The following is a 230,126-nucleotide window of genomic DNA, read 5'->3' as shown; positions in this document are numbered from 1 at the left end:
CCGGGCGAATTTTTCTACTGCAATGAGCCAGACCATTCAACGCTGCGTATGTCGTTTGTCACGCCAACGGATGACGAGCTGAAGGAAGCGGTTCAACGCCTGAAAAAATCGCTGTAAAAGACCTGCGCATAATGGCGTTCTGGCCATTATGCGCAATACGCGTTCAGGGCGGCACGGGCCGCGATCGTCCATGGAGATCTCCATGTTTGAATTTCTGTTCGGTGTCGTTACGCATACGCCCGTCTGGGTGTGGGTGCTGTTTATCTTCCTCATCTCTCGCGGCATTAAAGCCCGCAGGCCCGCCACCGTCACGCTGGAGCGGCTTGCCATCATTCCGGGCATCTTTCTTATCTGGGATATTTACGATCTGGTGGTCTACCGCACGCTGACTCCCGGAACTGTCGCCTTGTGGACGGCGGGGATCCTCGCCGGGGCCGCGCTGGGGTATTTCCTGATTAAGCAGGCGGCTATCACCCGCGCAGAGGCGCCGCGCAGCCTTTACCGCCAGGCAGACTACACCGCGCTGCCGTTTATGATGCTGGCGTTCGGCGTGAAGTATGTGCTGGGCGTGATGAGCGCGGTCTCTCCGCAGACGATGCAGCAGCCTGCCATGAGCGCGCTGGCGATCGTCTCCGGCGGCGTGTTTGCGGGCGTGTTTATCGGGAAATTTGCGCGCTATGTTGGGGTGTATAACCGTACCGCACCGCGCCCGGCGGGGTGACGTTATTCTATCGCGTGTGCCAGCGTGCGGTCTGCAGCATCACCGCTGAGGGCTCGCGTGACTTCATGGATCCGCCAGATTTTCCCTTCACGCATCGCGGCAAACAGATAAACCTCGATAGAGTCCCTTTTTCAACTTAAACTATTACTTAAAATAAGTATCACACTCGATTTTACATTCATAATTCCGTCGTGCTAATTATATACTTTAGAATTCCGTTGAATTCATTGAATGATTCTAGAACCCCTGGGGCTATCTTATCTCGGACTTCAAATATTTTACATTCCATATTGTATAAAAAGTATGACATACTATCTTCTCCTATAACGATGCTATCTTTTAAATCCGGATCTATAAATATTTCATTATCTCTATAATAAAAATTCATTGTATAAATATTTGACCACAACAGTTCCCCATCAGCAACCTGACTGAACCCATATATCGTCGCCGCATTAAATTCTAATCCATCAATTTTCGCATAAAAATGTTTAATATCCTGCCTTTCGTCAAATATTGTTTTTATGTCCTGGTGTACATTTTTCTTTATTTCATTCCATTCTGCGGGTGGTATGTCGCTTTGAATAAAATTTTTTATGTCTTGAGTGAGCGGTGTTGCGATAGTGTAATGATATTTGATCATATTGTTTTTTAATATTTCAATTGATTTATCAATATCTTGAAAATTTATACTTTCCATTGTTCACTCCTATTTTTTGTAAAATGTTCCATTTGGCATAGGCCATAATGTATCAATGCTTTGACCAGGTATCAAATCTTTAGTTACGGATTTTTGCACACCAGTTAATACATTATGATATGGCTTTGATTGTATTAATATCAAATTTCCAAAGCTATTATCCCCTCCATCATCGAGAGGTAATTTATGATGAACCTGCCAGGTCTCAGGAACACCACCACGCGCCATTAATTCAATTTGAGCGGCATTAAAATAATTATCAATACCAGGTTCGACAGATAAACTTTTCATAAATTTTTTTCTGACAGAATTATCAAACTCTTTTCTAAGTATTAAATATTCATCACGCGGTCTGCGTAAGTAATTTATCTCTTCAATTTTAACGTCCTGCAAGAAAACTTTTGAATTTTTTGTTTCCCCCAAAAATCCTGTTAGCTCTTCAGCCATCGCAGGATTCTTTACTAAAAGAATAGATGCAGCCGCTATACCGATACCGATATTTGTATCAGTCATAACTCCATCATAACCCTCTACCGTTTCTTTACCCAGTTGCTCCGCAGTTTTCCTGAAGTCATCAATATTATTATTGTATATCCCACCTGCTGCAAGGAGACGACCTACATTTTTATTATTTAATGTTTTAGTCGATTGAGCATGTTGCTCAGGTTCAACATAACCCGGTGCACCGTATTGAATTTTTTGGGTTAGTCTGGGTTTTATTCCTCGATTTCTTTCTAAGACTTCCTGATATGCGCCCATCACAACATCACGGAATGAACTATCCCACGCATCTCGCATAAAAGGTTCATAAACAATATTCCCTTCTTCATTAAAATAAAAAGGATTATTATACCAGGCCCAATGCTCTTCTCTATCTACAGCAATCAACCATCCTAGTTGCAAATTCCTCTTTACCTCATCATATATTGGATCATAATAAACTAAACTTTTTCTTTTATATTTTTCCCCGAAGAATCTATTTCCGTTCCTTTTTCTTTCTGGCAAACGAAAACGCAGTTGCTGTTCATAATAATCATAGTCTAATTCATAATAGCTACATGCCAATTCCAATCCTCTCTTTGGACTTACTATCCTTTCAAAGTCTGTAATATTGGCTCTCCGTCTAAAATCATATTGTTCATAAAGTTCAAATCCAGGCATTTTGTTTCCTCTATCTATTCAAATGGTAGAAACATTCACTATACATGCATGGAAATAATATCTTTTCTTTGTTGATAAGGAAGCAAATGTCCATAAATAAAATCCGAATTGCATTTATATGCAATTCGGATCTAAATTTTTATGGCTGAAAAATTACTTATGCAAAAATCACGTTGCAAAACTATATCATTTTCCATGATTTTATTGATAATTTCCATACCATCATCTTCTAACAAAAGACTTAACGCCTTTTCCCATTTTAAAGTAGTTTCGCGCTTTCCAATGAAGTAATCATATTTATCATAGTGCTTTTTACTGATGGTTTTGTTTACATGCTGATTGACTATGTCACGTTCATTTTCTGTAAAATGTAGCATTCCTGCGAGTGTTTTAAATGTACGGCGAATATCACGCATAGAGAATGGCTGATCAAAATGTATTTTTGCGAATTCGTTCATATGCTTTTTCCATGCATCACTATTAAGTCCTATAGTGGGTTTTTCCATCTTAGTAATCGGATTTGCTTTTAATTCCTTTTTGTATTTTTTTAATTGTTCTTCATAGTTTACGTTTGGGAAAAAGAAATCACTATCCGGATAGCGAGCTGCTTGATCATTTAGAATTTCTTTGGCTTTATTACTGATGAATATTGCTGTTTCGATTCCGGTTTTTGAGAACTCTTTAGCAAGAACTATTTTATTTTGTTCCGGGATATATCTGCTTTTTTGTAAGTGACATAACTCGAACGGGCGTTGTCCACACGTATAAAATCCAAGTTCAACTAAACTTTGTACATCAGGAGGAAGGACATTTTTTTCGTTATCAAATAGCGTTAACAGATAACGTAGCTCTTTAAAGTCAAGATAACGATCGCCTGGTGTACCAGCCTCAAAATTCTGGACATTACGCACCGGATTATGAGCAATCTGAAACTGCACTCCGTTGCATGCAACATCACTAAGCGGATCATTATCAGCAACAATGCCGTATTCAAAAAGAGCATGAAGTTTTTTCCTGACTTCTTTCGCTCTTGACATGAAATCTTGCTTTGTCCAGTGCTGGATGCAGCGTGTGATCTGCACAGACGTAATCTCATTAGCTATTTCATCACCTGTGAAGAGTTTTAGTTTGATTAGCTGTTCAAACAGTGCGCCATACTGACTTATCGTGCTGCGGTGTCCAGAGCGCGATTTGAAGGCTATGAAAGCCGCAAAGAGTTCGCGCAGTGTTCCTGTTCGCATTTTTTTACCCATCGCGTCAGAGCGACTCTGGAGGGGCATACCCGCAAGTTCAGCATAGCGTTGCGTAGCCTTTTCTAATGTGAAGTGAGGCCAGTCGCCCAGCGTTTTAAACTTACGTTTTCCATCAGCCTGGAAACGATAGACAAAGGATTTACGACCTGAAGGAAAAATTTTGATACCTAATCTGCCCGTTCCCCTGGTGCCATCATCCCGGAAAACATAGTAGGCTGAATCTTTTGCGCGTAGTCCGCCAATCACACTATCATTTAACCGCATTGTTGCTTTCTCCTTTTGCATAAGCGGTGCATACAATTTGCATAACAGCGGGTGTTGTTGTGGGTGCTGTTACACTGAAATCGTATGCATCCAGATAGGATTGCACAACTGTTAAATAGACTTGTTAATCAGTGAGTTACAACAAGTCTGCGATTAAATTATAGTCAATGATTTTGAATGTTCCTCTCCCCGTGGGAGAGGGAGAAAACCATGTCAACCCAGCAACGCGACGCCAGCCTCGGTTCTCAGCCAGCGCGGGGCTTTTAGCTGGTCAGCAAAATATCCTGTCAGTTCAAAGAGTAAATCTCCCATCACACGAGCGGATTCAGGGGCGAGCGCTCCCCCCATCAACAGTTGCGTAATTTCCTCGCAATAGCGACAGAGCTGATCGGATTCAGCGTTAAATGCAGGTTCACATTCGGGGAACACATTGACGGTAAGACGTTCCTGTAAGTGCTCAGGGAGCGGCTCCAGCAGCATCGGGCGAAGCAGGGCGAGGGTCGATGCAAGACGACCGCAGAGCGCTATTTTTCTTGCAGGATCGGTCTCTTCCACCAATGCTTCGCAATAGCGTTGGCAGTTGTCGGCAAGTTCAGTGAAGTCGGTATTGTGGCCGAAGGGGGTCGTGAAAAGTGCGTTACTGGTGGTCATATGACAGTTTCCATTAAGTGATTAAGACCCTGCCAGAGAAATGCCAATTTCCCGGGTGGCAGGACTGAACGGAGTTGGCATTACCGGTCTTAATGGACACCGGCGCGTCTTGCGACGCCCCCGTCCAGCCCACCATTGAAATGTAGCCAGACGCACGGCGCAACAAGAGCTCACGCCGCCATTAAGTTTAACCGGGATGCCAATCCCGACGCCAGATTTTGCTGGCGTGGAAGGAACATACGCCCGATTAACCCTAATAAAAAGCAGGCTATCCAGAAGAAGTTAAATCCTGCGAGGCGGCTTCAGAAAATGATGTAAGGCGTTTCATCACCGCTCCCGCAGCGCCTCTTTCGCGCGGTTAAACGGCTTGATCAGATAATCCAGCACCGTTTTCTCTCCGGTCTTAATGTCCACCGTCGCAATCATCCCCGGCACAATCGAGAAGTGCCTGCCCGCCTTATTGACCAGGTAATCCTGGCTGGTGCGGATAAACACCCGGTAGTAAAACACCTCCGGCTTGGCTTCGTCCTGGATAGTATCCGGGGAAATCGTCTCAACGACCCCGTGCAGCCCGCCGTAAATGGCGTAGTCGTAGGCGGTGATTTTGACCAGCGCCTCCTGGTTTGGGTGGATAAAGGCGATATCGCGCGGCGACAGTCGGGTTTCAATCAGCAGGTGATCGTCCACCGGCACAATCTCCATCAGCTCACCGTTGGGCGGGATCACGCCGCCGATGGTGGTGACCTTGATGTTTTTCACGATCCCGCGCACCGGGGATTTTACCGTCAGACGGGTGACGGAATCCTGGCGGCCTTTGAGGATGGCGGAGACCATATCCACCTCCGCGTTCGCTTTGGATAACGCCTCGCGCGCCTGAACGTAATACTGCGAGCGCACGTCGGTGAGCTTCAGCTCCAGGTCACTTTTCTGTCGCTGCAGGCGCAGCACCTCCACGTGGCTGGCGGCACCGGTTTTGACCAGCCGCTGGGTGATGGCCAGCTCCTTGTTGGCGAGATCTAACGCGGCGCGCAGCTCCCGCTGGGTATCCTCCAGCTGCGCGCGGCGGGAGTTGTACAGCCGCGTTTCGTCAGCAATCAGATCCGGCCATTTTGCCAGCGAAGGAGGGAACTTCAGCGGGAGATCGTTTACCTCGGCGTACAGGCGGGCGCTGGAGGCCAGTGAGGCCCGGTAGCGCGCCGCGCTTTCGCCGACGTTCGATTCGGAACGCGTCGGATCGAGCCGCGCCAGCACCTGTCCGGCCTGCACCTGATCGCCCTCGTGGACGTTCAGCTCGGTGAGGATCCCGCCGTCGAGAGACTGTAAGACCTGTTCGCGCGAGCTGGGGATCACTTTACCCGAGCCGGTTGACACCTCGTCCAGTACGCCAAACCACGCCCAGACGCCCAGCACCACAAACATCAGCAGCGAGAAGAGCACGATCCGACGCGCGCCCGTGTAGCTGCTTTCGGAGTCGAGGGCGTTATCCAGATCGTCCATTGCCGCCACGTCACGCTGACTGATTTTCATTTTTCCACTCCCGTCCGGTTGCTGCCTGCTGCTGTTGCTGCTGCATACGGCTGTTGCTCAGCGCCTGGGCTTTTGGCGCGTCCATCACCAGCATCCCCTCTTTCAACACCACGACGCGCTCCACCAGTTCCAGCACCGGTACGCGATGCGTGGCGACAATCAGAGTGCGATGCCCGAGCCAGTCGCCCAGACGCTGGATGAATTCCCGCTCGGTATGCTCGTCCAGCGAGGCGGTGGGTTCATCCATCAGGACAATATTCGGATCGCGCAGCAGCATTCGCGCCAGCAGAATAGACTGGCGTTGCCCGCCGGAGAGTCCCACGCCGTTTTCCATGATCGGGTAGTCCAGCCCTTTGGGCAGTTTCTGCACAAAGCCCGCCGCGCCGGTCAGCTCCAGCGCCTCAAAGATCTCTTCGTCGGTGGCGCGCGGCATGCCGAGGGTGATGTTTTCGCGGAGGGTGCCGTAAAACAGCCGGGCGTTCTGGGTCATAAAGCCGACGTTGCGCCGGACGTCGGCCACGTCGAGATGCGGCAGGCTGAAGCCGTCGAGCCGCAGCTCGCCAGCCGCCAGATCCATCCCGCCCGCCATGGCCTGTAGCAGGGTCGATTTCCCGGCGCCGTTGCGCCCGAGGATCGCCACTTTTTCACCCGGCCTGATTTCCAGACGGTTAATACGCAGCGCCATGCGCGGATCCTCCGGGTGATAGCGGAACTGCGCCTGTTCAAAGAGATAGTGACCGCGCAGCACGTCCTGGCGGATCGGCGTCTCCTCGCGCTGATTCTCGGTGGGAAGCTGCATGATGCTGTCCAGCCCCTCTTTTGCCGCTTTGACCTGCTGCCAGCGGGCCAGCACGCCGCACAGCGTCGCCATCGGGGCAATCATGCGGGAGGCCAGCATTGACGCCGCGACCACCGAACCGGTGGTCAGGGTGCCGTCGATCACCATCGGCGCGCCGACTACGATCACGGCGGCGTAGACCAGGCTCTGAATGGTCATCCCCCAGCTGATCAGGTTCTGCGTCAGTTCGCGGGTGCGCAGGCCGGATTCCGCAGTGATCTGGATATAGCTGTTCCACTGCTGCAAAAAGCGGTTTTCCGCCTGCATCAGCTTGATGTCCTCCAGCCCCTGCACGCTCTCCACCAGCACCGCGTTGCGCAGGGTCGATTCATGGGCCGACTGTTTCGCCAGTTCCGCCAGCTTCTTCTGCAGCAGCAGGCCGGGCAGGACCATGATCGCCGCCGCGACCGGGGCGATCCACGCCAGCTGCGGGGCGATGATCGCCAGCACCACCACGAACAGGAAAAAGAAAGGTAGATCAACAATCGTCGAGATGGTTGATGAGGTCACCATCTCGCGGATCTGCTCCAGCTCGCGCAGCTGAGAGATAAAGCTGCCGGTGGAGCGGGGAATAGCGCTGTTGCGCAGCCGCAGCGCGTGGCCGAATACGCGATCCGAAACGCGCATATCCGAGCGCTTGCCCAGCAGATCCATAATGTGCCCGCGCGCCACGCGCAGTACAAAACCAAACAGGGTGGCAATCAGTACCCCGATGGTCAGAACGTAAAGCGTCGGGTAGGACTGGGCGGGGATCACCCGGTCATAGACCTGCATGGAAAAGACGATCCCGGATAGAGACAGCACGTTGATAAAGAGGGCGGCCAGCATGACCCAGCTGTAGGGGCGCAGGTCGCGCATCACCAGCCGGTAGAGCCAGTCCGGGCGGTATTTTGAGATATAGGCATCCACGCGGCTGTCCTTCAGCGCGGCGAGTGGACGCAGGGCAATAATGTGTCGGATAGCGGGCAGCATCGCCGTCATCGACAGTCGGTTGGTATACATCTCATCGCCGAAAAAACTGACCTCCAGCGTATCCTCCCCGTCGAAATGCTCGATCACGCCGATCCTGCCGTCGTTCATCGCCACCACTACCGGCAGACGCCAGCTGTTTATCGCCTGCCGATCGTCGGTAAGAAGCTGAAACGACAGCCCCGCTTCGCGGGCCAGCTGGGTGAGGGCGGGTACCATCGGTTTGCCTTTTAGCCACGGTGCGCCTGCAATCAGCGCGCCGGGTGAGCAGGCGACGCGGTAGCGCGTGGCGACAAAACCAAAGGCCTGCGCCCACTGGGCCAGAGCTTCATCCGTCATGTTTTCACCTTGTGGGATATTACGCTGCTTCATGGCTGGATCTCCACGGTCTGGATGGTGCGGTTATCAAGATCGAACGCATGACGCAGCTGTCCGGTGTTATACAGGCAGTTGAGCTGCAACTGGTGCAGCTGGCCGAGGGTCTGCTGCTGGGTGAAGCGCGCCTGATAGACCTCCTGTTCGGCATTGAGCACGTCGAGCAGCGGGCGCGAGCCGAGATCCAGATACTGCTGCTGGTAAAGTTCGCGGGTGCGGGCGCTGAGCGCCTCCTGGCGGCCCTGAATTTGCAGCGTGCTTTGCAGGCTCATCACCTGGCTGCGGGCTTCCAGCAGTTTCTGGCGGACATCAAGACGCGTGCGCTGAATGGTGGACTGCGCCGCCTCCACCGCGTGTCCGGCAGCGTTACGCCGGGCGGTGAGGCCGCCGCCCTGGTAGATCGGCATCTGCACTTTCACCCATGCGGAATACTGGGTGCGATCCCGGGTTTCGCTCCCCGCATAGCGATCGTTCATGTAGTGGCGCACCTCCGGCTCCAGCGAGACGGTCGGCGTCATCTGGGCGTCGGCGTAGTCGAGGTTAGCCTGGGCGACGTTAGCCTGCGCCCAGGCGGCAAGTACCGCGGGAACCAGACGGTCATCCGGCTCGGCGATGTCGCAGCTCCGGCCCAGCTTTTGCGGGAAATCGTTGCTGATCGCGTTCAGGCTGTTCCAGCCGAGAAAGCTCATCAGCGTGGCGCGGGCGCTGTCCAGGCTGGCCTGGTACTGCATCAGCTGGGCGCGTGCGCCTTCGATACGGGCATCGGTCTGCACCACGTCAGAGAGCGACGTTGCCCCTTCGTCGTTACGCTGGCGGGTCAGCGTGCCGATGGAAGAGAGGGCTGAAAGTTGCTCTTTAGCGGTGTCGACCATCTGCTGCATGGTTTGCACCTGTACCATGGCGATGGCGGTATCGTGGGCGATGGTGTCGATGCTCACCAGCACGTTGGCCTGCTGCTGGGCCACGCCGGCGCTCTCGGCGCGCACCTGGCTGGCCACTTTGCCGAAGTCGTAGAGCATTTGCGAGAGAGAAAGCACCAGCGACGGCGTAAAGCCGTTCTGGTCGCCGTCGTGGGAATACCCGTTGTCCACGCCGGCATTAATCTGCGGATAGTATTTTGATTTCGCGACGTCCACCTCTTCGCTCTGCTGGTAGAGTTTGCCCACGGCTTCGCTGATGGCCGGATGCCAGGTGACGGCGCGGTTGACGGCGTCGCCAAGCTGTAACGAACCGGGAGCGGCGTTGCCAGCCGCAGGAGCCACGCGGCCATTGAGTGAGGGGAGTTCCTGCGTTTCGCGCAGTTGTCCGGTATTGATGGTTGCCGCCGGGTTCGCGCATAGAGCAGGCACAGATATCAGGCAGCACGAGAGCCACCAGTAAGGCATCTTCATTCCCATGTCATGTCCCTAATAAAATAAGTAAAGCTTTATTGTTATGCCCGGGCGCTGTGCGCCCGGGTCATCTCTTGCAGGTGCTATCAGGTAATGATGTGCTGCTGGTTAACAAGCTCGTCGTAGGTGGTTTGAACGCCATCAAGCGTAACGAGCGTGGTATTAGTGTAGGTGCCACCCGCACCGTCACGGTCGATGGAGATCACGGTATTGCCATTACTATTAGTGACATGGAGATAATTCCCGAGCGTCGAGGCGCTTCCGTTCCAGCCGACCAGCAGATCGCCGATGTCGATCTTGTCTCCCTGCGCCAGCGAGAAGCCGGTCCAGTGATCCCCCGTCGCGCTGCTGACGTTCCCCCCCGTGGCGTTGCCTGCGGTACTGTTCAGCACCTGGTAAATCAGCGTATCGCCGTAGGCCGTACCGGTGATGGCGTCGTTATGTTCAGAGCTGATGAACTGCGGCGCCATATTGATGGTCAGCGTGGCGCTGTCCGTTTTCCCGGCTGAGTCGGTCAGGGTGTAGTTGAAGGTCTCCTTCGACGTGATGGTTGAGAGCGACACCCCGGTATTGAGGGTGTAGGTGTAGTGACCGTCCGCGCCGATCGCCAGCGTGCCGTAATGGCCGGTGATGTTCACCGTAGCGCTGCCGTTATACGGATCCAGCGTGGTGGTCACGCCGTTGTAGCCGGTAACGCTCAGGCGGGTGTCCACCGAGTGCAGCTGATCCATCGCCCCTGCGGAATCCGTGCCGTCGAAGATATTGCCGTTAACGAAGTGCCCGCTGGTGGTGTCGAACTGGCTGAGCGAGTAGGTGGTGCCGTTTACGCTTGGGGTAATGGTGATGTTACCTACGCTCAGCCCCGGTACGCTGCCGGTATAGCTCAGCGTATAGGTCCCGGCGTTCAGATCCAGCCCGGTCAGCGGAACGTCGATGCTGCCGCCGAGCAGCGAGCCGCCGCTGAAGGAGCCGGTGCGGATCGCGCCGTTGGCATCGCTAATCGTCCAGTTCACCGTCAGCCCGCCCAGCGCCAGCAACGAAGCAACGTTAAAGTGCAGCGACGCGTTATGCAGGGCGGTGTTTGGATCCACCACAAAGGTTCCGCTTCCGCTGCCCTGGGTTGATGAAAGCAGCGCGGTCGTCCAGCTGGCGCTGCCGACGGTGGTATCGGAGTAGGTCGACGTGTGGTGTACCGAGGTGACGTCCATTACGGCACTGACATCGTTAACCGCATCCATCGCCCGTGCAGTTGGGGTGATGTTGAGCGTCGCCGTGTCTTTCGACCCGTCTGGCGCGGTGATGGTATAGACAAACGTATCAGGGGTGCGGATATGGTCCGCGCCCACGCCGCTTTTCAGGGTATAGGTGTACTGGCCGGACGAATTAATGGTCAGCGTGCCATATTCCCCCTGAATGGTGGTTGTTCCACTGTTGTTGACCGTCACGCCGTTTACATCCGAGACTACCGTTCCCGCCGGAACAGGGTCATTTGTCAGCACGTCGCCGGTGGTTGTCTCGCTGATGCTCGCCACGCTGTAGACATGATCCTGCAGGACGCTCAGCGTGTAGGCCGTCAGGGCAGTGATCCCCGCCGCGGTGTTCAGCAGGAACAGGTACTCCCCGGCGGGCAGGTTCAGCGTCAGCTGAGGCGAGGTGCCTCCCAGCAGTGGGGCGCGTAGCCAGCCCGACTCGACGCGAACCTGCTCGAAGGTCTGGGTCGCGTTGTTGAACTTATAGACGTACAGATCGAACACCGACGCCAGCGCTACGCCGCCAACGGAGGCCTGGATGGTCATGGTGCGTGTGGTGCCTTCCTCCACGTTATAGATAATGGGGTTGGTCATGTCGTCCAGCAGGTTCAGCCCCAGCGTATTGCCGAGATTGATGCCCACCAGGGTAAAGCCGCTCTGAGATGACGTACCGTTATTAACCTCGCTCACGGTGGTGTCGAAGGTCAGCGAGGCCGTGTCGTCAACGGCGACAATGCCGTTCGTTACGCTGCCCGCACCGAGCGACAGCACGAGGTTCGCCGACGCGCTCACGCCGTTATGGGTGATGGTGTAGGTGAAGCTCTCCGTGCGGCCAATCACCGCGGCGCTGGTGTCGGTGAGGTTGTAGGTGTAGCTGCCGTCGCGGTTAATGGTCAGCGTACCGTACTGCCCCTGAACGACCGTGCCGTCGGCGTTCACGCTGGTGGTCACTCCCAGCGCGTTGGTGACGGCGGAAACGGTGGTTCCTGCCGGTGCGTTGTCGCTGCCCGCGGTCGGGTCGGTATCGAGGATCACGTTGCCGTTAAGGCTGGTATCGCCCGTGACCGTACCCGGGCCGGTCTCTTTCACCGCCACGTCGAGGCTGGTGTAGGAGCCTGTGGCCAGCAGGTTGGTGTTATAGCTGAGCACGCGATAATCGCCGTTCGCCAGCCCGGTCAGGTTGAGCGATACGCCGGTGGCACCCAGCGTCAGCAGGTCGGCAAACTGCGGTTGTCCGGTATCGATAACCGTAGTCCAGGTGCCGTTGACGCTGTCGAAACGCTGCACCACCAGCTCAAGGGTGTTTAGCAGAGAAAGCACGGCGCCGGTGGCGTTGGCATTCACCACGATATCGGCACTGCCACCGCTGCCTACGGTGAAGTCCACCTGCGCGGTGTCATTCCCCAGTAGCGTCAGAACATTTCCCACAGCCCCCACCAGCAGGAAGCCGTAATCGCTGTACTGGCTGTTGGTGACGGTGGCGGTGGTGCTGAGATCCAGCTCTTCGACGTTGTTGCTGGCGGAGAGCGGCACCACCGGTGCAAGGGCTGAACCCGGCAGCGAGGTATTGCCCGCGGCGTCGGTGGCGGTGATCTGCAGCGTCTGACCTTCCGTCTGTTTGTTGAGGAAGGTGTAGCTGTAGGTCCCGTTGCTTCCTGCGGTGGTCGTCACCGTGGTGCCGTCGGCAAGACGGATGGAGACGGTGCTGCCGGCCTCTGCATTCCCGGTCAACACGCTGCCGTCGGCATTAATGGTGCCGGTCGGTGCCGTTGGCGCGGTGAGATCGACAATCACGGTGGTCGCACCGGAAACCGGGCTGGTACCCGAACTGTTGCTCGCGGTGGCGGTAAAGGCGTGAGCGCCTTCGCCTAACGCCGGAGTGGTGAAGCTCCAGTTGCCTGAACCGTCCGCAACTACGGTGCCCATCGACACGCCGTTGTTATACAGCGTGACGGTGGAACCCGCCAGGGCGGTCCCGCTCAGGGTTGGGGTGGTATCGTCGGTGGTTTTGCCGTTGGTCAGATTGCCGGTCACGGTGCCCACGTTATCGTTGATGGTGGCGATAACCGGCGCGTTCGGGATTGGCGTGACGGGCGCAATCACCGAGGCGCTGACGCCGGCGTTACCGGCCTTGTCGGTGGCGTAGACCAGCAGGGAACCACCGTCTGTCTGCGCCGGGGTGATGGTCGCGTTAAAGTTCCCGCTACCGTCCGCCGTTGCGGTACCGAGAACCGTCCCGGTACTGGTGGTGATGGTGACGGTACTGCCCGCTTCGGCGGTACCGGTGACGTGCGTCCCGTTGGTGATCACCGCAAGGCTGCCCGGTGCGCCAGGCGCGGTCAGATCCACCGTAATGGTGGTAGGGGCCGATGCCACGCTGGTGTTGCCCGCCGCATCCGTGGCGGTGGCGGTGAAGGTATGCGAGCCTTCACCCAGCGTAGTGGTTTGCGGCAGCGTCCAGTTGCCGCTGGCGTCGGCGGTGACCGTGCCAACCAGGGTGCCACCGTCGTAGATGCGCACGGTGGCGTTGGCTTCTGCGGTACCGTTCAGCGTTGGGCGCGCGTCGTTGGTCGGGTTGCCGCCGGTTATTGGTCCGGTGATGCTGCCCACATCATCCACCACCGAGCTGATGACCGGGGCAACCGGCGCGGTGGCATCCACGTTAATCACATACCCGGTAGTAGGCGCGCTGGCGTTGCCGGCCGCATCCGTCGCGGTGAAGGTAAGGCTGTGCTGCCCGTTAGCGAGCGGCGTGGTCGGCGTAAAGCTCCACGCCCCACTGGTGGCGGTCACGCTGCCAATCTGCACGCCGTTATCGAAGATTTTCACCGTCGCGCCCGCTTCCGTCGTACCGGTGAGGGTTGGCTGCGCGTCGTTGGTTAACCCGCCGTCGCCGATCGGCGTGGCGGCATTACCAACGTCATCCACAATGCTGCTCAGCACCGGCTGCGCAGGCGGCGTGGTGTCGATAGTCAGGCTGAAGGTTGTTGACGGATCGCTGGTGTTGCCAGCCGCATCCGTCGCGCGGGCCGTGAAGCTGTGCGTGCCCGTAGCCAGCGTGGTGTTAAGCAGAATACTCCAGCTTCCGCTGGCATCCGCGGTGCCGGTTCCCACAAGCGTTGCACCTTCATAGATGTTGACGGTGGCAAACGGCTCGCTGGTCCCGATGAGACGCGGAACGGTGTCGTCGGTGGTCTGCCCGGAACCGATCGCGCCGGTGACGGTACCCACATCGTCAATCGCCTGGCTGATAACCGGCGCGGTGGGAGCGGTCGTATCCACCACCAGCGTAAAGCCAGGCGATGCCGGGCTGACGTTGCCGGCCGCATCGGTGGCCGTGGCGGTCCAGGTATGGCTGCCGTTTGCCAGCGGCGTGGAAGGCGTAAAGCTCCATGCGCCGCTGCCGTTCGCCGTGGCGGTGCCGACCTGCTGACCATTCTCGTAAATCGTAATGGTGGCATTGGCCGCCGCCGTGCCCGTTAGCGTTGGCGTGGTGTCGTCGGTACTTTGTCCGGAGGTGAGTGGCGCCTGTACGCTGCCAGCATTGTCCGCCGCGGTCGAGATAACCGGCGCTGACGGCGCGATAGTGTCCACCGTCAGGTTAAACGGTGCCGTGGTGGCGCCCGTGTTGCCCGCCGCGTCGGTGGCGTTGAAGGTAATGGCGTGCGGCCCTTCGGCGAGCGCGGTGTCCGGGGTAAAGGTCCAGTTCCCCTGAGCGTTGACGACCGCAGTGCCAATCTCGCTGCCATCCACAATGATGTGCACCGTGGCACCGATTTCGCCCGTGCCGTTGAAGGTCGGACGTGCGTCATTGGTGCTGTTGCCCGTTGTGAGGGTACCGGTGACCGGGCCGACATCGTCAATCACGCTGACGATCGCTGGCGCAGCAGGGCCCGTGGTATCGACGGTGAAGACGAAGACCGGCGAGTTGGCGGAAACGTTACCGGCGGCATCGCTGGCGTTGATGCGTATGTTATAGCTGCCATCCCCCAGCGCGGTGCCAGGGGTAAAGCTCCAGTTGCCGTTAACGTCTACCGGGGCGGTGCCAATCTCCACCCCATTGTTCAGAATGTGGATTGTGCTGCCGGCGTCACCTCTCCCGGTGAGCGTTGGCGTAGCGTCATTGGTGACCTGGCCGGTCGTAAGATTACCGACGATCCCGCCCGCCACATTGTCGCTGACGGTATCAAGCGCAGGAACTGCGGGAGGCGTCAGGTCGACGACTACGCCCCAGGTATTGGAGATCTGGCTGACGTTCCCCTGCGGATCGGTGGCGATGACGGTAAAGCTATGCAGGCCTTCACCGAGGGCGGTGTCAGGGGTAAACGTCCATGCACCTGTGCTATCCGCTGTGACTACGGCAATCTGCGTCCCGTTGTCTGAGATCGTCACTACGCTGTTCGCATCTGCCGTACCGGTGAGGGTTGGCGTCGCGTCGTTAGTCGGATTGCCGCTGACGACCGTAGTGGCAGCGTTGCCGACATTGTCGGTGACGTTGGTAATCACCGGTGTGGTGGAGATCGTATCAACCACAACGGTAAAGCCCGCCGAAGGCCCGCTCTGGTTTCCGGCGGGATCGGTCTCGCGGATGGTCAGGACATTATTACCGTCTGCCAGCACAGGCGTCGTATAACTCCAGGTGCCCGTGCTGCCGACCTGCGTGGTTCCCAGCAGCGTGCCGTTGTTGTAGACGGAGATGGTGTCGCCAACCGCGCCGGTACCGGTAAGGGTTGGTTGGTTGTCGTTAGTGGCCTGACCGTTGGTCAATGGGCCAGTGCCAGGACCGACGTCATCAATCACTGCGCCAATGGTTGGGGTTCCGGGGGCGGTGAGATCGACAGTGACGGTAGCTGCCGGAGAGAGGCCGCTGGTAAAGAGGCCGACCGTGGTAGTCGCTTCAAAGAAGTGGTTTCCTGGGCTCAGCGGTACGAGCAGCTGATAGCTCCATGTGCCGTCTGTCCCTACCGGAATAATCGCCAGCGGGATCAGGCTGCCGTCCTGGTAGAGCGTGACGGTACTGCCAGCAGGAGCCGTTCCGCTGATCGCCGGCGCGGTATCGTCTGAGGTTTTACCCAGCACGTTACCCGTTACGGCCCCGACATCGTCAGTGATGGCGGTGATGATCGGAACCTCTGGCAGATTGGATACTGTACCGCTGACGGTAAAGTCAGCTTCCGGGCTTGTACGTCCTGAGGCATCGGTTGCGGTCACAGTCAGGACTGCGCCATCCTGCTGAGCCGGACTCAGCGCAATGGAGAAGTTGCCGCCAGTGGCCACCCCTGTGCCAAGAACGTTGCCATTGCTGTCGGTCACGGTGACGGTTGCTCCCGCTTCGGCAGTACCGGTCAACGGGGTACCTTCAATGGCTATACTGGTAACGACAGGCGCATCCGGATCGTTAGTATCCACCGTCACGCTGAGCGGGGCTGAACTGCCGGAAGTATTACCCGCCGGGTCAACCGCAGAGACGGTAAAGGTATGGGCGGTATCCGACAGCGTACTGCCCGCGGTCCAGGTCCATGTGCCGTTCGGCTGTACCGTCACCGGCACGCTTGATGGGACGCCGTCCACGGAAACGATCACCGTGCTGCCCGGTTCGCCTGTCCCCGTAAGGGTTGGCGTGCCGTCGCGGGTGTAAAGCGTATTGTTCGTCACCTGGCTGTCGGAGACCGCGTTAATCTGCGGTATTTCAGGTGCAACGCTATCGAGCGTGACGGTAAAGACCTGGCTGAGATCGCTGACGTTACCCGCCGCGTCCACCCCCGCAACGGTGATGTTCAGCGGACCGTCAGTCTGGGTCGGCAGTTCAAGAGACCACTCGCCATTCACCACGACGACGCGTCCAGCCTCGACGCCGTTGTTATAGACGATTACCGTCTCGCCGTTGACGCCGGTTCCACCGACGATCGGCGTGGTATCCGTGATAATACCGCCGCTCGGCTCGCCGCCGACGGCACTAATGACTGGCGTATCCGGTGCCACGGTATCAACGGTAATGGTAATTGCAGGTGACGGATCTGAAACGTTGCCCGCCTCATCTGTCGCAGTGGCAGTAAATTCGTGGTTTCCCTCATCAATATTGCTGCCAGGACGCCAGCTCCAGTTACCGTTGCTGTCTACGGTGACGCGGCCCACTTCGCTGGCTGGCTGATTATTCACGCTGTCATAAATAATAATCACGTCGTTCGCCGTACCGGTGCCGCTGAGTACCGGACGCGGATCGTTAGTGGTTCCGCCATCGGCAACCGGACCGGTTATCTGGCTCACGCTGTCGGTCACGGTAGGGGCCGCAGGCGTGGTCGGTGGGTCGGTATCAATGGTGATGGTCACCGGCTGGGACGGTGCGCTTTCGTTGCCCGCGCCATCCTTGTTGGTGACGGTGAGGGTGATGTCATAGGTGCCATTGTTCAGCGGAGTCGTTGGCGTCCAGCTCCAGTTGCCGTCGCTGCCTACCGGGACCTCGTCAACTTTAACGCCGCCGATATAAATCGTGACGGTATCGCCCGCCTCCCCGGTGCCGCTCAGCGTTGGGGTGGTATCGCGGGTAACTTCTCCTGGCTTCAGCGCGACCTCGGTTGTGCCGCCATCCGGGTTGACGGTAACGGCCGGCGTGTCCGGTGTGGCAGGGGCGACGGTGTCCACCACCAGGTCGAACGGATCGGAGACGCTGGTGTTGCCGGCGACATCTGTGGCATGGACGGTGATCGAATGCGGGCCATCGGTGAGCGGGGTGGTTGGCGTAAAGCTCCAGCCGCCGTTGCCGTCGAGGGTGGCGGTGCCGAGCAGGGTATCGCCGTCATAGAGGGTGATAATGGTGTCCGCCGGCGCGCTGCCTTGCAGCAGGGGCTGGGTGTCGTCCGTGGTATCGCCGCTGCTGAGCGGGCCCTGCACGTCGCCAGCGTCATCGGTCACGCTGGCAATGGTCGCGGCAGGTGGCGGAGTGATATCGACCGTAAAGGTAAAGCCGCCTGAAGGTGCGCTACTGTTACCTGCCGCATCGGTTGCAACAACGGTCACGGTATGTTGTCCGTTGCCAATCGGCGTGGTGGGGGTGAAGGTCCACGCGCCGTTGCTGTCAGCGACGGCAGTGCCAATGCTGTTACCGTCCAGACGGATGGTAATCGTCGCGCCCGGTTCGGCGGTACCGTTAAGCGTCGGGGTCGGATCGTTGGTGATTTCGCCGGTATCGAGCGGACCGGTACGGCCTTCAACATTATCCACCACCTGCGTAATGACCGGCGTGCCAGGGGCGACGCTGTCGACCGTTATGCTCCAGGTGTTAGAGGTTGCGCTGGCGTTGCCTGCCGCGTCGATGGCTTTCGCGCTCAGTACGTGTCCGCCTTCTTGCAGAACTACGCTCGGGGTAAAGCTCCACTGTCCGGAGGGAGGGATAACCAGCGTGCCGATTTGAGCGCTGCCGCTGTAGATAAAGAGCGTTGTGCCTGCTTCACCGGTACCGCTGATGGTCGGGGTTGCATCGTTGGTGAGCCCGCCCTGGGCGATGGGCCCCGTGGTGGGCGCGAAGTCATCGACCACCGAGACAATCACCGGGGTTTGTGCCGGGGTAATGTCCGGTGCAAGGGCCGGCGTTGTTGGACCTGTATTACCGGCTGGGTCGGTCGCATCTGCCGTCAGGGCTTCACCGTTGGCTTTTGGCGGATTCAGCGTCACGCTAAAGTTGCCCTGGTCATCGGCGACTGCCTGACCTACGGTGACGCCGCCTTCGCGGATGGTCACGGTGCTGCCCGCCTCTGCGGTACCGGTCACGGTGGTGCCATCTCCGGAAACGACCACATTGTCCGGCGCAAGCGGCGCAGTGCTGTCCGGTGCCGTGGCCGTATTCGGCAGGCTAATATTGCCGGAGCCATCGGTCGCGACGACAGTCAGCACTTCACCGTTGGTCTGGGCCGGGCTTAACGGCGCACTGAAGGTGCCGTCGCCGTTGGCTGTGGTTTCACCGATAACCGTGCCATCGGCCCCTTTAATAGTGACAGTGCTGCCCGGCTCCGCCGTGCCGCTGATGCTTTGTCCATCGTCAGTGACCTGAAGGTTGCCAGGGGCCTGAGGTGGCGTGGTGTCTGCGGCGTTGACGGTCGCCGCCGGGCTCTGGTTGCCCGCGGCGTCAGAGGCCACGACTGAAATGATCTGACCGTTGGTTTGTGCAGGCGAGAGAGTGGCAACAAAATTACCATTGCCGTCGGTTGTCGTACGGCCGACGATCTCCCCGTTATTGTTGGTAATCACGATGCTGCTGTTAGGTTCGGCTGTACCGGTAATCTGCGTGCCTGCCGGGTTTAGGGTAATAACCGGTTTGTCCGGCGGCGTGGTATCCACGATGAAGGTGATTGGCTGCGACATGGCGCTCTGGTTCCCGGCTCCATCGGTGCTCTGGACGGTAATGGAGTGAGATCCTTCCGCAATCGGGCTGGTTGGCGTAATGGTCCAGGTACCGTCTGGCTTAACGATCGCCTCCCCTACGAGCTTGCCATTATCATAAATGGAAATAGTGCTTCCGGGTTCTCCCCGGCCCGTCAGACGCGGCTGAGTGGTGTCGGTAGACTGTCCCGCGGTGAGAACGCCTTTCAGCGGGCCGATATCATCGTTGATCACAATGGCGCTGGGGGTGACCGGAGCGGTCAGATCCACGTTAATGGTGAACGCGGGCGATGGGGGGCTGGTATTACCTGCCACATCCGTGGCCGTGACGGTGAGAGAGTGGCTGCCTTCACTGAGATTCACCGACGGGATGAAGGTCCATGTGCCGTTGCTGCCGGCGACTGCAGTGCCAATAGCGATAGAGCCGTCAAAAATAGTAATGGTGCAGCCCGCTTCTGCAGTGCCGCTGATTTGTGGACGCCGATCGTTGGTGCTGCCACCGTTACTGATTGTTCCTGTCACCGGATCGACATCGTCGGTTGCGCTGGTGATAACCGGAGCGGCTGGTGCGAGCGTATCAACGATAAAGTTCACGGCGCCCGATGCCGGGCTGGTGTTGCCTGCTGCATCGGTAGCCGTCGTTGTAATGGTGTGGCTGCCGTTGGCGAGATCGGTTTTGGGGGTAAAGCTCCAGCTACCTTTAGCATCTACCTGCGTGGTACCTATCTTCTGGCCGTTATCGTAAACCGTAATGGTGCTGCCGGGCTCGCCGATACCGCTTAAAGTCGGACGGGCATCATCAGTACGCTGGCCGTTTTCCAGCGGGCCAGCCTTGTCGCCCGCATCATCATTCACTAACAGGATATCCGGGGCATCCGGCGCGGTGGTGTCCGGTGCAGTCACAGTCGCGCCCGGGCTGGTATTCCCCGATGGATCCGTGGCGGTGGCGGTAAGCTGTTCGCCGTTGGTCAGCGGCGTCCCCAGATCGATGGTGAATTTACCGTCGCTGCCGGTTTTACCCGTGCCAACCACATTGCCGTCGGCATCTTTCAGCGTAATGGTGCTGCCGGGTTCGGCGGTACCGGAGACGGTTTTACCATCCGCCGAGAACTGAAGGCCGGTTGGGGCATTCGGCGGGGTCCTGTCCGGATCGGAAGGGTTTGTCGGCGTGCCAGGGTTAGTGGTGTTGCCGTTATCGCCACCGCCACCGCCTCCGCCGCCACTACCACTTGCTGCCGCCGCGATGCCGCCCGCGGCGACAATGCCGCCCAGCGCCCACGGCCAGATGGCGGCCCCACCGGTATCGCTTCCTGACGAGGCAAGCAGCACATCCGTCGAGGCGATAGATTCATAGGTGGCGGCCCCGGTAGGATCTTCAATCCACCATAATGCGCCTTCGCTGTCCTGCAGAACCAGCTGGCTTACGCCCTGCGCATCAGTGACGTAGAAATTTTTAAGGGTAATCACCTCGCCGGAGTGGAGTGTGATAACCAGATCGTTACCGCTTCGCGCGAAGTGGGAGACATCGGCTCGCTCGACATGAAGCTCAACGATAGAGGAATGGCTCAGGGTTACCTGGGTGCCTTCCGTGGTTGTTTCCACGCCAGTAAGTTTCGATATAACAGAGATTTGGCTCATTTAAATATTACTCCAGCAGATGTGTCATGAACGGCGAGCAAGACGAGCCATCTCTGCAGAAGGTAAAGGGCGCCCCCGGCGCAGTCGCTGTTATAACGCAGCACTGACCGTTGTTTTTAGCGCGCACGATGCCCGCCAGGATTCAGAGTGGCAACATCAGAGCGAATCTAATTACTTATGAAAGACAACCATTTTTATTGGTACTTTGCGTCTTATAAAACCCTGTAATTAATAGAGGAATTATTTTTGAGGATATAAAAATGATATAGACAGAAAACACGGCTTGTGCAACTTAAGCTTTCGTAAATAAATGCGGAAACAGTGAGGGCGGCATTGATATATTGATATTCTTAATGGCCTTATTGGTGCAACGTTCTGTTTTATATGATTTTAATTTTATGCTGCAATGTTTTTTATTAATGTGGGTTACGCGGTGTGATAATTGGTAGGAAGTGTTTTTAATATAATATAAAACGTTATTGTTTAATTGCGCTTAATATCCATTTAAGTTAGGTTAACATTTTTGATATAAGATATATTATATCGCCTGCGCAATGAAATATATTCTTATGCCGGGTTAAAATTCTGCTATCACACGAAAATAATAACGTTAAGACAAGGGTAAAATAACCTGATTCATTTTCATTGGGGCTACGACGTCAGCATGATTTTGCGACAGCAAAAAAAATCACGAGGAGAATGAATAAAAATCGCCAGACGCGCGTTTACTGACGTCACTTCCTTCTTACCCTGGAGCTTTATATGAACACGACCTCGTTTCGTTTGATCCCGGTGCTGATTTTTTCCCTGCTGTCCCCCCTGGCGCTGGCAATGGGCAATAATAGTACCGAGAGCAAAACGCCCGACTGTCCTTCCGGACAGGTGTATGACAGCGCCACTCAGAAATGCGTGCCGGACAAGAGCAGCAGCCTCAGCGACCAGGACAAAACCAACTATGCGTACCATCTCGCAAAGAAAGGGGAATACCAGGCGGCGCTGAATCTGCTTGATTCGCTCAAAAATGGCAATACGGCTGAAGCGTGGAACTATCGCGGGTTCGCCACGCGCAAGCTTGGCCGCACGGACGAAGGGATTGGTTACTACCAGCGCGCGCTGGCTATTGCACCGGATTATGCCAAAGCCCGGGAGTATCTCGGGGAAGCGTGGATGGTAAAAGGACGTCCCGACCTTGCGAAAGAACAGCTGAAGGTGATTGCCGGTATTTGTGGCCAGTCCTGCGAGGAGTATCGCGACCTGCAGGCCGCTATCAACGGACATCCGGAATCCTGATTTCCTGGTGGAGGGAAAACACATCGCTACCAGTGAGGTTCGTCAACAGTTAGCCGCACACCTGTCGCGTCTCTGGCGCTATGGGCTGGTGTTGTCGCGAAACAGGGATATCGCCGAAGAGCTGGTTCAGTCCACCTGCGTGCGTGCGCTTGAAAGGAGCAGCCAGTATACGCCCGGCACACGCATCGACAGGTGGCTGTTCGCGATCCTGCACTCCATCTGGATCTCAGAGCTTCGGGCACGACACGTGCGTCAGGGGCAGGGATTTGTGGCCAGCGACGAGCTTCTGGCGCCGGACAGCCGTGAACAGGATGAGACGCGCCTGCATTACCTGAAGGTGATGCAGCGCGTTAACGCGCTGCCTGAAGCCCAGCGCAACGCGGTATTTTTGGTTTATGTCGAAGGCTTTACCTACCAGGAGGCGGCGGAGACTCTGGCAGTGCCCATTGGTACCGTGATGAGCAGGCTGGCGACGGCACGGGCTCGGCTTGCCAGGTCCGCTGACGCACTGCCTCCGGTAAAGGAGAAACGCTCTTGAACTCGCACCGTTTTGCACCGCCCTATAACGACGACGCTATCGTGGCATGGATCGATGGCGAGATGTGCCGCGCCGACGCGCAGCAATTTGAAGAACAGATGAAAAGTGACGAACGCCTCTCCGGGCGAACCGCCGAACTGATGAAAAGCAGCCAGGATTTCGCCGGGGCGTTTGCCCCCCTGCTGGATGACGCGCCTCTGGAGACGATGCACGCGCGTCTGGCAGCGATTCCCGATCCACAAGCCTCCACGCCGGTCGGCGTCAGCAGGCGGGCGTTGATTGCCGCGTCGGTCAGTTTTTTGATGGTCGGCTCCGGGCTGGGCTACCTGCTGCGGACCGCTTCCGCGCCTGCTGATGAGAACGCCCATATTCGCGACCTCGAAGCGCAATATATGTCCTTGTACAGCGTCGAGACGCTGCTGGATATGGACAGCGCAGCGCCTGTCCTGCAGCGCGGGCTGGAACGGGCCGCGCAGGATATCGGCATGAAGCTGCACATGTCGCAGCTTGTCCTGCAGGGGGCAGAGCTGAAAATGGTGCGCATGCTGCGCTATGAAACCACCTCGATCGCGCAGATTGCCTGGATCAGCGCCGACTACGGCCCGATGGCGCTCTGTATCTCTCCCGTGGATGAGAAGACAACAGCCTCTCTGCGCCAGGAGCAGCGTCACAGCATGAACCTGGCGTGGTGGCAGGAGGCGGGCTACCAGTTTGTCCTGATTGGCCGCAACCCGCCGCCTCACCTGCGGAAAAACGCGGAGCAGCTACAGCAGCTCATCTCAGGATGACGGTATGTCGTTCGTCTTAATCGCAATGGCGATAGCAATCCGATCGTCCACGACCAGCGCAAACTTATCCATCCCGTAGGCCGAGCGCGAGATCGCCGTCGTGGCATCCAGCGTGAGGGCCTGCGCGTGCGGGTCTTTTACGATGGCCTCCAGGATCACCGGGCGGGCAATGTTTCGCACGGTCAGCGTGCCGAACACCCTGAACCGCCCGTCACCCTGGGCGACCACGCGAGAGCTGATGAACTCGATCGTCGGGTAGCGCTCAGATTCAAAGAACATGTCGCTTTTTAGCTGCCAGGTGAGCAGCTTGTTTGACGCCACGAGAGTCGCGACGGGAATGGTGACGTGAATATGGTCGTCGACGTCGTTTTCCGGATTGAGCGTCACGGCACCCGTCACGCCGCTGAATGTTGCCCAGGAGAGGATGCCGCCAAAGGCATGCCACGATAGCCGAATGGCGGTGTTATCGGTGTCGATGATGTAGCTCTTCGGGGCAGCCATCGCCCACGGACAAACCAAAACAAGCACTATTACCAGGCGTCGCAGCATCTCAGGATCTCTTTTAGGGGGGCAGGGAGTAAACGCGTCACCTCCGGGATCTATTCGGCTTTGTTGACATTATTTCAACCGGAGCGCGATGACCGGACCTGGTGACAAGTGTAGCCTTGAGAGCGCGGAACAGGGGGGAATAAAAAAGGCCGCGTCTGCGGCCTTTCGAAGGGATTACTCAGTGACTTTCTTTTCCAGCTCGCTGGCACCTTCTTTGGTTTTGTTCCAGCCTTTCTCAGCGCCTTCTTTGGTGGCATCCCACCCTTTCTCGGTGCCTTCTTTGGTTTTATGCCATGCTTTCTGGGAATCTTCGCTGACCTTACTGCCCAGGCTTTCGCTTTTGCCTTCCGCAGCATGCTTCTGTTTCAGCTTCAGCTCTTCACCTTTGTTCTGCTCTTCGTGCAGTTTTTGCTTCGCCTCGTTGGCGTTTGCGTTCGCCGCAGCGACGGTATCGTCAGTTGCATGTGTGGTCGCAGCAAATACTGGGGAAGCCAGCAGAACGGCAGATAATGCGATAATTGTTTTTTTCATAATATCCTCATTTAACGTTATCGGTTATGAGCGTGATTCAGCATGGCACAGGCGAAGCGGGATGGCTTTAGGAAAAAACTGTAATGAGATCAATGTGCCCTGATGAGGGATATTTCGCCTGAGGATTATCCAAAGGATAAAAAGCCTATTTCAGCCAGAGCGGCGAGGGTCAGGAGAATAAAGATAATGACGGTTATGGGTTTGTACATGTAGGGGTTCCTTCCGGGTTGGGGCGGCTAATCCGTAGCGCTGGGTGGTGTGGGTAATTTTGCACAGGAGTGGGGGAAGGGTATTGATGTTTGTCAAAGGGATGGGCAGCGGTGGGAATGGATAGGGACAAAAAAGACCGCAAAGGGATGCGTCGTGTGTCAACGAAGTTAGCTGCGGTTTTTTAGGAAGATAAGAGCGGTTTCCTGAAACAGGCTACCCGATGGCCTGTTATCATCGATATCAATCAATGCAAATGGACCACGGTCAGAACCCGGTTTTCAAGAAATTCATACCAACCCTTAAAGCTAAATCCCGCCTCATATTCATGATTAAGCCTGTGCGTCAGGCTGAAAGTAAACCGCTGCAAATGGGGGTCAATATCACGCAGTTCAAAACTGTGAAAATCCAGATGTTGTTGGTGTTCACGCGGAAAAGCCTTATAGGCGCTTTCTTTAGCAGAAAAAAGTAGCAGCAGAATAGCGTCCAAAAGCAAATCGCTGGTGGTGACCAGTATGCCAATTTCGCTGGCAGAGGCTATGCGTTGGCTTATCGTATCGAGAGCTATCTTCGGCGCGAGCGATTCAATATCTATCCCAACCCGACCATGGTGAATTTTGATCACAGCGGCAGAGGCTAAATCGCGATCGTGAGAAATTGCCCCACAAAAGGAAGGGGGCCATGCGGGTGCACGATAATCCGTTATCAGCGGTGCCCGTAGCGTGCTATCGAAATGCTGGAGTAGTTTTTGCGCGCCAATACGTCCAGCAAGATATTCAGCCCGGCGTTGTTCCGTCGCATTTGCCAGCCGGCCCGGGACCGGAATATCATAAATTCTGAAAGCATCATTCAACGCGGTATCCCAGGCAAAACGCAATAGGGTGAAATGGATGTAATCGGGTAAGACTTCCTTTATCCGTTTTGTTTGAATCCAGAAAATTTTCATAATTACACCGCAGGCTTATGCATCAGATAGCGACGAAATGGTAAACCATAGAAGCAGCGAAGCTGGCCATTGCCAGCGACAGCCCGCGATAAAAAAAGACAGGCCATAATCGTGATTGCTGCAGACCCTTTCTGGCAATCCCTTTCCCGCAGGCGACCCATATAAAAGAGAGGGGCAACAAAGCGACAAAAACACTCAACATTGCGGCAGAGAAAGCCTGAGGTTCTTTGAAGGCGATTGAAGGAATGATATAAACCGCAAAGACGAATGATTTAGGATTAAACAAAGTGGTAATGAATATATTTTTCATTTCAATTTTTGCCGATTGAGTCTGTAATGAAAACCCCCAGACCTTAACGGCCAGCCAGGCAACATAGCCTGCTGATAATAATTTAATAATACCGATTAGAAACGTCCCTTGCTGAGCAAGAATACTCACAATAATGCCCCAAAAGGTGATTGCGAAAAAGTATCCACTCCATTCAGCAACGATCATTTTTAAACTTCTTCTGATACCGCTGGCGTACCCTGAGAAAAGGAGGAGAGTATTGGTTGGCCCAGGCATTGCAAGCAACAGCATGCCAGAAACCGTAATTTTAATGCAGTCATTCAGTACCATTTTAACCTCTGATACATTAACAAATGAGAAAAATCAGAAAGATAACAAACGTTTAAACTCATGTATCACTTTTAAAGCTATTTTCTTCCTTAAATGTTAATATGCTACTAATTTTATCCCGACTGTGAAGATTAAAAGATGAGTAATGCACAACAGAGCGAACGCTTAAAAAAAACGTACACTAACATTGGTAATAACGTAAAAAAGTTACGAATAGCTCGAAATCTTTCGCTTAATGAGCTGGCAAAACTTTCAGGCGTCTCCAAAGCCACGCTGTCCACGTTAGAATCGGGTGGCTCTAATCCTCGCGTAGATACACTGGATGCCATTGCCAGTGCACTAAGACTTACATTAGGCGATCTGCTCGGTAATAATAACGAACGCTATCCCTACATTGAAAAAAATGCTGGCTACAAAGGTGATTATTCCCAGGTAATGAAATTTCGCATTGGCCAGGGGAATATCACTGAAATATGGCATTTACAAATGAAGCCCGGTGTGGTAATAAACAGCCCGGCTCATGTATCAGGAACTCATGAGCACATCATCGTCCACCTTGGTACATTGCTTCTGAAAATATCTGACAGTGAAAGCATAATTCTTCATCCTGGGGATTTCTACGCATTCTCAGGTGATGTTAAACATGCCTATATTTGTGCAGATGATGCTGTAAGTGCAACGGTCATCATGTCTTACAGTACGCAAGGTTAATTCAGCAGGTAAGAGGTACGGCTGTGTTATCTCTCTCCTGCTTTGTTTAAATATTAAATATTTTGTTCTCCTTTATAAAATGTTTTGTTAGCTCACTAATTTCATGAGCCTGATCTTCTGAGATAAAATGTCCACCAGGGACCTCCTCCAGCCTGAATGGCTGGAGGGTACATTCCTGCCATCTCTGCGGTGGAGAAAGAAATAAGGGGTCTTCTTTTCCGAAAAGTGCTAATACTGGAATATCATCAAGCGTACCGCTCTCTTCTTCACTGATAGAATTAGCAACCTGCAAATCAGCGGAAAGAACCCGCAAAAATTGCTCCAGCAAAACGGGCTCGCGCTGCAGCCAGTCTGGTAATTGTCCGAGATGGTTTGCGAACTTAATTAATGAATCTTTTGAATTTTCACTGGATTCGGTAAAGTCAAAAAACTGACGACAATGAATTGGCTCATTTCCTATCACCACGAGCAGGATTTTCTGTCGGGCATCATGGGAACGGTATTTTTTGGCCATCACGTACGCGATATAGGCGCCGAGACTGTGACCCATAAAAATGATTGGGCAATGGCGCGGCAGTTGTGGAAAAAAATCCTTAGTCAGCTGATTGACGTTCGTTAGCAACGGAGCCTGGCGGCGGCGTCCGCGGCCAGGCATTTCAAATTTAATAACCTTGAAATTTGAAAATTTTTCTTCCAGCACATTCAAAGCCGCTGCATTTCCGCCAGCATGATGAAACATGGCGATATGTGGCCGTTCATTCATAACGCTTACCTTCAGCAATACGTCCCAGCAGGGCTGCACAGATAATGATCCCGCCCCCTAATGCTTGCAGGAAACCAAGGGTTTCTCCCATGATGGTGATAGCAAATAACGCTGCAAAGGCCGGTTCGAGAGATAAGATCAGCCCGACGCGGGTCGGACTGGTTATCTTGGCGGCATATAATTGCATCAGGAATGCAAATGCCGTCGCCAGCAGGCTCAGGAAGAGAATCAATCCCCATGTCGAAAAGGATATTTCAGGAATATATTGCAGCGCTGTCGGTTCGGTTAGCACAATGGTAACCAACCCGAGTGCCGCAACAACAAGCAGTTCAATTAAGGTAATATTAATTAGCGAGTAATCCTTACCCGCAGTCTGCCGACCAAACATAAATATCTGAAAACCGCGAATCAACGCAGCCGATAAGATAAGAATGTCGCCTTGATTGAACTCAATACTACCATTGGCCGTAAAGCTCAACATACCACCACCTGCAAGGGACATAAAGCAGGTGAAATAGATGAATTTGCTTTGTTTTCTCTTACCGATAAAACGTTCAAAAAAGGGAACTAACACTACGGATAATGCAATCAAGAATCCCGCATTAGCCGCTGATGTGTGTTTAACGCCAAACGTTTCAAATGTCAGGATAGCGTAAAGGAGCACACCAAATACGATCCCGTTGATCACTTCACCACGGCTGATGCTGCTTAATCTGACGCGAGTGCCAACAAACATAAAGGGAACGGCCAGCGCGAACCTCAGCATTAAAAACAAGGGTACGGTGACGCCTGCATGGATAATAAGCTGCATCAAGGAATAACTTGCCCCCCATGAGAGGGCAACAGCCAATAATCCCAGGTCAATTATCCAGAGTCGGCTACGCGGCGCCAGAATAGAATAATTAGACATGATTTTCCTTTAGCGGGACATGCCCGGCATCATAGCTTATCCGTAGTGTTCCCTTTTTAAACTTTATGGCTTTAATACTAAAGGCGTTGATTTTCGCCAAATCATCCGCGTGCGTTCCTGCACAAGGCATAGGTTCGGATTGGTTAATCTGGCACAGGCGGGTGGAACCCTCGAACCAACTTCGGACTGCCGCCCCCTTCTGGAGACGCTGGGAAATAATGCTCTCAATTTCAGCTGCATTCAGGCGATCGGCTGGAATAGCAGAAGCATCAATGGCGCTAAACTCAACCCGCGCCTCGCCTGGGAAATGGTGCCCCCGGACAGCCATCCATCCGAACTGACGCATTTCCCAATTCAGTAAATGCCCGGCGGTATGTAGCGCTGCATGGTAAGCGCGGGCCTCTGCCGATACAACGGAAGAGACTTTTGTTTCTACCGGAGGCGAAAAAGGAGACTGCGGATAAAGCACTACTAATCCTGACTCCTGTTTTTTTACCACCACAGGAATGTCGTTAACCCACCCAATATCTGCGGGCTGTCCGCCGCCCTGCGGATGAAAAATATTATCCTGCAGAGCAATCCATTGCCCTCCTTCATCAGCGCCGGTTGCAATGACATCGCTTAATATATTTAAGCGGTAAGTGTCATCCAGATAACACTGGTTTTGTTGCATAGCGATATTCCTTATTTTATACAGAAAGAGGAGTAAATGGGTTTCCGAGTAAGTTGTGGGTTGCTATACGGTTATTGTCATTACGGCTTTGACCTGCAACAATCACGCAGCCAAATTTATCCAGTGGAATATTACCGCCGTACTCATGCACATGATCGGTGTTGGGATAAATATCAACAAAGCTGGGTGCGTAACGGGTGGCAAAACCCATTCGATACATCTTGTCAGAGATATTTGGATAGGACGCATGCATTAGTGTTGACCAGAAAATAACGCATTGTCCGGCTTTCATCTCCAACGGAACGGCCTGTTTTTCATCCGGATGCCAGTCAGGATCGATTTGCAGATCGCGATAATCATAGCCAAAGAACCCGCGGCTCTTGCCTTCCTTTTCAATGTTATTAATAATATCACTCTGATACTCCATTGATTTTTTCTCATCATAATTCATTTTATGATGGGTGCCAGGCATAATTTCCAGACAACCATTCTCAATGGTTGAATCAGTAAAGGCAGTCCAGACTGTTAAGGTCCCTTTGCCAAACTGATCTTCAGTTTCTCCTGGCCAAAGAATTTGTGGTTTTCCACTGGCATTGGCAAATGTATCGGCCTGATGCCAGTCAGTACCTTCATCACCTGGGTATTTAGGGAAAAACTCCGTACGCCAGCATAAAACATCATCACCAAGAATATCAGACACCGGAGCCACAATTTTAGGATTAGTGATATGTTGGCTTAGTTTATTGATATCAAGATGACGATCGTAATTAGAGATATTCGTTGCTGCACCGTAAGAATCTGAAGGATATGCAGCATTAGAACGATCTGGTAATTGACGACGAACGGCACCCCAAATTTCTGCCATTTCTTCTGGAGAATAAATGGTGATTGGGCCGATGTAACCGTTTTTATGGAAGCTAGCAATTTGCTCTTCAGATAAATGAATTTTGTTGGACATGATAATCTCCAGTAGCTGATTTATTTAATACTGTAAAATGTTTCGCTAAGCGTGCTGTTATATAAACGTTCCATAGATAATGTTAGGTTGAACTCATTTCGTATGCGTTCATTCAGTGCAATAGCAATCATTGAATGCCCACCAATATCAAGGAAGTTATCTTCCTCACTGACCGGTCTTTCTAAAATCTCTTGGATCCATGCGATGTACTGTTGTAAAGCAAGTACTTTTATCTGTTCTTTATTCACATCATCTAAATCAACTGCGTTCATAATTTACTCCACAGAGAGTTTCAGGTGTTGTTTGTCAATTTTACCGTTAATAGTTTTCGGGATGGCATCAAAACCGCGATAGCGAAGAGGTCGCATATAAAATGGCAATAACTCTTTCGCCAAAGTTTGTAGTTGCTCAATAACCTCCGGTTTATTGTCCGATGAAGCAAAGCAACAAACCAGATGATTGCCAAGGATTTCTGAATGAGACGTTATCACAGATATATCGATAATAGATTCATGTCTCGCAAGCACAGACTCTATCTCACCGATTTCAATGCGATATCCATTTATTTTAACCTGCTGATCGCATCGTCCCATATAAACTAACTTGCCGGTGGCGTTATATTGAACAAGATCCCCTGTGCAATAATACCGTTCGGTAATGTTATTTTTTTCAGCTAAAATAAATTTTCCATTGGTCTCATTATTCTGGTTCAGATAGCCAGGCGTGACTTGCGGACCACAAAGAAGTAATTCGCCATAGCCAAGTTGCTGATTACTCTCATCAACGGGCCGAATGATATAATCGAATCCCGGTAATAATTCACCAATAATCGACTCTGAGTGTTCCAGATCATCATCACTGATAATATGCCAACTTGAATGAACAGTCGTTTCGGTAATGCCGTACATATTGACCAGTAAAGGAGATGCTAACCCTATATGCTGCTGCCATTGTTTCAGCGTCTGAAAATTAAGCCTTTCGCCGCCAAAAACTACAAATCGTAAATTCAATGACCCCTTCGGGAATTGACAGAGCCAGGGGGCATTTACGGAAAAAGCACCTGGTGTCTGGTTTAGTAAGGTAATTTTTTGATCGAAAATGAGCTGAGCCAGTTTAGGCGGGGTCAAACGTGTTTCGTTATCTGGAATAACAAGTTTTCCGCCGTAAGCTAAAACTGACCAAATTTCCCAAACCGAAAAATCAAAAGCATAGGAATGAAAAAGTAGGGTAGAGTCATTATCATTGAACTTAAACACAGGCTCCGTTGCACAAAAAAGGGCACGTAAATTCGCATGGGTGATTGGCACACCTTTCGGGCTACCCGTCGTGCCCGAAGTATAAATGATATATGCGAGTCCTTCCGGAACGGCGGCGTTCAGTAATGAATCCGAAATAACAGATACCGACAGCATCTGATATACGCTCTTAGCCTGAAAGCCAGCAAAGTTTGTCTGTCCGCTCTCATTGATAATCATGCGGGGCTGAGAATCATTGAGTATCAGGCTGTTACGCGCTGCTGGCGCATTACGGTCTAGTGGTACATATGCAGCACCAATGAACTGAACTGCCAGAACAGAGGCGATTAACTCGGCGCCTGGCGGCAGCTCAATTGCAATGCGGTCACCAGCGTGAACACCTTCCTCTTTCAGAACCTGAACAATCCTTAACATCCAGTCTCTGAGCTCGCCATAAACGATCTCATGGTTGGGATCTTTAACCGCGACCCGCTGGGGAAATTTCCAGGATACTGCCCAAAAAAGCGCAATCTGAGTTAACGCATCATGTGCCTGTGAATCAATGGTTCTCATAAAAGATCCTCCTGTTCGGAATAAAAGTACAATAAGACACAAAAGCGAACAAATGTTTTTTTATTGTTAAATTGATTTTTTTAATTAACTTATTGTTAATAATGAATAAATAAATTAATTTCTTGTTCGTTTAGCTTAGTGACGTAAATGCTCTGTTCGTTTTAGCTTATCTTGTTAGAGCATTAGAAGAGCGTTCGGGTGAGGTATCCGTGGGTTTACCCAGCTCAGCGGAAAGCCTTTTCATTCGTTAAATAATGACTTCTGCTTACGCCTACCGACGCCGGGGTGGTTTGAGTCCCGAGCCTGGATCTGGCTTCATTGTGCGGTGGTGAAGCTGGGAAGGGGCGAGCTCTTTGAAGCCTGAAAGATTTCGGTCTGTTTCGTCCCCGATTTCAGACGACGTTTGGAAAAAAATGGTCGTCTGAATTTCGGTTGTGACGGTTTTACGGAATGCTTAGATTCATTTTCAATCTATCGAGAGGATATGGATATGAACTTTGCAGAACTCCACAACCAGCATGACCCCTTTCTTATCGCTAACGTCTGGGATGCCGCCAGTGCTGTCGCAGCGCAAGAAGCAGGTTATCAGGCACTGGGAACGTCCAGCGCAGCAATTGCGTCAATACTGGGATATGAAGACGGACAGGGAATGCCGTTTGATGAGCTATTTTATATGGTCACCCGTATCCGGGCTATCAGCAACCTGCCATTGAGCGTTGACATGGAAGCAGGGTATGGTGATTCAGCCGAAGAGATAACAGCCAATCTCAGGCGCCTTGCTCAGACAGGCGTCGCAGGCGTTAACCTCGAAGACAGCAGAGTCATAAATGGGGAGCGCCAGCTTGACGATGCCTCTGATTTTTCCTGTACCCTGAAAACAGTATGCGATGCGCTGAGAAGCGAAAATCGTAGCCTTTTTCTGAACATCCGGACTGATACTTACCTGCTCGGGCATGAAGACGCGTTGCAGGAGACAATATTACGGGGACAGCGCTATAAAGCTGCAGGTGCTGACGGCCTTTTTGTTCCCTGCCTGACGTCAGAAAAAGACATCAGACTCATTGCAGAGGCAACGGGTTTGCCTCTGAATGTCATGTGTATGCCCGATCTTCCGTCGTTCGACAGGCTGAAACGGGCCGGGGTAAGCCGCATTTCAATGGGCAATTTTGTTCATTCAGCCATGCAGTCGACGCTGACTGATGTCATGCATGCGATCCGATCTCGTCAGACGTTTGAAGGACTTTTTGGTGATGAAAATAACCGATAAGAATTTGTGTGATATCTGGTATCAGGCATTACTTGAACGTGCTTCAGAATATACAGGCGTGTTTTTTGTTGGCGTCAAAACTACGGGCGTATTTTGTATTTCGGTATGCCGGGCACGAAAGCCTAAACGTGAAAATGTCGAATTTTACAAAGATGCCAAATCTGCCCTTGCGGCCGGCTTTCGTCCCTGTAAGGTCTGCAGGCCCGCTGAAAATGCGCACAGCGCGCCATTATTTATTGAACAGGCGCTTGCGCTTGTCAGGCGCGATATAAAATCCCGCGTAGCAGACGCGAAGCTTCGTCAGCATGGGATTAGTCCGGAGCGGGTAAGACGCTGGTTCCTGCAACATCATGGCATCACTTTTCAGGCTTTCCAGCGAATGCAGCGGGTCAACGTTGCCCTGCAGGAGCTGAAAAGCGGACGAGCGGCGACTGAAGTGGCGCTGGACAATGGCTATGAATCCCTGAGCGGGTTTGGTTATACCTACAAGCGGCTTACTGGCGCAGCGCCGACTCAGACAACCCAGGTGATTGTCATTCACCGGTTTACTACCACGCTTGGGCCTATGTTTGTCTGCGCGACAGAACGGGGAGTCTGCCTGCTGGAGTTTACCGATCGCCGGATGTTAGAAACAGAATTTCGCGATATCCAGCGTTTATTCAACGCCAGAATTGTTACCGGAGAAAACAACCATACCCGGCAGACAGTAAAAGAAATCAGCGAGTATTTTGCCGCAACCCGTCGACAGTTCGATCTCTCTGTCGATGCGCCGGGCAGTGATTTCCAACGATCCGTCTGGCACGAGCTGCGTGCAGTTCCCTATGGACAGACTTCACACTATCAGGCCATTTCGCTACGGATGAATAAGCCAAATGCTGTGCGCGCCGTCGCTGCTGCTAATGGGGCAAACCGAATTGCGATCGTGATCCCCTGCCACAGGATAATTGGAAAAGATGGCGCGATGACGGGCTACGGAGGGGGTATTTCACGCAAAGAATGGCTCATTGAGCATGAAAGGAAGAATGTTTAATGGCGTGATGCTCCAGTATGAGCGGGAAAATTTATGGGCTTCTTGGGACAAAGTGAAGGCACAAAAAAGCCCGCAGGGCTTGCGCCGTGCGGGCTCTTAGGACTACATCGGATGACTCTGGTAATCACCGATGGAGAATTTTGGTGGAGCTGGCGGGAGTTGAACCCGCGTCCGAAATTTCTACATCCTCGGTACTACATGCTTAGTTTGTCTTTACATTCGCACGCCAGCTGCGGACAGACACGCCACTAACGAACTAGCCTGATTAGTTTTAACGCTTCAACCCCAGGCAGGGCTTCCACGCGATCTCTTTTGGGTTTGACCTCTCTTTGATCCCCGTCTTAAGAGCGGAAGCTAGGGAGAGAGGGCTCAGAGCAGGTTATTAAGCTGCTAAAGCGTAGTTTTCGTCGTTTGCGACTATTTTTTTGCGGCTTTTAACGAGGCAAACCGCCCCTCGGCATGCACCTTGGGTTTCGCAAATCCCGTCGAATCCAGAATCAGCCCCAATAGTGTTGAACTGAGTATACCAGATTTCACTTCCTGGATACCAGCCCGGAACGCTAACTTATTGAATAGTACAATAAGTGTGCAGAATCAACGTCCTGCGTTTTTCATGATGCGCGCTTTGTCCAACTGCCACTCGCGCTCTTTCAGGTCAGTACGTTTGTCGTGCTGTTTTTTACCTTTCGCGACGCCAACTTTCACTTTGCACCAGGCGTTTTTCCAGTACAGCGACAGGGCGACCACGGTGAAACCTTCACGGTTGATGCGTCCGTAGAGGGATTCCAGCTCGCGCTTGTTCAGCAGCAGCTTACGGGTGCGCGTTGGGTCACACACGTAGTGTGAAGAGGCGACGGTCAGCGGCGTAAAGTTCGCGCCGAACAGGAAGGCTTCGCCATCTTTCAGGATCACGTAGCTATCGCCGATGTTGGCTTTCCCGGCGCGCAGCGATTTTACTTCCCAGCCCTGCAACGCAAGGCCAGCTTCGAATTCTTCTTCAATGAAATACTCGTGGCGAGCACGCTTGTTGAGCGCAATGGTCGCCGAGCCTGGTTTATGTGCTTTTTTCTTCGTCATAAGTGTCGTAAAGCCGTCGGTAATCTGATTTCAAAAAGTCACCTCATTGCGTCCTGTGAGGTCTAACGCGCTATCTTAGCACGAGATGAGGCTTAGCGTTTTTTTAACAGGTGATAAATGTTATTATTTGTCCGTTGTGTGACCATGGGAAATGCTATGCCTCAGATTAGCCGTACTGCGCTTGTGCCTTACAGCGCGGAACAAATGTATCAGTTAGTGAACGATGTTCAGTCTTATCCAGAATTTATTCCGGGGTGCACCGGGAGCCGCGTTCTGGAGTCCGGCCCGACGCAGATGACCGCGGCGGTGGATGTCTCCAAAGCGGGGATCAGCAAGACGTTCACCACCCGCAATACGCTGACGAGCAATCAGAGTATTTTGATGCATCTGGTGGATGGTCCGTTTAAATCCCTGATGGGGGGCTGGAAGTTTACGCCGCTGAGCGCTGACGCCTGTCGCATCGAGTTCCAACTGGACTTTGAATTTACCAATAAGCTGATTGAGCTGGCGTTTGGCCGCATCTTTAAAGAGCTGGCTTCCAATATGGTTCAGGCGTTTACCACCCGCGCTAAAGAGGTTTACAGTGTCGCATAAGATTGCTGTAGAAGTGGTGTACGCGCTGCCGGAGAAGCAGTATCTGCAGCGCGTGACGCTGGAAGAGGGTGCAACCGTTGAGGCGGCTATCCGCGCGTCCGGCATCCTTGAGCTTCGCAGCGATATCGACCTGGCGAAAAATAAGGTCGGGATTTACAGCCGTCCGGTGAAGCTAGGCGATGTGCTGAAAGAGGGCGATCGGGTGGAGATTTATCGTCCGCTGATTGCCGACCCGAAAGAGCTGCGTCGTCAGCGTGCTGAGAAATCGGCTAAGTAGCGCTTTCTTTCCCCGGTGGCGCTGCGCTTAGTGGGGCTACGATTCTGCGCTAGAGTTCAGACACAAAAAAGGTGCTCAATGAGCACCTTTTTGCATTTCTGACTTCTGATTATTTGGTCAGGGCAGGCTTGTTGTCGATGTTGGTCAACACACCGGCACTGCTGAAGGTCAGCGTCAGGGTCTGCTGGGTCGCATCTTCGTGGCCCGGCTTCTGACGGAATACATAGAACCAGGTGTTTGTGCCGAACGGATCGGACATCATCGGGGTTCCCAGTGTATAAGCGACCTGCTGTTGTGTCATCCCCACACGGATTTTGGACACATCGTTAGGGGTAAGGTAGTTCCCCTGGTTGATGTCAGGACGGTAAACCACTTTCTCCAGAGTGGAACAGCCTGCGGTCAACATCAGAAGAACCGCTGCGGCAGCGGTCAGCATTTTACAACGCATAGTGATTTGATTCCTTTTCGGGCCCGAGCAGAACGCGGCTCATATGTAATATGCCGATGATAATAGACCTTGCCCCACTTTGAAACCGGTCTGGCGGCGTTTTTGTTGTTCTGTATGACCCTGAGATCCCGAAAAAGTTTATGCCGCCAGCAGTTCTTTCGCGTTCGCGAGCGTATTACGGGTGACTTCGCTGCCGCCGAGCAGGCGTGCCAGCTCCTGCAGGCGCGCACGTTTATCCAGCGGCTTCATGTGCGTTTCGGTCATTTCACCGTCGGTTTCTTTGCTGACGATAAAGTGATGATGACCACAGCCCGCGACCTGCGGCAGGTGGGTGACACACATCACCTGCGTTGATTCGCCTAGCTGGCGCAGCAGTTTACCCACCACCGCCGCTGTTGGGCCACTGATGCCGACATCCACTTCATCGAAAATCAGCGCCGGGGTTTCCATTTTACGCGCGGTAATCACCTGAATCGCCAGCGCAATACGCGACATTTCACCACCGGAGGCGACTTTAGAAATTGCCTGAAGCGGCTGACCCGGGTTAGTGGTGACGCGGAACTCGATGCGGTCAGCACCTTCCGCCGTCAGGTGGTTCTCTTCAAAGCGGACATCAATGGTGAAGACGCCGTGCGGCATCGCCAGCGTGTGCATGCTGTCGGTGATGTGCTGGCTTAGTTCCAGAGCGTAATGCTGACGGATGTCATGCAGCTTTTGTGCTGTTGCCAGCGCCTGTTCATGGTGCAGGTTCACCGCCAGAGAGAGGGTTTCCTGCGAATCAGCCTGATCGTCAAGCTGCTGCTGTTCTTCCAGCAGAGACTGATAGTAGCCCGGCAGTTCTTCCGGCGTGACGTGGTGCTTTCGCGCCAGTGAAATCTGACGGGAGATGCGCTGCTCCAGCTCAAACAGACGGTTCGGGTCGAGATCCAGACGTTCACAATAGTGGCGCAGTTCGTCACTGGCTTCGGAGATCTGAATCGCTGCTTCTTCCAGCATATCCAGGACACCAGAAAGTTTGCTGTCCATGCCGACCAGCTCGGTAATCAGCTGCCGGACATTATACAGCTGGCCTTGCAGATTAACGTCTTCGCCATCCGCCAGCAGGCTGAGCGCATTCTGGCTGGTTGAGAGCAGGTGACCGCTGTTCGCCAGGCGTTTGTACTCTTCGTCGATTTGCTCAAATTCACCCGGCTGCGGGTTGAATTCGTTCAGCTCTTTGAGCTGGTACGCCAGCAGCTCCGCACGCGCGGCGCGCTCCTGGCTTTGCTGCTGATGCTGGGCGAGCTCGCGGCAGCTCTGATGCCACTGGCGATAGTGCTCCGCCATAAGCTGAGTAAGCGCGTACTCACCCGCATAGCCATCCAGCAGCGCTTTCTGCTGTTCTGGTTTGACGAGTTGCTGGTGCGCGTGCTGCCCGTGGATCTGGATAAGCAGCTGGCCGAGTTCGCGAAGCTGGGAAAGCGGAACCGCCGTGCCGTTGATAAAGCCACGTGAACGACCATCGCTGCTGATCACGCGGCGAAGTAAACACTCACGTCCATCTTCGAGCTGGTTCTGTTCCAGCCATCGCTGGGCGGCAGGGGTGTCTTTCAGGGAGAAACGGGCGCACAGGTCGGCACGGTTTGCGCCCATGCGCACCATATCGCCCTCTGCGCGGCCGCCAAGGCACAAGCCGAGGGCATCAATGGCAATGGATTTACCTGCACCGGTTTCCCCGGTGATCGCCGTCATGCCGCTGTGGAAATCGATCTCAAGCTCACGAACAATGGCAAAGTTGCTGATGGTCAGTTGTGCCAGCATAATTGTTTTCCTGTATGAAAAACCATAACTGTGTTTTCATACAGTATAAACTGGTTTTATATACAGTAAAGTACTGGATGCAAAATCAGAACAATTTTTTTGACCAGCCAAGCTTCGAGCTTAATGTATTGAAATAGCTGTAGTCTTTTGGGTGAATCAGATTCAGGTGGTAATCACACCGCCGAATCAGTACATCTTCACCTTCCTGGATCGGCAGCGCTATCTGGCTGTCGCAGCTGATCTCCAGGTCGTTACGGCGGTGCGAGAAGCGCAGACGTATCGTGCTGTCGCCGTTGATCACCAGCGGGCGGGCGGAGAGCGTGTGCGGGAACATTGGCACCAGGGTAATGGCATCCAGCGAAGGCGTCAGGATCGGGCCGCCGGCAGAAAGCGAGTAGGCGGTTGAGCCGGTCGGGGTGGAGATAATCAGCCCGTCAGAACGCTGGGAGAAGGCAAAGATTTCATCGATATAGACTTCGAACTCGATCATGTGCGCCACTTTACCGGGGTGAAGGACCACCTCATTTATTGCGGTGCTGATGCGCTTCTGGCAGTCCTGCTGGCATACCTGCGCTTCCAGTAAAAAGCGTTTTTCACTGATATAGTGGCCTTCCAGCACGTCGGCCAGCTGCTGTTGGGCATTGTCCGGGTCGAGGTCGGTTAAAAAGCCGAGATTACCACGGTTGATGCCGATGACCTTAATGTCATAGCGCGCCAGCGTGCGGGCCGCGCCAAGCATATTGCCGTCGCCACCCACTACCACGGCGAGATCGGCCTGTTGACCAATCTCTGCCAGCGTGCCGGTTTTGACGCTCTTCAGCTGCAGCTCCTGAGCAATCTGCTGCTCGACCATCACTTCATAGCCTTTGCTACACAACCAGCGATACAACATTTCATGTGTCGTCAATGCGGTAGGGTGACGCGGATGCCCGACGATCCCAATACACCTGAAATGATTATTCATTTTCTGGAGGTCCTTGTGCCTGATGAATGATGACAATCTGTCTTGTTCCCTTGAATCCCGGAAACTGATCCCCATAATAAGCGAAGTTAGCGAGATGAATGCAGAAAAACGCGGAGAAATTCATGAGTAGTAAAGAACAGAAAACGCCTGAGGGGCAAGCCCCTGAAGAAATTATCACGGAACAGCACGATGAAGTTGAGGCTGTAGAGCCAGACGCATCTGCTGAGCAGGTGGACCCGCGCGATGAAAAAATTGCGAATCTGGAAGCCCAGCTGGTAGAAGCACAGAATCGCGAACGCGATGGTGTTCTGCGCATCAAGGCGGAAATGGAAAACCTGCGTCGCCGTACCGAGCAGGACGTAGAGAAGGCGCATAAATTTGCGCTGGAGAAATTCGTCAACGAACTGCTACCGGTGATTGATAGCCTCGATCGCGCGCTGGAAGTGGCTGACAAAGCGAATCCGGACAACGCGGCGATGATCGAAGGTATCGAACTGACGCTGAAATCCATGCTCGACGTAGTGCGCAAGTTTGGCGTGGAAGTGATTGCCGATACCAACGTTCCGCTGGATCCAAACGTTCACCAGGCGATTGCCATGGTGGAGTCCGAAGAGGTAGAAGCCGGTAAAGTGTTGGGCGTGATGCAGAAAGGTTACACCCTGAACGGCCGTACCATTCGCGCTGCGATGGTGACCGTGGCGAAAGCGAAAGCGTAATTTGCCATCCGTAGTGCCGGGTGGCGGCGTTCGCCTCACCCGGCCTACAGCCTTACTCAGCGATACTTTCGCGCAGGGGTTTAACGGGCAGGACTTTCACCTGCTTAATCATGTTGTCCTGCACGTCCAGGATATCAATATCGTACTGCTCAATGCGCACCCGCGTGCCCGCCGCCGGGATCTCTTCCAGCGCCTCCAGAATCATCCCGTTAATTGTGCGAGCCTCATCTTCCGGCAAATGCCAGTTAAAGGCTTTGTTGAGTTCGCGAATGTTCGCGCTTCCGTCAATCAGCACCGAGCCGTCGTTTTGCGGGGTGACCTCTTCCGCGAGGGAAGGCGACATTGACGTGGTAAAGTCCCCGACAATCTCTTCCAGAATATCTTCGACCGTCACCAGCCCCTGAATATCGCCGTACTCATTGACCACCAGGCCGACCTTCTTCTTGTTGCGCTGGAATTTCACCAGCTGCGTGCTGAGCGGGGTGCCTTCCGGCACGTAGTAAATCTCATCGGCGGCGCGCAGCATCACCTCTTTGGTAAACTCTTTTTTCTCGGTCATCAGGCGGTAGGCTTCGCGCACGCGCAGCATGCTGATGGCGTCATCCAGCGAGTCGCGATAAAGCACAATGCGCCCGTGCGGGGAGTGCGTCAGCTGGCGGACGATGGCTTTCCAGTCGTCATTGATGTCGATACCGACGATTTCGTTACGCGGCACCATGATGTCATTTACGCTCACCTTTTCCAGATCCAGCACCGACAGGAGCATGTCCTGATTGCGCCGGGAGATCTGCGAGCGGGATTCATGCACGATGGTACGAAGTTCTTCTTTGCTGAGCGCGCTGCTGATGGTCACATCGGCTTTGATCCCCACCATCCGCATCAGTACGCGCGTCACCATGTTCAGCAGCCAGACCAGCGGCATCATCAGGATCAGCAGCGGTGCCAGCAGGAAGCTGCTCGGGTAGGCGACTTTCTCAGGGTAAAGCGCGGCGATGGTTTTCGGCAGCACTTCGGCAAACACCAGCACCACGAACGTCAGCACGCCGGTAGCAATCGCCACCCCGGCGTTGCCGTACAGGCGCATCCCGACAATAGTGCCGAGGGCGGAGGCCAGAATGTTGACAAGGTTGTTGCCGATGAGCACCAGGCTTATCAGGCGATCCGGCTTGCGGAGCAGTTTTTCAACGCGACGTGCGGCACGGTTACCCTGTTTAGCACGATGACGTAACCGGTAGCGGTTTAAGGTCATCATGCCGGTTTCCGAGCCGGAGAAATAGGCGGAGATGACCACCATGACGATCAGCGTAACGATCAGCGTGGTGGTAGAGATGTGTTCCAGGGGGAACTCCTTTTGTTACTTAGCCAGCAAATTGCTGTATGAAGCGGCTGCCAAAATAGGCAAGGGTGAGAATGCCCGCACCCGCGACGTTGAACCAGACCACGCGACGACCGCGCCAGCCTTCATGATAATGGCCCCATAACAGGACAATATAGACAAACCACGCGATGATGGAGAGCACTGCTTTATCGATATTCTCCACGCTGAACAGGTTCTTCATGTAAAACAGGCCCGTGCAGAGCGTCAGCGTCAGCAGCACTACGCCCACCTGGGTGATGTGGAACATCTTACGCTCAATGACCATCAGCGGCGGCATCTCATGGTTAAACGCCAGCTTTTTGTTTTTCAACTGGTAGTCAATCCAGGCGAGCTGCATGGCGTAAAGCGCGGCGATGATAAGCGTCGCGTAGGCAAAGAGCGACAGGCCGATGTGGACCAGCATCCCCGGGGTAGCCTCCAGATGCGTAATGAATTCATTAGGCATAAAGGTGGCGAGCGCCAGATTGATCAGCGCGAAGGTGTACACAATCGGCAGCAGCAACCAGCCGCGATTTTTAGACGCGACGATGGTCATTACCGTACAGATCATCAGGCTGACCAGCGAGCCGACGTTGAGGACGCTCAGGTTTTGCACGCTGCCGTCGCCGGGGATGATGCGTGATTCCAGCGCAAACGCGTGGCTAATCAGTGCGATCACCGCGGAAAGAATAGCCATGCGCCGCCAGCCGCTGTTTTTTTGCAGCAGTCCAGGAACGATCAGCGCGAGGCTGACAGAATAGGCAACAAGGGCGATCAGTGCGAAAACAGGCATATAGGCATCGACAGTTGTCTTAATAAGAAAGAGAAGCAGTATAACGTTACGTGACGCCTGCTCCAACCGTTGCATAACAACAAAGGCGCCTTCATGTTATACTCCGGCAAAATTCTGTGTATGTGTCGCCCATGGCGGCCCAACGTTTCTACTCAGGCGAGAGACAATGTTTGATAATTTAACCGATCGTTTGTCGCGCACGCTGCGCAACATCAGCGGCCGCGGACGCCTTACTGAAGAGAACATCAAGGAAACGCTGCGCGAAGTGCGCATGGCGCTGCTGGAAGCAGACGTCGCGTTGCCGGTTGTTCGTGATTTTATCAACCGCGTAAAAGAGAAGGCGGTTGGTCATGAAGTTAACAAGAGCCTGACCCCGGGTCAGGAGTTCGTCAAAATCGTTCGTAATGAACTGGTTTCGGCGATGGGCGAAGAGAACCAGGTGCTTAACCTGGCGGCTCAGCCGCCGGCCGTGGTGCTGATGGCGGGCCTGCAGGGTGCGGGTAAAACCACCAGCGTCGGTAAGCTGGGTAAGTTCCTGCGTGAAAAGCACAAGAAGAAAGTGCTGGTGGTCTCTGCGGACGTCTATCGCCCGGCGGCGATCAAACAGCTGGAAACCCTGGCCGAGCAGGTCGGCGTGGATTTCTTCCCGTCCGATGTGGCGCAGAAGCCTGTCGACATCGTTAACGCGGCGCTGAAAGAAGCGAAGCTGAAATTTTACGACGTGCTGCTGGTGGATACCGCCGGTCGTCTGCACGTTGACGAAGCGATGATGGACGAGATCAAGCAGGTGCATGCCTCTATCAACCCGGTAGAGACCCTGTTCGTTGTCGACGCCATGACCGGCCAGGATGCGGCGAATACCGCGAAAGCGTTTAACGAAGCGCTGCCGTTAACCGGCGTGGTGCTGACCAAAGTTGACGGTGACGCCCGCGGCGGTGCGGCGCTCTCCATTCGTCACATCACCGGTAAGCCGATCAAGTTCCTCGGCGTGGGCGAAAAAACCGAAGCGCTGGAGCCGTTCCACCCGGACCGTATTGCCTCCCGTATTCTCGGCATGGGCGACGTGCTGTCGCTGATCGAAGATATCGAGAGCAAGGTTGACCGCGCGCAGGCCGAGAAGCTGGCCAGCAAGCTGAAAAAAGGTGACGGTTTCGATCTCACCGACTTCCTTGAGCAGCTGCGTCAGATGAAAAACATGGGCGGCATGGCCAGCCTGATGGGCAAACTGCCGGGCATGGGCCAGATCCCTGACAACGTGAAAGCGCAAATGGATGACAAGGTGCTGGTGCGTATGGAGGCGATCATCAACTCGATGACCCTCAAAGAACGCGCTAACCCGGACATCATCAAAGGTTCCCGTAAACGCCGTATCGCAGCCGGTTGCGGCATGCAGGTGCAGGACGTTAACCGCCTTCTGAAACAGTTCGACGACATGCAACGCATGATGAAGAAAATGAAGAAAGGCGGCATGGCGAAGATGATGCGCGGTATGAAAGGGATGATGCCTCCCGGTTTTCCAGGGCGTTAATCGCTTTTGAGATTGCTTTTTGCCCGAAAATGAGTAAAATTTTCGGGCTTTTAATATGACACCCGGGCTCCGTTCCTCGATGGGGCCCGGTTGTTTTATTCACACAAGAGGATGTTATGGTAACTATTCGTTTAGCACGTCACGGCGCTAAAAAGCGTCCGTTCTACCAGGTTGTTGTGACTGACAGCCGTAATGCACGCAACGGTCGCTTCATCGAGCGCGTTGGTTTCTTCAACCCACTGGCCGCTGGCGCAGAAGAAGAAACTCGTCTGGATCTGGATCGTATCGCTCACTGGGTTGGCCAGGGCGCTACTGTTTCCGATCGCGTTGCTACGCTGATCAAAGCAGCAAACAAAGCAGCTTAATCTGTCACGGTGGTCATGATGAGCAATAAAGCACCTGTTGAACCGATCGTATTGGGAAAAATGGGTTCTTGCTACGGTATCCGTGGTTGGCTCAGAGTGTTTTCCTCCACTGAAGACGCTGATAGCATTTTTGATTACCAGCCCTGGTTTATCCAGAAAGGCGGTAAGTGGGAAGAGGTCGAGCTGGAAAGCTGGCGTCACCACAATCAGGACATCATCATCAAGCTGAAAGGCATTGACGATCGTGATGCCGCGAATGCGCTGACTAATTGTGAAATTGTCGTGGATTCGTCGCAGTTGCCACAGCTGGAAGAGGGCGACTACTACTGGAAAGACCTTATGGGTTGCCAGGTAGTCACTACTGAAGGCTACAGCCTGGGGAAAGTCATCGATATGATGGAAACCGGGTCAAATGACGTTCTCGTCATTAAGGCAAACCTGAAAGATGCATTTGGCATCAAGGAGCGGTTGGTTCCGTTCCTCGATGGACAGGTTATCAAGAAAGTCGATCTCACTACTCAAACCATTGAAGTAGATTGGGATCCTGGTTTTTAAATTCTCCGGATAAACGGTAAAAGACGGCGCTATGTGGATTGGCATAATTAGCCTGTTTCCTGAAATGTTCCGCGCGATTACCGATTACGGGGTAACTGGCCGGGCAGTAAAGAATGGCCTGCTGAGCATCCAGAGCTGGAGTCCTCGTGACTTTACTCATGACCGGCACCGTACCGTGGACGATCGTCCTTACGGCGGCGGACCGGGGATGCTAATGATGGTGCAACCCTTACGGGACGCCATTCACACAGCAAAAGCCGCGGCAGGTGAAGGCGCAAAGGTGATTTATCTGTCACCTCAGGGACGCAAGCTTGATCAAGCGGGCGTGAGCGAACTGGCGACGAATCAAAAGCTGATTCTGGTCTGTGGGCGCTACGAAGGGATAGATGAGCGCGTAATTCAAACCGAGATTGACGAAGAATGGTCTATCGGCGATTACGTTCTCAGCGGTGGTGAGTTACCCGCAATGACGCTGATTGACTCCGTCGCCCGGTTCATTCCGGGGGTTCTGGGCCATGAAGCTTCGGCAACGGAAGATTCCTTTGCCGATGGGTTGCTGGACTGTCCACACTATACTCGTCCTGAAGTGTTAGAAGGGATGGAAGTACCGGCGGTGTTACTGTCTGGAAACCATGCCGAGATACGTCGCTGGCGTTTGAAGCAGTCGCTGGGCCGAACCTGGCTTAGAAGACCTGAACTTCTGGAAAACCTGGCTCTGACTGAAGAGCAAGCAAAGTTGCTGGCCGAGTTCAAAACTGAACACGCGCACCAGCAGCATGAACATGATGGGAATGCGTAATACGCTCCCGAATATCAGTTTACCCAGGATAAGAGATTAAATTATGAGCAACATTATTAAGCAACTTGAACAAGAGCAGATGAAGCAAGACGTACCTTCCTTCCGTCCAGGTGACACCGTGGAAGTGAAAGTATGGGTTGTTGAAGGTTCCAAAAAACGTCTGCAGGCATTCGAGGGCGTGGTTATCGCTATTCGTAACCGCGGTCTGCACTCTGCATTCACTGTTCGTAAAATTTCCAACGGCGAAGGCGTTGAGCGTGTCTTCCAGACTCACTCTCCGGTAGTTGACAGCATTGCTGTTAAACGTCGTGGTGCTGTACGTAAAGCTAAACTGTATTACCTGCGTGAGCGTACTGGTAAGTCTGCTCGTATTAAAGAGCGTCTGAACTAATAACGCGCTTTCGCAACATCCGAAAGCTTGTAGAAAACAAGGGGTTAGCGTAATGCTAGCCCCTTTTTTATTGGCGATGGCGGCAAATTGGCGGCAGAGATTAACGCTTTGGCGATAGAAATAAAAAAACCTGCCGGAGCAGGTTCAAAGCCACAGACTACCCTGATTGTATTTTGAGGGGTGGGGCGGGGCTGGCACCACTTCACCTGGCTTAACTATGTACCTTGCAAGTGTTTCGTGTGTCACAAAAGTACAGCCACAGTTTATGTTTTGGCACTGGTGATAACGCTCTTTTGTTTCAGAGCTTAAATACCGGCTTGACCTTGCGTGTGAAGCGTCCTGGCATAATGGACAGTGCATCATATTTATATCCCCCTCTCATGACCTAGTCGGGATGATAAACCGCAAATTTGCATTTGCAAGATAAAGTTTGCATTGTTTAATCGCTGACTTGCTCGTACTCAACATCCGAAATCTTAACCTCAAGCTCTAAATCCGTGGTGTAGCCATTCCCGTTGAGGTTATGCACCACACGGCTGATTATCCACGCCTGATCGTCTATGACGCGCTTAAACCCTTTTACGGCAATTGGCGTTTCAGGGAATAAATCAGCCCGGCCAATCGCCAGTGAGATTGAAAACTCCGCAACCCCTCTCTGCAGTCTGTCCCACTTCGCCTGAGCTGCGCGCATAGCCTGCGTCTTAGTCGCGTAGATGGTCGTTAGCTCCAGCACGTTGTCAGCCTCACCGGCCATGTACTCACCCTCGCGCGCTTCCTGCTCTTTTTTGGCTTTAGTCTTTGCCGGTGCTTTTGTCGCTTTCGGGTGCTGCAGCGCTCGGAGGTGCTTCTCTTTGGGCTTACGCTTGAGCTTAACCTTTTGCTTTTGCGGCTTCGGGTCTTTGGTGTGCAGCCATTTTGCCGTCACGCCTGTGTAGGCTTCCCGGTCAGCAATGGCAAACTGATGACGATCGCCGTCGGCGCGCTCAAGCGTCATCTGCGGAATAGGCTTACCGCTGGCCGTCTTACCGCTCCCCGCTTTCAGGAATAACAGTTTCCCTGCTTTTACCGAAACCGACGCCCCGTTCCGGTCAGCCAGGCGGGACAGAAACACCGCGTCGGATTCCTGCGACTGGTCAATGTGAGGCACGGCGACTGCTTTCAGCGTGTCGGCCACGCTGGCCGTCAGCTTATTGCGTGCCGCAATCGTCTCCACAATTTGCCCGAGCGTGGTGTCATGCCATGACTGTTCCCGGCGAGAGTTCAGCGTCCCGCGAAAATCGGCGCTTCGACCCCGGATGGTCAGCGTATCAGGTGCGCCCCTGTGCTCGATTTCATCGACCGTGAACGTCCCTTTTTTTATCAGCGCGGATCCCTGCCAGCCTAACCACAGCGTCAACGTTGCGCCGCGCGGTGGCAAAGCTATCTGACCGTCAGTGTCATCGAGCTCGATATCGAGCTGGTCGGCCTCGAATCCGCGATTGTCGGTCATGGTCAGGCTGATAAGGCGGTCACTAAAATCCTGCGTGATATCCTCGTTATCCAGCTTGAGCATAAACGCCGGGGCTATCTTCGCCCCGGCCTGAATATCCATTCCTGTAATCATCCTGCCAGCCCTCCCAGCCAGTCACCGGCAGACGTGACCAGATTGTCGGCCTGCGTTTTCAGGTCGCCATAAATGGCCGCCAGCGATTTATCGACCCGCTTAAGGGACAGGCTAAACTCGATTTTTCTCGCCGCTCCGTCGCTGAATAGCTCGGTGTGCGTATGCGTCACTTTGTCGATGACATACATGCCGTGGATCATGCCCGTTCCGTCAATCAGCGGCCACGCGCGCCCCTCGTCTGCCATCAGCTCGATGGCGGTCAGTGACAGACGTCCGCCGGTAATTTCGGGATAGAGCACGCCCGACAGCGTGCGCGTGGTTTCCCCTTCCCCGAGATACTGGTAAGCCGGTGGCTTGCCGATACGGTCGTTTGACGCCCAGCGGTAATCCTTCGAATACTGCATAGACTGATAAGGCAGCGTGCGGCGCTCAAACACAAACAAACCCAAAACCATTAACATGCTTTATCCCCTTGAGTCATGACGCATACTTGAGCGCTGACGCGCACGGTTTTCACGGTCGAGTTTATCGACAGCCTCACGCAGCTGACGGTCGAGGTCGCTGCCCGGCGCGATGCCACCATTCAGGTTGATGTTATATTCTGGCTTGCTCTGGTCGACGTAAGTCTTACCAGTCGGCGCCGTTACCGGCTGATATGCCTGATAGCCGCCATATGTTGAGGTTGTCGGAATATAAGATTCATTTTGCGAGCCGGTGGCGGCATTGGCTTTTGCGGCCTTCTGGTCAAGGTCGGTCGATTCTTTATTGATAACCCCGAGCTTTTCCAGTAACCAGTTAACGCCGGTGCGCAATGTATTAAAGCTTTTGAGCGGTAACATCAGCGCTTCGGCCAACATCTTACCGAACATCACACCCGCATTTTTGCAGCTGTCGAGCGTCTCCTGCGTCGATTTAACCGGTGCGATCAGGTCTTTAAACCACTGCCACGCCGCTTTAAGTTTGTCACCCAGCCAGTCAAAAACCGGCTTTAACGGTTCGAATAATTCCACTACCGGGGCAAAAGCCTGTTTTAACCCTTCCATTACGCCTGAGAAAAACGCGCTTATTGGCTCCCAGTATTTGCGGATAAGCAGCGCACCGGCGACGATGGCAACGCCAATAGCCACAATCGGCCAGGTAAGTGCCCCGAGCACGGCCATAATGGCACCACCCACCACCGAGAAAATCGTTCCTAGCAGCGATGCACCGGCTATTAACATATTAATGCCGGTAATAACCGGCCAGGCGACCAGACCTATTGCCCCGACGATGCCAATTATTGCCATTGCACCACCTGCGATGATGCCGATGGTTTCCGCAAGTTCCTTATTGTTTTTGATCCAGTCATCAAGTTGTAAAACGTACCGTGTGGCTGTTTGGGTTAATTTTCGTAGAGAGCTATCTTGCTGGTCGTATAGGTCTGTGCCGACGGCCTCATAAGCTGACTGAAATTCTTTGAAGTCGCCCCCGAGGTTGTCCTGCATGATTTTGACCAGCTCAGCTGTTTTCCCGTCTGAGGCTTTCAGTGTTGCAGTGAGCTTATCGAGCTTGCCGCTCGCAGCAGCAGCGAGTAACACGTTTGACGATTTAAGGGCTTCCTCTCCGAAAATTGTTTTGAGATATTCCCCCTGCTGCGCGTTACCGAGTTTGTGCTTATCGAAACTCGCCTGAATTTCTTTCAGGATGCTAAATACCGGGCGCATATTGCCCTTGCTATCAGAGGTCTTAACTCCCAGCTCTTTGAGTGCTGTCCACGCTTTCCCGGTTGGTGCCTGCAACCGGCTGACGACAGCACTGCTACCAGTACCAGCCATTGAGCCTCTGATATTGTTGTCATGCAGCACACCGGTCATTGCTGCAGCTTGCTCAAGACTTACCCCGGCGGTTTTTGCTACCGGCCCGAGATATGTCAAAGCATCACTGAGCCCTTGAAAGTCAGCAGCAGATTTATTCATCGTGGCTGATAGCACATCGCCAACATGGCTAACGTCACTATTCTGCAGTTGAAACGCCGCTTTTGTTCCAAGCAGTAATTGGGCGTTCTCCTCCATAGACCTTCTGTTAGCCAGTGACATATCGAGTGTGACAGGCGTCGCTGCCTGTATTGCGGCAGCGTCACCGCCAGCTTTCGCGATAATAATTTGCGCGCCTGCGGCATCATCTGCAGACGCAGCAGTATTGTCACCGAGCTGGCGCGCCTGTTTGCGCAGCGCCTCCATTTCGGGTGACTGTTTATCGACCCCGAGCACGGCCTGCAGCTCAGAGTTTTTCTGTGCAAAGTCATAGCCCGGCATCATCAACTTCACCCCGGCCATCGTTCCCGCCGTGGCGAATCCGACACCCGCCGCGCCAGCCGCTGCAGCGCCTCCGGCAAGGGATTTACCGGCCTGATAACGCTCTTTAACGCGACTCAGTCGCGCCTGCTGCTGGCTGACCCGCGCCAGTGCCTCGCGCTGCCGGTTGAGCTGCGCAGTCGTTTCACTGATACTGGTTTTCAGGCGGCGCTCATCCGCCGACAGAGTACGGGTGTTAATCCCGGCCTGCGCGAGCTCGGTGCGCTGGCGCTGTACCGACTGCCTGAGGCTGTTGTATTTGAGCTGCAGGTCAGCGGCGGATTTCTTTGCCGCCTCCATCGCGCGCGCCTGCGCGGTTGTAGGGTTCTGCGTGTTTTTAAACTGGACGGCCAGCGCGGCGGCTTCCTGTTTCGCCTTGTTAAGCGACTGGCCTGTCACGGCAAGCTGTGCGCTCGCTTTCCTGAATCCGTCAATTCGGGATGCCTGCGCATTCAGATCGCGCAGGCTGTTTTGAGAAGTGCGGATATCGCCAGCAAGGGTCTTGCTGGCAGTCTGGATAGCTTTAAGCGGTCGGCTTGCCCGGTCTACTGCGTTCAGCAGTACCTCAATCCTGACGTTATTGCTCATGGTGGTGTCCGCTTCGCTGCAGCGCCTTTTCGCGCCATGTGATGAGCTCGGCCACGCTCAGGGAATTTAGCTCTGATGGCGGCCAGTGAAATATCACTGCGATATCCGCCATCAGGTCATCGACCGAAAGGTTATCCGGGAAGGTCAGCGAGCCGAAGATGGCGACAAAAAACCGACCACCTTACCGGCAAATAAAATCAGGTCTGACGCTTCCAGACGCATGACCTCATGCTCGGTGAGCGCCGGGTACGTCATACGCGGCAGCACCTTAATCAGCGCGTCGACGTCAGAGTTTGCCAGCGACGCCAGACTCACGCCGCGCAGGGTTCCCGCGTTGGGTTTAGTGACGGTCACCTGTTCGATTTTCTGCTCACCGCGCAGGACGGGGTTATCGAGGATCACAATGTTTGAGTTTTCGGTTTCGGTGGTGGCAGTTTCGTTAATGTTTTCCATGATGTTGCTCTCTTTGAACGTGAGTAAGTGACCGGCCAGCCTGGCTGACCGGTTAAGGGGTTACAGGCCAATCGCCCGGCGGTGCTCAGCGAGACGGTCGACGCCGTCGACTTTCATCACCATGTTGACGACGTCAATCTCAATGACCTCTTTGCCGTCAATCGTGAGCTGGTAGTACGAGCACTCGGTCGCGATTTTGGTCGTGCCGCTTTCGCCCTGTTTGTTTTCGCCGCCGTCGTACTCCTTATGACGGCCACGCATGACCACCTCAACGGCAGAAATAGCGCCGGTGTCATCGCGCTGGAATGAGCCGGTGAAGCGCAGCGGCACGCTATCCGCCCCCGGTGACGCGTACTGCGCCCACAGCTCAACGTCAGGCAGGCCGCCCAGCGTCCACTCAAGCGACAGCGCGTCATCGTCGAGGCCGAGGTCAATCGACACCGAGCCCGGCATCCCGCCGCCGCGATATTTCTCAAGCTTTCGGGTCAGCTTTGGCAGGGTGACGGATTCAACGACGCCCATGTAGCTGAGACCGTCGTTAAACATGTTCAGGTATTTCAGTTTGCGTGGTAACGCCATGCTCTGAGCTCCTTAGCTATTGACCGAGTCTGACAGGTCTGCCAGATAGGTATCGGTGATGCGCTGGCGCAGGGTCAGGTTTTCCAGCGGCGGGACTGGGGTGTAGTCGTAATCGATATACAGCTTCCCGGCTTTCAGGGTTTCCACGGTGTTTGACTCCGGGTCGTACCAGCAGGAGCCGTCAACGATATAGCCGTTATTTTTCAGCTCGCGGAATTTGGCATTGATACCGGCGACGATGTCGCGGATGAGCGTTGCGGAAACGGGCTTATCCATCGCCCACGCGTGCGCCTCAGCCATCGTGTCGGCCAGCACCTGCGCCGTGCGGGTGTAATTTTCAAACACGAATAACGGGTCATCTGAGCAGGTGCGGTTGCCCCAGAATTTAAAGCCGTCGTTGCGGATGAGCGTTGTCACCCCGGCCTGATTCAGCAGGTTGGCGTCGGTGGCCTGCTCCTGCAAATCCCATGAGACCGAGGCGCTGACGCCGGTGACGCCATTCACGCCGACGTTAGACAGCGTTTTGTGCCAGCCGATTGTCTGGTCGATTTTGGCACGCATGCCGAGCGCGCGGGCGGTCGCCCATGCGGTCTGGGTTTCGTTCGTCGTGGTGTCCCATGCCAGAAAATCAGGGTGAATGACCATCAGCTCGCGCTGGCTGAAGTTTTCCCGATAGGCGATCGCTTCGGAAATGGTCTTGCAACCCCACGCGCTCACGTAGCCGAACGCGCGCAGGCTCTGACAGGTCGACGCAAGCGCGGTCGCCACTTCCTGCGTATCCAGTCCCGGCACGCCGAGAATGCGCGGTTTAACGCCGGTGACGGTTTTCGCCGTTAACAGCGCTTTCAGCCCGGTGTATTTGCCGTTTTCATCGGTCGTGCCAATGATGTTAGAAATGGTTTCTTTCTGCGCCGCTTCCGGGTCTTCCGGGTCGTCGATACCTTCGGGAACGCGCACCACCACAATGACCGGCTTGCACTGGTCGGCGATGGCCTGCAGGGATTTTGACAGCGTGCCTTTTTTCCCGGCTTTACCGATAGCTGTTTGCACACTGGTAATCAGCACCGGCTCGTTAAGTGGAAACGTCTTTTCGTCAGCATCGCTGGCCGTGCAGACCATGCCGATGATGGCCGTCGAGACGGTGGAAATGGTGCGCGTGCCATCGTTAATCTCGATGACCTCGACGCCGTGATGATAGTCGCCCATCTGTTTAACTCCGTGGTTAAGGGGTGCGACTATTTTCTGTTGTGTGCTTCACGGGTGCGATGCAATGCCGTTGGTGGGGGAATGAAACAACAAACAAAAGCCCTCCGGGTGGAGGGCTCGGGTCAGACTGGTTTTTCAGGCCATTCTATTGATGGCGCCGCGCTGATATCGAGTCGGTTTAACATCACCCGGTAACGCTTCCAGCGGGTGAGCAATTCAGCCTCTTCCCCGGTGTCAATCCCGAGCTCGTAAGCATCCTGCAGCGGCGTGATTCTGGCGTTAGCCTCAGCCATCAGTGCAGTCCGGGTTTCTTCAGCCAGTGCAATGAGCGCATCAGCCGAGGGCTCCGGCGGGTCGACTAAAATGGGGTTTCCGGCCTCGTCAGCGGCAATCACTTTTCCCGTGGATTGCCCCTCACGCAGCGAAAAGTATGATTCTTCACTGATTTCCACGGCATCAGCAGGAGTGGATTTATTCACCTCATCGCAATAAAAACCCAGCGTTGTTTTCGAAAAATAATAATTCATCTTTTATCTTCCTAATAACCAATTGCAAACCAGCATAACTGGCGATCTGTTGCGGCAGTATTTGACAGGGAATATTGTGATGCCGATTTAATAAATCCCGTCATTGAGTTTTCGCCAGCCGTTCGCTCGATGTTGTTTGATACCGTCAACGATGCGCAACCAGTCGGAAACGAAACCGGGAAACTGAATGTCCGCGTGGTTGCCCCGCTAACGCTCTCAATCCCCCACTGAAAAATCATTCCCGTGTTTGAATCTTTAAACCACCCGCGTGACCCTTTTGATGCGGTATTGACCTTCTGGAAAGTGCTGTTAGCCAGCGACTTGGTATAAAACCGGTTATCGAAATTCTCATAGCTGCCCGGCTTAATCTGGCCTCTCGCCTCCACATGCCCGCCACGGGTATCGACAAAGACCGTGACGCCCTCACTGCCGGTGAGGGTGCAATAGAATCCGATACCGTTCCATGATTTCAGCAGCAGGTTATTACTGGAAAAGCCGACGGCATCCTCACCCTGATAAATCCCCGTTGCGTTCCTGATTTTCACGCCTTCCGAGAACATAACCTCTTTCTGGAACGTGCCGCCCTTTGTCGCTGAAACGGCATCGACTTCATCAGCCGTAGGCGGGTTATTTGAATCGTAGAGCTTAATCCAGCCCTGCCACTCACCGTTCATTTTTGTGCGGTGGCGCAATGGTTCATCCGGGCGACCTGCACGCCAGCCAATCTGACGGCCGGTATTCTGGTCATACTGGCAATGAATCAGCTCTGAGGCCTGATTCGCAACCGGGCCATGAATACCCTCGGCGCTCATTCTGAAAAAACCATTAAAATTGATATTATTAGCATCAGTCAGGCCGACTCCTGCCACCGCACCAACACCAAAATCACCCACCCTCAAGACCCGCCCGCCAGTGGTATCGATATTGGAGGTGGTCACATCTTTTGTGGCCGCCGTACCCGCATCATCCAGATTCGTGGTTTTCAGGCTGATATCTTTGGTGCCGTCAAAATCCACTCCGGCAATTTTTCGCGCGGTGGCGAGTTTCTTTGCGGCTTCCGCTGTACCTTTGGCCGGTAACGCGCCGACATCATCGGCGGTGGGTTTATACCCTTCATGGTAGATAGCCTTATCGTCATACTTCAGCTCGCCCGTATGCTTCAGTTGCAGAAACTTATTCGACGCACCGTTAGCGATATATACATCAGAGTTACCCACCCCAAACGACACGCTGCCAATAGAGGTTTTAATTCCAAACCCGCCTGTCAGCCAGCCGCCCGCCAGCGGTAAACGGCCATTTGCATTATCGTTTGCCACTTTTACGGCTTTTGGCGTCGCTGCGACGCTCTCAGACGCGCTGTCTACCGCGCTACTGAGCTGCACGATACCCTTTTGCGCCGTGGTGGCGTCCTGAGCCGTATATTTCCCCTTAGCAAGGTCATACGCCGCCTTTACCGCTTTCGGCGTTGCTGCGACGCTCTCAGACGTGCTGTCGGTCGCACTGCTTAACTGCGTGAAACCCTTTGCTGTGAGCGTGGCGTCAGGGTGACGGCGGGACTGCTCATGCTCCGCGAGCTTGTCGTCAACGTAGTCCTGCGTTGCCATCACCATTGAGGTGTCAATCGTGAGCTCGACCGACTCGATGTCGCTTACCATGATGACCATACGCACGGTCTGCGCACGGCCTGACCCCTCTGCCAGCGCTGGCTTGTAGCTTTCGGCCATGTTACCGACCGCAATCAGCGTGCCGGTATCATCATAAAGCCCCATTTCACGCATCCAGAAACCGCCGGTCTCCGGCGGGATAAGCAGCTCCGCCACGACATAATTTTTGTTTTTATTGTCCTGGCTGATTTTGTTCAGCGCGTGACGCCAGACCTCTTTGACGAGCTTTGTCTGGTTCGGGTCAGGCACCGGCAGCGTGCCGCCACCGTCGCCGATGGCCATCGCCGTAAAATTCACTTTTTTACCGTTAGGTACGGTCGCTGCGGCCAGCTTAACTGCACCGGCTTTGGTGATGACCGTTTTGTATTTCACTGTCATTGTTCTCTCACTTATCCGGGATAAACCGTGATGATGTCGCCGTCATAGGTCAGGGCTCCGGTGTAGAGGTTGCCGGGAATGTCCTGAATGATAGTCAGGCCGATAAGGTGGCGGCTGGCTGGTTTGGCATCCGCGATGAGCCGCTCCATCTCGTAATACATTTCCTCGGTGATGCCGGTCTCTAACACACCGATATCGAGGCGAAACGTGCCGGGCGGGTCGTTAGTTTCCCACCACTCGGACACGTTAATCAGGTAGCCGAGCGGCTCCACCACGCGACGCACAGCACCAATCGTTCCTTTGTGCGCATGGATAAACCACGCCGCGCGGATCACATCCCGCTTTGTGGCCTCCGGCCAGTTCTCATCCCAGCGGTCAACGGAAAACGCCCACGCCAACCACGGCAGCAAATTTGCCGGGCAGTTATCGGGGCTCCAGAGACGGCGCAGCGGAACGGGGGTATTTTCAATCTCAGCGCAGGCGCGCGCCGCCGCCACCTCAAGCGGCGACGAGCCCACCGGCAGCAGGCGGGTATCATTCATCGTTGCCCCCGATAGTCACGCTGTACTCGCTGCACCATGACGCCTGCGTGTCATCGAGCACGATGTCGGCCACCGGTTCTGCCAGCTCGACACGCTGCACGCCTTCGACGTGGAGCGCGGCATAAATCGCTGATTTGCGGATATCGCGCCCGAGCCGGTGCTGCGCAGTGATATACGCCTGCAGCTTAGTTTTCGCCGCACTGAGCACCGGCTCGCTTTCGGGGCCAGGGTAAAGGTAAAGCGATGCGGTGATTTTATAGTCGACAATGTTCGCCGACTGCACGGTCACGCGGTCAGCGACCGGCCTGACGTCCTCATCGTTCAGCGCGGTACGCACGATGGCGAGCAGCTCGTCAGAAGCTATCCCGTTATTTTCGCGGGACAGCACCGTGACCGTGACACACGCAGGCTCGGGACTGATGACCGAAATATCGGCGACCCGCCCGTCAGCGCTGCGGCCATGAAACTGATAGGAGCCGGTAGAGCCTGCGGTACTCAGCCCCTCAAATGCCTGTTGTATGCGCAGCCGATAGTCGGTGTCCGACTCCATCACGGCAGGCGTCGGCGGTAACGTCGTGTCGTCTGCAGGCGTGATGACAAGGCGCTCGACGTTGTAATTTCCGCCTATCTGGTCGAGGTCTGCGCCGGTGGCGTAGGCCAGCATGACCGCGCGTGCGGACTCGTTGACGCGCTGTCGCCAGATAACTTCCCGGTAGGCGTTTTCCTGCAGCAGCTTCACCAGCGGCTCTGATTCGAGCGTCAGCGTGCGCGCGACTGCCTCCTGTTGTTCCTCGGGATAAAGTGAGACGAGCGTCGCCTTTCGTTCGCTCAGGATGGTTTCATAGTCCAGTTCTTCCACCACGTCGGGCGCGGCGAGCTGGTTAAGGTCAACAATTGCCATAGCGTTTAACTCAGTGGAATGGTGAGTGAAAAAGGCTGGCCGCCGGTGGAGCGGGTGCCGGTGATGTCGACATACAGCCCGCCGTCGGTCTCCGACCGTTCAAAGGTGATGGTCGTGAGGCTGACGCGTGGCTCCCACTTCTGGATCGCGGAATAGCACGCGGCCATAATCTGCAGGCGCAGCGCCGGGGTCTGCGGCTGGTCAATCATCTGCGACAGGAGCGAGCCGTATTCACGGCGCATGACGCGCGACCCAACCGGCGTGACCAGAATGTCGCGCACGCTTTGCCGGATATGCTCAACCTCAGAGATACTGAGGCCGGTCTGGCCGTTCATTCCCAGATAACGCACCGTCATTGCGTCCCCTTAGTCCAGCTTCCGCCGCTCTGTACGTTGCCGTGCGCGTGGTTATCCACCTGCACGCCGTTTGATTTCAGCGTCCCGCCGGTATGCTCGATGTTCCCGCTCATCTTCCCGCCGTTCTTCACTTCGAGCGTGCCGGTTGTCAGCTTGTTGGTGCACACCACCTCCGGCGTATCGAGCGTGATGCGGCTCGACGCTTTCACCAGCACCACCGGCACGGTGGCCGTAATGGACTCAGACGCGGTGACGTCTGCGGTTTTGATGCCTGACACGGTGAGCGCGCCGTTTTCGGGCTCGTACTCGATAACCGCCCCGTCAGGAAAGGAAACATGAAGCGCATCAGGGGAGGCAGACGGCGCGGGATGGTCATCCGAGAAAATGCCGGGCAGCACAAACGCCGTATCGAGCTCGCCGCCGACAGCAAGCAAAAGCACCTGCTCGCCAACGGATGGCGCCCACCATACGCGCGAGCGACCGGCGCGGCAGGTTAGCCAGTTCAGCCAGGTGGTTTCCATGCCGCCGGTCTGGACACGACAAAGCCCCTCGTCGTGGTCGACGTCGGTCACGATGCCGGTGCGGATAAGGTTGCGGATCGCGCGTGCGATTTCCTGCAGAGAATTTAGATTATTCATGGGGAAAGGATGCCGCCGGGCGAGGCAAGCGGCAATGAAACGGTGTTTTGTGGTTGTTGTGACAACGCTCAGAGAGTGAGGTGTTTAATTATCAGCGTCTCGACGAGCTGTTTATCTTCCCGGCTGAATCCGAGTAGCTGGCGCGCCGCATACTGCACGTCACGGCTGTGCGGGTTAGGGCGGTCTTTTAGCCCGAGCTGATGGACACGCGCGATGCGCTGCACCTTGCCGGTAAATTCCACCACGGCGCTGTTTTCGCGGCCAGTGGCTTTCATGTACCGGCTTGTCCTGAGCTTCTGGAACATCGCCCGTTTAATCCGTCCGGTCTTAGCCCTGAGAGGCTGACGCTTTCGCGCCTGATAAGGCGAGCCGTCCGGGGCTTTCTGCAGCTTGATACGTTGCTGTTGCGACTTGCGCAGCTCCTTTGCTATCTCTCCGGCCAGCTTGCGGCGCGCAGCCGGTGACAGGGCAGTAATCAGACCATTGAGCCGGTCGTCAAAGGGCTTAAATTCACTCATCCCATTTGCTCACCAGTTCGCCATTGATATAGAGCTCTTTTGGCCGGGTGACGGGCTCCGGCAGCGGCGGCTCAGGGGCATAGCTTACGTGCAGCGCGCCGTTTTCCTCTTTGATGATGGTGCGCTCGGTGAGCTGCAGGCTGATGCTGATATCGACGCTGTCCCCGTCGTTCAAATCCATCTGGAAACGGTAGCCCTTTTTGCGGCCGTCATCGAGTGTGCAGATATCCGGCTGGTTTTCCCTGAGCCATGCGGCCACCGGCACGAAAATCAGGTCAGGGTCGCCCACAAAGTCACACACGATCACATTCAGGGTGTAAATTTTCTCATGCGACAGCGAGGCCGCGAGCCGCGCATCGATATTCCCCTCATCGGCAAAGATGCGCATCATTTCGGGGTTTGTTTCAAGCTGCGGAACGGCTTTAATCAGCGCTTCGCGCAGGCTGCGTGCTTTCTTCATCGAGTTTATCCTGACAGTCTTTGATAGTTTCAACCTGCAGCGCGCAGGCGGCGAGCGCGTGCTCAAGCCTGCGAATGTCGGCGCTCAGATCGCCATTAGTGGCCGGGTCGCTTCCCGGCATCGGGCAATAGCTCACCTTCGGGCAGGCGCTGTAAACAATGACCGGCGGAGGCGCAGGCGGCGCGGGTGTGCAGCCGACGCACAACATCAGGCAGCTCAGCGCTATACCAGCGGCGTAAGGTTTCATTCTCATTTATCAGCCTCGTAATGGTTTCTTCACGTCGCACGGCCATTGCACCGGCGGCCAGCAGTTCGCCGCGTAAACTGACCTGCGCGGTTTCATTTCGCCTGGCAATTCCCTGCGAAACGGAAAGCTGATTTTTCAGCATTCCGATCGCGGTTTTTTGTTCGGTCGCGACCTTATTCGCCCGGTCAAAAGAGCGCCGAAGATTAGCGTTCTCATGCCTCAACCAGAGCACAGTCGCCAGTGCCAGACCTGTGGCAATCAACATCACAATGAATTTGGACACAGAGCCGCCTCCTCAATGCGTTGGCGGTATGTCTCGCGAACGGCTTTAAAGGCCAGAACACAGAGCAGATAGACCAGAGCTGTAAAGAGCCAGCCAGCCCCAAGTAAACAGACCGTCGTAGCAGAGAAAACAATGAGAGACCATGCCTTGCGCGCCCGTGCAGGCTTTCGACAAAAGACGGCGCGGAATATCTTCATTAGGTCTGGATTGACGGCATTACTTTTTCCCGTGTTTCGTAGCCAGTGCTCATAGGCGACCACACCGGCGAGGCTCGCACTAATGCAGACAAAACTGCCAAATAGCGCCCATGCGGCCACAAAGTTAACGGCAGCGCTTTGCGGCGATATCAGCCCCCAAATCAGAACTACAGCCAGCAGGGCATCCAACATCAGTGAACGTAAGTATTTTTTCATTGAGTAACTCCTTTAAGACAGTAAGCACGCTCACGCGCGCGACGATTTTCCAGCCCTTTGTTAACTTCGCCATTCACGTAAACCCAGCGGGTGAGCTGGTCGCACGCCTGCGGCCATTGCTGGCGCTTGATAAACGAGACCAGCGTCGACCGGCAGGCCGCGCCGGTTCCCACATTGAATGAGAAGCTGACCAGCGCGTCGTAAACCTGCTGCGGCATTTTCACCGGCGCGCATACCGCCAGACGTTTCTCGACGTTCAGCACATCCGCGACAAGGTTCGCCGCCGCCTGCCGTTCGGTGATTTCACCCTTAGGCACGACGCCTGCAGTGTGGCCGATGCCCGACGTCCACACTCCCGCGCTGCACTGGTAAGGCGTCAGGCGACATCCTTCGAGGTCGGCAATCAGCGCCAGCCCCTCGGGCGAGGTGTTAAGCAGACGAAAGTCAGGCATCAGCGCTGCCAGCGCCAGCACGGCGGCCACACTGCAACGTTTAACGATTGATTTCACGAATAGCCCCCTTATCGAGTCCGAGAGACGTCAGATAGAGATAGGTTTTGCGCTTAAACCAGTAGTTCGTCAGCGCGGTAAAAATGGCGCATCCGCCGCCCACGTAAAGCGCCATCTTTTCGGGGGACATTGCCCCGACATACGCCAGCCCCACGGCCAGCCAGTAGGCGATAAACGTGGTGATTTTTTCCATACTCAGTCCCATAGATTCACCGTTTCGGTTCTGGCCGCGCTCTCGGTCTCGGGCAGCTCTACTGCCGTGCCGTGCGGCAGGATAACGCCGAGCTCGGACAGGCCGGGATTAGCCTCTAAGACGGTTTCGACCACGCCCTCGGTGCGCCCGTAATACCGGGCGCAAATCGCGTCGAGGGTGTCGCCCTGCAGCGCATACGCTTTCATCAGATTTGCTCCACAATGCAGCGCGCTTTGTCCTGGATGCGCGCCACAGACCAGCGCATATCCCGCCACATTTCATCTATCGTGCTGTCGATGCTGTCGGCTTTTTTGTCCCCTTTGCCGGTCGCATCCACGCCGCGAAAACGCTCATACAGCGTGGCCGTCGTCATCGAACACACTGCGTTGAAGTAGTGGAAAACGCGCACGCTCTCGCCGTCGAGCTCGTCGGTCGGGACATCCGCCAGCGTGGCGTAACCGGCATCGAGCTGACTTTCGCGCCAGTCGCTCAGCTCCGCGTTAGTCTCCGCAATTGCGGTCTTAATCGCCCGGCGCAGGCGAACGGGGGAAACGGTCTGCTCCAGTCGCATTTCTTCCCGCACGCGCTTCGGATCAACGTCAGGAAAAAACGGGGTGTTTTTGATTACCGGCTCGCTCACGCCCGGTGGCGGTATCACCACGCCCGGCACATCCTGCGGCTCTTTTTTTGGCTCAATAATCAGCGTCGTCATGACAACCTCGGGTAATGGGTGGGCGGTGGACGCCGGTCGCAGTCAGGGCAATTGATACCCGCATTGACCGGCGTGCCGCCCGGCTCGGGGAGCGCTCGGTTAACCTGCGGCTTTTGCCGCCTTTGGTGGACGCCCGCGCCGTGCCGCTGGTTTGGCGGCAGGCTTGCGCGTGCGCGGTTTAGTCGTTTTGGTTTTCGGTGCCGGTTCGGGTTTTGGCCTGAGCTGGCGCTCTAACTGCTCGATATCCTTTTTCACCCCGATAGTGCTTTCTAACTGGATCGCACGCTGCAGGTGCGCCAGCGCGTCCGGCAGTTGCTCCGCATCACGCAACACATAGCCGGTGATTTTGTGCAGCTTCGCACGCACGATATCGGGCATATCCGCGCGCTCGGTCAGCGCGAGAGTGTCGAGCAGGTTCGCCAGCTCGACCGGTTGTTTTGCCGTCAACAGGCGCTGCGCGGCGAGCGCGACTTCTTCGGCCAGCAGGCAGGGCGTCGGACGGCGACCGACCGGCATGGTGAGGCCGTAGGTCATGGCGTAACGGGCTATTTCCAGCGCCCCGGCGATATCGTCAGCATCGAGACGCCAGAGCATCACCGTCATGACGATGTCATCCTGCGCCCCTTTGCCGTTTTCGAGGACGCCAGCCACCCACGGCAGGTAGAACGGCAGCAGCTCGCGCTTTTTCGCGGCTTTACGCTCTTTAGAGCTGATTTGTTTTAGCGTGCGGTTGTCTGCGGCCAGCTTAACGAGCATCTGCTCATAGGCAGTTGCATTGCGCAGCGGGACAGCAGCCCGCTGCGCAGTTTCAGAGGCCGAGACCCGCATCATGTGACGCGCTGCGGGACTCGTCATGGCTTACTCTCCGCTTTCCGGCGCTGCAGGTGCGGTGAAGTCACCGAGCTTGATGTTTTCAATCAGGCAACCGGCGGCGTAAGCCTCGACCACGTAGTCAACATTCATTGACTCGTAGTTTTCGATGCGGTCTTTTTTCGGGTTTTCGATGATGCTGCGACGGTGCGCGTCATCCATGAAGTAGACAGACAGGTTGTCGAGACGCGTCACCATCAGCGCATCTGCCGGGAAGTAAGGCACGCGCACGGCTGGCAGGTTGCCGATTCGCTTCTGGCTGATGATGATGTCAGCGGCCAGCGACTCGGTGTTTGCCTGCTCTTTGTTGACGATCGGAAAATATTTATCCGCCATCAGCTTACGCCCGGTGATGACGACGAGCTCCGGGTCATCCTGATAAATCTCGTCAATCAGGTTGCCGGTGGCATCCATGACCAGCGCGTCGAGGTTCGCATAGTCGCCGTTTTTACCCACGCGGATCACTTCAGAAATCACCTCACCTTCTTCGTCGGTGATTTTTGACATCACGCGCGCGGGCGCTTCATTGCGGTACTTCTGCAGCCAGCCGATCGCCACGTCCTGCAGCAGTGGATTTTTTTTACGGTCGGAGGTCGCCGCGCGCTCGATGCCGTTGAAACCGGCCATGATGAAATCGAGGGACTGACGTTTGATGATGGCGTCACGGATACGGGTCTGGAAGTCCTGGAATCGCGCCCACAGGTCGAGCTGTTTGTAGCGGATATGGAAGTCAAAGTTAATCTGGTCGCACTCGTATTTATTGGACTCCAGCGCGGTGAAATCAGCGGTCTTACGCTCATCATCACCGGCGGTGTCGGCGGTGCTCGCAATCGTACCGTTAACGCCAACCCCGACTTTTTCGCCTTTCAGCTCGTCGACCGGCACGATGTTGATTTTGGTCAGAAACGCGGATGACATCTGCAGGGTGGTCATCAGGGTTTGCGTGACCGACGGCTCGACGGTGAATTTCTTCTCCACGTCATCGGTGGAAATACCGTTCAGCTCCGCGACGCGGGTCAGGTAGGCATTAAATTTGAAGCGGGTATCTTTACGCATAGTTTTTCCTGTTCGGGTAAAAGGGTTCAGGCCGGGCAACGCGCCCGGCGCGTTATCAGCAGTTGGTCAGCAGCTCGTCGCCCGTACCGCCTTTTGAAAGCTCGCGGCGCGGCTGGCGCTGGCTTTCGGTGTTATCGAGGGAGCTTTTCAGGGAGGTAAACGCCTGCGCGTTTTCATCGACTTTGCTGGTCACGTTCTGCTTAAGCTGCGCAAAAGCGGTCTCCAGCTCGGTGACGCGCTGGTCGGTAGCGGTGAGATTGGTTTGCACCTGCTCGGTGACGGTGGTCACAGCCTCATGCACATCAGCGAAACGGGCGTCATCGCTGGCCTGCTTACGGCCAAAAATGGCTTTAACCTTATCGGTCAGGCTGTTGAGCATGGTGTCGGGGACGTCCTCAAACTCCAGCTCAGCCAGTGAGGCCACAGAGAAAACGTCGTCCGGCTGGTCTTTTTTACCGGCGAGCGGGTTCTGCGCGGCGCGGCTGCAGAATTCGAGGTATTCCGTGCCGAGACTTGCCGGGTCATCGGTGACGGCCAGACCAACGAGGTAACATTTGCCGCTGTTGGCAAAGTTCGGGCGGATCTCCATGGAGGTGTAAACCTTCTGACCGGCTTTCACCATGCTGACCAGTTCGTCGAGCGGCTGGATTTTGCCAAACAGCGCTTTTTTGCCATCGAGCGCAGAGCCATCGCTGATAATCTCCGCCTTAAGCTCTGTAACATCGCCATAGCGTTTAAACGGACTGTCAGGCATCAGCCCCCGGATATGTTCGAGGTTAATGCGGCAGCCGTAGACGCGCGGGTCGAACGTGTCGGCCATATCCTGAATATCATCGCCGCTGATGACGCGGCCATCGCAGGTGTCACCCTCGACGCCGATGCGAAACCATTTAGAAACTTTCTTTGCCATTGTTCAGGTGTCCTGATGTTGGGTTTTCGGGTCGGGTTTAGTTTCCCGACTCTGACCCGTATCAGCCACCGCTTGCGCTCCTGTTAGATCTGATACAACAGGCACTTAGCGCTAATAACACCCCATTTCCTTAGCCTTGCCACGTAACACCAAAAACGAGGCAAGCATGACCATTTCAACTGACCTTTCTCTGTTAAATGACCCGCGACGACAGGCACGTCTGTTGTACTGGCAGGGGTTCGCCGTCCCGCAAATCTGCGACATGCTGCAGCTCAAGCGCCCGACCGTGCAGAGCTGGAAACAGCGCGATGGATGGGAGGAAACCGCCCCGATTAACCGCGTGGAGTCGACGTTAGAGGCGCGGCTTATTCAGCTCTATGCAAAGCCAGACCTGACCGCGCATGACTTCAAAGTCGCTGATTTTCTGTCGCGCCAGATGGAGCGGCTCGCGCGCGTTAACCGCTACGCCCAGACTGGGAACGAGGTGGATTTAAACCCCAATATCGCCAGCCGCAACAGAGGGGATCGCAAAAAGCCGAAACGCAATTTCTTCAGTGATGAAGCGATAGAAAAGCTGGAAGAGATTTTCTTCGACCAGTCGTTTGACTATCAGCTCCGCTGGCATAAAGCGGGGTTAGAGCACCGCATCCGCCACATCCTGAAATCGCGACAGATTGGCGCGACGTTCTACTTTGCGCGCGAGTCACTTCTGCGCGCGCTTAAGACCGGGCAGAACCAGATATTTTTGTCGGCCAGTAAAACGCAGGCTTACGTGTTCCGTAAGTACATCATCGCCTTTGCCCGTCTGGTTGACGTCGACCTGTCAGGCGACCCGATCGTCATCGGCAACAATGGCGCTGAGCTGATTTTTCTCGGTACCAATTCCAACACCGCGCAGAGCCACAACGGCGACCTGTACGTCGATGAAATTTTCTGGATCCCCAATTTTCAGAAGCTGCGCAAAGTCGCCTCTGGTATGGCCTCGCAGTCGCACCTGCGCACCACCTATTTTTCGACCCCGTCGACGCTGGCGCATGGCGCTTACCCGTTCTGGTCAGGCGAGCTGTTTAACCGTGGCCGCAGCAACCGCGACGAACGTGTCGACATTGATATCAGTCATCAGGCGCTTGCCGGGGGCATGTTATGCGGTGACGGCCAGTGGCGGCAGATTGTCACCATTGAGGACGCGCTCGCCGGTGGCTGCACCCTGTTTAACCTCGACCAGCTTAAGCAGGAAAACAGCGCGGATGACTTCCGTAACCTGTTTATGTGCGAGTTCGTCGACGATAAGGCATCGGTATTCCCGTTCGAGGAGCTGCAGCGCTGCATGGTCGATGCGATGGAAGAATGGGAGGACTTCGAACCGTTCGCCGACCGTCCGTTTAACTGGCGTCCTGTCTGGATTGGCTATGACCCGTCACACACCGGCGACAGCGCCGGATGCGCGGTACTGGCTCCGCCGCTGGTTGCCGGTGGCAAGTTCCGCATCCTTGAGCGTCATCAGTGGAAAGGCATGGACTTTGCCGCACAGGCCGAGGCCATTCGCGCGCTGACCGAGAAATACACCGTCGACTATATCGGCATCGATGCGACCGGCATCGGCCAGGGTGTTTACCAGCTCGTGCGCTCATTCTTCCCCGCTGCGCGCGCCATCCGCTACACGCCGGAAATGAAAACCGCAATGGTGCTGAAAGCAAAAGACACCATTCGCCGCGGGTGTCTGGAATACGACGCCGGGGCGACCGACATCACGCAGTCATTTATGGCAATCCGCAAAACCATGACCAGCAGCGGCCGCAGCACCACCTATGAAGCCAGCCGCAGCGAGGAAGCCAGCCACGCGGATGTCGCGTGGGCGACCATGCATGCGCTGGTAAACGAGCCGCTTTCCGCCGGAAGCGGTATGGAAGCAACTACAATTCTGGATATTAACTACTGATGAAAAAACGCCAAAACAAACAGCCAAAACAGACCAACATGACGGCCAGCGCGCCGCAGAAAATGGAGGCGTTCACCTTTGGTGAGCCGTCACCCGTTCTGGATCGCCGCGACATTCTCGACTATGTCGAATGCATCAATAACGGCAAATGGTACGAGCCGCCGGTCAACTTCTCGGGACTGGCAAAAAGCCTGCGCGCAGCCGTACACCACAGCTCCCCGATTTACGTAAAGCGCAACATTCTGGCCAGCACCTTTATCCCGCACCCGTTGCTGTCTCGTCAGGACTTCAGCCGCCTTGTGCTTGATTATCTGGTGTTTGCCAACGGCTATCTTGAAAAGCGCATGAGTGTGACCGGCCAGCTTTTTAAACTGGAAACTTCTCCGGCCAAATACACTCGCCGGGGAGTAGAGGAGGGGGTTTACTGGTACGTGTCGGACTACACACACCCGCACCAGTTCGCACCCGGTTCGGTGTGCCATCTGCTTGAGCCCGATATCAATCAGGAGCTTTACGGTATGCCGGAATACCTGAGCGCGCTCAATTCCGCCTGGCTGAATGAGTCCGCCACGCTGTATCGCCGCAAGTATTACCAGAACGGCGCACACGCGGGGTACATCATGTATGTGACAGACGCAGCTCAAAACAGCACAGACATTGAAGCAATTCGAAAAGCCATGGCTAACTCGAAGGGAATGGGAAATTTTAAAAACATTTTCCTCCATGCTCCTAACGGTAAACCGGACGGCATCAAGATTATCCCGCTGAGTGAAGTCGCCACGAAGGATGATTTTTTTAATATCAAGAAGGTGAGCGCCGCTGACCTGCTCGATGCGCACCGCGTGCCGTTCCAGCTCATGGGCGGCAAGCCTGAAAATATCGGCTCGATGGGCGATATCGAGAAGGTTGCACGGGTATTTGTGCGTAACGAGCTGACGCCGCTGCAGGAGCGTTTCAAAGAAATCAATGAATGGCTCGGTATGGAGGTGATCCGCTTTAAAGATTACAACATCGAGACCGAGTAACCCCGCCCAAAATGCCGCCTTCGGGCGGCATGCTCTCAGACCTCACCAGACGCCGCACACGCGACGTAACCCCGCAACAGTCTCTCGATTCAACCTCACCACTCAGCGCACCACCACGAGGCGCACAGACGCGCAAAAATAAATCCTGTCACCACGTCTGGCGCGCAGTGCTATCCCCGCCTCGCCTGCGCGCTTAACGGGTCGCTTTTAATGCAGGTGCATCAGGAGCCCCAAGCCGCGCCAGCGCTGGCGCTGGCTGGCAAACGCTGGAATCAAAAACGAATGCAAACTCATGCACCTGATGCATGCGCCGCTAAAAAAGCGAAAAATTCGGGTCAAATTCCTCGCTTTTTGCCTCGACTTTTTTCATGGAGGCGAGAAAATCCATACCATCATTTAGCGACACCGGTCGCTCGTACTCAATCATAAAAACGCCATCATAAGTTCGCCCCAGCCAGTATCCGCCGCCGGACTCTTTAGGCCGCTGGAAGAAAACCCACCCTCCGGGGCGGTAATACTCTAAGGTCTTACCCCGATAGACCACCTGAAAATCTAAGTCATGACCCGCCATAACCCCTCCAGAAATGCTAACGCCTCGCCGGGCTCGTTGTTCAACGCCACCGGTACTGAAAACAAGTTTCAGCACCGGCGGAGTTTGTTAATGCAGCCAGCTATCGTCCTCCCATACCTGCTGCATGATTTCCATTACTCGTTTTTTATCTTCGTCCAGTTTCAAACCGCTTAACTCAACACCATTTGCTGAACCCTTGCGGATGCGAATAGCGGTCTTTGGGTAAATAGGTTGAAGATTGCGGTACAACTCAGCCTCAAGTGCATCCAACGTCGCTTGGCTAATTTTTTGCTCTTTATCCAGCGTGATATTAATTCTCATAATCTATTCAGCCTTATAAAAAATATCATCTTCGGTTTCGTTGTTTTCGCTGTTTGCAAGGTCTGCAATGAGAGTGAGCGCGAGCTTTAAGTCTGTTGGTTTGCAGTTTGCAATCAGAGATACCTCGGCAATAAATTGCACACAAGCCCACTTTTGCTGCGTTCGGCTGAAATGTTCGCCAACCATGAAATCCCTCCCATAGGGTTACTGTATATTTATACAGTAGCACGTATTGGCAAAAGATGGGAAGAAAAAAAACGAAACGTTATGGCGCTGTATGTGCATGATAAGGATGGATATTAACTGTCATTTCTCGCAGCCGCCCCGGCTAAAACCGCAACTCGGCTTAGAATTCGCCTGGCTTGAGCCTGATGCGATGGGGCTGCGGAAAATACCTCTCCTTTGGCCGTTCCGCGCAACCATTTACCGTTAAAGCAACTCTTACCACCTGCCATCAGGTGCAGGGCTTCACCCCGACTGATATTGATGCCGGTTGTCTGGTGTATCTCGTCGATAGTTTTCGCTACAGCTGCGTTTTGCTCATCCGTTCCGTGGATGAATTTTCGCCGTGTTACTGACTTTTTCGTCCTTAGTCGGTTGGTCAGCTCTCGCCTTTCACGTCTACTCAGAGGTTTTGTTAAATCCAGTATCGGTGGATCGCTTTCGCTTCCCGTACAGTTATTGACAGAACTCCGAGAGGGCGCAGGTGCGCCCTTAACGTCAACGGCCAAATCAACGGCACGCTTCGGAACAATTTTCCACTGCGTTAGTCGGGTCAAAATCGGGGTGCCGGTACCGATAGCGGAATCGTACACGCCACGGATGCAGACTGTTTCCTCACCGTACTGGTTAAACTCGGTGCGCGGCTCGTACAGCGTTCTCACCTGCAAATCATCGCGACGAACAAACGGACCACCCTGCGCATTAACGTAGCCAGCCCAATCACCGGCGTCGGCGGCATCATGGACGGCTGCAAACTCAACGCTTAGACCGTGCGCGGTCTCAGTGTCAGCGAGGCGACGCAACTCACGGTAGACCGTCACCGGCGCACCGCCGATAAACTGAAACTGACGGATGTGCCAGCGCGCCGCCCATGCTGAAACTGCTGGAGCTGTCTCTTTCAGCAGCTCACCGCTTTCGTCATCGGTTTCACCATCGAGAGCATAGCCGTCGATGTTTTTTGAGATGTATTTAGCAACATAGCCGGTAGCACTGCCCTTTTCCGGGTCGATGGCTTCGGCATGAAAACGCGCCTTTTTGGCTTTGTCGCTTCTCAATTCGTGGTGGTCTTCATCCCACGCGTAATCACGAATGATGAGGCGCACGCGCTCAACGTCTTCCGGCAGCATGAACATAAGCATGTGCCAGTGAGGCGTCCCGTCGTGATGAGGTTCAGCAACACGGATGCCGAAAATGCGGATTTCTTCCCGGTGCAGTTTGGCGCGAATGCGCGCCCAAAGTCCTGTGAGATAACTTTGTGTGTCCGACGGACTGGCTCCGTTCCATTTGCTGTTACGGTATCCTGCTTTAGTGGTGGCGTGATATTTAGACGGCGCGGTCAGGGTGTAAAACTCCCCGACATAACCGAGCTCATTGCAGATATTTTCAAACCCACGGATGCGGGTCATCAGCTCGCAGCGGCGTATCGCAGGGTTAGCAACAGAACCGTCGTATTTTTCAATCAAGCTGATGCGGTTGCCGTCTTCGTCTTCGAGATCCAGCCCCTTGAGAAATTCACGCGTGCGGCGCTTTTGCTCGCGCCAGTCTGTCACGCAGTTTTTACTCGCGTAGGCGTGGCGTTTCTTGCTGACGTTGCCGACTGCAATTTGCAGATGTTCGCGCCATGACGACGCAATACGTCGCAGACGGCCACGCCACCAAACCTCATTAAACATGCGCATTACTGCCGGTGCTATCTCATCCTGACCGACATACTTTTTTGTCACTCGCTCCCAATGCGGCGGGGTAACGTTAAATTGCAGTGAAATAAAACCGGATCGCATATACCAGGTGTACAGCGTTTTGAGCTCGCTAACCCCGGCGTCATCAATGTCAGCCAGTTCAGAGCGAATGAAATTAGCGATATCAGCGGCTAGCAGGTCAATATCGGCACGCGACATATCAGGCAGGCGGTTATATCTGGCAACCATATTGACCATACGTGACGCCAGATATTGCATTAGTTCAGTATCGAAATGACCGCCGAAAACGGCGGCTGACACTTTGCTGTCGATGCCCGCGCACTCGTATTTTTTTGCGACCAGTTCCAGACGCGGCAATGCCTTTTTGCAAAAGCTGATTAAAAAAGCATTGGCTCGTTGACTGCCCTGATTTTGCTCCAGCACCGCAGCGGTGCGGTATACATCAAAACGCACGCACTCAGGCTGCAGAGAAAGCACCTTTCTTGCATGCAGCAAAGCCGCGAACATACGATCGCGGCGATGCTGTTGGTCATAGGTAAGGTATGGGCTGGCTATTGCTGGCCGTGGAGCATTCCACGGGTAAGCGTAAGAAATCCCCACTATCACACCTTCACGGAAACTGACTGGTCATATTCCCACACCCCATCAGGAGCAATTAAAGCTCCCTGAGATATGCCCGTTTTAGGGTCACGAAAAACAGCCAGTCCGATAGGGTGTAGAATCTCATTGTTAATGCGAATGAGAAGACCGCGAGCACTTAATTCATTCCATGACACCCACTCGCAACCACCAATTTTCTCGACAGGTTTTAAAACTCCAAATGCTTCATTGCATAGTTCACCGATGCGTTCAATTTCGTCAGCCATGTCTTTGACGGATTGAATTTCTGAGTTATGTATTTGGTGATGAATCATCCCGGAAATAAGCTGATTAATTTTCGGGTAATAGCCGATAGTGTCGAGCCATTCCTCGCCAGCTTTTTTACCAGACTTGACGACTTTTTTTTCATTCAGGATGAATTGATACTGGTCGCTGGTAATAACCCATTTGTCACCTACTTCAATACGAATCGCCATTTAAACGCCCCTGTAATGTTTGTGTTTGAGCTCAGCGATTTGCTGACAGGTCACGCAAAATGCCACGCCCGGAATCGCGATGCGGCGAGCTTCCGGGATTGGTGCGTCACATTCTTGGCAGAGGAAACAAGATGGCGCAGCGATACGGCTGCGAGCGTTGCTTATAAGGCGCTCGCGTTCTGCTTGCTCGCGCTGTTGTACCAAATCCATTGCGTCGGCCATTAGTGCAGCTCCTGAGATTCATTTTCATAGCGGGTGGCTTCACGGCGCAGAAGTTCTGCCGCTTCAATCCCGCTTAAGCCTTTATTCGCGATATGTGTTGCCAGAGCCTCAAGACGGATTGAAACGGCGAGAGCGCGACCTTTACGCTCTTCGCGTTTGGCTATATCAATCACGGCCATGAGTGGATCACTTTCGGCGACAAAGATGTTTGTTAGTTCTTTCTGCATATTTATTTCTCCTGATTTCGGGCAATAAGAAGCCCGGCGGGTTTACGCCATTAAATTTCTGTTTGGATTAATTCGGCATGGTTAGCCGTTTTGGAAATAAGCTCACCACTGCACGAAAATGATTCATCGCTGTAATCAATGCTTTTTTCTCGTCAGTAGTCAGCTCACTTAATTCGAGCTCATGACGAGCTGCCGGTATTTTTGCCAGAAAGAAAATAGCGGCCAGCGCCCGAGTATTTTCTTCAAATTGTGGATCGCGTTTATCGCGCATATCATCGACAAAACGCTTAACCTCTTTCCAGCTATCGCCCCAATATCTCGCACGTAATTCAGCTACGTGGTTGAGACCAGCCAGACGCGCACCCGCCTTTAGCGGAACATTCGCGGAAACAGCTTCGATAGCCATGCTTTCCCCTGTTTTTTGGTGGACAGGCCAGCCAGTAAATCAGCCTGTGAGCGGCTCGGGTGCCAGCGCTTGCCGTCCTTACCTGCGATCCAGCCGTGGCCGAAGTGCATGCCGGGGCTTTGCTTAACGAGCAGAGACGCGAATGAGGGTTCATTTTTCAGCATAAGCACCTCAAATCAGACCGAATGACGCGCCAATACCGCTCATGGTATCGACAACGCTCGTCATTGCTGGATTGGTCTGCAAACGCGCATGCAGCGCCAGTGCCGACAAAGACAACATGCGAATACCAGAGTTAACGCTTTCAATCATGGTGTGCTTACGGGCAGAGGTCAGTCGCTCATCAGAGACCGCGCCGCTCGCCAGTTCTCCCAGCTCACGCATAGCACGCATGACGTAGGACTGCAGTTTGTCTTTCGCCAGTTCGTTGACCGGTACACATGGCAGGCAATGAATCTGAGCCAAAAAACCATCAACTAAGGCTGAGTCTTCGGTCAGGTCTGTCAGCAGCCATAACTCAGGTGGGGTGAGCTGGTGAGGCTGTTCCGGGTTGAGCTTGTTACGTAACGTCTGAACATTCATTCCCGCACGTTCGGCCAGCTTCGCCATGTTGTGACGCTGAGCGAAAGCACGACACGCATCGTCATAGTGGGGATGTTTGGAAATCTGAAAATCAAACATGGTTAAGTTCCCTCTAACTTGCATAATCAAATTCAGTTAAGAGCGGTGCGCTGGTCGATGTAGCGACAATCAATCGCCTGTTGAGTCAGTTTGTCGCGCCATGCTTTTACGTTTACGAGGGTGCGGCTTCGTTTACCCGCTTCCTCTTTGTTGGAAAAGTCTTTGGTCGGAGCTTTAAGAAGAATGCCCTCATCAAGCCATTGCCAGACCAGACGCTCGCTAACGCCGCGAGTGGCGGCAAAGTCTTTCACTGTCATGGTGTCGGACATTGCAGAGCGAATCATTGTCTGCAGGGCTGGCAGCATTGCTGTAACAATGGCGTCAAACTGAGTCGGGTCTAACAGCACAGTTTGATTTTGTGAGTTTTGCGAGTCGTGCGTCGAGATTGATTTTGCATCTGACATATCGCATTATCTCCTGTTGATTGTAGTGAACTGCATTGATGTGCATCGTGGTTGATAAACGTCACTTTAGTTCGCGAAATTTAATTTTGCAATGGCAAAAATTAATTTTGGTGGCGAGACATGGCTAAATTTGGAGACGGGGCAGCACCAGCTATCGAAAGAATCCTTTCGGCTTATGGACTTAGCTCGCAAAAGGAGCTTGGCGAAAAACTTGGGATTTATGCCAATAACATAAGCAGTTGGCTTGCCAGAGATAGCGTGCCGGGCAATGTGTTTGTTGAATGTGCTATCGAAACGGGCGCAGATATTGGATGGTTAGTAACGGGTGAACTTGCAAAAGCAAACTCACCACATGCTACCCTCAAGGGTAAAGAGCTGTATGAAGAGGTTATGGCTTCAGGTGGTAAACCTGTTCTGAGACGAATCCTTGATGCTTATGGTTTCTCTATGCAAAAAGAGCTTGGTGATCTACTCGGTATATCATCAGGAACGATTAGCACGTGGGTACGGCGTGATTTTTTCCCCGGCGATGTAGTTGTTACTTGTGCTCTTGATACCGGTGTTTCGCTGGAGTGGTTAGCAACCGGCAAAGGGCAAATGCGCGCTAACAAGGAAGTGGCCATATCAAATTATTCAGTTAAAAAATCACGCCTTGAATCTGGCGAGCTTAAGGACGCTGGCGCATGGTATCCAGACCCCTCGATGATACCGCCTGACTCAGATGAATTGATTTTCGTTGAAGGTGTGGGCTCCTCTTGGCTTGTCGACCGTTCGGCTTCAAACATAAGTAATGGGCGTTGGTTAATTGATATCGACGGCGCTCTTGATGTTTTTGATGTTATTCGTCTGCCCGGCGGGAAAGTCAGGTTGTCTAATAAGTCTGCTGAATTTGAATGCAATATTTCAGATATTACTACTGCCGGAGCTGTAGTGCTTACTTTGGAAAAACACGTTTAAGGGAATTTATGAAACATAAACTTTTTTTAGCTTTATTTCTGACTATTTCTTTTGGCGCTTCATCCGCCGAAAAATCACAGGATTTAGATGGGGCTAAGTTTGGTGAAGACTGGCCACTGACTTTTGAAAAAGCGTCGGTGTCTTGTGTGAATGGTCGATATGCTTTTGTTTACGACAAAGCAACAGATGACCGCTATCCATTGAACGGCCTGGCCATTGATGGCGTAAAGTCTGGAAAGCTTGAGGGGAGTGATATTGATTCTGTTTGGAAAGATAGCCCACATTACAAAGGCGTAAAAATACCTTTGGATCCGGTAATGGATGCAGCAACAGCGCTTTGTGAATAATTAGAATTGCCTCGGTGAACTCATGACTGTAAGTAAGCAAAAAAATGGCAAATGGTTATGTGAACTCTATCCAAATGGTCGAGAAGGGCGGCGTATACGTCGGCATTTCAATACAAAAGGTGAGGCCGAGGCATTCGAAACATTTACGAAGAATGAAAGTGAGGATAAGCCTTGGCTCGGCAAAAAAGAAGACCGCCGACGCCTAAGCGAGTTGATTCAACTCTGGCATAACCTGCACGGGCAGGCTTTAGTCGCCAGTAAGTCGCGGTTAGCAAAGCTTCAAATTGTGTGTAACGGTTTGGGCGACCCAATTGCATCCCGTTTTACCGCTAAAGATTGGGCTCATTACCGCGACCGTCGACTCCGTGGTGAAATAGATAACGGATATCACAAAGACCCGGCTAAATGGATCGCAAAACCCATTACTGTGAATCGTGAGCAGCAATATCTTATAGCTGTTTTCAATGAGCTGAGGCGGTTAGGGGAGTGGAGTTTACCCAACCCACTGGAAGGGGTGCGCGTATTCAAAGAAGCTGAGAAAGAAATGTCCTGGCTAACTCTTTCTCAAATCCCTGAGCTGTTTCGAGCCTGCGAGCAATACGGTAAAGAGGATCTAACGATGATTGTCAAAATCTGTCTTGCTACCGGCGCAAGATGGGGTGAAGCCGAGAGATTGACGCGGCCACAGCTCGCACCCTGCAAACTGACTTTCACAAAAACCAAAGGTAAGAAGAATCGCACCGTTCCCATTCCTAAATGGTTGTATGACGAGTTAGCAGAACGTCAGGGCAGAATGTTTAAACCCTGCTATCAGGAATTTAAAAAGATGCTTAAGCTCACAAATATCGAGCTGACGGAAGGACAGAAGACTCATGTACTGCGTCATACCTTTGGCGCGCACTTTATGATGAACGGCGGAAACATACTGGTACTGCAGAAAATCCTCGGGCATTCCAACATTCGCGAAACAATGAGATATGCGCACTTTGCTCCCGACCATTTAGAGCAAGCCGTTTCTCTCAATCCTCTTTCGTTGTATGTTGGCGACAATATGGCGGCAGAGGTTGCATAACACTACAATTCACTGCACTAAAAATTAACTTAACTAGTTGTTTTATATGGTAAGTTGTTGTTTTGATAGGGGTGTAAATAGGAGCGTCTGAACTAAGATTCGCTTAAGCGACATCCTGTTAGAAAGGGCTAGCCGAAAGGCTGGCCCTTTTTTTATCCCTGCGCACCTCTCGCGTTAACCCTTTTGTCATAAATCATTTACAATGCTTGCCTCTTGAGTGGAGGGGACGTGGATAACGTACTGCATCAGCCTAACCGGAAACGCGCAGCGGCATTGACCGCGCTGTTTGCGATCCTGCTGATCGTGGTGGCACCGCTTATCTCCGTCTCGCTGCAGAAAGATCCCATGAGCACGATGCCGGGCATGCATCATGACGTGAGCATGATGTCGATGGATGAGCATCACAACGATATGCCGCACACGATGCCTGTCGATCATGCGGAAGCGTGCGGTTACTGTGTGTTGTTAGCGCACGTCCCTGGCGTGATGCTGGCGCTGATCGTTCTGCTCAGCGTGGTGCTGCAGAGGCTTCGCGTTAAGCCGCCGCGCCAGGCGGTCAGCCACTGGCACTTTTTCCCCTGGCTTTACCCTGATACCCGCGCGCCGCCGCGGCAGTCTGCTTTTTCCCTTTAAAAATAAATCGATAACTTACTGCCTTAAAAAGGAAAAGTATGACTACCTGCACTCCGCGCGCGGCATGGGGAAACCTGCTGCGTCGCCTCCATTTCTACGTTGGGCTGTTTGTCGGCCCGTTTATCTTCTTTGCCGCGCTGACCGGGACGCTGTATGTGGCGACCCCGCAGCTGGAGAATGCGCTCTACCGGCACGCGCTCCACACAAAATCCGTGGGCGAGCCGCAGCCGCTGGCGGAGCAAATCGCCGTGGCGGAAAAAACCGTTGGATCAGATGTGCGTTTGCACGCCGTGCGTCCGGGGCTGGCTGAAGGGGAAACCACCCGCGTGATGTTTGCTGACCCGGCGCTCGGGCCATCGGAGAACCGGGCTATTTTTATTGATCCGGTAAGCCTGGCGGTGCTGGGAGATATGACGGTATACGGCACCAGCGGGATTTTACCGCTGCGTCAGACCATTGATTACCTGCATACGTCCCTGATGCTGGGCGACGTCGGTCGACTGTATAGCGAACTGGCTGCCTCCTGGATGTGGGTTGCCGCGCTGGGGGGAATTGCTCTGTGGTTTTATACCCGACCAAAACGGCGGATCAACAATCGCTTCCAGAACCGACGTCGCGTGCACGTGACGCTGGGCTGGAGTCTGCTGGGGGGAATGCTGTTGTTCTCGGCAACCGGCCTGACCTGGTCCCAGTGGGCTGGCGGGAACGTTGATAAGCTGCGTGCCGGGATGAACTGGCTCACCCCGCAGGTGAACACGACGCTTTCCGGCCAACAGGAGATCGTGGATGAGCACGCCGAACACCGTGGTCATCACGGTGGAATGATGATGCCGGTGGCGATGGATTTGACGCGGTTTGATGGGGTGTTAAGCGCGGCGCGTAACGCGGGAATTGATGCCAACAGGCTGGAGATCCGCCCGGCGAAAACGGCGGATCGCGCCTGGACCGTGACGGAAATCGATCGCAGCTGGCCGACCCAGGTGGACGCCGTTGCGGTTGATCCTTCTACGATGCAGGTCCTGGACAGAACTCGTTTCGAGGATTTCCCACTAATGGCAAAACTGACCCGCTGGGGCGTGGATTTCCATATGGGGATCTTATTCGGGCTGGTGAATCAGCTTCTGCTCGTGGCGTTCGGCCTCGCACTGTGCGTGCTCATTATCTGGGGATACCGGATGTGGTGGATGCGTCGGCCGGCGCAATCGGCCGTGGATCCGCTGCAGACGCTTTGCCAGAGCTGGCTGGCGCTGTCGGGATGGGCAAGAGGGGGAACGGTGATAATCAGCGTATTGCTGGGGCTGGCCTTGCCGGTCATGGGCGTGAGTCTGGCGCTGTTTGTTCTGGTGGACTGGCTGCGCTGGCGAGCGGCAACCAGGGTGACGCTCGCCGAATCATCCGCTAAATAACCCTATGGTGTGCTGATAACCACTGCGACGCGGCGGTTTTCAGCGCGCCCTTTCGGGGTACTGTTGCTCGCAACCGGGTATTTTTGACCTAATCCCCGCGTGGTGAGATTGCTGCGCGGGATATTTGCCCCCTTCGCCCAGGCATCGGCCACGGCATTGGCGCGTTTTAACGACAGCGCTTCGTTGTAGCTTTCTTCACCGTAATTATCCGTGTGACCGTCCATTCGCGCGTGGTTCAGGCCGGTTTCCGCCAGGCGAGAGGCCATGGACTGGATCTGCGTTTCACTTTCCGGGCGCAGTCTGGCGTCATTTTTATCAAACAGGATGGTGTCCGACATGCCAAGTGACCAGTCACCGTTCAGTTCGTTAAAACCGTAAGACTTCATCGCCGAAATTTGCTCAGGAGTAAATTTACCTTTCGGCGGCGACTGACAGCCTGCCAGAACCAGTGAGGCCAGAACTATCGGCGCGAAGTAACGTTTTAACATAGTGTATCCTTTCTAACTTGTTGTTTTCGTACGCTGGTTTTTCACCTGGTACATGTTGCGGTCAGCCCTCTCCAGTAATGCTTCCACGGAAGCATTTTCCCACGCCAGAGCAAAGCCAATGCTGAGTGACATCGATGTTTTTTGTCCGTTATGAAGATCAAACGGACGGATAAACTGCTGCGAAAGCGCAGCACAAATGTGTTGAACCTCAAGCTCAGAGTGCACGCCGTAAAGCACCATGGCGAATTCGTCACCGCCAAGGCGGTATGACTGATGACGTTTGTCGCCAAACTCCATCATCCTGCTGGCGACTTCAATCAGCACGCAGTCTCCCGCCGCGTGTCCCCAGGTGTCGTTAATAAACTTAAAATTATCACCGTCGAGGAAGAGCAGGGCCGAGTTCGTTTTGGCAGACGGGTCGTTCATTAAGGCCGCAATGCTGTTACGAAACGCAGCGCGGTTGGCAAGACCGGTGAGCGGGTCGTGCATGGCGGTACGCAACAGCTGAGCGTTTTTCGCCTGGAGTTTCAGCTGCCACTCTTCCATCTCATCCAGAAGGCTATTGAAGTCTTCACCAAACTGGTGAAATTCTTCAATACGCCCGTCTTTCACCCGACGGGAGAAATTGCGGTTAGTACGAACGTCATGCACCACGTCGGTAATGTTTTGCAGGGCCGTGACCATGCCGTGATGCAAAGACTGGGTAATGGCGAGCGCGACGGCGGTAGCAAAAAGAATGCAGCCGGTCAGAACGGCAAACGACGTCCAGATGAAATGACTAATCAGGCTGTCACGCGCGGTAAGGCGAATTTCGCCGATCGTTAAGCCGTTATGCATAATGGGCTGCGCAACCGGTACGGGGAAAAGCCAGCGGCTGACCAGCGCGCCCAGCGTGTCGTTGTTATCTTCCGGGTTCCAGGACCAGTAGGCAAACCGATTTTTATGCGCGTTGATAACCTCGGCCTGCGCAAACTGGCCCTGTTTGCCGAGGGCGGCCAGCGTTTCGTTGGCCGCGAGCGAGTCGTTGAACACCAGAGAGGCTTCCAGGCTGTGGCTCATTGTGGCGCCGGTTAATTCGAGATTCTTTTGCGCGTATTGTTTTAAGGTTACGACGGAAGCAAAACAGAGCAACAGCCATATTAACGTCATCGTGATGATGACGCTTATCATGCTGTTTCGCCTCAATGTTCTTTTAAACGTCGGACGCGGCGTTGAAGTGAAATCTTTATCCATGCTGCTTATTCCGTGCAAGCATTAATACATCCGGATTGACTCTTACGCCACTGCGCGTCAATGCATCCAAGTTAACGGAGAACCGAACCTGGCCGCGATCGATTATCAGGCAAAAGGCACTGCCAATTACACATTCCGGATTTTGCTCTGAGATTAATAGCAATGCTCTGCCCTGATATTGACTTATTAATTCAAGTTGTTTTGCCGGTGATTCAGACCCGAAATAAATCGCATCGCACGTTGCGGCCAGGGCTTCCCGATCGTTACGTACAATAACGGGAGTATAGGGTAACTCGCTATGGCCCACATCGCCGCTGAGGGCATGCGTATAGTGAGAAGTGGCGTAGACGCAGAGTTTAGGCTGACCGGAAAGTGACGGCCATCGCGTATAGCTCACAATGCCTGAGACAATGGAGCGTACCGATTTATCCGTTTCCGTAAGCGTGCCTGCCGCCGCAGGGCCCACCATAAGGAACAGCATTAACACCAGAGTGAGTCGGAAAAAAGAGATCAAGAATAATTTTCTCACCAGAATCCGCCACATCGCTCCGGAAATAGATGTCCTTAAGAGTTGCGGGCAGAATACCATTGTTTATCAGAGCCGTCATTATGTCAGAAATAGCCTTAGGCTGACCTAAGCTAAATCTTACTGTTGTTTATTTTCCGGTGGATAAAAATAGCCTTAATTCAGTCTGCTGGAACGCATACTTTCATCCATCCCTTTCTGCCATGACGCACGCAGTTTTGCCGCGTTTTCGGCAGTATCGCAGCTGGCTGGGAAAGATTTGCCTGCTAATCCCCAGGCATGAATAAAACCTTCTTCGCAGACTTTCTTCTGACCATCAGCATAGCCGCGAAGATATTCGCTACGATCAACGTGTGTGTCGTTAAAACTATCGGCCAGGGCCTGGTTATCTTTAACCGGCAGGCCATTCATGGCGTCTTCTTTACCGGCATCAAACCAGGATGGGCTGGTCCAGTCGGGCTGGAAGGTATAAGGATTGATCTGACAGCCCGTTAAAAACAGCGACAACAGCGCGAGAGCAATTGAACGCATAGCCATTCTCCTTTTTTCTTCAGCATAGCCTGGCTAAAGAAAAATCGTCTGTAATTTAAAGTTTACGTTTTTATCGGCTAATTTTTGCAATAAATTGGCTTGTGTAAACTAATGTGTACGTATTTTGGATTGAAATGTTTACTTTTTATGGTATCGTGGTTTCACCTCATTGAGGAAAACAACTATCGCAAACGAGCTTTACAGGATCGCCATCATGCAAAAAGACGCGCTGAACAACGTACATATCACTGACGAACAGGTTTTAATCACTCCGGATCAACTGAAAGCGGCGTTTCCGCTGAGCGTCGCGCAGGAGGCTCAGATCGAGCACTCTCGCCAGACCATTTCTGACATTATCGCCGGCCGCGATCCGCGCCTGCTGGTGGTATGCGGTCCTTGCTCCATTCACGATCCTGAAACCGCCATTGAGTACGCTCGTCGATTTAAAGCATTAGCGGAGGAGGTCAGCGATAGCCTCTATCTGGTGATGCGCGTCTATTTTGAGAAGCCACGTACAACCGTTGGCTGGAAAGGGTTGATTAACGATCCGCACATGGATGGCTCGTTTGATGTGGAAGCAGGCCTGAAGATTGCGCGTCGCCTGCTGGTGGAGTTGGTCAGCATGGGGCTGCCGCTGGCAACCGAGGCGCTGGACCCGAACAGCCCGCAGTACCTGGGCGATCTGTTCAGCTGGTCGGCGATTGGCGCGCGTACTACAGAATCGCAAACCCACCGCGAGATGGCCTCTGGCCTGTCGATGCCGGTTGGCTTTAAAAACGGTACCGATGGCAGCCTGGCGACGGCGATCAACGCTATGCGCGCTGCCGCCATGCCGCACCGTTTCGTCGGTATCAACCAGGCGGGCCAGGTATGCCTTCTGCAAACGCAGGGCAACCCGGACGGGCATGTGATCCTGCGCGGCGGGAAAGCACCTAACTACAGCCCGGCGGACGTGGCGCAGTGTGAAAAAGAGATGGAGCAGGCGGGACTGCGCCCGGCACTGATGGTAGATTGCAGTCATGGTAATTCGAATAAAGATTACCGTCGCCAGCCTGCGGTTGCGGAGTCCGTGGTCGCACAGATCAAAGATGGCAACCGTTCGATTATCGGTCTGATGATTGAGAGCAATATTCATGAAGGCAATCAATCATCTGAACAACCGCGCAGTGCAATGAAGCACGGCGTCTCCGTGACGGATGCCTGCATCAGCTGGGAGACGACCGATGCGCTGCTGCGTGAGATCCACAAAGATTTGAACGGCCAGCTGGCGACGCGTCTGGCTTAAGAGGTTAGTTATGGTTGCTGAATTGACCGCACTGCGCGATCAAATTGATGAAGTGGATAAGGCGCTGCTGGACCTGCTGGCGCGCCGCATGGCGCTGGTTGCCGAAGTGGGTGAGGTGAAAAGCAAATACGGCCTGCCGATTTACGTCCCGGAGCGCGAAGCCTCTATGCTGGCCTCCCGCCGTAAAGAGGCGCAGGCGCTGGGCGTATCGCCAGACCTGATTGAGGATGTTCTGCGTCGCGTGATGCGGGAATCCTATTCCAGCGAAAACGACAAGGGCTTCAAAACCCTTTGTCCGTCGTTACGTCCGGTGGTGATTGTCGGCGGTGCAGGGCAGATGGGGCGTCTGTTTGAAAAAATGCTGACGCTTTCTGGCTATCAGGTGCGCATTCTGGAAAAAGAGGACTGGGCGCATGCTCCGGAACTCATGAAAGATGCCGGGATGGTTATCGTCAGCGTGCCGATCCACGTGACGGAGCAGATCATCGAAAAGCTGCCTCCTTTACCGAAAGACTGCATCCTGGTGGATCTGGCCTCCGTCAAAAATGGTCCGCTGCAGGCCATGCTGGCGGCGCATACCGGTCCTGTGCTGGGTCTGCATCCGATGTTTGGCCCGGACAGCGGCAGCCTGGCAAAGCAGGTGGTGGTTTACTGCGACGGTCGTCAGCCGGAAGCCTATCAGTGGTTCCTGGAACAGATTCAGGTATGGGGTGCGCGACTGCACCGCATCAGCGCGGTTGAGCACGATCAGAACATGGCGTTCATTCAGGCGCTGCGCCACTTTGCGACGTTTGCCTACGGTCTGCATCTGGCGGAAGAGAACGTGCAGCTTGAACAGCTGCTGGCACTCTCTTCACCTATCTATCGTCTGGAGCTGGCGATGGTCGGGCGCCTGTTTGCTCAGGATCCGCAGCTTTACGCGGACATTATTATGTCCTCCGAGAACAACCTGGCGCTCATCAAGCGCTACTATCAGCGCTTTGGTGAAGCCATTACGCTGCTGGAGCACGGAGACAAGCAGGCGTTTATCGATAGCTTCCGCAAGGTCGAGCACTGGTTTGGCGATTACGCGCAGCGCTTCCAGAGTGAGAGCCGGACGCTGTTGCGCCAGGCAAATGACAGTCGCCAGTAATGCGATGATGTATATACTGAAAGCCAGCAATGCTGGCTTTTTTTATTTTGGGGAACTGTCATGGCCGAACCGCAGCTGCTGTTGAATTACACCGGGCATCTGCCTGAATGCCCGACGTGGAGCGCAGAAGAGCACGCGCTCTACTGGGCCGATATTCTGGAAGGGGAGATCCACCGCTACCATCTGCCGACGGCAGAACACACCGTGCTCTCTTTCCATGAGGAGGTGGGGTGTTTCGCGCTGCGCGAGCAGGGTGGTTTTATCGTTGCGATGAGAACGGGTATCTGGCTGACCGACAAACACGGCCTGCTGCGCCGCAAGGTGTGTGATAACCCTTCTAACCCACAGCTCGCACGTTTTAACGACGGCGGCACTGATTCTCTGGGGCGGTTCTATGCGGGCACGTTTTGGGGGCCGGGAGATTACAACGGTGCCCTGCTGATGCGCATCGACAACGACCTGACGCCGAAAGTGATCCAATGCGATATTCACGGACACAACGGCTTAGCGTTTAGTCCGGATAATCAATGGATGTTTACTTCAGATACGCCAAACGGCGTTATTTACCGCACGCCGCTTGATGAGCTGGGCGAACCCGGCAGGCGTGAGGTGTTTCGTCAGTTTAAAGAGGGCGAAGGGATACCGGACGGCGCGGCCATGGATGTGGAAGGCTGCTACTGGAGCGCGCTGTTTGACGGCTGGCGTATTGCGCGTTTTTCTCCGCAAGGGGAGCAACTGGAAGAATACCGCATGCCGGTACGTTGCCCGACGATGGTCTGTTTTGGCGGCGATGACATGAAAACGCTGTTTATTACCACCACGCGGGAAAATATGGATGCGGAGGAGGTGGCGAAGTATCCGCTTTCCGGCGCTATCTTCACCCTGCCCGTTAACGTGGCAGGGATGAAGAAAAGCTGCTTTATCGAACGTTAAGCCGGGTCAACCGGGACCACGTTCTCGCTCGGATAGCAGCCCAGCACCTTCATGGAACGGGTGATCTCGCCCAGTTCGCGCAGGGCCTTCTGCATGGAAGCAGACTCGAGGTTGGCCTGGATATCGAGGTAGAACATCTCTTCCCACGGGTTGCCGTGGATTGGGCGTGATTCCAGCCTGGTCATGATCAGATTGTGGTTACGCAGCACCAGCAGGGCTTCAACCAGCGCACCGGCCTGTTGGCCGGTGGCCATCAGCAGCGTGGTTTTGGCTGGCACCTGGTCTGACACATTGATTGCCTTGCGGGCCAGCACGACGAAGCGGGTAATGTTTTGCGTCTGGTTTGCCAGATTGCGTTCCAGCACCTGTAAACCATACAGCGCGCCACCCGCTTCACTGCCGAGCGCAGCGACGGTTGGGGAGTTAGCCTGCGCCACTTTTTCCATCGCCGCCGAGGTGCTTTCGGTGTACTCAATTTTCCAGTTCGGATAGCGGTTCAGGAACTGGCTGCACTGCTGGAACGGTTGGGGATGACTGTAGACCGTCTCGATCTTGCTCAGGTCGGTGGAGCCGGAGACCAGCACGCAGTGATCGATAGGGATCGTCAGCTCGCCAACCAGCGACAGGCTGGTGTGCTGCAGCAAATCGTAGACGTCGTTGATGGCGCCGGAGCTGGTGTTCTCAATCGGCACCACGGCGTAATCCGCCTGGCCGGTCTCAACCTGATTAAATATGTCGGCAAACTTCGCGCAGCCGCTTTCGATAAACTCTTCAAAATGGCGTGCGGCATACTGACGTGCGGCCAGGTGAGAATAAGAGCCCTTCGGCCCGAGGAAGGCGATACGCGCAGAGTGCGGATTGGTTTTATTCAGATGCTGCTGGAGTAACGCTTGCTGGGTGAGGACGGAGTCTTCGATGATGAGCTGGAACAACCGGGTGATGTAGTGGGCATCGAGGTGATGCGCTTTACCGAGCTGGATCAGACGCTCCAGTAAATCGCGCTCGCGGTCGATATCGCGGACCGGGCGATGGGAGTCCAGCTTGGCTTTGCCCACTTCGACGGCGAGCGCGCGGCGTTCGGCCAGCAGCGCCAGTAATTTCTCGTCCAGCGCGCTGATTTTTACGCGCAGATCCAGTAACGGGTTTTCCGGTGTCATAGTGTTGCCTGTCTCATTTTATCGTTATCAATAAAAAAGGCCTCCCGCTGTGGGAGGCCTTGTTGTTCGTCTTCGCATTCTTTATCACACGACGAAACGCCTCCCAGTCAGGGGAAGGTAAAAAAGAATGCGAAGAAGAACGGCGTAAGTTTCATAAAGTCATCCTGTGATTGATACCGTTAAAGTACCCGTACTGTTTTCACCCTGTCAATAAAAAACAAAAAACGCGCCCGAAGGCGCGTTGGCGGTACACTCAATTTAAAGGATTACTCTTCTTCAACTTCTTCCGCGAAGCTGGCGTCTTTCACCGATGTTGCGGCGCGACGGGCTTCACCTTTGTGTTGCACTTTATTGAGCTGCCGTTCCAGCTTGTTGATCAAATCGTTAATAGCGGTGTACATATCCTCGTGTTTTGCGCTGGCGACCAGATGGCCGTTTGGAGTATTGATAGTTGCGTCAGCGATGAAACCCTGCGGCTCCTTGGACAGGATGATATGTGGATTAATCAAATGAGTTTGCCATTTATCCAGTTTGGCGAGACGGTCTGCGACGTGCTGGCGGATTGCCGGAGTAATTTCCATTTGTTTACTGGTAATGTTCATTGTCATAAATTTTACCTCTTGTCTTTCCGTCTTGGTGATTCCAGCATACCCGACCCAATGTCAAAATGTGTGATTTAGATCACGTTATTTTGTCGGTTTTTGTCAGGGAATCTTTTTTGTGAGGCAGGGCAGGAAGAGGCGAGATTTACCTTGTCGAAGGCAAAAATTGGGGCCATAGTTGACTGGATGTGTTGAGGCTAACGCGCTTCGGCGACGCGCTAAAATGAATAAAAAAACGGCAGCCTTTGGGCTGCCGTTTTGCATTGAGGCAAGATCAGGTGTTGCTGCTGTTCGCGGCGATGATTTTCGCCACTTTTTCCGCCTGAGCGGTCATCTGCATCTGACGGTAAGCATTTTCCATCAGCTTCAGGCCGTCGCGCGTTGCCTGAGTATCCGGATAATCACGCAGCATACCTTCTACGCGGTTAACCACGGCAACCCATGCGCCACGGCGGGTATAGTATTCCGCCACGGAGTATTCATATTTCGCCAGACGATCTTTCAGGAACACCAGACGCTTGGTGGCGTCGGTCACGTACTGGCTGTTCGGATAGCCGCGCACCAGCTTGGAGAAGTCATTGAAGGCATCACGCGCATGCTGCGGGTCACGGTCGGAACGATCCACGCCGAAGAAGCCCTGCAGCGCACTGTCGTCCAGCGCCATGTTGGTGAGGCCGCGCATGTACATCACATAGTCGATGTTAGGATGAGTCGGGTTCAGACGCATGAAACGATCGATGGTTGCCTGAGCCAGCGGCAGATCGGCATTTTTATAGTATGCATAGATGAGATCTAACTGTACCTGCTGCGAATACGGACCAAATGGATAGCGATTATCCAACGCTTCCAGTTGCGTTATCGCCTGTTTCCAGTTACCGTCCTGCAACTTTTGTTGTGCAGTCGCATAGATTTCATTCGGCGGATTGTCAGGGACCTGTTCATTTGAACCGGAGCAGCCCACCAAAGCCAGGCTCAACGTGGCCGCTGCCACCAGATATTTCATGCGCGTCATGACGTTTTGACTTTCCTCAAATGTTTGTCCGGGAGAAACTCTGTTCCTGCTCCCGATTAAGACCAGCTACAATAGCACACTATATTAAACGGCAAAGCCGTAAAACCCAACGTTAAACGAAGAAGCAGTTTATGGCACAACGAGTAGAACTCACCGCAACAGTCTCCGAAAATCAGCTCGGTCAACGCTTAGATCAGGCTTTGGCCGAATTGTTCCCTGATTATTCGCGTTCACGCATAAAAGAATGGATCCTTGACCAGCGCGTGCTGGTAAACGGCAAGATCTGGGACAAACCAAAAGAGAAAGTGTTAGGTGGGGAAGCTGTCGCCATCAATGCTGAAATCGAAGAGGAAATCCGCTTCGAGCCGCAGGATATCCCACTGGACATCGTGTATGAAGATGATGACATTCTGGTGATCAACAAGCCGCGCGACCTGGTTGTTCATCCGGGCGCGGGGAACCCTGACGGTACGGTACTTAACGCACTTCTCCATTACTATCCGCCGATCGTAGATGTCCCGCGCGCGGGCATCGTGCACCGTCTGGATAAAGACACCACTGGCTTGATGGTGGTGGCGAAGACCGTTCCTGCTCAGACTCGACTGGTGGAGTCGCTGCAGCTGCGCGAAATCACCCGCGAGTATGAAGCGGTAGCCATTGGGCATATGACCTCTGGCGGAACGGTGGAAGAACCAATCAGCCGTCACCCAACCAAACGTACCCATATGTCGGTGCATCCGATGGGTAAACCGGCGGTGACGCACTATCGCATTATGGAACACTTCCGTATTCATACGCGTCTGCGTCTGCGTCTGGAAACCGGGCGTACGCACCAGATCCGCGTGCATATGGCCCACATCACCCATCCGCTGGTGGGGGATCAGGTCTACGGTGGTCGTCCGCGTCCGCCTAAAGGCGCATCGGATGAATTCATCAGCGTATTGCGTAAATTCGATCGTCAGGCGCTGCACGCGACCATGCTGCGTCTTTATCACCCTATCACCGGTATTCAGATGGAGTGGCATGCGCCTATCCCGCAGGATATGGTGGACCTTATTGACGCCATGCGTGCTGATTTCGAAGAACATAAGGATCAAGTGGACTGGTTATGACCAAACTGATTGTCCCGGAGTGGCCATTGCCTGCAGGCGTGGCTGCCTGCAGTTCAACCCGTATTGGCGGTGTTAGCCAGGGCGCGTGGGCGTCTTTGAACCTCGGTGCGCACTGTGGCGACAACCTGGAACACGTTGAAGAGAACCGCAGGCGTCTGTTTGCTGCGGGGAACTTGCCGTCGAAACCGGTCTGGCTGGAACAGGTTCATGGTAATGCGGTGCTGAAGTTGACGGGGGAACCCTATGCTTCTAAACGCGCTGATGCCTCATACAGTAATACTCCGGGAACCGTTTGTGCCGTAATGACCGCGGATTGTCTGCCGGTTCTGTTCTGTAACCGTGCAGGTACCGAGGTGGCAGCAGCACACGCGGGCTGGCGTGGTCTGTGTGAAGGCGTGCTCGAAGAAACAGTCGCCTGCTTTAACGATGAGCCCGCCAATATTATGGCCTGGCTTGGCCCGGCCATTGGTCCTCGTGCTTTTGAAGTGGGGCCAGAGGTTCGCGAAGCCTTTATGGAAAAAGATCCGCAAGCGGTGGATGCCTTCCAGCCTTCGGGGGAGAAATATCTGGCCGATATTTACCAGCTCGCCCGCCAGCGCCTGAATAACGTCGGCGTGTCGCAGATCTTCGGCGGCGATCGCTGCACATTCACCGAAAAGGGTGATTTTTTCTCCTATCGCCGCGACAAGACCACGGGACGTATGGCAAGTTTTATTTGGCTGATATAACCTAAAGAATCAAGACGATCCGGTACGTGCCGTTTTCTTTTCACATAATTCAGGTCATTAACCTTGAATAATTGAGGGATGACCTCATTTAATCTCCAGTAGCAAATTTGACCTGTTATGGGAGGAGTTATGCGTCTGGATCGTCTTACTAATAAATTCCAGCTTGCTCTCGCCGATGCCCAGTCCCTCGCACTGGGGCACGACAACCAATTTATCGAACCTCTTCATTTAATGAGCGCCTTGCTGAATCAGGAAGGGGGATCGGTACGTCCTTTATTAACGTCCGCTGGCATTAATGCTGGCCAGTTACGCACCGCTATCGATCAGGCGCTGAGCCGTTTGCCGCAGGTAGAAGGTACCGGCGGCGACGTTCAGCCGTCGCAGGATCTGGTACGCGTGCTTAACCTTTGCGACAAGCTGGCGCAAAAACGTGGGGACAACTTTATTTCGTCAGAGCTGTTTGTTCTGGCGGCGCTTGAATCACGCGGTACCTTGACCGACCTGCTGAAATCTGCCGGTGCGACCACCGCCAATGTGACTCAGGCGATTGAGAAAATGCGCGGAGGTGAAAGCGTGAACGATCAGGGAGCCGAAGACCAACGTCAGGCTTTGAAGAAATTTACGGTCGATCTGACCGAGCGTGCTGAGCAGGGCAAACTTGACCCGGTTATCGGCCGTGATGAAGAAATTCGCCGTACGATTCAGGTACTGCAGCGTCGTACCAAGAACAACCCGGTGCTGATTGGTGAACCGGGTGTCGGTAAAACCGCCATTGTTGAAGGGCTGGCGCAGCGTATCGTCAACGGTGAAGTGCCGGAAGGCCTGAAAGGCCGCCGCGTGCTGGCGCTGGATATGGGCGCGCTGGTGGCTGGTGCGAAATACCGCGGTGAGTTCGAAGAGCGTCTGAAAGGCGTGCTTAACGACCTGGCGAAGCAGGAAGGCAACGTTATCCTGTTTATCGACGAACTGCACACCATGGTCGGTGCGGGTAAAGCGGACGGCGCGATGGATGCCGGGAACATGCTGAAACCTGCGCTGGCGCGCGGTGAACTTCACTGCGTCGGCGCCACTACGCTTGATGAGTATCGTCAGTACATCGAGAAAGATGCTGCGCTGGAACGTCGCTTCCAGAAAGTGTTTGTTGCTGAGCCAAGCGTTGAAGATACCATCGCGATCCTGCGTGGTCTGAAAGAGCGCTATGAGCTGCACCATCACGTGCAGATCACTGACCCGGCAATTGTTGCTGCGGCAACGCTTTCACATCGTTATATCGCTGACCGTCAGCTGCCGGATAAAGCGATCGACCTGATTGATGAAGCAGCTTCGAGCATTCGTATGCAGATTGACTCGAAACCGGAAGAGCTGGACCGACTCGACCGACGCATCATTCAGCTCAAGCTGGAACAGCAGGCGCTGAAGAAAGAGTCTGATGAAGCCAGTAAGAAACGCCTGGATATGCTCAATGAAGAACTGGACGATAAAGAGCGCCAGTATTCTGAGCTGGAAGAAGAGTGGAAAGCCGAGAAAGCATCCCTTTCTGGCACTCAGACCATCAAAGCTGAACTCGAACAGGCAAAAATTGCCATTGAGCAGGCTCGCCGTGTCGGTGACCTGGCGAGGATGTCTGAACTGCAGTACGGCAAAATTCCTGAGCTGGAAAAACAGCTTGAGATAGCGACGCAGTCAGAAGGAAAAACGATGCGTCTGTTACGTAATAAAGTGACGGACGCAGAAATCGCTGAAGTGCTTGCTCGCTGGACCGGTATTCCCGTGGCGCGCATGCTGGAAGGCGAGCGTGAAAAACTGCTGCGCATGGAGCAGGATCTCCACAACCGGGTGATTGGTCAGAACGAAGCGGTTGAGGCGGTTTCCAACGCCATTCGCCGTAGCCGCGCAGGATTGTCCGATCCAAACCGTCCGATTGGTTCGTTCCTGTTCCTGGGGCCAACCGGCGTCGGTAAGACCGAACTGTGTAAAGCGCTGGCTAACTTTATGTTCGACAGCGACGATGCGATGGTGCGTATCGACATGTCCGAGTTTATGGAGAAACACTCCGTCTCGCGTCTGGTCGGTGCGCCTCCGGGATACGTCGGTTATGAAGAAGGTGGTTATCTGACGGAAGCGGTTCGCCGTCGCCCTTATTCCGTCATCCTGCTGGATGAAGTGGAAAAAGCGCACCCGGATGTGTTCAACATCCTGCTTCAGGTGCTGGACGATGGTCGTCTGACAGACGGGCAGGGGAGAACGGTCGACTTCCGTAATACGGTTGTCATTATGACTTCGAACCTGGGTTCCGATTTGATTCAGGAACGTTTCGGTGAACTGGATTATAGCCATATGAAAGATCTGGTGCTCGGTGTCGTGAGCCATAACTTCCGTCCTGAATTCATCAACCGTATTGATGAGGTGGTGGTCTTCCATCCTCTGGGTGAGAAACACATTGCGTCGATTGCGCAGATCCAGTTGCAGCGTCTGTACAAACGTCTGGAAGAGCGTGGGTATGAAATTCACATCTCCGATGAGGCGCTGAAGCTCCTGAGCGAGAATGGTTACGATCCGGTGTACGGTGCGCGTCCATTAAAACGTGCTATCCAGCAGCAGATCGAAAACCCGCTGGCGCAGCAGATCCTCTCCGGAGAGTTGATTCCGGGCAAAGTTATTCGTCTGGAAGCCAACGACGATCGTATTGTGGCAGTGCAGTAAGTCACAAAACGCAAAAACGAGCCGCTTGCGGCTCGTTTTTGTTTAAAAACCAGGCGAAAATTGAGGTCTGGAGTTAGTTTTGCCTGGAAAGTGAGCGGTCAGTAAATAATTTTCACTTTACCCTTGCGGCTTCGGAATAACTCCCTATAATGCGCCTCCACTGACACGGAACAACGGCTTACAGGCCGCCGGGTTAGCGGGGTTCAGAGATGAACGTCAGCAGAGAAAAGTGAAAATAAACGCTTGACTCTGAAGCGGGGAAGCGTAATATGCACACCCCGCGCCGCTGCGAAAAGCGAAGCGGCACTGCTCTTTAACAATTTATCAGACAATCTGTGTGGGCACTCAAAGTGACATGGATTCTTAATGTCTTCGGACAATAAATGAATACCAAGTCTCTGAGTGAACATACGTAATTCATTACGAAGTTTAATTCACGAGCATCAAACTTAAATTGAAGAGTTTGATCATGGCTCAGATTGAACGCTGGCGGCAGGCCTAACACATGCAAGTCGAGCGGCAGCGGGAAGTAGCTTGCTACTTTGCCGGCGAGCGGCGGACGGGTGAGTAATGTCTGGGAAACTGCCTGATGGAGGGGGATAACTACTGGAAACGGTAGCTAATACCGCATAACGTCGCAAGACCAAAGAGGGGGACCTTCGGGCCTCTTGCCATCAGATGTGCCCAGATGGGATTAGCTAGTAGGTGGGGTAACGGCTCACCTAGGCGACGATCCCTAGCTGGTCTGAGAGGATGACCAGCCACACTGGAACTGAGACACGGTCCAGACTCCTACGGGAGGCAGCAGTGGGGAATATTGCACAATGGGCGCAAGCCTGATGCAGCCATGCCGCGTGTATGAAGAAGGCCTTCGGGTTGTAAAGTACTTTCAGCGGGGAGGAAGGTGCTGAGGTTAATAACCTCATCGATTGACGTTACCCGCAGAAGAAGCACCGGCTAACTCCGTGCCAGCAGCCGCGGTAATACGGAGGGTGCAAGCGTTAATCGGAATTACTGGGCGTAAAGCGCACGCAGGCGGTCTGTCAAGTCGGATGTGAAATCCCCGGGCTCAACCTGGGAACTGCATTCGAAACTGGCAGGCTAGAGTCTTGTAGAGGGGGGTAGAATTCCAGGTGTAGCGGTGAAATGCGTAGAGATCTGGAGGAATACCGGTGGCGAAGGCGGCCCCCTGGACAAAGACTGACGCTCAGGTGCGAAAGCGTGGGGAGCAAACAGGATTAGATACCCTGGTAGTCCACGCCGTAAACGATGTCGACTTGGAGGTTGTGCCCTTGAGGCGTGGCTTCCGGAGCTAACGCGTTAAGTCGACCGCCTGGGGAGTACGGCCGCAAGGTTAAAACTCAAATGAATTGACGGGGGCCCGCACAAGCGGTGGAGCATGTGGTTTAATTCGATGCAACGCGAAGAACCTTACCTACTCTTGACATCCAGAGAACTTTCCAGAGATGGATTGGTGCCTTCGGGAACTCTGAGACAGGTGCTGCATGGCTGTCGTCAGCTCGTGTTGTGAAATGTTGGGTTAAGTCCCGCAACGAGCGCAACCCTTATCCTTTGTTGCCAGCGGTTCGGCCGGGAACTCAAAGGAGACTGCCAGTGATAAACTGGAGGAAGGTGGGGATGACGTCAAGTCATCATGGCCCTTACGAGTAGGGCTACACACGTGCTACAATGGCGCATACAAAGAGAAGCGACCTCGCGAGAGCAAGCGGACCTCATAAAGTGCGTCGTAGTCCGGATTGGAGTCTGCAACTCGACTCCATGAAGTCGGAATCGCTAGTAATCGTAGATCAGAATGCTACGGTGAATACGTTCCCGGGCCTTGTACACACCGCCCGTCACACCATGGGAGTGGGTTGCAAAAGAAGTAGGTAGCTTAACCTTCGGGAGGGCGCTTACCACTTTGTGATTCATGACTGGGGTGAAGTCGTAACAAGGTAACCGTAGGGGAACCTGCGGTTGGATCACCTCCTTACCTTAAAGAACCTGCCTTTGTAGTGCTCACACAGATTGTCTGATGAAAAGTAAATAGCAAGGCGTCTTGCGATTGAGACTTACACGTCCCCTTCGTCTAGAGGCCCAGGACACCGCCCTTTCACGGCGGTAACAGGGGTTCGAATCCCCTAGGGGACGCCACTTGCTGGTTCGTGAGTGAAAGTCACCTGCCGTCATATCTCAAAACTCATCTTCGGGTGACGTTTGAGATATTTGCTCTTTAAAAATCTGGATCAAGCTGAAAATTGAAACGACACACAGTTAATGTGTGTTCGAGTCTCTCAAATTTTCGCAAGTCGATGATGAATCGAAAGAAACATCTTCGGGTTGTGAGGTTAAGCGACTAAGCGTACACGGTGGATGCCCTGGCAGTCAGAGGCGATGAAGGACGTGCTAATCTGCGAAAAGCGCCGGCGAGGTGATATGAACCTTTGACCCGGCGATGTCCGAATGGGGAAACCCAGTGTGTTCCGACACACTATCGTTAACTGAATACATAGGTTAACGAGGCGAACCGGGGGAACTGAAACATCTAAGTACCCCGAGGAAAAGAAATCAACCGAGATTCCCCCAGTAGCGGCGAGCGAACGGGGAGCAGCCCAGAGTCTGAATCAGCTTGTGTGTTAGTGGAACGGTCTGGAAAGTCCGGCGATACAGGGTGATAGCCCCGTACACGAAAGCACACAGGTTGTGAACTCGAAGAGTAGGGCGGGACACGTGGTATCCTGTCTGAATATGGGGGGACCATCCTCCAAGGCTAAATACTCCTGACTGACCGATAGTGAACCAGTACCGTGAGGGAAAGGCGAAAAGAACCCCGGCGAGGGGAGTGAAAAAGAACCTGAAACCGTGTACGTACAAGCAGTGGGAGCACCTTCGTGGTGTGACTGCGTACCTTTTGTATAATGGGTCAGCGACTTATATTCTGTAGCAAGGTTAACCGTATAGGGGAGCCGAAGGGAAACCGAGTCTTAACTGGGCGTTAAGTTGCAGGGTATAGACCCGAAACCCGGTGATCTAGCCATGGGCAGGTTGAAGGTTGGGTAACACTAACTGGAGGACCGAACCGACTAATGTTGAAAAATTAGCGGATGACTTGTGGCTGGGGGTGAAAGGCCAATCAAACCGGGAGATAGCTGGTTCTCCCCGAAAGCTATTTAGGTAGCGCCTCGTGAACTCATCTTCGGGGGTAGAGCACTGTTTCGGCTAGGGGGCCATCCCGGCTTACCAACCCGATGCAAACTACGAATACCGAAGAATGTTATCACGGGAGACACACGGCGGGTGCTAACGTCCGTCGTGAAGAGGGAAACAACCCAGACCGCCAGCTAAGGTCCCAAAGTCATGGTTAAGTGGGAAACGATGTGGGAAGGCACAGACAGCCAGGATGTTGGCTTAGAAGCAGCCATCATTTAAAGAAAGCGTAATAGCTCACTGGTCGAGTCGGCCTGCGCGGAAGATGTAACGGGGCTAAACCATGCACCGAAGCTGCGGCAGCGACGCTTATGCGTTGTTGGGTAGGGGAGCGTTCTGTAAGCCGTTGAAGGTGTGCTGTGAGGCATGCTGGAGGTATCAGAAGTGCGAATGCTGACATAAGTAACGATAAAGCGGGTGAAAAGCCCGCTCGCCGGAAGACCAAGGGTTCCTGTCCAACGTTAATCGGGGCAGGGTGAGTCGACCCCTAAGGCGAGGCCGAAAGGCGTAGTCGATGGGAAACAGGTTAATATTCCTGTACTTGGTGTTACTGCGAAGGGGGGACGGAGAAGGCTATGTTAGCCGGGCGACGGTTGTCCCGGTTTAAGCATGTAGGCGGAGGTTCCAGGTAAATCCGGTACCTTTTAACGCTGAGGTGTGATGACGAGGCACTACGGTGCTGAAGTAACAAATGCCCTGCTTCCAGGAAAAGCCTCTAAGCATCAGGTAACATCAAATCGTACCCCAAACCGACACAGGTGGTCAGGTAGAGAATACCAAGGCGCTTGAGAGAACTCGGGTGAAGGAACTAGGCAAAATGGTGCCGTAACTTCGGGAGAAGGCACGCTGATATGTAGGTGAAGCCCCTGCGGGTGGAGCTGAAATCAGTCGAAGATACCAGCTGGCTGCAACTGTTTATTAAAAACACAGCACTGTGCAAACACGAAAGTGGACGTATACGGTGTGACGCCTGCCCGGTGCCGGAAGGTTAATTGATGGGGTTAGCGGCAACGCGAAGCTCTTGATCGAAGCCCCGGTAAACGGCGGCCGTAACTATAACGGTCCTAAGGTAGCGAAATTCCTTGTCGGGTAAGTTCCGACCTGCACGAATGGCGTAATGATGGCCAGGCTGTCTCCACCCGAGACTCAGTGAAATTGAACTCGCTGTGAAGATGCAGTGTACCCGCGGCAAGACGGAAAGACCCCGTGAACCTTTACTATAGCTTGACACTGAACACTGGTCCTTGATGTGTAGGATAGGTGGGAGGCTTTGAAGCGTGGACGCCAGTCTGCGTGGAGCCAACCTTGAAATACCACCCTTTAATGGCTGGTGTTCTAACGTAGACCCGTAATCCGGGTTGCGGACAGTGTCTGGTGGGTAGTTTGACTGGGGCGGTCTCCTCCCAAAGAGTAACGGAGGAGCACGAAGGTTAGCTAATCCTGGTCGGACATCAGGAGGTTAGTGCAATGGCATAAGCTAGCTTGACTGCGAGAGTGACGGCTCGAGCAGGTGCGAAAGCAGGTCATAGTGATCCGGTGGTTCTGAATGGAAGGGCCATCGCTCAACGGATAAAAGGTACTCCGGGGATAACAGGCTGATACCGCCCAAGAGTTCATATCGACGGCGGTGTTTGGCACCTCGATGTCGGCTCATCACATCCTGGGGCTGAAGTAGGTCCCAAGGGTATGGCTGTTCGCCATTTAAAGTGGTACGCGAGCTGGGTTTAGAACGTCGTGAGACAGTTCGGTCCCTATCTGCCGTGGGCGCTGGAGAATTGAGGGGGGCTGCTCCTAGTACGAGAGGACCGGAGTGGACGCATCACTGGTGTTCGGGTTGTCATGCCAATGGCACTGCCCGGTAGCTAAATGCGGAAAAGATAAGTGCTGAAAGCATCTAAGCACGAAACTTGCCCCGAGATGAGTTCTCCCTGAGACTTTAAGTCTCCTGAAGGAACGTTGAAGACTACGACGTTGATAGGTCGGGTGTGTAAGCGCAGCGATGCGTTGAGCTAACCGATACTAATGAACCGTGAGGCTTAACCTTACAACGCCGAAGCTGTTTCGGCGAAGAGACAGACAATCAATTTCAGCTTTGATACAGATTAACAGAATTTGCCTGGCGGCTTTAGCGCGGTGGTCCCACCTGACCCCATGCCGAACTCAGAAGTGAAACGCCGTAGCGCCGATGGTAGTGTGGGGTCTCCCCATGTGAGAGTAGGGAACTGCCAGGCATCAATTAGAAGAACCCCGTACCGTAAGGTGCGGGGTTTTTTGCTTTGTGCTTTATCTCTCTGGCCTTTCTCTTAATCCCTTATCCTGCTAATGGAATGTGTGATCTCTGTCTCAATGTTATTTATAACAAAATTATAACATTTCATTTACGAGGTAATTGAGTCTCCTGGCTCAATACGCCGCTGTTTATGGCAGGAGCATAATCACAATGACAGAAAGCATTACATCAAACGGGACGCTGGCTAACAGTGATACCCGAAGAAGGGTATGGGCAATCGTCAGCGCCTCTTCAGGGAATCTGGTTGAATGGTTCGACTTTTACGTCTACTCATTCTGTTCACTCTACTTCGCACATATTTTCTTCCCCTCCGGCAACACCACAACGCAACTTCTTCAAACGGCGGGGGTATTTGCCGCAGGATTCTTGATGCGCCCCATCGGGGGCTGGCTGTTTGGCCGCATTGCGGATCGTCGCGGGCGTAAGGCTTCTATGCTGATCTCGGTGTGTATGATGTGTTTTGGCTCTCTGGTGATCGCCTGTTTACCGGGATATGAATCGATTGGCACCTGGGCACCGGCGCTACTTTTACTGGCCCGCTTATTCCAGGGATTATCGGTGGGCGGTGAATACGGTACCAGTGCGACCTACATGAGTGAGATTGCACTGGAAGGCCGTAAAGGTTTTTACGCCTCATTCCAGTATGTCACGCTGATTGGTGGTCAACTGCTGGCCATTCTTGTGGTGGTGATCCTGCAGCAGATTCTGACGGACGAACAACTTCACGCCTGGGGATGGCGAATTCCTTTCGCGATGGGTGCTGTACTGGCAGTTGTCGCACTTTGGCTACGCCGTCAGTTAGATGAAACTTCTCAGAAGGAAGTCAGAACGCTGAAGGAGGCGGGAACATTCAAAGGGTTATGGCGTAACCGCAAAGCTTTCCTTATGGTGCTGGGCTTCACTGCGGGCGGCTCCCTTAGTTTCTACACGTTCACTACCTATATGCAGAAGTACCTGGTGAACACTACCGGCATGCACGCAAACGTTGCCAGCGTAGTCATGACGGTGGCGCTGTTTGTCTTTATGCTCATACAACCCCTTATCGGTGCACTCTCGGATAAAATCGGTCGACGTACGTCGATGCTGATTTTTGGCGGGCTGTCGGCGTTATGTACCGTACCAATTCTGTCTGCCCTTCAGCATGTGACTTCGCCGTATGCCGCGTTTGCGCTGGTGATGCTGGCGATGGTGATTGTCAGTTTTTATACCTCTATCAGTGGGATACTGAAAGCTGAAATGTTTCCAGCGCAGGTACGTGCTTTAGGGGTAGGGCTCTCTTATGCGGTTGCTAATGCGCTATTTGGTGGCTCGGCGGAGTACATTGCGTTGTCGCTTAAATCATGGGGAAGTGAAACGACATTCTTCTGGTACGTAACGATAATGGGTGCACTGGCCTTTGTTGTTTCCCTGATGTTGCATCGTAAAGGGAAAGGCATTCGACTTTAATAGTGCGCCATCTGCCACACGGCATAGCCGGTCGTTGCACCGGCAACATCCCAGGCGAAATCTTTCCAGCTCCAGCCGCTCCCTGCGGGGCGGCTATCCCACAGCTCTTTTGATGCCCCAAGACCCACTGAGAACATCAAGCCTATCGCCGCGCTACGATCCCGGCTGTACCCCTGATGCTGCGCATATTCATTACCGGCTGCGGACAACATCGCAGAAGCGAGGAAATGCTGTGCTTTATCCTGTCCGGACCAGCTATCGTTGGCCATATGGCTACAGCCGCTCAGAAAGAGGATGCTCAGTAACAGAGGAATACGCATCAACGGGCTCCATAAAAAAGCCCTGCGGGTGGCAGGGCCTGGACATTACAGAATACGGCTGATAAGTCGGTCGATACGGATACGACGTAAGCGGCGGATAAGCTTGCGGACTTTCACCGGATAATCGGCAATGCTCTGCAGTTCGCGGTAATGATTGACCACAGTGGTATGTGTGCGAATCAGCTCCAGCTCACGTTCACGTTTTGCGGCTAACTCATGCTGCGGGTCATGGATCAGGATAGCGTTTTCCAGATCCAGTCGCCACGCGCGTGGGTTCAGGTTGTTACCGGTCAGCAGCATCCACTCATCGTCGACCCACATACCTTTCAGATGGTAAGTGTTGTCTTCGTCTTTCCAGAGACGCACAACCAGCTGGTCAGTGTTTACGTAATACTGTAAACGGCTCAGGAAACGGCGCAGGTTAATTTCATAGAGATAAGGCAGCGCACCGATGATTTTGAACGGCTGATCTTCAGGAATGAAGAAGTCGTTTGCGGTTTTATCACCCACGATGATTTCCACCTTTTTACCGTCGCGCAGCAGCTGAATGATATTACGCACCAGCACGGCAGGAAGGTTGAAGTACGGCGTACAGATGGTGAGTTTCTGCTCCGCGCACGGCATCAGATGGAAGATCGTTTTGTTCAGCAGGCTTGATTTGCCGAGCCCTACCAGCGGGGTAACGGATAGCTCTTCGTTGTTCGCATCGCCCTGGAAATGATAGACCGCATCACGCAGTTCCTGGCGGAAGGCGCGAACATCGTTTTTGATTTCCGGGCTTTTAGGACGTTCGGGATCGTCAAGGCGATTAACACCGCGGCCATGGACCAGATTTTTATCAACCCAGTTGAACATGATATCGGCCATCTGCGGATTACGGATCAGATGGTAGCGGTCGTAGCGATATTTATCGAGCTGATGAAGGTAAACATCATTCAGACTTGCGCCGCTGTAAAGCACGCTGTCATCAATGATGAAGCCCTTGAAATGAAGAACGCCGAGCGCTTCACGGGTATTAACCGGGACGCCATAAACAGGGACATCGACGCCAGGATTTTCCTGCGCCGTGCGGCAATACCAGTCGGCATTGGTGTTTGACGCGGCAGCGCCAATGCGGCCACGCTGAGCGCGATGCCAGTCTACCAGCACGCGAACATCGAGTTCCGGGCGCTGACGTTTGGCTTCATAGAGCGCGTTCAGGATCGCGCGCCCGCCTTCATCCTGTTCAAGATACAGGGCCACAATGCAAATGCGTCGCGTGGCGCTGGCAATCTTTTCCAGAAGCGTCTCCCGAAAATGAGCGGGAGCGTAAAAGAACTCTACATCATCAACTGACTGAGAAATCTTCGGTAGTTGAGCAAGGTGTTGTTGATGTTTATTACGCTTAAATTTTGACAACATCACAGTGCGTTTCTTCTCTGTTCATTGAAGGGTTGTCTGTACCATGCAAACAACATAAGCGGACAATGATACCACCAGTCCCGTCCAAAGTGGGTAACATTTCCAGTAGCTTACTCGCGTTTGTCTGCTGATGTCAGACTGAGGGACAAGGCCACAATACCTTCGTCCAGCTGAATATCAACGTCAAACCCAAGTTTTCGCGCCAGGGTCACCATACCGCGATTGTTAGGCATAGTAATGCCATTGAGGCGTAACAATCCGTGATCTCGCGTATAACTGATGAGTTTTTCCAGCAGCCGTCTTCCCAGACCCAGGCCTTTAAGATCGGAGCGCACCAGTACCGCAAACTCCGCATCGACGTTATCCGGGTCAGAAATAGCTCGCGTGACGCCGAGGATCTCATCCCCCTTATCGGAGCGACGAACGGCAACAAACGCCATTTCTCGATCGTAGTCGATCTGGGTCATATTGGCTAAATCATCGTGGGTAAATTCGTTGATTTCGCTAAAATAGCGATAGTAGAGATCTTCTTTCGTGACCTGAGAGATAAAGGCCCGCAGCTGGGGCTCATCTTCCGGCAGAATAGGGCGGAACAAGGCGCGTTCCCCATTCTTCATCTCAACCCACTCCTCCAGCTGCAGGGGATACGGGCGGATCGCCAGACGGCTCTCTCCGTCACCTTCGAATGGCGCGATATCCAGGGTCACGTCCAGCGCCGTAAACTCATTGCCGGAGGCGAGCAGCGGATGAATGTCCAGCCGCTGGATCTCGGCACAATCCACAATCAGGTTAGAGACCTGCACCAGGAACTGGCTTAATCCTGCAATATCAAGCGGACGCAGCGCGCTCCGGCCACGGATCTTTTTACTTTTAATTGCCTGGATGATCAGATAACGCGCCAGGTTCATGTTCAGCGGCGGTAAAGCGACCACCGCCTGCTCTTCCGGACGCCACTCAACGCCACCTTCCCCTAGCATGATGAGCGGGCCGAAGACGGGATCGTGTTCGACCACCACCCGTAATTCCTGCGCCCCGGCGCGGTTGGCCATGCTTTGCACCAGCAATCCATGGATCCTTGCCTGCGGCCAGGCCATTTTGACCCGGTCGAAAATGGCATCAGCAGCCTGCTGCACCTCAGCCGCCGTGCGCAGGTATAACATAACCCCCTGAACATCAGACTTATGCGGGATGTCCGGGGAGCGCAGCTTCAGGGCCACCGGATAGCCAATTTGCTCGGCAATATGCACGGCCTCAGCGCTGTCGCTGGCGATCCAGGTCGGCAGGGTTTGCATGCCGTAGCTGCCCAGAATGGGCTGGACCTCATGGGTATCAAGCGACGTCGCGCCTTCTTCGATGGCCTGCTGCAACAGCCGGTGAACGTCGACGGTGTTCGCCGTCAGATTCCCCGGCAAAGCCGGCGTCTCACGCAGCTGTTTCTGGTTGCGGCGATATTCCACCATATGCATGAACGCGGTAATGGTGCCTTCCGGCGTGCGGTAGGTTGGTAGCCCGGCCTCGCTGAACAAGCGCCGTGCCTCCTGAGAAGAAAACTCACCGCACCAGTTGGTGAGCAGGGTGACATATTTTCCTCGCGGATGGTTGTGCACGGCGTCAATGAGCGCGCGCGCGCTTTCGCTGCCCGGTGCGACCGCGCTGGGGGAGTGGATAATCATCAGCGCATCGAAATCCTGGCTATCCAGCAAAATGGAGATCGCTTTGATATAGCGGTCGCTGCTGGCGTCATCGCGCAAATCAAGCGGATTGCCGGGCGTCACGCTGGTCGGAAGCGCGTCTTTCAGGCGCTGCAGCGTCTCTTCACTCAGGGTTGCCAGCTTGCCGAAGCGTCGCCACAGCTCGTCCAGCGCGAGCGCGGCAGGGGCTGCACCGTTGCTGACAATCATCAACTTCTCACCGCGCAGCGGGCGCATGTGGCTTAACGTCTCAACGGCGGAAAAAAGCTCGTGCGTATCCTGTACCCGCAGCAACCCCGCGCGCTGGATGGCGGCGTCCCAGGCGGGATCCATACCGGAATGCGAATGCAGAAGACGCTGTGCCGCAGGGCTTCGTCCGCTTTTGATCACCAGGATCGGCTTATTGCGCGAAGCGCTTCGTGAAGCCGAGACAAAACGACGCGCGTCGCTGAGGTGCTCAAGATAAAGCAGGATCGCACTGGTTTTACCGTCGCGCGCCAGAAAATCCAGCAGTTCATCAACATCGATATCCAGGCTGTCGCCCAGGGCAATGAAGTAGGAGAATCCCATTTCACGCTGCTGCGCCCAGTCGAGGATGGTGTTCGATACCGCAGCCGACTGCGAGATAAACGCGAGTTTGCCTTTGCGGATTGGAACCGGGGAGAAACTGGCATTCAGCCCCTGCCAGGGGGCGAGCAGGCCCAGACTGTTTGGCCCAAGAATGCGCATTTGATAGCGGCTGGCGCAGGCCAGCAGCTCGGCTTTCTGTTCAGGGGGAGACGAGAGAATAATGCAGGTTTTACACCCCTTCTTGCCGAGTGATTCCAGCAGTTCCGGGTTGCGCTTCGCGTTGGTACAGAGTACGGCAAGATCCGGCACGAAAGGCAGGCTTTGTACATCAGGCCATGCAAGCACTCCCTGAACGGCCTTATAAGCCGGCGTGACGGGCATGACGGGGCCATTAAAACCCCCGGCCAGCAGGTTGCGCATCATCAGATAGCCAGCACGATCCGGTTTTATTGATGCGCCGATGACGGCAATGGATTTAGGACGAAGTAGCGCTTCTAACCCTCGCTGGCTCATGCAGGCCTCCTGTGAATGCAAGCGACCTGATGATTTTAAACGCTTTCTGGCTCAAGTGCTGTGACGCTGCCCTTATGAACGGTTTTTCCCGCCAGATAGCGCTCCCGGAAGCATGAGAAATGGTTGCCCAGGGCGCCAGCCGCAGCGGTGTCTCCCGCTAAATCCAGAAGCGCAATGGCCACTTCGGCGGTGCAATATTGCCCGTCAGCATGCGCTTCACGCAGGCGGTAGGCGGAGACGCGGGAAAGATCGACAGAAATCACCGGCAGCGCGTCGAGATAGGGGCTTTTGCGAAACATTTTTCGCGCTTCGGTCCAGGTACCGTCCAGCATGATAAACAGCGGTGGTTTACCGGATGGCGGCGTTGAAAGCACCTGGCGCTCTGCGCCTGCATAAGACGCGGGGAAAACGACCATCGGCTGATAGTCCTGGCTTGCCACTAAGTCGAGCAGGGCCTGAGGTGGCTCCGTACGGGACCACTGAAACGCGGCCGTATCCGGCAAAATATCGGCGATAAGTCGCCCCGTATTGCTGGGTTTCATCGGCTCGGTATCGAACATGACCAGACAAAAACGGCTCTCCGCCGTACTCGGAGCCAGCGTCTCGCACAGACAAACCTTCAGCGGCAGCAGGCAGCGCTGACAGCGGCGAATACGGTTACCTCGGGCGAGGAACGGTCGGGTGGCGCGCGCGAGGCGTTTGGCGCGTAATTTAAGGACAGCGTTATCAGTCATGAGCGAAATGCAGGAAAAACACTATTTTCGCAGAGGCGGGAGCGGGGCACAAGATGCGCCCCGTGAATGTTACAGCGACTCGTTTAACCAGCTTTCAAAAGGCGCTTTTGGAACCGCACCGTTGAGCATATCGATCACTTCGCCATTTTTGAAAATCATGATGGTCGGGATGCTGCGAATACGAAAACGTGCGCTCAGTTCGGGTTCGGCTTCGGTATTGACCTTAACGAACCGCATTTTTCCGCTGCGCTCTTCGGCCACATCTTCGAAGATCGGCGCGAAGCTACGGCATGGGCCGCACCATGGCGCCCAGAAATCGATCACGACAGGAAGATCGTCCTTGAGGAGTTTGTCCAGCGTAGCACCCGTCGCGTTAATGACATCGCCATCAAATAATTCATGGCCACAACGTCCGCATTTCGCACCATCTTCCATCCGATCGTCCGGAATGCGATTAAGAGCCTGACAGTTGGCACATACGGTATTCATAACTAACCTCTGATAGAGCCGTGGGACAGCGGCGGAACGCCGATAATGTTTCTAATATGTTACATATTATCAATGAGCCTGTTTGAAACAACAATGCGTTTTATTCAATGAGAACAATAGTCACAGGCTTTTGTACGAAATTATGGCTATGCGCTGGCACATCGGGTAATCTGCGCGCTTCGCGCAGCGCTGGTGGAGAAAAGCATGAACGACGAAATGAAAAACAAAAGCGGCAAGGTCAAAGTGATGTATGTCCGCAGTGATGATGACTCTGATAAACGCACCCAAAATCCGCGTACCGGAAAAGGTGGCGGGCGTCCGGCGTCTTCTCGTGCAGACGGTGGCCGTCGCCCCGCCCGCGATGACAAAAATACCCGTGGTGATGACCGCAAACGTGACGATCGCAAACGCGATGACCGTCCGCGTTCCGACCGCCCACGCAGTGACCGTCCACGCGACGATCGTCCGCGTGATGACTTCTCACGCGATAACGCCTCCCCGTGGCGCACCGTTTCTCGCGCCCCTGGCGATGAGACGCCGGAAAAAGCCGATCACGGCGGTATCAGCGGTAAAAGCTTTATCGACCCGGAAGTGCTGCGCCGTCAGCGTGCGGAAGAGACCCGCGTGTATGGCGAGAACGCCTGCCAGGCGCTGTTCCAGAGCCGTCCTGAGTGTATCGTCCGCGCCTGGTTCATCCAGAGCGTGACTCCGCGTTTCAAAGAAGCGCTGCGCTGGATGGCCGCGAACCGCAAAGCCTACCACGTTGTGGATGATGCCGAGCTGACCAAAGCGTCCGGTACCGAACACCACGGCGGCGTTTGCTTCCTGATCAAAAAACGTAACGGCACCACCGTGCAGCAGTGGGTCAGCCAGGCGGATGCCGATGACTGCGTGCTGGCGCTGGAAGATGTGGGTAACCCGCACAACCTGGGCGCAATGATGCGCAGTTGCGCGCACTTTGGCGTGAAAGGTGTGCTGTTGCAGGATGCCGCGCTGCTGGAATCCGGTGCCGCGATCCGTACTGCGGAAGGCGGAGCCGAGCACGTACAGCCGATCACCGGCGACAGCGTTCTGGACGCCCTTGAGCAGTTCCGTAAAGCGGGCTATTCCATCGTGACCACCTCGAGCCATGCCGGTACGCCGCTGTTTAAAGCGACGCTGCCGCGTAAAATGGTTCTGGTGCTGGGTCAGGAACGCGATGGTCTGTCTGACGCGGCGCTCTCCAGTGCGGATCTGAGCGTCTCTATCGACGGAACAGGCAATGTGGAAAGTCTGAACGTATCCGTTGCGACCGGCGTGCTGCTGGCCGAGTGGTGGCGTCAGAATAAGGCATAAGCCTCTTAATGTAATGTGCCGGGTCAGACCCGGCACATTAAATACTACTCGCTCTCTGCCGGTAACACTGGCATCCAGTCAATCGGCGTTTCGCCACGTTTTTCCAGCCATTCATTAGCCAGAACAAAATGATTACTGCCAAAGAAACCGCGATGCGCAGACAGCGGTGACGGGTGCGGTGCTTTCAACACGTGATGACGCTGACGATCGATGATCGCCCCTTTCTTCTGCGCGTGAGAACCCCAGAGTAAAAACACCACCCCTTCACGATGCTCGTTGATAAGGCTGATGACTTTATCGGTAAACGTCTCCCAGCCCAGGCTAGCGTGCGAGTGTGCCTGGCCCGCCCGTACGGTAAGCACCGTATTCAGCAACAGCACGCCCTGGCGCGCCCAGCTTTCCAGATAGCCGTGGTTTGGCCGGGTAAAACCGGGCACGGTTCCCTCAAGCTCTTTATACATGTTGAGCAGAGAAGGGGGGATAGCCACGCCCGGACGAACGGAAAACGCCAGCCCATGCGCCTGCCCAGGGCCGTGATAGGGATCCTGGCCCAGAATGACCACTTTCACATCGCTCAGTTCGGTGTAGCGAAAGGCGTTGAACACATCTTTCTGCGGCGGGTAAATCGTCTGTCCGGACTGACGCTCAGCGGCAACGGTGCTGAGCGTATTGATAAAATAAGGCTGCTGCTTTTCTTCTGCCAGCACGTCATGCCAGGTTAAAGGTGTTGTCATCTCGCTCTCCTGCGAATCTCAATCTGTGACTAGCTTACCTGTTTAACCCCGGTGAGCAAAATTACGCTCTGAAATGTGCGCTAAGTAGCTAAATTTATTTTGAAAAGATGCAGGGCAAGTTGAATTGGTAAGGTTACGAAATTGATTTAAAACAATAAATTCAAACCACACTCTTTATGTGGTTGGTGTTTTTGTTGATTTAAATCAATAAATCGCCGAGGTGTGAATGATATATATACACACAAGAAACAATGGTTTTACCAATTGGCCGCGAGAGGCCGACATCAGTTAATGTAGCCTAGGGAGGCAACACATGATTACAGGTATCCAGATTACTAAAGCTGCAAATGACGATCTGCTCAACTCTTTCTGGCTGCTGGACAGCGAGAAAAACGAAGCGCGCTGTGTCGTTGCGAAAGCGGGTTTTGCTGAAGATGAAATCGTGCCGGTGAGCAAACTGGGCGAAATCGAGTACCGTGAAATTCCAATGGAAGTGAAACCGGAAGTGCGCGTGGAAGGTGGTCAGCACCTGAACGTAAACGTACTGCGCCGCGAAACGCTGATGGACGCGGTTGAGCACCCTGAAAAATACCCGCAGCTGACCATCCGCGTGTCCGGCTATGCGGTTCGCTTTAACTCACTGACTCCAGAACAGCAGCGCGACGTTATCGCCCGTACCTTTACTGAAAGCCTGTAACGGTTTCAGCAGGGGGGAATAAAAAAGCCGGGATTTTCCCGGCTTTTTTTTACTCTTCAGTTTTCGTCTCTGGTGCGGCAGAGCTTGGCTTACGGCGCTTACCAATATTTTTGGTATCGCGGTGGCGCTGCTTCACGCGCGGTTTCTCTTTTTCTTTCTCTTTTCTCTCAGCACGTTTCGCGAGCGCTTTCTTGGACGGTTTACCCGTCATCTTTTCACTCGGCGCGCGCGTGGTCGGGCGGAGTTCGTCAATGACGCGCGCTTTCAGCGGCTCATCAACATAGCGGCCAATCTTCTGCAGCAGCAGGTAGTCATGCGCTTCGACCAGTGAAATCGCAATCCCTTTGCGGCCCGCGCGGCCGGTACGGCCAATACGGTGCAGGTAGGTATCTCCGCTACGCGGCATATCGAAGTTAATGACGTGGCTGACGTCCGGGATGTCGATCCCACGCGCGGCAACGTCAGTCGCAACCAGCACGTTAACGCGGCCGTCGGTCAGGCGCTTGATGCCTTCGGTACGCTTGATCTGCGCCATCTCGCCTTCAAGATAGCAGTTGTTGATCCCGGCGTTACGCAGCATTTCAGCCAGCTCGTGCACGCGCTCGCGCTTACGCACAAACACGATGGTGCGCAGAGCATCTTCCTGCTTCAGCAGGTGTTTCAGCAATTCGACCTTGTGCTCGAGGTTGTCCGCGCGGTAGTACCACTGGTGGATCTTCTTACGCTCACGAGTGGACGGCGTCGCCGAGACTTCCACCGGATCTTCCAGCAGACGCTCTGCGAAGTCTTTGATCGCTTCCCCTTCGAGGGTGGCAGAGAACAGCATCGTCTGGTTACGCCAGCGGGTTTCCCCGGCAATGTGCTCGATATCCTGTGCGAAGCCCATGTCCAGCATGCGGTCGGCTTCGTCGAGGATCAGCGTTTCAACCGCGCGGCAGTCGAAGTTCTCTTCTTTAATGTACTGCAGCAGACGGCCCGTCGTCGCAACGACGATGTCCTGGTTTTCGCTGAACACTTCGGCGTGGTTCATATACGCAACGCCGCCAGTGATGGTGGCGATATCCAGATGAGTATTTGCCGCGAGTTCACGCGCGTGATCGGCAACCTGCATTGCCAGTTCGCGCGTAGGCGTCAGGATTAAAATACGCGGCGGGCCAGATTTTTTGCGTGGGAAGTCGAGCAGATGCTGCAACACAGGCAGCAAATAGGCTGCTGTCTTCCCCGTGCCGGTTGGCGCAGAACCGAGCACATCGCGGCCCTCAAGCGCAGGCGGGATGGCCGCTGCCTGAATGGCGGTCGGGCGTGTAAAGCCTTTGCTCTCAAGTGCATTGAGCAGGCTTTCATCGAGTTCAAGTTCGGAAAAAGTCGTTACAGTCATGTTCTACCTCTGTGTGGGGCGCTGATTATAGACGTTACGGCTGTAATCTTCATCTGTTTGTATGGATATCGCTTTTCGGCCACTTCGCTTTCCCCTATGCTACTCCAGTTTCACTTAGAAGGTTGCCCTGACATGTCCCAACTCAAAGCGCAGCTGCGCCGCGATGGTTTTACGTTCAAACAATTTTTTGTCGCCCACGATCGCTGTGCCATGAAAGTCGGTACAGACGGTATTTTACTGGGAGCGTGGGCGCCTGTCGCAGGCGTTAAGCGTATTCTTGATATCGGTACCGGCAGCGGGCTGGTGGCGTTGATGCTGGCGCAGCGCACGGAAGAACATGTCACCATTGATGCCGTCGAACTGGATGCGCAGGCCGCAGAGCAGGCGAGTGACAATATGGCCGAATCTCCCTGGGCAGCCCGAATGAAGGTGGAATGCGCAGATGTGCTCGCCTGGGCGCCTGAACAAACCGCGCGTTACGATCTGATCGTCAGCAACCCTCCCTACTATGAGCCCGGCGTTGAGTGCGGGACACCCGAGCGCGAACAGGCGCGTTATACCGGCTCCCTCGATCATAAAGCGCTGCTCATCAGTGCGGCGGATCTCATCTCCGAAGAAGGGTTTTTCTGTGTAGTCCTGCCTGAGAGTACCGGCAACACGTTCATCGGTATCGCGCAGGAGATCGGCTGGACGTTACGTCTGCGTACCGACATTTCGGATACGGAAGGACGGCTGCCGCACCGCGTGCTGCTGGCGCTCTCGCCAAAAGAGGGTGAATGCTTTAATGACCGAATGGTGATCCGTGGGCCAGACCAGCGTTATTCCGAAGATTACACTGCTCTGACCCAGGCATTTTATCTGTTTATGTAAACCTGCGGGGCGAGTATCGACGGGCCGGATTCAGCAAGCTGATCCGGATAGTCCAGGGTATAGTGCAGGCCGCGGCTCTCTTTACGCATCATCGCACAGCGAACAATCAGCTCGGCCACCTGCACCAGATTGCGCAGCTCCAGCAGGTTATTGGATACGCGGAAATTGGCATAGTACTCATCAATTTCCTGCTGCAGCATGGTGATGCGACGCAAGGCGCGTTCCAGACGTTTCGTGGTGCGCACAATCCCCACATAGTCCCACATAAACAGCCGTAGCTCATGCCAGTTGTGCTGGATCACGACCAGCTCGTCCGGGTTATCCACCCGGCTTTCATCCCAGGCAGGCAGGTGCTCTGTCTCGCGGGCGTAAGGCATACGCTTCGTGATGTCTTCCGCTGCTGACCAGCCGTATACCAGACATTCAAGCAGCGAGTTAGAGGCCATACGGTTCGCGCCGTGAAGTCCGGTATAGCTGACCTCACCGATAGCATACAGTCCGTCCACATCGGTACGTCCATGATCGTCAACCATCACGCCACCGCAGGTATAGTGGGCCGCTGGCACAATGGGCACCGGATCGCGCGTTAAATCAATGCCAAGATTGAGCAGCTTTTCGTAGATCATCGGGAAATGCTGGCGAATGAACTCTGCTGGCTTATGGCTGATATCAAGATACATGCAGTCCACGCCAAGGCGTTTCATTTCATGATCGATGGCGCGGGCAACGATATCGCGCGGGGCCAGCTCGCCACGGGCGTCAAAGTCCGGCATAAAGCGGGAACCGTCAGGGCGTTTCAGATATGCGCCTTCACCGCGCAGGGCTTCCGTCAGCAGGAAGTTGCGCGCCTGAGGATGGAACAGGGCGGTTGGGTGAAACTGATTAAACTCGAGGTTCGCCACCCGGCAGCCTGCGCGCCAGGCCATCGCGATACCGTCTCCGGAGGCAATGTCCGGGTTGGTAGTGTACTGATACACCTTGGAGGCGCCGCCCGTCGCCAGCACCACAGCCTTCGCCTGGCAAGTTTCCACCTTCTCTTTATTACGGTTCCAGACCCAGGCGCCCACCACGCGACGCGTGCCGGGCAGGCCAATCTTGTCGGAAATGATCAGGTCAACGGCATTACTTCGCTCGAGAACCCGAATATTAGGATGGCTCAGCGCTTTACTGACCAGCGTGGTTTCTACTTCTTTGCCGGTGGCATCCGCTGCGTGCAGGATGCGGCGGTGACTATGGCCGCCTTCGCGAGTCAGGTGGTAGCTCTCTTCCCCGTTAGGTTGAATCTGAGTGTCGAATAAGACGCCCTGGTCGATGAGCCACTGAACGCAATGGCGGGCATTGCTGGCGACAAACTCCGCGGCGTGTGCATCCACGATCCCGGCCCCGGCAATCAGCGTATCGTCGACGTGGGATGCAATGCTGTCTGTCTCATCAAACACGGCGGCAATGCCGCCCTGGGCATAAAACGTGGAACCTTCACTTATCGGTCCTTTACTCAGAACGATTACGTTTTGATGCTCGGCCAGGCGCAGCGCCAGAGAGAGACCGGCAGCGCCGCTGCCGATGATCAGTACATCACAATGAAGTTCAGGTGTTGTGTTCATGATTGTTGTTTAATTTACTAAACAGTGTTGGGTCAGAATAGCACCTGAGTGCGATATATCGCACGTTTTTTTTAGAGTCTGTTGCAATGGCTAAACGCGTAAGCGGAGGTAAACGGAGGGTAAATGAGTGAAATTATTTTGCGAAGCAGATCGTTAGCGTCAGATTTTGTGGTGAAATAAAGCCTGTGTTGCGTTACTCTTCTGGCGGGAAAAAGATGTTTCTTGTCATAAAGTGGTGCGTATCGTGAACAGACTTATAATGAGAGAAAATGAACGGTCTGCGGCGCGATGAACAAAAACAAAGGCGTTACGGAACTTATTGAAGATCAGACACTCTAAATCGGTGCTTGCTCAAAGTGCGGTATTTTTAGAGTGGCGTTTCGATAACGCGTGGAATTTAGGTTTGGGGAGACATTACCTCGGATGAGCGAGCAGTTAACGGACCAGGTCCTGGTTGAACGGGTCCAGAAGGGAGATCAGAAAGCCTTTAACCTACTGGTGGTGCGCTACCAGCATAAGGTGGCGAGCCTGGTTTCCCGCTATGTACCGTCAGGCGATGTGCCTGATGTGGTGCAAGAGTCTTTTATTAAGGCCTATCGCGCGCTGGATTCTTTCCGGGGAGATAGTGCTTTTTATACCTGGCTGTACCGTATTGCGGTCAATACGGCAAAGAATTATCTGGTCGCTCAGGGTCGTCGTCCGCCTTCAAGTGATGTGGACGCAATCGACGCCGAAAACTTCGAAAGTGGCGGCGCATTGAAAGAAATTTCGAACCCTGAGAACTTAATGTTGTCAGAAGAACTGAGACAAATCGTTTTTCGCACGATCGAGTCGCTCCCGGAAGATTTACGCATGGCAATTACGTTACGGGAGTTGGATGGTCTGAGCTATGAAGAGATAGCCGCTATCATGGATTGTCCGGTCGGCACGGTACGTTCACGAATTTTCCGTGCGCGAGAAGCTATTGATAATAAAGTTCAACCGCTTATCAGGCGTTGACGATAGCGGGATACTGGAAAAGGTATTAGGCATGCAGAAAGAAAAACTTTCCGCTTTAATGGATGGTGAAACGGTGGATAGTGAGCTGCTCAACGAGCTGTCTCATTCACCCGAAATGCAAGAGACCTGGGAGAGTTACCATCTCATCCGTGACACCCTTCGCGGTGACACCGGCGAGGTTCTCCATTTCGATATCTCAGCCCGCGTCATGGCGGCGATTGAGAATGAGCCTGTTCATCAGACCACTCCGCTGATTCCTGAAGCTCAACCCGCGCCCCACCAGTGGCAGAAAATGCCGTTCTGGCAAAAGGTGCGTCCGTGGGCCAGCCAGCTTACCCAAATGGGTGTGGCTGCATGCGTATCGCTTGCAGTTATTGTTGGCGTCCAGCACTATAATACTCAGTCTGAAACTAATCAGCAGCCAGAAGCGCCAGTGTTTAACACACTGCCGATGATGGGCAAAGCTAGCCCGGTAAGCCTGGGCGTACCGGCTGATGCTTCCGCCAGTGGCGGTCAGCAACAGCAGGTTCAGGAGCAGCGCCGTCGCATTAATGCGATGTTGCAGGATTACGAGTTGCAGCGTCGCCTGCACTCTGAACAGCTTCAGTTTGAGCAGGCCCAGACACAGCAAGCTGCTGTGCAGGTGCCCGGAAACCAAACTTTAGGAACGCAATCGCAGTAATGAAGCAACTTTGGTTCGCCATGTCTCTGATGGCGGGTAGCCTGTTCTTCTCTGCCAACGCCTCGGCTGATGTTTCATCCGGGGCGTTGTTGCAGCAAATGAATCTGGCCAGCCAGTCACTCAATTACGAGTTGGCATTTATCAGTATTAATAAGCAGGGCGTCGAGTCGTTACGCTATCGTCATGCCCGTCTTGATAATCAGCCGCTCTCCCAGCTCTTACAGATGGATGGTCCGCGTCGGGAAGTTGTCCAGCGTGGTAACGAAATCAGCTATTTCGAACCAGGCCTGGAGCCTTTCACGCTGAATGGCGACTATATCGTTGATTCTCTGCCGTCACTCATTTACACCGACTTCAAACGGCTTGCCCCTTACTACGATTTTATTTCGGTAGGGCGCACCCGTATCGCGGACAGACTGTGCGAGGTGATTCGCGTTGTTGCCCGGGACGGAACGCGCTACAGCTATATCGTCTGGATTGACGCCGAAACCAAACTCCCCATGCGTGTTGACCTCCTCGACCGTGACGGTGAAACGCTGGAACAGTTCCGGGTTATCTCCTTCAGCGTGAACAATCAGGTTGGCAACAGCATGCAGAACCTGGCTAAGGCCAGCCTGCCGCCGCTGCTTTCTGTTCCTGCCGGGGATTCCGTTAATTTCAACTGGGTACCTGCCTGGATCCCGCAAGGGTTTAGCGAGGTGTCTAGCAGCCGTCGCCAGTTGCCAACGATTGACACGCCGGTGGAATCGCGCCTCTATTCCGACGGTTTGTTCAGCTTCTCGGTGAATATCAATCGCGCAACGGCAAACAGCGCTGAACAAATGCTGCGTACCGGGCGCCGTACTGTGAGTACAACGGTACGCGATAACGCAGAGATCACCATTGTGGGTGAACTTCCTCCGCAAACGGCGAAGCGCATCTCCGACAGCATTAAATTCAGGGCAGCACAATGATCAAAGAGTGGGCGACGGTTGTCTCGTGGCAGAACGGCATTGCTCTGGTGAGCTGCGATGTAAAAGCTTCATGTAATAGCTGTGCATCCCGCGCCGGCTGCGGCAGCCGCGTGCTGAATAAGCTCGGGCCGCAGACATCGCACACGATTTCTGTGCCCAGCGAACAGCAGTTGATGGCGGGGCAAAAGGTAGAGCTTGGCATCGCGGAAGGCAGCCTGCTCAGTTCCGCCATGCTGGTGTATCTCTCTCCGCTGGTTGGGCTGTTTATCATGGGCGGTCTGTTTCAGATGCTTTTTGGTACCGATGTGGCCGCCATGTGCGGTGCCGCATTGGGTGGCGTAGGGGGATTCTGGCTTGCCAAAGGTCTCTCTCCGACGCTCGCCGCGCGCGAGGAGTGGCAGCCTGTTATTCTCAGCGTTGGGCTGGCGCCAGACCAGCTTCGTGTAGAAACGCTCTCTTCTGAGGCCCGGTGATCCATCGGGCTTTATCATTTTTTACACCCTAAAACAGAAAACGGCCTTTCTTCACGCTATACCTGTCTCTAAGTGCATTTCCAGGTAGCGAGGATGTAGTGTAGAATGCTGCGTTTTCGCACTGAAAAACGTCAGGCTAAGAACAGCGGCCTCCAGGAATTCGTAAGGCATAATTATTTAACTATATGAAGAACATACGTAACTTTTCGATCATTGCTCACATTGACCACGGTAAGTCGACGCTGTCTGACCGTATTATCCAGATTTGCGGTGGCCTGTCTGATCGTGAAATGGAAGCCCAGGTTCTGGACTCCATGGACCTGGAACGCGAACGCGGTATCACCATTAAAGCGCAGAGCGTTACGCTGGATTACAAAGCGGCTGATGGTGAAACCTATCAGCTGAACTTTATCGACACCCCAGGCCACGTTGACTTCTCCTATGAGGTTTCACGCTCGCTCGCGGCCTGTGAAGGCGCGCTGCTGGTGGTGGATGCCGGGCAGGGCGTAGAAGCCCAGACCCTGGCAAACTGCTACACCGCGATGGAAATGGATCTCGAAGTTGTGCCGGTTCTGAACAAGATTGACCTGCCAGCTGCCGATCCTGAGCGCGTAGCGGAAGAGATTGAAGATATTGTCGGCATTGACGCGACCGACGCCGTGCGCTGCTCCGCGAAAACCGGTGTGGGCGTGACCGACGTGCTGGAACGTCTGGTACGTGACATTCCGGCCCCGGAAGGCGATCCGGATGCGCCACTGCAGGCGCTGATTATCGACTCCTGGTTCGATAACTATCTGGGCGTTGTCTCACTGGTGCGTATTAAAAACGGCACCATGCGTAAAGGCGACAAAATCAAGGTAATGAGTACCGGACAGGTCTACAACGCCGACCGTCTGGGCATCTTCACGCCAAAACAGGTTGACCGTACCGAGCTGAGATGCGGCGAGGTAGGCTGGCTGGTCTGCGCCATTAAAGACATCCTCGGCGCGCCGGTGGGCGATACCCTGACCGGTGCACGTAACCCGGCAGATAAAGCGCTGCCAGGCTTTAAAAAGGTGAAGCCGCAGGTGTATGCGGGCCTGTTCCCGGTCAGCTCTGACGACTACGAAAACTTCCGTGACGCGCTCGGTAAACTGAGCCTGAACGATGCTTCCCTGTTCTACGAGCCAGAAAGCTCAACGGCGCTGGGCTTCGGCTTCCGCTGTGGCTTCCTCGGTCTGCTGCATATGGAGATCATTCAGGAGCGTCTGGAGCGTGAATACGATCTGGATCTGATCACCACGGCACCGACCGTAGTCTATGAAGTTGAAACCACCTCGAAAGAAGTGATCTACGTCGATAGCCCGTCCAAGCTGCCGCCGCTGAACAACATTCATGAACTGCGCGAGCCTATTGCAGAGTGTCACATGCTGCTGCCGCAGGAGTTCCTGGGTAACGTCATTACGCTGTGTATTGAGAAGCGTGGCGTGCAGACCAACATGGTCTACCACGGTAACCAGGTTGCCCTGACCTATGAAATCCCGATGGCGGAAGTGGTTCTCGACTTCTTCGACCGTCTGAAGTCGACCTCCCGTGGCTATGCGTCGCTGGATTACAACTTCAAACGCTTCCAGGCCTCCAACATGGTGCGTGTGGATGTGCTGATCAACGGCGAGCGTGTAGATGCGCTGGCGCTGATCACCCACAACGACAATGCGCCGTACCGCGGCCGCGAGCTGGTTGAGAAAATGAAAGATCTGATCCCGCGTCAGCAGTTCGATATCGCGATTCAGGCGGCCATTGGCAACCACATTATCGCGCGTTCAACCGTGAAACAGCTGCGTAAAAACGTTCTGGCCAAGTGCTATGGCGGTGACGTCAGCCGTAAGAAAAAGCTGCTGCAGAAGCAGAAAGAAGGTAAGAAGCGTATGAAGCAGGTCGGTAACGTCGAGCTGCCGCAGGAAGCATTCCTTGCCATTCTGCACGTTGGTAAAGACGGCAAATAACCCTAAGGAGTTGGCATGGCGAACATGTTTGCCCTGATCCTGGTCATTGCTACCCTGGTGACAGGTCTGCTGTGGTGTCTGGATAAGTTTATCTTCGCCCCAAAACGTCGTGAACGTCAGGCTGCCGCACAGGCAGCCACTGGCGATGGAATTGACGCTAAAACCCTGAAAAAAGTCGGCCCGAAACCGGGCTGGCTGGAAACGGGCGCCTCGGTATTTCCGGTGCTGGCGATTGTGCTGGTGGTACGTTCGTTTATTTACGAGCCGTTCCAAATCCCATCAGGTTCAATGATGCCAACGCTGCTGATTGGTGATTTTATTCTGGTAGAGAAGTTTGCCTACGGCATTAAAGATCCTATCTACCAGAAAACGCTGATCGAAACCGGTCATCCGAAACGTGGCGACATCGTGGTGTTCAAATATCCGGAAGATCCGCGCCTGGACTACATCAAGCGCGCGGTAGGTCTGCCGGGTGATAAAGTGACTTACGATCCGGTTGCGAAAGAAGTCACCGTTCAGCCGGGATGCAGCTCCGGTACCGCATGTGAAAACGCGCTGCCAATCACCTACTCAAACGTTGAGCCAAGTGATTTTGTGCAGACCTTTGCCCGTCGTAATGGCGGTGAAGCGACCAGCGGATTCTTCCAGGTACCGAAAGGTGAAACTAAAGAGGACGGCATCCGTCTGGTTGAGCGCAAAGAGACGCTGGGCGATGTGACGCACCGTATCCTCACCGTGCCAATCGCGCAGGATCAGCTGGGTATGTACTATCGCCAGCCGGGCCAGCAGCTGGCGAGCTGGATTGTACCGCCAGGACATTACTTCATGATGGGTGATAACCGCGATAACTCTGCGGACAGCCGTTACTGGGGCTTTGTGCCGGAAGCGAATCTGGTCGGTAAAGCCACCGCCATCTGGATGAGTTTTGAGAAGCAGGAAGGCGAATGGCCGACCGGTGTACGCCTGAACCGTATCGGTGGAATCCATTAATTCTCAATAAATGAACGCGTAGCCGCTTTAATTAGCGGCTACGTGAATTATTTCCACGATAAATCTCTTCGAACTAACGACATCCCCTGTCGTTGTGTATAGAATATTCCCCCGAAGTTTAAGGTTGGCCCTGCAAGGGTGCCACGGCACACGAAACCGCGTTGGTTTTCTCAGGTCGGTTTCGTGTGCTGCATTTTTGACGCATTCATTTATTGGTATCGCATGAACCCCATCGTAATTAATCGGCTTCAACGGAAGCTGGGCTACACTTTTCATCATCAGGAGCTGTTGCAACAGGCATTAACCCACCGCAGTGCCAGCAGCAAACATAATGAGCGTCTCGAGTTTTTAGGCGACTCTATTTTAAGTTTCGTGATTGCGAATGCGCTTTATCACCGTTTCCCGCGCGTGGATGAAGGTGATATGAGCCGCATGCGCGCCACGCTGGTTCGGGGTAATACCCTTGCGGAAATCGCGCGCGAATTTGAGCTGGGCGAATGTCTGCGTCTTGGACCGGGTGAACTGAAAAGCGGCGGCTTCCGTCGTGAATCTATTCTTGCCGATACGGTCGAAGCATTAATTGGTGGTGTGTTCCTGGACAGCGATATCCAGACCGTAGAAAAGCTGATCCTGAACTGGTATCAGACCCGTCTGGACGAAATCAGCCCGGGCGATAAACAAAAAGATCCGAAAACGCGTCTGCAGGAATATTTGCAGGGTCGTCATCTGCCGCTGCCGTCTTATCTGGTGGTGCAGGTACGTGGCGAAGCGCACGATCAGGAATTTACCATCCATTGCCAGGTCAGTGGCCTGAGTGAACCGGTGGTGGGCACAGGTTCAAGCCGTCGTAAGGCTGAACAGGCTGCCGCCGAACAGGCGTTAAAAATGCTGGAGCTGGAATGAGCGAAGATAAAACCTATTGCGGATTTATTGCCATCGTCGGACGTCCGAACGTTGGCAAATCCACCCTGTTGAATAATCTGCTTGGGCAGAAGATTTCTATCACCTCGCGTAAGGCTCAGACCACGCGTCACCGCATCGTCGGCATCCATACTGAAGGCGCGTATCAGGCGATCTACGTCGATACCCCAGGCCTGCACATGGAAGAGAAGCGCGCCATCAACCGTCTGATGAACAAGGCGGCGAGCAGCTCGATTGGCGACGTAGAGCTGGTGATTTTCGTTGTGGAAGGCACCCGCTGGACGCCGGACGACGAGATGGTGCTGAACAAGCTGCGTGACGGCAAAACGCCGGTCATCCTCGCGGTCAACAAAGTTGATAACGTGCAGGAAAAGGCCGACCTGCTGCCACATCTGCAGTGGCTCGGTAGCCAGATGAACTTCCTCGATATCGTTCCGCTGTCTGCTGAGACCGGTCTGAACGTGGATACCATCGCGGGCATCGTGCGTAAGCATCTGCCGGAAGCGATTCATCACTTCCCGGAAGACTACATCACCGATCGCTCTCAGCGCTTTATGGCGTCTGAAATCATCCGTGAAAAGCTGATGCGTTTCCTGGGCGCTGAACTGCCGTACTCTGTGACGGTGGAGATCGAGCGTTTCCAGACCAACGAGCGCGGTGGCTACGATATCAACGGCCTGATCCTCGTTGAGCGCGAAGGGCAGAAGAAGATGGTGATCGGCAACAAAGGGGCCAAGATCAAAACCATCGGTATCGAAGCCCGTAAGGACATGATGGAGATGTTCGAAGCGCCGGTTCACCTCGAACTGTGGGTGAAAGTGAAATCTGGCTGGGCCGATGATGAGCGTGCTCTGCGCAGCCTCGGTTACGGCGAAGACCAGTAAACCAAGACGACGCGCATATGGATGGATGGCAGCGTGCCTTTGTCCTGCATAGTCGTCCCTGGAGCGAAACCAGCCTCATGCTGGACGTCTTCACGGAAGAGTCGGGCCGCGTGCGCCTTGTTGCGAAAGGCGCACGTTCCAAACGTTCTAATCTGAAAGGTGCCTTACAGCCTTTTACGCCGTTGCTGGTTCGCTTTGGCGGGCGAGGGGAAGTCAAAACCCTGCGCAGCGCCGAAGCCGTCTCCCTGGCGCTTCCCCTTTCTGGCATCACGCTCTACAGCGGTCTGTATGTCAACGAGCTCATTTCCCGCGTCCTTGAACATGAGACTCGCTTCTCGGAACTTTTCTTCGATTATCTGCACTGTATCCAGGCACTCGCTGGCGCAACCGGCACGCCCGAACCAGCGCTGCGCCGTTTCGAACTGGCGCTGCTGGGCCACCTCGGGTACGGCGTAGATTTTCTGCACTGTGCGGGCAGCGGGGATGAGGTAGAAGACACCATGACTTACCGCTACCGTGAAGAAAAAGGCTTCATTGCCAGTATTGTGATAGACAACAGCACCTTTACCGGTCGCCAGCTCCGGGCGCTGTATGAGCGCGAGTTTCCCGATCAGGATACCCTGCGCGCAGCAAAACGCTTTACCCGGATTGCCCTCAAGCCGTATCTTGGCGGCAAGCCCTTAAAGAGCCGCGAATTATTCAGGCAGTTTGTGCCGAAACGTTAGACCACAGAATCGAAAAGAAAACCGAGGATTGTCATGGCTGAATTACTGTTAGGCGTCAACATCGACCACATCGCCACGCTGCGTAATGCGCGCGGCACGGCGTATCCCGATCCGGTTCAGGCGGCGTTTATCGCTGAACAGGCTGGCGCTGACGGCATTACCGTTCACCTGCGTGAAGACCGTCGCCACATCACCGACCGCGACGTGCGCATTCTGCGTCAGACGCTGGACACCCGTATGAATCTGGAGATGGCGGTCACCGAAGAGATGCTGGCTATTGCCTGCGAGACCCAACCGCATTTCTGCTGCCTGGTGCCGGAAAAACGCCAGGAAGTGACCACCGAAGGCGGTCTGGACGTGGCCGGGCAGCTCGACAAAATGCGCGATGCCTGCAAACGTCTGGCGGATGCGGGTATCCTGGTTTCTCTGTTTATCGACGCCGATTTCGCCCAGATTAAAGCGGCGGCGGACGTGGGCGCACCGTATATCGAAATCCACACCGGCTGCTATGCCGATGCCAAAAATGATGCCGAACAGGCCAAAGAGCTGGAGCGTATCACCAAAGCGGCCACGTATGCCTCAAGCCTGGGACTGAAGGTGAACGCCGGTCACGGCCTGACCTACCACAACGTGAAGGCCATTGCCGCTCTGCCGGAAATGCACGAGCTGAACATCGGCCACGCCATCATTGGTCGTGCGGTGATGAGCGGTCTGAAAGAGGCGGTTTCAGAAATGAAACGCCTGATGCAGGAAGCGCGTCAGTAATGGCCATTCTGGGCTTAGGCACCGATATCGTTGAAATAGCCCGCATTGAAGCGGTGATCGCCCGTAGCGGCGATCGCCTCGCAAGACGCGTGCTGAGCGATAACGAGTGGGCCATCTGGGAAGCGCATCAGCAGCCGGTGCGTTTTCTGGCAAAGCGCTTTGCGGTAAAAGAGGCGGCGGCCAAAGCCTTCGGCACTGGCATTCGTAACGGCCTGGCGTTTAACCAGTTCGAAGTGTTTAACGATGAGCTCGGTAAGCCAAGCCTGCGTTTATGGGGCGAGGCGCAAAAGCTGGCAGAAAAGCTGGGCGTGAACCACATGCACGTGACGATCGCGGATGAGCGCCACTATGCCAGCGCGACGGTGATCATCGAAAGTTAAAGCTTGTCCGCGTGGTGCATCAGGACAAACTTATCCCATAGCTGCTCTTCGCTCTCGACGTGGGCCGGATCCTTCAGGATGGTATTCGGGATCGGGCACACTTTCTGACAGGTCGGCGTTTCATAGTGGCCGATGCATTCCGTGCAGCGGTCGCTGTTAATCTCATAAATGCTGTCGCCCATCGAAATCGCCTGGTTCGGGCATTCGGGCTCGCACATATCGCAATTAATGCATTTTTTGGTAATTAACAGCGCCATCAGGAAATTCTCAGAAACAACACAAACTGGGCGGGCATTATACGCGTCAAACCAGTTTCTTTACCAGTTCTTCGCTGTGACGAATACGTTCGGGCGCGCGCTCCAGATCCTGCTGCACCAGCGCCATAAACAGCAGGTCCGTCAGCATCATTTGCGCGCTGGTGGACGAGATAGCCGCGCTGCGCGTGGCCTGCTCTTCGGCAATGGTATATAAACAGCGCGTGGCCCGCTGCTGCAGGGCATTCGGCGTAAATCCGGTGATCGCCAGAATTTTACCGCCGACGCGCAGCGCTTCATCGGTGGCCATATTGATCTCTCGACGCTCGCCGGAGTAGGAGATCGCCAGCAGCAGATCGTCAGGATCCATCGCCTGTACGGTCGCCAGCAGGGCGTGCATATCCTGCTCGACGATGGCGTTAAGCCCAATTTTTGTCAGCTTCCAGCCAAAGTTACGCGCCACAAGCCCGGACGCGCCGATACCGGTCAGGATGATGCGCCGCGCGCCGCGCAGCATCGCCACGCTCTCCAGCAGCTTCTCTTCCGTATTCACGTCGAGCGTCGCATGCATGGCCGCCACGTTCTCTTTGATCAGCTTTTCGCCGACCAGCCGCATCGGGTCATCGCCGCGGATCTGATTATGCACCGGCATGGACTGCGGGTTGGGGTTGCTCACCAGCGCTTCGCTGATCGCCAGCTTGAGGGCGGGAAACCCCTTAAAGCCAATCTTCTGCGCAAATTTCACCACGCTGGACTGGCTCACGCCAGCTTCACTCGCCAGCTGCTGCGAGCTGAGATGGCGCGCGCGATCGGGTTGAGAAAGCAGAAAATCCGCCAGCTTCTTGTCGCTTTGGGCAAAGCCTGCGTAGCGCTGGCGAATGCGAATTAAACAGTTCATACGGTCTCCTGGCGAAAATGTGATTATCTGCGCAAATACGGATTTTGCTCGCCTGAATGAATTTTATATTCCATTATAGTGTGTTTATTATGAATTAAAAATTCTTGAGGTACAAAAATGAATCTTGGCTCACTTGTTTCTGAAACGCGTAACCCGCAAACCATGGATCTCGATGCGCTCTCCACCCTGGAGCTGGTTAATCGCTTTAATCAACAGGATACGCTGGTCGCGCAGGCAGTGAAAGAGACATTACCCGAGGTGGCGAAAGCGGTCGATGCGGCGGCGGAAGCCCTCAAGGGCGGAGGTCGCATTATCTACATGGGGGCGGGAACCAGCGGGCGTCTTGGGGTTCTGGACGCCTCCGAATGCCCGCCAACCTTTGGTGTTCCGCACGGCCTGGTCGTCGGATTAATTGCCGGTGGACCCGGCGCGCTGCTGAAAGCCGTTGAAGGGGCGGAAGATAACAAACAGCTGGGTGAGGATGATCTGAAGGGGCTGAATCTGACCGCGAAGGATCTGGTAGTCGGGCTGGCGGCATCCGGGCGCACGCCGTACGTCATTGGTGGCCTGGAATACGCCAACCGGACCGGCTGCACGACGGTAGCCATCTCCTGTAATCCGGGCTCGCCGATTGCGCAGGTGGCGGCTATCGCCATCTCTCCGGTTGTTGGGCCGGAAGCGCTCACCGGCTCCACGCGCCTGAAATCCGGGACCGCGCAAAAGCTGGTGCTCAATATGATCTCCACCGGCGCGATGGTGAAGTTTGGCAAGGTGTATCAGAACCTGATGGTGGATATGCAGGCCACTAACGTCAAGCTGGTGGACAGAGCCTGCCGCATGGTGATGGAGGCGACAGGCGCAGGCCGCGAAGAGGCGGAAACCGTACTCAAACAAACCGATCACGATGTTAAACCGGCCATTCTGATGATCCTGAGCGGGCTGGATGCGGCTGCCGCGAGAGCCAAACTCGCCGCGCATAACGGCTTCTTACGGGCGGCATTAGAAAACTAACTGAGGCGTGTATGGACAAAACAGCAGCGCTCGCCAGCGATATCCTGCAGGGGATCGGTGGGGAAAAGAATATTCAGCGTCTTGAAAACTGCATGACGCGCGTGCGCGTCGAGGTGCATAGCGAGGACCAGCTTGACGTACCGCGTCTGAAGCAGCTTTCCGGCGTCAGCGGCTACGTTAAACAGGGGCAGCAGCATCAGCTGATTGTCGGGCCCGGAAAAGCGGCGCAGGTTGTTGATGCCATGCGCGCGCTGATGGGCGTCAGCGCGAGCGTGTCGATTGACGATGCGGAACGCACCAAAGTGCAGGCAAAGGCCAAATACAAGGCCCCCATGAGCGACGCGCTGCGTCAGTTGGCGAACGTCTTTATTCCCCTGATCCCGGCGTTTATTGCCTCAGGCCTGATCACCGGGATCATCAACATCCTCAAGCGGCCGGATATTGTAGGGGATTTCGCCACGCAGTATCCGAACCTGCTGGGGATTCTGGGGATCTTCGGCAGCGCTGTTTTCGCCATCATGAACATTCTGGTCGGGGTGAATACCGCGAAGGTGTTCGGCGGATCGCTGGCCATGGGCGGGGTGATGGCGGGCATCTTGTCCAGCCCGCAGCTGGCGCAGATAACGCTCTTTGGCGAGGCGCTCCAGCCCGGGCGCGGTGGGGTAATCGCCGTGCTGCTGGTGGTCATCCTGATGTGCTGGATCGAGAAAAGGCTGCGCGCGGTTCTGCCCGGCTCAATTGAGCTGATCCTCAACCCGCTGCTGACTACGCTCATTACCGGTAGCGTAGCGATTGTGGCCCTGCAGCCGTTAGGCGGGTGGATCTCTGACGCCATTGCTCACGGCGCGTCTCTGGCGATTGACCGCGGCGGCCTGCTGGTGGGAGCGGTTCTGTCTGGCACCTTCCTGCCGCTGGTGCTGACCGGCCTGCATCAGGGGCTGGTGCCGATCCACGTCGAGCTGGTGCAGGCGCACGGCTATAACGCGCTGCTGCCTATCCTGTCGATGGCGGGCGTGGGGCAGGTCGGCGCGGCGATTGCCGTACTGATGAAAACCCGCAACGCGCGTCTGAAAAAAATGATTAAAGGCGCACTCCCGGTCGGGCTGCTCGGCATCGGCGAGCCGCTGATTTTCGGCGTGACGCTGCCGCTGGGTAAACCGTTCCTCGCCGCCTGTCTGGGCGGCGCGGTGGGCGGGGCGCTCATTAGCTACTGGAAAGTCGCTACCGTTATCACCTTTGGGCTTTCCGGTTTACCGCTGGCATTAACCATCGTGACCGGAAAAGTGATGCTCTATCTGTTAGGCTATTTAGTAGCGGTGATCGCCGGGTTCCTGTTTACCTGGCTGTTAGGTTTCAACGACCCAGAGGAGTAAGGTTTGGCAAATCACGGGCGTCGCGTTGTCTTTTTCGACCTGGATGGAACGCTGCATCAGCAGGATATGTTTGGTACGTTTATGCGGTACCTGCTGCGGCGTCAGCCTTTGAATGCGCTGCTCGTGCTGCCGCTTTTACCGGTTATCGGTATCGCGCTGCTGGTGAAAGGCCGTGCGGCGCGATGGCCAATGAGTCTGCTGCTGTGGGGATGTACCTTTGGGCACAGCGAAGCGCGCCTCAAACAGCTCGAAAAGGATTTTGCGCACTGGTTTCGCAGCCACGTCGCCGCCTTTCCGGTGGTGCAGGCGCGCCTGACCGGCTACCTCGACGCGAACGATGCTGACATCTGGCTGATTACCGGCTCACCGCAGACGCTGGTGGAGCAGGTCTACTTTGATACCCCCTGGCTTCCGCGCGTGAATCTTATTGCCACGCAAATCGCCCGCGGCTACGGCGGCTGGGTGCTGACCCTGCGCTGCCTGGGGCATGAAAAAGTGGTTCAGCTGGAGAAACGCATCGGGACGCCGCTGCGCCTGTACAGCGGCTACAGCGACAGCAAGCAGGACAACCCGCTGCTCTATTTTTGCCAGCATCGCTGGCGCGTCACGCCATCAGGTGAACTTCAGCAACTTGAATAGTCTTCTCAAAAACGGGCGTGTATAATGCCGCCCGCTTTTAACTGGAGTATCAACCGTTGTCCAACCCTGAATTCTCACACGAATACTGGATGCGCCATGCGCTGACGCTGGCTCAGCGCGCCTGGGACGAGGGCGAAGTGCCCGTGGGTGCCGTGCTGGTTCATAACAACCAGGTCATTGGCGAAGGGTGGAACCGTCCCATTGGCCGCCACGATCCTACTGCGCATGCCGAAATCATGGCGCTTCGCCAGGGCGGTCTGGTGCTGCAAAACTATCGTCTGCTTGATACCACGCTGTATGTGACGCTGGAGCCGTGCGTGATGTGCTCCGGCGCGATGGTGCACAGCCGGATCGGGACGTTGGTCTTCGGCGCGCGGGATGAAAAAACCGGTGCGGCCGGTTCGCTGATGGACGTGCTGGGTCACCCGGGGATGAACCACCAGGTGAAGACTATCGGTGGGGTGCTTGCACCAGAGTGTTCGGGGCTATTAAGCGATTTCTTTCGAATGCGCCGTCAGCAGAAAAAGCAGCAAAAGGCAGAATTGAAGCTATTGGACGATTAAGCTCGTCCGGCGCTACGACCGGGTAACTTTGAGCCAGCTGTTTGGCCTCTGTCGCCTCTTTCTCTTTCTCCAGCAGATACCCGACCAGGCTAATCTGATATTTACGGATATTTTCCACGTAGGCGTAGGCTTCATGTCCGCGCGCGTAGCCGTATGTCAGCTTGTTATACCATGGCTTCTGGCTCAGCAGCGGCAGGCGCTGCTTAACGTCTGACCAGCTGTCCGGGTTACCTTTCGTTTTGGCCGTCAGCGCTCGCGCATCAAGCATATGCGCGTAGCCCATATTGTAGGCCGCCAGCGCAAACCAGATCCGCTCTTCTTCCGGCACCGTTTCCGGTACTTTGGCCATCATATCCTGCAGATAGCGCGCGCCACCGCTGATGCTCTGTTCGGCATCGGTACGGTCATTCACGCCCAGGCTCAGCGCGGTATTTTTGGTTAGCATCATCAAACCGCGTACGCCCGTGGGCGACGTGGCCTGGGTATCCCAGTGGGATTCCTGATACGAAATAGCCGCCAGCAGCTTCCAGTCAATCTCCTGGGCATATTTTTCGAACAGCGGCTGCAGGTCCGGCAGAACGCTGTCCACCGCGCGCAGGAAGCTGCGGGTGTCAACGTAGTCAAAGTCATCACCGTGCCCGAGGTACTTCTCCTCCAGACGCGCCAGGGTACCGTCTTCATTGATGGTGTTGAAGAAATCGAGCATCGCGGCAGAGAAGGTCTGGTCGTCATCAAGCTGGCTAAACCAGGTCACGGGCTGCTCGTCGGTGACGTCGAGCGCCACGGCGATTTCAGGATGCACCCGCTGGAACAGGCTGATCGCGACTGAATCGGCGATGGTGTAGGGCACTTTCTGGTCTTTTACCTGCTCCAGCAGCTCGGTCGTGCCGAGTTTCGGATCCACCGTCCAGCTCAGGTCGGGATATTTCTTCTCCTTGAGCTCCCGCAGATCGTCAATCACCACGTGGCCGGGCGCAATCGTCAGCTGCCGATCGTTAATCGACGCCAGCGAGCGCGGGCGCAGGCTTCCGACGCGGTAAACCAGCTGCTGCGAAACGGAGTAGTAGGTCGGGCCCGGCTGGTAGTTCTTGCTGCGCTCGCTGTTATACACCAGCCCGGCGGCGAGCATATCGGCATCGTCGTTATCGAGGTCGTCAAAGAGCTGGTTGATATTCTGGCGGACGGTGATTTTAAGCTTCACGCCAAGATAATCGGCGAACTGTTGTGCCAGCTCATAATCCAGACCAATGATTTTGCCGTTGATGTCGCTGTAAATCAGCGGAGAGTTGAGGGTACTGACGCGCAATTCCCCCCGCTCCTGAATGGCGGCGATACGGTTTTCGGCTTTGCCGAACCAGGGGATGGAAGGCCAGAGGGCCACTGCCAGCAGCAACGTTACAATGCCGATGAGCAGATAATTAATCTTTAATTTTTTCAATTAGTTAATTCTCTGCGACGCCGGTTGCCTCAGTCTGCTGTAGCCATGTTAATCATAAGGTTTGCCATTGAATGAGCGGCATTTTGCGTAAACTTGCGCCACTTGGCAACCAATTAGAGAGACAGGTCACATCTATTGTTAAATCTCTTCGCCAATTTTATTTCGACGCAAACGGTTTCGTCGGCGCTCAGGATTCTCTATAATGACGCCCGTTTTCCCCCCTTGCGCACACTGTAAGCGCCCCGGCGCTTCGAAGACGAGAGACTTATGATGGAAATTCTGCGTGGTTCGCCTGCACTGTCTGCCTTCCGTATCACTAAACTGCTGGCACGTTTTCAGGCGGCCGACCTTCCGGTAAGCAATATTTACGCTGAGTATGTCCATTTTGCTGACCTGAATGCCCCCCTGAATGCAGAGGAGCGCGTACAGCTGGAACGCCTGCTCAAGTATGGCCCAAGCCTGAGCAGCCATACGCCAACCGGCAAACTGATCCTTGCGACGCCTCGTCCGGGCACCATCTCCCCCTGGTCTTCCAAAGCCACCGACATCGCCCACAACTGTGGCCTGAACCAGATTAACCGTCTGGAACGCGGCGTGGCGTACTACGTGGAAGCTTCTACCCTGAGCGAAGCACAGTGGCAGGCGGTTGCGGCTGAACTGCACGATCGCATGATGGAGAGCGTATTTGCCTCTCTCGATGACGCGCAGAAGCTTTTTTCTCACCATCAGCCTGCGCCGGTACAGAGCGTAGACCTGCTGGGGCAGGGCCGTCAGGCGCTGATTGACGCCAACCTGCGTCTCGGCCTGGCGCTGGCAGAAGATGAAATCGACTACCTGCAGGATGCGTTTGTTAAGCTCAACCGTAACCCGAACGACATCGAGCTCTACATGTTCGCGCAGGCTAACTCTGAGCACTGCCGCCACAAGATTTTCAACGCCGACTGGATTATTGACGGCGAACAGCAGCCGAAGTCGCTGTTCAAAATGATCAAAAACACCATGGAGCAAACCCCTGACCACGTGCTGTCAGCCTATAAAGACAACGCCGCGGTAATGGAAGGTTCCGAGGTGGGCCGCTTCTTCGCCGATCGCGAAGCAGGGCGCTATGACTTCCATCAGGAGCCCGCGCATATTCTGATGAAAGTGGAAACCCACAACCACCCGACGGCGATCTCCCCGTGGCCGGGTGCGGCGACCGGCTCCGGCGGTGAAATCCGTGACGAAGGTGCGACCGGTCGTGGCGCTAAACCTAAAGCGGGTCTGGTCGGTTTCTCCGTCTCTAACCTGCGTATCCCGGGCTTTGAACAGCCATGGGAAGAAGATTTCGGCAAGCCAGAGCGCATTGTAACCGCCCTGGATATCATGACCGAAGGCCCGCTGGGCGGCGCTGCGTTTAACAACGAGTTTGGCCGTCCGGCGCTTAACGGTTACTTCCGTACCTATGAAGAGAAAGTGGACAGCCACAACGGCGAAGAGCTGCGCGGCTACCACAAACCGATCATGCTGGCGGGCGGGATCGGCAACATCCGTGCCGATCACGTGCAGAAAGGCGAGATCGTCGTCGGCGCGAAGCTGATCGTGCTCGGCGGCCCGGCGATGAACATCGGTCTGGGCGGCGGCGCGGCCTCTTCTATGGCTTCCGGCCAGTCTGACGCGGATCTCGACTTCGCCTCCGTGCAGCGTGACAACCCTGAGATGGAGCGTCGCTGCCAGGAAGTGATCGACCGCTGCTGGCAGCTGGGCGATGCCAACCCGATCCTCTTCATCCACGACGTGGGCGCGGGCGGCCTGTCCAACGCCATGCCGGAGCTGGTGAGCGACGGCGGCCGCGGCGGGCGTTTCAACCTGCGCGATATCCTGAGCGATGAGCCGGGCATGAGCCCGCTGGAAATCTGGTGTAATGAATCCCAGGAGCGCTACGTGCTGGCGGTTGCTGCGGATCAGCTGCCGCTGTTTGACGAGCTGTGCCGCCGCGAGCGCGCGCCGTATGCCGTCATCGGTGAAGCGACCGAAGAGCAGCACCTTTCCTTAAGCGACACCCACTTTGATAACCAGCCGATCGATCTGCCGCTGGACGTGCTGCTGGGTAAAACGCCGAAGATGACCCGCGACGTAACGACCCGTAAAGCGGCGGGCAAAGCGCTGGATCGTCAGGGCATCACCGTGGCAGAAGCGGTCAACCGCGTGCTGCACCTGCCTGCTGTGGCAGAGAAAACCTTCCTGGTGACCATCGGCGACCGCACCGTGACCGGTATGGTATCGCGCGATCAGATGGTCGGTCCGTGGCAGATCCCTGTCGCTAACTGCGCCGTGACCACCGCGAGCCTCGACAGCTACTACGGCGAAGCGATGGCTCTCGGCGAACGCACCCCGGTGGCGCTGCTGGACTTCGCTGCCTCTGCCCGTCTGGCGGTCGGTGAAGCGCTGACCAACATCGCCGCGACGCAGATTGGCGACATTAAACGCATCAAGCTTTCCGCAAACTGGATGGCCGCTGCCGGCCACCCTGGCGAAGATGCTGGCCTGTATGAAGCCGTGAAAGCGGTGGGCGAGGAGCTCTGTCCTGCCCTCGGCCTGACCATTCCGGTGGGTAAAGACTCTATGTCGATGAAAACCCGCTGGCAGGAAGGCAGCGAGCAGCGCGAGATGACCTCTCCGCTGTCGCTGGTGATCACCGCGTTTGCCCGCGTGGAAGACGTGCGTCATACCATCACGCCGCAGCTTGCGACCGAAGACAACGCCCTGCTGCTGATTGACCTGGGTAAAGGCCACAACGCGCTGGGTGCCACCGCGCTGGCGCAGGTTTACCGTCAGCTCGGCGACAAGCCAGCCGACGTGCGCGACGTAGCGCAGTTGAAAGGTTTCTACGATGCCATCCAGGCGCTGGTTGCGCAGCGTAAGTTGCTGGCCTACCACGACCGTTCCGACGGCGGCCTGCTGGTGACGCTGGCAGAGATGGCCTTCACCGGCCACTGCGGCGTGGAAGCAAATATTGCCACGCTTGGCGATGACCGTCTGGCGGCACTGTTTAACGAAGAGCTGGGTGCCGTGATTCAGGTGCGCGCGGCGGATCGCGACGCGGTTGAAGCGATTCTGGCGAAGCATGGTCTCGCAGACTGCGTGCACTATCTGGGTAAAGCCGTTCAGGGCGACCGCTTCGTCATTGAAGCAGACGGTCACGCCGTGTTCAGCGAAAGCCGCACCACGCTGCGCATGTGGTGGGCGGAAACCACCTGGCAGATGCAGCGCCTGCGTGATAACCCGGAATGTGCCGATCAGGAGCATAACGCGAAGGCCAATGACCAGGATCCAGGCCTGAACGTGAAGCTCTCCTTCGACATCAACGACGACATCGCTGCGCCGTACATTGCGACCGGCGCGCGTCCGAAAGTGGCGGTGCTGCGCGAGCAGGGCGTTAACTCCCACGTAGAGATGGCGGCTGCCTTCCACCGCGCGGGCTTTGACGCTATCGACGTTCACATGAGCGATCTGCTGGCGGGCCGTACCGGTCTGGAAGATTTCCAGGCGCTGGTGGCGTGCGGCGGCTTCTCCTACGGCGACGTGCTGGGCGCGGGCGAAGGCTGGGCGAAGTCCATCCTGTTCAACAGCCGCGTGCGTGACGAGTTCGAAACCTTCTTCCACCGTCCGCAGACCCTGGCGCTGGGCGTGTGTAACGGCTGCCAGATGATGTCTAATCTGCGCGAGCTGATCCCGGGCAGCGAAGCCTGGCCGCGCTTTGTGCGTAACCAGTCCGACCGCTTCGAAGCGCGCTTCAGCCTGGTCGAAGTGACCCAAAGCCCGTCTCTGCTGCTGCAGGGGATGGTGGGTTCACAGATGCCAATCGCCGTTTCCCACGGTGAAGGTCAGGTAGAAGTGCGTGATGCTGCGCATCTGGCTCAGCTGGAGAGCAAAGGCCTGGTGGCGCTGCGCTTTGTCGATAACTTCGGCAAGGTGACAGAAACCTATCCGGCTAACCCGAACGGCTCGGCCAACGGTATTACGGCAGTGACCAGCGAAAGCGGTCGCGCGACCATCATGATGCCGCACCCGGAACGCGTGTTCCGTACCGTGAGCAACTCCTGGCACCCGGAAAACTGGGGCGAGGACAGCCCGTGGATGCGTATCTTCCGCAACGCGCGTAAGCAGCTGGGTTAAGTTTTAGCACCCTAACTCTTGTAGGCCCGGTAAGCGTTAGCGCCACCGGGCTTTTTTATGCGTGTCGCAAAATTGCGACAATCCCGCCTCGCGGCTGTCTCCAAAAGGTGACACTTAACGTGTTGATCTATATAGGTAGAAAAATCGTGGTCTAAAGGTGTAGTTAAATAGCGACACTTAGCCTGGAAATCATTCTGCCAGCAAGTAATAGGTTGAATATATAAAACCTTTTTAATTCATTATGTTAATTTATTGTTTTGCATTCTGGCACGGCTGTTGCATAATATTAACCAGTGGCTCATTCACCTTCTTATGTCAGCCCCTTCGGGACGCGCTACATAAACTTCGAATGACGCACAAAAAGGTGCCTGCCGTCCAACTACTGATCATAGCGATGCTTTATCAGGCCAGGGCGAAACGTCGAGTTAGGCACCGCCTCATTCCATGACAAAGCCGGGTTTTTACCCGGCTTTGTTGTATCTGAAGGGCAGACTCAGTTACGCTCTGCGTAAACCCCATTAAGAGAGTAATGCGTTGAAACGCTGGCCCGTTTTTCCCCGCTCCCTGCGACAGCTCGTCATGATGGCCTTCCTGCTGATCCTGCTGCCGCTGCTGATCCTTGCCTGGCAGGCGTGGCAAAGTCTGAACGCGCTGAGCGCGCAGGCGGCTTTGACCAACCGTACGACGCTCATCGACGCCAGACGAAGTGAAGCGATGACCAACGCCGCGCTGGAGATGGAGCGTAGCTATCGTCAGTATTGCGTGCTTGACGATCGGACGCTGGAAAAGGTTTATCAGAGTCAGCGTAAACGCTACAGCGAAATGCTGGATGCTCACGCGGGGGTATTGCCTGATGACAAGCTGTATCAGGCGTTACGTCAGGATTTGAACGATCTTGCGCAGCTGCAGTGCCACAATAGTGGCCCGGATGCCGCCGCCGCCGCGCGCCTTGAGGCTTTTGCCAGCGCCAACACCGAGATGGTGCAGTCAACGCGCGCGGTGATTTTCTCTCGCGGTCAGCAGCTCCAGCAGGAGATTGCCGAGCGCGGCCAGTTCTTCGGCTGGCAGGCGCTGGTGCTGTTCCTGGTCAGCCTCGGGCTGGTACTGCTCTTTACCCGCATGATCATCGGCCCGGTGAAGGGCATTCAGCGTATGATCAATCGCCTGGGGGAGGGGAAATCGCTCGGGGATACGGTCTCCTTTAAAGGTCCACGCGAGCTACGATCCGTCGGCCAGCGCATTATCTGGCTGTCCGAGCGCCTGGCGTGGCTCGAATCCCAGCGCCATCAGTTCCTGCGCCATATCTCTCATGAGCTTAAAACGCCGCTGGCCAGCATGCGTGAAGGTACGGAGCTGCTGGCGGACGAGGTGGCTGGGGCCCTTACGCCAGAACAGAAAGAAATTGTCGAGATCCTGGATAACAGCAGCCGCAATCTGCAAAAGCTGATTGAGCAGCTGCTGGATTACAACCGCAAGCTGGCTGACGGGGCGGTCGTACTGGAAAACGTTGAGATTGAGCCGCTGGTAGATATGGTGATCTCCGCCCATAGCTTGCCAGCAAGAGCTAAAATGATGCATACCGGCGTCGAGCTGAATGCGCCTGCGTGCCTGGCTGAACCCATGCTGCTGATGAGCGTTCTGGATAATCTTTACTCCAATGCGGTGCACTATGGTACTGAATCCGGTAACATTTATATCCGAAGTAACACGAATGGTTCACGGGTGTTTATTGACGTCGCAAACACCGGTACCCCGATCCCCGATGACGAAAAAATCATGATCTTCGAACCCTTCTTCCAGGGAAGTCATCAGCGGAAAGGCGCGGTTAAAGGAAGCGGGCTGGGCTTGAGCATCGCCCGAGACTGCATACGACGCATGCAGGGTGAGCTAAACATTGTCGCGGACGAACGTTCAGATGTTTGCTTTCGTATTGAACTGCCCCTGAGCCGGAAAAATCAATAAATGAATCTATGTCTGGTGAGTATGTCACACGTCTTTCTCCGCGCCGTACGCGCGGTGTTTTCCAGCAACACGTTTCGCCTGAGCCTGCCCTGTTTATTTCTGGCTGGGTGTGTATCCCATGCGCCACAAAGTGCAATAAGCGATAAACAAGCAGATAAATGGCCCGATAACCAGCTGGCAGATTTTCTCTCAACCCGCTGTGACGACATCTGGAACCTGTCAGGGCATGACGTCGAAAGCAACCCGCTGTTCTGGCTGCGTGGAATAGATTGCGCCCAGCGTCTGGCGCCGGTAGACGCCCGCTCGAAGGCGGCGATGCTGGATGACGACACCTGGCAGGACGCGTTCAAGCGTGGGATTTTACTCGCAGATGCGAAAATCACCCCCGTTGAACGCCGCGTCAATGTGACCCGACTGGACACGTTTGTGGTCAATCTTCCCGTGCAGGTACGCCCGGTATACCAGCTCTGGCGCGACGGGCAGACATTACAGCTTCAGCTGTCTGAAGAGCGCTCCCGCTACAGCAAGCTGCAACAGTCAACCGACAGCGAGCTTGATACCCTGCGTCAACAGCAACAGCATTTACGTACCGAGCTGGATACCACGACGCGGAAGCTGGAGAACCTGACCGATATCGAAAGACAGCTCTCGTCGCGTAAATATCAGCCGGGGAGTTCATCCGCGGCACCGGACAGCGATACGCCGAAACAAGAGGATGTGAAGCATGACGAGCCGTAAACCTGCCCATCTCTTACTGGTGGATGACGATCCCGGGCTGTTAAAGCTGCTGGGGATGCGTCTGGTGAGTGAAGGCTACAGCGTCGTGACCGCTGAAAGCGGGCTGGAGGGGCTGAAGATCCTCAGCCGCGAGAAAATCGATCTGGTGATAAGCGACCTGCGGATGGACGAAATGGATGGCCTGCAGCTGTTTGCGGAGATCCAGAAGCAACAGCCGGGTATGCCCGTGATTATCCTGACGGCGCACGGGTCGATCCCGGATGCGGTTGCCGCAACCCAGCAGGGGGTATTCAGCTTCCTGACCAAGCCGGTGGACAAAGACGCGTTGTATAAGGCTATCGACAGCGCGCTGGAACATGCCGCCCCGGCGGGGGATGAAGCGTGGCGGGAGTCCATCGTCACCCGCAGTCCCATTATGCTGCGTCTGCTTGAACAGGCCCGGATGGTGGCGCAGTCCGACGTCAGCGTGCTCATCAACGGCCAGAGCGGAACCGGGAAAGAGATCCTGGCGCAGGCGATCCATAACGCCAGCCCGCGCAGTAAAAACGCCTTTATCGCCATTAACTGCGGTGCGCTTCCGGAACAGCTGCTTGAATCTGAACTGTTTGGTCACGCCCGCGGCGCATTCACCGGCGCGGTGAGCAGCCGGGAAGGGCTGTTCCAGGCTGCGGAAGGCGGCACCCTGTTCCTGGACGAGATTGGCGATATGCCCGCGCCGCTACAGGTCAAACTGCTGCGCGTGCTGCAGGAGCGAAAAGTCCGCCCGCTGGGCAGCAACCGCGATATTGATATTAACGTGCGTATTATTTCGGCAACGCACCGCGACCTGCCAAAAGTGATGGCCCGCAACGAGTTTCGCGAAGATCTCTACTACCGTCTGAACGTGGTGAACCTGAAGATCCCGGCGCTGGCGGAACGTGCGGAAGACATTCCGCTGCTGGCGAACCACCTTTTGCGCCAGGCGGCCGATCGTCATAAACCGTTCGTGCGCGCGTTTTCCACCGACGCGATGAAGCGGCTGATGGCCGCAGGCTGGCCGGGTAACGTGCGTCAGCTGGTGAACGTGATTGAGCAGTGCGTGGCGCTGACCTCTTCACCGGTTATAAGCGATGCGCTGGTGGAGCAGGCGCTGGAAGGGGAAAACACGGCCCTGCCGACGTTTGCCGAAGCGCGGAATCAATTCGAGCTGAACTATCTGCGCAAGCTATTGCAGATCACCAAAGGCAATGTGACCCACGCGGCGCGCATGGCCGGACGCAACCGTACCGAGTTCTATAAGCTGCTGTCGCGCCATGAGCTTGAAGCGAACGATTTTAAAGAGTAGTACCGCAAAATTTGCCTGAATATGATACTGTGAGCAATCGATTACGAGGCAGCTTACAGGCAAGAGTTTAAGGACCCACCATGAAAAAGATTGATGCGATTATTAAACCTTTCAAACTGGATGATGTGCGTGAAGCGCTGGCGGAAGTCGGCATCACCGGGATGACCGTGACGGAAGTGAAAGGTTTTGGTCGTCAGAAGGGCCACACCGAGCTTTACCGTGGCGCAGAGTACATGGTCGACTTTCTGCCGAAAGTAAAAATTGAAATCGTGGTCAGCGACGATATCGTCGATACGTGCGTGGATACCATTATCCGCACCGCGCAGACGGGCAAAATCGGCGACGGTAAAATCTTCGTCTTCGACGTGGCGCGCGTGATTCGTATCCGTACCGGCGAAGAAGATGACGCCGCGATTTAATTAGATTTCGCAGCCGCCATCCGGCGAAAAAAAGCCCCTCGTTCGAGGGGCTTTTTCATTACAGCACCTTATGCGGCCCGAAACATTCGTAATGAATGTTGTCTTTGTTCACACCCAGCGCCACCAGCTGCTGCGCGGCATACTGCATAAACGCCACCGGACCACAGACGTAGAACTGCATGTCCGGCGCGCTAAACGCTCCTTCCATCTGGCTTAAATTCATCAGACCTTCGCTGTCAAACCGTGCGGCTGCGCGGTCTGCGTCCGTCGGCAGGCGATACCAGGTATGCGCGGTGAAGCGCGGCAGGGACGCCCCGAGCGTTTTCACTTCATCCGCAAAGGCGTGCACGTCACCGTTTTCCGCAGCGTGGAACCAGTTGACCTGCGCATCGTGGTTTGCTTTCGCCAGGGTATCGAGCATCGCCAGCATTGGCGTTTGGCCGACGCCCGCAGAGATCAGCGTAACCGGGATATTCGCTTCTACGGCCATGAAGAAATCGCCCGCCGGCGCGGCCAGATGGACCACGTCGCCCACGTTGGCTTCGTTGTGTAGCCAGTTGGAAACCTGACCGCCGTCCTCACGCTTCACCGCAATGCGATAGCCTTTGCCGTTTGGCTTGCGGGTAAGAGAATACTGGCGGATCTCCTGGTGCGGGAAACCTTCAGGTTTCAGCCACACGCCCAGATACTGGCCCGGCTGGTAATCGGCAACCGGCTGTCCGTCCACTGGCTCGAATTCAAAGCTGGTAATCAGCGCGCTGCGCGGCGTTTTCTCAACGATGCGGAAGGTGCGCGTGCCTTCCCAGCCGCCGTTCTTGCTGGCGTTTTCGCTGTAGATCTGGGCTTCACGGGTGATAAACACGTTTGCCAGCACGCCGTAGGCTTTACCCCACGCGTCCAGCACCTCCTGGCCCGGGCTGAACATCTCGTCCAGCGTTGCCAGCAGGTGGCCACCCACAATGTTGTACTGCTCGGGTTGGATCTGGAAGCTGGTATGTTTCTGAGCGATTTTTTCCACCGCGGGCAGCAGTGCAGCCAGGTTTTCAATATTGCTGGCGTAGGCCGCGATGGCGTTGAACAGCGCTTCACGCTGATCGCCGTTACGCTGGTTGCTCATGTTGAAAATTTCTTTGAGCTCCGGGTTGTGCGTGAACATGCGATCGTAGAAATGGGCGGTGAGTTTAGGGCCGGTTTGCACCAGCAGGGGAATGGTGGCTTTAACGGTAGCGATGGTTTGAGCGTCGAGCATGAGCGCATCCTTCTGATGTGACTTTAATAATGTATTTTAAATGCATCTTATAAAAAATACCCATGCGTTGTAAATGGTTCTTTGCAAGATGAAAAATATGCATCACAAACCTGAAAAGAAATCCGCTGGAAATGGCGAGAGCTTTATTCCTCAAACCCTTGCGTGGCGCGTAGGAAAACGTTTGCGTAAAATCGTTTGTCAAGACCTGTTATCACAGAACTAATCAGTTATACTGTTGCCCGTCGTCCAACAGGACTGCCTTTTCAGGCCAAAATTTACTTGTTAGCTGAGTCAGGAGATGCGGATGTTAAAGCGTGAAATGAACATTGCCGATTATGATGCCGAACTGTGGCAGGCTATGGAGCAGGAAAAAGTACGTCAGGAAGAGCACATCGAACTGATCGCCTCCGAAAACTACACCAGCCCGCGCGTGATGCAGGCGCAGGGTTCTCAGCTGACCAACAAATATGCTGAAGGTTATCCGGGCAAACGCTACTACGGCGGTTGCGAGTACGTTGATATCGTTGAGCAGCTGGCTATCGACCGTGCGAAAGAACTCTTTGGCGCTGACTACGCAAACGTGCAGCCGCACTCTGGCTCTCAGGCTAACTTCGCGGTCTACACCGCGCTGCTGCAGCCGGGCGATACCGTTCTGGGTATGAACCTGGCGCAGGGCGGCCACCTGACTCACGGCTCCCCGGTTAACTTCTCCGGCAAACTGTATAACATCATCCCTTACGGTATTGATGAGTCCGGCAAAATTGACTACGAAGATATGGCGAAGCAGGCTAAAGAGCACAAACCGAAGATGATCATCGGCGGCTTCTCGGCTTACTCCGGCGTGGTTGACTGGGCAAAAATGCGTGAAATCGCGGACAGCATCGGTGCTTACCTGTTCGTCGACATGGCGCACGTTGCGGGCCTGATTGCCGCTGGCGTTTACCCGAACCCGGTGCCACACGCTCACGTTGTGACCACCACCACCCACAAAACCCTGGCGGGTCCACGCGGTGGCCTGATCCTGGCGAAAGGCGGTGACGAAGAGCTGTACAAAAAACTGAACTCCGCGGTGTTCCCAAGCGCGCAGGGCGGCCCGCTGATGCACGTTATCGCGGCAAAAGCGGTCGCGCTGAAAGAAGCGATGGAGCCAGAGTTCAAGGTTTATCAGCAGCAGGTTGCTAAGAACGCCAAAGCGATGGTGGAAGTGTTCCTGAACCGTGGCTACAAAGTGGTATCCGGCGGTACTGAAAACCACCTGTTCCTGCTGGATCTGGTTGATAAGAACCTGACCGGTAAAGAAGCTGACGCTGCCCTGGGCCGCGCCAACATCACCGTGAACAAAAACAGCGTGCCAAACGATCCGAAGAGCCCGTTCGTGACCTCCGGTATCCGTATCGGTTCTCCGGCCGTGACGCGCCGCGGTTTCAAAGAAGCGGAAGTGAAAGAGCTGGCTGGCTGGATGTGTGACGTTCTGGACAACATCAATGACGAAGCGGTAATCGAGCGCGTCAAAGGTAAAGTTCTGGATATCTGCGCACGCTTCCCGGTATACGCATAATTCCTCTGCTTTGCAGAAATAAAAAAGGCCGCGCTTGCGGCCTTTTTTTATGGCTTAACGCCGGTCAAGGGAAATCGCGCCCGGACCAACAATGGCCAGCAAAATAAAGGCGCCAGCAATACTGATATTCTTGTAGAAGTTAATCATATTCGGTACGACCGCATCACCTGTCATATCCCAGTAGTGGTGTCCAATCACCGCCGTTCCGAGGGTATAGAAAACAAACAGTACCGCGAGAGGACGGGTGAAAAAGCCCAGGACGATCAGGATGGCGGCAGGCACTTCCATCACCACCGCAATGATGGCCGCCAGCATGGGCATCGGCGTGCCCAGCGACGTCATATATTGTACGGTGCCGCTAAACCCCGTCAGTTTTGGATAACCAAAGATAATAAACAGCACGACAAGCGCGATGCGGCCAATCAGCAGCAGCAGGTGACGTGACTGACCGAAATCGAAATAACGTAGTGAGTTCATGGCAGAAAAACCTCTGCAAGTGGAGTAATTTAAACGTAATACATATTTTCATTCCCTGCCATAAGCCAGACGACTGCACAAGATGTTAATTTTTCGTTAATTTATAGCACGCTATCGACTTGCTTAATTTTTATATTCTCGCCAGACTATGGCCTCGATTTCGGGAGGGATTCATGGTCTTGCATTCCACGCGCTGGCTGGCGCTCAGTTATTTTACCTATTTCTTTAGCTACGGTATTTTTCTGCCCTTCTGGAGCGTCTGGCTCAAGGGTATCGGCCTGACTCCCGAGACCATCGGTGTCCTGCTGGGGGCCGGGCTGGTGGCGCGTTTCCTTGGCAGCCTGCTGATTGCCCCGCGCGTCAGCGATCCCTCCTTGCTGATCGGGGCCGTGCGCATTCTTGCTCTGCTGACGCTGGTCTTTGTTGCCTGCTTCTGGGTCAGCCACCAGTTTGCCTGGCTGATGGTGGTGATGGTCGGCTTTAACCTGTTCTTCTCACCGCTGGTACCGCTGACGGATGCCCTGGCGAACACCTGGCAAAAGCAGATCACCATGGACTACGGTCGCGTGCGCCTGTGGGGCTCTATTGCCTTTGTGATTGGCTCCGCGCTGGTGGGTAAACTGGTCAGCCTTTACGATTACCGCGCCATTCTCGCCCTGCTGAGCATCGGTATTGCCTCAATGCTGCTGGGCATGCTGCTGCGACCGTCGATAATGCCTCAAGGGGAAAGCCGTCATCAGGAGAGCGCAGGCTGGCCCGCCTGGCGGAGCCTGGTAGCACAAAGCTGGCGTTTTCTGGCGTGCGTCTGTCTGCTTCAGGGGGCGCATGCGGCGTACTATGGGTTCAGCGCCATCTACTGGCAGGGGGCGGGATACTCTGCTTCCGCAGTGGGCTACCTGTGGTCGCTGGGCGTGGTGGCCGAAGTCGTTATCTTCGCCCTGAGCAAAAAACTGTTCCGTCGCTTTGGCGCGCGAGACCTGCTGCTGCTTTCCGCCGTGTGCGGCGTGGCGCGCTGGGGCATTATGGGCTGGACGACCGATCTGCCGTGGCTGATTGTGGCGCAAATTCTTCACTGCGGCACCTTTACCGTGTGTCATCTGGCGGCCATGCGCTATATCGCAGCGCGCGAGGGTGGAGACGTTATTCGTCTGCAGGCCGTCTATTCGGCGGTCGCAATGGGGGGCAGTATCGCGATCATGACGGTCTTTGCGGGGTTCCTCTACCAGCATCTGGGGCATGGCGTCTTCTGGGTGATGGCGCTGGTCGCCTTACCCGCAATCATTGTTCGCCCTAAAGTGGCCGCTCGCGCGTCGCTATGACTCCAGCATGATGCGAATATGTTCTTGCTGCTGCGCGTTCAATGTCTCAACGGCGTGAATCAGCGGCGGCGAGAACAGCGGCAGGACTGTAGGGTAGGGGGTGATAACCAGCGCGGCTTCGCGCGGCGCCCCCTCTTTCTGGAAAGCCTGCAGCGTCAGATAGCGAATATTGAGCGGCAGCAGCGTCAGCTCGCGAAGCTGCTGTTCAATCAGGTCCTCGCTGGCCTTATCGTCTCCCGTCAGCAGGATCACCTGTTTTTCGTGCAGATCGGTCTCCTGCATCAGCCAGGCGCCGAAAATCACCGCGACAAGGCTCATCTCTTCATCAGAAAAACGCAGCCCAAACTCCGCTTCCAGCTCGAACAGCGCTTCCTTCGTGGTGCGCAACAGCCGGGGATAGAGACGATGGATCTCCTCCGGCAGGCTCGTGTCGATACCGATCTCAAACAGCGAGCGGTCCAGCGCCTGAGCAAGGTGGATATACAGCTGATCGGTCAGACCTTGCTCATCGCTGAAGTTCATCCCGGTCTGCGAGCGAAAACGGGCGACCATGCGCACGATGGCCCGGCGCAAGCGCTGATCCTGCTGGTGTTTATCGAGCACCGGATCGGGCGTGCGGAGCATCATAAACAGCAGCGCCAGAAACAGCTGTTCATCCCCGTGCGCGCCCTGCGGGACGCGCCGTCTCCAGTGACGCACGATCTCCTGGGCCGTAAAATACTCCCCTCTCGACTGGGTCCAACTGCGCTGAACGTGAGAAAACTGCGGCGTATTCCCGAGCTGGTGCTGGATAAGACAGTATTGTAAATAGAGCTGTAAAAACTGGACGTCGCGGCATTCAAACTGGCGCTGGAGCTTGCGTGAACAGAAGTTAATCAGTGCCCGCAGGTTTGCATCGTCGTAAAGCGGCCGCGCAATGCCGTGTTGTTTAAGTGCGGTTTTTAATGCAGGGGTAAACTGGTGCGAGACAAACTGCGGGCAAAGCCGCAGCGCCCGACGCAGCCAGTGCAGCAGGCATAAACGCTGATTCAGGGCTGAGCCTTCAATCCGGTAGCTGCCGTCCTGGTGCGTGATGATGTCCAGCCGGTGATAGCGCTGGATTTCATCGCGCGTCTCGGCTATATCTTGCCGTGCCATCGCGTCGTCCACCCCGTTGGCAGCAATGATGCTCTGTGCGGTGACGGCAGCATCGGGCAGGTAAAGCATCAAAAGCACCTGGCAGCGGCGCTGCGAACTGGAAAGCACAGATGGAATTTCAAGCGTCGTCATCATCTGTCGGGTATCCAGTGTGAATGTTTGATAAGAATAGCTAAAGGATGAGCGCTGAAAAGCGCGCCGGCAGGCCTTTCATTCAGGATTGCTGGGGAACATCACAGAATTTTTGACGTGAGGAATTGATGCAAACAGTTAAACAATGTGCGATGGCGTTATTTTTGGCGGTTATCAGCTCCACCGCCAGCGCACACCCTCACAGCTTTATTGATCTCAAAACCGAGCTGGTCACAGATGGTACGCAGCTGAGCGGCCTGAAGATGCGCTGGACGATGGATGAAATCACCTCGGCCGATCTGCTCTATGATGCGGGAAACGCGAAGCCCGGTGACGAAATCTGGAAAAAGCTGGCGGCGGAAGTGATGGCCAACGTGCTCGGTCAGCACTATTTCACTGAGTTCTGGCACAACGGGCAAAAGGTCAAATTTTTGAACCGGCCAACGGAATACGGAATGACGCGTGACGGGCATCAGGCGGTGCTGACGTTTGTGCTTCCGCTGGCGCATCCGCAACCGCTGGCGGGGCAAACGTACACCTTTTCCACCTTTGACCCTACCTACTATGTCGATATGCGCTACGACAAAGACAGCGACGTACGATTGCCGGACGCTCTGCAAAAAAGCTGCAAAATTGGCGTGCATACTCCGAAACCCAGCGAAGAAACGCTGAACTTTGCGGTCTCGCTTGATAAAGAAGATGCACCGCCTGAGGATATGGAGTTGGGTAAACAGTTCGCGCAGGAGGTGACGTTACAATGTCAGTGATCTCCTCTCCGGTTCGAAAACCGCGCCGCTGGCTACACCTCTGGCCGCTGGCGCTCTTTTTGCTGTTCGCCGTTTGCGGTTCGCTTTGGCTGTGGCAGGCCTGGCCGCAGGTCATGATGAAAAGCATTGTCTGGCAGCGTGAGGTCAACCAGCAGATGAGCGGTCTGCTGAAGGCGGTGGCGGAGAACCCGACCAAAGCGGGTGGATCCCTGCTGGCCTTCAGCTTTATCTATGGCGTGCTGCACGCGCTGGGGCCGGGGCACGGCAAAATTGTCATCACAACCTGGCTTGCCACACATCCGTCGAAGCTGAAATCGAGTATCGGCCTGACGCTGGCCTCCTCGCTGCTTCAGGGCGGGGTGGCGATTGCGCTCGTGGTGGTGGTGCTTTCGCTGTTACAGCTTCCCGCACGCCAGCTGCACCTGAGCAGCTTCTGGCTGGAGAAGGGGAGCTACGCGCTGGTGGGCGTGCTGGGGCTCATTCTCTGCTGGCGGGCGCTGAAAAAGCTGCGCGTGCTGCTGCAAAAACCGAAATTCAAAACCTTTACGCCGCACCACGTTCATGATGAAAGCTGCGGCTGCGGGCATCAGCATTTGCCCTCGCAGGAACAGTTGCAGAGCGGCGACGACTGGCGCGCGCGGCTGATGATTGTTCTCTCGATGGGCATGCGCCCGTGCTCGGGTGCCATCATGGTGCTGCTGTTCAGTAAGGTGATAGGCGTGTTTGGCTGGGGAATGCTCTCGTCGCTGGCGATGGCGGCAGGAACGTCTCTTACCATTTCGTCGTTAGCGCTGCTGGTTCACAGCTTCCGTCAGCTGGCGGTCAAACTCAGCGGCAATAAAACGCCGGTGCTGTGGCGACAGGTTGGGTGGACAACGCTCGCGCTGGCGGGCGGGGTGATTCTGCTGGTGGCGGCGGTGACGATGTGGATAAGTGCGGTGCCGCCAGGAAGGGGATTGCGGCCTTTCTAGCGTACTGAGGGATTTCGTAGGCCCGGTAAGCGTAGCGCCACCGGGCTTAACAAACTGGATTAGCGCTTCAGCGCATCGCTCAGTTCATCACGCATGTTTGCCAGCATGGCTTTAACAACGCGTGGGTTACCCGCAACGATGTTGCCGGTAGACATGTAGTTATGGCCGCCGGTGAAATCACATACGATGGCACCTGCTTCACGCGCGATCAGCTCGCCCGCAGCAAAGTCCCACGGCTTCAGCGACAGCTCGAAGTAACCGTCAACGCGGCCGGTCGCCACGTAGGCCAGATCCAGCGCAGCAGAACCGGTGCGGCGGAAGTCCGCGCATTCGGTGAACAGTTTGCCCAGGATATTCATATAGGTGGTCGCGTGCTGTTTCGCCTTGAACGGGAAACCGGTCGCCAGGATGGTGCCGTCCAGATCGCGTGCGTTGCTGCAGCGCAGACGGTAGCCGTTCAGCTGTGCGCCCTGACCGCGGGTAGCGGTGAACAGTTCGTTACGCATTGGATCGTAAACAACGGCGACTTCAGTACGGCCTTTAATGCGTACTGCGATAGACACAGAGAAGTGTGGCAGGCGTTTGACGAAGTTGGTGGTGCCATCCAGTGGATCGATAACCCATTGAACATCCTGATCGGTACCTTCATGTTCACCGCTTTCTTCGGTGATGATGGTGTGCTGCGGGTAAGATTTGCGGATCGTTTCGATAATAATCGCTTCTGCGGCTTTATCGACGTTAGTCACGAAATCATTGCTGCCTTTCTGGCTGGTTTCTACGGAGTCTGGCGTTTCGTAGTGTTTGGCAATTACATTACCCGCCTTGCGCGCTGCGCGCACGGCGATGGTCAGCATCGGATGCATCGGTCTCTCTCACTGGATGTTAAAGAACAGGAAAATCGGCGCAGAGTATAGCAGTGGGATCGGATTATGTCTCCCGTTTATGATAATATGCCGGAATATTCTTCAGACGCTGAATTCAGACATTAAAAAATTATGCTGCAAAACATTCGAATCGTGCTGGTCGAAACATCGCACACCGGCAACATGGGCTCCGTTGCCCGCGCTATGAAAACCATGGGCTTAACGAATCTCTGGCTGGTTAACCCGCTGGTGAAACCCGACTCGCAGGCTATCGCCCTGGCCGCCGGTGCCAGCGACGTGATCGGCAACGCCCAGATCGTCGATACCCTGGACGAAGCCCTGGCGGGCTGTAGCCTGGTGGTTGGCACCAGCGCACGCTCGCGCACGCTGCCGTGGCCAATGCTCGATCCGCGCGAATGCGGCCTGAAAAGCGTCTCTGAAGCGGAGCAGGCGCCGGTTGCGCTGGTGTTTGGTCGCGAGCGCGTTGGCCTGACCAACGACGAGCTGCAGAAGTGCCACTATCACGTTGCCATCGCGGCGAACCCGGAATACAGCTCGCTGAACCTGGCGATGGCGGTGCAGGTTATCGCCTATGAAGTACGTATGGCATGGCTGGCGACGCAGGAGAAACCGGTCGAACCGAAAGAAGAGACGGCCTACCCGCTGGTGGACGACCTTGAGCGCTTCTACGGTCACCTGGAGCAGACGCTGCTTTCAACCGGCTTTATCCGTGAAGGCCACCCGGGCCAGGTGATGAACAAGCTGCGCCGCATGTTTACTCGTGCGCGTCCGGAAAGCCAGGAGCTGAACATCCTGCGCGGGATCCTGGCGTCGATTGAGCAGAAGAATAAAGAGTAGTGTCGTCTGTTCGCCGGGTGGCGCTTCGCTGACCCGGCCGACAAAACTGTAGGTCGGGTCAGCGAAGCGCCACCCGACAAAAACGGCACGGAAGGTTAAATACCTGACTAAAACAGTCAAGTAAATAGTTGACCATTTTAGTCAGGAATGTCAGACTTGGCCCTGCTATGCAATACCCCATTTTACTATAAAAAACCCCGGGCAGGGGCGAGTTTGAGGTTAAGTAAGACATGAGACTGACATCTAAAGGGCGTTATGCCGTGACCGCGATGCTGGACGTTGCGCTCAACTCCGAAGCGGGCCCGGTTCCGTTGGCTGATATTTCTGAACGACAAGGGATCTCCCTCTCTTATCTGGAACAGCTGTTCTCCAGACTGCGTAAAAATGGACTGGTTTCCAGCGTTCGTGGCCCAGGCGGCGGTTATCTGCTGGGTAAAGATGCGGGTAGTATTGCGGTTGGCGAAGTGATTAGCGCAGTTGACGAATCCGTTGACGCGACCCGTTGCCAGGGTAAAGGCGGCTGCCAGGGCGGCGACAAATGCCTGACCCACGCGCTGTGGCGCGATCTGAGCGACCGTCTCACCGGCTTCCTGAACAACATCACCCTGGGTGAACTGGTCAATAACCAGGAAGTTCTGGATGTCTCTGGTCGTCAGCACGGTCAGGATTCCCAACGTAGCACCCGTGCGCAGGACTCAATCGACGTCAAACTGCGCGCGTAATAAAACGATAAAGATTTCAGAATCAGGCCGGGGCGGTCACGCCCCGCGTACTCGGTCGTACATCCAGCCGGTTGCCTGATTCCTTGCATTGAAGCGATGTACGGAGTTTAAAGAGCAATGAAATTACCGATTTATCTCGATTACTCCGCAACCACGCCGGTGGACCCGCGTGTTGCCGAGAAAATGATGCAGTGTCTGACCCTGGACGGAAACTTTGGTAACCCAGCTTCCCGTTCACACCGTTTTGGCTGGCACGCTGAAGAGGCGGTTGATATCGCCCGTAATCAGATTGCTGACCTGGTGGGTGCCGACCCGCGTGAGATTGTTTTCACCTCCGGTGCGACCGAATCCGACAACCTGGCGATCAAAGGTGCAGCCAACTTTTATCAGAAAAAAGGCAAGCACATCATCACCAGCAAAACTGAACACAAAGCCGTGCTGGATACCTGCCGCCAGCTGGAGCGTGAAGGGTACGAAGTAACCTATCTCGCCCCACAGAGCAACGGTATTATTGACCTGAAAGAGCTCGAAGCGGCCATGCGTGATGACACCATTCTGGTTTCCATCATGCACGTTAACAACGAAATCGGCGTGGTGCAGGACATCGCGACCATCGGCGAAATGTGCCGCGCGCGCGGTATCATCTACCACGTGGACGCGACCCAGAGCGTGGGCAAACTGCCTATCGACCTCAGCCAGCTGAAAGTGGACCTGATGTCCTTCTCCGGCCACAAAATTTATGGCCCGAAAGGGATCGGCGCGCTGTACGTTCGTCGTAAGCCACGTATCCGCATCGAAGCACAGATGCACGGCGGCGGTCACGAGCGCGGTATGCGTTCCGGCACGCTGCCTGTTCACCAGATCGTGGGCATGGGCGAAGCGTATCGCATTGCAAAAGAAGAGATGGAAACCGAGATGGCGCGCCTGCGCACGCTGCGTAACCGTCTGTGGGACGGCGTGAAAGATATGGAAGAAGTGTATCTGAACGGCGATCTCGAGCAGGGCGCACCGAACATCCTCAACGTCAGCTTCAACTATGTTGAAGGCGAATCGCTGATTATGGCGCTGAAAGACCTGGCCGTTTCTTCCGGTTCTGCCTGTACGTCTGCAAGCCTGGAGCCATCCTACGTGCTGCGCGCGCTGGGTATGACCGACGAGCTGGCACACAGCTCTATCCGTTTCTCTTTAGGTCGTTTCACTACCGAAGAAGAGATTGACTACACCATCAAGCTGGTTCGCAACTCCATCGGCCGTCTGCGCGACCTTTCTCCACTGTGGGAAATGTTCAAGCAGGGCGTGGATCTGAACAGCATTGAATGGTCACATCACTAATCGGTACATAAGGAGAATTCAACATGGCATACAGCGAAAAAGTCATCGATCATTACGAGAACCCGCGCAACGTTGGCTCTTTTGACAACAGCGATGAGTCTGTCGGTAGCGGCATGGTCGGTGCACCGGCGTGTGGCGACGTGATGAAGTTGCAGATTAAAGTCAACAATGAAGGTATCATTGAAGACGCGCGCTTCAAGACCTACGGCTGCGGTTCTGCTATCGCGTCCAGCTCCCTGGTTACCGAATGGGTGAAGGGCAAGTCTCTGGACGAAGCACAGGCAATTAAGAACACGGATATTGCTGAAGAACTCGAACTGCCACCGGTGAAAATTCACTGTTCAATTCTGGCAGAAGACGCGATCAAAGCCGCCATTGCGGATTACAAAAGCAAACGTGAAGCAAAATAATTGAGGTTTGAGTATGTCGATTACCCTTAGCGACAGCGCTGCCGCGCGAGTAAGCTCTTTTCTGGCGAACCGTGGTAAAGGCTTTGGCCTGCGACTGGGCGTACGTACCTCCGGCTGTTCTGGTATGGCTTACGTACTGGAGTTTGTTGACGAGCCGGCGTCTGACGACACCGTGTTTGAAGACAAGGGCGTGAAGGTGGTGGTCGATGGCAAAAGCCTGCAATTCCTCAACGGCACTCAGCTGGACTTCGTAAAAGAAGGCCTGAATGAAGGGTTCAAATTCACGAACCCGAACGTCAAAGACGAGTGTGGTTGCGGCGAAAGCTTCCACGTTTAACCGCGCGTCATCCGAAACCCCACCGTGGCGTTACCCGCTACGCGTGGGGTTTGTTCTAACAGGCTACCCCTGAGATTGTTATGGATTACTTCACTCTCTTCGGACTACCCGCTCAATACCCGATTGATCTCCAGGCGCTGACGATCCGTTTTCAGGATCTGCAACGTCAGTATCATCCGGATAAATTCGCCAGTGGTACGCAGTCAGAGCAACTGGCTGCGGTCTCGCACTCTGCGACCATCAACCAGGCCTGGCAGACGCTGCGCCATCCGCTGGCGCGTGCAGAATATCTGCTTTCGCTCCACGGTTTCGATCTCGCGAGCGAGCAGCACACCGTGCGCGACACGGCGTTTCTGATGGAACAGCTGGAACTTCGCGAAGAGCTCGATGAGATTGAACAGGCCAAAGACGAAGCGCGTCTGGAAAGCTTCATCACGCGCGTTAAGGGCATGTTCGATACCCGCCATCAGCAGATGGTGGAGCAACTGAACAACGAGACCTGGGACGTGGCGGCAGATACTGTGCGCAAACTCCGTTTTCTCGATAAACTGCGAAGCAGTGCTGAACAACTCGAAGAAAAGCTGCTCGATTTTTAATTTCGGAAGCAATTATGGCCTTATTACAAATTAGTGAGCCTGGCTTAAGTGCCGCACCACACCAGCGTCGTCTGGCGGTGGGTATCGATCTGGGCACCACCAATTCCCTCGTGGCGACCGTGCGCAGCGGCCAGGCGGAAACGCTGGCTGACGAGCAGGGCCGCCATCTGCTGCCTTCCGTGGTCCACTACCAGCAGCAGGGTCACGCGGTCGGCTATGACGCCCGCGCTAACGCCGCGCGCGATCCGGCCAACACCATCAGCTCCGTGAAGCGTATGATGGGCCGCTCGCTGGCCGATATTCAGACCCGCTATCCGCATCTGCCGTATCAGCTGCAGGCCAGTGAAAACGGCCTGCCGATGATTGCGACCGCGGCCGGTCTGCTGAACCCGATTCGCGTTTCCTCCGACATCCTAAAAGCGCTGGCGGCGCGCGCGACGGCGACGCTCGGTGGCGATCTGGACGGCGTAGTCATTACCGTTCCGGCCTATTTTGACGACGCACAGCGTCAGGGCACCAAAGACGCCGCGCGTCTGGCGGGCCTGCACGTGCTGCGCCTGCTGAACGAACCGACGGCGGCGGCGATTGCCTACGGCCTCGACTCCGGTCAGGAAGGGGTCATTGCGGTTTACGATCTCGGCGGCGGTACCTTTGATATCTCGATCCTGCGCTTAAGCCGCGGGGTGTTTGAAGTGCTGGCGACCGGCGGGGATTCCGCGCTGGGCGGCGATGACTTCGACCATCTGCTGGCAGATTATATTCGCGAGCAGGCGGGCATCAGCGATCGCAGCGATGCGCGCGTGCAGCGTGAGCTGCTGGATGCGGCCATTGACGCCAAAATCGCCCTGAGCGACGCGCAGACGGTTACCGTCAACGTTGCGGGCTGGCAGGGTGAGATCGCCCGCGACCAGTTCAGCGATCTGATTGCCCCGCTGGTGAAGCGCACCCTGCTGGCCTGCCGTCGCGCGTTGAAAGACGCGGGCGTTGAGGCGAACGAGGTGCTGGAAGTGGTCATGGTGGGTGGTTCGACCCGCGTGCCGCTGGTGCGCGAGCGCGTGGGCGAATTCTTTGGCCGCACGCCGCTGACATCCATAGACCCGGATAAAGTGGTTGCCGTGGGCGCCGCAATCCAGGCCGATATTCTGGTCGGCAACAAGCCGGACAGTGAAATGCTGCTGCTGGACGTCATCCCGCTGTCGCTGGGTTTAGAAACCATGGGCGGCCTGGTGGAGAAAGTGATCCCGCGTAATACCACCATTCCGGTGGCGCGCGCGCAGGAGTTCACCACCTTCAAAGACGGCCAGACCGCGATGTCCATCCACGTGATGCAGGGCGAACGCGAGCTGGTGCAGGACTGCCGCTCTCTGGCGCGCTTTGCGCTGCGCGGTATCCCGGCGCTGCCTGCGGGCGGGGCGCATATTCGCGTCACTTTCCAGGTGGATGCGGACGGTCTGCTGAGCGTGACGGCGATGGAAAAATCCACCGGCGTGGAATCGTCCATTCAGGTGAAGCCGTCCTACGGCCTGACCGATGGCGAAATCGCCTCCATGATTCAGGACTCAATGAGCTACGCCGAGCAGGATGTGAAGGCGCGTATGCTGGCTGAACAAAAAGTTGAAGCCGCCCGCGTGCTGGAGAGCCTGAACGGCGCGCTCGCTGCCGATGCCGCGCTGTTAAGCGCCGCTGAGCGCCAGGTGATTGACGACGCTGCCGCGCGCTTAAGCGCAGTAGCAGAAGGCAATGACGCTGACGCAATAGAAGAAGCCATTAAAAACGTTGATAAACAAACCCAGGACTTTGCTGCTCGCCGCATGGACAAATCTGTCCGCGTCGCGCTGAAAGGCCAGTCCGTGGACGAGGTTTAATATGCCAAAGATTGTTATTTTGCCTCATGCGGACCTCTGTCCGGATGGCGCTGTTCTGGAAGCGAAGACCGGTGAAACCATTCTCGATGTTGCCCTGCGTGCAGGTATCGAAGTGGAACACGCCTGTGAAAAATCCTGTGCCTGCACCACCTGCCACTGCATCGTGCGTGAAGGTTTCGACTCTCTCGCCGAGAGCACCGAAGACGAAGACGACATGCTGGATAAAGCATGGGGTCTGGAGCCTGACAGCCGCCTGAGCTGCCAGGCCGCGGTGACCGATGAAGATCTGGTCGTGGAATTCCCACGCTACACCATCAACCACGCACGCGAGCATTGATATGGGACTGAAGTGGACAGACAGCCGTGAAATCGGCGAAGCGCTCTACGACGCGAACCCGGATCTCGATCCGAAGACCGTACGATTCACCGACATGCACCAGTGGATCTGCGATTTAGAGGATTTCGATGACGATCCAAACGCATCCAATGAAAAAATTCTGGAGGCGATTCTGTTAGTCTGGTTAGATGAAGCAGAGTAAATCACTTAACGGGCTGCCTTCTGGCGGCCCGTTTGCTAATAAGGATAAATAAAATGACCGAAGCGATGAAGATTACGCTCTCTACGCATCCAGCCGATGCGCGCTGGGGCGAGAAAGCCACCTACAGCATTAATAACGACGGCATTACCCTGCACCTGACGGGCAACGATGACTTGGGCCTAATCCAGCGCGCCGCGCGTAAAATTGACGGCCTGGGGATTAAACACGTGTCACTGGAAGGCGAAGGCTGGGACACCGACCGCAGCTGGGCATTCTGGGCAGGCTACAAAGGCCCGAAAGGCACCCGCAAAATCGAGTGGGCTAACCTTGATGAAGCCGGTCAGAAAGAGCTGGAAAGCCGCCTGCAAATTATCGACTGGGTGCGCGACACCATCAACGCCCCGGCGGAAGAGTTAGGCCCGGAGCAGCTGGCGCAGCGCGCGGTTGACCTGCTGTGCGGCGTGGCGGGCGAGAAAATGTCCTACCGCATCACCAAAGGTGAAGACCTGCGCGAGCAGAACTATATGGGTATTCACACCGTGGGCCGTGGCTCCGAGCGTCCTCCGGTCCTGCTGGCGCTGGATTACAACCCAACTGGCGATAAAGCGGCACCGGTCTTTGCCTGCCTGGTGGGTAAAGGCATCACCTTCGACACCGGCGGCTACAGCCTGAAGCAGAGCGCGTTCATGGACTCCATGAAGTCCGACATGGGCGGCGCGGCAACCATCACCGGCGCGCTGGCGTTTGCCATCACTCGCGGTCTGAACAAGCGCGTGAAGCTCTACCTGTGCTGCGCGGACAACATGGTGAGCGGTAACGCCTTCAAGCTGGGCGACATCATTCGCTATCGCAACGGCAAAAACGTCGAAGTGATGAACACCGACGCCGAAGGCCGCCTGGTGCTGGCTGATGGCCTGATCGACGCATCTGCCCAGAAGCCAGAGCTGATTATCGACATGGCGACCCTGACCGGTGCGGCAAAAACCGCCCTGGGCAACGATTACCACGCGCTGTTCAGCTTCGACGACAAGCTCGCTGCCCGCCTGCTGGCCAGCGCGGCGGCGGAAAACGAACCGTTCTGGCGTCTGCCGCTGGCCGAGTTCCACCGCAGCCAGCTGCCGTCCAACTTTGCCGAGCTGAACAACACTGCGAGCGCGGCGTACCCGGCGGGTGCAAGCACCGCAGCAGGCTTCCTGTCTCACTTTGTTGAGAACTACCACGAAGGCTGGCTGCACATCGACTGTTCCGCAACATACCGTAAAGCGGCGGTTGAGCAGTGGTCCGCGGGCGCGACCGGTCTGGGCGTGCGTACCGTGGCGAACCTGCTGACGGCGGAGTAATCTTTTTTGCCGGGGGGCGCTGCGCTTACGCGCGCCTTCGGAGTCATCATATTGCCCGGCGGCGCTGCGCTTGCACGGGCCTACGGTTTTGTAGGCCGGGTAAGCGAAGCGCCACCCGGCGTTTTTTGAAGTAGCCAAAACTATGTCCGAAACCAAAAACGAATTAGAAACTCTGCTGGAGCAGGCGGCGACCGAACCCGCCCATCGTCCGGCATTTTTCCGCACGCTGCTGGAATCCACCGTCTGGGTGCCGGGTACCGCAGCGGAAGGTGAGCAGGTTGTCGAAGACAGCGCGCTGGATCTGCTGCACTGGGAGAAAGACGACGGCACGTCGGTTATCCCGTTCTTCACCTCGCTTGAAGCCCTGCAGGAAGCGGTTGAAGACGAACAGGCGTTCGTGGTGATGCCGGTGCGCACCCTGTTTGAAATGACGCTGGGCCAGACGCTGTTCCTCAACGCTAAATTGCCGACCGGGAAAGAGTTCACGCCGCGCGAAATCAGCCATCTGATAGGTGAAGAGGGCAACCCGCTCAGCACCCAGGAAGTGCTGGAAGGGGGCGAAACGCTGCTGCTGTCTGAAGTGGCCGAGCCGCCCGCGCAGATGATTGACTCCCTGACCACGCTGTTCAAAACGCTCAAGCCCGTCAGGCGCGCATTCCTCTGCTCCATTAAAGAGCGCGCGGACGAGCATCCGGTTCTGCTGATTGGTATTGAGGCGGACGGCGATATCGACGACATCATTCAGGCGGCGGGAAGCGTGGCGACCGACACGCTGCCGGGCGATGAGCCGATCGATATCTGCCAGGTGAAGAACGGTGAGAAGGGCATCAGCCACTTTATTACCGAGCACATCACGCCGTTCTACGAGCGTCGCTGGGGCGGCTTCCTGCGCGATCTCAAGACCAACCGCATCATCTGATGACAGCGGGGTGAATATCACCCCGTTGCTTCCAGCAGCAGTAAATCCATCAGCAGCACCAGATTCGACTCAAACGACGTCACCCCTGCGGCTTCGGCGGCAAAGTGCACCGCTTCGTCATAGAGCGCAAAGTGAACGTCGGCCATCTCCGCCAGCGTGTTGGCCGAGGCGCGGGTAAACGCGACGATCGTCATGCCGACGTTTTTGGCTATCCGCGCTTTATCCAGCACCTGCTCCGTTTCGCCGCTGCGCGAGACGGCAATAAACACCTGATAGCGGGCGGCATTGCTGAGAAAAATGTTCCGGCTGTCGCCCGGTCCGGAGATAAACGCCGTTTTGCCCATTACCTGTAGCTTCTTGGTCAGGTACTCCGCAAACAGATAAGAAAACCCGGCCCCGTAGAGAAAGAAGCTCTCTTTCTGGCGCAGCAGGTCGGCAAACTGCTGGCGCTTCTCCTGCGTGACCCACTGGAAGGTGTGCTGATAGTTGGCGATAAACTGATTAAACAGCGCCGGGAGTTCAGAAAGCGACTGCCCCTGAGCGGCAATATGCGGCTTGTCGGAGAGCAGCTGCTTGCAGTGCCAGATAAACTCGCTAAAGCCGCTGAACCCCAGCTTCTGACACAGCCGCATGATGGTGGCGGTAGAAACGAACGTCGCCTGTGCCAGCTCGCGCACCGTGATGTTGCCCACCAGCAGCGGATGCTCCGTGAGGTGGGCGAGGACGCGATACTCCGCGCGGGTCAATGACGCCCCGCGCGTTAACAGCGTGGCAAGGCGGTTATCCATTATTTCGCGGGTTCGACAGGCAGATCGTCTCGCGCACCCCATTCGCTCCAGGCGCCGTCGTAAAGCGTGACGTCGCTTACGCCGAGCGTGGCGAGCGCCAGAATGACCACGCAGGCCGTTACGCCGGAGCCGCAGCTGGCAATCACTGGACGATGTAAATCGACCCCTGCACGGTCAAAAATGGCGCGCAGTTCGTCGGTGGTTTTCAGCTCGCCCTCAAACACCAGATCGCCCCACGGCACGTTCAGCGCGCCCGGAATATGTCCGCGCTTCAGCCCCGGACGCGGTTCATCCGCTTCGGCATTGAAGCGCGGAGCAGGACGGGCATCGACGATTTGCGCCGTTTTTTCATGGCTCACGACCAGCACCTCGGTCAGGCGTTTCACCACGTGCGCGTCGAACGTGGCATCGAATTCGCCTTCCGGCAGCGTCACGTTGCCCTGCTGAAGCGGCAGCTCGTCGCGCTTCCAACCCACCAGCCCGCCCGCCAGAATCGACACTTTTTCCACGCCGAAGTTTTTCAGCATCCACCACGCGCGCGGGGCGGAGAAGAGGTTCCCCTCATCGTAAACAACGAGGTGTTTGTCTTTGCTGACGCCCAGCTCGCGCATCGCCACGGAAAATGCTTCCGGGCGCGGCAGCATGTGCGGCAGGGGAGAGGTGTGATCGGAGAGGGCTTCGATATCAAAAAATACCGCGCCAGGCAGATGTCCGGCACGGTATTCACCGGGCACGTCGCGATGCTCTTGCCCTGGCGGGGCCATACGCGCGTCAATAATCTGGACTTCCGGATCGTCGCCGTGCTCAATCAGCCAGTCGGCAGCGACGAAATATGAGGTGGACATGGATTGCCTCCGTTCTTTTCCGTAAAAAAGGATTGTCGGTGTTTTTTCTGACACCGACAAGCAAACCACGTTCAACTCGCGAGCAAGCCCCTATTTTTTCACCGGTTCGCCGTCCTGCCAGGCTTTTTGCAGCGCAGGCCAGTAGTCGCGGTTGGCTTCAATCATCTCATCCAGAATCGCTTTCGCGTGCTCCATGGTCGGCACGGTGCGGTTGAGGGTGAACGCCTGCAGCGCTTTCTCATAGCTGCCCTCGATGGTCGCCTCTACCAGCAGCTGTTCAGAGGCGAGCTGCTGTTGCAAAAGGGTCTGATGGAACAGCGGCACCTGGCCGACGCGAATCGGTTCCGGGCCTTCGGAGGTGATATAAGCGGGTACTTCCACCACCGCATCGTACGGCAGATTGGTAATCGCGCCGCGGTTTTCCACCATAACCAGATGGCGGCTACGCAGGTTAAAGGCCAGCGAGCAGGCGACGTCAACGATAAACTCGCCGTGGACGCCCACGTGGAAGGCATCCGGCAGGATCCCGGTGCGCTTATACTCTTCGGCGGCGGCGAACAGCTTTTTCTCGCGCCCGTCCATCACTTCATTGGCGCGGGTATAGTCCGGGTTCTGATGCTCCACAATCTGGTTCGGCATCAGGTAATACTGCAGGTACGGGTTCGGCAGATACTCCGGGAAGTTGTCCATGATCGGCTTAATGTTACGCCAGGTCTTCACCCAGGAAGGATCGGAATGCTGCGGATCGGTTTTGGCCGCATCTTCCGTCAGCAGGCCAAACTTCGCGATATGCTTACGCAGCTCCGGCAGCTTATCTTCGCCGTCCACCAGCACGCGGGTAAACCAGCCGAAGTGGTTCAGACCGAAGTAGTCGACCTCCAGCTTGCGGCGATCGACACCCAGAATCGCCCCCATGTTACGCATGGCAGCCACCGGCATATCGCAAATGTTCAGCACCCGCGCATTTGGGCGCAGACGCCGCACGCCCTCCGCGACGATCGCCGCCGGGTTGGAGTAGTTCACGATCCAGGCTTTTTCATGCGCGTAGCGATCGACCAGATCGATAAGCTCTACCATCGGCAGGATCGTGCGCAGTCCGTACGCCAGGCCGCCGGGTCCGCACGTTTCCTGGCCGACCACGCCGTGACGCAGCGGGATCTTTTCGTCCTGCTCGCGCATTTTATACTGGCCGACGCGCATCTGGGCGAAGACGAAATGTGCGCCGCTGAAGGCCACTTCCGGATCGCTGGTGACGGTGAATCTGATGCTCTGACTGTGGTCGCGAATAACCTTCTCGACGACGGGCGCAATGGTGTTTTGACGCGCCTCGTCGATGTCATAGAGGCGGATTTCGGCCAGCGGGAAATCCTGCAGGCGCACCATCAGGCTTTTCACAATGCCGGGCGTGTAGGTGCTACCGCCGCCGGCAATCGACAGAATGAATGGGGGTGTAAACATCTTTAGCTCCTTTCAGAGAAACGTCTCAACGGCTTCTCGCATTTTTTTGACGTGCAGCCCGTAGACCACCTGAACGTTGTTACCTTGTTTGATAATCCCTTTCGCGCCGGTCGCCTTCAGGCGCGGCTCGTCGATGATGGCGACATCCTTCACCGTGACGCGTAAGCGGGTGTAGCAGTTATCCACCACTTCAATGTTTTCCCGGCCGCCCAGCCCCACCACGATGGATTCGCCCAGCCCGTCGTTATTGCCTTTGGCCTGGTACTCCTGCTTGCTGTACAGGCGCGTCTCCTTATCGTCATCCTCACGGCCCGGCGTTTTCATGTTGAAGCGCAGGATCAGGAAGCGGAACACCACGAAGTAGAGGGCGAACATGATTAGCCCGACCACGATGTACATCGGCCAGTTGGACTTCTCCGTGCCGAGCGGCAGGTTGTAAAGGATGAAGTCGATAATCCCGTTGGCGCCGATGGCGTGAACGCCCAGCAGCGAGAACAGCATCATGCCGATGCCGGTCAGCACCGCGTGCACCACAAAGAGCAGCGGGGCGACGAACAGGAAGGAGAACTCTATCGGTTCGGTCACGCCGACCAGCAGCGAGGTCAGCGCCGCCGGGATCAGAATGGCTTTCGCAATGGCTTTACGCTCCGGCTTTGCGGTCATATACATCGCCAGCGCGGCGGCAGGCAGGCCGAACATCTTGCTGATGCCGCGCGCGTCCCACACCACGGTGCTGCTGAGCTGCTTCACATTCGGGCAGGCCATCTCGGCGAAGTAGATATTGCGCGCACCCTGATAGGTTGCGCCGCACACCTCCTGCGTGCCGCCCAGCTCGGTATAGAGGAATGGGGTATAAACCAGATGGTGCAGGCCGGTGGGGACCAGAATGCGTTCCAGGAAACCGTAGATTGCCACGCCAAACGGCCCGGAGCCTTTGATGGCCAGCGCCAGGGCGCTAATGCCGTGCTGGGCAAACGGCCAGAGTTCACTCATCACTACGCCGAGCAGCATGGAGACGGGGAGCATAACGATGGCGACAAAGCAGTGGCCGGAGTAAATCGCCATCGCGCCGTTAAACTGTACGCCGGAGTATTTGTTGTACAGATAGCCGGAAAGCGCCCCGGTCAGGATCCCGGCAAAGACACCCATCTCCAGCACCTGCACGCCCAGCACCATGGTCTGTCCGGCCGCTTTCATCTGGGCAGCTGGCGCCAGCGCGCCCTGCAGCTGTAGCGTGACGTTCATGGCGTTGATGAACACGACAAAGGTCACCAGACCAATCAGCGCGGCATAGCCTTTATCACGCGTCGCCAGACCAATCGGGATCCCGACGGCGAACACCAGCGCCAGGTTCACCAGCACCGACACGGCAGATTTCGCGATAAGCTGACCAGTATGCTGAATCACTGGATGGCCAAGAAACGGCAGGTATTCAGCGAGGTTACCGTTACCCAGCACGTTACCAAAGGCGATAAACAGACCGACGATTGGTAAGATAAGTACCGGTCCATACAATGATTTTCCGAAATTTTGTAGGGCGTTCACGGCTCGTTTCATGGCTTTCTCTCTTATTGAACCGCGCACTCGGGGTGCGTCATGGACATAAAACTAGCAGTCTTCAGCCGTGCTTATCCAGCTATCTTCTTGTTTTAAAAACAAATGACGTGAAAGGTAACATGTGACGTTAAGTGCTGTGATCGCGGTTCCATCACGGCGTAGCGGCGTGATGCCATTCTGCGAGGCGCTTTCCAGATTCTAAAATTGGACTTTTTGTATTAACGAAACTTGCGGATAATACTTATCCGGACGACGACCAACAGGCTCCATGGGCCAGGGACAAAGGATGAAACCGTTTCGCTTAGCCGCGATATCTCTCGCGCTGCTCACCACGTTTACGCTTGTCGGCTGTGATAACAGCGACGATAAGTCTCAGGCTGCGGCTCCCGCGGCATCCACTGCATCCACACCGAAAGCTGCGGAAAAGCCCACGGCTGAAACGCTGGCTAAGCTTGCCGCCCAGAGTCAGGGAAAAGCGCTGACCCTGCTGGATACCTCAGAAGTCCAGCTCGACGGTGCCGCCACGCTGGTGCTGACCTTTTCTGTTCCGCTGAACCCCGATCAGGATTTCGCGAAAACCGTGCATGTCGTGGATAAGAAAAGCGGCAAGGTTGACGGGGCGTGGGAACTTGCGCCGAACCTGAAAGAGCTTCGCCTGCGCCATCTGGAGCCTAACCGCAATCTGGTCGTCACCGTTGAACGCGATCTGCAGGCGCTGAACAAGGCGACGTTTGGCATTGATTATGAAAAAGCCCTGACCACCCGGGACGTTGAACCCACCGTTGGTTTTGCCAGCCGCGGCTCGCTGCTGCCGGGCAAGGTGGTGGAAGGTCTGCCTGTGATGGCGCTCAACGTCAACAATGTTGATGTCAATTTTTACCGCGTGAAGCCTGAATCGCTGGCTTCCCTTGTCAGCCAGTGGGAGTACCGTAATTCGCTGACCAACTGGGAATCCGATAACCTGCTGAAGATGGCGGAGCTGGTTTACACCGGTCGTTTCGATCTTAATCCGGCGCGCAATACGCGCGAAAAATTGCTGCTGCCCCTGAAGGATATTAAACCGCTCCAGCAGTCTGGCGTTTATATCGCGGTCATGAACCAGGCAGGGCACTACAACTACAGCAACGCTGCGACGCTCTTTACCTTAAGCGATATTGGACTGTCCGCTCACCGTTATCACAACCGCCTGGACATCTTCACCCAGAGTCTGGAAAACGGTGCGGCGCAGTCCGGCGTCACCGTCACCCTGTTGAATGACAAAGGCCAGACGCTTGCCGAAGCAAACAGCGATGCCGACGGCCATGCGAAGCTTGAAACCGACAAAGAGGCCGCGCTGATCCTGGCGAGTAAAGACGGCCAGACTACGCTGCTTGATCTCAAGCTACCGGCCCTCGACCTGGCCGAGTTTGATATCGCAGGGAGCCCGGGCTACAGCAAGCAATTCTTTATGTTTGGCCCACGCGATCTCTACCGCCCGGGTGAAACGGTGATCCTCAACGGTCTGCTTCGCGACAGCGACGGTAAGCCACTTCCGGATCAGCCCGTGAAGCTTGACGTGCTGCGTCCGGATGGACAGGTCGCGCGTACGATTGTCGTCAAGCCAGAGAACGGACTCTATCGCTTTAACTATCCGCTGGACAGCGGGGCGCAGACCGGTATGTGGCATATCCGCGCCAACACGGGCGATAACCTGCAGCGCCTGTGGGACTTCCACGTCGAAGATTTTATGCCTGAGCGTATGGCGCTTAACCTGACTGGGCAAAAAACGCCGGTTTCACCGCAGGATAACGTCGACTTTAACGTAGTGGGCTATTACCTGTATGGCGCGCCGGCCAACGGTAATTCTCTGCAGGGCCAGCTTTTCCTGCGTCCGCTGCGTGACGCGGTGGCTGCCCTGCCGGGCTTCCAGTTTGGCGATATCGCCGAGGAGAACCTCAGCCGCAGTCTGGATGAAGTTCAACTTACGCTTGATGAGCAGGGGCGTGGGCAGGTTTCTACCGAAAGCCAGTGGAAAGAGGTGCATTCTCCGCTGCAGCTGATTCTGCAGGCCAGCCTGCTGGAGTCCGGCGGCCGTCCGGTAACGCGTCGTGCTGAGCAGGCCATCTGGCCGGCGGCGGAGCTGCCGGGTATTCGCCCTCAGTTCGCCAGTAAAGCCGTTTACGACTACCGCACCGATACCACCGTCAACCAGCCGATTGTTGACGAGAACGGCAACGCCAGCTTCGATATCGTTTACGCCGATGCCAGCGGCGCGAAAAAAGCAGTATCCGGTTTGCAGGTTCGCCTGATCCGCGAGCGCCGTGACTACTTCTGGAACTGGTCAGAGAGCGAAGGCTGGCAGTCTCAGTTCGATCAGAAAGACCTGGTTGAAGGCGAGCAGGAGCTGACCCTCAAGGCCGACGAGACGGGTAAAGTCACCTTCCCGGTGGAGTGGGGCTCATACCGTCTGGAAGTTAAAGCGCCTGATGAGATGGTCAGCAGCGTGCGCTTCTGGGCGGGGTATAGCTGGCAGGATAACAGCGACGGCACCGGGGCCGCGCGCCCTGACCGCGTGACGCTGAAACTGGATAAGCCAGCCTATCAGCCTGGCGACACCATCAACCTGCACATTGCCGCACCGGCCGCAGGTAAGGGGTATGCGATGATCGAGTCCAGCGAAGGGCCGCTGTGGTGGAAAGAGATCGACGTTCCGGCAAACGGGCTTGATCTCGCCATCCCGGTCGATAAGGCCTGGAAACGTCACGATCTCTACCTCAGCACGCTGGTGGTTCGTCCTGGGGACAAATCAAAATCCGCCACGCCGAAACGCGCGGTCGGCCTGCTGCATCTGCCGATGGGCGACGAAAATCGCCGCCTGAATATTGCGCTCGATAACCCGCAGAAGATGCGTCCAAACCAGACGCTCTCGGTGAAGGTGAAAGCCAGTGTGAAAGAGGGGGCCGTGCCGCAGAAGGTGAACGTTCTGGTCTCGGCGGTGGACAGCGGCGTGTTGAACATCACCGATTACGTTACGCCCGATCCGTGGCAGGCGTTCTTTGGTCAGAAGCGCTACGGCGCGGATATCTATGATATCTACGGCCAGGTGATTGAAGGGCAGGGCCGCCTGGCCGCGCTGCGCTTTGGTGGTGACGGTGATGAGCTGAAGCGCGGCGGCAAACCGCCGGTGAACCACGTCACCATCATTGCCCAGCAGGCACAGCCGGTTACGCTGGATGCCAACGGGGAAGGCACGATTACGCTACCGATTGGCGACTTCAACGGCGAGCTGCGTCTGATGGCGCAGGCCTGGACGGAAGAGGATTTCGGCAGCAGTGAAAGCAAGATTATCGTGGCCGCGCCGGTCATTACCGAGCTGAATACCCCGCGCTTCCTGGCAAGCGGGGACACCTCACGGCTGACGCTGGATATCACCAACCTGACCGACAAACCGCAAACGTTGAACATCGCCCTGACCGCAACCGGGAAACTGTCACTGGAAGGCGAGCAGCCGCAACCGGTGCAACTGCCACCGGGAGCGCGGAGCACCCTGTTTATTCCGGTGCGTGCGCTGGAGGGCTATGGTGACGGTGAGGTGACCGCGCAGGTGACCGGTCTGCAGCTTCCGGGCGAGACCTTCACCCCGCAGCAGAAGAGCTGGAAGATTGGCGTACGTCCGGCGTTCCCGGCGCAGACGGTGAATACTGGTGCCATGTTGAACCCCGGCGAGTCCTGGACCGCACCGGCGCAGCACAGCAACGGTTTCTCTCCTGCCACCCTGCAGGGACAACTGCTGCTGAGCGGCAAACCACCGCTCAACCTGGCGCGCTATATTCGCGAACTGCAGGCGTATCCGTATGGCTGCCTGGAGCAAACCACCAGTGGCCTGTTCCCGTCGCTCTACACTAACGCCGCGCAGCTTACCGCACTTGGGATCAAGGGCGACACCGATGACAAGCGTCGTGCAGCGATTGATATTGGCATCTCCCGCCTGCTGCAGATGCAGCGTGAAGACGGTGGTTTTGCGCTGTGGGATAAAAACGGCCCGGAAGAGTACTGGCTGACCGCCTATGTGACCGACTTCCTGGTGCGCGCGGGCGAACAGGGTTACAGCGTACCTGCCGATGCAGTGAATAACGCCAACAGCCGCCTGCTGCGCTATCTGCAGGATCCGGGCATGATGTCCATTCGCTATAGCGACGATACTCAGGCCAGCAAGTTCGCCGTGCAGGCCTATGCTGCGCTGGTGCTGGCGCGTCAGCAAAAAGCGCCTCTGGGCGCGCTGCGTGAAATTTGGGATCGCCACGGGCAGGCGGCCTCCGGGCTGCCGCTGATGCAGCTGGGCATGGCGCTGAAACTGATGGGCGATGCGCCGCGCAGCCAGCAGGCGCTGGATCTGGCGCTCAAAACGCCGCGTAACGACAGCAAAACCTGGATGGCCGATTACGGCAGCCAGCTTCGCGATAACGCACTGATGCTCTCTCTCCTGGAGGAGTACAAGCTGCTGCCGGATGCGCAAAATACGTTGCTGAATGCCCTGTCTGAAGAGGCCTTCAGCCAGCGCTGGCTGTCAACGCAGGAGAGCAACGCGCTGTTCCTGGCAGGACGCTCGCTGCAAACCCTGTCCGGTACATGGCAGGCGAAAACGTCTCTGTCTGAGACCGCATCAGGCGGCGATAAGTCACAGGTACAAAACGTGAGCGGTGACCAGCTTGGCGCGCTGCAGGTAACCAATACCGGAACGACACCGCTGTGGGTACGCCTGGACAGTACGGGTTATCCGGAATATGCCCCTGAGCCTGGCTCGAACGTGCTGCAGGTTGAACGTCATATCCTGGCAACCGACGGCAGCAGTAAATCGCTCTCTTCCCTGAAGAGCGGTGAACTGGTGCTGGTGTGGCTTGAAGTTAAAGCCAGCCAGAACGTGCCGGATGCGCTGGTAGTAGATCTCCTCCCTGCGGGTCTGGAGCTGGAAAACCAGAACCTGGCGAGCAGCAGCGCCAGCCTGCAGGACAGCGGCAGTGAGGTGCAGAACCTGCTTAGCCAGATGCAGCAGGCGGATATTCAGCATATGGAATTCCGCGACGACCGCTTTGTGGCTGCCGTGCCGGTAAACGAAGGTCAGCCGGTCACGCTGGTCTATCTGGCCCGTGCCGTGACGCCGGGAACCTACCAGGTGCCGGTGCCGATGGTGGAGTCTATGTACGTTCCGCAGTGGCGGGCAACGGGGGCGGCCAGCGGCCCGCTGATTGTTGTTCCGTAATATGCAGATAGCTCGTCTGACACGCTCCAGCTGGCTATGGCTGGCGGGAGCGCTTCTCATTTTATGGGGGCTGACTGTCGCCGCCGACCGCCTGTGGCCGTTGCCGCTGAAAGAGGTTAATCCGGCCCGGGTGGTGGTGGATGAGCATGGCACGCCGCTCTGGCGTTTTGCCGATAGCGACGGGATCTGGCGCTATCCTGTGACGATCGAAGAGGTCTCTCCCCGTTATCTTGAGGCGCTGATCCAGTACGAAGATCGCTGGTTCTGGGAGCATCCAGGCGTAAACCCGCTCTCTGTCCTGCGCGCTGCCTGGCAGGATCTCAGCTCGGGTAAAGTCGTCTCAGGCGGCAGTACGCTGACCATGCAGGTAGCGCGCCTGCTGGACCCGCATCCGCGCACCTTTGGCGGCAAGGTTCGTCAGCTCTGGCGAGCAATGCAGCTGGAGTGGCACCTCTCTAAACGCGACATCCTGACGCTCTATCTCAACCGCGCCCCCTTTGGCGGCACGCTGCAGGGCGTCGGTGCTGCAAGCTGGACCTATCTCGGCAAACCGCCGTCGCAGCTCAGCTATTCCGAAGCGGCGCTGCTGGCGGTACTGCCGCAGGCACCCAGCCGCTTACGTCCGGACCGCTGGCCTGAGCGGGCCGAATCGGCGCGCAATAAAGTGCTCGACCGCATGGTCACGCAGGGCGTCTGGTCTGCGAAGCAGGTCAAAGAATCACGGGAAGAATCGGTATGGCTGGCGCCCCGACAGATGCCGCAGCTGGCACCGCTCTTTGCACGCATGATGCTAGGAAAAAGCCGCGACACTAAAATTGTCACCACGCTGGATGCCGGACTACAGCGGCAGCTGGAAGAGCTGGCGATGAACTGGAAGTCCCGACTTCCTGCGCGCAGCTCGCTGGCGATGATCGTCGTGGATCATACTAATATGAAGGTACGCGGCTGGGTTGGATCGGTGGATATTAACGATGCCAGTCGTTTTAGCCACGTGGATATGGTCAATGCGATCCGATCCCCGGGATCGGTGCTGAAACCGTTTATCTACGGTATGGCGCTGGACGATGGCCTGATCCATCCCGCCTCGCTGCTCCAGGATGTTCCAAGAAAAACCGGTGATTATCGCCCAGGGAATTTTGACAGCGGGTTCCACGGACCGGTTAGCATGAGTGAAGCGCTGGTGCGCTCCCTCAACCTGCCCGCGGTACAGGTACTCGAAGCCTACGGGCCAAAACGTTTTGCCGGGATGCTGAGTAATGCTGGCCTGCCGCTGATCCTGCCTGCGGGGGCGCAGCCGAATCTCTCCCTGATCCTCGGTGGGGCAGGCGCGCGGCTGGCCGATATTGCCGCGGCCTACAGCGCCTTTTCCCGACACGGTAAGGCGGGAAGGTTGCGCCTACAGCCGGGCGATCCGCTCATTGAACGACCGTTACTGTCGCAAGGCTCGGCGTGGATTATTCGCCGTATTCTGGCGAACGAGGCGCAGCCGCTGCCGGATAATGCGTTACCGCAGGTTGCGCCGCTGGCGTGGAAAACCGGCACCAGCTACGGCTACCGTGATGCCTGGGCCATCGGTTTGAATGCCCGTTACGTGATTGGCATCTGGACCGGACGACCGGACGGCACACCGGTGGCGGGGCAGTTTGGTTTCGCCAGCGCGGTTCCGCTATTAAACCAGGTCAATAACCTGCTTCAGTCACGCTCAACGGTAGATGAAGCCCGCCTGCCGCGCGACCCGCGCCCGGAGAGCGTCGGGCGGGGCGTGATCTGCTGGCCGGGCGGCCAGTCGCTGCCGGAAGGGAGTGAAAACTGTCGGCGTCGCCTGTCGACCTGGCTGCTGGAAGGGAGTGAACCGCCCACGCTGCTATTGCCTGAACAGGAAGGGATACGCGGCATTCGTTTCCCGGTCTGGCTGGATAAAACGGGTAAACGTGTGGCAGCTGATTGCCCTGATGCAACTGAAAAAGTCCTGGATGTCTGGCCGCTGCCGCTGGAGCCGTGGCTGCCCGCAACCGAGCGTCGCGCGGTACGGGTCCCGCCTTCATCAACAACCTGTCCTCCGCTGTCTCAGGACGCACCTGCACCGCTCATCCTGACCGGCGTGCGCGAAGGGGCCGTCATTAAACGTCTGCCGGGGGAATCCCGCGTTTCGCTGCCGCTTCAGGCGACCGGCAACAGCGGTGAGCGCTGGTGGTTTTTGAATGGTGAACCGCTGAGTGTGAAGGGAAGGGTTTACACATTACAGCTTGATAAGTCGGGCGATTATCAGTTACTCGTCATGGATGAGACCGGGCAGGTCGCGACGGTGAATTTTACGCTGCAGTGATCTGAAAACAGCGTTCAGATGTGAGCTGTTGCTAAAACTCGTCTTATTTTAAAAAAATGTTACCTGAATCCATAGGCAATGGCGCTATTGCTCATTATAATCCGCGCCACACCATACTCAGGTATGCAAAACAACAGAACATTGACAGAGGTTATCATGGCTATTGAACGTACTTTTTCCATCATCAAACCAAACGCGGTGGCAAAAAACGTTATTGGCAGCATCTTCGCTCGCTTTGAATCTGCAGGGTTCAAAATTGTTGGCACCAAAATGCTGCACCTGACCGTTGAGCAAGCTCGCGGCTTCTACGCTGAGCACGAAGGTCGCCCATTCTTTGACGGCCTGGTTGAGTTCATGACCTCCGGTCCAATCGTGGTATCCGTGCTGGAAGGCGAAAACGCAGTTCAGCGTCACCGTGACCTGCTGGGCGCAACTAACCCGGACAACGCGCTGGCAGGTACTCTGCGCGCTGACTATGCGGACAGCTTCACCGAGAACGGCACCCACGGTTCTGACTCTGTTGAATCTGCTGCACGCGAAATCGCTTTCTTCTTCGCAGAAGGCGAAGTGTGTCCACGTACCCGTTAATTTAACGGTTTCGTTTACACATTATTTTCGTAAATGCCGCGTCCAGACGTGGCATCCCTGCGCCAGACTTTGTACAATGCAACGCCCCGGACGAGCAGACCGCTTTCCGGGGCGTTTCTATTCAACCCTCCATGGGCCATAACGTGTAACAACGAGGCCGGAAAATATTATGTCTGAACTAGTGAATACCTCCGAAGTCGCCATTCCTGCGGTTCCCAATAAAAATGGAAAAATCAACCTGCTGGATCTGAACCGTCAGCAGATGCGCGAGTTCTTTAAAGAGATGGGCGAAAAGCCGTTTCGTGCCGATCAGGTCATGAAGTGGATGTACCATTACTGCAGCGACAATTTTGATGACATGACCGACATCAACAAGGTCCTGCGCAACAAGCTCAAAGAAGTGGCTGAAATCCGTGCACCGGAAGTGGTGGAAGAGCAGCGCTCCGCGGACGGCACCATCAAATGGGCGATTGCGGTCGGCGATCAGCGCGTTGAGACCGTCTACATCCCGGAAGAAGACCGCGCCACGCTGTGCGTCTCCTCTCAGGTGGGTTGTGCACTGGAGTGCAAATTCTGCTCAACCGCGCAGCAAGGCTTTAACCGTAACCTGCGCGTGTCAGAAATTATCGGCCAGGTCTGGCGTGCCGCGAAAATCGTGGGTGCGGCAAAAGTAACCGGTACGCGTCCTATCACCAACGTGGTGATGATGGGGATGGGTGAGCCGCTGCTGAACCTGACCAACGTGGTTCCGGCGATGGAAATCATGCTGGATGACTTCGGTTTTGGTCTGTCCAAGCGTCGCGTCACGCTGTCTACCTCTGGCGTTGTGCCTGCGCTGGACAAGCTTGGCGACATGATTGACGTTGCGCTGGCGATCTCCCTGCATGCGCCAAACGACGAAATTCGTGACGAAATTGTGCCGATCAACAAAAAGTACAATATCGAAACCTTCCTCGCTGCGGTGCGTCGCTATCTGGAGAAATCCAACGCCAACCAGGGCCGCGTGACCATCGAGTACGTGATGCTTGATCACGTTAACGACGGTACTGAACATGCGCATCAGCTGGCGGAACTGCTTAAAGATACGCCATGCAAAATCAACCTGATCCCATGGAACCCGTTCCCGGGCGCGCCGTATGGCCGTAGCTCGAACAGCCGTATCGACCGTTTCTCCAAGGTGCTGATGGAGTATGGGTTCACCACCATCGTGCGTAAAACCCGTGGTGATGACATTGATGCAGCGTGCGGACAGCTGGCAGGTGATGTCATTGACCGTACCAAACGTACACTGCGTAAACGCATGCAGGGCGAGACGATCGCGGTTAAAGCTGTTTGATTATTATGCACTCGCGGCGCATTATCTGCGCCGTGAAGCATAACCTTACTGAATAATCAGTCAGATTCGTGATGACTGATCAATAATTACGGTGCGTTTCATTCGACTTTCGGGCAGTATGTAACGACGTAACAACAGTTTAGCCGTACGGGCAGGGCTGTACTGTCATCTCCGGGCTGACAGTCTTATACTCTCTGTTCAAGGTTAACTGACCAGAAGTTTCGCGGTGCGGGTGGCATTGTGACTCACCGGCGCCTGAACCCTTATTTTTCACGTACCAGTAGTTGTAGCGAATGAATACTGAAGCCACTCACGACCAACATGAAGCACTCTCCACTGGCGTTCGTCTTCGCAACGCCCGTGAACAACTCGGACTCAGCCAGCAAGCCGTTGCGGAACGCTTGTGCCTGAAGGTTTCCACGGTTCGCGATATTGAAGAAGATAAGGCACCCGCCGATCTGGCTTCAACTTTCCTGCGCGGTTATATCCGCTCTTACGCAAAACTGGTGCACATCCCCGAAAACGAATTACTGCCAATGATGGAGAAGCAGGCCCCGGTCCGTGCAGCAAAAGTTGCGCCGATGCAGACCTTCTCCCTGGGGAAACGTCGTAAAAAACGTGATGGCTGGCTGATGAGCTTTACCTGGCTGGTGCTGTTTGTGGTGATCGGTCTGACCGGTGCATGGTGGTGGCAAAACCACAAGGCGCAGCAGGAAGAGATCACCACCATGGCCGATCAATCTTCTGCTGAACTCAACCAGGCCGGAAGTGAGAACGGCCAGAGCGTGCCGCTGAATACCGACGGCGCAGCGTCCTCCAGCGAACCACAGACCGCAGCGCCAGACGCGTCGGCGACCGGTGCAGCACAGTCCCCGGCAGCAACGGCTAACACCGCTGCGCCGCAGGCTCAGGATCAAAACGCGGTTGTTGCCCCTTCTCAGGCTAATGTTGATACTGCGGCGAACGCGCCTGCGGCTACTCAGCCTGCAGACAATAGCGCTGCAACTCTGCCAACCAGCCCGGCGGATACGGCCACAGCAGCCGATCCCAACGCGCTGGTGATGAACTTCAGCGCCGACTGCTGGCTGGAAGTGACTGATGCGACAGGTAAAAAACTGTTCAGCGGCCTGCAGCGTAAAGATGGCACGTTAAACCTAACTGGCCAGGCTCCTTATAAACTTAAAATCGGCGCTCCGGCAGCGGTACAGATCCAGTATCAAGGAAAACCTGTCGACCTGAGCCGCTTTATCAGAACTAACCAGGTTGCACGTCTTACCGTTAATGCCGAACAATCAGCAGCACAGTAACAGACGGGCAACGCGGGAGATTTTTCATGCATAACCAGGCTCCGATTCAACGTAGAAAATCGAAACGGATTTACGTTGGGAATGTGCCAATCGGCGATGGGGCACCTATCGCCGTTCAGTCGATGACCAACACGCGCACCACCGATGTGGAAGCGACGGTCAATCAAATCAAAGCATTAGAACGTGTAGGCGCGGACATTGTTCGCGTCTCCGTCCCGACCATGGATGCCGCCGAGGCGTTCAAGCTGATCAAACAGCAGGTCAGCGTTCCGCTGGTGGCTGATATCCACTTCGACTACCGCATCGCACTGAAAGTGGCTGAATACGGCGTCGATTGCCTGCGTATTAACCCGGGCAACATCGGTAACGAAGAGCGTATCCGCATGGTTGTGGACTGCGCCCGCGATAAAAATATTCCTATCCGTATCGGCGTTAACGCCGGTTCCCTGGAGAAAGATCTCCAGGAAAAATACGGCGAGCCAACGCCGCAGGCGCTGCTCGAATCCGCCATGCGCCACGTCGATCATCTCGATCGTCTTAACTTCGATCAGTTTAAAGTCAGCGTAAAAGCCTCCGACGTGTTCCTGGCGGTGGAGTCTTACCGTCTGCTGGCAAAGCAGATCGACCAGCCTCTGCACCTCGGGATCACCGAAGCGGGCGGCCTGCGCAGCGGCTCTGTAAAATCTGCGATCGGTCTGGGGCTGCTGCTCTCTGAAGGGATCGGTGACACCCTGCGCGTCTCGCTGGCGGCCGATCCGGTCGAAGAGATCAAGGTCGGTTTCGATATCCTGAAATCACTGCGTATCCGCGCGCGCGGGATCAACTTCATTGCCTGCCCAACCTGCTCACGTCAGGAGTTTGATGTGATCGGGACGGTGAATGCCCTGGAGCAACGTCTGGAAGACATTATCACCCCGATGGATGTCTCCATCATCGGCTGCGTGGTAAATGGTCCGGGTGAAGCACTGGTGTCAACCCTGGGCGTCACCGGCGGTAACAAGAAAAGTGGTCTCTATGAAGATGGCGTTCGAAAAGATCGTCTGGATAATAGCGACATGATCGACCAGCTTGAAGCCCGCATCCGCGCCAAAGCCGCCATGATGGACGAAACACAGCGTATCAGCGTTCAGCAGGTTGAAAAATAACGTGATGGGAAGCGTGCCGCTTCCCATGTATGATTGAACCCATTCTTTGGGTTTTTTTTGTATATAGAAAGAGAATAAACGTGGCAAAAAACATTCAAGCCATCCGCGGCATGAACGATTATCTGCCTGGCGAAACCGCCATCTGGCAGCGCATTGAAGGCACACTGAAGCAGGTGCTCGGCAGCTACGGTTACAGCGAAATTCGTTTGCCGATTGTAGAGCAGACCCCGTTATTCAAACGCGCGATTGGTGAAGTCACCGACGTGGTTGAAAAAGAGATGTACACCTTTGAGGACCGCAACGGCGACAGCCTGACCCTGCGTCCGGAAGGTACGGCGGGCTGCGTACGCGCCGGCATCGAACATGGTCTTCTGTACAATCAGGAGCAGCGCCTGTGGTATATCGGCCCGATGTTCCGCCACGAACGTCCTCAGAAAGGGCGTTATCGCCAGTTCAATCAGCTGGGTGTGGAAGTCTTTGGCCTGCAGGGCCCGGACATCGACGCCGAACTGATTATGCTGACCGCCCGCTGGTGGCGCGCCCTCGGTATCGCCGATCACGTTTCCCTTGAGCTGAACTCTATCGGTTCTCTGGAAGCACGCGCTAACTACCGCGATGCGCTGGTCGCGTTCCTGGAACAGCATAAAGAGAAGCTGGACGAAGACTGCAAACGTCGCATGTACAGTAACCCGCTGCGCGTTCTGGATTCCAAAAACGCGGATGTTCAGGCACTGCTGAACGATGCGCCTGCGCTGGGTGACTACCTGGATGAAGAATCTCGCGAACACTTCGCGGGCCTGTGCAAGCTGCTTGAAGCGGCAGGCATCGCCTATACCGTGAACCAGCGCCTGGTACGCGGTCTGGACTACTACAACCGTACCGTGTTTGAGTGGGTGACCTCCAGCCTCGGCTCTCAGGGCACCGTATGTGCGGGCGGCCGGTATGACGGTCTGGTTGAGCAACTTGGCGGTCGCGCAGCGCCTGCTGTTGGCTTCGCGATGGGCCTTGAGCGACTTGTTTTGCTGGTTCAGGCAGTTAATCCGGAATTTAAAGCAGAATCCGTTGTCGATATATACCTGGTAGCCTCAGGCGCGGAAACGCAGTCTGCGGCGATGCAGCTTGCCGAACGCGTGCGCGATGCGCTGCCGGGCGTTAAGCTGATGACCAACCATGGCGGCGGCAACTTCAAAAAACAGTTTGCTCGTGCCGATAAGTGGGGCGCAAGTATTGCACTGGTGCTGGGTGAGTCCGAAGTGGCTAACGGCGAAGTGGTGGTGAAGGACCTGCGCTCTGGTGAGCAGACAACGGTAACGCAGGACGGCGTTGCGGCGCACTTGCGCACTCTATTGGGCTAAGGAGAAGGACTGCGTGGAAATTTACGAGAACGAACACGATCAGGTCGACGCGATTAAACGCTTCTTTGTTGAAAACGGCAAAGCGCTGGTTGTTGGGGTTATTTTAGGTGTCGGTGCGCTGGTGGGCTGGCGTTACTGGAACAATCATCAGGCGGATTCCGCGCGCGGCGCGTCACTGTCCTATGAAAATACCGTGAGCGCAATTCGTGCCGATCAGCCGCAAACGCTGACTGCGGCAGAAAAATTTGTGGCTGACAACAAAAACACCTACGGTGCACTGGCTGCGCTGGAAGTGGCTCAGCAGTACGTTGATAAGAACGAACTGGATAAAGCCGCTGCTCAGCTCTCTCAGAGCCTTGCTGCGGCCAGCGATGAGAACCTAAAAGCGGTGATCAATCTGCGCCTGGCACGTATTCAGGTTCAGCAGAAAAAAGCTGACGATGCGCTGAAAACGCTCGATACCATCAAAGGCGAAGGTTTTGCTGCCATCGTTGCCGATCTGCGCGGTGAAGCACTGCTGAGCAAAGGTGACAAAGCGGGCGCGCGTAAAGCGTGGCAAGCTGGCGTAGAGAGCAATGCTTCACCTGCGCTGAGCGAAATGATGCAGATGAAAATAAATAATTTGTCCGTCTGAGAGGGACCCGATGCAATTGCGTAAATTACTTCTGCCAGGACTGCTTTCTGTTACGTTATTGAGTGGTTGTTCACTGTTCAGTGGCGAAGAAGACGTTGTGAAAATGTCCCCACTGCCGACGGTTGAAAACCAGTTTACCCCATCCACCGCGTGGGATGTCTCCGTGGGCAATGGGATTGGTGATTTCTATTCCAACCTTCATCCGGCGTATGCAGACAGCGTTGTCTATGCCGCTGACCGCAAAGGTACCGTGAAAGCGGTGAACGCCGATGACGGGAAAGAAGTCTGGTCCGTTAACCTGGCGGAAAAAGACGGCTGGTTCTCCCGTAAGCCTGCACTGCTGTCTGGCGGTCTGACCGTCGCCGGTGGTCATGTCTACGTGGGCAGCGAAAAAGCGCAGGTTTATGCGCTGAACAGCAGCGACGGCTCCATAGCCTGGCAAACAACCGTAGCGGGTGAATCCCTGTCTCGTCCGGTGGTGAGCGACGGCCTGGTGCTGATTCATACCAGCAACGGCCAGCTGCAGGCGCTGAACGAAGCGGACGGTCTGGTGAAATGGACCGTTAACCTGGATATGCCTGCGCTCTCTCTGCGCGGCGAATCTGCGCCGGCTACCGCATTTGGTGCTGCCATTGTGGGCGGTGACAACGGTCGCGTGAGCGCAGTGCTGATGCAGCAGGGCCAGATGATCTGGCAGCAGCGTATCTCTCAGGCCACTGGCTCAACGGAAATTGATCGTCTGAGCGATGTCGACACAACGCCGGTTATCGTTAACGGTGTGGTTTACGCGCTGGCCTATAACGGCAACCTGACCGCGCTGGATCTGCGCAGCGGCCAGATCATGTGGAAACGTGAGCTGGGCTCTGTGAACGATTTCGTCGTTGAAGGTAACCGCATCTATATGGTTGACCAGAACGACCGTATTCTGGCGCTGAGCACCGAAGGCGGCGTGACGCTGTGGACGCAAAGCGATCTGCTGCACCGTCTGCTGACCTCGCCAGCACTGTACAACGGTAGTCTGGTGGTCGGCGACAGCGAAGGGTATATGCACTGGATCGATCCGGATAATGGCCGCTTTGTTGCACAGCAAAAAGTCGACAGCTCCGGTTTCCTGACCGATCCGGTTGTGGCCGACGGCAAACTGCTGATTCAGGCAAAAGACGGCACGCTGTACGCGATCACGCGTTAATTACCCGGCGGTTGTAGTATACTAAACGGCTCCTGTTCACTCAGGAGCCGTTTTGACATTTTTAAAAACGCCGCAAAAGCGACGTTATTTTGAATTTTATGAGGCTTCAAACATGGTACCTGTGGTCGCGCTTGTCGGGCGCCCTAACGTTGGAAAATCCACACTTTTTAACCGTTTAACACGCACCCGTGATGCGCTGGTTGCGGATTTCCCGGGGCTGACGCGTGACCGTAAGTACGGTCGTGCAGAGGTGGAAGGACGCGAGTTCATCTGTATTGATACCGGTGGTATTGACGGCACAGAAGACGGCGTTGAAACCCGCATGGCGGAGCAGTCGCTGCTGGCGATTGAAGAAGCGGATGTGGTGCTGTTTATGGTGGATGCGCGTGCTGGCCTGATGCCGGCGGACTCCGCTATTGCCAAACACCTGCGTTCACGCGAAAAACCGACCTTCCTGGTAGCGAACAAAACTGACGGTATTGATGCCGATCAGGCCGTCGCGGATTTCTGGTCTCTGGGCCTGGGTGAGATCTACCCGATTGCGGCATCGCACGGCCGCGGCGTCACCAGCCTGCTGGAAACCGTTCTGCTGCCGTGGGTTGACGAAGTGAACCCACCGGAAGAAGTAGACGAAGACGCTGAATACTGGGCACAGTTCGAAGACGGAGAAGAGGGCGAAGAAGAGCCTGAAGACGACTTCAACCCGCAGGATCTGCCGATCAAGCTGGCTATCGTGGGTCGTCCAAACGTAGGTAAGTCTACGCTTACTAACCGTATTCTGGGTGAAGAGCGCGTGGTCGTTTACGACATGCCGGGCACCACCCGTGACAGCATCTACATCCCAATGCAGCGCGATGAACGTGAGTATGTCCTCATCGACACCGCCGGGGTGCGTAAGCGCGGGAAAATCACCGATGTGGTGGAAAAATTCTCCGTTATCAAAACCCTGCAGGCGATCGAAGATGCCAACGTGGTGCTGCTGGTTATCGACGCGCGCGAAGGTATCTCCGATCAGGATCTCTCTCTGCTTGGCTTTATCCTCAATAGTGGGCGCTCACTGGTTATTGTGGTCAACAAGTGGGATGGCCTGAGCAATGAAGTGCGTGAGCAGGTGAAAGAGACCCTCGACTTCCGTCTGGGCTTTATCGACTTTGCCCGCGTGCACTTTATCTCTGCCCTGCACGGCAGCGGCGTGGGTAACCTCTTCGAATCCGTGCGTGAAGCGTATGACAGCTCCACCCGTCGCCAGAGCACCGCGATGCTGACGCGCATCATGAATATGGCTGCGGAAGACCATCAGCCGCCGCTGGTGCGCGGCCGTCGCGTGAAGCTGAAATATGCCCACGCCGGTGGTTATAACCCGCCAATCGTAGTAATTCACGGCAACCAGGTGAAAGACCTGCCGGATTCCTACAAGCGCTATCTGATGAACTACTTCCGTAAATCGCTGGACGTTATGGGCACGCCTATCCGTATCCAGTTCAAGGAAGGGGAAAACCCGTTTGCCAACAAGCGCAACACCCTGACGCCAAACCAGATGCGTAAGCGTAAGCGCTTGATTAAGCACATTAAGAAAAGCAAATAGTTTTTGCCGATCACACGAAAGCCCGCGTTTATCGCGGGTTTTTTTTGCCCAATCATACCGCCGGTTTTCTCTGTGTGAAGTCAATCACTATTCACTTTTAACCAAGTTTAAATCTAAGAAAGTAGACAATCGTCGAATTTTCATCTTAAAGTCCAGGGTCCGGTACTAGACAAAACTAGCGCCTGGTTATCAAATGGTTAACTAACTTTTCGCCGCATGTAAAAAATCGGCCAGATACGTAACTGGCCGGCGTACCTGCTGGTGTTTACAAGCACGACGACATACCTTTCGGGAGAATTATGCAATCCACTGTTAATCAAAAAGAGAGCCGAACGTTCTTCGGCCATCCGTATCCGCTCGGTTCCCTGTTCTTCACCGAGATGTGGGAGCGTTTCTCGTTTTACGGCATCCGTCCGTTACTGATCCTGTTTATGGCCGCCACCGTCTATGACGGCGGGATGGGCCTGGCGCGTGAAAACGCCTCGGCGATTGTCGGTATCTTTGCCGGTACCATGTACCTGGCCGCGCTGCCGGGCGGCTGGCTGGCCGATAACTGGCTGGGTCAGCAGAGAGCCGTCTGGTACGGTTCGATCCTGATTGCGCTCGGTCACCTGTCGATCGCGCTCTCTGCTGTGATGGGCAACAACCTGTTCTTTATCGGCCTGATGTTCATCGTGCTTGGCTCCGGGCTGTTCAAAACCTGTATCTCGGTGATGGTCGGCACCCTCTATAAAAAAGGCGACGCGCGTCGTGACGGCGGTTTCTCGCTGTTCTATATGGGCATCAATATGGGCTCGTTCATCGCGCCGCTGATTTCCGGCTGGCTGATCAAAACCCACGGCTGGCACTGGGGCTTTGGTATTGGCGGCATCGGGATGCTGGTTGCGCTGATTATCTTCCGCGTGTTTGCCGTTCCGGCGATGAAACGCTATGACGGCGAAGTCGGCCTCGACTCCACCTGGAACAGCCCGGTGGTGAAGCGTAACGGCGTGGGCGTTTGGCTGCTGGCACTGGCGGCAGGCGTGGCAACGATCGTAACGCTGATTGCGCAGGGCGTGATTGTGATTAACCCGGTCGCGGTAGCCAGCGTGCTGGTCTACGTGATTGCGGCGTCCGTTGCCCTCTACTTTATTTATCTGTTTGTTTTTGCGGGGCTGAACCGTAAAGAGCGCGCCAGGCTGCTGGTCTGCTTTATTCTGCTGATCTCCGCGGCGTTCTTCTGGTCCGCGTTCGAACAAAAGCCAACGTCGTTCAACCTGTTTGCCAACGACTACACTAACCGCATGATCGGTGATTTCGAAATCCCGGCGGTGTGGTTCCAGTCAATCAACGCCCTGTTCATCATCCTGCTGGCACCGGTGTTTAGCTGGGCATGGCCGAAGCTGGCGAGTAAAAACATTCGTCCGAGCAGCATCACCAAGTTTGTTATTGGTATTCTGTGCGCGGCGGCGGGCTTTGGCCTGATGATGCTGGCGGCACAGAACGTGCTGAGCAGCGGTGGGGCGGGCGTGTCGCCGTTCTGGCTGGTGGGCAGCATCCTGATGCTGACGCTCGGCGAACTGTGCCTGAGCCCGATTGGCCTGGCGACCATGACGCTGCTTGCGCCGGAAAGAATGCGCGGTCAGATGATGGGGCTGTGGTTCTGCGCCAGCGCGCTGGGTAACCTGGCGGCGGGCCTGATTGGCGGCCATGTGAAGGCCGATCAGCTGGATATGCTGCCGGATCTCTTTGCGCGCTGCTCCATCGCGCTGCTAATCTGTGCCGCGGTACTGATCGTTCTCATTGTTCCGGTTCGCCGCATGCTGGAAAATGCGCAGACTAAACCGGCAGCTGAAGCCTGATAATGTTCAGCCTACCGGGGCAGTTATCCTGTCCCGGTAAAACCTAACTGGAGAGAATATGTCGATTACCTGCCCGGATTGCCAGACACCGCTGGAACCTCAGAACGGGATAGCGCACTGCGACAGCTGTAATAAAGATATTGCGCTTGAAGCCCGCTGCCCGGAGTGCCATCAGCCACTCCAGGTATTAAAAGCCTGCGGCGCGGTGGACTATTTCTGCCAGAACGGCCACGGTCTTATCTCTAAAAAACGCGTGGAGTTTGTTCGGGCCGAAGGTTAATCGCACACGCAGCCTTCGCCTTTCTGCCACAGTTCGACCAGCGACTCGGGCGCTTCCTGCTCGGGCACCAGCACGATGATATCGGCGTAGTGCGCCTGATTTTGTCCGGTCCAGATAATCTGGATGCGGAAATAGCGCTGGTCGCCGCTGCCGGGTGAAGAGGCTTGCCCGGGCGGCTGGCCGCGTGGAAAAGCCTGCTCCAGGATGCTCACCAGCCGCTGGCGCTGGGCCTCATTGAGCGAGGAGAGCGCGATGGTGCGCTGTCCGCTCAGCTTGGGAATAAAAGCGACGCCGCCTTCCCGGGCCAGCTCAACCACGGCGTCATCCGTCAGTTCCGGAACCTGCATTTACAACACTCCCACCTGTTCCCAGGCTTGTTTAATGGCCGCTCCAGCGTCGCCGCCGGAGCGTTTCTCTCCGTGCGCGATCGTCAGTTTTGCGAAGGCCTCAAAATCCGCATCCTGCGCCAGATTGCGATCGCAAACCGTGTCGTACCAGGCATAACCCGCTTTTTCCCAGGCGTAGCCGCCGATCGCCGTCGCGGCCAGATAAAATGCCCGGTTAGGGATGCCGGAGTTCAGATGCACGCCGCCGTTGTCCTCGCGCGTTTTAATGAAATCTTTCATGTGCGCGGGCTGCGGGTCTTTGCCGAGCAGCGGATCGTCATAGGCGGTGCCGGGTTCAGACATCGAGCGCAGCCCTTTGCCGTTGATCCCTTTCGCCAGCAGCCCTTCACCAATGAGCCAGTCAGCTTTATCGGCGGTTTGCTTCAGATGGTACTGTTTAACCAGCGAGCCAAATACGTCCGACAGCGACTCGTTCAGCGCGCCCGACTGTTCGAAATAGATAAGCCCGGCTTCGGTCTCGGTCACGCCGTGGCTTAGCTCGTGCGCCACCACGTCGATGGCGATGGTAAAGCGGTTAAATATTTCCCCGTCACCGTCGCCGAATACCATCTGCTGACCGTTCCAGAAGGCGTTCTGATATTCACGGCCGTAGTGAACGGTGCCGGTCAAAATAAGCCCTTTATTATCGAGCGAATCACGCTGATATTCTTTCCAGAAGAAATCATGGGTAATACCCAAATAATCGTAGGCTTCATCCACCGCCACATCGCCGTTCGACGGCTGGCCTTCGTAACGCACCTGCGTACCCGGCAGCTCCTGGGTTTGCTTCGCGTCGTAAATATCGCGCTCCAGCTGTCCGGCTTTATTCACGTGGGGCGCGGCGGGTTTGCCGGGCATGTGGGCCATCAGCGTCTGGACGTGGGTTAAGGTCTGACGGGCACACCGCTGCTGCGGCTCGGAACCGCTTTCGATAATACGACGAAGAATATAAGGGGGAATAACGCTATGAAGATGGGGCATGCTGCTCTCCTTATTAAAAAAGGGAATAGCAGCAGTATAGTAAGTAACCGGCGAAGAATTATCCGGTTTTACGCTGACGCGTCTTTTTCACCGGTTTAATTGATTTCACTTCGCTTTCTACCCAGCCGTCTGAAAGACGCGTCGTCAGCACATCGCCGGCTTTCACCTGTTTGGTCTGCTTCAGCACTTTGCCGTCCGTCGCCGTCGTCACGCTATAGCCGCGCGCCAGCGTGGAGAGGGGGCTGACCGCTTCAAGATGGGTCACCGCATTGCCAAAACGCTCGCGGGTGGTGCTCAGACGCGCCCGGATTGTCTCCGCCAGACGATACTCCAGCTGCTGGATCCGCGTTTGCGCGCGATAAATTTTCGGCTGCGGGTTCTGCTGGTTCAGGCGCTGCGTCACGCGCTGCTGGCGCGATACCGCGCGCTTAAGCTGCGCGTCCACCGCAACGCTCATGCGCTGACGCAGGCGCTCCAGCACGGTCTGCTGACGCGCCAGACGCAGCTGTGGGTGCTGCTGCTGAAGTCGATGATGAAGCTGGGTAAAGCGGCGGGTACGGTTGGCAAGGAAGTAGTCCATCGCCATCTCAAGGCGCTGCTGGCCGTTCTGAATCTGACGCAGCAGCTCCAGCTGGTTGCGGCTGACCACTTCCGCCGCCGCGGACGGCGTAGGCGCGCGCAGATCCGCGACAAAATCGGCTATCGTTACGTCCGTTTCGTGGCCGACGGCGCTCACCACGGGGATAAGGCTGGCAAAGATTGCCCGCGCCACGCGCTCGTCGTTAAAGCTCCACAGATCTTCCAGCGAGCCGCCGCCGCGCCCGACGATTAATACGTCGCACTCCTGACGGGCGTTCGCCAGCTCAATGGCGCGTACAATCTGGCCCGGCGCATCGTCACCCTGAACGGCGGTCGGGTAGATGATGACGGGCAGGGAAGGGTCGCGACGCTTCAGCACGTGCAAGATATCGTGCAGTGCCGCACCGGTTTTCGAGGTGATGACCCCAACGCAGTGGGCAGGGGAGGGCAGCGGTTTTTTGTACTGCTGGTCGAACAGCCCTTCGGCAGAGAGCCTGGCTTTTAGATGTTCATACTTCTGCTGCAGCAGCCCTTCGCCCGCAGGCTGCATGCTCTCGACGATAATCTGATAATCGCCGCGCGGCTCATACAGTGTGATGTTGGCGCGAACCAGAACCTGCTGGCCGTGCTGGGGGCGGAACGTCACGCGGCGGTTGCTGTTGCGGAACATCGCACAGCGCACCTGGGCGGTATCGTCTTTTAAAGTAAAGTACCAGTGGCCGGATGACGGCTGCGTGAAGTTAGAGATCTCACCGCTGATCCAGACCTGCCCCATTTCCTGCTCAAGCAGCAAACGCACCGTCTGATTAAGGCGGCTGACGGTATAAATTGAGGGGGATTGAGAGGATAACATGTGAGCGGGATCAAATTCTAAATCAGCAAGTTATTCAGTCGATAGTAACCTGCTGAGAGGTGAGCGCAAGCATTTTTTTTAAAAAAGTGTGGATGCAATCGGTTACGCTCTGTATAATGCCACGGCAATATTTAACCACCCAGGTCAGAGATATTGCCCATGCTACGTATCGCTAAAGAAGCACTGACGTTTGACGACGTCCTCCTCGTTCCCGCTCACTCCACCGTTCTGCCGAATACTGCCGATCTCAGCACGCAGTTGACGAAAACCATTCGTCTGAACATTCCTATGCTCTCCGCAGCAATGGACACCGTGACTGAAGCGCGTCTGGCTATCGCCCTGGCACAGGAAGGCGGCATTGGCTTTATCCACAAAAACATGTCTATCGAGCGTCAGGCGGAAGAAGTTCGCCGCGTGAAGAAACATGAATCCGGCATCGTGTCTGACCCACAGACCGTTCTGCCAACCACCACGCTGCACGAAGTGAAGGCCCTGACCGAACGTAACGGCTTTGCCGGTTACCCGGTTGTGACCGAAGAGAACGAACTGGTCGGTATTATCACCGGTCGTGACGTACGTTTCGTGACTGACCTGAACCAGCCTGTCAGCGTCTACATGACCCCAAAAGAGCGCCTGGTTACCGTTCGCGAAGGTGAAACCCGCGACGTCGTGCTGGCAAAAATGCACGAAAAACGCGTTGAAAAAGCGCTGGTTGTTGACAGCAGCTTCCACCTGCGCGGCATGATCACCGTTAAAGACTTCCAGAAAGCAGAACGTAAGCCTAACGCCTGTAAAGACGAGCATGGCCGTCTGCGCGTTGGCGCTGCGGTTGGCGCAGGTGCCGGCAACGAAGAGCGCGTTGACGCGCTGGTTGCTGCGGGCGTTGACGTCCTGCTGATTGACTCCTCTCACGGCCACTCCGAAGGCGTTCTGCAACGTATTCGTGATACCCGTGCTAAATATCCTGATCTGCAGATCATCGGCGGTAACGTGGCCACTGGCGCAGGCGCTCGCGCGCTGGCTGACGCCGGCTGCAGCGCGGTGAAAGTGGGTATCGGCCCTGGCTCTATCTGCACCACCCGTATCGTGACCGGCGTGGGCGTTCCACAGATCACCGCGGTGTCTGACGCGGTGGAAGCGCTGGAAGGCACCGGTATTCCGGTTATCGCTGACGGCGGTATCCGCTTCTCTGGCGACATCGCCAAAGCGATCGCCGCGGGCGCCGCTGCCGTGATGGTCGGCTCCATGCTGGCCGGTACCGAAGAATCCCCGGGCGAAATCGAACTCTACCAGGGCCGTTCTTACAAATCTTACCGCGGCATGGGCTCCCTGGGCGCGATGTCCAAAGGTTCCTCTGACCGTTACTTCCAGACCGATAACGCCGCAGACAAACTGGTACCGGAAGGTATCGAAGGTCGCGTTGCCTATAAAGGCCGTCTGAAGGAGATCATTCACCAGCAGATGGGCGGCCTGCGTTCCTGTATGGGTCTGACCGGCTGTGGTACCATTGACCTGCTGCGTACTAAAGCGGAATTCGTACGCATCAGCGGTGCGGGTATCCAGGAGAGCCACGTTCACGACGTGACGATCACCAAAGAGTCCCCGAACTACCGTCTGGGCTCCTGATAAGTTTCCGCGCCCGGCTTCTGCCGGGCGCTCTGTTTTTGTTTCACTTGCCTCGGAATTAGCGTCAATGACGGAAAACATTCATAAACATCGCATTCTCATCCTGGACTTCGGTTCTCAGTACACTCAGCTGGTGGCGCGTCGCGTACGTGAACTGGGCGTTTACTGTGAACTGTGGGCGTGGGATGTCACGGAAGCACAGATTCGCGAATTCAATCCAAGCGGCATCATCCTGTCCGGCGGCCCGGAAAGCACCACCGAAGAGAACAGCCCGCGCGCGCCGCAGTACGTGTTCGAAGCTGGCGTGCCGGTATTCGGCGTGTGCTACGGTATGCAGACCATGGCAATGCAGCTGGGCGGCCACGTAGAAGGCTCTAACGAGCGCGAGTTTGGCTACGCACAGGTAGAAGTGGTCACCGACAGCGCGCTGGTGCGCGGTATCGAAGACTCCCTGACCGCAGACGGCAAACCGCTGCTGGACGTGTGGATGAGCCACGGTGACAAAGTCACCGCCATCCCGTCTGACTTCGTGACCGTTGCCAGCACCGAAAGCTGCCCATTCGCCATCATGGCGAACGAAGAAAAACGCTTCTACGGCGTACAGTTCCACCCGGAAGTGACCCACACCCGCCAGGGTATGCGCATGCTGGAGCGCTTCGTGCGTGACATCTGCCAGTGTGAAGCCCTGTGGACCCCGGCTAAAATCATCGACGACGCCGTTGAGCGTATCCGCCAGCAGGTTGGCGATGACAAAGTGATCCTCGGCCTCTCCGGCGGCGTGGATTCCTCCGTGACCGCGATGCTGCTGCACCGCGCCATCGGCAAAAACCTGACCTGCGTCTTCGTGGACAACGGTCTGCTGCGTCTGAACGAAGCCCAGCAGGTCATGGACATGTTCGGCGACCACTTCGGTCTGAACATCGTTCACGTGGAAGGCGAGCAGCGCTTCCTGGACGCGCTGAAAGGCGAGAACGATCCGGAAGCGAAACGTAAGATCATCGGTCGCGTGTTCGTGGAAGTGTTTGACGAAGAAGCGCTGAAGCTGGAAGACGTGAAGTGGCTGGCGCAGGGCACCATCTATCCGGACGTGATCGAGTCTGCGGCCTCCGCAACCGGTAAAGCGCACGTCATCAAATCTCACCACAACGTGGGCGGCCTGCCGAAAGAGATGAAGATGGGCCTGGTTGAACCGCTGCGCGAGCTGTTCAAAGACGAAGTGCGTAAGATCGGTCTGGAACTGGGTCTACCGTACGACATGCTCTACCGTCACCCGTTCCCGGGTCCGGGTCTGGGCGTGCGCGTGCTGGGCGAAGTGAAGAAAGAGTACTGCGACCTGCTGCGTCGCGCGGACGCTATCTTCATCGAAGAGCTGCACAAAGCTGATCTGTACAACAAAGTGAGCCAGGCGTTCACCGTGTTCCTGCCGGTTCGTTCCGTCGGTGTGATGGGCGATGGCCGTAAGTACGACTGGGTTGTCTCCCTCCGTGCGGTGGAAACCATCGACTTCATGACCGCACACTGGGCGCACCTGCCGTATGACTTCTTAGGCCGCGTGTCTAACCGCATTATCAACGAAGTGAATGGTATTTCCCGCGTCGTGTATGACATCAGCGGTAAGCCACCGGCTACGATTGAGTGGGAATAATCCCTCTGCACTAAAAACAAAAGCCCGCATTGATGCGGGCTTTTTTGTGAGTTACGTACGCAACCGACGCCCGCTTTTCTCCTCAAACAGGAAAACCCTCGAAAGATCCGCTTCCAGCAAGACCGCATCGCCAGGACTGACATCCAGTTTTTCATGCGACACGACAATCATCTCCTGGTCGCCGACGCGTACCAGAATCTCCTGGCCTTCGCCGGTCATCTCTACCAGTACGATTTCTGCTGCTACCCCGGTATTGCTGATTCGAAGGTGATGCGGACGAATGGCGCAGACGATCTTCATCCCGTCGATATACGATGTCAGCGGGCAGGGGAAGCGGTAGCCGTTTTCCAGCACCACGCTCCCGTCATGGATAACCCCTTTTATGGTATTGATCTCCGGGGTACCGATAAAGCCCGCGACAAAGAGGTTATCCGGATTGTGATAAAGCTCTTCCGGTGTTCCGACCTGTTCAATATTGCCAGCATTCAGCACCACGATGCGGTCTGCCATGGTCATTGCTTCGGTTTGATCGTGGGTGACATAGATTGTCGTGCGCCCGATTCTCTGGTGGAGCTTGCGAATTTCACCGCGCATTTTATGGCGAAGCTTAGCGTCCAGGTTGGACAGGGGTTCATCGAACAAAAAGGCTTTAGGATCGCGGACAATCGCCCGGCCCATCGCGACGCGCTGGCGCTGGCCTCCTGAAAGCTCACGCGGTACCCGGTCAAGCAGATGCGTCAGTCCGAGTATTTCAGCCGCTTCTTCAACCCGTGCCATGCGTTCTGCTTTGGGCACGTTGGCGAGCTTTAGCGCAAAGCTCATGTTGTCCCGCACTTTCATGTGCGGATAGAGTGCGTAGCTCTGGAACACCATTGCGATATCGCGCTTTTTGGCGGGCAGGGTGGTCACTACTTCGCCCTGCATGAGCAGTTCGCCAGAGGTAATATCTTCAAGTCCGGCGATCATTCGCAAAAGTGTGGATTTACCGCAGCCGGAAGGGCCTACCAGCACAATGAATTCACCTTCGTGGATATTCAACGAGATGTCGTTGATGATGCTGACGTTGCCGTAGGATTTACCCAGGTTGTTCAGTACGATTTGGCTCATGTTACTCTCCTCGGCCGGCGTTTTGCGCCGGCTGCAAAAACGGCATAACGTTGTAGCGGTACTCTTTCGCCGCGTTGAGATCCTTTTGGATAATGCATTGCGCTGTTTCGGTAAACCGCAGCGCGGCAGCGCGGAGATCGAGCCGGTTGGCGTGTTCAATACCGGCAAGCACGTCCGGCTCGATAATCGTGTTACCGTGCAGGGCACCGAGAATGGCTCCGCTCATGACCCCGATAGAATCCGTGTCGCGCCCCGAGTTGATGGAATCCTCTACCGCACCACGGAAGTCGCCTTCCCGCAGCAGGCAGAACGCCAGCGCCATGGGGAGCTCTTCGATCGACATCAGACGCGAAGGCTGGTACGCCATGGTCGGCACCCCGGCTTTTTCCGGTCCGTGCATCAGGTCATCACCCATTGGTGACCAGGGCAGAAGCGCCTCGTGGAGCGCATCGACAACCTGCAGGTAATCCCAGGGTTGCCCGCGATAACAGCAGGCGACATCCAGCGTGGCGCTAATAGCCTCACGCGTGCCGTCTTTTGCCAGCTGCAGGGCGATATCAACGATGGCATCCAGGGTGATCCCTGGAATGAACGCCGCCGAGACGCAGGCGGCGAACACGCCGGCAGCCTCCAGCCCATAGCTCTGCTGGTGCCCCAGCGTGAAGTTGATGGCCTCCTGGTAGGCGGCGGTGGGGTTACAGGCGTTAATTACGCCGATGGGGGCGGCGTACATGGCGGCGCCGCAGTTGACCATATTGCCAACGCCGCCCTGGCGAGGATCGCAGGCCGCGAGCTGCAGACGGTGAAATATCCATTTTTCCGGGTAAAACAGGCGCTCAATGACCAGCGCTTCTCTGTCAAGCTCCGGCACCCAGCGGGGTTCCCAGGCAATTTTCCGGACAAACGGTCCCGCCATGTCCCAGGCGTCAATGTGGCGGCCCAGCTCGTCGTAGACTTCCATCAGGCAGAGCGTCATTAAGGTGTCGTCTGTGATGATCCCGTTGCCCCGAATGCGGTTATTGCGCCGTGAGGACGGCTCGTCCATCCGGTGCCAGCGCTGGTTGATGGAGATCACTTTTCCATATTTTTCCTGAATCTGGCGGGCAGACAGTTTCTCGACCGGGCCACCCAGCGCATCACCAAATGCAACGCCGTAGAGCATGCCAAGAACCCGGGAGCTGAAAGATAAGTTATCTGTCATTTTAATTTTTCCTGTGCGTATTGAGTCATGGCGTTACCCCCGGCAGATTTCCAGGCATTGACGTATTGATCCCACATATCAAACGAGGCCTTGCCTGAGACGAATTTGTAGGCCCATTCGTTGTAAATGCTGCTGGTGGAATCGAGCGCGGCCGCAAAGGTCGACGGGAAAATAAACGCGTTGTCGGCCGCAAAATAGCGTTGTGAATTGTCGATGTAGCGCAGCATGGCGGGCGAGCGCCACTCAACCGGCGGTTTCCAGTTGGCGGCATAGATAAATCGCGGATACCAGGCATTAATCTTTGGCGTGACGGTAAACGTATCGTCTTTACGAACGTAATGGGTGCCTTCAAACCCCATCTGCTCCATCATTTGCCCTTCCGGACTGGCCAGGAAATCGAGCAAAATCATCACCTCTTTCTTATGCTTCGACAGCGTCGACATCGCGAAACCGCGGGTCTCCATCGACACATCCACCGCCGCCAGACCTTGCCCGCCCGGACCTTTCGGGGGATCGAGCAGCGTCAGCGTGGCATCGGGGTGGACCTGGCGCATTTTCTCCTGATAGACCCCTACGTTCCCCGGTGACGAGACCGAAACGACGCCCACTTTACCGGTGTAAAACTGATCTTCTTTCAGCTCCCAGTTGGTGGTGATGTACTGCGAAGAGAGCAATCCTTTCTCATACAGAGCGTGGTAATACTGCAGTTTGTCGCGCTCCTGCGGGCTAATTTGCGCGTGGATCCACTGACCCTGCGCGTCCTTAAGCCACGTCGCGTGGATCCCAAATGCCGGATTTAAAAAGCCATCCAGATCGCGGAGATCTTTTTCAGAGGTGATCCCCGCCGTGTCCGCTTGACCATCGCCGTTGAAATCACCGCTGTGAATGGCGCTAAACAGCTTCACGTACTCCTCCAGCGTTTTTGGTGACGCGCTGAAGCCGCTCTTTTGCAGCCAGTCTTCGCGGATCACCGGTTGGCGCGCCCGCAGCGGATAGACGTAAAGCAGCGTCGGATGGTTTTGCAGACGCAGCTTGTTGTGCGGCCACAGCGCCTCTTTCAGGTAATGGGTCTGGGCAATCCACGGACGCCAGTCCTCAAGGATGCCTTGCTCAACCATTTTCTGATCGCTGCCGTTGAAGTAGATCAGATCCGGAATGGTGCCGGACAGCAGCATCACGTTCAGCACGTCGGAATAGCCGGAAGAGGAAAGGTTCACGATCTCAATGTTGATATCGTGGCCCTGTCGCGCCAGCGCCTGTTCTATCCGGTGGATATGCTCCACGTCTTCCCGATTGGTGGTGAGCAGATCTTTCTCAACCACTCGAATCGTCACCGGCTCTGCCTGGGCAACCTGACACAGCAGCACGCCGCCCAGCAGGACGCGGGTAAGGACATTGAATACGTTCATCGTCATCGTTCCTTGTTAACCCTTCACCGCACCGGACATGGTGCCTTTGGTAAAGAAGCGCAAAATAATGGGGTAAATGGCGATAAGGGGAGCAATAGTCAGCGTAATCATGCCGGCTTTGAGCGCCTTAATGCTGATCTGGCTGGCATCGGTGTAGTTAGACATGCTTTCCACCCCCACCATGGACAACTTATCTCCCTCGACGACAAACTGACGCAGCACAACCTGCAGCGGCCACTTGTCCGGATCGTTGAGGTACACCATGGCGCGGAAAAATTCGTTCCAGTGCAGCACCATATAAAACAGCGTGATCATGGCAATAGAGGATTTAGCAACTGGCAGAATGACGTACCACAGCGTCTGGAAAGGGTTCGCGCCATCCAGCTCGGCGGCTTCCAGCAGCTCTTCCGGGATCTCTTCGAACAGACGCACCAGAATGATCAGGTACCACGCGAAAACAGCGCGATAGAGAATGACTGACCAGTAGCTGTTCAGCAGGCCCAGCTTCTTCATCACCAGAAAGTCGGGAATGATGCCCGGCTCAAAAACGATGGTGAAAAGGACGAAGATAAAGAGCAGGCGACGTCCCGGCAGCCGTTTTTGCGCCAGCGCCCAGGCCAGCAGCACGGTAAAGACCACGTTGATAACGGTGCCCACCACGGTGATCAGCATCGCGTTTCCAAACCCGCGAAGAACAGCCTTATTGCTCAGCAGCAGCTTCCATACATCGAGCGAGAAACCGTCCGGGATAATCGCCAGGCCACTCATGCCCGCGACCTTCGCCGGGCTTGAGAAGGAGACGGCCACCAGATTCAGGATGGGCTGAAGCGTAACGATGACCAGCAACAGCAGAACGGAGAGAATGAGAACATACTCAATGCGTTCAAATGGGGTACTTCGGGATGACCAGCGCATTACCAGACTCCTTTACCCGTCAGGCGCTTAGAGACGTTGTGAGCCAGCACGATAAGGACCATGCCAATCACGCCTTTGAATAACCCTGCCGCCGTTGCCAGCGAGAATTCCCCGGTGCGCAGGCCCATGCGGTATACATAGGTGTCGATGATATCGATCTGCCCGTTTACCACGTCGTTGCTCATGTTGAACACCTGATCAAAACCCTGGCTCAGGAACAGCCCGACGTTAAGGATGAACAGCGTCGCGATCGTGGGCGTAATGGCAGGTAGTGTGATATGCCAGATTTTTCGCCAGCGGCCTGCACCGTCCATCTCCGCCGCTTCGTACAGCTGTGGGTCAATCGCCAGGATCGCCGCGATATAGAGCAGGGAATCCCACCCGGCGCTGCGCCACATTTCAGTGAACACCAGCACCCAGCGAATTGAGCCGGTATCCGTCATAAACGGAATCGGGTCGTATCCCATAGATTTAATGACGTCGTTAATCGCCCCGTCGACCGGGGACAGCGTGGCGATAGCGATACTGGCAATAACAACCCATGATAAATAGTGCGGTAAATAAATGACCGACTGGACGAATTTACGATAACCCGATGAACGCACCTCATTGAGCAGCAGGGCAAGAATAATCGGTACCGGGAAAATAAAGACCAGTTTCATTGCGCCAATGATGACCGTATTTTGTATCACCTGCCAGAAAACGGGAGACGACATTAGCGTCGTAAAATATTGCATGCCGACCCAAATATTGGGTGGAATGATCCGGTATTGCTCAAAAGCGATTTTCGTTTCCCAGATAGGTAAATAGTGCCAGATAAAAAAATAAATCACACCCGGCAGCGCCATCACATAAAAAGGCCACCACCTGCGCATCTTTTGACGAAAGCGCGCGGTACGAGTGACGGTTCGTTGCTGTGAGAGGTGGCTTGCAAGGGATATCCGCTCGCTGGGTTTTGTTTCAGTTAAAGCCTTCATCGAACTTACTCCCATTATTTTAATGGTTGCAGCGGATGCAATATAAAACCTGCATCGCACGTTAATAAAAAAGCGATAAACCGTAGTGTTAATTTTTCTCAACGTGAATGGTGATATTTTCATATTGCGTCAGACGGGTGAGCACATCTTTGTACTCAGGCATATTTGACGCCCCCTCTTTTTCAACGGCCAGCGAGGCAAACGCGCAGGCAAATTTTGCGGCCTGAACGAGAGACTCCCCTTTGGCCATGCTGGCCGTAAATGCACCGTTAAAAGCATCTCCGGCCCCTGTCGTATCCACGCATAACGCTTTTAGCGCAGGAATATGAATAAACTGCTCGCCGTCATAAATAAGCGCGCCTTTGGCTCCCATCGTAATGATGACGCAGCCGACGCCATTGGCCTTGATCGCTTTTGCCGCTGCTTTCGCGCTGGTCATGTCCGTAACGGCAATACCCGAAAGCAATGACGCTTCTGTTTCGTTAGGCGTAAGAAAATCAACGTTTTTCAGACAGCTCGCCACCTCAGAAGAGAAGGGCGCGGGGTTTAAAACCACTTTAATATCGCAGCAACGGGCAAGTTCAATGGCCCGAAACGTGGCGGGCAGATTGTTTTCCAGCTGGGTTAAAAAGATATCCGAACTTTTTAACTCCGGGATAATAGCTTCAACTTCATCTGCGGTAATTGATTGATTGGCACCCGGGCTAATGGCAATCATATTCTCACCGTCGCCCTGACATACATAAATAAGCGCCGTGCCGGTTTTCTTTTCTTTATCCTGATAAAGCATAAAGCTGTCAATTGCCGACGAGGTCAAATGTTCATATGCCATCTGGCTAAACTGATCGTTTCCGACTTTACCGACAAAGTGCGTTTTCACATTACATTTGCTTACTGCCAGCGCCTGATTCGCCCCTTTTCCCCCCGGCCCGATAATGGTATTTTCTGAAAATATCGATTCACCGCTTTGCGGAAAACGATCCACATTCGCAATAATATCAACGTTGAACGACCCTAAAATACAAACTTTGCCTTTCATCTTTCGCCCTTTATGTCGAGACCTGGCTGTTTTTTTTGACTGAGCAGATTCAAAAAAATGAATGATATTACTATCAAGATTATTTACGGATTGAGTGTGAAAAATACGGCGCTTAATAAGGGCGCCACCATGGCAGCGCTCAACGCCACCTTCTTTCGATAATATATTCAGGTCACTGCGAATTGTTTCTCGGGTGACGCCAAAAATTTTAGCGAGATGGCTAACCGTCGCGCGCTCATATCGGTTGAGGTAGGTCAGTATTGCGTAATGACGTTCTTTAATGAGCATGATGTCACCTCTGAAAGTTATATTATTGTTTCAGTGGTGTTAATTCCTTGAGGGTATTCACAGAATGATGGGCAAAGCAAAAGGAATCGGAAATGAAATGACAATTAGGTCATTAAAATCAAAGGATTAAATGTCATTACGAAGGGTGATTATTTTAGTGTATTTCGTGACGGGAGAGGGCATTCGCAGAGTAAAACCCGCGGCCCGCGTGCCGGGCCGAATGTGTGAACTATTTTCCGCTGTTATCCCGGCGATACGCCAGCGCCACCACCAGCGACTGCACAAGGCACAGCGTCGCCGACTGAGACCGGAACGCATCCACCTGCGCCTCTTTCACCACAAAGCAGAGATCGCTGAACGTCGCCAGGGGGCTTATCTGGCTGTCCGTAATCACGATCTGCCGCGCGCCGACGCTGGCGGCGGTTTCGCTGACCATCACCGTCTCTTCCGCGTATGGCGAGAAGCTGATCGACACCACAATGTCGCGCGCCTTAATGCGGCTGATCTGCTCGCGCAGCATCCCGCCCATGCCGTCGAGCAGGATAGGGCGACACTCGAGGTGGCTCAGCGCGTAGGTCAGATACGCGGCAACGCTAAAGGAGCGGCGCAGCCCGGCGATGTAGATGGTGTCGGCGTCGGCCAGCAGCTGTACCGCGCGCTCCAGCATCTCCGGTTCGGCGCGGGCGGCCAGCTGCTGCAGCGCCTGCGCGTTTGAACGGGCAAACTCCTGCAGAATATCGAGCGGCGTTTCCGGCACGGCCTCGCTCTCCATCTCGCGGAACAGCCGGGCGCGGTCGCTGTAGCTGGCGGTCTCCTCCACCAGGTTCATGCGAAACAGCTGTTTCATTTCGTTGAAGCCGGTGAAGTCAAAGGCGTTGGCAAAGCGGATCAGCGTCGAGGGCGGCACGTCGGCGCGCTCGGCAATGACGGCAACCGTATCAAAGGCCACGCTGTTGGTGTTATCCAGCACGTAGCGGGAGACCTGCTGCAGCCTCTTGCTCAGGCTATCGTAGCGATCGCGGATTTGCTGCTGCAGTTCGTTCAGGCTGGTTGCTGTCGTCATCTTATCCCCCAAATACAGTCTTATGATTCTAAACGCAAAACCGCGTCTTTTAAATGTCGGCCATCCATCTGGCAGCAAAAATGAAACAGAAACTTCAGTCATTTCCTCGCCCGAAATTCCTTAATAGCGCACGCTGCGTCAGTGTTGTTGGCTGTTAACATAAAAATCCATCCTTGATCACAATAATCATTATTTATTTTATTTCAACTTAAAATGGAATATTTGTTTCATATATAGTGTTCAGTACACAGTGTTCAGGTAACAGTCACGTATCAACAGCGAGAGGTTAAGGATGGAGACGGTAGCGAATTTTATTCACGGCGAATGTGTCACCGGTTCAGGCCAGCGCGTTCAGGCGATCTTCAACCCGGCCACCGGCGAGCAGATCCGCCAGGTGGTGATGAGTACGGCGCAGGAAACCGAACAGGCCATTGCCGCCGCGCAGCAGGCGTTTCCGGCGTGGGCGCGCCATGCTCCGCTTAAGCGCGCGCGCGTGATGTTCCGCTTCAAGGCGCTGCTGGAAGAGAACATGGAGCGACTGGCCCGCATCATCAGCGAAGAGCACGGCAAAGTCTTCTCCGACGCGGTGGGCGAATTGACCCGCGGCCTGGAGGTAGTGGAGTTTGCCTGCGGCATCCCGCATCTGCAAAAGGGTGAACACTCTGCGAACGTCGGTACCGGCGTCGACAGCCACTCGCTGATGCAGCCGCTCGGCGTTTGCGCCGGGATCACGCCGTTTAACTTCCCGGCGATGGTGCCGATGTGGATGTTCCCGATTGCGCTGGCGACCGGCAACACCTTCGTGCTGAAACCGTCGGAAAAAGATCCTTCTCTCGCGCTCGCGCTGGCGCAATTGCTGAAAGAGGCCGGCCTGCCGGACGGCGTGTTCAACGTGGTGCAGGGCGATAAGGAGTCCGTTGACGTGCTCCTGACCGACCCGCGCGTGCAGGCGGTGAGCTTTGTCGGCTCCACGCCGATTGCGGAATACATTTACCAGACCGCGTCCGCCCACGGTAAGCGCTGTCAGGCGCTGGGCGGCGCGAAAAACCACTGCATTTTAATGCCGGATGCGGACATGGAGATGGCAACCAACGCCATCATGGGCGCGGCCTACGGCGCGGCGGGGGAACGCTGCATGGCGCTCTCGGTGGTGCTGGCGGTGGGGGATAAAACCGCCGATGACCTCTGCGCCCGGCTGGAAAAACAGATTGCCGCGCTGCGCGTCGGGCCGGGCCTGGACCAGTCGCCGGAAAACGAAATGGGGCCGCTTATCTCCTCCGCGCACCGCAGCAAGGTGCTGGGCTACATCGACAGCGGGGAAGCGCAGGGGGCGAAACTGCGCGTGGACGGTCGCGGCTTCAGCGTGAAGGGCCACGAGCAGGGCTACTTCGTCGGGCCGACGCTGTTCGATAACGTCACCCCGGAGATGACCATCTATAAAGAAGAGATTTTTGGCCCGGTGCTTTCTGTGGTGCGCGTAGCAGATTACACCAGCGCGGTGGATCTGATTAACCGCCATGAATATGGTAATGGCTCGGCGATCTTCACCCGCGACGGCGGCTGCGCGCGCCGCTTCTGCGAAGAGGTGCAGGCTGGCATGGTGGGGGTCAACGTGCCGATCCCGGTGCCGATGGCGTTCCACAGCTTCGGCGGCTGGAAGCGCTCGATTTTTGGCGCGCTCAACGTCCACGGCAGCGACGGCGTGCGCTTCTACACCCGAATGAAAACCATCACCGCGCGCTGGCCGGAAATGCAGCAGGAGACAGGCGCTGCGTTCTCCATGCCAACGCTGGGCTGACAGGAGGTTTTATGCAAACCGAACGTATGACCATGGCCCAGGCGCTGGTCCGGTTCCTTAATCAACAGTACGTCAGCGTGGATGGCAACGAAACGCCCTTCGTGGAGGGCGTCGCCACCATCTTTGGGCACGGTAACGTGCTGGGTATCGGCCAGGCGCTGGAGCAGGATCCCGGTCATCTACAGGTGATGCAGGGCTGCAACGAGCAGGGCATTGCCCATATGGCGACGGGGTTCGCCAAACAGCACCGCCGCCAGCGCATTTTTGCCGTCACCTCCTCCGTCGGGCCGGGCGCTGCCAATATGGTGACCGCCGCGGCCACCGCCACGGCGAACCGCATCCCGTTGCTATTGCTGCCGGGCGATATCTACGCCAGCCGCCAGCCGGACCCGGTGCTGCAGCAGATCGAGCAGTATCACGATCTTAGCATCAGCACCAACGACTGCTTCCGCCCGGTCTCCCGCTACTGGGACCGCATTAACCGCCCCGAGCAGCTGATGAGCGCCATGCTAAGCGCGATGCGAACGCTTACTGACCCCGCGAATACCGGCGCGGTGACCATCTGCCTGCCGCAGGACGTGCAGGGAGAGGCATGGGACTACCCGCTAAGCTTCTTCGCGCGTCGCGTGCACCACATCGAGCGTCGTCCGCCCGATCCGCAGCGTCTGGCACAGGCGCGGGCGCTGATCGCCCGCAAGCGTCGTCCGCTGGTGGTGTGCGGCGGCGGCGTGCGCTATTCCGGCGCGCATGAGGCGTTTCGCGAATTTGTCGAGACGCTGCGGCTGCCGTTTGCCGAAACCCAGGCCGGAAAGGGGGCGCTGGTAAGTGACCACCCACTTAACCTGGGCGGCGTAGGAGTGACGGGGGGAATGGCCGCCAACCAGCTTGCGCCACAGGCTGACCTGGTGATTGGCATCGGCACGCGCCTGACCGACTTTACTACCGGCTCCAAGGCGCTCTTTTCCCATCCGGACGTCGAATTCCTGCTGCTGAACGTGGCCGAGTTTGACGCCCTGAAGCTGGACGCGACCGCGCTGATTGCCGATGCCCAAACCGGGCTTCAGGCATTAACCCACGCGCTCGGGGATTATCGCAGCGGCTGGGGAGAGGCGATCGCTCAGGCGAATTCCGCCTGGCGCGACGAGTGCCGTCGACTGTGGGATCGCCAGTGGCGTCCTGACGACGCGCCCGAAGTGGCGGGGCACCTGGACGCGCAGCTGGCGGAGTACGGCGAGACGCTCAACACCCGCCTGACCCAGACGCGGGTGCTGGGGCTGATCAACCAGCATATTGAAGATAACGCCATCGTGGTGGGCGCGGCCGGTTCGCTGCCGGGGGATTTACAGCGTCTCTGGCAGGTCAAAACGCCGGACAGCTATCACCTGGAGTACGGCTACTCCTGCATGGGCTACGAGATTGCGGCGGCCATCGGCGCGAAGCTCGCCCAACCCGAGCAGCCTGTATACGCCATGGTGGGGGATGGCTCCTACATGATGCTGCACTCCGAGCTGCAAACCGCCGTTCAGGAGGGCATTAAGGTCACCGTTCTGCTGTTTGATAACGCCAGCTTCGGCTGCATTAACAACCTGCAGATGGGGCACGGCATGGGCAGCTTTGGCACGGAAAACCGTCGGCGCAACCCGGAAACCGGGCGGCTTGACGGGCCGCTGGTGAAGGTCGACTTTGCGCAAAACGCACAAAGCTACGGCTGCCGCGCGTGGCGGGTGAACGATGAGCAAAGCCTGCTGGCGGCGCTTGAGGCGTCACGGGCGCATCCGGGCCCGACGCTGCTGGACATCAAGGTGCTGCCGAAGACCATGACCCACGACTACGCCTCCTGGTGGCGAACCGGTGACGCGCAGGTGGCGGCGTCGTCTGCCGTGCGTGAGGCCGCTGAGCAAACGCAGGCGCAGGTGAAAAAAGCCCGCCAGTATTGAGATTTCCTGCCATAACGAAATTTTCATTTCATTTCCCCTCACCCTAACCCTCTCCCCAAAGGGGAGAGGGGATGGTTAGGTGCGGCCTTTTCTCCCTCGCCCCTTTGGGGAGAGGGCCGGGGTGAGGGGCGCTTCTGTACTTCCTCCCATGTTGTGAGATTGATAACAAAATTTATCTCATTCATCTCAAAAGTGTTAACCCACACTCAAAAACATAATTTTCACTATTTATAAAAATGAAATAAATGTTTTATTTATAGGGTCGTTAGTTCACAGCATTCACCAACACCGGGAGCCGTTATGTTTAACATTGCTTTACTGGGCGCTGGCCGAATTGGCCAGGTACATGCAGCTAACATTGCCAGCCACGGCGCGACCACGCTCTGGTCCGTGGTTGACCCGAATCAGGAATTTGCCACCCGTCTCGCCACGCAGTATCAGGCCCGCCAGCAGAGCGTGGATGAGGCGATGACCGACCCTAACGTTCACGCCGTACTGATCGCCTCCGCCACCGATACCCACGCGGATCTGATTGAAATGGCCGCCCGCCACGGCAAGGCCATCTTCTGCGAAAAGCCGGTACACCTTGACCTCGCCCGCGTGCGCGACTGCCTGAAAGTGGTTAAAGAGTACGACGTGCCGCTGTTTATCGGCTTTAACCGCCGCTTTGACCCGCAGTTCCGCCGCGTGAAAACCGATGTGCAGGCCGGGCGCATCGGCAAACCGGAATCGCTGCTGATCATCTCCCGCGATCCGTCTCCGCCGCCTGCGGAGTACGTCCGCGTTTCCGGCGGCATGTTCCGCGATATGACCATCCACGACTTTGACATGGCCCGCTTCATCATGGGCGAAGAGCCGGTGTCGGTGTATGCCCAGGGCAGTAACCTGGTGGATCCGGCGATTGGCGAGGCGGGGGATATCGATACCGCGTTTATCGTTCTGAAATACGCCTCCGGCGCGATGGCGACCATCGTCAACAGCCGCCGTTCATCTTACGGCTACGACCAGCGCCTTGAGCTGCACGGCTCCGAAGGGCTGCTGTGCGCGGGCAATATTCTGGAAAACCAGGTGCAGCACTACGGCAAACAGGGCTGCACCAGCGCGCTGCCGGAACACTTCTTCCTGCAGCGCTACAAATCCGCTTACGCCGCGGAATGGGAACACTTTGTTGCGGTCCTGCGCGGCGAAGCGGTGCCTGACTGCAGCGGCGATGATGGTGAACGTGCGCTGTACCTTGCGGATAAAGCGCTGGAGTCGCTGCGAAGCCAGCGCGAGATCGTCCTCTAAACACAACAACCCTACACAGAGAGACATAATAATGAAAAAACTGATCGTAGCCGCCCTCATCGCCATGACGTCCGGGGCCGCCCTCGCCGAAAACGAGCAAATTGTTTTCAGTACGCCAAACCTGGCCATGCCGTTTGAAGTTCACATGCAGCGCACGGCGGTGAAAGCCGCAAAAGAGATGGGCGTGAAGCTTCAGGTGCTGGACGGGCAGGGCAGCTCGCCGAAGCAGGTGGCTGACCTGGAAAACGCCATCACCCGCGGGGCGCAGGGCTTTATCGTCTCCCCGAACGACGTGAACGCGGTTTCCAGCGCGGTGGATGAAATTCAGGATGCGAAACTGCCGATCGTCACCCTCGACCGCTCCGTCGATAGCCAGAAGAAAGTGCCGCACTTTGGCGCCAACAACTACAAGGGCGGCCAGGCGGTTGGCGACTTCGTTAAAACCAAATTCCCCAACGGCGCGGACATCATTCTCCTCACCGGCCAGCCGGGTTCTTCCTCCAATATTGAACGCACCAAAGGGATCCGCGACAGCCTGAAGGCGGGTGGGGATAAATACAAGATCGTCGCCGATCAGACCGGGAACTGGATGCGTTCGGAAGGGATGCGCATTGTGGAAAGCGTGCTGCCTTCGCTGCCGAAGCGCCCGCAGGTGATCCTCTCCGCCAACGACGATATGGCGCTGGGGGCGATTGAAGCGCTGCAGAGCCAGGGCGTGAAGCCGGGTGAAATCCTCGTGACCGGGTTTGATGCGGTGCCGGAAGCGCTGGCCCGCGTGCGCGACGGCTGGCTGGCGGTAACGGCGGACCAGCGTCCGGGCTTTGCGGTGCAGACGGCGATGAGCCAGCTGGTGGCCAACGTGCGCGAGAAGAAAGCCATCACCGGGGCCGACTACCCGCCGACGCTGATCACCAAAGAGAACCTGCAGCAGGCTGAGCGTATCGGTGAGGCCGGTAACTAATATGTCCCGAGCCGCCTCTGGCGGCTCATCATGAGGAGGAGCAGACTGATGTCGCAACCCTTACTGAAAGTGACCGACCTGGCAAAAAGCTTTTCCGGCGTCTGGGCGCTGAGCAGCGCTCAGCTGAGCGTCGGCGCGGGGGAGATCCACGCCCTTCTGGGGGAAAACGGGGCAGGGAAATCCACGCTGCTGAAGGCGCTCGCGGGCGCGCAGCCGCAAACGCGCGGGGATATCTGGTTCAACGGCGAAACGCTGCCGGTGGACGACTCCCCGGTGGAACGGCAGAACAAGGGCATTATCACCATCTATCAGGAATTCAACCTGCTGCCCAACATGACCGTTGCGGAAAACATGTTTCTCGGGCGCGAGCCGCGCAGGCGAAACCTGATCGTCGACGAAAGGGCGGTAAACCAGGAGGCGCAGGTCATTCTCGATTACCTGCAGCTGAACGTTGCGCCGACCACGCCCGTCGCCCGTCTGAGCGTCGCCCAGCAGCAGATGGTGGAGATCGCCCGGGCGCTGACCCTCAACGCCCGGTTAATCATCATGGACGAACCCTCCGCCGCGCTGAGCGACAGCGAGGTGGAAAGCCTCCACCGCGTGGTGCGCGAGCTTAAAAACCGCGGCGTGAGCATTATTTACGTTACCCACCGTCTGCACGAGGTTTTCCAGCTTTGCGATCGCTTTACCGTTTTCCAGGACGGCCGTTTCACCGGCACCGGCGCGGTGGCGGAGACCAACGTCGAACAGCTGATCCGCCTGATGGTCGGACGCGACGTGGCCTTTAACCGCCGTCCCGCCAGCGAAACGCATCATGAAGACAAACCCGTCCGCCTGGCGGTGAAGGGGCTGAGCCGCGAAAAGCCGCCGCTGGATCCGCACGGCATCGCCCTGCACGACATCAGCTTCCACGTCCATGCCGGGGAGGTCCTGGGCATTGCCGGGCTGGTGGGCGCGGGACGTACCGAAGTGGCCCGCTGCCTGTTTGGCGCAGACGCGTTTACCTCGGGGAGCTTTGAGCTGGACGGCGTGCCGTACCAGCCGCGCGACCCGCTTTATGCCCTCGATCAGGGCGTGGCGCTGGTGCCGGAAGATCGCAAAAAAGAGGGGGCGGTGCTGGGACTGTCGATTCGCGACAACCTGTCGCTCTCCTGCCTCTCCTCGCTGCTGCAGTGGCGCTGGTTTGTGAACACCCGCAAAGAGGACGATCTGATTGAGTCCTACCGCCAGGCGCTGCAGATCAAAATGGTCAACAGCGCGCAGGAGGTGCGCAAACTCTCCGGCGGCAACCAGCAAAAAGTGATCCTCGCGCGCTGCATGGCGCTCAACCCGCGGGTGCTGATCGTTGATGAGCCGACGCGCGGCATCGACGTGGGGACCAAATCGGAAGTGCACCAGGTGCTGTTTGACATGGCGAAAAAGGGCGTGGCGGTGATCGTGATCTCCTCCGATCTGCCTGAAGTGATGGCGGTGTCCGACCGGATCATCACCCTCAGCGAAGGCCGGGTGACCGGCGAGATCCACGGTGACGACGCTAACGAAGAACGGCTGATGACGATGATGGCCATCAACCACAACGCCCTGAACGCGGCATAACGGAGTTTCTCATGACGCAGATGATTTCTAAAACGCAGGCCCCGGTCAAACGCGCCGGACGCATCGATCCCATCGCCTTCTTCGAGCGCTTCGGGGTGCTGATTTTCATGATCCTGCTGCTGATCTTCTTCCAGTCGCAGAACAGCAACTTTTTCTCTGAACGCAATATTTTCAACATCCTGACCGAAGTCTCCATCTACGGGATCATGGCCGTGGGGATGACCTTCGTCATTCTGACCGCCGGGATTGACCTCTCCGTGGGCTCCATTCTGGCGGTGTGCGCCATGACCGCGGCATACGTAATCAAAGGCGACAACTTCACCACCGTCGACCCGAACGCCTGGGGCGGCATGAGCTGGCTGATCGGGCTGGGGATATGTCTGGCCATGGGCACGGCGATTGGCTTCCTGCACGGCCTGGGCGTCACCCGTCTGCGCCTGCCGCCGTTCATCGTCACCCTCGGCGGGATGACCATCTGGCGCGGCCTGACGCTGGTGATTAACGACGGTGCGCCGATCGCCGGTTTCGACCCTGGCTACCGCTGGTGGGGGCGCGGGGAGCTGCTTGGCATCTCTATTCCGATCTGGATCTTCGCCATCGTCGCCCTCGGCGGCTATCTGGCGCTGCATAAAACCCGCTGGGGCCGCTTCGTCTACGCCATCGGCGGCAACCCGGAGGCGGCGCGCCTGGCGGGAGTCAACGTCAAGCGCGTGCTGGTCAGCGTCTACGTGCTGATCGGCTGTCTGGCGGGGCTGGCGGGCTTCATCCTGAGCGCGCGTCTGGGAAGCGCCGAGGCGGTGGCCGGGATCTCCTTTGAGCTGCGCGTCATCGCCTCGGTGGTGATCGGCGGCACCTCGCTGATGGGCGGCTACGGGCGCATCGGCGGCACCATTATCGGCTCCATCATTATGGGCATTCTGATTAACGGCCTGGTGCTGATGAACGTCTCGGCCTACTACCAGCAGATTATCACCGGGTTAATTATCGTTCTGGCGGTGGCGTTCGACACCTACGCCAAGAGCCGTCGCGGCGCACTGTGAGGATCACGATGAAAGAGGTTCGTATTGGATTGATTGGCACCGGGTATATCGGCAAGGCACACGCTATCGCCTATGCCCAGGCTCCGACGGTGTTCAACCTGCGGGGCAGGCTGGTGCGCGAGATGGTAGCGGAAGTCACGCCGGAGCTGGCGGCAGCGCGCGCGCAGGCGTTTGGCTTCAACCGCTCCACCGGCGACTGGCGGGCGCTGGTGGCCGACCCGGCGATTGACGTGGTGGATATTTGTTCACCCAACCATCTGCATAAAGAGATGGCGCTGGAGGCGATCCGCCACGGCAAGCACGTCTACTCGGAGAAGCCGCTGGCGCTTAACGCCCACGACGCGCGCGAGATGGTCGACGCCGCGAAGCGGGCCGGGGTGAAAACGCTGGTGGGGTTCAACTACATGAAGAACCCGACGGCGCAGCTGGCGAAGGAGATTATCGCCCGCGGCGAGATTGGCGAGGTGATCCACTTCTACGGCACCCACAACGAAGACTATATGGCCGACCCGCTGTCGCCCATTCACTGGCACTGCTTTAAAGAGACCGCCGGGCTGGGGGCGCTGGGCGACCTCGCGGCGCACATCGTCAATATGGCCCAGTACCTGGTGGGGGATATCGAGCAGGTTTGCGGCGACCTTAAGATCGTGGTCCCGGAACGCCCGGCGAAGGCCGGCTCGTCGGAGATGATTGCCGTTGAAAACGAGGATCAGGCCCACGCGATGGTGCGTTTTGCGGGCGGTGCGCAGGGCGTGATTGAAACCTCCCGCGTTGCCTGCGGCCGCAAGATGGGGCTGTCGTACGTCATCACCGGGACGAAAGGCGCCATCAGCTTCACCCAGGAGCGCATGGCCGAGCTGAAGCTCTATCTGCATGACGATCCGGTGAACCGTCAGGGGTTTCGCACGCTGCTCGTTGGCCCGGTGCACCCGGACTACGCCGCGTTCTGCATGGGCGCGGGACACGGGATTGGCTTTAACGATCAAAAAACGGTGGAGGTGCGCGACCTGGTGGACGGGATTGCCGCCGATGCGCCGATGTGGCCGGACTTCGAAGAGGGCTGGAAGGTGTCGCGCGTGCTGGACGCGATTGCGCTCTCGCACCGGGAAGGCCGCTGGCTGAACGTGAACGACATTGTCTGATGAGGTATCAACGTGGAAAAGCAGTTTGATGTGATATGCATGGGCCGCGTGGCGGTAGACCTCTACAGCCAGCAGATTGGTGCCCGTCTGGAGGACGCGTCGAGCTTCGCCAAATATCTCGGCGGGTCGTCCGGCAACGTGGCGTACGGCACCGCCCGTCAGGGTTTACGCTCGTCGATGCTGGCGCGCGTCGGCGATGAACATATGGGCCGCTTCCTGCGGGAAGAGCTCAACCAGGTGGGCTGCGATACCAGCCATCTGATTACCGATAAACAACGCCTCACGGCGCTGGTGCTGCTCGGCATTAAAGACCGGGACACCTTTCCACTGATTTTTTATCGCGATAACTGCGCGGACATGGCGATTACCGCCAGCGATGTGGACGAACGCTACATTGCCTCCGCACGTTGTCTTGCCATCACCGGGACGCATCTTTCTCATCCGCAGACCCGCGAGGCGGTGCTGACGGCTCTGGGCTATGCCCGCCGTCACGGCGTGCGCACGGTGCTGGACATCGACTACCGCCCGGTGCTGTGGGGGCTGACCGCCTTAGGCGACGGGGAAACGCGCTTTATCGCTGCCGATAAGGTCACCCGCGAGCTGCAGGAGGTGCTGCACCTCTTCGACGTCATTGTCGGCACCGAGGAGGAGTTTCACATTGCGGGCGGCAGCACGGATACCCTGCAGGCGCTGGGGCAGGTGCGCGCCGTCAGTGAAGCAGCGCTGGTCTGCAAACGCGGCGCGCTCGGCTGCTCGGTCTATACCAACGCCATTCCGTCCCGGCTGGACGACGGCCTGACGGTGACCGGCGTGCGCGTGGAGGTGCTGAACGTCCTCGGGGCGGGGGATGCGTTTATGTCCGGCCTGCTGCGCGGCTACCTGAACGACGAAGGCTGGGAGCAGGCGTGCCGCTACGCCAACGCCTGCGGCGCGCTGGTGGTCTCGCGCCACGGCTGCGCCCCGGCGATGCCGAGCAAAATCGAGCTGGATGATTATCTCTCCCGCGCCGCGAATGTGCCGCGCCCGGATCTTGACCCGCGTCTTAACCATCTCCACCGGGTGACCACCCGCCGCCGCGAATGGCCGGAGCTGTGCGTGATGGCCTTCGACCACCGCAGCCAGCTTGAGGATATGGCGATGCAGTGCGGCGCGTCGCTTAAGCGCATTCCGGCGCTGAAGCAACTGATCCTGCAGGCCAGCCGCGAGGCGGCGAGCCGCGCCGGGCTGGAGGGTAAAGCCGGTCTGCTGTGCGACGGCACCTTTGGTCAGGACGCGCTGAACGCGATCACCGGGGAAGGGTGGTGGATTGGTCGCCCCATCGAGCTGCCGGGCTCGCGTCCGCTGGAGATGGAGCACGGCAACATCGGCACCCAGCTCATCAGCTGGCCGCAGGAGCACGTGGTGAAGTGCCTGGTCTTCTTCCACCCGGAAGATGCCCACGGCCTGCGCCTGGAGCAGGAGCAGAAAATCGCCGAGGTGTACCACGCCTGCTGCCGGTCCGGGCACGAGCTGCTGCTGGAGGTGATCCTGCCCGCCAGCATGCCGCGCAGCGACGAGCTCTACCTGCGCGCCATCTCCCGCTTCTACAACCTGGGCATTTACCCGGACTGGTGGAAGCTGCCGCCGCTCTCGGCCGACGGCTGGACGGCGCTGAGCGAGATTATCGAACGCCGTGACCCGCACTGCCGCGGGGTGGTGATCCTCGGCCTGGACGCTCCGGCGGAACAGCTGCGCGCCGACTTCAAAGCCGCAGCGGGGCAGACGCTGGTAAAAGGCTTCGCCGTAGGGCGCACGCTGTTTGGCGATGCCTCCCGCGCGTGGCTGAAGCACGATATTGACGATGCGCAGCTGGTGGCGCGCATCCGGGACAACTACCTGCAGCTTATCGCCTGGTGGCGCGAGCGCGGACACGCATAATGGAGACGACAATGAGTGTACAACTGGGCATTAACCCGCTGACGTGGACGAACGACGATCTGCCTTCTCTCGGCGCGGAGACCTCGCTGGAGACCTGTCTGAGCGAAGGGAAAGAGGCTGGTTTTGCCGGCTTCGAGCTGGGCAATAAATTTCCGCGCGAAGCGCGCCTGCTCGGCCCCATCCTGCAGCGCCACGACCTGCAGCTGGTCTCCGGCTGGTACTCCGGCCGCCTGCTGGAGCGCAGCGTGGAGGAGGAGATCGCCGCCGTGCAGTCGCACCTGACGCTGCTGCGCGAGCTGGGGGCGAAGGTGCTGGTCTTTGCGGAAGTGAGCGGCTGCATTCACGGCGAGCAGCAGACCCCGGTGCATCTGCGCCCGCGCTTCCCGCAGGCGCGCTGGAAAGAGTACGGCGAGAAGCTCACCGAATTTGCCCGCTACACCCAGCAGCAGGGCGTGCAGATTGCCTACCATCACCATATGGGCACGGTGATTGAGTCCGCCGAGGACGTGGACAACCTGATGATCCACACCGGGGAGGCGGTTGGATTGCTGCTGGATACCGGCCATCTGACCTTTGCCGGGGCCGATCCGCTGGCGGTGGCGCAGCGCTGGGCGTCGCGCATCAACCACGTTCACTGTAAAGACGTGCGTGCCGACGTGCTGGCGGACGTGAAAAACCGCAAAACCAGCTTCCTCGATGCGGTGCTGAGCGGCGTGTTTACCGTGCCGGGCGACGGCTGCGTCAATTACCCGCCGATTATGCGGCTGCTGAAGGCGCAGGATTATCACGGCTGGCTGGTGGTCGAGGCGGAGCAGGATCCGGCGATAGCCCATCCCCTGACCTATGCCCGTCTGGGCTATAACAACCTGAGCCGTCTGGCCCGCGACGCCGGACTGATTTGAGGAGGGAACATGTCACGTCTGTTATCACGCTGGCAACAGCCGAACGCGGAGGGGCGCACCCAGTCCGTCACGCCGGAACGCGCGGGGTGGGGCTACGTCGGCTTTGCGGCGTATGAGCTGCAGGAGGGGCAGACGCTGACGCTGCCCGCCGTCAGCGAAGAGCGCTGCCTGGTGCTGGTTGCCGGGCGCGCCTCCATCAGCACGCCTTCCGCGCAGTTTAACGACATCGGCGAGCGTATGAGCCCGTTCGAGCGCATCAAGCCGTGGGCAGTGTACGTCACCCCGCAGGAGTCGGTGCAGGTGAAGGCGCTGACGAAGCTGGAGCTGGCGGTCTGCGCCGCGCCGGGCAAGGGCACGTATCCGACGCGGCTGATTGCGCCACAGGATATCGACGGCGAAGCGCGCGGCAAGGGTCACAATCAGCGCTACGTGCACAACATTTTGCCGGAAGACAAGCCTGCCGACAGCCTGCTGGTGGTGGAGGTGTGGACCAACGAAGGCTGTACCAGCTCGTACCCGAGCCACAAGCACGACACGGATAACCCGCCCCAGGAGACCTATCTGGAGGAGACCTACTACCATCGCCTCAATCCGGAGCAGGGGTTCTGCATGCAGCGCGTCTACACCGACGACAGAACGCTGGATGAGTGTATGGCGGTCTATAACCGTGACGTGGTGATGGTGCCGAAGGGCTACCACCCGGTCGCGACGATGGCCGGGTATGACAGCTACTACCTCAACGTGATGGCCGGGCCGGTGCGCAAATGGATGTTCACCTGGGAAGAGGACCACGCGTGGATTAATCGGGATTATCCCGCGGACAGCGAGGGCTGAAGCAGTTTTATTTGCCGGGTGGCGCTGCGCTTACCCGGCCTACGAAACCGTAGGCTCGTGCAAGCGCAGCGCCGCCGGGCAAAATTGTGCTCACCGGATCCGCTACGTCTGCTCAACTGACGGGTTCTTAAAAATGGTGGACCGCCGCGTGGGGCGGGACGGTGAATTCAACGGTTTTGTGGTCGAGCGGCTTGTGCGTCGGGTCGGCCAGAATAATGGTCACCTTGTGTTTACCGGCGGGGAGTCCCACCAGAATCACCGGCTCTCCGCTGGCGTCAGCCCAGTGCCACGGCGCGTCATCCACCACCACGTGAATGTGCCCGATGCGCGGGGTGACCTTGAGCGCGTCGGGGCCGAATACCGGCTCGATGCGCAGGTTTTCGGCGCGGTACTGAATAAACACCGCGCCTTTGCTCAGCGGCCCGGCAAGCGGCGGATCGACTATCAGCTTTGCGGGCGGCTGCGGCTGCGCCAGTGGCGCAACGGCGGCGGGGCCGTTAACGTCCTCGGCGCTCAGGTTGTCCAGCGGTGTGGCCCGGGCATGGGCTACAGATGCCAGGGCAAGCAGGGGGAACAGCAAATAATGTCGGATCATCGGTCTCTCTCCTCATCGGTTCTGAATGGCGACAGGGAAAGAAAACCATTTTTATGTATCGGAGATATTTGCCGGAGGCGGAGTTTTGTACCCGTTTGTCAGCGTGGCGCTCTGGATACAGTGCGATACAGTTTGCCTGCGTGGACGGCGCACAATCGCTATCGCCAGCCCGGCAATTACCAGCGTCAGCCCCGTTGAAACCCACATTGCACCCGCGATCCCCAGCGTTTTATTCAGCCACGCATAGGCAAACGGTGAGGCTGCCGCCATCAGCTGGCCGGGGATCAGCAGCATGCCCGTGCGGCGGGCATAGCTTTCGGTGCTAAACAGTTCCAGCGGCAGGGTGGCTTTCACGATGGTGACCAGCCCGTTGATGGCGCCATAGCCCAGCACAAACCCGGCCGCGCACCACGCAAACAGGGCGCTGCTCATCCCCAGTAGAAAGCAGAGCGGCATGGCGAGCGCGGTAAAAAGCGTGAGTTTGAAGGGGGTTAAGCGGGCACCCGCCAGCACTTCCAGCGAGCGGGCGCCGGTCTGGCCGATCCCCCACAGCATGCCGATGGCGACCGGCAGGCCGAAGTGGGCAATAAACTCCGGCAGATGGGTGGACGTGCCGTTAGAGACAAAGGTGATGAGGGCAATGAAGGCGGCATAAAGCCAGCCGTTGCGCCGCTCGTTGTTCAGCGGTGGCGCGGTGACCTTTGTCGTCACCGTCAGCCTTTGCCGGGGAAGCGTTCGAATCAGCATCGCGCTCAGCAGGCCGAAGAGAGCGTAGACGCGCAGCGCCTCCTGCCAGCTCATGACCTGAAGCAGGGCATCGCCCAGCGGCCAGAAGACGGCGGAGGCCAGCCCGCCCGCCAGAGTGACGCGTGAGATTGTTCTTCGCGCCTGCTGTCCGTAGAGATTCACCAGCGCGGCGAATAGCGCATCGTACAGCGACAGGCGCATCCCGACGCCGCACAGTAGCCAGGCGCAGTACCAGCCAAAAAGCGTCTGGGTATACGCCATCCCTGCGCAGCTAGCGGCGATCAGCAACGTGCCGCTCATCACCACCGACTGACCGCCAAAGCGTGCCAGCAGGCGGGCGACAAACGGAGAAACCGCCGCCATCACCAGCATCGCCAGCGTCAGGCCGAGGTAAATCTGCGGTGATGACCATCCCCGGTCGGCTACAATGGCCAGCGCAAAGGTGCCGGGCATATAAAACGAGATCCCCCAGTTGATAAGCTGATTACATCCCGCCATGAGGGCGAGGCGGCGAGGCAGGGCAGGTGTTTCCATTATTTTTCATTCCGCTATGCAGTTGTCCTGAGCATAACTCGCGCGGTATTGTACTGGCAGGGCCGCAACCTTATGCGCGGTATAAGAGAAACTTTGAATGACGACGCTTAATCTGGGCCATCTCGCCACGTTCCGTCTGGTGATCCAACGCGGCAGCTTTTCAGCGGCGGCGGATGTTCTGGGCATTTCCCAGCCCGCCGTCAGCCTGCAAATACGCCAGCTGGAGCAGTTTCTGCACACGCGGCTGGTGGAGCGGACCGGGCGGGGGATTAAGGCGACGGCTGCCGGGCAGGCTTTACTGGTGCACGGGGAGCGTATTCAGCAGGCGGTGGATGACGCCATCCGGTCCGTGAGCGCCTTCAGCCACGATGTGAGCGGCACCATTACGCTTGGCACGGGGGCTACGGCCTGCATCCATCTTCTGCCACCGCTGCTGGAGAAGCTGCGCCAGGACTATCCGCTCCTGAGCGTGGGAGTCACGACGGGCAACACCCTCGACATCGTCAGGGCCATTGAAGAGAACCGTCTCGATATGGGTCTGGTGACGCTGCCGGTGAGCGGCAGAGCGCTGGACGTCATGCCGGTGATGGACGAAGAGTTTGTCTTTATCGCGTCGCGGGAGCAGCAGGAGGCTTTCGTGGCGTTCACCCCGGAGGCGCTGCACGCTCAGCCGCTGATTGCCTTTGAATCAGGCAGCGGTACCCTGGCGCTGATCGATGGCTGGTTTGCGGCCAGCGGATTAGCGATCGCGCCGGTGATGCAGCTTGGCAGCATCGAGGCGATCAAACGCATGGTTCGCGCGGGTCTGGGCTACAGCATCGTGCCGCGAATGGCGGTCGAACGGGATGCCGATCGCGAAGGGCTATGCGTGATGTCGCTTACGCCCATGCTGCAGCGGCAGCTGGCGGTGGTGATGCGGCAGGATAAAATCCTCAGCAAAGGGATAGCAGGCATTATTCGGATAGTGCAAAACCATCCGGCGGCCTAGCGGTCAGCGGTGTCGACGGTCAGGCTGGACTGCTGCGACTGGGTTTTGTCCTGATGGTGATACCAGGCGCCAATCGAAGAGTAAACGAAGCGGCCAAAGAAAAACAGGAAGCTAATGAGCAGTATGATGCGGGTCATTCGGGTGTTAAATTGATGTCGTTTGCGCATACGCGTGACCTGACTCACTCTGTTTATCCTGGGTAAGCCCTTTTGGGCGATAAGGACATTAAGGCACAGCGGGAAGATGGGGTCAATTCTGTAGCGTGTAAATAACCGTCAATGTTTACATTAATTAATGTTATTGAAATTAATTAATGCATTTACCATATTGATAATATGAAGAAAATGATTTCAAAAAACACCGCAAAAAAGATATTTGCGTAAATTAGTTTGATTTAAGTCAACGGGTTCCCGGCCCTGATATTTAAAATCCTTCCTCCACACTGTTCGCCCCGCACGCCGCCGGGCGGCGCGTACGTCAGGTTGGATGCCTGTCTTTATTTTCCCTCTGGAGCGAAAGGGGTTTAACCGGGCATCTATGAACATTCTCGCTTTCCTGAAAAAAAATGAAAACCGCTGGTGGGCATTGCCGCTTATTTTGCCTGTGGTTTTACTTCCCGCGCTGAGCATTGCGAATACCTTCACGCAACTGGGCGATGGTATTGTGGCACTCTATTATTTACCCCTCTCATTTTTGCTTTCGCTGATGATGTTCTTTGGGCTGGAAGCGCTGCCCGGGATCGTATTGTCGCTGTTTATCCGTTATTACCCCTCGGTCGGCATGTTCGAAACGGTCGCCGGCGTGCTCCATTTTATCGTCCCTTTAGTGCTCAGCTGGGGCGGCTACCGGGTGTTTGCACCCAGACGGAACATGACGGCTTACGGCGACGTCCGTCTGATGGCGCAGCGCATCTTCTGGCAGGCCTTCTGTCCCGCGACGCTGTTTCTGGTGCTGTTTCAGTTCGCGGTCTATCTGGGCGTGTATGAGAGCCGGCAGAGCCTGGCGGGATTAAACCCTCTTAATATTCGCACGCTCATCAACTATCAGACGCTGCTGGTCAGCGGGCTGACGGGCGTGCCGCTGAGCTATCTGCTGATCCGCCTGATTCGTCATCCGCGCTATCTCAAAAGCCTCATCTCGCAGATCCGTTCCCAGATAGACAAAAAGGTGACGATCGTTGAGTTTCTGGTGTGGGCTATCGCGCTTGGCGGGCTGCTTTCGCTGCTGCTGCTCCCGATGAATGAAAACAGCTCCATTTTCACCACTAACTACACCCTGTCGCTGCTGATGCCGGTGATGCTCTGGGGCGCGATGCGCTTTGGCTATAAGCTGGTGTCGCTGATCTGGATACCGGTGCTGCTGGTGTCTATTCACTATTTTTACCGCTATATCCCGGTGAACCAAGGGTATGACATTCAGCTGGCGATCACCTCTTCCAGTTACCTGGTCTTCTCGTTTGTGGTGATTTATATGTCGATGCTGGCGACTCGCCAGCGCGCGGTGAACAAACGCTCCCGCAGGCTGGCGCTACTCGACCCGGTCGTCCATATGCCTAACCTGCGGGCGCTGTCGCGCGAACTGGCGAAAAGCCCGTGGTCGGCGCTGTGCCTGCTGCGCATTCCGGAACTGGAAATTCTGGGCCGAAATTACGGCGTGCTGCTGCGCATTCAGTACAAACAGCAGCTGGCGCAGTGGGTGAATGGCACGCTCCAGCCCAATGAGCAGGTCTATCACCTGACCGGGTATGACCTGGCGGTCCGGCTCAACGCGGAATCGCACCAGCAGCGGATTGAGGCCCTGGACGAGCACATTAAACAGTTCCGCTTTGTCTGGGACGGCATGCCGCTGCAGCCGCAGGTGGGCGTGAGCTATTGCTATGTCCGGTCCCCGGTAAACCATCTTTATCTGGTGCTGGGTGAACTGGGTGTGGTTGCCGATCTGTCGCTCTCCTCCAACCATCCGGAAAATCTTCAGCAGCGTGGGGCCGTCCATTTGCAGCGCAGCCTGAAGGATAAAGTTGCGATGATGAGCCGCCTGCAAAAGGCGCTCGATAACGACGAATTCACCCTGCTGGTTCAACCCGTTCGCGGCCTGCGTGGCGATCGCTATCACGAAGTCCTGCTGCGGATGCCGGATGTCAACGGGCTATTGATTTCCCCCGACCAATTCCTGCCCGTCGCGCAGGAGTTTGGCCTCTCCTCGCGGGTAGATTTGTGGGTGCTGGAGCATACCCTGCGCTTCCTTGCCGCGCATCGCGAACGGCTGCCCGGCCAGCGCTTTGCCATTAATCTTGCCCCGTCGACCGTGTGTCGGGTGCAGTTCCCGCTTGAGGTGAGTCGCCTGCTGGCGAAATACGCCATTGAGCCGTGGCAGCTGATTTTTGAGGTGACGGAGTGCAGCACCTTCGGCAGCGGGGAGCAGGCGCTACATATTCTCCAGCAGCTGCAGAAAATGGGGGTACGCATTGCAATTGATGATTTTGGTACCGGGTATGCGAGCTATGCGCGGCTGAAAAGCGTGGATGCCGATATTCTCAAGATTGACGGCAGCTTTATCCGCAATATCGTCAACAACAGCCTGGATTATCAGATCGTGGCGTCTATCTGCCATCTGGCGCGCATGAAGAAGATGCTGGTTGTGGCTGAGTACGTCGAGACGGAAGAGATACGTAGCGCGGTTCACGCGCTAGGCATCGATTATGTGCAGGGCTATCTGATTGGCAGGCCGGAACCGCTTGAGTCACTGCTGGAAGCTGAGGCGTCCACCGCGGACGCCTGAGCCGTTATGCGGCGACGTCGGCGCTCTCTTCTTCGATTTTGAGCAGCCAGCCGGTGACTGCTTCCCAGTACTGCTGCTCTTTTTCCAGGTCCAGCAGGACCAGCGCGTTCTGGCTGAACCAGTCGTGCGGGAAGCTCAGCGTCCAGTGATGATCGTCGGTTTTCAGCTTCAGCGTAGGCGGCGTGGTGGTAGCCTGGCGCTGGTTATTGAGCAGCACGCCCAGACGCAGCAGCTGAATAAGCGGCAGGAACTGCTTCTTCTTGAACAGCGTGAAGCGCGGCAGGTCGTCGAGCTTGATGGCTTTGCGGTGATAACGCACCAGGGTCGCCATCATGGTTTGCTGCTCCTGGTTGAAGCCGGGCAGATCGCTGTTTTGCAGAATGTAGGCCGAGTGGCGATGCATTCCGCTGTGGTTGATGTTCAGCCCCACCTCGTGCAGCATCGCGGCCCATTTTAACAGCGCGGCGAGCTGCGGGTGCGCAAGCTTCGGATTCTGTTCTTCCCACTGTTCGTACATCTGCACCGTGGTTTCCAGCACGCGCTTCGCCTGTTCACGGTCGATGTTGTACTGGTTGGCGAGGCTTTGCGCGGTGCGGCTGCGAATATCCTGATGGCGGAAGCGGCCTTCCATCTCATACAGCACGCCTTCACGCAGCGCGCCGTCGGAGAGACGCAGCTCCTTAATCGCCAGCGCATCAAATACGCCGCACAGGATAGCAAGACCCGGTACGAAGACTGATTTCCGCTCTTCGGACAGGCCCGGCAGGCTCAGGGCGTCGAAGCTTTTATGCTTCAGCACCTCTTCGGTGAGCAGAGCCAGGCGTTCAGGGGTAATAATCCCGTCTTTTTCACCCATCGCCAGCAGCACTTCATGCGCGGCTTTAATCGAGCCGGATGCGCCCAGCGCCACGTTCCAGCCCTGGATACGGTACTGCCACGCCAGGTTTTCCAGCTTCTGGACAGCCGCCATACGTGCACGCTGGAAGTTCTCGCGGGTGATGGTGCCGCCCGGGAAATACATCTGCGCGAAGCTGACGCAGCCCATACGGCGGCTTTCCACCAGGCGCGGCTCAAAGTCTTCACCGATCACCAGCTCCGTTGAGCCGCCGCCGATATCAATAACCAGCTTGCGCCCTTTTTCCGGCTGGGTGTGCTCAACGCCCATGAAAATCAGACGCGCTTCCTCGTTGCCGGAGATGATCTCAATCGGGTAGGGGATCACTTTTTCGGCCCGCTTGAGGAACTCCGGGGCGTTCAGCGCCTGGCGCAGGGTGTGGGTGCCCACGATGCACACGCTGGAGGGCGAGAAGCCCTGCAGGCGTTCCGCAAACAGCGACAGGCAGTTTAACCCGCGCTCCATTGCCTCTTCGCTGAGCATGCTGCGTTCATCCAGGCCATCCGCCAGGTGCACGCGCTGCTTCAGACGACCGATGATCTGCAGCGCGCCATCCACCTCACGGGCGATGACCATGTGGAAACTGTTAGAGCCAAGATCGACCGCGGCGAATTCCTGCGGGCGTGGGGTCTTATCATTTATCGGCATAGGTTAATCGGGTTGCTCGAGTGATTTGATATAGTCGTAAATCGCCAGTTGCGACCGCACTTTGCGGCGGTTGCCGCGCGGTACATAGCGGTTACTGAGTTCTTTGTCGATATAGCGTGCTTTCACGGTATCGCTGAACAGAATCTCGATGATGTCGAGGATCTGCTGCTTCAGACGCGGATCCAGCAGCGGTGCCGCGACTTCAATTCGGTAGTCAATATTGCGCGTCATCCAGTCTGCCGATGAGAGATAGACCTGTTTATCACCCGCATTATCAAAAATATAGATCCGATCGTGTTCCAGGTAACGGTCAACAATGCTGATCACGCGAATATTGTCGCTGATGCCTTCCAGTTCCGGGATCAGCGAGCACATGCCGCGGATCAGCAGATTAACCGGCACGCCAGAGCTGGACGCCGCGTACAGCCTGTCCACCAGCCCTTTGTCGACCAGGTTATTAAGCTTCAGCGTGATGCCTGACGACAGCCCTTTCTGGGCATTGGCGATCTCTTTATCGATCATATCGTACAGCAGGCGGCGCGAGTTCTGCGGCGAGACCAGCAGATAGTCGAAGCTCACCGGACGGTACGGGTTTTCGATAAAGTTAAAGACCCGGCGCACTTCGTTCGTGATGCGGGCATCGGCGGTCAGCAGCGAGTAGTCGGTATAAATGCGCGCCGTTTTCTCGTTAAAATTCCCGGTACCGATGTGGGCATAACGCACCACGTCGTCGCCCTCTTTACGGGAGATCAGGAACAGCTTGGCGTGAATTTTCAGCCCCGGCGCAGAGAAGATGACGTGCACACCCGCTTCCGTCAGACGGCGCGCCCAGTGAATATTCGCCTCTTCGTCGAAGCGCGCCTGCAGCTCAACCACCACGGTGACTTTTTTGGCGTTGTGCGCGGCGTGGATCATCGCGTCGATGATGCGGGAATCTTTTGCCACGCGGTAGATGTTGATTTTGATCGCCAGCACGCTCGGGTCGAACGAGGCCTGGCGCAGCAGTTCCAGCACGTGCTCGAACGTGTGGTACGGATAGTAGAGCAGCACATCGCGTTCGCGGATGGCGTCGAATCCGTTGCGGAATTTATCGAACCACAGATGGCGCAGGCGCGGCAGCGGCTTGTTCACCAGATTGGCTTTGCCGACGTTCGGGAAGCCAATAAAGTCTTTAAAGTTGTGGTAACGACCACCCGGCACGATGGAGTCATAGCGCGAAATGGTCAGTTTCTCGCGCAGCATCTCTACCATGGCGTCCGGCATATCGCGCTGATAAACAAAGCGCACCGGCTCGGCCGTCAGGCGCTGTTTCAGGCTGGACGACATCAGCTCCATCAGGCTGGCTTCCATCTCGTGCACCAGGTCATATTCGGCGTCACGGGTCATCTTCATCGAGTAGGCGTTTAACGCATCGTAATCGAAGAAGCCTTTGAAGATGTCGTCCAGACAGTAGCGCAGGATGTTGTCCAGCAGAATCATCGGCTTGCGTCTGCGCGGGGTTTCCGGCGGCAGGTTCACAAAGCGCGGCACCTTGTCGGACGGGATCTCCAGCAGCGCGTAACGGATGGAATCACCGCGAATAATTTCCACCGCCAGGTAGGTGTAATCATCCTTCAGGAACTGAACCAGATCGGTTTCGCGGTTGATCAGAATCGGGGTAATGTGCTGGCGCAGGTAGTGTTTGAAGTAGTGGCGCAGCCAGTTTTGTTGGTTAACGGAAAGCTGGCGTTCGTTAATCAGGAAGATTTGATTGCGCGCCATCTCCAGCAGCAGTTCGTTATACAGGCCGTCAAATTCCTGATCGGCTTTCAGCACGCGGGACTGGATTTTGCCCAGCAGATGCCGCGAGTGCGAGTTTAAGCCCTGTTCTTCGCTGATGATGATGCGTCTTTTCAGCTCGGCAAAGCGAACCTTGTAGAACTCATCCAGGTTGTTGGAATAAATGCCCAAAAAACGCATGCGCTCGATCAGCGGGTTACTTTTGTCTGCCGCTTCCTGGAGTACACGTTCGTTAAATGCTAACCAGCTTAGCTCTTTCTCGATATATAACTTTTCCTGACCCATTACAGCTCACACTCCAGTTCAATCACAGGACGTGGTAAATCCGTCTCGTCCTTATTATGGCGAGCATTTCCACGATATGTCCAACAGTGCCAGAAAAGTATGACAGTTATTTTTTTTATTGGGGATTTTAGAAGGTTGGAGAAGGGGATATCGGGTAATGCAATGTACAGGTCGGGTAAGCGCAGCAGCGCCACCCGACATAGCAAACTACTCTTCCGCCGCATGACCCTGCGGGGGTAACTTCACGCCGTCCAGCCAGGCTGCGCCATCGCGCATCTCGAGACGCCCGTCTACAAACCAGCTGACCACCAGCGGGTAAATGGCGTGTTCCTGGGTCTGCACGCGTTCGGTCACGTCGTCTTCGCTGTCGCCGTCAAAGACCGGGACTTTGGCCTGCAGGATCACCGGACCGCCGTCCAGCTCGTCGGTAACGAAATGCACGGAGGTGCCGTGCTCTTCATCGCCGTTTTCCAGAACCTGACGATGGGTGTGCAGGCCGGGATATTTCGGCAGCAGGGAAGGGTGAATATTCAGCAGACGTCCGGCGAAGTGTTCGACGAAGGCCGGGCTCAGAATACGCATATAGCCCGCCAGCACGACCACGTCCGGTGCGTAGGCGTCAATCTCATGCACCAGTTCGCGGTCAAAGGCTTCACGCCCGGCGAACTGGCTGGCTTCCAGCGCGTGCGCAGGAATGTTTGCTTCCCGCGCGCGCTCAAGGCCGAACGCGTCGGCCTTGTTGCTGAAAACTGCCCGAATGGTGCCATTGATTTTCTTCTGTTTGCAGGCGTCTATGATGGCCTGCAAATTGCTTCCGTTGCCGGAAATGAGCACCACGATGTTTTTCATTCAATGACCACACGCTGTTCGGAATCGGAGGCTTTAATCGTACCGATTTTCCACGCGTTTTCACCTTTTTCAGTCAGCAGCTTAACCGCTTTATCCGCTTCGCTTGCCGGCAGGGCGATAACCATGCCCACGCCGCAGTTAAAGGTGCGGTACATTTCGTGAGAGCTCACGTTGCCTGCGGTCTGCAGCCAGTTAAAGACGGCTGGCCACTGCCATGAGGATTCGTCGATCACCGCCTGGGTGTTGTCCGGCAGGACGCGCGGGATGTTTTCCCAGAAGCCGCCGCCGGTCAGGTGAGCGATAGCGTGAACGTCGACGTTCTCGATAAGCTCAAGCACGTTTTTCACGTAGATGCGGGTTGGGGCCAGCAGATGGTCAGCCAGCGGTTTACCGTCGAGTTCGGTCGTCAGCGGGTCACAGCCGCTCACTTCGAGAATTTTACGCACCAGGGAGTAGCCGTTGGAGTGCGGGCCGCTGGAGGCCAGTGCGATCAGCACATCGCCATCGGCCACTTTGCTGCCGTCGATAATTTCTGATTTTTCTACTACGCCGACGCAGAAGCCCGCGACGTCATAATCTTCGCCGTGATACATGCCCGGCATTTCCGCGGTTTCACCACCGACCAGCGCACAGCCGGACTGCAGGCAGCCTTCGGCGATGCCGTTGATCACGCTGGCAGCGGTATCCACGTCCAGTTTGCCGGTTGCGTAGTAATCGAGGAAGAACAGCGGCTCTGCGCCCTGAACCACCAGGTCATTCACGCACATCGCGACCAGATCGATACCGATCGTGTCGTGACGCTTTAAATCCATCGCCAGGCGCAGTTTAGTGCCTACACCGTCAGTTCCCGAGACCAGAACAGGTTCACGATATTTTTGCGGCAGCGCGCACAGTGCGCCGAAGCCACCCAGACCACCCATCACTTCCGGGCGGCGGGTTTTTTTCACCACACCTTTGATTCGGTCAACCAGCGCATTACCTGCGTCAATATCAACACCGGCATCTTTGTAGCTGAGAGAAGTTTTGTTGGTCACGGCTTAAATCCCCACGCGATTGCATAGCTAGTAAGAAAAATCGGCGCAATTCTAACAGTCCAGGCAAACGTTTGCGAGCCTATTCTGGACGTGGGGATCTTTTTTTCTGTGTACCTCGTGAATGCAGCCAAACTTGACTCTGTTCACGAAAATGAAACCGGTTTCTGAGAACTGCTTGCAACGGTTATTCCCTTTGCACATCATCGAACTGAAACCGGTTTCTGTAATTGTTTTTGCAGAAAATAACGCAGAATGAGGGAAAGCGAATGTCAGGATTTAAAGCAGATTTTCTGTGGGGCGGGGCCGTTGCGGCGCATCAGCTGGAAGGCGGCTGGAAAGAGGGCGGCAAGGGCGTGAGCGTGGCCGACGTGATGACCGCGGGCGCGCACGGCGTGCCGCGTGAAATCACCAACGGCGTGCTGGACGGGAAAAATTACCCTAACCATGAAGCCATCGATTTCTACCACCGCTATAAAGAAGACATCAAACTCTTTGCCGAGATGGGGTTCAAGTGCTTCCGCACCTCTATCGCCTGGACGCGGATCTTCCCGAAAGGGGACGAGCTTGAGCCTAACGAGGCTGGCCTGAAATTCTATGACGATCTGTTCGACGAGTGCCTGAAGTACGGCATCGAACCGGTGATCACGCTTTCTCACTTCGAGATGCCTTTCCATCTGGTCACCGAATACGGCGGCTGGCGTAACCGTAAGCTGATCGACTTCTTCGTTCGTTTTGCAAAAGTGGTGTTCCAGCGCTATCAGCATAAAGTGAAGTACTGGATGACCTTTAACGAGATCAACAACCAGGCCAACTTCCACGAAGACTTTGCCCCGTTCACCAACTCCGGGCTGAAGTACGCGCCGGGTGAAGACCGCGAGCCGGTGATGTTCCAGGCGGCGCACTATGAGTTGGTGGCCAGCGCCCTGGCGGTGAAGGCGGGGCGGGAGATTAACCCGTCGCTGCAGATCGGCTGCATGATTGCCATGTGTCCTATCTATCCGCTGACCTGCGCGCCGGACGATATGATGATGGCGATGAACGCCATGCACCGCCGCTACTGGTTCACCGACGTGCACGTGCGCGGCAGGTACCCGCAGCATCTGCTCAACTACTTCGAACGTCGCGGCTTCGCGCTGGATATTACCGAAGAAGATAAAGCGGCGCTGACGCAGGGCTGCGTAGACTACATCGGGTTCAGCTACTATATGTCCTTCGCCACCAAGGCGACGGCGGACAACCCGCAGCTGGATTACGACGAAAGCAAGAGCCTGGTCTCCAACCCGTACGTGCAGAAATCCGACTGGGGCTGGCAGATTGACCCGGTGGGTTTGCGCTACTCCCTCAACTGGTTCTGGGATCACTACCAGCTGCCGCTGTTCATCGTTGAGAACGGCTTTGGCGCGATCGACGTGCAGGAGAGCGACGGCACCGTGAACGACCAGTACCGTATTGACTACCTGGCCGCCCACATTCGCGAGATGAAAAAAGCGGTGGTGGAAGACGGCGTGGATCTGATGGGCTACACCCCGTGGGGCTGTATCGACCTGGTGTCTGCCGGTACGGGCGAAATGAAAAAACGCTACGGCTTTATCTTTGTCGATAAAGATAATGAAGGGAACGGCACGCTGAACCGCAGTAAGAAGAAATCGTTCGACTGGTATAAGCAGGTGATTGCGAGCAACGGCGAGCAGCTATAATTGCCCGGTGGCGCTGCGCTTACCGGGCCTACGGGACGTGTAGGCCGGGTAAGCGTTAGCGCCACCCGGCAGAACCCCGCACCCAAGCCGGAGCCCAACCTCCGGCTTTTTTGTTTTTGATTGATGTACGTCAAGCAACATGGGTATGGCCTAATCCGAAAAAAGCGGTATAATCCCGCGATTTTTTTGCGGACGCCACCTCAGAGGAGAAAGAGAATGAAGATTGTGGAAGTGAAACACCCACTCGTTAAACACAAGTTGGGCCTGATGCGTGAGCATGACATCAGCACGAAGCGTTTTCGCGAACTGGCATCTGAAGTCGGCAGCCTGCTGACCTACGAAGCGACCTCTGATCTGGAAACAGAAAAAGTCACCATCGAAGGCTGGAACGGCCCGGTGCAGGTTGAGCAGATCAAAGGTAAGAAAATTACCGTGGTGCCAATCCTGCGTGCCGGTCTCGGCATGATGGAAGGCGTGCTGGAGCACGTGCCAAGCGCGCGTATCAGCGTGGTCGGGATCTACCGTAACGAAGAAACCCTTGAGCCAGTTCCTTACTTCCAGAAGCTGGTGTCTAACATCGACGAGCGTATGGCGCTGGTGGTTGACCCAATGCTCGCGACCGGTGGTTCTATGATCGCGACCATCGACCTGCTGAAAAACGCGGGCTGTAACAGCATTAAGGTGCTGGTACTGGTTGCCGCTCCGGAAGGGATCGCGGCGCTGGAAAAAGCGCACCCGGACGTTGAGCTGTATACCGCCTCTATCGACCAGGGCCTGAACGAGCACGGGTACATCATCCCGGGGCTCGGCGATGCCGGCGATAAGATCTTTGGTACGAAATAATCGAATAACGATAAATAAGCCGACTTTGATAGTCGGCTTTTTTTTGAATAAAACACCAACAATACTACACAGAGGAAAACACTATGACACGCCGTGCTATCGGGGTGAGTGAAAGACCGCCGCTTTTACAGACTATCCCGCTTAGTTTGCAGCACCTGTTCGCTATGTTTGGCGCAACCGTGCTGGTGCCAATCCTGTTCCACATTAACCCAGCCACCGTGCTGCTGTTCAACGGCATTGGTACGCTGCTGTACCTCTTTATCTGTAAAGGCAAAATCCCGGCGTATCTAGGGTCGAGCTTCGCCTTTATCTCGCCGGTTCTGCTGCTGCTGCCTTTGGGTTATGAAGTGGCGCTGGGCGGGTTTATCATGTGCGGCGTCCTGTTCTGCGTGGTCTCCTTCATTGTGAAGAAAGCCGGTACCGGCTGGCTGGACGTGATGTTCCCGCCTGCGGCGATGGGCGCAATCGTTGCGGTCATCGGTCTGGAGCTGGCGGGCGTGGCGGCGAATATGGCCGGTCTGCTGCCTGCTGACGGCCAGTCACCGGATTCCAAAACCATTATCATCTCGCTGGTAACGCTGGGCGTGACGGTATTTGGCTCCGTGCTGTTCCGCGGCTTCATGGCGATTATCCCGATCCTGATCGGCGTGCTGGCGGGCTATGCGCTCTCCTTCGCGATGGGCGTGGTGGACACCACCCCGATTGCTCAGGCGCACTGGTTCGCCCTGCCAACCTTCTATACGCCACGCTTTGAATGGTTTGCGATCTTCACCATTCTGCCTGCGGCGCTGGTGGTGATTGCGGAGCACGTCGGCCACCTGGTGGTGACGGCGAATATCGTTAAGCGCGATTTAATCCGCGACCCGGGTCTGCACCGCTCCATGTTTGCGAACGGTTTCTCCACCATCATCTCCGGTTTCTTTGGCTCCACGCCAAACACCACCTACGGTGAAAACATCGGCGTGATGGCGATTACCCGCGTCTACAGTACCTGGGTTATCGGCGGCGCGGCGATCATCGCCATCCTGCTCTCCTGCGTCGGCAAGCTGGCGGCAGCGATTCAGATCATTCCTGTGCCGGTGATGGGCGGCGTTTCTCTGCTGCTGTACGGCGTGATCGGTGCCTCCGGTATTCGCGTGCTGATTGAATCCAAGGTGGATTACAGCAAGGCGCAGAACCTGATCCTGACCTCGGTGATCCTGATCATCGGCGTGAGCGGCGCGAAGGTGCACATCGGCGCAGCGGAGCTGAAGGGCATGGCGCTGGCGACCATCGTCGGCGTGGGCCTGAGCCTGATCTTCAAGCTGATCTCGGTCATCCGCCCGGAAGAAGAAATTCTTGACGCGGACGACAGCGAAAAAGTGTCACATTGATCGTATTACCGGGCGAGGGATCGCCCGGTTCTCTCCTTGCAGGTTCCGTGTTAAACTCCATTCCGATTTTACGTAGGATCTCTGGTTGAGGTATTTCTGAACGGACCGGCACAGCTCTCTCTGCCACTCTATCTCCCTGACGACGAAACTTTCGCAAGTTTCTGGCCGGGTGATAACCCCTCTTTACTGGCTGCACTGCAAAACGTGCTGCGCCAGGATCACAGCGGATACATCTATATCTGGTCACGCGAAGGCGCGGGACGCAGCCATCTTCTGCATGCTGCCTGCGCGGAGCTTTCAGCGCGCGGTGATGCGGTAGGCTACGTGCCGCTGGATAAACGTACCTGGTTCGTGCCTGAGGTGCTGGAGGGAATGGAACATCTCTCACTGGTCTGCATCGATAATATCGAATGCGTGGCGGGGGATGAGCCGTGGGAAATGGCGATCTTTAACCTTTACAACCGCATTCTGGAATCGGGTAAAACCCGGCTGCTGATTACCGGCGATCGACCGCCGCGCCAGCTGAACCTGGGGCTGCCGGACCTGGCGTCTCGTCTGGACTGGGGACAAATCTACAAGCTTCAGCCGCTGTCGGATGAAGATAAGCTTCAGGCGTTACAGCTGCGCGCAAAGCAGCGCGGGTTTGAGCTGCCGGAGGACGTGGGTCGCTTCCTGCTCAAGCGGCTGGATCGCGAAATGCGCACGCTTTTCGACACGCTCGATCAGCTCGATCGCGCCTCTATTACCGCCCAGCGCAAGCTGACCATTCCGTTTGTGAAAGATATTCTCAAGCTTTGAGCTTTTTGCCCGGTGGCGGCTACGCCTTACCGGGCCTACAAGGGCCGGGCGGTTTTTGTAGGCCCGGTAAGCGTAGGGTATGAACCGGAAACATGGGTAACACTTTAGACCGGATACATGGGTAACAGTTATAACTGGCATAGAAGAGGAGACTCGCTATGCCCTGGACTGAGACCCGACCTATGCAACGCCTTGATTTTATCCGTGCCTGCCATGCAGGTACGGATTCTTTTTCAGCCCTCTGCCGTCTCTTCGGCATCAGCCGAAAAACCGGTTACAAATGGCTTCAGCGTTTTGACCCCTCTGACCTGTCATCTCTCTCTGACCGGTCGCGTGCTCCGCATTCCCACTCCCGGACGGTTCCTGATGATATCGCCGGGCAGCTTACGGCTCTGAGGCAAAAACACCCTGACTGGGGGCCGAAAAAACTGCGGATGTGGCTGCTCAATCATCACGTCGATTTTACCGTCCCTGCTGCCAGCACTATCGGCGATATCCTCAAGCGTGAAGGCCTGGTTCCGGATAAAAAGCGAAAACGCCGAACCCCGGGCAATCGCCAGCCCCTGACCATCATCAGTGAGAACAATCAGGTCTGGAGCGCTGATTTTAAAGGCAAGTTCAGGCTGCTGAGCAGAGAGTACTGCCATCCCTTCACCCTGACCGACAATCACAGCCGGTATCTGCTGAGCTGCCGGGGAACGGACCGGGAGAGCGAGCCCTTCGTCAGACAGTGCCTGACGGATGCGTTCCTGGAGTACGGTCTGCCGGAAGTGCTCAGAACCGATAACGGGCAGCCCTTCGCGGGAACAGGGATAGGCGGACTAAGTCGTCTTGCCGTCTGGCTAATCAAGCTGGGCATCAGGCCGGAGCGTATCAGAAAGGGTCATCCGGAAGAAAACGGCCGTCATGAGCGAATGCACCGCTCCCTGAAAAGTGCGGTGAAACAGGGCAACACCTTCATGACGATGGAAGAACAACAGCGGTGGTTCAGTGACTACCGGGAGGAGTTTAACCACGAAAGGCCGCATGAAGCCCTGGCGGGTGCAACGCCCGGAACGGTGTGGAAACCCTCGAACCGGCACTGGGATGGCAGTGTTCCTGAATACGCGTATCCGGAAGGCGGTACGGTCTACAGGGTGAAATCGCGGGGGACACTTTATATGGGGAAAAAGGGGACGGTGTTCCTGAGTGAAGCGCTGACTGATGAGTACATCATGCTGGAAGAACAGGATGATGGCCTGGAGGCCATCATCTTTAACGGAATAACGCTTGCGTACTACGACCGAAAAACCCAGAGTGTGCTCCGGATAGACTAAAAAGTGTTACCTATGTTCCCGGTCTGATCTGTCACCTATGTATCCGGTCATACAGCAGCGCCACCGGGCTAGAGATCGTCCATCAGATGCTCCACCAGCAGCGGAATCGGTCTTCCCGATGCCACGCTTCTGCCGTTCTCACGCCACAGCGCCGTCCCGCTGATATCCAGATGCGCCCACGGAATGGTCGGGGGGCAGAAGTGGTGCAGCAGCCACGCCGCCGACGCGCTGATCGCCGCGTTGTTGGTCGGCGTGTTGCACAGATCGGCAATCGCGCTGTCGGTTTGCTTTCTCAGCCGCGCATCCAGCGGCAGGGACCACACCTCGTCGCCGCTCCGTTTGCCCGCCTGCGTCAGCGCCGCGCGCAGCGGTTCATCCTGGGTCATCAGCCCGCTCAGTTCATACCCCAGCGCCTTCACGACCGCACCGGTTAAGGTGGCCATATCAATGATATAGCGCGCCTGCGGATGGCGCTGGCTGGCCCAGGCGATGGCGTCCGCCAGTACCAGTCGGCCTTCGGCATCGGTATTGTTGATTTCAACGGTGATCCCGTTGCAGGCCGTTGCTACCGTGCCGGGCTGCATGGCGTCCGGGCCGATGGCGTTTTCCGCCAGCGCCAGCACGCCCATGATGCGTACGGGCAGCGCCAGCTCTGCGACGGTCAGCATCAGGCCCAGGACGTTAGCCGCGCCGCACATGTCGTATTTCATGGTGTACATGCCCGCGCCTTCCTTCAGCCACAGGCCGCCGGTATCGAAGGTAATGCCTTTTCCCACATAGCAGCGCGCCGGACTGTCGTTGGCACCGTCATAATGAATCGCCAGCAGACGTGGCGGGCAGGTCGCCCCTTTGCCGACGGCGTGCAGCAGACCCAGACCCTGCTCAGCAATAGCCTTTTCGTTCAGCACTTCGCAGCGCAGGGCGGGGAAGGCGGCGCAGAGCCTTTGCGCCTCTTCCACCACAAACTGCGGCGTGCAGCGATCGGACGGGATATCCGCCAGACGTCGCGCCGCGACCATGCCGTGGGCGATGACCTGCTGCTGGCGGAAAATAACCGCCAGTCGGTCCTGCTGTTCGGGTAAACAGAGCGCGGTGATGCGCTCAAGACGGACGCTGTCACAGGTTTTTTTCAACTGCAAATCGCTCAGCCTGTGCGCCTGATTAAAGAGAAAACGCAGCACCTGCGTCAGCACCACATCGTCGATATCAGTCACGTCCAGTATCAGCTCGGGGCCGACGGGCGAGGCCAGCAGCGGGCGCAGCGCCGCCAGTAACCCTTCGGTCAGGCTATCCTGCCAGAGCGCATCGGGCAGCAGGGTGATCCGGGCAAACGGGGCGCAGCCAAAGCGGGTGTCAGCGATGCTGGCAGACTCGCGCATTTCCGCGATAAGCGCCGTTTCGGGCAAATGCGTACAGGAGGCGGAGGCAATCAAATGGCTTTGTGGAGCCGCGTCAGAAAGCGCGGTGATAAACTGATACGTAATCATCATGACTCCTCAATCGGCGCGCGGATCCGCGCGGCATAGGCCTGCATCCACGCATCGTCTACCGCGTGATAATGCGTTTTCTCCCGCAGGCGTTCGGTACGAAAAACGGTGAGAGGCTGGCGAGCCGTCGCCACCACGAACGAAAAGGTTTTGATGTTGGTGGCGGCACCAAATTCGCCCCTGTTATTCATGCACACCACGGAGAGATCGCCCACGCGGCCAAAGCGCGACATCAGCTTGTCTTCCAGTTCGAACACTACCGAATCGGCCGCCTGCTGCGGGGTCATACCCTGCGCCATGCGGCGGACGATTTCGTAGCTGGTGCAGCCTTTCATCAGATCTTCACCGACGCCCGTGGCGGTGGCGGCGCCGGTTTCGCTGTCACAGTAAAAGCCGGAGCCGATAATGGGCGAATCCCCGAGTCGGCCGCGCTTTTTCATGAACAGGCCGCTGGTGGAGGTGGCAACGCTCATTGAACCCTGTTTATCGAGGCCGATAATGCCGACGGTGTCATGTCCGTCGTAAGGGCTCAAGCCCTTATCCAGCGTTTCCCGGCAGCGCTTGCGGTAGTGCTGCATGGCCCGATCCGTGAGCATGGTTTTGTCGGCAAAGCCCTGGCTCAGCGCCCATTCCCGCGCGCCCTGGCCGACCAGCAGGCTGTTGTAGCGCTGGCGGCTTAACGCGTGCGCCACGCGCACCGGGTTGGCGATATCCACCAGATTGCCCACGGCGCCGAACGCCAGCGTATCGCCGTCCATGAAGGCGGCGTCCAGCTCAACCTCGCCGTTTTCTGTGGGCAGCCCGCCGTAGCCGACGGATTTATACAGCGGAAAGTCCTCCACGGCGGCGACGGCATCGACTACCGCCGCAGCGACAGGTTTGCCCGCAGCCAGCGCTGATGCAGACTCCGTAACGCCTTCAAGCGCCATTCGCCAGGTCGCGATAATTCCCCACATGCTTTACTCCTGTTTTGCAAGGGTGGTGTCGGTTTGCGTAACGCTGGCCATTTCCGCCGCGCGGTACTGTTTATCCAGGATACGCATGAAAGGCAGGTACAGCATGGCGCCAATCAGCAGGTTGAGAAGCTGCATCACGCTGCCGCTCAGGTGTCCGGTGACGATAAAGCCGCTGATAACCGGCGGCAGCGTCCAGGGAATAAACACCCCGGTGGTGACGGCAACCGCGCCAATCTTCATCGCCGCATACTGCACGGTGACCAGCACCAGCGGCACCAGGTTGAACGGGATAAGCATGATCGGGTTCATGATCACCGGCAGGCCAAACAGGATCGGTTCGTTGATGTTAAACACCGATGCCCCGGCGCCGAGGCGCGCCACTTCGCGCATGTTTTTGCTGCGGGCGAAAATCAGCATCGCAATCACCAGCGACAGCGTGGCGCCCGCACCGCCCATCCAGATCATGTCAAAAAACTGTTCGGTGATGATTTGCGGCGGCGTCGAGCCTGCCTGAATCGCAGCGATGTTGTCGGTCTGATTCTCCATCCACAGCGGGCGAATGATGCCGTTGATCATCGAACCGGAGTTAATGCCGACTGACCACAGAATGGTGATGCTGAACACCGTCATCAGCGCCCCGAAATAAGAGGTGCCGTAGTGGCGCACCGGGGTGGCAACCACTTCATAAATAAACTGGTGGATGGTGTTGTAGTGGGTGTTTTCAAACACGATGCGGATACCCAGCACCAGAATCATTACCAGCAGGGCCGGGATCAGCGCGGCGAACGACTCCTGCACCGCAGGCGGCACGCCGTCCGGCATTTTGATGACCAGCTTTTTGCGCTTCAGCCAGCAGAACAGCTCCGTCCACAGCAGGGAACCGATCATCGCCACGAACAGCCCTTTACTGCCAATCCACTCCACTGGAATGACGGTGATACCGCCGTTATCCGCCACCTTAATAAACGGCGTGAGGATCAGGAAGGCGACCAGCGCCAGGATGCCGCAGGAGATGCGATCCTCACCGTAGTGTTCCGCCAGGCGGAAGGCGACCAGGAAGCTGATGAACAGCGACATCGTGGAGAACACCGCGTTGAACGGGATTTCGATAATGGCGCTCCAGCTCTCACCAAAGGCCTGAGACATAAACTGCTGATAGGCCTGATTCGGGAACGACGAGATCACCAGCAGAATAGAGCCGACGATGATAAACGGCATGAAGGATACGTAGGCGCCGCGAATGGCCCCGAGATGACGCTGCTGGGCCGTTTTGGCCGCCAGCGGCATCAGTTTTGCTTCAAGAAATCCCAGAACATTGTTCATTGTGAACTCCGTACAAGATTGAGGGGTGTTGTTTGTGTTATGTCTGGGGATTATCAGTGAAGCGTGGCGAGCGAAAGGTGAAATCGGTCACAAAGCAATCGCTGGTGTAGTATAAATCTCACAAGATTGGTTCTGAGGATCCTGCGATGGAAATTAAACTGCATGCTAATGCCACCACGACGCCGCGCATCCGTCGCTATCTTCAGCAGTCAGATAAAAGCGACAGGGAGCTGGCCACCGAGCTGGGTATTTCGGTCACTACCGTCAGGCGCTGGCGCAACCGCGATCAGGTTTCGGATAACCACACCACGCCAAAAGTGATACACAAAGCATTGAGACAGGAGCAGGTTGCGCTGGTCAATGTCCTGCGAGATATCACTGGCGCCCCGCTGGACGAGCTGCTGCAGATGGTCAACAACGGACTCGGGATCGCCGTATCCCGCGCGACCCTGAACCGCTACCTCAAACCGGCTTCGGTAAAGCAGAAGGGCGCGACGTTGCAGGGGAAAAAGGCGCTGAAGGCAGGCATCGTGCCGCAAAAACTCCAGTTACATCATCAGCCTCTGTCTCTGCATATGGACGATGGCGGGGAACAGCACCTGCTCTGGGCGCGTGAGCCCGTGAGCGGCTGGTGCTACGCCCGGCTGTACGCGGGCATTTCTGCGCAGCTGCTGGCCCGCTGGGCGAACGACGCGCTGGAAGCCTGTCCGGCAGATATTCAATCTGTTGAGACTTTTGGTTTTGAGGTGAAGCTTGAGAAGCGTAATACCACCGTGACAGTGCATCCGCAGCAGTACCGCGCCGTTCAGGTTGATCTGCCGCTATGTGAAATCATCCCACGTCTGAACAGTGAACCGGCAGGGGAGCTGTTGATCCAGCTGTGCGAATTTTACAACCGGGGAAAAACGCAGAAAAAGCTGGGAGAGAGTACGCCGCAGGCCTTTCTGGAAGCGCTGCGGCATAAGGACTAGAGGATCTCGAGCACGTCTTCCGGCGGACGTCCAATGCGCGCCTGGCCGTTCGCCACCACTATCGGGCGCTCAATCAGCTTTGGATTTTCAACCATCGCCTGGATCAGCTCGGCCTCGGTGAGGCGGCTGTCATCCAGGTTAAGCGACTTATACAGATCTTCTTTCTGGCGCATCAGCTCTCTCGCACTGCCCATCCCCAGCATGTGCAGAAGCTGGCGGAGGGTTTGCGCGTCCGGCGGAGTGTCGAGGTACAGCACCACCTCCGGCTCAACGCCGTTAGACTTCAGCAGGCTCAGGGTATCGCGGCTCTTGGAGCAGCGAGGGTTGTGATAGATTTTTACGGCGTCGGTCATGACGTGAATTCTCCTTTATTACATCTTCTCGTACGGCTTAAAGCGCTGCTGCAGGCCGCGCAGCTGATCGATACGCGCGTCGTAACGGGCCTGCTGGAGGCTGCCGAGTTTGACCTGCGCGCTGGCACTGCTGAGCGTGGAAATCGCCTGATCGAGGCGGCCCACCAGGGCAAAACCTTCGGCACGCGCTGCCAGCTCCTGATCGCGGTTGCCAAGCTGGGCTTCCGCCTGGGCGAGCAGATCCCAGCCGTTTTGATCGTCTTTATTATTAAAGGTGTAGCGGTTCAAAATGGTCGCCGCTTCGCCAGGCTGACCGCCCTGTAAGTAAGCGTTCGCCAGGTTAAGCTGCAGCACCGGATTGGTACGGACGTCTTTCGCCCCTTTCAGACGGTTAATCGCATCGGCCGTTTTCTTCTGCCCAAGGTCGATATCCGTCGACAGATCGAGGTACCACGGGTTATTCGGGTCGGCCGCCAGAAGCGGCTGCAGCGCTTTACGCGCCTCGTCGTATTTGCTGGCTTCCATCGCCTGGAGCGCCTGACCATACTGCGCGGCGTTTTTCTCGCGCACGTTGCCTTTCGCCAGGGAATCCAGCAGATCGCTGGTAAGCTGGTTACGCCCGGAATTGTACATCCCAAGCGTTCTCACTTTCGCCATGTAGAAATCCTGTGAAGACTGGACCACGACCGGGCGCATCTGGTTGGCACGGTTGCGCGCGTCTGACAGTCGGCTCTCAGGTAATGGGTGCGTCAGCAGGATTTCCGGTGGACGAGAAGAGTAGCGCGCCTGATCGAGCAGTTTTTCCAGGAAGCTCGGCATGGCCTGCGGGTCAAAGCCCGAGCGCTGCAGCACCTGAATCCCGATGCGGTCCGCTTCCTGTTCGTTTTGCTGGGTAAAGCTGATCATCCCCTGGCGCGTTCCCGCCAGCGTACCGGTCAAGGCTGCCATCCCGGCCTGCGGACTGGCCATCGCCAGCAGAATGGAGCCCAACGCACCCACCCAGGTGAGGGGAGCGTTACGCTTTTGATCTTCCATAGCACGCGCCAGGTGGCGCTGGGTGACGTGCGAAATTTCGTGCGCCATCACCGAGGCCAGCTGGCTTTCGTTGTCAGAGTAACGGAATAACGCCGAATGCAGCACCACGTTACCGCCAAAGAAGGCAAAGGCATTGATTTCGTCATTATTGATTAAATAGAAATGGAAGGGCGTTTTTACCGAGTCGGCGTGCGAAACCAGGCGCATCCCCAGCCCGTTAATGTACTGTACCAGCAAAGGGTCGTTAATCAGCGGGGCGCTGCCGCGCAGCTGGCGAACATAGTAATCCCCCATTTGCATCTCTTGCCCAATAGAGAGCGTGCTTCCTGCTGTGGTGCCCATGTCCGGCAATGTATCGGACGAGTCAGCAAAAGCGGGCAACACCTGACCGACCGTCACCGCGGCAATCAGTGTTGCAACCAGTGTTTTTCTCAACTGCCTGAACATAACCACTGTCCTGTATGTTGGATGTGCTAATTTGACCGATGAACCGGCATATCGTTCATCTCTGCTGCCCTGCGAGTGTAGCCGTGTTACCGCATGAAGAAAATCCCATTCAGCAGGCTTTTGCGGATTGTGTCAGCGATACAAAAAGCGAAAGTCTTTTTTGTGACAGTTAGATACAATTCACCGTCTCACTCCCGCCATTCGATTCAGGGAAGGGTTGTATGCTCGAAATGTTAATGCAGTGGTACCGGCGTCGGTTCAGCGACCCGGAAGCCATTGCTTTGTTGGTTATTCTGGTTGCCGGGTTCGGCATTCTGTTCTTCTTCAGCGGTCTGCTCGCCCCCCTGCTGGTGGCGATTGTGCTGGCGTACCTGCTGGAGTGGCCAACGGCGCGCCTGGAGCATATCGGCTGTTCCCGCCGCTGGGCGACCAGCATTGTCCTGGTGCTGTTTGTCGGCATCCTGCTGCTAATGGCCTTTGTGGTGATGCCGGTGGCCTGGCAGCAGGGGATCTACCTGATCCGCGATATGCCCGGCATGCTGAACAAGCTTTCTGATTTTGCCGCCACGCTGCCGCGCCGTTACCCGGCCCTGATGGATGCCGGGATTATCGACGCGATGGCCGAAAATATGCGCGCCCGCATCATGACGATGGGTGATTCGGTGGTGAAGTACTCTCTGGCCTCGCTGGTCGGACTGCTGACGCTGGCGGTTTACCTTGTTCTCGTGCCGCTGATGGTCTTCTTCCTGGTGAAAGATAAAGACCAGATGCTCAACGCCGTGCGCCGTATTCTGCCGCGCAACCGCGGGCTGGCTGGGCAGGTCTGGGAAGAGATGAACCAGCAGATCACAAACTACATTCGCGGCAAGGTGCTGGAGATGATTGTCGTGGGGGTCGCCACCTGGATTGGCTTCCTGATTTTCGGCCTGAACTACTCGCTGCTGCTGGCGGTGCTGGTGGGGCTGTCGGTCCTGATTCCGTACATCGGCGCGTTTGTGGTGACCATTCCGGTGGTTGGGGTCGCGCTGTTCCAGTTTGGGCTGGGGACCGAGTTCTGGAGCTGCTTTGCGGTGTACCTGATTATTCAGGGGCTGGACGGTAACCTGCTGGTGCCGGTGCTGTTCTCCGAAGCGGTGAACCTGCATCCGCTGGTGATTATCTTATCCGTGGTGATTTTCGGTGGGCTGTGGGGGTTCTGGGGCGTGTTCTTTGCGATTCCGCTGGCGACGCTGATTAAAGCCGTGGTCCATGCGTGGCCGGATGTGCCGGCGGTGGAAGATAAGTAAGTTTTGCCGGGTGGCGCTGCGCTTACCCGGCCTACTTATCCTTGTAGGTCGGGTAAGGCGAAGCCGCCACCCGACGCTCACTTTCAGGCACTTTGTTTCAGCCAGTTCAACACCACGTCGTGGTGGTTGCTGGTTTTGAAGTCGTCAAACACATGTTCAACTTTACCGTTAGCGTCAATCAGGAAGCTGATGCGGTGAATGCCGTCGTAGGTTTTACCCATAAACGTCTTCTCGCCCCAGACCCCGAACTGCTCGCACACCTGATGGTCTTCATCAGACAGCAGCGTGAAGTTCAGCAGCTCTTTTTCAGCAAATCGTGACAGCTTTTCTGGTTTATCCGTGCTGATACCCAGCACTTCCACGCCGACTTTTTTCAACTCGTCCATGTTGTCGCGTAAGCCGCAGGCCTGTACGGTGCAGCCGGGGGTCATGGCTTTTGGGTAGAAATAGACCAGAACACGCTGTCCCTGGAAGTCGGTCAAATTTACTTGCTCGCCGTCTTGATCCGGTAAGCTAAATTTCGGTGCGATGTCACCGGCTTTCAGTGGGTTCATTACTCAACTCCATCCTGTTCGTGCTGCGAATAATTGACGACGCTTATACTGCCCTGCGCGTTTAATTCTGTACAGAGGGCTTTGAACGCTTGCTCGATATTTGACGCATCCTGTGAGGCAGGGCTGTGCGCGGTAATTTGAATAAACAGCACCGGAAGACCCTTGTCATCGCTTGTCTGCGTGCGGGAAACCAGTTCGGCAATATTCATCTGATGGCTGTCAAAAAGCGCCGTGAAACGCTCAATCAGATGCGGAGAATCAGGTACTTCAACCTGCACCCAGACGGTAGAAGGCAGCGCCGGACGAGGACGCGCGGTGGTTCGCTTCATGACAATCAGCAAATCCAGTTCGGCCCCCTTCAGCGGCAGGGTCGATTCAATCAACGTAATGGCGTTCCATGTCCCGGAAAGCAACATAATAAATGTGAACTCTTCGCCAAGCATGGCCAGACGGCTGTCTTCGATATTACAGCCGCAGCTGCTTACGTGGCGGGTGATGGTGTTCACGATACCCGGCCTGTCGGCACCCAGCGCAGTGATAACCAGGTAATGTTGTGATGAGGTTGTCAAACCTGTTCTTCCTTTGCATGGTTAAGTCTTCCTAAGGAAAGCATAAAAAAAACATGCATACAACCGCCTGAGAGCCTCAGGTCGCTTGCTTTTATTACAGTTCCAAACGTAACATTGAGGCTCTTGTTCGCACAGAGGATGGCTCATGTTCACGGGAAGTATTGTCGCGCTTGTTACACCGATGGATGAAAAAGGTAATGTCTGCCGGTCAAGCATGAAGAAGCTCATTGATTACCATGTCGCCAACGGAACCTCGGCGATCGTTTCGGTAGGGACTACCGGTGAATCCGCAACGCTGAGCCACGACGAGCACGGCGATGTGGTGATGCTGACCCTGGAACTGGCGGACGGACGTATTCCGGTCATCGCGGGGACAGGGGCTAATGCAACCGCAGAAGCTATCAGCCTGACCAAACGTTTTAACGACAGCGGCATCGTTGGCTGTCTGACGGTGACCCCATATTACAACCGTCCTACTCAGGAAGGTTTGTTCCAGCACTTCAAAGCCATCGCTGAACATACTGACTTGCCACAAATTCTGTATAATGTGCCGTCCCGTACCGGTTGCGATATGCTGCCGGAAACCGTTGGTCGTCTCTCGGAAGTAAAAAATATTATCGGTATTAAAGAGGCGACAGGGAACTTAAGCCGCGTTCATCAGATCAAAGAGCTGGTTTCAGACGACTTTATCCTGTTGAGTGGTGATGATGCGACCGCGCTGGACTTTATGCAGCTCGGTGGCCATGGCGTGATCTCCGTAACGGCAAACGTTGCGGCGCGCGATATGGCTGAAATGTGCAAACTGGCCGCAGCCGGCCACTTTGATGAAGCGCGTGTTATTAATCAGCGTCTGATGCCGCTGCACAATAAATT

214 protein-coding genes, 1 tRNA gene, 3 rRNA genes, 1 other RNA gene, 2 pseudogenes and 1 other annotated feature (2 of these 222 running past the window's edge) are annotated in these 230,126 nt (G+C 55.9%); of the genes and pseudogenes, 108 read left to right on the top strand and 113 right to left on the bottom strand.

Going from position 1 to position 230,126, the window contains the following annotated elements; all coding sequences use genetic code 11:
• Together L370_RS20240 and L370_RS20245 are read left to right on the top strand one after the other, a co-directional pair.
• Positions 1-117, top strand: the end of a protein-coding gene (locus L370_RS20240) for an aminotransferase-like domain-containing protein (protein ID WP_023333150.1). The gene continues 1,065 nt to the left of window position 1, outside the view; only the last 117 of its 1,182 coding nucleotides appear in the window; the start codon falls outside the window, past its left edge; the stop codon is at positions 115-117.
• An 85-nt stretch (positions 118-202) separates the two neighbouring features.
• A complete protein-coding gene (locus tag L370_RS20245; protein ID WP_023333149.1) occupies positions 203-721 on the top strand; it encodes a DUF6622 family protein in 519 nt (172 codons plus the stop codon).
• Positions 722-899: 178 nt separating this feature from the next.
• On the opposite strand, the gene L370_RS20250 is transcribed toward L370_RS20245, so the two are convergent.
• The 8 genes from L370_RS20250 to L370_RS20285 form a co-directional block, all read right to left on the bottom strand.
• On the bottom strand, positions 900-1,421 hold the full coding sequence (locus tag L370_RS20250; protein ID WP_023333148.1) for a YrhA family protein: 522 nt from the start codon (positions 1,419-1,421) through the stop codon (positions 900-902).
• A gap of 9 nt (positions 1,422-1,430) precedes the next feature.
• Entirely contained in the window at positions 1,431-2,582 is a 1,152-nt protein-coding gene (locus L370_RS20255; RefSeq protein WP_023333147.1) for an HNH endonuclease signature motif containing protein, read from the bottom strand.
• Between the two features lie 131 nt (positions 2,583-2,713).
• Positions 2,714-4,099: a tyrosine-type recombinase/integrase gene (locus L370_RS20260; protein WP_023333146.1), complete on the bottom strand. Its 1,386-nt coding sequence runs from the start codon at positions 4,097-4,099 to the stop codon at positions 2,714-2,716.
• 213 nt (positions 4,100-4,312) lie between these two features.
• The gene (locus L370_RS20265) at positions 4,313-4,750 is read right to left on the bottom strand and encodes a hypothetical protein (protein WP_023333145.1); all 438 of its coding nucleotides are present in this window, start codon (positions 4,748-4,750) and stop codon (positions 4,313-4,315) included.
• Positions 4,751-5,077: 327 nt separating this feature from the next.
• Complete coding sequence (locus L370_RS20270; RefSeq protein ID WP_155858063.1) at positions 5,078-6,247, bottom strand: putative HlyD family type I secretion protein; 1,170 nt, start codon at positions 6,245-6,247, stop codon at positions 5,078-5,080.
• 10 nt (positions 6,248-6,257) lie between these two features.
• Positions 6,258-8,456 carry a type I secretion system permease/ATPase gene (locus L370_RS20275; protein WP_023333143.1) on the bottom strand — a complete coding sequence of 733 codons (2,199 nt, stop codon included), beginning with the start codon at positions 8,454-8,456 and terminating at the stop codon, positions 6,258-6,260.
• Positions 8,453-9,856: a TolC family outer membrane protein gene (locus tag L370_RS20280; RefSeq protein WP_023333142.1), complete on the bottom strand. Its 1,404-nt coding sequence runs from the start codon at positions 9,854-9,856 to the stop codon at positions 8,453-8,455. The genes L370_RS20275 and L370_RS20280 overlap by 4 nt, the downstream gene beginning before the upstream one ends.
• A gap of 80 nt (positions 9,857-9,936) precedes the next feature.
• On the bottom strand, positions 9,937-21,114 hold the full coding sequence (locus L370_RS20285; RefSeq protein ID WP_023333141.1) for a BapA/Bap/LapF family large adhesin: 11,178 nt from the start codon (positions 21,112-21,114) through the stop codon (positions 9,937-9,939).
• Between the two features lie 762 nt (positions 21,115-21,876).
• On the opposite strand from L370_RS20285, the gene L370_RS20290 reads away from it, so the two are divergent.
• Genes L370_RS20290 through L370_RS20300 form a run of 3 tightly spaced genes read left to right on the top strand, consistent with a single transcriptional unit; the run spans position 21,877 to position 23,730 of the window.
• Positions 21,877-22,404: a tetratricopeptide repeat protein gene (locus tag L370_RS20290; RefSeq protein WP_023294382.1), complete on the top strand. Its 528-nt coding sequence runs from the start codon at positions 21,877-21,879 to the stop codon at positions 22,402-22,404.
• A gap of 7 nt (positions 22,405-22,411) precedes the next feature.
• Entirely contained in the window at positions 22,412-22,942 is a 531-nt protein-coding gene (locus tag L370_RS20295; protein WP_023333140.1) for a sigma-70 family RNA polymerase sigma factor, read from the top strand.
• Entirely contained in the window at positions 22,939-23,730 is a 792-nt protein-coding gene (locus L370_RS20300) for an anti-sigma factor family protein (protein ID WP_023333139.1), read from the top strand. The genes L370_RS20295 and L370_RS20300 overlap by 4 nt, the downstream gene beginning before the upstream one ends.
• Here L370_RS20300 and L370_RS20305 read toward each other — a convergent pair.
• From L370_RS20305 to L370_RS20315, 4 genes are all read right to left on the bottom strand, one after another.
• Positions 23,722-24,279 carry a YceI family protein gene (locus tag L370_RS20305; protein ID WP_023333138.1) on the bottom strand — a complete coding sequence of 186 codons (558 nt, stop codon included), beginning with the start codon at positions 24,277-24,279 and terminating at the stop codon, positions 23,722-23,724. The genes L370_RS20300 and L370_RS20305 overlap by 9 nt on opposite strands.
• Before the next feature lie 174 nt (positions 24,280-24,453).
• A complete protein-coding gene (locus L370_RS20310; protein WP_023333137.1) occupies positions 24,454-24,810 on the bottom strand; it encodes a hypothetical protein in 357 nt (118 codons plus the stop codon).
• Between the two features lie 454 nt (positions 24,811-25,264).
• Entirely contained in the window at positions 25,265-25,963 is a 699-nt protein-coding gene (locus L370_RS0121705; RefSeq protein ID WP_023333136.1) for a 4'-phosphopantetheinyl transferase family protein, read from the bottom strand.
• Between the two features lie 22 nt (positions 25,964-25,985).
• Entirely contained in the window at positions 25,986-26,582 is a 597-nt protein-coding gene (locus tag L370_RS20315; protein ID WP_023333135.1) for a LysE family translocator, read from the bottom strand.
• A gap of 138 nt (positions 26,583-26,720) precedes the next feature.
• On the opposite strand from L370_RS20315, the gene L370_RS20320 reads away from it, so the two are divergent.
• The gene (locus tag L370_RS20320; protein ID WP_023333134.1) at positions 26,721-27,293 is read left to right on the top strand and encodes a helix-turn-helix domain-containing protein; all 573 of its coding nucleotides are present in this window, start codon (positions 26,721-26,723) and stop codon (positions 27,291-27,293) included.
• 46 nt (positions 27,294-27,339) lie between these two features.
• On the opposite strand, the gene L370_RS20325 is transcribed toward L370_RS20320, so the two are convergent.
• From L370_RS20325 to L370_RS20350, 6 genes are read right to left on the bottom strand one after another with little or no spacing between them, the layout of a single operon-like run.
• Positions 27,340-28,056, bottom strand: a complete 717-nt coding sequence (locus tag L370_RS20325) for a thioesterase II family protein (protein WP_023333133.1) — start codon at positions 28,054-28,056, stop codon at positions 27,340-27,342.
• Positions 28,049-28,966 (bottom strand): DMT family transporter, encoded by a 918-nt coding sequence (locus tag L370_RS20330; protein WP_023333132.1) that lies wholly within the window; start codon positions 28,964-28,966, stop codon positions 28,049-28,051. Before L370_RS20330 ends, L370_RS20325 begins: the two co-directional genes overlap by 8 nt.
• Positions 28,959-29,639, bottom strand: coding sequence for a hypothetical protein (locus tag L370_RS20335; protein ID WP_023333131.1), 681 nt, complete (start codon positions 29,637-29,639; stop codon positions 28,959-28,961). The genes L370_RS20330 and L370_RS20335 overlap by 8 nt, the downstream gene beginning before the upstream one ends.
• A gap of 16 nt (positions 29,640-29,655) precedes the next feature.
• On the bottom strand, positions 29,656-30,597 hold the full coding sequence (locus tag L370_RS20340; protein ID WP_023333130.1) for a chlorinating enzyme: 942 nt from the start codon (positions 30,595-30,597) through the stop codon (positions 29,656-29,658).
• A 20-nt stretch (positions 30,598-30,617) separates the two neighbouring features.
• On the bottom strand, positions 30,618-30,869 hold the full coding sequence (locus tag L370_RS20345) for an acyl carrier protein (RefSeq protein ID WP_023333129.1): 252 nt from the start codon (positions 30,867-30,869) through the stop codon (positions 30,618-30,620).
• 3 nt (positions 30,870-30,872) lie between these two features.
• Complete coding sequence (locus L370_RS20350; protein ID WP_023333128.1) at positions 30,873-32,405, bottom strand: amino acid adenylation domain-containing protein; 1,533 nt, start codon at positions 32,403-32,405, stop codon at positions 30,873-30,875.
• 277 nt (positions 32,406-32,682) lie between these two features.
• Here L370_RS20350 and L370_RS23330 point away from each other — a divergent pair.
• The 3 genes and pseudogenes from L370_RS23330 to L370_RS20360 all read left to right on the top strand — a co-directional run.
• Positions 32,683-32,766 (top strand): annotated as a pseudogene (locus L370_RS23330) (nucleotidyltransferase domain-containing protein); the annotation flags it as partial.
• 129 nt (positions 32,767-32,895) lie between these two features.
• Positions 32,896-33,672 (top strand): isocitrate lyase/PEP mutase family protein, encoded by a 777-nt coding sequence (locus L370_RS20355; protein ID WP_023333127.1) that lies wholly within the window; start codon positions 32,896-32,898, stop codon positions 33,670-33,672.
• The gene (locus tag L370_RS20360; RefSeq protein WP_023333126.1) at positions 33,656-34,702 is read left to right on the top strand and encodes a bifunctional transcriptional activator/DNA repair enzyme AdaA; all 1,047 of its coding nucleotides are present in this window, start codon (positions 33,656-33,658) and stop codon (positions 34,700-34,702) included. The genes L370_RS20355 and L370_RS20360 overlap by 17 nt, the downstream gene beginning before the upstream one ends.
• A 141-nt stretch (positions 34,703-34,843) precedes the next feature.
• Here L370_RS20360 and ssrA read toward each other — a convergent pair.
• Together ssrA and smpB are read right to left on the bottom strand one after the other, a co-directional pair.
• Positions 34,844-35,207, bottom strand: a transfer-messenger RNA (tmRNA) gene (gene ssrA, locus L370_RS22405).
• Between the two features lie 89 nt (positions 35,208-35,296).
• The gene (gene smpB / locus L370_RS20365; protein ID WP_008502505.1) at positions 35,297-35,779 is read right to left on the bottom strand and encodes an SsrA-binding protein SmpB; all 483 of its coding nucleotides are present in this window, start codon (positions 35,777-35,779) and stop codon (positions 35,297-35,299) included.
• Between the two features lie 156 nt (positions 35,780-35,935).
• Between smpB and L370_RS20370 the strand changes: the two genes are divergently transcribed.
• On the top strand, positions 35,936-36,373 hold the full coding sequence (locus tag L370_RS20370; protein WP_023333125.1) for a type II toxin-antitoxin system RatA family toxin: 438 nt from the start codon (positions 35,936-35,938) through the stop codon (positions 36,371-36,373).
• Complete coding sequence (locus L370_RS20375; RefSeq protein WP_023333124.1) at positions 36,363-36,650, top strand: RnfH family protein; 288 nt, start codon at positions 36,363-36,365, stop codon at positions 36,648-36,650. The genes L370_RS20370 and L370_RS20375 overlap by 11 nt, the downstream gene beginning before the upstream one ends.
• A 109-nt stretch (positions 36,651-36,759) precedes the next feature.
• On the opposite strand, the gene bamE is transcribed toward L370_RS20375, so the two are convergent.
• The 3 genes from bamE to nadK form a co-directional block, all read right to left on the bottom strand.
• Positions 36,760-37,098, bottom strand: a complete 339-nt coding sequence (gene bamE / locus L370_RS20380) for an outer membrane protein assembly factor BamE (protein ID WP_023308883.1) — start codon at positions 37,096-37,098, stop codon at positions 36,760-36,762.
• Between the two features lie 138 nt (positions 37,099-37,236).
• Complete coding sequence (recN, locus tag L370_RS20385; RefSeq protein ID WP_023333123.1) at positions 37,237-38,898, bottom strand: DNA repair protein RecN; 1,662 nt, start codon at positions 38,896-38,898, stop codon at positions 37,237-37,239.
• Between the two features lie 85 nt (positions 38,899-38,983).
• Entirely contained in the window at positions 38,984-39,862 is an 879-nt protein-coding gene (gene nadK / locus L370_RS20390; protein WP_008502500.1) for an NAD(+) kinase, read from the bottom strand.
• A gap of 122 nt (positions 39,863-39,984) precedes the next feature.
• Here nadK and grpE point away from each other — a divergent pair, with 122 nt between their 5' ends.
• Entirely contained in the window at positions 39,985-40,578 is a 594-nt protein-coding gene (gene grpE, locus L370_RS20395; protein ID WP_023333122.1) for a nucleotide exchange factor GrpE, read from the top strand.
• A 52-nt stretch (positions 40,579-40,630) separates the two neighbouring features.
• On the opposite strand, the gene L370_RS20400 is transcribed toward grpE, so the two are convergent.
• A complete protein-coding gene (locus tag L370_RS20400) occupies positions 40,631-41,917 on the bottom strand; it encodes an HlyC/CorC family transporter (protein WP_032640969.1) in 1,287 nt (428 codons plus the stop codon).
• Positions 41,918-41,936: 19 nt separating this feature from the next.
• The gene (locus L370_RS20405; RefSeq protein ID WP_014884879.1) at positions 41,937-42,728 is read right to left on the bottom strand and encodes a cytochrome C assembly family protein; all 792 of its coding nucleotides are present in this window, start codon (positions 42,726-42,728) and stop codon (positions 41,937-41,939) included.
• 166 nt (positions 42,729-42,894) lie between these two features.
• On the opposite strand from L370_RS20405, the gene ffh reads away from it, so the two are divergent.
• The 5 genes from ffh to rplS all read left to right on the top strand — a co-directional run bounded on the left by ffh (position 42,895) and on the right by rplS (position 46,366).
• A complete protein-coding gene (gene ffh / locus L370_RS20410; protein ID WP_014884878.1) occupies positions 42,895-44,256 on the top strand; it encodes a signal recognition particle protein in 1,362 nt (453 codons plus the stop codon).
• A 116-nt stretch (positions 44,257-44,372) separates the two neighbouring features.
• Positions 44,373-44,621, top strand: a complete 249-nt coding sequence (gene rpsP, locus L370_RS20415; RefSeq protein WP_003863133.1) for a 30S ribosomal protein S16 — start codon at positions 44,373-44,375, stop codon at positions 44,619-44,621.
• Positions 44,622-44,636: 15 nt separating this feature from the next.
• On the top strand, positions 44,637-45,176 hold the full coding sequence (rimM, locus tag L370_RS20420; RefSeq protein WP_032640972.1) for a ribosome maturation factor RimM: 540 nt from the start codon (positions 44,637-44,639) through the stop codon (positions 45,174-45,176).
• A gap of 31 nt (positions 45,177-45,207) precedes the next feature.
• Positions 45,208-45,975 carry a tRNA (guanosine(37)-N1)-methyltransferase TrmD gene (gene trmD, locus L370_RS20425; protein ID WP_014832949.1) on the top strand — a complete coding sequence of 256 codons (768 nt, stop codon included), beginning with the start codon at positions 45,208-45,210 and terminating at the stop codon, positions 45,973-45,975.
• Positions 45,976-46,018: 43 nt separating this feature from the next.
• Entirely contained in the window at positions 46,019-46,366 is a 348-nt protein-coding gene (rplS, locus tag L370_RS20430; RefSeq protein ID WP_002914145.1) for a 50S ribosomal protein L19, read from the top strand.
• A gap of 144 nt (positions 46,367-46,510) precedes the next feature.
• On the opposite strand, the gene L370_RS22390 is transcribed toward rplS, so the two are convergent.
• The 26 genes from L370_RS22390 to L370_RS20550 form a co-directional block, all read right to left on the bottom strand.
• Positions 46,511-46,729, bottom strand: coding sequence for a DNA-binding transcriptional regulator (locus L370_RS22390; protein ID WP_071787422.1), 219 nt, complete (start codon positions 46,727-46,729; stop codon positions 46,511-46,513).
• Positions 46,730-46,805: 76 nt separating this feature from the next.
• Positions 46,806-47,969: a phage late control D family protein gene (locus L370_RS20435; RefSeq protein ID WP_023333119.1), complete on the bottom strand. Its 1,164-nt coding sequence runs from the start codon at positions 47,967-47,969 to the stop codon at positions 46,806-46,808.
• The gene (locus L370_RS20440) at positions 47,966-48,430 is read right to left on the bottom strand and encodes a phage tail protein (protein WP_023333118.1); all 465 of its coding nucleotides are present in this window, start codon (positions 48,428-48,430) and stop codon (positions 47,966-47,968) included. The genes L370_RS20435 and L370_RS20440 overlap by 4 nt, the downstream gene beginning before the upstream one ends.
• Before the next feature lie 3 nt (positions 48,431-48,433).
• The gene (locus tag L370_RS20445) at positions 48,434-50,890 is read right to left on the bottom strand and encodes a phage tail tape measure protein (RefSeq protein ID WP_023333117.1); all 2,457 of its coding nucleotides are present in this window, start codon (positions 50,888-50,890) and stop codon (positions 48,434-48,436) included.
• Complete coding sequence (locus tag L370_RS22385) at positions 50,880-51,038, bottom strand: GpE family phage tail protein (protein ID WP_316326018.1); 159 nt, start codon at positions 51,036-51,038, stop codon at positions 50,880-50,882. Before L370_RS22385 ends, L370_RS20445 begins: the two co-directional genes overlap by 11 nt.
• Positions 51,035-51,343 (bottom strand): phage tail assembly protein, encoded by a 309-nt coding sequence (locus L370_RS20450; RefSeq protein WP_023333116.1) that lies wholly within the window; start codon positions 51,341-51,343, stop codon positions 51,035-51,037. Before L370_RS20450 ends, L370_RS22385 begins: the two co-directional genes overlap by 4 nt.
• Positions 51,344-51,403: 60 nt before the next feature.
• Positions 51,404-51,922, bottom strand: a complete 519-nt coding sequence (locus L370_RS20455; RefSeq protein ID WP_023333115.1) for a phage major tail tube protein — start codon at positions 51,920-51,922, stop codon at positions 51,404-51,406.
• Positions 51,923-51,934: 12 nt separating this feature from the next.
• Positions 51,935-53,128, bottom strand: a complete 1,194-nt coding sequence (locus tag L370_RS20460; protein ID WP_023333114.1) for a phage tail sheath protein — start codon at positions 53,126-53,128, stop codon at positions 51,935-51,937.
• A gap of 122 nt (positions 53,129-53,250) precedes the next feature.
• Positions 53,251-53,655 (bottom strand): tail fiber assembly protein, encoded by a 405-nt coding sequence (locus tag L370_RS20465; protein ID WP_023333113.1) that lies wholly within the window; start codon positions 53,653-53,655, stop codon positions 53,251-53,253.
• A gap of 11 nt (positions 53,656-53,666) precedes the next feature.
• A complete protein-coding gene (locus tag L370_RS20470) occupies positions 53,667-55,697 on the bottom strand; it encodes a phage tail-collar fiber domain-containing protein (RefSeq protein WP_023333112.1) in 2,031 nt (676 codons plus the stop codon).
• A gap of 11 nt (positions 55,698-55,708) precedes the next feature.
• Positions 55,709-56,239: a phage tail protein I gene (locus L370_RS20475; protein ID WP_023333111.1), complete on the bottom strand. Its 531-nt coding sequence runs from the start codon at positions 56,237-56,239 to the stop codon at positions 55,709-55,711.
• Complete coding sequence (locus tag L370_RS20480; protein ID WP_023333110.1) at positions 56,232-57,140, bottom strand: baseplate assembly protein; 909 nt, start codon at positions 57,138-57,140, stop codon at positions 56,232-56,234. The genes L370_RS20475 and L370_RS20480 overlap by 8 nt, the downstream gene beginning before the upstream one ends.
• Positions 57,141-57,145: 5 nt before the next feature.
• The gene (locus tag L370_RS20485; RefSeq protein WP_023333109.1) at positions 57,146-57,496 is read right to left on the bottom strand and encodes a GPW/gp25 family protein; all 351 of its coding nucleotides are present in this window, start codon (positions 57,494-57,496) and stop codon (positions 57,146-57,148) included.
• Complete coding sequence (locus L370_RS20490; RefSeq protein WP_023333108.1) at positions 57,493-58,134, bottom strand: phage baseplate assembly protein V; 642 nt, start codon at positions 58,132-58,134, stop codon at positions 57,493-57,495. The genes L370_RS20485 and L370_RS20490 overlap by 4 nt, the downstream gene beginning before the upstream one ends.
• 68 nt (positions 58,135-58,202) lie before the next feature.
• The gene (locus L370_RS20495) at positions 58,203-58,652 is read right to left on the bottom strand and encodes a phage virion morphogenesis protein (RefSeq protein ID WP_023333107.1); all 450 of its coding nucleotides are present in this window, start codon (positions 58,650-58,652) and stop codon (positions 58,203-58,205) included.
• On the bottom strand, positions 58,645-59,112 hold the full coding sequence (locus tag L370_RS20500; RefSeq protein ID WP_023333106.1) for a phage tail protein: 468 nt from the start codon (positions 59,110-59,112) through the stop codon (positions 58,645-58,647). The genes L370_RS20495 and L370_RS20500 overlap by 8 nt, the downstream gene beginning before the upstream one ends.
• A complete protein-coding gene (lysC, locus tag L370_RS20505) occupies positions 59,075-59,320 on the bottom strand; it encodes an Rz1-like lysis system protein LysC (protein WP_080297781.1) in 246 nt (81 codons plus the stop codon). Before lysC ends, L370_RS20500 begins: the two co-directional genes overlap by 38 nt.
• A complete protein-coding gene (gene lysB / locus L370_RS23645) occupies positions 59,208-59,624 on the bottom strand; it encodes an Rz-like lysis system protein LysB (protein WP_032666499.1) in 417 nt (138 codons plus the stop codon). Before lysB ends, lysC begins: the two co-directional genes overlap by 113 nt.
• Positions 59,624-60,055, bottom strand: a complete 432-nt coding sequence (locus L370_RS20515) for a DNZ54_00345 family protein (protein WP_023333103.1) — start codon at positions 60,053-60,055, stop codon at positions 59,624-59,626. Before L370_RS20515 ends, lysB begins: the two co-directional genes overlap by 1 nt.
• Positions 60,052-60,564, bottom strand: a complete 513-nt coding sequence (locus L370_RS20520; RefSeq protein WP_023333102.1) for a lysozyme — start codon at positions 60,562-60,564, stop codon at positions 60,052-60,054. The genes L370_RS20515 and L370_RS20520 overlap by 4 nt, the downstream gene beginning before the upstream one ends.
• The gene (locus L370_RS20525; protein WP_001354073.1) at positions 60,548-60,769 is read right to left on the bottom strand and encodes a hypothetical protein; all 222 of its coding nucleotides are present in this window, start codon (positions 60,767-60,769) and stop codon (positions 60,548-60,550) included. Before L370_RS20525 ends, L370_RS20520 begins: the two co-directional genes overlap by 17 nt.
• Positions 60,760-60,963 carry a tail protein X gene (locus tag L370_RS20530; protein WP_023333101.1) on the bottom strand — a complete coding sequence of 68 codons (204 nt, stop codon included), beginning with the start codon at positions 60,961-60,963 and terminating at the stop codon, positions 60,760-60,762. Before L370_RS20530 ends, L370_RS20525 begins: the two co-directional genes overlap by 10 nt.
• On the bottom strand, positions 60,963-61,469 hold the full coding sequence (locus L370_RS20535; RefSeq protein ID WP_023333100.1) for a head completion/stabilization protein: 507 nt from the start codon (positions 61,467-61,469) through the stop codon (positions 60,963-60,965). The genes L370_RS20530 and L370_RS20535 overlap by 1 nt, the downstream gene beginning before the upstream one ends.
• Before the next feature lie 99 nt (positions 61,470-61,568).
• Positions 61,569-62,324: a phage terminase small subunit gene (locus L370_RS20540; RefSeq protein WP_023333099.1), complete on the bottom strand. Its 756-nt coding sequence runs from the start codon at positions 62,322-62,324 to the stop codon at positions 61,569-61,571.
• Positions 62,325-62,327: 3 nt separating this feature from the next.
• Positions 62,328-63,395 carry a phage major capsid protein, P2 family gene (locus L370_RS20545; RefSeq protein WP_023333098.1) on the bottom strand — a complete coding sequence of 356 codons (1,068 nt, stop codon included), beginning with the start codon at positions 63,393-63,395 and terminating at the stop codon, positions 62,328-62,330.
• Positions 63,396-63,450: 55 nt separating this feature from the next.
• On the bottom strand, positions 63,451-64,305 hold the full coding sequence (locus tag L370_RS20550) for a GPO family capsid scaffolding protein (protein WP_023333097.1): 855 nt from the start codon (positions 64,303-64,305) through the stop codon (positions 63,451-63,453).
• Positions 64,306-64,471: 166 nt separating this feature from the next.
• Between L370_RS20550 and L370_RS20555 the strand changes: the two genes are divergently transcribed.
• Both L370_RS20555 and L370_RS20560 read left to right on the top strand, forming a co-directional pair.
• Complete coding sequence (locus L370_RS20555; protein WP_023333096.1) at positions 64,472-66,244, top strand: terminase ATPase subunit family protein; 1,773 nt, start codon at positions 64,472-64,474, stop codon at positions 66,242-66,244.
• Positions 66,244-67,269: a phage portal protein gene (locus L370_RS20560; RefSeq protein WP_023333095.1), complete on the top strand. Its 1,026-nt coding sequence runs from the start codon at positions 66,244-66,246 to the stop codon at positions 67,267-67,269. Before L370_RS20555 ends, L370_RS20560 begins: the two co-directional genes overlap by 1 nt.
• A gap of 313 nt (positions 67,270-67,582) precedes the next feature.
• Here the strand turns inward: L370_RS20560 and L370_RS20565 are convergent, their stop codons facing one another.
• The 11 genes and pseudogenes from L370_RS20565 to L370_RS20605 all read right to left on the bottom strand — a co-directional run bounded on the left by L370_RS20565 (position 67,583) and on the right by L370_RS20605 (position 73,099).
• Positions 67,583-67,840: a hypothetical protein gene (locus L370_RS20565; RefSeq protein ID WP_023333094.1), complete on the bottom strand. Its 258-nt coding sequence runs from the start codon at positions 67,838-67,840 to the stop codon at positions 67,583-67,585.
• 87 nt (positions 67,841-67,927) lie between these two features.
• Entirely contained in the window at positions 67,928-68,161 is a 234-nt protein-coding gene (locus L370_RS20570) for a DinI family protein (RefSeq protein WP_001222154.1), read from the bottom strand.
• A gap of 3 nt (positions 68,162-68,164) precedes the next feature.
• Complete coding sequence (locus L370_RS20575) at positions 68,165-68,347, bottom strand: hypothetical protein (RefSeq protein ID WP_023209082.1); 183 nt, start codon at positions 68,345-68,347, stop codon at positions 68,165-68,167.
• Between the two features lie 113 nt (positions 68,348-68,460).
• Positions 68,461-70,590 (bottom strand): replication endonuclease, encoded by a 2,130-nt coding sequence (locus L370_RS20580; protein ID WP_023333093.1) that lies wholly within the window; start codon positions 70,588-70,590, stop codon positions 68,461-68,463.
• A gap of 311 nt (positions 70,591-70,901) precedes the next feature.
• A pseudogene (locus L370_RS0121695) lies at positions 70,902-71,159 on the bottom strand (DUF5405 family protein); the annotation flags it as partial.
• Positions 71,160-71,381: a TraR/DksA family transcriptional regulator gene (locus tag L370_RS20585; RefSeq protein ID WP_023333091.1), complete on the bottom strand. Its 222-nt coding sequence runs from the start codon at positions 71,379-71,381 to the stop codon at positions 71,160-71,162.
• Positions 71,381-71,608 carry a DUF2732 family protein gene (locus L370_RS20590; RefSeq protein WP_023333090.1) on the bottom strand — a complete coding sequence of 76 codons (228 nt, stop codon included), beginning with the start codon at positions 71,606-71,608 and terminating at the stop codon, positions 71,381-71,383. The genes L370_RS20585 and L370_RS20590 overlap by 1 nt, the downstream gene beginning before the upstream one ends.
• 67 nt (positions 71,609-71,675) lie before the next feature.
• Positions 71,676-72,014, bottom strand: coding sequence for a DUF5347 domain-containing protein (locus tag L370_RS20595; RefSeq protein WP_023333089.1), 339 nt, complete (start codon positions 72,012-72,014; stop codon positions 71,676-71,678).
• Positions 71,978-72,178, bottom strand: coding sequence for a phage filamentation protein Fil family protein (locus tag L370_RS22380; protein WP_023333088.1), 201 nt, complete (start codon positions 72,176-72,178; stop codon positions 71,978-71,980). Before L370_RS22380 ends, L370_RS20595 begins: the two co-directional genes overlap by 37 nt.
• A gap of 7 nt (positions 72,179-72,185) precedes the next feature.
• On the bottom strand, positions 72,186-72,695 hold the full coding sequence (locus L370_RS20600; RefSeq protein WP_023333087.1) for a phage regulatory CII family protein: 510 nt from the start codon (positions 72,693-72,695) through the stop codon (positions 72,186-72,188).
• 32 nt (positions 72,696-72,727) lie between these two features.
• Complete coding sequence (locus tag L370_RS20605; protein ID WP_023333086.1) at positions 72,728-73,099, bottom strand: hypothetical protein; 372 nt, start codon at positions 73,097-73,099, stop codon at positions 72,728-72,730.
• Positions 73,100-73,219: 120 nt separating this feature from the next.
• On the opposite strand from L370_RS20605, the gene L370_RS20610 reads away from it, so the two are divergent.
• The 5 genes from L370_RS20610 (at position 73,220) to L370_RS20625 (ending at position 77,514) form a co-directional block, all read left to right on the top strand.
• Positions 73,220-74,056: a phage repressor protein CI gene (locus L370_RS20610; protein WP_023333085.1), complete on the top strand. Its 837-nt coding sequence runs from the start codon at positions 73,220-73,222 to the stop codon at positions 74,054-74,056.
• Positions 74,057-74,064: 8 nt separating this feature from the next.
• The gene (locus L370_RS20615) at positions 74,065-74,403 is read left to right on the top strand and encodes a DUF2511 domain-containing protein (protein ID WP_023333084.1); all 339 of its coding nucleotides are present in this window, start codon (positions 74,065-74,067) and stop codon (positions 74,401-74,403) included.
• Positions 74,404-74,425: 22 nt separating this feature from the next.
• Positions 74,426-75,475 (top strand): site-specific integrase, encoded by a 1,050-nt coding sequence (locus L370_RS0121690; protein ID WP_032666494.1) that lies wholly within the window; start codon positions 74,426-74,428, stop codon positions 75,473-75,475.
• Positions 75,476-75,703: 228 nt separating this feature from the next.
• A complete protein-coding gene (locus tag L370_RS20620) occupies positions 75,704-76,108 on the top strand; it encodes a DUF2946 domain-containing protein (RefSeq protein ID WP_023333082.1) in 405 nt (134 codons plus the stop codon).
• A gap of 38 nt (positions 76,109-76,146) precedes the next feature.
• A complete protein-coding gene (locus tag L370_RS20625) occupies positions 76,147-77,514 on the top strand; it encodes a PepSY-associated TM helix domain-containing protein (RefSeq protein ID WP_023333081.1) in 1,368 nt (455 codons plus the stop codon).
• A 2-nt stretch (positions 77,515-77,516) separates the two neighbouring features.
• On the opposite strand, the gene L370_RS20630 is transcribed toward L370_RS20625, so the two are convergent.
• The 4 genes from L370_RS20630 to L370_RS20645 all read right to left on the bottom strand — a co-directional run bounded on the left by L370_RS20630 (position 77,517) and on the right by L370_RS20645 (position 80,292).
• Positions 77,517-78,002, bottom strand: coding sequence for an OmpA family protein (locus L370_RS20630; protein ID WP_023333080.1), 486 nt, complete (start codon positions 78,000-78,002; stop codon positions 77,517-77,519).
• A 12-nt stretch (positions 78,003-78,014) separates the two neighbouring features.
• Positions 78,015-79,235, bottom strand: a complete 1,221-nt coding sequence (gene dgcN / locus L370_RS20635; RefSeq protein ID WP_032640980.1) for a diguanylate cyclase DgcN/YfiN — start codon at positions 79,233-79,235, stop codon at positions 78,015-78,017.
• Entirely contained in the window at positions 79,228-79,779 is a 552-nt protein-coding gene (locus L370_RS20640) for a regulatory sequestration protein YfiR (protein WP_055726125.1), read from the bottom strand. The genes dgcN and L370_RS20640 overlap by 8 nt, the downstream gene beginning before the upstream one ends.
• A gap of 138 nt (positions 79,780-79,917) precedes the next feature.
• On the bottom strand, positions 79,918-80,292 hold the full coding sequence (locus tag L370_RS20645) for a DUF2799 domain-containing protein (protein ID WP_023333077.1): 375 nt from the start codon (positions 80,290-80,292) through the stop codon (positions 79,918-79,920).
• Positions 80,293-80,506: 214 nt separating this feature from the next.
• Between L370_RS20645 and aroF the strand changes: the two genes are divergently transcribed.
• The 3 genes from aroF to L370_RS20660 are packed head-to-tail and all read left to right on the top strand — an operon-like array spanning position 80,507 to position 83,642.
• Positions 80,507-81,577: a 3-deoxy-7-phosphoheptulonate synthase AroF gene (gene aroF, locus L370_RS20650; RefSeq protein WP_023333076.1), complete on the top strand. Its 1,071-nt coding sequence runs from the start codon at positions 80,507-80,509 to the stop codon at positions 81,575-81,577.
• Between the two features lie 10 nt (positions 81,578-81,587).
• On the top strand, positions 81,588-82,709 hold the full coding sequence (tyrA, locus tag L370_RS20655) for a bifunctional chorismate mutase/prephenate dehydrogenase (protein ID WP_023333075.1): 1,122 nt from the start codon (positions 81,588-81,590) through the stop codon (positions 82,707-82,709).
• A 60-nt stretch (positions 82,710-82,769) separates the two neighbouring features.
• Complete coding sequence (locus L370_RS20660; RefSeq protein ID WP_023333074.1) at positions 82,770-83,642, top strand: SMP-30/gluconolactonase/LRE family protein; 873 nt, start codon at positions 82,770-82,772, stop codon at positions 83,640-83,642.
• Here L370_RS20660 and pheA read toward each other — a convergent pair.
• The 4 genes from pheA to bamD form a co-directional block, all read right to left on the bottom strand.
• Entirely contained in the window at positions 83,639-84,799 is a 1,161-nt protein-coding gene (gene pheA, locus L370_RS20665; RefSeq protein WP_023333073.1) for a bifunctional chorismate mutase/prephenate dehydratase, read from the bottom strand. The two genes, L370_RS20660 and pheA, sit on opposite strands and share 4 nt — an antisense overlap.
• A 30-nt stretch (positions 84,800-84,829) precedes the next feature.
• Positions 84,830-84,955 (bottom strand) — a sequence feature (Phe leader region).
• A complete protein-coding gene (pheL, locus tag L370_RS23325; protein WP_100249759.1) occupies positions 84,907-84,954 on the bottom strand; it encodes a pheA operon leader peptide PheL in 48 nt (15 codons plus the stop codon). (Overlaps the previous feature by 48 nt.)
• Positions 84,956-85,065: 110 nt before the next feature.
• On the bottom strand, positions 85,066-85,407 hold the full coding sequence (gene raiA, locus L370_RS20670; RefSeq protein ID WP_003863162.1) for a ribosome-associated translation inhibitor RaiA: 342 nt from the start codon (positions 85,405-85,407) through the stop codon (positions 85,066-85,068).
• Between the two features lie 268 nt (positions 85,408-85,675).
• Complete coding sequence (bamD, locus tag L370_RS20675; RefSeq protein WP_023308867.1) at positions 85,676-86,413, bottom strand: outer membrane protein assembly factor BamD; 738 nt, start codon at positions 86,411-86,413, stop codon at positions 85,676-85,678.
• A 131-nt stretch (positions 86,414-86,544) separates the two neighbouring features.
• Here bamD and rluD point away from each other — a divergent pair, with 131 nt between their 5' ends.
• From rluD to L370_RS20715, 8 genes are all read left to right on the top strand, one after another.
• Complete coding sequence (gene rluD / locus L370_RS20680) at positions 86,545-87,525, top strand: 23S rRNA pseudouridine(1911/1915/1917) synthase RluD (protein WP_023333072.1); 981 nt, start codon at positions 86,545-86,547, stop codon at positions 87,523-87,525.
• On the top strand, positions 87,522-88,253 hold the full coding sequence (gene yfiH / locus L370_RS20685) for a purine nucleoside phosphorylase YfiH (RefSeq protein WP_023333071.1): 732 nt from the start codon (positions 87,522-87,524) through the stop codon (positions 88,251-88,253). Before rluD ends, yfiH begins: the two co-directional genes overlap by 4 nt.
• Before the next feature lie 129 nt (positions 88,254-88,382).
• Positions 88,383-90,956: an ATP-dependent chaperone ClpB gene (gene clpB / locus L370_RS20690; protein WP_023308864.1), complete on the top strand. Its 2,574-nt coding sequence runs from the start codon at positions 88,383-88,385 to the stop codon at positions 90,954-90,956.
• Positions 90,957-91,407: 451 nt separating this feature from the next.
• Positions 91,408-92,949: ribosomal RNA gene (locus L370_RS20695) — 16S ribosomal RNA — on the top strand.
• Positions 92,950-93,034: 85 nt separating this feature from the next.
• Positions 93,035-93,110, top strand: a tRNA-Glu gene (locus tag L370_RS20700).
• Positions 93,111-93,302: 192 nt separating this feature from the next.
• A 23S ribosomal RNA gene (locus L370_RS20705) occupies positions 93,303-96,207 on the top strand.
• 71 nt (positions 96,208-96,278) lie between these two features.
• Positions 96,279-96,394 (top strand): 5S ribosomal RNA (gene rrf / locus L370_RS20710).
• Together the 16S, 23S and 5S rRNA genes with 1 tRNA gene alongside form the textbook arrangement of a ribosomal RNA operon.
• Before the next feature lie 209 nt (positions 96,395-96,603).
• Positions 96,604-97,899 carry an MFS transporter gene (locus L370_RS20715; RefSeq protein WP_023333070.1) on the top strand — a complete coding sequence of 432 codons (1,296 nt, stop codon included), beginning with the start codon at positions 96,604-96,606 and terminating at the stop codon, positions 97,897-97,899.
• Here the strand turns inward: L370_RS20715 and L370_RS20720 are convergent.
• From L370_RS20720 to trxC, 5 genes are all read right to left on the bottom strand, one after another.
• Positions 97,896-98,219 (bottom strand): YfiM family lipoprotein, encoded by a 324-nt coding sequence (locus L370_RS20720; protein WP_023333069.1) that lies wholly within the window; start codon positions 98,217-98,219, stop codon positions 97,896-97,898. The two genes, L370_RS20715 and L370_RS20720, sit on opposite strands and share 4 nt — an antisense overlap.
• A 45-nt stretch (positions 98,220-98,264) precedes the next feature.
• Positions 98,265-99,620 carry a CDP-diacylglycerol--serine O-phosphatidyltransferase gene (gene pssA / locus L370_RS20725; RefSeq protein ID WP_023333068.1) on the bottom strand — a complete coding sequence of 452 codons (1,356 nt, stop codon included), beginning with the start codon at positions 99,618-99,620 and terminating at the stop codon, positions 98,265-98,267.
• A 110-nt stretch (positions 99,621-99,730) separates the two neighbouring features.
• A complete protein-coding gene (gene pat, locus L370_RS20730; protein WP_023333067.1) occupies positions 99,731-102,394 on the bottom strand; it encodes a bifunctional acetate--CoA ligase family protein/GNAT family N-acetyltransferase in 2,664 nt (887 codons plus the stop codon).
• Between the two features lie 35 nt (positions 102,395-102,429).
• The gene (locus tag L370_RS20735; protein WP_023333066.1) at positions 102,430-103,128 is read right to left on the bottom strand and encodes a tRNA-uridine aminocarboxypropyltransferase; all 699 of its coding nucleotides are present in this window, start codon (positions 103,126-103,128) and stop codon (positions 102,430-102,432) included.
• Between the two features lie 69 nt (positions 103,129-103,197).
• Positions 103,198-103,617: a thioredoxin TrxC gene (gene trxC / locus L370_RS20740; protein WP_023308858.1), complete on the bottom strand. Its 420-nt coding sequence runs from the start codon at positions 103,615-103,617 to the stop codon at positions 103,198-103,200.
• A gap of 204 nt (positions 103,618-103,821) precedes the next feature.
• Between trxC and L370_RS20745 the strand changes: the two genes are divergently transcribed.
• A complete protein-coding gene (locus L370_RS20745) occupies positions 103,822-104,952 on the top strand; it encodes a tRNA/rRNA methyltransferase (RefSeq protein ID WP_023333065.1) in 1,131 nt (376 codons plus the stop codon).
• Between the two features lie 44 nt (positions 104,953-104,996).
• Here the strand turns inward: L370_RS20745 and ung are convergent, their stop codons facing one another.
• Positions 104,997-105,686 carry a uracil-DNA glycosylase gene (gene ung, locus L370_RS20750; protein WP_023333064.1) on the bottom strand — a complete coding sequence of 230 codons (690 nt, stop codon included), beginning with the start codon at positions 105,684-105,686 and terminating at the stop codon, positions 104,997-104,999.
• A 313-nt stretch (positions 105,687-105,999) separates the two neighbouring features.
• Here ung and grcA point away from each other — a divergent pair, with 313 nt between their 5' ends.
• Positions 106,000-106,383 carry an autonomous glycyl radical cofactor GrcA gene (gene grcA, locus L370_RS20755; protein ID WP_008502190.1) on the top strand — a complete coding sequence of 128 codons (384 nt, stop codon included), beginning with the start codon at positions 106,000-106,002 and terminating at the stop codon, positions 106,381-106,383.
• A 49-nt stretch (positions 106,384-106,432) separates the two neighbouring features.
• Here grcA and srmB read toward each other — a convergent pair whose 3' ends face one another.
• Positions 106,433-107,761, bottom strand: a complete 1,329-nt coding sequence (srmB, locus tag L370_RS20760) for an ATP-dependent RNA helicase SrmB (RefSeq protein WP_023308854.1) — start codon at positions 107,759-107,761, stop codon at positions 106,433-106,435.
• 132 nt (positions 107,762-107,893) lie between these two features.
• Between srmB and L370_RS20765 the strand changes: the two genes are divergently transcribed.
• Positions 107,894-108,631, top strand: coding sequence for a tRNA(1)(Val) (adenine(37)-N(6))-methyltransferase TrmN (locus L370_RS20765; protein ID WP_023333063.1), 738 nt, complete (start codon positions 107,894-107,896; stop codon positions 108,629-108,631).
• On the opposite strand, the gene nadB is transcribed toward L370_RS20765, so the two are convergent.
• Positions 108,616-110,235, bottom strand: coding sequence for an L-aspartate oxidase (gene nadB / locus L370_RS20770; protein WP_023333062.1), 1,620 nt, complete (start codon positions 110,233-110,235; stop codon positions 108,616-108,618). The genes L370_RS20765 and nadB overlap by 16 nt on opposite strands.
• Positions 110,236-110,578: 343 nt before the next feature.
• Between nadB and rseD the strand changes: the two genes are divergently transcribed.
• The 12 genes from rseD (at position 110,579) to acpS (ending at position 119,992) form a co-directional block, all read left to right on the top strand.
• A complete protein-coding gene (rseD, locus tag L370_RS23770; protein ID WP_223605340.1) occupies positions 110,579-110,662 on the top strand; it encodes a rpoE leader peptide RseD in 84 nt (27 codons plus the stop codon).
• Positions 110,659-111,234, top strand: coding sequence for an RNA polymerase sigma factor RpoE (rpoE, locus tag L370_RS20775; protein WP_006176728.1), 576 nt, complete (start codon positions 110,659-110,661; stop codon positions 111,232-111,234). The genes rseD and rpoE overlap by 4 nt, the downstream gene beginning before the upstream one ends.
• 31 nt (positions 111,235-111,265) lie before the next feature.
• Positions 111,266-111,916: an anti-sigma-E factor RseA gene (gene rseA, locus L370_RS20780; protein ID WP_008502186.1), complete on the top strand. Its 651-nt coding sequence runs from the start codon at positions 111,266-111,268 to the stop codon at positions 111,914-111,916.
• Positions 111,916-112,869, top strand: coding sequence for a sigma-E factor regulatory protein RseB (gene rseB / locus L370_RS20785; RefSeq protein ID WP_023333061.1), 954 nt, complete (start codon positions 111,916-111,918; stop codon positions 112,867-112,869). Before rseA ends, rseB begins: the two co-directional genes overlap by 1 nt.
• Positions 112,866-113,342, top strand: a complete 477-nt coding sequence (gene rseC, locus L370_RS20790) for a SoxR-reducing system protein RseC (protein ID WP_023333060.1) — start codon at positions 112,866-112,868, stop codon at positions 113,340-113,342. The genes rseB and rseC overlap by 4 nt, the downstream gene beginning before the upstream one ends.
• Positions 113,343-113,527: 185 nt before the next feature.
• On the top strand, positions 113,528-115,327 hold the full coding sequence (lepA, locus tag L370_RS20795; protein ID WP_023333059.1) for a translation elongation factor 4: 1,800 nt from the start codon (positions 113,528-113,530) through the stop codon (positions 115,325-115,327).
• A 15-nt stretch (positions 115,328-115,342) separates the two neighbouring features.
• Positions 115,343-116,317, top strand: a complete 975-nt coding sequence (lepB, locus tag L370_RS20800) for a signal peptidase I (protein ID WP_023308848.1) — start codon at positions 115,343-115,345, stop codon at positions 116,315-116,317.
• Positions 116,318-116,539: 222 nt separating this feature from the next.
• A complete protein-coding gene (gene rnc / locus L370_RS20805) occupies positions 116,540-117,220 on the top strand; it encodes a ribonuclease III (protein ID WP_003860711.1) in 681 nt (226 codons plus the stop codon).
• The gene (era, locus tag L370_RS20810; RefSeq protein ID WP_023308847.1) at positions 117,217-118,122 is read left to right on the top strand and encodes a GTPase Era; all 906 of its coding nucleotides are present in this window, start codon (positions 117,217-117,219) and stop codon (positions 118,120-118,122) included. Before rnc ends, era begins: the two co-directional genes overlap by 4 nt.
• 17 nt (positions 118,123-118,139) lie before the next feature.
• A complete protein-coding gene (gene recO, locus L370_RS20815) occupies positions 118,140-118,847 on the top strand; it encodes a DNA repair protein RecO (protein ID WP_023333058.1) in 708 nt (235 codons plus the stop codon).
• Positions 118,848-118,880: 33 nt separating this feature from the next.
• Positions 118,881-119,612: a pyridoxine 5'-phosphate synthase gene (gene pdxJ, locus L370_RS20820; RefSeq protein WP_023333057.1), complete on the top strand. Its 732-nt coding sequence runs from the start codon at positions 118,881-118,883 to the stop codon at positions 119,610-119,612.
• The gene (gene acpS / locus L370_RS20825; RefSeq protein ID WP_023294331.1) at positions 119,612-119,992 is read left to right on the top strand and encodes a holo-ACP synthase; all 381 of its coding nucleotides are present in this window, start codon (positions 119,612-119,614) and stop codon (positions 119,990-119,992) included. Before pdxJ ends, acpS begins: the two co-directional genes overlap by 1 nt.
• Here acpS and L370_RS20830 read toward each other — a convergent pair.
• Both L370_RS20830 and L370_RS20835 read right to left on the bottom strand, forming a co-directional pair.
• Entirely contained in the window at positions 119,989-120,249 is a 261-nt protein-coding gene (locus L370_RS20830; protein WP_008502177.1) for a YfhL family 4Fe-4S dicluster ferredoxin, read from the bottom strand. The genes acpS and L370_RS20830 overlap by 4 nt on opposite strands.
• Before the next feature lie 46 nt (positions 120,250-120,295).
• Positions 120,296-121,144 (bottom strand): MurR/RpiR family transcriptional regulator, encoded by an 849-nt coding sequence (locus tag L370_RS20835; protein WP_023333056.1) that lies wholly within the window; start codon positions 121,142-121,144, stop codon positions 120,296-120,298.
• A 117-nt stretch (positions 121,145-121,261) separates the two neighbouring features.
• Between L370_RS20835 and murQ the strand changes: the two genes are divergently transcribed.
• From murQ to tadA, 4 genes are read left to right on the top strand one after another with little or no spacing between them, the layout of a single operon-like run.
• Entirely contained in the window at positions 121,262-122,155 is an 894-nt protein-coding gene (gene murQ / locus L370_RS20840) for an N-acetylmuramic acid 6-phosphate etherase (RefSeq protein ID WP_023333055.1), read from the top strand.
• Between the two features lie 11 nt (positions 122,156-122,166).
• The gene (locus tag L370_RS20845) at positions 122,167-123,528 is read left to right on the top strand and encodes a PTS transporter subunit EIIC (protein ID WP_023333054.1); all 1,362 of its coding nucleotides are present in this window, start codon (positions 122,167-122,169) and stop codon (positions 123,526-123,528) included.
• A gap of 3 nt (positions 123,529-123,531) precedes the next feature.
• Positions 123,532-124,167 carry a phosphatidylglycerophosphatase C gene (gene yfhb / locus L370_RS20850; RefSeq protein WP_023333053.1) on the top strand — a complete coding sequence of 212 codons (636 nt, stop codon included), beginning with the start codon at positions 123,532-123,534 and terminating at the stop codon, positions 124,165-124,167.
• Positions 124,168-124,223: 56 nt separating this feature from the next.
• Positions 124,224-124,730 (top strand): tRNA adenosine(34) deaminase TadA, encoded by a 507-nt coding sequence (gene tadA, locus L370_RS20855; RefSeq protein WP_023333052.1) that lies wholly within the window; start codon positions 124,224-124,226, stop codon positions 124,728-124,730.
• Here tadA and mltF read toward each other — a convergent pair.
• A complete protein-coding gene (mltF, locus tag L370_RS20860) occupies positions 124,618-126,168 on the bottom strand; it encodes a membrane-bound lytic murein transglycosylase MltF (protein WP_023333051.1) in 1,551 nt (516 codons plus the stop codon). The two genes, tadA and mltF, sit on opposite strands and share 113 nt — an antisense overlap.
• Before the next feature lie 267 nt (positions 126,169-126,435).
• Between mltF and purL the strand changes: the two genes are divergently transcribed.
• The 5 genes from purL to glnB all read left to right on the top strand — a co-directional run bounded on the left by purL (position 126,436) and on the right by glnB (position 134,766).
• The gene (gene purL, locus L370_RS20865; protein WP_023333050.1) at positions 126,436-130,323 is read left to right on the top strand and encodes a phosphoribosylformylglycinamidine synthase; all 3,888 of its coding nucleotides are present in this window, start codon (positions 126,436-126,438) and stop codon (positions 130,321-130,323) included.
• A gap of 534 nt (positions 130,324-130,857) precedes the next feature.
• A complete protein-coding gene (gene qseE / locus L370_RS20870; protein ID WP_032640218.1) occupies positions 130,858-132,285 on the top strand; it encodes a two component system sensor histidine kinase QseE/GlrK in 1,428 nt (475 codons plus the stop codon).
• Positions 132,286-133,023, top strand: a complete 738-nt coding sequence (gene qseG, locus L370_RS20875) for a two-component system QseEF-associated lipoprotein QseG (RefSeq protein WP_023333048.1) — start codon at positions 132,286-132,288, stop codon at positions 133,021-133,023.
• Positions 133,010-134,347, top strand: a complete 1,338-nt coding sequence (glrR, locus tag L370_RS20880; RefSeq protein ID WP_023308835.1) for a two-component system response regulator GlrR — start codon at positions 133,010-133,012, stop codon at positions 134,345-134,347. The genes qseG and glrR overlap by 14 nt, the downstream gene beginning before the upstream one ends.
• An 80-nt stretch (positions 134,348-134,427) precedes the next feature.
• Positions 134,428-134,766 carry a nitrogen regulatory protein P-II gene (gene glnB / locus L370_RS20885; protein ID WP_003860685.1) on the top strand — a complete coding sequence of 113 codons (339 nt, stop codon included), beginning with the start codon at positions 134,428-134,430 and terminating at the stop codon, positions 134,764-134,766.
• A 58-nt stretch (positions 134,767-134,824) separates the two neighbouring features.
• Here glnB and hmpA read toward each other — a convergent pair whose 3' ends face one another.
• Complete coding sequence (hmpA, locus tag L370_RS20890) at positions 134,825-136,015, bottom strand: NO-inducible flavohemoprotein (protein ID WP_023333047.1); 1,191 nt, start codon at positions 136,013-136,015, stop codon at positions 134,825-134,827.
• Between the two features lie 304 nt (positions 136,016-136,319).
• On the opposite strand from hmpA, the gene glyA reads away from it, so the two are divergent.
• Entirely contained in the window at positions 136,320-137,573 is a 1,254-nt protein-coding gene (gene glyA / locus L370_RS20895; RefSeq protein ID WP_003835277.1) for a serine hydroxymethyltransferase, read from the top strand.
• Positions 137,574-137,627: 54 nt separating this feature from the next.
• Here glyA and L370_RS20900 read toward each other — a convergent pair whose 3' ends face one another.
• The gene (locus L370_RS20900; protein WP_023333046.1) at positions 137,628-138,050 is read right to left on the bottom strand and encodes a DoxX family protein; all 423 of its coding nucleotides are present in this window, start codon (positions 138,048-138,050) and stop codon (positions 137,628-137,630) included.
• A 173-nt stretch (positions 138,051-138,223) separates the two neighbouring features.
• Here L370_RS20900 and L370_RS20905 point away from each other — a divergent pair, with 173 nt between their 5' ends.
• Positions 138,224-139,369: a 3-phenylpropionate MFS transporter gene (locus tag L370_RS20905; RefSeq protein ID WP_023333045.1), complete on the top strand. Its 1,146-nt coding sequence runs from the start codon at positions 138,224-138,226 to the stop codon at positions 139,367-139,369.
• On the opposite strand, the gene csiE is transcribed toward L370_RS20905, so the two are convergent.
• Positions 139,364-140,641, bottom strand: coding sequence for a stationary phase inducible protein CsiE (gene csiE / locus L370_RS20910; protein ID WP_023333044.1), 1,278 nt, complete (start codon positions 140,639-140,641; stop codon positions 139,364-139,366). The genes L370_RS20905 and csiE overlap by 6 nt on opposite strands.
• 125 nt (positions 140,642-140,766) lie before the next feature.
• Between csiE and L370_RS20915 the strand changes: the two genes are divergently transcribed.
• Positions 140,767-141,405 (top strand): DUF1007 family protein, encoded by a 639-nt coding sequence (locus L370_RS20915; RefSeq protein ID WP_023333043.1) that lies wholly within the window; start codon positions 140,767-140,769, stop codon positions 141,403-141,405.
• Positions 141,396-142,376, top strand: coding sequence for a nickel/cobalt transporter (locus tag L370_RS20920; RefSeq protein WP_023333042.1), 981 nt, complete (start codon positions 141,396-141,398; stop codon positions 142,374-142,376). The genes L370_RS20915 and L370_RS20920 overlap by 10 nt, the downstream gene beginning before the upstream one ends.
• 59 nt (positions 142,377-142,435) lie before the next feature.
• On the opposite strand, the gene suhB is transcribed toward L370_RS20920, so the two are convergent.
• Entirely contained in the window at positions 142,436-143,239 is an 804-nt protein-coding gene (gene suhB / locus L370_RS20925; RefSeq protein ID WP_003860668.1) for an inositol-1-monophosphatase, read from the bottom strand.
• Positions 143,240-143,371: 132 nt separating this feature from the next.
• Between suhB and trmJ the strand changes: the two genes are divergently transcribed.
• The 11 genes from trmJ (at position 143,372) to sseB (ending at position 152,157) form a co-directional block, all read left to right on the top strand.
• Positions 143,372-144,097 carry a tRNA (cytosine(32)/uridine(32)-2'-O)-methyltransferase TrmJ gene (gene trmJ / locus L370_RS20930; protein WP_023333041.1) on the top strand — a complete coding sequence of 242 codons (726 nt, stop codon included), beginning with the start codon at positions 143,372-143,374 and terminating at the stop codon, positions 144,095-144,097.
• Positions 144,098-144,327: 230 nt separating this feature from the next.
• Complete coding sequence (gene iscR / locus L370_RS20935; protein WP_023333040.1) at positions 144,328-144,819, top strand: Fe-S cluster assembly transcriptional regulator IscR; 492 nt, start codon at positions 144,328-144,330, stop codon at positions 144,817-144,819.
• Positions 144,820-144,936: 117 nt separating this feature from the next.
• A complete protein-coding gene (gene iscS, locus L370_RS20940) occupies positions 144,937-146,151 on the top strand; it encodes a cysteine desulfurase (RefSeq protein ID WP_008502157.1) in 1,215 nt (404 codons plus the stop codon).
• 23 nt (positions 146,152-146,174) lie between these two features.
• The gene (gene iscU, locus L370_RS20945) at positions 146,175-146,561 is read left to right on the top strand and encodes a Fe-S cluster assembly scaffold IscU (RefSeq protein WP_003860661.1); all 387 of its coding nucleotides are present in this window, start codon (positions 146,175-146,177) and stop codon (positions 146,559-146,561) included.
• Between the two features lie 13 nt (positions 146,562-146,574).
• A complete protein-coding gene (iscA, locus tag L370_RS20950; RefSeq protein WP_003860659.1) occupies positions 146,575-146,898 on the top strand; it encodes an iron-sulfur cluster assembly protein IscA in 324 nt (107 codons plus the stop codon).
• A gap of 80 nt (positions 146,899-146,978) precedes the next feature.
• Positions 146,979-147,494, top strand: a complete 516-nt coding sequence (hscB, locus tag L370_RS20955) for a co-chaperone HscB (protein WP_023333039.1) — start codon at positions 146,979-146,981, stop codon at positions 147,492-147,494.
• Positions 147,495-147,508: 14 nt separating this feature from the next.
• Positions 147,509-149,359: a Fe-S protein assembly chaperone HscA gene (hscA, locus tag L370_RS20960; protein ID WP_023333038.1), complete on the top strand. Its 1,851-nt coding sequence runs from the start codon at positions 147,509-147,511 to the stop codon at positions 149,357-149,359.
• A gap of 1 nt (position 149,360) precedes the next feature.
• On the top strand, positions 149,361-149,696 hold the full coding sequence (fdx, locus tag L370_RS20965; protein ID WP_003860652.1) for an ISC system 2Fe-2S type ferredoxin: 336 nt from the start codon (positions 149,361-149,363) through the stop codon (positions 149,694-149,696).
• A gap of 1 nt (position 149,697) precedes the next feature.
• Positions 149,698-149,898, top strand: coding sequence for a Fe-S cluster assembly protein IscX (gene iscX, locus L370_RS20970; protein ID WP_003860650.1), 201 nt, complete (start codon positions 149,698-149,700; stop codon positions 149,896-149,898).
• Between the two features lie 53 nt (positions 149,899-149,951).
• Positions 149,952-151,238: an aminopeptidase PepB gene (gene pepB / locus L370_RS20975; RefSeq protein ID WP_023333037.1), complete on the top strand. Its 1,287-nt coding sequence runs from the start codon at positions 149,952-149,954 to the stop codon at positions 151,236-151,238.
• Between the two features lie 142 nt (positions 151,239-151,380).
• Positions 151,381-152,157 carry an enhanced serine sensitivity protein SseB gene (gene sseB / locus L370_RS20980; RefSeq protein ID WP_023333036.1) on the top strand — a complete coding sequence of 259 codons (777 nt, stop codon included), beginning with the start codon at positions 151,381-151,383 and terminating at the stop codon, positions 152,155-152,157.
• A 17-nt stretch (positions 152,158-152,174) separates the two neighbouring features.
• Here sseB and L370_RS20985 read toward each other — a convergent pair whose 3' ends face one another.
• The 4 genes from L370_RS20985 to L370_RS21000 form a co-directional block, all read right to left on the bottom strand.
• On the bottom strand, positions 152,175-152,945 hold the full coding sequence (locus tag L370_RS20985; RefSeq protein WP_023333035.1) for a MurR/RpiR family transcriptional regulator: 771 nt from the start codon (positions 152,943-152,945) through the stop codon (positions 152,175-152,177).
• Positions 152,945-153,790, bottom strand: coding sequence for a 3-mercaptopyruvate sulfurtransferase (gene sseA, locus L370_RS20990; protein WP_023333034.1), 846 nt, complete (start codon positions 153,788-153,790; stop codon positions 152,945-152,947). Before sseA ends, L370_RS20985 begins: the two co-directional genes overlap by 1 nt.
• Positions 153,791-153,880: 90 nt before the next feature.
• Positions 153,881-155,248, bottom strand: coding sequence for a 6-phospho-alpha-glucosidase (locus L370_RS20995; RefSeq protein WP_023333033.1), 1,368 nt, complete (start codon positions 155,246-155,248; stop codon positions 153,881-153,883).
• A gap of 12 nt (positions 155,249-155,260) precedes the next feature.
• On the bottom strand, positions 155,261-156,805 hold the full coding sequence (locus tag L370_RS21000; RefSeq protein WP_023333032.1) for a PTS transporter subunit EIIC: 1,545 nt from the start codon (positions 156,803-156,805) through the stop codon (positions 155,261-155,263).
• A 286-nt stretch (positions 156,806-157,091) separates the two neighbouring features.
• Here L370_RS21000 and L370_RS21005 point away from each other — a divergent pair, with 286 nt between their 5' ends.
• The 12 genes from L370_RS21005 to L370_RS21060 all read left to right on the top strand — a co-directional run bounded on the left by L370_RS21005 (position 157,092) and on the right by L370_RS21060 (position 175,630).
• Positions 157,092-162,044 carry an alpha-2-macroglobulin family protein gene (locus L370_RS21005; protein ID WP_023333031.1) on the top strand — a complete coding sequence of 1,651 codons (4,953 nt, stop codon included), beginning with the start codon at positions 157,092-157,094 and terminating at the stop codon, positions 162,042-162,044.
• Position 162,045: 1 nt separating this feature from the next.
• Positions 162,046-164,370: a peptidoglycan glycosyltransferase PbpC gene (pbpC, locus tag L370_RS21010; RefSeq protein ID WP_023333030.1), complete on the top strand. Its 2,325-nt coding sequence runs from the start codon at positions 162,046-162,048 to the stop codon at positions 164,368-164,370.
• Between the two features lie 156 nt (positions 164,371-164,526).
• Positions 164,527-164,958, top strand: coding sequence for a nucleoside-diphosphate kinase (gene ndk, locus L370_RS21015; protein WP_003860625.1), 432 nt, complete (start codon positions 164,527-164,529; stop codon positions 164,956-164,958).
• 169 nt (positions 164,959-165,127) lie between these two features.
• Complete coding sequence (locus L370_RS21020) at positions 165,128-166,294, top strand: dual-specificity RNA methyltransferase RlmN (RefSeq protein WP_014171168.1); 1,167 nt, start codon at positions 165,128-165,130, stop codon at positions 166,292-166,294.
• A 293-nt stretch (positions 166,295-166,587) separates the two neighbouring features.
• A complete protein-coding gene (gene rodZ, locus L370_RS21025) occupies positions 166,588-167,601 on the top strand; it encodes a cytoskeleton protein RodZ (RefSeq protein ID WP_023333029.1) in 1,014 nt (337 codons plus the stop codon).
• Between the two features lie 26 nt (positions 167,602-167,627).
• Positions 167,628-168,746 carry a flavodoxin-dependent (E)-4-hydroxy-3-methylbut-2-enyl-diphosphate synthase gene (ispG, locus tag L370_RS21030; RefSeq protein WP_023308814.1) on the top strand — a complete coding sequence of 373 codons (1,119 nt, stop codon included), beginning with the start codon at positions 167,628-167,630 and terminating at the stop codon, positions 168,744-168,746.
• An 80-nt stretch (positions 168,747-168,826) separates the two neighbouring features.
• Entirely contained in the window at positions 168,827-170,101 is a 1,275-nt protein-coding gene (gene hisS, locus L370_RS21035) for a histidine--tRNA ligase (RefSeq protein ID WP_023333028.1), read from the top strand.
• A 13-nt stretch (positions 170,102-170,114) separates the two neighbouring features.
• Complete coding sequence (locus tag L370_RS21040; RefSeq protein ID WP_023333027.1) at positions 170,115-170,735, top strand: YfgM family protein; 621 nt, start codon at positions 170,115-170,117, stop codon at positions 170,733-170,735.
• A 10-nt stretch (positions 170,736-170,745) separates the two neighbouring features.
• Positions 170,746-171,924 carry an outer membrane protein assembly factor BamB gene (gene bamB, locus L370_RS21045; RefSeq protein ID WP_023333026.1) on the top strand — a complete coding sequence of 393 codons (1,179 nt, stop codon included), beginning with the start codon at positions 170,746-170,748 and terminating at the stop codon, positions 171,922-171,924.
• A gap of 112 nt (positions 171,925-172,036) precedes the next feature.
• On the top strand, positions 172,037-173,509 hold the full coding sequence (der, locus tag L370_RS21050; protein WP_023308811.1) for a ribosome biogenesis GTPase Der: 1,473 nt from the start codon (positions 172,037-172,039) through the stop codon (positions 173,507-173,509).
• 299 nt (positions 173,510-173,808) lie between these two features.
• Complete coding sequence (locus L370_RS21055; RefSeq protein ID WP_023308797.1) at positions 173,809-175,350, top strand: peptide MFS transporter; 1,542 nt, start codon at positions 173,809-173,811, stop codon at positions 175,348-175,350.
• A 58-nt stretch (positions 175,351-175,408) separates the two neighbouring features.
• On the top strand, positions 175,409-175,630 hold the full coding sequence (locus tag L370_RS21060; RefSeq protein WP_023333025.1) for a zinc ribbon domain-containing protein: 222 nt from the start codon (positions 175,409-175,411) through the stop codon (positions 175,628-175,630).
• Here the strand turns inward: L370_RS21060 and L370_RS21065 are convergent.
• From L370_RS21065 to xseA, 3 genes are read right to left on the bottom strand one after another with little or no spacing between them, the layout of a single operon-like run.
• Complete coding sequence (locus tag L370_RS21065; RefSeq protein ID WP_006811517.1) at positions 175,627-175,977, bottom strand: protealysin inhibitor emfourin; 351 nt, start codon at positions 175,975-175,977, stop codon at positions 175,627-175,629. The two genes, L370_RS21060 and L370_RS21065, sit on opposite strands and share 4 nt — an antisense overlap.
• On the bottom strand, positions 175,978-176,997 hold the full coding sequence (locus tag L370_RS21070) for a M4 family metallopeptidase (RefSeq protein WP_023333024.1): 1,020 nt from the start codon (positions 176,995-176,997) through the stop codon (positions 175,978-175,980).
• Positions 176,998-177,055: 58 nt separating this feature from the next.
• On the bottom strand, positions 177,056-178,429 hold the full coding sequence (gene xseA / locus L370_RS21075) for an exodeoxyribonuclease VII large subunit (protein WP_023333023.1): 1,374 nt from the start codon (positions 178,427-178,429) through the stop codon (positions 177,056-177,058).
• A gap of 159 nt (positions 178,430-178,588) precedes the next feature.
• Here xseA and guaB point away from each other — a divergent pair, with 159 nt between their 5' ends.
• Positions 178,589-180,055 carry an IMP dehydrogenase gene (guaB, locus tag L370_RS21080; protein WP_023333022.1) on the top strand — a complete coding sequence of 489 codons (1,467 nt, stop codon included), beginning with the start codon at positions 178,589-178,591 and terminating at the stop codon, positions 180,053-180,055.
• Between the two features lie 67 nt (positions 180,056-180,122).
• The gene (gene guaA / locus L370_RS21085) at positions 180,123-181,700 is read left to right on the top strand and encodes a glutamine-hydrolyzing GMP synthase (RefSeq protein WP_006811514.1); all 1,578 of its coding nucleotides are present in this window, start codon (positions 180,123-180,125) and stop codon (positions 181,698-181,700) included.
• 51 nt (positions 181,701-181,751) lie between these two features.
• On the opposite strand, the gene L370_RS21090 is transcribed toward guaA, so the two are convergent.
• The 7 genes from L370_RS21090 to L370_RS21120 all read right to left on the bottom strand — a co-directional run bounded on the left by L370_RS21090 (position 181,752) and on the right by L370_RS21120 (position 189,699).
• On the bottom strand, positions 181,752-182,807 hold the full coding sequence (locus tag L370_RS21090; RefSeq protein WP_023333021.1) for an ABC transporter ATP-binding protein: 1,056 nt from the start codon (positions 182,805-182,807) through the stop codon (positions 181,752-181,754).
• A gap of 1 nt (position 182,808) precedes the next feature.
• The gene (locus L370_RS21095; protein ID WP_023333020.1) at positions 182,809-184,008 is read right to left on the bottom strand and encodes an ADP-ribosylglycohydrolase family protein; all 1,200 of its coding nucleotides are present in this window, start codon (positions 184,006-184,008) and stop codon (positions 182,809-182,811) included.
• On the bottom strand, positions 184,005-185,417 hold the full coding sequence (locus tag L370_RS21100; protein WP_023333019.1) for an extracellular solute-binding protein: 1,413 nt from the start codon (positions 185,415-185,417) through the stop codon (positions 184,005-184,007). Before L370_RS21100 ends, L370_RS21095 begins: the two co-directional genes overlap by 4 nt.
• A gap of 15 nt (positions 185,418-185,432) precedes the next feature.
• Positions 185,433-186,332: a carbohydrate ABC transporter permease gene (locus L370_RS21105; RefSeq protein WP_023333018.1), complete on the bottom strand. Its 900-nt coding sequence runs from the start codon at positions 186,330-186,332 to the stop codon at positions 185,433-185,435.
• Positions 186,332-187,309, bottom strand: coding sequence for an ABC transporter permease (locus tag L370_RS21110; protein ID WP_023333017.1), 978 nt, complete (start codon positions 187,307-187,309; stop codon positions 186,332-186,334). The genes L370_RS21105 and L370_RS21110 overlap by 1 nt, the downstream gene beginning before the upstream one ends.
• Before the next feature lie 88 nt (positions 187,310-187,397).
• Entirely contained in the window at positions 187,398-188,636 is a 1,239-nt protein-coding gene (locus L370_RS21115; protein ID WP_023333016.1) for a PfkB family carbohydrate kinase, read from the bottom strand.
• Between the two features lie 229 nt (positions 188,637-188,865).
• The gene (locus L370_RS21120) at positions 188,866-189,699 is read right to left on the bottom strand and encodes a MurR/RpiR family transcriptional regulator (RefSeq protein ID WP_023333015.1); all 834 of its coding nucleotides are present in this window, start codon (positions 189,697-189,699) and stop codon (positions 188,866-188,868) included.
• A 292-nt stretch (positions 189,700-189,991) separates the two neighbouring features.
• Between L370_RS21120 and L370_RS21125 the strand changes: the two genes are divergently transcribed.
• The 10 genes from L370_RS21125 to iolB all read left to right on the top strand — a co-directional run bounded on the left by L370_RS21125 (position 189,992) and on the right by iolB (position 203,113).
• On the top strand, positions 189,992-191,497 hold the full coding sequence (locus L370_RS21125) for a CoA-acylating methylmalonate-semialdehyde dehydrogenase (RefSeq protein WP_023333014.1): 1,506 nt from the start codon (positions 189,992-189,994) through the stop codon (positions 191,495-191,497).
• A gap of 11 nt (positions 191,498-191,508) precedes the next feature.
• Positions 191,509-193,434 (top strand): 3D-(3,5/4)-trihydroxycyclohexane-1,2-dione acylhydrolase (decyclizing), encoded by a 1,926-nt coding sequence (gene iolD, locus L370_RS21130; protein ID WP_023333013.1) that lies wholly within the window; start codon positions 191,509-191,511, stop codon positions 193,432-193,434.
• A 300-nt stretch (positions 193,435-193,734) separates the two neighbouring features.
• Positions 193,735-194,721, top strand: a complete 987-nt coding sequence (gene iolG / locus L370_RS21135; RefSeq protein WP_023333012.1) for an inositol 2-dehydrogenase — start codon at positions 193,735-193,737, stop codon at positions 194,719-194,721.
• A 31-nt stretch (positions 194,722-194,752) separates the two neighbouring features.
• Positions 194,753-195,682 carry a sugar ABC transporter substrate-binding protein gene (locus L370_RS21140; RefSeq protein WP_023333011.1) on the top strand — a complete coding sequence of 310 codons (930 nt, stop codon included), beginning with the start codon at positions 194,753-194,755 and terminating at the stop codon, positions 195,680-195,682.
• Positions 195,683-195,730: 48 nt separating this feature from the next.
• The gene (locus L370_RS21145; RefSeq protein WP_023333010.1) at positions 195,731-197,278 is read left to right on the top strand and encodes a sugar ABC transporter ATP-binding protein; all 1,548 of its coding nucleotides are present in this window, start codon (positions 195,731-195,733) and stop codon (positions 197,276-197,278) included.
• Positions 197,279-197,289: 11 nt separating this feature from the next.
• Positions 197,290-198,318: an ABC transporter permease gene (locus L370_RS21150; RefSeq protein ID WP_023308786.1), complete on the top strand. Its 1,029-nt coding sequence runs from the start codon at positions 197,290-197,292 to the stop codon at positions 198,316-198,318.
• Between the two features lie 8 nt (positions 198,319-198,326).
• Positions 198,327-199,460, top strand: a complete 1,134-nt coding sequence (locus L370_RS21155) for a Gfo/Idh/MocA family protein (protein ID WP_023333009.1) — start codon at positions 198,327-198,329, stop codon at positions 199,458-199,460.
• Positions 199,461-199,472: 12 nt separating this feature from the next.
• A complete protein-coding gene (iolC, locus tag L370_RS21160) occupies positions 199,473-201,377 on the top strand; it encodes a bifunctional 5-dehydro-2-deoxygluconokinase/5-dehydro-2-deoxyphosphogluconate aldolase (RefSeq protein ID WP_023333008.1) in 1,905 nt (634 codons plus the stop codon).
• Positions 201,378-201,388: 11 nt separating this feature from the next.
• Positions 201,389-202,279 carry a myo-inosose-2 dehydratase gene (gene iolE / locus L370_RS21165; RefSeq protein ID WP_023333007.1) on the top strand — a complete coding sequence of 297 codons (891 nt, stop codon included), beginning with the start codon at positions 201,389-201,391 and terminating at the stop codon, positions 202,277-202,279.
• A 9-nt stretch (positions 202,280-202,288) separates the two neighbouring features.
• On the top strand, positions 202,289-203,113 hold the full coding sequence (gene iolB / locus L370_RS21170) for a 5-deoxy-glucuronate isomerase (protein ID WP_023333006.1): 825 nt from the start codon (positions 202,289-202,291) through the stop codon (positions 203,111-203,113).
• Between the two features lie 127 nt (positions 203,114-203,240).
• Here iolB and L370_RS21175 read toward each other — a convergent pair whose 3' ends face one another.
• Together L370_RS21175 and L370_RS21180 are read right to left on the bottom strand one after the other, a co-directional pair.
• Positions 203,241-203,708, bottom strand: coding sequence for a DUF6130 family protein (locus tag L370_RS21175; RefSeq protein WP_023333005.1), 468 nt, complete (start codon positions 203,706-203,708; stop codon positions 203,241-203,243).
• 51 nt (positions 203,709-203,759) lie between these two features.
• Positions 203,760-204,989, bottom strand: coding sequence for an MFS transporter (locus L370_RS21180; RefSeq protein WP_023333004.1), 1,230 nt, complete (start codon positions 204,987-204,989; stop codon positions 203,760-203,762).
• A gap of 97 nt (positions 204,990-205,086) precedes the next feature.
• On the opposite strand from L370_RS21180, the gene L370_RS21185 reads away from it, so the two are divergent.
• Complete coding sequence (locus L370_RS21185) at positions 205,087-205,977, top strand: LysR family transcriptional regulator (RefSeq protein WP_023333003.1); 891 nt, start codon at positions 205,087-205,089, stop codon at positions 205,975-205,977.
• Here the strand turns inward: L370_RS21185 and L370_RS21190 are convergent.
• A complete protein-coding gene (locus L370_RS21190) occupies positions 205,974-206,144 on the bottom strand; it encodes a YfgG family protein (RefSeq protein ID WP_023333002.1) in 171 nt (56 codons plus the stop codon). The genes L370_RS21185 and L370_RS21190 overlap by 4 nt on opposite strands.
• 370 nt (positions 206,145-206,514) lie before the next feature.
• On the opposite strand from L370_RS21190, the gene L370_RS21195 reads away from it, so the two are divergent.
• Complete coding sequence (locus tag L370_RS21195; protein WP_023333001.1) at positions 206,515-208,755, top strand: EAL domain-containing protein; 2,241 nt, start codon at positions 206,515-206,517, stop codon at positions 208,753-208,755.
• Between the two features lie 4 nt (positions 208,756-208,759).
• Here L370_RS21195 and ppx read toward each other — a convergent pair whose 3' ends face one another.
• The 4 genes from ppx to purM all read right to left on the bottom strand — a co-directional run bounded on the left by ppx (position 208,760) and on the right by purM (position 214,245).
• A complete protein-coding gene (ppx, locus tag L370_RS21200) occupies positions 208,760-210,298 on the bottom strand; it encodes an exopolyphosphatase (protein ID WP_023333000.1) in 1,539 nt (512 codons plus the stop codon).
• A 3-nt stretch (positions 210,299-210,301) separates the two neighbouring features.
• Positions 210,302-212,362: a polyphosphate kinase 1 gene (gene ppk1, locus L370_RS21205; protein WP_023332999.1), complete on the bottom strand. Its 2,061-nt coding sequence runs from the start codon at positions 212,360-212,362 to the stop codon at positions 210,302-210,304.
• A gap of 207 nt (positions 212,363-212,569) precedes the next feature.
• Complete coding sequence (purN, locus tag L370_RS21210) at positions 212,570-213,211, bottom strand: phosphoribosylglycinamide formyltransferase (protein ID WP_023332998.1); 642 nt, start codon at positions 213,209-213,211, stop codon at positions 212,570-212,572.
• Complete coding sequence (gene purM / locus L370_RS21215) at positions 213,208-214,245, bottom strand: phosphoribosylformylglycinamidine cyclo-ligase (RefSeq protein WP_008501643.1); 1,038 nt, start codon at positions 214,243-214,245, stop codon at positions 213,208-213,210. Before purM ends, purN begins: the two co-directional genes overlap by 4 nt.
• Positions 214,246-214,511: 266 nt before the next feature.
• Here purM and L370_RS21220 point away from each other — a divergent pair, with 266 nt between their 5' ends.
• The 5 genes from L370_RS21220 (at position 214,512) to L370_RS21240 (ending at position 220,272) form a co-directional block, all read left to right on the top strand.
• Positions 214,512-215,942, top strand: coding sequence for a 6-phospho-beta-glucosidase (locus L370_RS21220; RefSeq protein WP_023332997.1), 1,431 nt, complete (start codon positions 214,512-214,514; stop codon positions 215,940-215,942).
• A 216-nt stretch (positions 215,943-216,158) separates the two neighbouring features.
• Positions 216,159-216,785, top strand: coding sequence for a uracil phosphoribosyltransferase (upp, locus tag L370_RS21225; RefSeq protein ID WP_023308769.1), 627 nt, complete (start codon positions 216,159-216,161; stop codon positions 216,783-216,785).
• Positions 216,786-216,868: 83 nt separating this feature from the next.
• A complete protein-coding gene (gene uraA / locus L370_RS21230) occupies positions 216,869-218,158 on the top strand; it encodes a uracil permease (RefSeq protein WP_023332996.1) in 1,290 nt (429 codons plus the stop codon).
• A 96-nt stretch (positions 218,159-218,254) separates the two neighbouring features.
• Positions 218,255-218,956 carry a DnaA inactivator Hda gene (locus L370_RS21235; protein WP_211438414.1) on the top strand — a complete coding sequence of 234 codons (702 nt, stop codon included), beginning with the start codon at positions 218,255-218,257 and terminating at the stop codon, positions 218,954-218,956.
• Positions 218,957-219,114: 158 nt separating this feature from the next.
• Positions 219,115-220,272 carry a DDE-type integrase/transposase/recombinase gene (locus L370_RS21240; RefSeq protein WP_023332995.1) on the top strand — a complete coding sequence of 386 codons (1,158 nt, stop codon included), beginning with the start codon at positions 219,115-219,117 and terminating at the stop codon, positions 220,270-220,272.
• Between the two features lie 68 nt (positions 220,273-220,340).
• Here L370_RS21240 and L370_RS21245 read toward each other — a convergent pair whose 3' ends face one another.
• The 3 genes from L370_RS21245 to celB are packed head-to-tail and all read right to left on the bottom strand — an operon-like array spanning position 220,341 to position 224,038.
• Entirely contained in the window at positions 220,341-221,759 is a 1,419-nt protein-coding gene (locus L370_RS21245) for a leucyl aminopeptidase family protein (protein ID WP_023332994.1), read from the bottom strand.
• Positions 221,759-222,715 (bottom strand): N(4)-(beta-N-acetylglucosaminyl)-L-asparaginase, encoded by a 957-nt coding sequence (locus tag L370_RS21250; protein WP_023332993.1) that lies wholly within the window; start codon positions 222,713-222,715, stop codon positions 221,759-221,761. The genes L370_RS21245 and L370_RS21250 overlap by 1 nt, the downstream gene beginning before the upstream one ends.
• A 3-nt stretch (positions 222,716-222,718) precedes the next feature.
• On the bottom strand, positions 222,719-224,038 hold the full coding sequence (celB, locus tag L370_RS21255) for a PTS cellobiose transporter subunit IIC (protein WP_023332992.1): 1,320 nt from the start codon (positions 224,036-224,038) through the stop codon (positions 222,719-222,721).
• A 146-nt stretch (positions 224,039-224,184) separates the two neighbouring features.
• Between celB and L370_RS21260 the strand changes: the two genes are divergently transcribed.
• Positions 224,185-225,009, top strand: a complete 825-nt coding sequence (locus L370_RS21260; protein ID WP_023332991.1) for a helix-turn-helix domain-containing protein — start codon at positions 224,185-224,187, stop codon at positions 225,007-225,009.
• On the opposite strand, the gene arsC is transcribed toward L370_RS21260, so the two are convergent.
• Positions 225,006-225,362, bottom strand: coding sequence for an arsenate reductase (glutaredoxin) (gene arsC, locus L370_RS21265; protein WP_023308762.1), 357 nt, complete (start codon positions 225,360-225,362; stop codon positions 225,006-225,008). The two genes, L370_RS21260 and arsC, sit on opposite strands and share 4 nt — an antisense overlap.
• 18 nt (positions 225,363-225,380) lie before the next feature.
• Positions 225,381-226,844, bottom strand: a complete 1,464-nt coding sequence (bepA, locus tag L370_RS21270) for a beta-barrel assembly-enhancing protease (protein ID WP_023332990.1) — start codon at positions 226,842-226,844, stop codon at positions 225,381-225,383.
• Positions 226,845-227,065: 221 nt separating this feature from the next.
• On the opposite strand from bepA, the gene L370_RS21275 reads away from it, so the two are divergent.
• On the top strand, positions 227,066-228,130 hold the full coding sequence (locus L370_RS21275; protein ID WP_023332989.1) for an AI-2E family transporter: 1,065 nt from the start codon (positions 227,066-227,068) through the stop codon (positions 228,128-228,130).
• 83 nt (positions 228,131-228,213) lie between these two features.
• Here L370_RS21275 and bcp read toward each other — a convergent pair whose 3' ends face one another.
• Positions 228,214-228,684, bottom strand: coding sequence for a thioredoxin-dependent thiol peroxidase (gene bcp / locus L370_RS21280; protein WP_023332988.1), 471 nt, complete (start codon positions 228,682-228,684; stop codon positions 228,214-228,216).
• Positions 228,684-229,253 (bottom strand): glycine cleavage system transcriptional repressor, encoded by a 570-nt coding sequence (locus L370_RS21285; RefSeq protein WP_023332987.1) that lies wholly within the window; start codon positions 229,251-229,253, stop codon positions 228,684-228,686. Before L370_RS21285 ends, bcp begins: the two co-directional genes overlap by 1 nt.
• A 145-nt stretch (positions 229,254-229,398) precedes the next feature.
• Between L370_RS21285 and dapA the strand changes: the two genes are divergently transcribed.
• A protein-coding gene (gene dapA, locus L370_RS21290; protein ID WP_023308757.1) for a 4-hydroxy-tetrahydrodipicolinate synthase crosses the window boundary here: on the top strand, positions 229,399-230,126 show its 5' portion. 151 nt of this gene lie beyond the right edge of the window; only the first 728 of its 879 coding nucleotides appear in the window; it begins with the start codon at positions 229,399-229,401; its stop codon lies off the right edge, out of view.

Source organism: Enterobacter sp. MGH 24, from assembly GCF_000493015.1.
GTDB lineage: Bacteria > Pseudomonadota > Gammaproteobacteria > Enterobacterales > Enterobacteriaceae > Enterobacter.
Note: the sequence above shows the minus strand (reverse complement) of the source record. Positions and strands in the feature narration are given on the sequence as shown.

Excerpts from the sequence above, each read along its gene's own strand:
- L370_RS21260 (WP_023332991.1), top strand. The coding sequence starts at position 224,185 with ATGGAAATTAAACTGCATGCTAATGCCACCACGACGCCGCGCATCCGT.
- trmJ (WP_023333041.1), top strand. The coding sequence starts at position 143,372 with ATGCTGCAAAACATTCGAATCGTGCTGGTCGAAACATCGCACACCGGC.
- L370_RS21150 (WP_023308786.1), top strand. The coding sequence starts at position 197,290 with ATGACGCAGATGATTTCTAAAACGCAGGCCCCGGTCAAACGCGCCGGA.
- purL (WP_023333050.1), top strand. The coding sequence starts at position 126,436 with ATGATGGAAATTCTGCGTGGTTCGCCTGCACTGTCTGCCTTCCGTATC.
- L370_RS21120 (WP_023333015.1), bottom strand. The coding sequence starts at position 189,699 with ATGACGACAGCAACCAGCCTGAACGAACTGCAGCAGCAAATCCGCGAT.
- grpE (WP_023333122.1), top strand. The coding sequence starts at position 39,985 with ATGAGTAGTAAAGAACAGAAAACGCCTGAGGGGCAAGCCCCTGAAGAA.
- L370_RS21000 (WP_023333032.1), bottom strand. The coding sequence starts at position 156,805 with ATGAAACGAGCCGTGAACGCCCTACAAAATTTCGGAAAATCATTGTAT.
- L370_RS21095 (WP_023333020.1), bottom strand. The coding sequence starts at position 184,008 with ATGACAGATAACTTATCTTTCAGCTCCCGGGTTCTTGGCATGCTCTAC.
- L370_RS20275 (WP_023333143.1), bottom strand. The coding sequence starts at position 8,456 with ATGAAGCAGCGTAATATCCCACAAGGTGAAAACATGACGGATGAAGCT.
- L370_RS20305 (WP_023333138.1), bottom strand. The coding sequence starts at position 24,279 with ATGCTGCGACGCCTGGTAATAGTGCTTGTTTTGGTTTGTCCGTGGGCG.
- L370_RS20355 (WP_023333127.1), top strand. The coding sequence starts at position 32,896 with ATGAACTTTGCAGAACTCCACAACCAGCATGACCCCTTTCTTATCGCT.
- L370_RS20745 (WP_023333065.1), top strand. The coding sequence starts at position 103,822 with ATGAACGACGAAATGAAAAACAAAAGCGGCAAGGTCAAAGTGATGTAT.
- xseA (WP_023333023.1), bottom strand. The coding sequence starts at position 178,429 with ATGTTATCCTCTCAATCCCCCTCAATTTATACCGTCAGCCGCCTTAAT.
- der (WP_023308811.1), top strand. The coding sequence starts at position 172,037 with ATGGTACCTGTGGTCGCGCTTGTCGGGCGCCCTAACGTTGGAAAATCC.
- L370_RS22380 (WP_023333088.1), bottom strand. The coding sequence starts at position 72,178 with ATGCTGAAAAATGAACCCTCATTCGCGTCTCTGCTCGTTAAGCAAAGC.
- L370_RS20985 (WP_023333035.1), bottom strand. The coding sequence starts at position 152,945 with ATGGATAACCGCCTTGCCACGCTGTTAACGCGCGGGGCGTCATTGACC.
- iscX (WP_003860650.1), top strand. The coding sequence starts at position 149,698 with ATGGGACTGAAGTGGACAGACAGCCGTGAAATCGGCGAAGCGCTCTAC.
- L370_RS21020 (WP_014171168.1), top strand. The coding sequence starts at position 165,128 with ATGTCTGAACTAGTGAATACCTCCGAAGTCGCCATTCCTGCGGTTCCC.
- L370_RS20455 (WP_023333115.1), bottom strand. The coding sequence starts at position 51,922 with ATGGCGTTACCACGCAAACTGAAATACCTGAACATGTTTAACGACGGT.
- rpsP (WP_003863133.1), top strand. The coding sequence starts at position 44,373 with ATGGTAACTATTCGTTTAGCACGTCACGGCGCTAAAAAGCGTCCGTTC.
- L370_RS20585 (WP_023333091.1), bottom strand. The coding sequence starts at position 71,381 with ATGGCCGACGCAATGGATTTGGTACAACAGCGCGAGCAAGCAGAACGC.
- L370_RS21005 (WP_023333031.1), top strand. The coding sequence starts at position 157,092 with ATGAAACCGTTTCGCTTAGCCGCGATATCTCTCGCGCTGCTCACCACG.
- L370_RS20565 (WP_023333094.1), bottom strand. The coding sequence starts at position 67,840 with ATGGCGGGTCATGACTTAGATTTTCAGGTGGTCTATCGGGGTAAGACC.
- L370_RS0121705 (WP_023333136.1), bottom strand. The coding sequence starts at position 25,963 with ATGAAAATTTTCTGGATTCAAACAAAACGGATAAAGGAAGTCTTACCC.
- L370_RS20405 (WP_014884879.1), bottom strand. The coding sequence starts at position 42,728 with ATGCCTGTTTTCGCACTGATCGCCCTTGTTGCCTATTCTGTCAGCCTC.
- iscA (WP_003860659.1), top strand. The coding sequence starts at position 146,575 with ATGTCGATTACCCTTAGCGACAGCGCTGCCGCGCGAGTAAGCTCTTTT.
- L370_RS20350 (WP_023333128.1), bottom strand. The coding sequence starts at position 32,405 with ATGAGAACCATTGATTCACAGGCACATGATGCGTTAACTCAGATTGCG.
- L370_RS21055 (WP_023308797.1), top strand. The coding sequence starts at position 173,809 with ATGCAATCCACTGTTAATCAAAAAGAGAGCCGAACGTTCTTCGGCCAT.
- L370_RS20595 (WP_023333089.1), bottom strand. The coding sequence starts at position 72,014 with ATGGCTATCGAAGCTGTTTCCGCGAATGTTCCGCTAAAGGCGGGTGCG.
- bamB (WP_023333026.1), top strand. The coding sequence starts at position 170,746 with ATGCAATTGCGTAAATTACTTCTGCCAGGACTGCTTTCTGTTACGTTA.
- L370_RS20720 (WP_023333069.1), bottom strand. The coding sequence starts at position 98,219 with ATGCGTATTCCTCTGTTACTGAGCATCCTCTTTCTGAGCGGCTGTAGC.
- L370_RS21220 (WP_023332997.1), top strand. The coding sequence starts at position 214,512 with ATGTCAGGATTTAAAGCAGATTTTCTGTGGGGCGGGGCCGTTGCGGCG.
- pbpC (WP_023333030.1), top strand. The coding sequence starts at position 162,046 with ATGCAGATAGCTCGTCTGACACGCTCCAGCTGGCTATGGCTGGCGGGA.
- L370_RS20900 (WP_023333046.1), bottom strand. The coding sequence starts at position 138,050 with ATGAACTCACTACGTTATTTCGATTTCGGTCAGTCACGTCACCTGCTG.
- ppx (WP_023333000.1), bottom strand. The coding sequence starts at position 210,298 with ATGCCGATAAATGATAAGACCCCACGCCCGCAGGAATTCGCCGCGGTC.
- bcp (WP_023332988.1), bottom strand. The coding sequence starts at position 228,684 with ATGAACCCACTGAAAGCCGGTGACATCGCACCGAAATTTAGCTTACCG.
- L370_RS20360 (WP_023333126.1), top strand. The coding sequence starts at position 33,656 with ATGAAAATAACCGATAAGAATTTGTGTGATATCTGGTATCAGGCATTA.
- sseB (WP_023333036.1), top strand. The coding sequence starts at position 151,381 with ATGTCCGAAACCAAAAACGAATTAGAAACTCTGCTGGAGCAGGCGGCG.
- recN (WP_023333123.1), bottom strand. The coding sequence starts at position 38,898 with ATGCTGGCACAACTGACCATCAGCAACTTTGCCATTGTTCGTGAGCTT.
- raiA (WP_003863162.1), bottom strand. The coding sequence starts at position 85,407 with ATGACAATGAACATTACCAGTAAACAAATGGAAATTACTCCGGCAATC.
- L370_RS20475 (WP_023333111.1), bottom strand. The coding sequence starts at position 56,239 with ATGAATGATACCCGCCTGCTGCCGGTGGGCTCGTCGCCGCTTGAGGTG.
- ispG (WP_023308814.1), top strand. The coding sequence starts at position 167,628 with ATGCATAACCAGGCTCCGATTCAACGTAGAAAATCGAAACGGATTTAC.
- L370_RS20610 (WP_023333085.1), top strand. The coding sequence starts at position 73,220 with ATGGCTAAATTTGGAGACGGGGCAGCACCAGCTATCGAAAGAATCCTT.
- pepB (WP_023333037.1), top strand. The coding sequence starts at position 149,952 with ATGACCGAAGCGATGAAGATTACGCTCTCTACGCATCCAGCCGATGCG.
- srmB (WP_023308854.1), bottom strand. The coding sequence starts at position 107,761 with ATGACTGTAACGACTTTTTCCGAACTTGAACTCGATGAAAGCCTGCTC.
- clpB (WP_023308864.1), top strand. The coding sequence starts at position 88,383 with ATGCGTCTGGATCGTCTTACTAATAAATTCCAGCTTGCTCTCGCCGAT.
- trxC (WP_023308858.1), bottom strand. The coding sequence starts at position 103,617 with ATGAATACCGTATGTGCCAACTGTCAGGCTCTTAATCGCATTCCGGAC.
- L370_RS20310 (WP_023333137.1), bottom strand. The coding sequence starts at position 24,810 with ATGAAAAAAACAATTATCGCATTATCTGCCGTTCTGCTGGCTTCCCCA.
- L370_RS20435 (WP_023333119.1), bottom strand. The coding sequence starts at position 47,969 with ATGATTACAGGAATGGATATTCAGGCCGGGGCGAAGATAGCCCCGGCG.
- L370_RS20515 (WP_023333103.1), bottom strand. The coding sequence starts at position 60,055 with ATGAAAAAATACTTACGTTCACTGATGTTGGATGCCCTGCTGGCTGTA.
- L370_RS21090 (WP_023333021.1), bottom strand. The coding sequence starts at position 182,807 with ATGAGCCAAATCGTACTGAACAACCTGGGTAAATCCTACGGCAACGTC.
- rodZ (WP_023333029.1), top strand. The coding sequence starts at position 166,588 with ATGAATACTGAAGCCACTCACGACCAACATGAAGCACTCTCCACTGGC.
- L370_RS21195 (WP_023333001.1), top strand. The coding sequence starts at position 206,515 with ATGAACATTCTCGCTTTCCTGAAAAAAAATGAAAACCGCTGGTGGGCA.
- bepA (WP_023332990.1), bottom strand. The coding sequence starts at position 226,844 with ATGTTCAGGCAGTTGAGAAAAACACTGGTTGCAACACTGATTGCCGCG.
- era (WP_023308847.1), top strand. The coding sequence starts at position 117,217 with ATGAGCGAAGATAAAACCTATTGCGGATTTATTGCCATCGTCGGACGT.
- L370_RS21070 (WP_023333024.1), bottom strand. The coding sequence starts at position 176,997 with ATGCCCCATCTTCATAGCGTTATTCCCCCTTATATTCTTCGTCGTATT.
- lepA (WP_023333059.1), top strand. The coding sequence starts at position 113,528 with ATGAAGAACATACGTAACTTTTCGATCATTGCTCACATTGACCACGGT.
- L370_RS20470 (WP_023333112.1), bottom strand. The coding sequence starts at position 55,697 with ATGACAGTGAAATACAAAACGGTCATCACCAAAGCCGGTGCAGTTAAG.
- ndk (WP_003860625.1), top strand. The coding sequence starts at position 164,527 with ATGGCTATTGAACGTACTTTTTCCATCATCAAACCAAACGCGGTGGCA.
- L370_RS20530 (WP_023333101.1), bottom strand. The coding sequence starts at position 60,963 with ATGAAAGCGTATGCGCTGCAGGGCGACACCCTCGACGCGATTTGCGCC.
- bamD (WP_023308867.1), bottom strand. The coding sequence starts at position 86,413 with ATGACGCGCATGAAATATCTGGTGGCAGCGGCCACGTTGAGCCTGGCT.
- L370_RS20270 (WP_155858063.1), bottom strand. The coding sequence starts at position 6,247 with ATGGACGATCTGGATAACGCCCTCGACTCCGAAAGCAGCTACACGGGC.
- lysC (WP_080297781.1), bottom strand. The coding sequence starts at position 59,320 with ATGTTGTGCGTCGGCTGCACACCCGCGCCGCCTGCGCCTCCGCCGGTC.
- L370_RS20485 (WP_023333109.1), bottom strand. The coding sequence starts at position 57,496 with ATGACGGTGCGTTATCTGGGAATGAACGGCCAGACCGGCCTCAGTATC.
- L370_RS20580 (WP_023333093.1), bottom strand. The coding sequence starts at position 70,590 with ATGTTCGCGGCTTTGCTGCATGCAAGAAAGGTGCTTTCTCTGCAGCCT.
- L370_RS20605 (WP_023333086.1), bottom strand. The coding sequence starts at position 73,099 with ATGTCAGATGCAAAATCAATCTCGACGCACGACTCGCAAAACTCACAA.
- L370_RS20920 (WP_023333042.1), top strand. The coding sequence starts at position 141,396 with ATGTCAGTGATCTCCTCTCCGGTTCGAAAACCGCGCCGCTGGCTACAC.
- L370_RS20290 (WP_023294382.1), top strand. The coding sequence starts at position 21,877 with ATGAACACGACCTCGTTTCGTTTGATCCCGGTGCTGATTTTTTCCCTG.
- L370_RS20915 (WP_023333043.1), top strand. The coding sequence starts at position 140,767 with ATGCAAACAGTTAAACAATGTGCGATGGCGTTATTTTTGGCGGTTATC.
- iscR (WP_023333040.1), top strand. The coding sequence starts at position 144,328 with ATGAGACTGACATCTAAAGGGCGTTATGCCGTGACCGCGATGCTGGAC.
- iolD (WP_023333013.1), top strand. The coding sequence starts at position 191,509 with ATGCAAACCGAACGTATGACCATGGCCCAGGCGCTGGTCCGGTTCCTT.
- L370_RS21100 (WP_023333019.1), bottom strand. The coding sequence starts at position 185,417 with ATGAACGTATTCAATGTCCTTACCCGCGTCCTGCTGGGCGGCGTGCTG.
- L370_RS20490 (WP_023333108.1), bottom strand. The coding sequence starts at position 58,134 with ATGAATAATCTAAATTCTCTGCAGGAAATCGCACGCGCGATCCGCAAC.
- guaB (WP_023333022.1), top strand. The coding sequence starts at position 178,589 with ATGCTACGTATCGCTAAAGAAGCACTGACGTTTGACGACGTCCTCCTC.
- L370_RS20525 (WP_001354073.1), bottom strand. The coding sequence starts at position 60,769 with ATGGGACTGAGTATGGAAAAAATCACCACGTTTATCGCCTACTGGCTG.
- bamE (WP_023308883.1), bottom strand. The coding sequence starts at position 37,098 with ATGCGTTGTAAAATGCTGACCGCTGCCGCAGCGGTTCTTCTGATGTTG.
- rnc (WP_003860711.1), top strand. The coding sequence starts at position 116,540 with ATGAACCCCATCGTAATTAATCGGCTTCAACGGAAGCTGGGCTACACT.
- iscU (WP_003860661.1), top strand. The coding sequence starts at position 146,175 with ATGGCATACAGCGAAAAAGTCATCGATCATTACGAGAACCCGCGCAAC.
- glyA (WP_003835277.1), top strand. The coding sequence starts at position 136,320 with ATGTTAAAGCGTGAAATGAACATTGCCGATTATGATGCCGAACTGTGG.
- glnB (WP_003860685.1), top strand. The coding sequence starts at position 134,428 with ATGAAAAAGATTGATGCGATTATTAAACCTTTCAAACTGGATGATGTG.
- L370_RS20545 (WP_023333098.1), bottom strand. The coding sequence starts at position 63,395 with ATGCGTAAAGATACCCGCTTCAAATTTAATGCCTACCTGACCCGCGTC.
- rseA (WP_008502186.1), top strand. The coding sequence starts at position 111,266 with ATGCAGAAAGAAAAACTTTCCGCTTTAATGGATGGTGAAACGGTGGAT.
- grcA (WP_008502190.1), top strand. The coding sequence starts at position 106,000 with ATGATTACAGGTATCCAGATTACTAAAGCTGCAAATGACGATCTGCTC.
- sseA (WP_023333034.1), bottom strand. The coding sequence starts at position 153,790 with ATGTCCACCTCATATTTCGTCGCTGCCGACTGGCTGATTGAGCACGGC.
- L370_RS20460 (WP_023333114.1), bottom strand. The coding sequence starts at position 53,128 with ATGGGCGACTATCATCACGGCGTCGAGGTCATCGAGATTAACGATGGC.
- L370_RS20285 (WP_023333141.1), bottom strand. The coding sequence starts at position 21,114 with ATGAGCCAAATCTCTGTTATATCGAAACTTACTGGCGTGGAAACAACC.
- L370_RS21115 (WP_023333016.1), bottom strand. The coding sequence starts at position 188,636 with ATGCTCATTAAAGAACGTCATTACGCAATACTGACCTACCTCAACCGA.
- L370_RS20345 (WP_023333129.1), bottom strand. The coding sequence starts at position 30,869 with ATGAACGCAGTTGATTTAGATGATGTGAATAAAGAACAGATAAAAGTA.
- rseC (WP_023333060.1), top strand. The coding sequence starts at position 112,866 with ATGATCAAAGAGTGGGCGACGGTTGTCTCGTGGCAGAACGGCATTGCT.
- L370_RS20265 (WP_023333145.1), bottom strand. The coding sequence starts at position 4,750 with ATGACCACCAGTAACGCACTTTTCACGACCCCCTTCGGCCACAATACC.
- L370_RS21155 (WP_023333009.1), top strand. The coding sequence starts at position 198,327 with ATGAAAGAGGTTCGTATTGGATTGATTGGCACCGGGTATATCGGCAAG.
- pheA (WP_023333073.1), bottom strand. The coding sequence starts at position 84,799 with ATGACACCGGAAAACCCGTTACTGGATCTGCGCGTAAAAATCAGCGCG.
- L370_RS20575 (WP_023209082.1), bottom strand. The coding sequence starts at position 68,347 with ATGGTTGGCGAACATTTCAGCCGAACGCAGCAAAAGTGGGCTTGTGTG.
- L370_RS20465 (WP_023333113.1), bottom strand. The coding sequence starts at position 53,655 with ATGAATTATTATTTTTCGAAAACAACGCTGGGTTTTTATTGCGATGAG.
- pdxJ (WP_023333057.1), top strand. The coding sequence starts at position 118,881 with ATGGCTGAATTACTGTTAGGCGTCAACATCGACCACATCGCCACGCTG.
- dgcN (WP_032640980.1), bottom strand. The coding sequence starts at position 79,235 with ATGGATAAAGATTTCACTTCAACGCCGCGTCCGACGTTTAAAAGAACA.
- aroF (WP_023333076.1), top strand. The coding sequence starts at position 80,507 with ATGCAAAAAGACGCGCTGAACAACGTACATATCACTGACGAACAGGTT.
- rimM (WP_032640972.1), top strand. The coding sequence starts at position 44,637 with ATGATGAGCAATAAAGCACCTGTTGAACCGATCGTATTGGGAAAAATG.
- purN (WP_023332998.1), bottom strand. The coding sequence starts at position 213,211 with ATGAAAAACATCGTGGTGCTCATTTCCGGCAACGGAAGCAATTTGCAG.
- L370_RS20570 (WP_001222154.1), bottom strand. The coding sequence starts at position 68,161 with ATGAGAATTAATATCACGCTGGATAAAGAGCAAAAAATTAGCCAAGCG.
- L370_RS20540 (WP_023333099.1), bottom strand. The coding sequence starts at position 62,324 with ATGACGAGTCCCGCAGCGCGTCACATGATGCGGGTCTCGGCCTCTGAA.
- L370_RS21110 (WP_023333017.1), bottom strand. The coding sequence starts at position 187,309 with ATGAAGGCTTTAACTGAAACAAAACCCAGCGAGCGGATATCCCTTGCA.
- L370_RS20440 (WP_023333118.1), bottom strand. The coding sequence starts at position 48,430 with ATGTTAATGGTTTTGGGTTTGTTTGTGTTTGAGCGCCGCACGCTGCCT.
- L370_RS20335 (WP_023333131.1), bottom strand. The coding sequence starts at position 29,639 with ATGCAACAAAACCAGTGTTATCTGGATGACACTTACCGCTTAAATATA.
- L370_RS20260 (WP_023333146.1), bottom strand. The coding sequence starts at position 4,099 with ATGCGGTTAAATGATAGTGTGATTGGCGGACTACGCGCAAAAGATTCA.
- L370_RS20835 (WP_023333056.1), bottom strand. The coding sequence starts at position 121,144 with ATGAACTGTTTAATTCGCATTCGCCAGCGCTACGCAGGCTTTGCCCAA.
- celB (WP_023332992.1), bottom strand. The coding sequence starts at position 224,038 with ATGAACAATGTTCTGGGATTTCTTGAAGCAAAACTGATGCCGCTGGCG.
- acpS (WP_023294331.1), top strand. The coding sequence starts at position 119,612 with ATGGCCATTCTGGGCTTAGGCACCGATATCGTTGAAATAGCCCGCATT.
- fdx (WP_003860652.1), top strand. The coding sequence starts at position 149,361 with ATGCCAAAGATTGTTATTTTGCCTCATGCGGACCTCTGTCCGGATGGC.
- hscA (WP_023333038.1), top strand. The coding sequence starts at position 147,509 with ATGGCCTTATTACAAATTAGTGAGCCTGGCTTAAGTGCCGCACCACAC.
- L370_RS20535 (WP_023333100.1), bottom strand. The coding sequence starts at position 61,469 with ATGACGACGCTGATTATTGAGCCAAAAAAAGAGCCGCAGGATGTGCCG.
- L370_RS20480 (WP_023333110.1), bottom strand. The coding sequence starts at position 57,140 with ATGGCAATTGTTGACCTTAACCAGCTCGCCGCGCCCGACGTGGTGGAA.
- rluD (WP_023333072.1), top strand. The coding sequence starts at position 86,545 with ATGGCACAACGAGTAGAACTCACCGCAACAGTCTCCGAAAATCAGCTC.
- L370_RS20735 (WP_023333066.1), bottom strand. The coding sequence starts at position 103,128 with ATGACTGATAACGCTGTCCTTAAATTACGCGCCAAACGCCTCGCGCGC.
- L370_RS20340 (WP_023333130.1), bottom strand. The coding sequence starts at position 30,597 with ATGTCCAACAAAATTCATTTATCTGAAGAGCAAATTGCTAGCTTCCAT.
- L370_RS21275 (WP_023332989.1), top strand. The coding sequence starts at position 227,066 with ATGCTCGAAATGTTAATGCAGTGGTACCGGCGTCGGTTCAGCGACCCG.
- L370_RS22390 (WP_071787422.1), bottom strand. The coding sequence starts at position 46,729 with ATGATGCACTGTCCATTATGCCAGGACGCTTCACACGCAAGGTCAAGC.
- murQ (WP_023333055.1), top strand. The coding sequence starts at position 121,262 with ATGAATCTTGGCTCACTTGTTTCTGAAACGCGTAACCCGCAAACCATG.
- csiE (WP_023333044.1), bottom strand. The coding sequence starts at position 140,641 with ATGATGACGACGCTTGAAATTCCATCTGTGCTTTCCAGTTCGCAGCGC.
- L370_RS21185 (WP_023333003.1), top strand. The coding sequence starts at position 205,087 with ATGACGACGCTTAATCTGGGCCATCTCGCCACGTTCCGTCTGGTGATC.
- L370_RS21125 (WP_023333014.1), top strand. The coding sequence starts at position 189,992 with ATGGAGACGGTAGCGAATTTTATTCACGGCGAATGTGTCACCGGTTCA.
- L370_RS20445 (WP_023333117.1), bottom strand. The coding sequence starts at position 50,890 with ATGAGCAATAACGTCAGGATTGAGGTACTGCTGAACGCAGTAGACCGG.
- L370_RS20250 (WP_023333148.1), bottom strand. The coding sequence starts at position 1,421 with ATGGAAAGTATAAATTTTCAAGATATTGATAAATCAATTGAAATATTA.
- L370_RS21065 (WP_006811517.1), bottom strand. The coding sequence starts at position 175,977 with ATGCAGGTTCCGGAACTGACGGATGACGCCGTGGTTGAGCTGGCCCGG.
- L370_RS20590 (WP_023333090.1), bottom strand. The coding sequence starts at position 71,608 with ATGCAGAAAGAACTAACAAACATCTTTGTCGCCGAAAGTGATCCACTC.
- nadB (WP_023333062.1), bottom strand. The coding sequence starts at position 110,235 with ATGAACACAACACCTGAACTTCATTGTGATGTACTGATCATCGGCAGC.
- L370_RS21240 (WP_023332995.1), top strand. The coding sequence starts at position 219,115 with ATGCCCTGGACTGAGACCCGACCTATGCAACGCCTTGATTTTATCCGT.
- L370_RS20560 (WP_023333095.1), top strand. The coding sequence starts at position 66,244 with ATGAAAAAACGCCAAAACAAACAGCCAAAACAGACCAACATGACGGCC.
- upp (WP_023308769.1), top strand. The coding sequence starts at position 216,159 with ATGAAGATTGTGGAAGTGAAACACCCACTCGTTAAACACAAGTTGGGC.
- L370_RS21180 (WP_023333004.1), bottom strand. The coding sequence starts at position 204,989 with ATGGAAACACCTGCCCTGCCTCGCCGCCTCGCCCTCATGGCGGGATGT.
- L370_RS20500 (WP_023333106.1), bottom strand. The coding sequence starts at position 59,112 with ATGAAGAAAGCACGCAGCCTGCGCGAAGCGCTGATTAAAGCCGTTCCG.
- L370_RS21250 (WP_023332993.1), bottom strand. The coding sequence starts at position 222,715 with ATGTGGGGAATTATCGCGACCTGGCGAATGGCGCTTGAAGGCGTTACG.
- iscS (WP_008502157.1), top strand. The coding sequence starts at position 144,937 with ATGAAATTACCGATTTATCTCGATTACTCCGCAACCACGCCGGTGGAC.
- iolB (WP_023333006.1), top strand. The coding sequence starts at position 202,289 with ATGTCACGTCTGTTATCACGCTGGCAACAGCCGAACGCGGAGGGGCGC.
- L370_RS20995 (WP_023333033.1), bottom strand. The coding sequence starts at position 155,248 with ATGTTTACACCCCCATTCATTCTGTCGATTGCCGGCGGCGGTAGCACC.
- L370_RS0121690 (WP_032666494.1), top strand. The coding sequence starts at position 74,426 with ATGACTGTAAGTAAGCAAAAAAATGGCAAATGGTTATGTGAACTCTAT.
- glrR (WP_023308835.1), top strand. The coding sequence starts at position 133,010 with ATGACGAGCCGTAAACCTGCCCATCTCTTACTGGTGGATGACGATCCC.
- rplS (WP_002914145.1), top strand. The coding sequence starts at position 46,019 with ATGAGCAACATTATTAAGCAACTTGAACAAGAGCAGATGAAGCAAGAC.
- L370_RS20320 (WP_023333134.1), top strand. The coding sequence starts at position 26,721 with ATGAGTAATGCACAACAGAGCGAACGCTTAAAAAAAACGTACACTAAC.
- arsC (WP_023308762.1), bottom strand. The coding sequence starts at position 225,362 with ATGACCGACGCCGTAAAAATCTATCACAACCCTCGCTGCTCCAAGAGC.
- L370_RS20765 (WP_023333063.1), top strand. The coding sequence starts at position 107,894 with ATGTCCCAACTCAAAGCGCAGCTGCGCCGCGATGGTTTTACGTTCAAA.
- L370_RS20370 (WP_023333125.1), top strand. The coding sequence starts at position 35,936 with ATGCCTCAGATTAGCCGTACTGCGCTTGTGCCTTACAGCGCGGAACAA.
- L370_RS20615 (WP_023333084.1), top strand. The coding sequence starts at position 74,065 with ATGAAACATAAACTTTTTTTAGCTTTATTTCTGACTATTTCTTTTGGC.
- L370_RS20330 (WP_023333132.1), bottom strand. The coding sequence starts at position 28,966 with ATGTCTAATTATTCTATTCTGGCGCCGCGTAGCCGACTCTGGATAATT.
- L370_RS20645 (WP_023333077.1), bottom strand. The coding sequence starts at position 80,292 with ATGCGTTCAATTGCTCTCGCGCTGTTGTCGCTGTTTTTAACGGGCTGT.
- L370_RS20495 (WP_023333107.1), bottom strand. The coding sequence starts at position 58,652 with ATGAGTGAATTTAAGCCCTTTGACGACCGGCTCAATGGTCTGATTACT.
- pssA (WP_023333068.1), bottom strand. The coding sequence starts at position 99,620 with ATGTTGTCAAAATTTAAGCGTAATAAACATCAACAACACCTTGCTCAA.
- recO (WP_023333058.1), top strand. The coding sequence starts at position 118,140 with ATGGATGGATGGCAGCGTGCCTTTGTCCTGCATAGTCGTCCCTGGAGC.
- L370_RS21105 (WP_023333018.1), bottom strand. The coding sequence starts at position 186,332 with ATGCGCTGGTCATCCCGAAGTACCCCATTTGAACGCATTGAGTATGTT.
- iolE (WP_023333007.1), top strand. The coding sequence starts at position 201,389 with ATGAGTGTACAACTGGGCATTAACCCGCTGACGTGGACGAACGACGAT.
- tyrA (WP_023333075.1), top strand. The coding sequence starts at position 81,588 with ATGGTTGCTGAATTGACCGCACTGCGCGATCAAATTGATGAAGTGGAT.
- L370_RS21175 (WP_023333005.1), bottom strand. The coding sequence starts at position 203,708 with ATGATCCGACATTATTTGCTGTTCCCCCTGCTTGCCCTGGCATCTGTA.
- iolG (WP_023333012.1), top strand. The coding sequence starts at position 193,735 with ATGTTTAACATTGCTTTACTGGGCGCTGGCCGAATTGGCCAGGTACAT.
- L370_RS21190 (WP_023333002.1), bottom strand. The coding sequence starts at position 206,144 with ATGCGCAAACGACATCAATTTAACACCCGAATGACCCGCATCATACTG.
- hmpA (WP_023333047.1), bottom strand. The coding sequence starts at position 136,015 with ATGCTCGACGCTCAAACCATCGCTACCGTTAAAGCCACCATTCCCCTG.
- L370_RS21145 (WP_023333010.1), top strand. The coding sequence starts at position 195,731 with ATGTCGCAACCCTTACTGAAAGTGACCGACCTGGCAAAAAGCTTTTCC.
- L370_RS20905 (WP_023333045.1), top strand. The coding sequence starts at position 138,224 with ATGGTCTTGCATTCCACGCGCTGGCTGGCGCTCAGTTATTTTACCTAT.
- L370_RS20450 (WP_023333116.1), bottom strand. The coding sequence starts at position 51,343 with ATGGAAAACATTAACGAAACTGCCACCACCGAAACCGAAAACTCAAAC.
- L370_RS20255 (WP_023333147.1), bottom strand. The coding sequence starts at position 2,582 with ATGCCTGGATTTGAACTTTATGAACAATATGATTTTAGACGGAGAGCC.
- smpB (WP_008502505.1), bottom strand. The coding sequence starts at position 35,779 with ATGACGAAGAAAAAAGCACATAAACCAGGCTCGGCGACCATTGCGCTC.
- L370_RS20660 (WP_023333074.1), top strand. The coding sequence starts at position 82,770 with ATGGCCGAACCGCAGCTGCTGTTGAATTACACCGGGCATCTGCCTGAA.
- yfiH (WP_023333071.1), top strand. The coding sequence starts at position 87,522 with ATGACCAAACTGATTGTCCCGGAGTGGCCATTGCCTGCAGGCGTGGCT.
- pat (WP_023333067.1), bottom strand. The coding sequence starts at position 102,394 with ATGAGCCAGCGAGGGTTAGAAGCGCTACTTCGTCCTAAATCCATTGCC.
- nadK (WP_008502500.1), bottom strand. The coding sequence starts at position 39,862 with ATGAATAATCATTTCAGGTGTATTGGGATCGTCGGGCATCCGCGTCAC.
- L370_RS20600 (WP_023333087.1), bottom strand. The coding sequence starts at position 72,695 with ATGTTTGATTTTCAGATTTCCAAACATCCCCACTATGACGATGCGTGT.
- L370_RS21140 (WP_023333011.1), top strand. The coding sequence starts at position 194,753 with ATGAAAAAACTGATCGTAGCCGCCCTCATCGCCATGACGTCCGGGGCC.
- lysB (WP_032666499.1), bottom strand. The coding sequence starts at position 59,624 with ATGTTGATTGCCACAGGTCTGGCACTGGCGACTGTGCTCTGGTTGAGG.
- L370_RS20625 (WP_023333081.1), top strand. The coding sequence starts at position 76,147 with ATGACTACCTGCACTCCGCGCGCGGCATGGGGAAACCTGCTGCGTCGC.
- L370_RS20315 (WP_023333135.1), bottom strand. The coding sequence starts at position 26,582 with ATGGTACTGAATGACTGCATTAAAATTACGGTTTCTGGCATGCTGTTG.
- L370_RS20640 (WP_055726125.1), bottom strand. The coding sequence starts at position 79,779 with ATGTGGCGGATTCTGGTGAGAAAATTATTCTTGATCTCTTTTTTCCGA.
- ung (WP_023333064.1), bottom strand. The coding sequence starts at position 105,686 with ATGACAACACCTTTAACCTGGCATGACGTGCTGGCAGAAGAAAAGCAG.
- L370_RS20325 (WP_023333133.1), bottom strand. The coding sequence starts at position 28,056 with ATGAATGAACGGCCACATATCGCCATGTTTCATCATGCTGGCGGAAAT.
- L370_RS20845 (WP_023333054.1), top strand. The coding sequence starts at position 122,167 with ATGGACAAAACAGCAGCGCTCGCCAGCGATATCCTGCAGGGGATCGGT.
- trmD (WP_014832949.1), top strand. The coding sequence starts at position 45,208 with ATGTGGATTGGCATAATTAGCCTGTTTCCTGAAATGTTCCGCGCGATT.
- ppk1 (WP_023332999.1), bottom strand. The coding sequence starts at position 212,362 with ATGGGTCAGGAAAAGTTATATATCGAGAAAGAGCTAAGCTGGTTAGCA.
- rseB (WP_023333061.1), top strand. The coding sequence starts at position 111,916 with ATGAAGCAACTTTGGTTCGCCATGTCTCTGATGGCGGGTAGCCTGTTC.
- qseG (WP_023333048.1), top strand. The coding sequence starts at position 132,286 with ATGAATCTATGTCTGGTGAGTATGTCACACGTCTTTCTCCGCGCCGTA.
- L370_RS20550 (WP_023333097.1), bottom strand. The coding sequence starts at position 64,305 with ATGGCAAAGAAAGTTTCTAAATGGTTTCGCATCGGCGTCGAGGGTGAC.
- L370_RS20630 (WP_023333080.1), bottom strand. The coding sequence starts at position 78,002 with ATGTTAAAACGTTACTTCGCGCCGATAGTTCTGGCCTCACTGGTTCTG.
- guaA (WP_006811514.1), top strand. The coding sequence starts at position 180,123 with ATGACGGAAAACATTCATAAACATCGCATTCTCATCCTGGACTTCGGT.
- L370_RS21060 (WP_023333025.1), top strand. The coding sequence starts at position 175,409 with ATGTCGATTACCTGCCCGGATTGCCAGACACCGCTGGAACCTCAGAAC.
- L370_RS20280 (WP_023333142.1), bottom strand. The coding sequence starts at position 9,856 with ATGGGAATGAAGATGCCTTACTGGTGGCTCTCGTGCTGCCTGATATCT.
- L370_RS20245 (WP_023333149.1), top strand. The coding sequence starts at position 203 with ATGTTTGAATTTCTGTTCGGTGTCGTTACGCATACGCCCGTCTGGGTG.
- L370_RS20830 (WP_008502177.1), bottom strand. The coding sequence starts at position 120,249 with ATGGCGCTGTTAATTACCAAAAAATGCATTAATTGCGATATGTGCGAG.
- rpoE (WP_006176728.1), top strand. The coding sequence starts at position 110,659 with ATGAGCGAGCAGTTAACGGACCAGGTCCTGGTTGAACGGGTCCAGAAG.
- hscB (WP_023333039.1), top strand. The coding sequence starts at position 146,979 with ATGGATTACTTCACTCTCTTCGGACTACCCGCTCAATACCCGATTGAT.
- L370_RS20555 (WP_023333096.1), top strand. The coding sequence starts at position 64,472 with ATGACCATTTCAACTGACCTTTCTCTGTTAAATGACCCGCGACGACAG.
- ffh (WP_014884878.1), top strand. The coding sequence starts at position 42,895 with ATGTTTGATAATTTAACCGATCGTTTGTCGCGCACGCTGCGCAACATC.
- lepB (WP_023308848.1), top strand. The coding sequence starts at position 115,343 with ATGGCGAACATGTTTGCCCTGATCCTGGTCATTGCTACCCTGGTGACA.
- suhB (WP_003860668.1), bottom strand. The coding sequence starts at position 143,239 with ATGCATCCGATGCTGACCATCGCCGTGCGCGCAGCGCGCAAGGCGGGT.
- L370_RS20715 (WP_023333070.1), top strand. The coding sequence starts at position 96,604 with ATGACAGAAAGCATTACATCAAACGGGACGCTGGCTAACAGTGATACC.
- L370_RS21245 (WP_023332994.1), bottom strand. The coding sequence starts at position 221,759 with ATGATTACGTATCAGTTTATCACCGCGCTTTCTGACGCGGCTCCACAA.
- uraA (WP_023332996.1), top strand. The coding sequence starts at position 216,869 with ATGACACGCCGTGCTATCGGGGTGAGTGAAAGACCGCCGCTTTTACAG.